Origin of the sequence: Microcoleus sp. S13_B4 (assembly GCF_036700885.1) — a bacterium.
Taxonomy (GTDB): domain Bacteria; phylum Cyanobacteriota; class Cyanobacteriia; order Cyanobacteriales; family Microcoleaceae; genus Microcoleus.
Genome location: NZ_JAUBPU010000001.1, coordinates 96,242 through 326,927, shown reverse-complemented (window position 1 = coordinate 326,927; position 230,686 = coordinate 96,242). Strand labels below are relative to the sequence as shown.

Sequence of the window (230,686 nt, the reverse complement as noted above, 5' to 3'; positions counted from 1 at the left end):
TGTCAAAATTAGTTAATAACTAAAGCTGATATTAATCGACTCAAAGCGGTAATTGCTAATCGCTAATCAGTAATCGGGAATCGGTATCGCCAATCCCCCTCTCCCCCATCCGTATTTTCACGTCCGTGCAAAAAAAAAGACAAAAAAAAGAGAGAGCTACCTAAGTAACTCTCTCTGCCATCAGGGTGCATCTACATAACGCAATATAACACGCTCGGGATGAGGGGTGTCACCCCCAAACGTGAAGATGTTGTAAAGAAATGTAGATTAATTATAAAGTTACGAGCCAGCGAGAAGGGCGAGCTCGGGAAAAACCGATCGCCCGCCGTTGTATCCGCTACACGACCCCCTTAACGATTGCTTAGCCTGGGCCGTTAAGCTTCGTCGCCAGCAGCTCATTGGTCAATTTGGGATCGGCTCGGCCGCCCGTTTCCTTCATCACCTTGCCGACAAAAAAGCCCAGCAGCTTAGTTTTACCGGCTCGGTACTGTTCGAGCTCCTTGGGATTGGCTGCCAACACCGCATCGATCGCTCGCTCGATCGCCCCAGTATCGGAAATTTGAATCAAACCCTTGCTCTCAACGAACTTCTGAGGCGAACCACCGTTTGCCAGCAACTCCGGCAAAATATCCTTAGCGATTTTGCCACTGATCGTACCGGCCTCAATTAGCCCCAGCAGTTCGGCTAAATCCTGGGGTTGGAAAGGAATTTCCGCGATCGCCAGTTTTTCATTTTTCAGATAAGCAGTAATATCGCCCATCACCCAATTCGCAGCTTGTTTAGCCACAGCACCAGCAGCGATCGATTTTTCAAAATACTCCGCCACCGCTTTGTCGTCAGTCAGCACCCGCGCGTCGTAGGGAGAAAGACCGAGATCAGTTTCGTAGCGATTGCGCTTTTGCGCTGGCAATTCCGGCAGTTGAGCTTGCCAATCCTGCAATTGCTCGGCCGAAACTTTGATCGGAGGCAAATCCGGTTCCGGGAAATATCGATAATCGCTTGCACCTTCCTTAACCCGCATACTGAAAGTACACTGCTTGTTTTCATCCCACAGCCGGGTTTCTTGGATGATGGTTTCGCCATTTTCCACCGCTTGAATTTGCCGCTCGATCTCATAATCGATCGCCCGTTCGATCGCATTAAAAGAGTTCATATTTTTAATTTCCACCTTCGTGCCGAACTCTTCTCTGCCAACGGGGCGCACCGAAATATTCACGTCGCACCGGAGCGAACCTTCCTGCATATTCCCGTCGCCAACACCGATGTAGCGCACGATCCGGCGCAATTCTTGACCGTATTCGGCAGCTTCCGCGCCCGATCGCAAATCCGGTTCCGAAACAATTTCGATTAGAGGCACACCTGCGCGGTTGTAATCGACCATTGAATAAGTTGAACCGCTCAGCCGATCGCTGCCGCCGTGAACCAATTTTCCGGCATCTTCCTCCATGTGCAAGCGAGTGATCCCGATTTTTTTTCTAGTAGAATTTCCCGTCTCATCCACCAGTTCAATTTCTAGCCAACCGTTAGTAGCGATCGGCAAATCGAACTGAGAAATTTGATAATTTTTCGGCAAATCGGGATAGAAATATTGCTTACGGTCAAACTTACTGTAAGGTGCGATTTCGCAGTTGAGAGCCAGCCCTGCTTTCACCGCATACTCCAGCACTTTTTGATTTAATACTGGCAATACTCCAGGCATTCCCATACAAATTGGGTCAATATTAGTATTTGGGGCATTGCCAAATTCTGTAGAAGAACTGGAGAAAATTTTAGTATTCGTACTCAATTGACAATGAGTTTCGAGACCGATAATGGCTTCGTACTGAGTTTGGTTTTTTATCGAAGAGGGTGCAGCAGCAGTCATAAGCAATTTTAAAGACTGAATAAGTTTAGATTTTATTTTAGCTTTTTATTGACCAAAGTGAGTGGAGATTATTTGTAGGTAGCGGCAGTTTCATTGGTGTCAACAAGCGCGTCAAACCCTTAGTTCGGCAGGTTTAAACCCCTGCCGGACTTTGAGAAAGCGTGTTTAGTTGAGACAAATGGGGTTCTCCATACGCAATGCCCTGCTACAGATGGGCGATCGACCCAAGCCCCCAGCCACGCCGATCTCCTTTCGATCGCCCCCAAACAACAACTCTGTGCAAAAATATACTGAGCGCCTGCTCCTGCCCGCACCCTTCCCTTACCCAGGAGAGTTTTAGAGCGATCCACCACAATTGCCGATCGATCTGCACCCCAAATCCTTTGACTGGCAGTCTTTAATAACGCCGCCCGCCTCCAACGTTCGGCTCCGCGCACCAACTAAAAATTAAAAATGTATAATTTAACAGGAAATTACATATTTTTAATTTATAAGCTTTTATTTTGAATGCTAAAAGTAACACTTGCCTCAGTGTCAAAACTATGCCTGAAATTCCAGTTGAAAATGCCACACTGTTTCAGAACAGCATCACTGAGCTAGAGCAGGCGGAATTAGCCCTCGAACTCGCTTGGAACGAACTCGAAAAACAAACGGCAGAAACCATTGCTCACATTGCTAACCTCGGCTCAGCAAACACACAGGAAATTAGCGATCGCTTGGCCGGGGCGAAGCAACTTCGCCAGCAACTTCAAACTAAAATAAAACAAACCAACTCGCGGCTGGAATTTCACCTAAAAAACTCGCCCATGGCAGTTATAGAGTGGGACAGCGAATTTCGGGTAGTGCGGTGGTCGCCCATGGCAGAACAAATATTTGGCTGGAGTGCAGCAGAAGTAATCGGCAAATACTGGCACCAATTGTCAATAGTTTATCAAGAAGACTTCGAGCAAGTGTGCGCCCTCACAAATGAACTGTTACACAGCAGAGAACCGCGCCACGTTTCCCGCAACCGCAACTATACCAAAGATGGCTCGGTAATTTACTGCGAATGGTACAATTCTGCACTAATCGACGAATCAGGAAAAGTAGTTTCAATTCTCTCTTTTGGCAGAGACCTAACCGATTGCCACCGCACTCAAGAAGCACTGCAACTACGCGAACAAGCTTTCAGCACTCTAGCCGAAAATGCCACCGATATCATCGCCAGGTTTGATCGAGAATTCCGCCACCTTTACATCAACCACGCAGTAGAATCAGCAACCGGAAAACCCCCCGCAGAATTGATTGGCAAGAGCAACAGAGAATCAGGAATGCCACCACATTTGTGCAACCTGTGGGACGAGACTTTTCTGAAAGTTTTTGACACAGGCAAACAAGAAACCATAGAATTTGAATTTCCAACTTCCGAGGGCATAAAACATTACCACTGTCGAGTCATTCCCGAATTTGCTGAAGACAATTCAGTAGAAACAGTTTTATCCATCGCCCGCGACATTACAGAACTAAAACAAGTCGAATTTCAGTTGCGACAAAGCGAATTTAAATTTAGAGCAATTGTTGATTCTAGCATGATTGGCCTAATTTTTTGGGACATTGACGGCCCCATTATAGATGCCAACGCGGCTTTTTTAAACACGGTCAACTATACGCGGGAAGATCTGCTTTCAGGCAGAATTAACTGGCAAGAAATGACACCGCCCGAATACGTGCCTTTAGACATAGAAAAAGTTGCCGAACTGAGGGCGAGAAATACGGTTGTTCCCTTTGAAAAAGAATTTATACGCTCCGATGGGAGCCGCGTTCCGGTGCTGCTGGGCAGCACATTTTTAGAACGAACGCAGCAGTTAGGCGTCAGTTTTGTGCTTGACTTAAGCGAACGGAAACAGGCTGAATGGGAACTGCAAAAACATCAGCAACTTTTAGAGAGCATTGTTACAACAATACCCAACTTTCTCTACATTTACGATGCAGTACAAAACCAAAATATTTATGCAAATCAATCTGTCACAGCCATACTCGGCTACACTGCCAAAGAATGGCAAGATTTGGGTATAGATGCTGTAGCTAACTTAGTTCATCCCGAGGATAGGCTAAAGCTAATTACAGGTATGGAGCGGTTAAAACACAGCCGAAATCCATCTGAAACCGATGAGAGAGACTACAGAATCCAACACAAAAATGGGGAGTGGCGCTGGGTGCACGAGCGCTCTACCATCTTCAAAAGAACCCCAGACGGACAAATTTTACAATTTATCGGTTCCGTACTCGACATCAGCGATCGCAAACAAGCCGAAGAATCATTAAAACAGCAAAAAGAACTGCTGCAAACTATCTTCGACAACGTGCCGATTATGCTCGCATTCTTCGACCAAAACGGTCAAATAAACTGGGTAAACCGCCACTGGGAACAAGTGCTAGGCTGGAGTTTGGCAGAAATCAAAGACCGCGATATTTTGGCGGAAGTTTATCCGCAGCCAGAATATCGTCAATACGTTTTGGATGAAATCCAAGCAGCAACTCAGAACTGGAGCGATTTCAAAACAAAAGTTAGAGAGGGGCGAATTATCGACACTTCTTGGGCAAATGTTCACCTTTCCGACGGCAGTTGTATCGGTATTGGTCAAGATATCACCGAACGCAAACGAGTAGAAGCTGAACTCAAAGAACTCAACGAAACTTTAGAAGCTCAAGTCGCCCAGCGTACCGCAGAGTTAGAGACTTTTTTTGATGCTTTGCCGGACTACATTTATGTGGTAGAACGGGACAAGATGCGCCTGTCTTTTGTCAACCAATCTGTTGCCAAAACTGCTGGCTTAAATAGCAAAAAAGAGATGCAGGGCAAAACAATTTTTGAATGTTTTTCCCCCGAAATAGCCGAACAATTTGGCAGGGAAAATTGGCAGGTATTTGAAACAGGCGAAACTCTGCACTTGCAGGATAAATTTGTGATATCTGGCGACACTATTTACTACGATACTTTTAAAATCCCCCTGAGAAATCTCGACGGCGAGGTTTATGCTTTAATTGGCACTTCTCGCGATATCACTGAGTTGGTAGAGACAAAACAAGCTTTGTCAGAACGCACAGAGCAATTAGAAGCTGCAAATCAAGAATTAGAATCTTTTTCTTACTCAGTTTCCCACGACTTGCGCGCACCTTTGCGACACATTTCAGGTTTCGTAGAAGCGTTGAAGCAGCGGCTAGAATTAACTGAGGCTTTGAGCGATCGCAAAATAGTTCACTATATGGAAATAATTGAAGACAGCAGCCAAAAAATGAGCCTGTTGATTGACGGTTTGCTCGCCCTGTCGCGGGTGAGTCGCACCGAGTTGAGGCAAATTCCGATTGATCTGAGCCGTTTGGTACAAAATGCGATTAAATTGACTAAACCCCCAAGCGTCGCAGATCCGGCCCAAACTCCCCACAGCGTTGAATTTGCCGTCGGAGATTTGCCGACAATAATGGGAGATCCAACCTTGCTGCAACAGGTGTTCAGCAACTTGATTAGCAACTCCGTCAAGTTCAGCCGCGGACGCACTCCGGCTACAATAGTTATTGAGGGTTTACCTGATGGGACGATTTTTGTCAAGGATAACGGGGTGGGTTTTCCGATGGAATATGCCGATCGCCTGTTTGGAGCCTTTCAGAGGCTGCACTCCCAGAGAGAATTTGAAGGTACGGGGATCGGTTTGGCGATCGTCCAGCGGATTATTCACCGCCACGGCGGCACGGTTTGGGCCGAAAGCCTACCTAGTCAAGGAGCCACCTTTTACTTTAAACTAGGGCAAACAATCTCAAACGGTAATATAGATTAGATTAGTAAGTTAAGTGTATAAGAGTTTTAAATTTTGAATTTAAAACTCTTATACACTTAAATAAGTCACAATCGGTGAGAGCATGAGGATTTTGGTTTGACCGGAGTGTTACCTGTGAGGGATGGAAGCGACAGATCTAGGCTGGGCTGTGAAAGATGTTCGTACTCCTAAAAAACGCTCTTTTAAAAATTGGGATTATCCCCAATCGGTTCGGTCAGCCATCGACGGCCCGTGCTAAATAAAGGTCTTGTGAGTAGAGTATATAATTGATTTGGGTAAAAATAAATAAAAATATCGACATAAAATTAAGAACCAAATTCCGTCTAAAAAATTACTAGCAAAAACACGAATAACCAATTAAAAACCTCCCCAATACCTTATGTTAGATATAAATCAGACCAACTATCTACTAAAAATGGTAGCGGAATCAACATTAAAATTGTTGATTATCGAAGACATGGCCGAAGATATGGAATTAATAGTGCTCGCCTTAGAAGCGGGGGGAGTAAAATTTAATTACGACACTGCCGAAACAGCAACAGAGTGCAGAAAAATGCTCGAAAATTGCCAGTACGATGCTGTACTCTCAGATTACCGCCTCCCCGGCTTCAACGGTTTAGAAGTGTTGAAATTAATGCAGGAATTGGGCCACGACATACCATTGATTTTAATAACCGGAAGTTTGGGAGAAGAAGCGGCAGTTGAGTGCATCAAAGCCGGAATGACTGATTACGTATTAAAAGGGCGGCTGTTTAGGTTGCCAACAGTCTTAGAACGATCGCTCCAAGAATACAAAATGCGGCGCCAGCAAGAAGAAGCCATCGCTCAAATTCAGCGGCAAGCTCAGCGAGAAGCGATCGTCAACCGCATCGTCCAAGCCATGCGCTTCACCCTTGTACTCGACGAAGTGCTGCAAACCACCGCAGATCAACTGCACGAAGCTCTCGAAATCAGCGCCTGCGCCATCTTGCAGCCAGATGCTGAAGGCGGCATCAGAATTCGCTACATCAGCAAAGCATCCGGCAGAGAACGGTTCGTCGGGCTAAATTGCAAAGTGGCCGAACACTTCCGCTCCGGGCTCGTGGCTGGGGAAACCCTGATCATCGACGAGTTATCGATACTGTGCCCGTCGCTGCAAGAATCAGCAGGGTTGGTAGGGTTTCGCTCCGTCGCGATCGCCCCACTGCTCTACCAGCAGTCATTTTTGGGAGGAATTAGCCTCTATCAGTGCGATCGGGCGCGCTCTTGGAGCGTCGAAGAACTGTCGCTACTCAAAGCCATAGCCGATCAGTGCGCGATCGCGATCCACCAAGCCGAACTCTACCAACAAGCCCAAACCGAACTTGCAGAACGCAAGCGCGCCGAAGCAGCAGTCTGCGGTATCCAGCAGCAGCTAGCCACAATGGCAGCCAACATTCCCGGCTCAGTCTACCGCACTGTGCTGCATCCAGATGGCACAATGTCCATGCCCTACATCAGTCCGGGCGTGCGCGAAGTTACTGGGTTCGGGGCCGAAGAAGTGATTTCGCACCCGGAACTCTTGACCGAAATCATCCATCCAGAGGACAAAAGCTCGTGTGACAGCAGGGTAGCAGCATCGAGAGCGAGTCTTTTGCCGTGCGATCGCCAGTACCGCATCGTTCTGAGATCTGGGGAGGTCAAGTGGGTGCAAGACAGCGCTAAATTTTCCAAAAACGAAAACGGCGACGTAATTATAGACGGAGTAGCCCTGGACATCAGCGATCGCAAACAAGCAGAATCAGCTCTGCGCCAAAGCGAACAGCGATTTCGCTCGCTGATTGAAAACGCCACAGACATCACCATCATTCTCGACGCCGAAGGAATCTTCCGCTACATCAGCCCTTCCGTCAAGCGAATTTTAGGATACGCGCCCCACCAGGCGATCGGCCGCAGCGCCTTAGAAATAATTCACCCCGACGACTGCGCCACGATCACCGAAACCCTCCACAAAGCCATTGAAAACCCCAAAAGAAGCCAGTGCCCAGTTGAGTACCGAGTCCGCCACCGCAACGGTTCCTGGTGTTATGTAGAAGCTGTAGCCACCAACTTGCTGTACGATCCCGCAGTCGAGGGAATCGTGATTAACTGTCACGACATCACTCAGCGCAAACTCGCCGAAGAACAACTGCTGCACGATGCTTTTCACGACGCCCTCACCGGATTGCCCAACCGATCGCTATTTACCGATCGGCTCGAACACGCTCTGAGGATGGCCAAACGGCGCAAAGACTACTTGTTTGCCGTGCTGTTTCTCGATTTAGATAGATTTAAAGTAGTCAACGATTCCCTCGGCCACGCCATCGGCGATCAATTGCTAGTATCGATCGCGCGGCGTCTGGAAGCTTGTCTGAGGGTTGGAGATACAGTGGCCCGCCTTGGAGGAGACGAGTTTGTGCTGTTGTTAGAAGACATCGAAGGCATCAATGAAGCTACCACCATTGTCAACCGCCTGCAAAAGAAAATCACCTCCCCTATCCTTCTAGACGGACACGAAGTATTTATCACCGCCAGCATCGGCATAGCTTTGAGTTCTGGCGAATACCTGGAACCGACAACCCTGCTGCGCGACGCCGACACAGCAATGTACCGCGCCAAAGAACTCGGCAGAGCCCGACACGAAGTTTTCAACAGTTCCATGCACGCCCACGCTTTGCGGCTATTGCAGCTAGAAAACGACCTGCGGCGGGCGATCGAATCAATTAGAGAGCCGGCCAGAGAAGAAGACTTTCCCTCATCCCCCGCATCAACCTTACCTCCTTTATCCGCAGCGCCCCAGTTTATTATTCACTACCAGCCGATCGTGTCGATCGCCAATAACACAATTACCAGTTTTGAGGCTCTAGTGCGCTGGCAGCATCCCGAACGCGGCTTAGTTTCCCCCGGCGAATTCATCACCATCGCCGAAGAAACCGGCTTGATCGTACTCCTGGGCCGCTGGGTACTTCGCACAGCTTGCCACCAAATCCGCCAGTGGCAGCAGCTATTTCCCAGCAACCCCCCATTGAGCGTTAGCGTCAACATTTCTGTCAAACAGTTTTCTCAACCAGATTTAATCGAATACATCGACCAAGTTCTCGCAGAAACTCACCTCGACGGCAGCAGTTTAAAATTAGAAATTACCGAAAGCGTACTCATAGAAAATTCTGAATCAGTAACAGCAATGCTAGTGCAGCTCAGAACCCGAAACATACATTTGTGCATTGACGACTTCGGCACCGGCTATTCATCGCTTTCCTACCTGCACCGCTTCCCCACCAATACCTTAAAAATAGACCGCTCTTTTGTTAGCAGGATGGGAGGTGAGTTCGATTTCAGTAAAGGAGGCATTGACCCGACCGAAATTGTGCGGTCGATCGTTACTTTGTCCCACAATTTAGGCATGGATGTAGTAGCCGAAGGAGTCGAAGAAGCCTCGCAACTATCTATACTCAAAGGGTTAAAATGTGAGTACGCCCAGGGATTCTTTTTCTCAAAGCCAGTAGACTCTCAAACAGCAGCAACCCTAATCCGACAGCAAGCAGAAAATCAGAATTTGCTGACATTTAGTTTGTTAGAGAAAGGCCATTAAAAAAACACGGCATTTTGTGAGTCCCGTTTCAGCATAAAATCTTAAAATATTTTAAAGCTGTGCCTAACTGGCGTCAGTTAATAACTACGGCATCCAAATCACTGTCAACGACCCAGGTCTCAAGACACGCTTGCTTCGGGCCTAAAACTTAAACCCGAGTTGACCAGAGGCGTACCTGCGTACTACGTTAACGGTAAGAGTTAAAGGCCTACCAGGGAAGGCTCTCGCTAGTTCCTTGCCAAGCGAAATTTAGGATTAAACAGACTTATTGGGTTAAATCAGTTTCCTAGATATAGTACCGGCCCTTAACGAAGGCGCAAGCTAACATTACCCCTCTCATAGAGGCTCATAAAGGAGCGAACATTATGCGATCGCCGATTGCGAGGTTGGAAGTGGTAATTGTCCCACTGAAAGTACATTACAAAAGTACACTCCCATCTAGCAATCCCCGTGTAATGGAAAGATTCACGGCGGTTGAAACCGCCTAGCCGTTTCCCTCTCAGGTCTAAAGACACGCTCGTTTCCCACTTACCGAATTTTTTTATGACTATTGGCTACCTCGCACTCGTTCTCCACGCCCACTTGCCTTTTGTCCGCCACCCCGAAAGCGACTACGTTTTAGAAGAAGAATGGCTGTTTGAGGCGATCGCGGAAACATACATTCCCCTGCTGCAAGTTTTTGAAGGGCTCAAGCGCGACGGCATAGACTTTAAAATTACCATGAGCATGACGCCGCCCTTGGTTGCCATGCTGCGCGACCCCTTGCTGCAAGACCGCTTCGACGACCACTTGGCTAAACTCGAAGAATTAGCGGATCTCGAAATCGAACACAACAGCGGCAATGGTCACCTCCGCTATTTAGCAGAACATTACGCCGCCCACTTCTCTCAAGTCCGCAACTTTTGGGAAAAGTACGATCGAGATTTAGTAAAAGCCTTCAAAGAACACCAAGACACCAACAACCTCGAAATCATCACCTGCGGTGCCACCCACGGCTATTTACCGCTGATGAAAATGTACCCCGAAGCAGTTTGGGCACAAATTCAAGTAGCTTGCGACAATTACGAAGCAAACTTCGGCCGCCGACCAAAAGGCATTTGGCTACCCGAATGCGCCTACTATGAAGGCTTAGAGCGGATGTTAGCCGACGCAGGCCTCCGCTACTTTCTCACAGACGGTCACGGCATCCTCTACGCCCGCCCGCGTCCCCGCTACGGCAGCTACGCCCCGATTTTCACCGAATGCGGAGTCGCAGCCTTCGGCCGGGATCACGAATCCTCGCAGCAGGTTTGGTCTTCCGAAGTCGGCTATCCAGGCGCGGCCGAATACCGCGAATTCTACAAAGATTTGGGCTGGGAAGCTGACTACGATTACATTAAGCCCTACATCATGCCCAACGGCCAGCGGAAAAATACCGGGATTAAATATCACAAAATCACCGGTCGCGGATTGGGTTTAGGCGATAAACAGTTGTACGATCCTTACTGGGCAAGGGAAAAAGCAGCCGAACACGCCAGCAACTTTGCTTTCAACCGGGAACGCCAAGTCGAACACCTCAACGGCATTATGCAGCGTCCGCCGATTATTGTTTCACCTTACGACGCCGAACTTTTCGGTCACTGGTGGTACGAAGGGCCTTGGTTCTTAGATTACCTGTTCCGCAAGAGTTGGTACGACCAAAATACCTACGAGATGACGCACTTAGCCGATTATTTGCGGGGAAATCCGAATCAGCAAGTTTGCCGTCCTTCTCAGTCTAGCTGGGGTTTCCGGGGTTTCCACGAGTATTGGCTCAACGATACCAATGCTTGGATTTACCCGCACTTGCACAAAGCAGCGGAACGGATGATTGAGTTGGGAAGCATGGAACCTGCGGATGAGTTGCAGTGGCGCGCTTTGAACCAGGCGGCGCGGGAAGTGCTGCTAGCTCAATCTTCTGACTGGGCATTTATCATGCGTACAGGAACGATGGTGCCCTATGCAGTGCGACGGACTCGATCGCACTTAATGCGCTTTCACAAGCTGTACGATGAAGTGAAAGAAGGCAAAGTCGATTCCGGCTGGTTGGAGAAGGTTGAGGAGATTGATAATATTTTCCCTGAAATCAACTATCGCGTTTATCGATCGCTTTAAGTCTCGTTTCCCCTTTGATCCTGTCCCCCCAGCCCTGCTTAAGGGAGGGACAGGATGTTAATTAAAATTAGGCGTTGCTGAATCAAGGTATGATAAACTTATAATGCGATCGCGGACGCAGAGAATGATTGCTTTGATTTTGATACGGAATTGGAACATCTACAAATTTTAGATAGTGAATTAGTAATTGAATTGAATATCTTAGAAAGTTGCTGTCTAATTTACAATAACAAGACTTTTTCGTTTTATACGCGCTATCCGGGTGCCTTAATTTTATATTTTTACCCTCAACTGTTATCCTATAGCAATCCTTGCAGGAGTTATAAATTTTAGGATTGCTATATTTGTCAAATGTTTATAATATTAAGACCTGTAACCTATTAGTATTTCCAATCAATCAAGCGATTGTTGGTGTCAAAATATCAATCATTAAGAATAATTGCCAAAAGATAATGGCTTAAGATGGACTGAAATTAATAATTGTAATTTTTTTAAAATGTTGTTAGAGAAGTTAATTATGTTAGAAAAACAACTTAACTAAGGGGTCTAAATAATTTAAAATTATAGTGAAAAGAGCAGCCAGTACAGCAGTTAACTTCACAAAAGCTTTACAATAGGATGAAATCTAAGTATTTCAACGGCAAAAAATGGGTATAAACATGGAACGATATTTGCACGTACTGAAATTGTTCTGGGGTGCGGCGATCGCAGCGGAACTAGAATACCGAATCAACTTTGTCCTCGCGGCCCTCAGCAGCCTCGGAAATCTTGCGGGCAGCTTGTTTGGGCTATTTTTGTTCTATCGTACTGGCTACACCTTTTCAGGCTATTCATGGGAAGAGGCTTTAGTTGTACTCGGTATTTTCACGATTTTGCAGGGGTTTTCGTCAACGTTTCTAGCACCTAATCTCAGCCGCATTGTCGATCGAGTGCAGCAAGGTACTCTCGATTTCGTACTCCTCAAACCCATCAGTTCCCAATTCTGGCTATCTGCAAACACAGTTTCGCCTTGGGGAATCCCAGATTTAATCTTCGGCACCGTATTGCTGCTGTATGCTGCCAACAAATTGGGAGTAGCAATCGGCAACTATTTTTTAACAGCAATACCGCTGTTATTCGGAACTATTACTCTTTACAGTATATGGTTTATGTTAGGGGCCACCAGCATTTGGTTTGTCAAAATTTACAATGTTACCGAAGTCCTCAAAGGATTGTTAGAAGCGGGTAGATTTCCAATGGCAGCTTATCCTGCAGCTTATCGATTTTTCTTCACTTTCGTAGTTCCCGTTGCCTTCTTGACGACTGTGCCGGCAGAAGCCATGCTGGGGAGAGGTGAAATCGTTTGGATCGCAGGGGCGGGAATATTGGCGATCGGACTTTTGTTAGCTTCCCGCTACTTCTGGCAATTTGCACTCCGCTTTTACACCAGCGCTTCCAGCTAGTTAAGTAGCTAGGTACACATAAACATCGCGTAGGGAGAGGGCGGGTGCGTGAAACGATTAACTCGCTTCTACAAAAGTTCCTTGCCTTACCAGCTATTACAAATCTCTACAAAATATTTTTTTCCTATTTACTTATATACTTTAAAAAAATGTAAAATTTAAACATATCCTTATCTCGTTCAAATCTCAACAGTAAATAAACCACGCAAACGAAGGGAAACCAATGAAAAGAAAAAAACTGGGTAATAGTAATTTTACTATCAGCGCGATCGGTCTGGGATGTATGCCCATGTCCTTAAGCGGCCGGCCGCCAGAATCGCAATCAATTGCGGTAATTCACCGCGCCCTGGATTTGGGTGTCACCCTAATTGACACCGCAGATTCCTACTGCCAAGATCAATCCGACAAACACCACAACGAGCACCTGATTGCCAAAGCTTTGCAACAGTACAGCGGAGATGTTAGGGCCGTTACTGTCGCCACTAAAGGCGGCTTAATGCGGCCTCAAGGTGCATGGACGCGCAACGGCAACCCCCACCATTTACGCAAGACAATTCGGGAAAGTTTTGAAGCATTGGGCGGCAAGGAACCGATCGACCTTTGGCAATATCACTCGCCCGATCCCGCTTATACCATTGAAGCAGCCCTAGCACCTGCAAAAGAAGCCGTAGAAGCAGGAATGATTCGATTTATTGGAGTGTCCAACTTTTCTGTAGAGCAGATAAAACGTGCCCGCGATACAGTAGAAGTTGTCTCCGTGCAGAATCAGTACAATCCGTGGCACAGACAGCCGGAATCAGACGGGGTTCTGGAATATTGCGAAAGCGAAAAACTGACATTTTTTCCTTGGAGCCCTTTAGGAGGAAGCCGCCGCGCCACAAGCTTGCAAGATATGCCCGCGATCGCAAAATTAGCCGAAGAAAAAAACGTTTCAGTTTACTGTATAGTATTAGCTTGGTTGATGGCTCAATCGCCCTGCATCGTTCCGATTCCCGGTGCGACCAAAGTATCGAGTATTGAGGACTCTGTGCGGGCGCTCGAAGTTAAATTGACTGACGAGGAATTGCAACAAATTGCAGTAAGTTAAGTAAATAAGGGCAAAAAAAATAGAACAGGCTTTCCGGCCTGTTCCACAAAGAGAACTTTATTGTGGGGTGGGTTGGAAAACCCGCCCCTTAAAGTGGGGGTTAAGGAGTAAAATTGATATTTTTTGAGGGATTGAATTTAATGGAAGCTAATCAAGTGAATGCCGATCAAGACGTAGCAATTGAACATCAAAACGTACCTGTCGCCCATGAAGGATTGCACAACTTTTTATACAGTTCCGACTCCGAACACAGCGCCGCCGCAGCTATTTCTCACTTAGAAAATGACGGCACGCAAGTAATGTCGATCGATACATGGCGCGATTTGGCAAGTAACGCGAAAGTCGCCGGCGTTTACGCTGTAATGGACACTTCCCGGAACACTCAGTATATAGGTTATTCACGAAATATCCTGCTTTCAATCAACGGTCACATCGCCCAAAACGGCGTCAAAAATTGTGCTTTCCTGCGCGTGCAAACTTTCAAATTCCCGAAGCGGGAAGAAATGGAAAGTTTGCGGGATGCTTGGATAGAAGAAATTGGCAGCATCCCGCCTGGAAACGGTGCTGACAGCGAAATGTGGGCGGCTACGGTAGGCCAAGCAGCGCGATCTGCAATGTCTGCTGAGGAACAAAAAGCTTATGAGGAAAAGAAACTTAAATTGCGGAAAGCAATGGCAGATTCCACTCTTACCAAAGAGTTAGAAACCGCAGTCCCAAGTGACGGCGAACGCGCTAAGGATTTGGAAGCTGCTGTTAACAATGATGACTGGAGTGCCGTGATTCAATCGCAAACCCAGGAAACAAAGTCCGGCGAATAAAATGCGCTGCTACATAAACTTTCGTCCACTATAAATGGGGGCGGGTTTATGTAGATCTTTGGTTTAAATTAAAGAGGGTTGGTGAACAAAGCCATACTAATTAATGACTAATTTTGCGTTCAGTCACTAAAGTCAAACTTACCCATTCACCCCGCTCATTGTAACTGCGAATCATCCGAAACCGCAAGTCAGGTTCTACCAACCAACCAGCCTCGAAAAATATAGGTTTTCTGGATTCAATCTTGACAGGTAAAGTGCAAGAACCGCCGTCAGGAAGCAGAATAACTTGCACGGGCGAAGTACCTTCGTTAAAGTGCAGAACTGAACCGTCAATGCTGGCGCTAGAAGTGATAACACTAGCATTACTGCCAAAAGTGATTTTGTGCACTAGGCGATCGGCTCCATCCAAATGCAATTGTAAATTGGTAGAATAGGTATCAGGAGAACGCGAATCAGGATACATTGTCACGGCCTCGCCCTGCCACTCTCCCAGCAACTCGTCAACAGTTAAAGGCGGACGTTCGGGGACATTTTTATCAAGCTGCTTTTCCCGAATTAAGATAAGTTTTGATAAATTGCCGTCGGTATTGTATGTCAGAGGGAAGCGCAACCGACGATAATTGTAGATAAAACCAAACTCGGCACCGCACTCAGAATAAGGCGCTAGTTGAATAGTACCTTGACAAAAAGCTCCATTCTCAAAAAATAGGATATCTCGTCCCAAACTTTGATATTCTCGAACAAGTTCGCTGACTTCCGGTTCGCCGACACCGCTAGGATTTGGGGAAAAGCGACGCAGTTTCAATCGCACTGTTTTGTTGTCATTGAAACCTTCGAGAGAAATAATGCTAGGAGTATCTTGAAGTACCTCTCCTCGCGGCGATAACTGGGTAAAAGAACCGTGCCATTCTCCCAAGTTTTGCAAAAAGTTTTCCCACTGCGCTACCATATTCTTACCTGTGGATATATGTCTAAAAATAGAATTATAACTCTGCTGACGGATTTTGGATTAAGCGATGTTTATGTGGGAGTGATGAAAGGTGCGATCGCCCAAATTAACCCGCAGTTAAAAGTTATTGACATTACGCACCAAATACCATCTCAAAATATTGCGGCAGCGAGGTTTTGTTTGATGACTGCTTTTGCTTATTTTCCGCCGGAAACCGTACACGTTGCTGTCGTCGATCCTGGGGTGGGAAGCAAGAGACGCCCGGTTGCGATTAAATGTGCTAATTGCTTTCTTGTCGGGCCGGATAACGGGTTGTTTAGCGGGGTGTTGAGTCGGGAAAGTGCGATCGCATCTGTCGAACTCACGAATTCTGAATACTGGCGCACACCTCAACCCAGCAGCACTTTTCACGGTCGCGATATTTTCGCTGCTGCGGGCGCTCACTTGGCGAACGGGGTGGCTTTGGAAGAGTTGGGGGAGACGATCGACCCTGCAAGTTTAGTGCAGTTAGAGATACCAAATTGTGCCGTTACAGCCACAGGTATAGAAGGCTGTGTTCAATATGTCGATCGCTTCGGCAATCTAATTACCAATATCCCCAATAATTGCATTATAGGTAACAATTGGTCATTGACAATTAGCAATTTTTCTGAGGCAATTCGCATCCTCAGCGGTAAAACGTACAGCGACAGCGAACCAGGCGATTTAATTGCCATAACTGGTTCTGACGGTTGGGTAGAAATTGCCGTTAATGGCGGCAGCGCTCAATCAGTATTAAAATTGGAATGCGGAGCGATGGTGCAATTGCTTTTTGAAACCAACAATTAAAATCATCTCTTGCAGTCCGCATCGGCGGATGTTTTGCTTATAAAAGCAATTTCAAGATCCGTTTCATATCTCTACAAGTATAAAAAACCCGGTTTATTGAAGAAACCGGGTTTCTCATCTTTATCCAGCTACCACGAAATTCACCAACTTTCCAGGCACCACAATTACCTTTTTAATCTCCTTACCTTCAAGGTGACGCTTAGCCAATTCTGAGTCGCGAGCAAACTTTTCCAAAGCAGCTTTATCAGCACCAGAAGGCACTTGAATTGTGCCGCGAGTCTTGCCCATAACTTGAATTACTAGCGTAATTTCATCGGTAATTAATGCAGATGGATCGACAATAGGCCAAGTTTGCGTATGCACCGATTCACTGTTACCAGTATTGTGCCACAATTCATCAGCAATATGCGGTGCAAAAGGCGCTAACAAGCGAATCAAAGTGTTAATTCCTTCTGCATAAACTGGCGAATCTTTAAATTTAGCATCATTCAAAGCATTGCTGAGTTTCATCATTTCCGAAACAGCAGTATTGAACTGATAATCACCCTCCAAATCGTCGCTAACTTCCTTAATTGCAGTGTGAATTGCCCGCCGCAAATCCTTCTCAGGTTTACTTAATTCTGCATTCTCTCCTGCTTGAGCGGGGGTGGCAAGGACTCGTCCTGCAAACTCTGTAACCACGCGCCAAACGCGATTTAAAAAGCGAAATTGCCCTTCCACATCGGCGTCGTCCCACTCCAAATCCTTCTCTGGCGGTGCTTTGAATAAAATAAACATCCGCGCCGTATCTACCCCATATTTGCCCATAACTTCCAAGGGGTCAACACCATTGTATTTTGATTTGGACATCTTCTCGTAGAAGACTTCCAAAGCTTCACCAGTTTGAGGATCTTTGGGATTTGCGGGGTCTATATCTGCTGGGGGAACGTATTTGCCAGTAACAGGATTTTTATAGGCCATTGCTTGCACCATGCCTTGAGTTAATAGGCGTTTAAATGGTTCGTCACAATTGATCAAACCCCGATCGCGCAAAACCTTGGTAAAGAACCGCGAATACAGTAAGTGCAAGATTGCGTGTTCGATGCCGCCGACATATTGATCTACGGGCATCCAATCATTTGTCTTCGCACTGTCGAAGACTTGCTCTTGATTTTGAGCATCGGGATAGCGCAAGAAATACCACGATGAATCGATAAAAGTATCCATCGTATCTGTTTCCCGCTTCGCGGGAGTGCCACAACTCGGACAAGGAACGTTTACCCATTCTTCCATCTTTGCCAAGGGCGAACCTTTGCCCGTAAATTGTACATTTTCCGGTAACAATACTGGCAAATCAGATTGGGGGACGGGGACTGTTCCGCAGGTGGGGCAGTGAATTACGGGAATCGGAGCGCCCCAATAACGCTGTCTGGAAATTAACCAATCTCTCAAGCGGTATTGCACTCGCGCTTTACCATAACCTTGATTTTCGGCATGGTGAATAATTGCTGCTTTGCCTTTAATTGAATCCATGCCGTTGAAGCTTTCGGAATTAATCATAATTCCGGGTTCGGTGTAAGCTTCCGTCAGCGGAACTTCATCATCATCCACAATTACTACTTTGATTGGCAGTTGATATTGATTGGCAAATTTGAAATCTCGCGTGTCGTGGGCGGGTACTCCCATGACTGCGCCGGTGCCGTATTCGTACAGCACATAATCGGCAATCCAAATGGGAATTTCTTCGCCGTTGAAAGGATTGATTGCTTTGCCGCCTGTGGGGATGCCGCGCTTTGGTTTGTCTTCGGCTGTGCGATCGATCTCGCTTTGGGCGGCGACTTCTTTGATGAAGGTTTCTACGGCGGCTTTTCTGTCTTCCGTTGTCACGCGCTGAGTTAGTGGATGTTCCGGCGCTAAAACAAGGTAACTGACGCCGTAAACTGTATCGGGACGTGTGGTGAAAACGGCGATTTTTTCATCCATTCCCACAATCGGAAATTCTAAGTAAGCGCCGACTGATTTGCCGATCCAGTTGGCTTGCATTAATTTGACTCTTTCGGGCCAATCTGGCAATTTGTCTAAGTCGTTTAATAACTGTTCGGCATAATCGGTAATTTTGAGGAACCACTGCCGCAATAATTTGCGCTCGACTTTGGCACCGGAACGCCAGGAACGACCTTCGTTATCTACTTGTTCGTTTGCTAAGACTGTTTGATCTATAGGGTCCCAATTAACTGCCGCTTCTTTTTGATATGCTAATCCTGCTTCTAAAAATTGCAAGAAAATCCATTGAGTCCACCGATAATAATCGGGAGAACAAGTTGTAACTTCTTTTGTCCAATCAAATGAAATGCCCAAACGCTGAAATAAGCCTTTCATTTGGGCAATGTTTTGATAAGTCCATTGTGCAGGCGGAATTCCTCGCTCGATGGCTGCATTTTCTGCGGGCAAACCAAAAGCGTCCCATCCCATCGGATTCAATACCCGATAACCTTGCATTCGCTTGAGTCTGGCAATTACATCGATGATTGTGTAGTTGCGGACGTGTCCCATGTGCAGGTTTCCCGACGGGTAGGGGAACATGGATAAGGCATAAAATTTAGGCTTTTGGGTATCTTCTGGCATCTGGTCTAAGTTTTGCTCAGCCCATGTCTGCTGCCATTTTTCTTCTATGGATTGGGGGTTATATCTGGAATCCACAACAATTGCTCCGTGCAGGGTTTAGTAATGTTTGCTTCAGTATTTTTACACATTCAAGGGGCTTCGATTCTGATTTTTTTGAGCTCCAAGGATTTTGGCTCTAATCTCTGTATTATATATTGTAGTATATGTAATTTTAGCTGGGGGGCGATCGACCAAATATCCCGGTTCGCCCTGAAAAGAATAAGACTTACGCACGGGTGGTCAGAAACCGGGTTTTTACGAGCATACTTCGTTACAGTCGGCCAAACCGCAAAAAACCCGGTTTTTTTGGTCTTGATGCGTAAGTTTTAAAAGAATAAATAACCCCAATTCCCAGAAACCAGATTTCTGAGAGAAACCGGGTTTCTTAGCATTTATTCCGGCTTAAATGCTATCTGGCTCGCACAGCAATGTACGTTTTAATTTGTCATCGGGTGGGGGCGGGTTTACCAGATTATTGGTTTTAGGCAATTATTGTTGGTGAAACCAGCCCCTACATAGATATTGTTCAACCCGCTATTTATCATTGGTAATTGATATTTTTTTAGGGGGTGTTTTTACCAACTATCTTTTTAAAAAACCAATAATTTAATAAACCCGCCCCCACCCAACGACTCCTAAAATCAGAAAGAATGGCGATCTGCGATCGAATATATCGCTCATTGGCGTTTTAATTTGGCCAATATTTCCTGGGCAAATCCGCGGAAAATGTCGTCAGAATCGTTCTCAGCGCGATCGCGCAGAAGTTCTAAAGTTTCAGGGCGATCGGGATATAGCTCAATCATAGCTGTAAGAGCTGCTTGCCGGGGGTTGCCTTGCCAATTATGCTCGCGCTCAAAGCGGTCATTGATAGCAACATCGCACAATAATTTAAATATTCCAGGCTCATCTTTCCACCCCCGTGCTATTTCTTGAAGGGCTGAAACTCGCACAACCGAATCATCGTCTGATTGAGCGCGTTGTTTGAGGATATGTAAGGTTTTCGGCTCATCCTTCCACCCCCCTGCTAATTCTTGGAGTGCTGCAGCTCGCACAAGCCAATTATCGTCTGATTGAGCGCGTTGTTTGAGGTTAGGTAAGGTTTCCGGGTGATCTTTCCACCCCCGTGCTAATTCTTTAAGGGCTGAAAGTCGCACATCCCAATTATCGTCTGATTGAGCCTGTTGTTTGAGGTTAGGTAAGGTTTCCGGGTGATCTTTCCACCCCCGTGCTATTTCTTGAATGGCTGAAAATCGCACAGCCGGATCATCATCTGATTGAGCCAGTTGTTTGAGCCAAGGTAAGGTTTCCGGGTGATCTTTCCACCCCCGTGCTATTTCTTGGACTGCTGCTTCTCGCACAAGCCAATTATCGTCTGATTGAGCCAGTTGTTTGAGAATGGGTAAGGTTTCTGGGTCATCTTTCCAAGTTGCTGGAATTGCTGCTACTGCTTGTTTGCGAATTTGATAAACTAGGCTGTTATATTCTTGAGGTGTAGAACCAGTGATATTTCCGTATTTAGTTAACTCTTTAACTCGATCGCGCAATTGACTAGCAATAGCAGCAATATCATTTCTCTTCTTGACTTCAGAAACACACTGCGCCGCCAAAAACAGATTGCTAAACTTGTCTGCTTCCCCATTTTCACCAATCAGATATTCCAGGATATCACCTGTAAATCTAGCATCCAGCATTCCCGCCATTAAACGCAACACTTCATGCCAAGACTCATCTCGCCAATGCTCTCTAAAAACTTCTATCAAACCATCTAAATCAAGCGTTTTCGGTTTGTCAAATTGCCGCACAAACTCCCAAGCACAAAAATATTCCAAAAACGTGCGGTGGACAAAAGCATAATAATCTTCATTGTATCCACCCAAGAAGCACAAGATAAAATTGCGATCGCGCAGTTGGTCTACCATCAACTTAGCACAAGCAGTTGCCCCAGTTCCCATCAAGCCGGTCAATGAATCAGTAATAGTTTGCCGCAAATCCTCGCGACTAATAATATTTCCTAATTGTTTGCTACTAGACTGCATTGTGTAGGCGATTCGCCCGCAGATACTTTGTTTGACCTCTTCATCAATTACATAAGGGTCAACTCTGTCATTATTTAGTTTTTCTTTCACTTCAAAGTCCCATTTATGCAGCAACACTTTTGATGCTTCTTCATAGAGTTTCGCCCGAAAGCGCGGTAACTCCTGATTGCGATTGAGAATTGCCATCATTGTCAGCAACAGCGGATTTCCGGCTAATTCTCGAATTGAATTAGATGTCGCAATCGCTTGCTGCAAGCGTTCTAAAAGAGCAGCTTTTTTTAAGCGATCTATCAATGTCAAATCGTGCCATTTCTGGATAAAATATTGAATCTGTTCTGGCTCAAAATCTTGCAGCATAAAATGATGAAATTCGGCATTTTTCAGTCGCTGCTGCTGGTAGCCAATAACGCGAGAAGTGACGATGGTTTTCACCCTTGGATATTTTTGAGTGAAGCTATGAATTTGGTCAACAATCCGATTTCGTTTTTCCAACTCGAACACTTCATCTAGCCCGTCAAACATGACGACAGCGCGGCCAGCTTTCAGCCATTCGTGCAGGATATTTTTGTCTAAATGGTCGATCCGACTAGAGTCGCACTCGATAAATTCTAGAAAATTAGCGCACTTTTTTTCATCTTGACTGCGATTGTATTTCCGCAATTCAATCAGTAAGTGAATCGGGTGCAATGACAAGTCATTGGCAGATAATTTTGCCCACTGAAGCGCCAGATATTTTAACAGCGTAGATTTCCCAGAACCCGGATCGCCTAGAATTACTAGATAACGGTAAGTGACATCATCAATCACGTCGAGCACTGAGCGAGTTTGCTGTTGAGTATAAGCTTTTTGGTGGCGTTCCAAATCTTCTGGACTTACTTCGGCGGCTATGTCCCCCCGTTCCCGCAATCGCTTTTGAATCTCCTTGGGCAATTCATAATCTTTCGGCAAATATTCCTGACACGATCGGGCGTTTTGGGGAATAAATATTTCTTTAATTGTCAGTTTTCCTTCGTATTCTCCAGACTTGTTATCTAAATTGTCTAAATTCAACGAATATTCATATAGTTCTCGCAGTCCTTGTTGATAACTTGCTAAGTTAAATTCAGCCGGAATCGGAGCAATTGTCGCGAGACAGCGCTCCATGCTTGCAGATAGATTTGTGTCTAAAATTTGTCGCAGTTCGGCATTTTTTTCTCTAATTAATTTAACGCTTTTCAGATAGTTTTCTGCGACTTGTTCCCAACTAAACGTATCGGGAAGCTGGGAAATCAGTTTTCCCTGTAAAAAATTACCAGGTACAATCCGAGTCAAGGTGGGCAAAATCTTTCGCACCGGATGTTGCAATCGCAAATTTTGCCAATGCTGAGCTAAAATACCAGTGTCTAAATATTTACAATTGCCTTGAAACGCAGTTCCCAAAACTTGCCTGACATCAGGTTGATCGCGAAATTGGCGTAAAGGTTGCAGGTATTGCTGAATCTGTTTTTTATCTAACTGCGATCGCTCTAATTCCTGCCCAAACAATATAATAAAGGATTTCAGGGCATCGCGAACAGCACTTTTAGCGAAGGGCTTTTTTGCCAGTCCTTCAACATCTTTAATACAACCTTTAAAAAAATCTTTAACGTAGTCGTCTAAAGCTGCTTTAGCCAATTCCGTCAAAATAGGTTGCACCAATAACCAGCCCAAACCCAAACCCGCGCTGACTGGATCTACTATCATTGCTTTTTGCTCGATCAACTTGAATATTCAACATTATACCGGGGCTGAAAATTTTAGCTATGGGCAAGGACATGGCAAGGCCCATTAGTGTCAATTTAACGGTCTTTCGTTGAGTCCGGCAGTCCGGCAGGGAATGAATTCCCTGCCTCAAAGCTAAAGTCCTCTCAAGAGGACTGAAGAACTCATTTAGTCCTCATAGCGAGGACTTTAGCTAAAAGCCCCGTGGAATTCATTCCCTGGCGGCCTTTCGGTATTAGCTCAAAACTTTCAAAATAGCGAGCAGCGGCGCTTCAAAGCTGCTTGCAAAAGAGTATTGTACAGTTTTTCCTTAACAGTATAAGCGCCGAATCTTTCCAAGTGCGGATTGTTCATTTGAGCGTCGAAAAGTAGATAAGATCGATCGCGCAATCTCTCCACCAACTTCACCATCGCCACCTTAGAACCCTCGGGAATTTGGTAAAACATCGACTCCCCAATAAACGCACCGCCGATCGACAATCCTAAAATACCGCCCGCCAATTCGTCCCCGCACCAAGTCTCGAAGCTGTAAGCCCAACCGGCCTCATACAAACCCCAGTAAATCTTCTTGAGCTCCTTAGAAATCCATGTCGTTTCGCGATCGGCACAACCCTCAACCACCGCCCCAAAATCGCGGTTCACAGCCACCGAAAATCGATTTTGATTGATTTGGCGACGCAGGGATTTCGGATAGGTAAATCTTTCATCCAGGGGAATCAGCGCCCGCTGACGACTGGAATACCACCCCAAACTTTCCTCGCCGTCATTGGCCATCAAGAAATAGCCTTGCGCGTATCCTTGTATAATTGTCGGTATATCATATTGCATATATTTATCAGTTGTCATTTCTCAGTTAACTTTTCAAAGTCAACATTAGCAATTAGGAATAATCATGTCTGAAATCATTGAACCTATTACCTTACCGCCCGCCAAAAACCCCGAACAAGAAGGCCAATGGCTCCAACAAACGCTGCTGGCATGGCTAGACTCCGAGTTTATCCCAGAAGCAGCCAACCAGCAAATAGCTAAAAGAGCTGCCCAAATCTATGTCCGCCAGCGTATGGAAGGCGAAAATGACGTGGGCAGCCTCGTAATTGCGATCGTCACCGAAATGCAGGCCTATGATTTTTCTAAAAGCTTCTACGGCGAATTTGCGATCGCCAATGCCGTCAGCGACTTGTTACTCGAAAGTCTCGGCATCGATAAATGCTGCGGCCAGTGAAGCAAGAAGGAGGAAAATTTAACTCATAAGTCTGAAACAAAAATCAACCCCAAACCTAATCCTGCCGATTAATTGTGAGTTTTTTTCTTCTTCCTTCCTTCTTCCTTCTTCTTTCTTCGTGCTACCAGCTAGACTTCACAACACCGGGCAAAAGACCTTCGTGAGCCATTTCTCGCATCATGTTGCGAGACAGTCCGAAGTCACGATAGTAACCTCTGGGCCGTCCAGTTGCCCAGCAGCGGTTCCGCAAGCGAGTCCGCGAACTGCTACGGGGTAGCTGTTGTAGTTGGCGGTGAATCGCCATTTTGTCCATCTGATTGTTAGCTTGGTCAAACTGGTCTTTCAGGTCTTCCCGCTTGTCGGCGTACTTGTCTACGAGTCTCTGGCGCTTTTTCTCGCGCTCGACCATGCTCTTCTTAGCCATAATCTGTTGATATCCTTAGATAAATCACAATCTACTATTTTACTATATTTTAGTCATTTTGGATAACTTTAGTTTTAAATATTTTTATTTACACACAACAACTTATCTCATTTGTAGGGTGCATCAGGTAATATTGTGCGCTCGACAGTTGCTCTAATTCGATCTGACGCACCCTAGGAAATATTAGCAGAAGGGCACAAATCTGCAAGTTCGCAAATACTGCAAGCCGGGTTTCTCGCATTACAAACTGCCCTGCCGTGATAAACCAACCGAATCGACCAATTTTCCCAATCAGGCTGCGGCAACAATATCATCAAATCCCGCTCGATCCTTGTAGGATCGGTATGTTCGGTCAATCCCAACCGCTGAGTCAAACGTTTGACGTGAGTGTCTACCGTCACGCCCATATTAATACCAAAAGCGTGAGCGAGAACGACATTAGCCGTTTTGCGGGCAACTCCGGGCAATTCTAGCAACAGTTCCATCCGCTGCGGCACTTGATTGTTGAATTTATTGACAATCGCCTGACAAGCACCTTTAATGTTTTTAGACTTATTCCGGTAGAAACCAGTCGATCGCACCAGACTTTCCAATTCTTCTAAATCAGCATTTCCCAAAGCCACCGCATCGGGAAAACGCTCAAACAAAGCCGGCGTTACCAGATTTACTCGATCGTCGGTACACTGAGCCGAGAGAATCGTCGCCACCAGCAACTGCACGGGAGTTTCGTAGTTGAGAGTGCAAGGAGCTTCTGGATAGAGGCGTTTGAGGCGAATCAGAATTTCGAGCGATCGTTGTTTCAAACTTAACTTTTTAGTCATTAGTCATTAGTCATTAGTCATTAGTCATTAGCCATTAGTGATTTACAAAATATTGGGGTCGATTCCCATTTCGCGGAGTCGAGCTTCTAAAGCTTCCGAGCGCGCTCTTTCTTGTTCCAGCAAAGTTTCTGCTTGTTCGGCTCTTTGGCGTTCTTGTTCGGCCCTTTGCTGTTCTTGTTCAGCTCTTAATTCTGCTTGCTCTCGCAGTTGAGCGAGTTCCACAAAACTTACAAAGGGCGCTCCGTTAGATCCGAATATTTGTAGTGCGGTTTCTGATAGTTGAAACCGCACTCCTAGTCTGGGACTTACCCAACCGTCCGCCGATTCTACAGCTTCTAATTCTTGGTCTCGACGCTGCCATATAGTTAAATCCACTTGTTCAGGGTTGTACAAGTAATATTCTTCCACGCCGTAGCGTTCGTAAAATTTGAATTTTTGAATCATCGGAGTTAGACGGTTGCCCGGCGACAAAATTTTAAACACGACTTGCGGCGGAATGTTATCTTCGTTCCACTGTTGGTAGGAACCTCGATATATTTTCGGTCTGCCAAAGGCTACCAGCACATCTGGTGCTTGAGCAAGTTTATTATTTCCTTCTACTGGATACCACAGTAAGTTCCCCGCCACAAAAACATCAGCAACACTCGCAAATAAAAGTTCTAAATTTTCTTTAATCCAGACGATTAATCGAAACTGTTCGGTATTATCTGACATGGGTTCTCCGTTGTCATCTGGGTAGACTATTGTTGATTTTTCGGGAGATTGCAGTTGTGTAATCATTGCTTTTCTTACCAAATTTAATGAGCGAATATTAGTCATGAGTCAAAATTGCTGTAATGACTAATGACTGTTAATTTTTAACTGTTGACTAATCTTATAGGTTATTAGTGGCCACCAAAAAATAACAAACAAATAACAAATAATCAATAATCAATAATCAATAATCAATAATCAATAACAACTAACTACTGACTACTGACTACTGACTACTGACTATTGTTGCCGAAGATTGCCCATCAAATCGAACCCAGCCAAATTAGCTGTATCCCGAATAATCAAGAAAATTCCCAAACCCAGCAACAACACCAAACCAGTCTGCATGACATTTTCCTGAATGCGGTTCGGTAAAGGTTTGCCCCGCAGTCCTTCTATCAACAGAAAAGCTAGCTGACCGCCGTCTAAAGCAGGTAAAGGCAAGATATTAATCACAGCCAAATTGATGCTAATTAGCACAGCATACTGAAACAAACTCGCAGCATCCGATTTGGCAATCCCTGCACCAATCGCCACAATCGCCACCGGCCCGGACAACTTGTCGGCAGTCTGGCTGAAATTGCTAAGTAACTGCCCGAAACCTTGAACCGTCAGCACCACAATCCGCTCAAATTCTTTGGCGGCCTTGCTAAACGCCTCTACAATTCCTGCCCTCTGCCGCACAACAGTGCCGTTAGAAGTTAGCTGCACGCCAATGCGACCTTTGCCGTCGGGCGACTCTTCAGGAGTTACTGTCACCACAAATTTTTGTTCTTGCCGCTGAATTTCCAACGCTAGGGGTTGGTTGGGATGATCTTGGATTGCTGTGACCAATAATTTGATAGCTTCGCGGGAAGCGCCCAATTCCTTGCCGTCAACAGACAGAACAACGTCGCCCGATCGAATTCCCGCTTGTTTCGCGGCCGAACTGACTTCTGCAGCGACTTCCGGGACTTTAACTCCCGGTAGGTAGTTCATTTCTGCTGCGCCGACAGTGCTCAATTGCACCACCAGCAAGAAATAAGCAAAAATTAAGTTGGCAATTACCCCTGCACTAATGACGATCGCCCGATCAAGCACGGGGCGATTTTTGAGCAAATTCGGGTCATTTGGGGGAATTGTACTGTCTGGATCGTCGTCCGGGAAACCCACGAAACCTCCCAGGGGAAAGGCGCGAAGGGCGTATTCAGTTTCCGGGCCTTGGTACTTCCAGAGGATGGGCCCGAAACCGATAGAGAAGCGGTTGACGTGGATGTGTTGAAGTCTCGCCGCCAAGAAGTGGCCGAGTTCGTGAACGACAATCAAGATACCTAAAACTGCGATCGCTGCCAAAACTGACATGAAGGATTCCACTAACACTTTTACTGGACTTTGATTTATTTTAATATCTTTTTAATATCAGTGGCTTCGGAGCGACAATTTTCAGTCAAACTGGAAGATGGAGTTTTTGTCGGAAGTCCCGGGCGCTGCGATAAACCGACGCTGCCAAACCGATCGCGCGATTGTACCTGAGTTTACCTCTAAAACCAATTCCCCATTACCAATTCCCCATTACCAATTCCCCATTACCAATTCCCAGTTATGAAAGACACTTCTTTGAATATTATCGCTATTTCTATCTTTGCCATCACCGTTTCAATATTGTTGGGGCCCCTATTCAACTTGCCAGAAGCCGTACCTGCGATCGCCACTTTTTGCCTGTTGGGGTTAGCCACGCTCGACAGTTTCCAGTGGCAAGGTCAAGGCGGTACTATTTTATTAGATTGGCTAGGGGGAACTTCCAAACAAAAGCGCGATCGTATCCTTCACCACGAAGCCGGACACTTCCTAGTCGCGCACCTGTTGGGAATTCCCGTAACCAGCTACGCCCTCAACGCTTGGGAAGCATTTAAACAAGGTCAAACAGCCCAAGGCGGCGTCCGATTTGAAGACGAACAATTAGCATCTCAACTGCAAAGCGGCACTCTTTCCGCCCAACTTTTAGACCAATACTGCACCGTGTGGATGGCCGGAATAGTCGCCGAAAAATTTGTTTACGGCAGTGCAGAAGGAGGAGCAGAAGACCGCACAAAAATTAGTGCAATTTTAACACAACTGCGCCGTCCCAGTTCCGAAATTCAACTCAAACAAAACTGGGGTTTGCTGCGAGCAAAAAACATGATCGAAAGCCACAAATCAGCTTACGAAGCCCTAGTAGCAGCAATGGAAAAAAGAGCAACCGTCGCGGAGTGCTGCGACATAATCCAGCAAAATTTATAAACAAAAATTACGCATTCTTCCCTTTCTCAACCCAGTTTATTTATAGATTTCTCCCTAAAACCCAGATTTTGCGTATAAACCGAGTTTAACAGCGTATTATAGGGATTAAAAATTTATGTCAGAACCCAAAATTTTCCCAACAACACTGCAAACAGCCAACCCAAATACAGAAAAATTGTTGTGGCTGTTCGGTTTCCGGATCGACCCCGGCACCGAAATACCAAATCTATATACTCTCATTGTCTATGGAGAACAAGAGCCGCCCTTAGTAGCCGGCGGTCAACTTGTATTTTTTACCCGTCCAGAACTAGCGATTAACGCTCTCCGATTGTGCAATATCGATGTCAGTGAACTGGGAAAGCCACCCACACAAATAGACGCTATTTGCGACATTGCAGAAACGCTGTACTTGCTCGATGCCGAAGATTTTGACGAGTCAGCTACTATCCTCAACTGTTTGAACGCGCTTTTCGATTTAGTGAAAGCTACTTTAATACCGATGCCAACTGAATACAAGCGCATACTTTATGATTTTGCCGACCATTTGAATATTGAGGAAGAGTTTGCAAGTTTTTTAGACGCAGAAGATATTCAGCGATCGGAAATTGTCAATGCCATTTTGTGGTGCGTGGGAGCAATTACAGCTAAATCCCGATTGTTAACCGAGTAATTTAAGAAAAACTAGAAGGTGAATCGATAATAGATAATATCGCTCCAGGAAATTGGGCCATGACTGTAACAGATTTACGCTTGTGGACTGTAGAGGAATATCGCCGCCGGACCCAAACTGGCATTTTCAATCCCGATGAAGGAGTCGAATTAATTGACGGGCCAATTATTTCAGTCTCAGAAATCTGCTGGCAGGACTTGCTTGAATTCGCATTCAAGATCCGATTGCTCTAAGTTATAATTCAGAACCAGAACCGGATATTGCTGAGTGTGCAAATCGACCCTCGGCTGTACCAAGATTTTCATCCCGCACGCGCCAACATTTTCTTATTAGTAGAAATAGCTGATACCACCTTACAAACAGACCGCAAGCGAAAAGCGCCGGCTTATGCTAAGGCAGGAATTAGTGATTATTGGATACTTGATGTTAACACGCGGCAAGTTTATGTTTTTCACGAACCGGGCGAGGAAAACTACCGACAAGAAACAGTATTTAATGAAGATGGAATTTTCTCAATGCTGGCTTTTCCAGAAATAGAAGTTCAGATTTCGCAACTATTTCCTTAAGTAGGGGCAGGTTTTACCAAGAATAATTGCCTAAGACCAATAATCTCGTAAACCTGCCCCCACCCACCTATCAATTACCAATTACCCAATTATAAATTACCAAATCTTTAGGGTCGTCCCGATCGCTACAAAAAAGTGAGTATTTGGGTCTAGCGCGAGTTATACTCCTACTACAAAGCCCCCACCTGCAAAATAACCCCGAAATCAAAGTTTATGAGCAACACTTCCCCGCCTCCAGCAGCCGCCAACAATCCCGCAACACAAAAACTCAGCCTCTCAACAAAATTAGCTTACGGTGCCGGCGACCTCGGCCCCGCAATTACCGCGAATGTGTTGGCATTTTACCTGCTAGTTTTCTTTACCAATGTCGCTGGTTTACCTGCTGGCTTAGCCAGCAATATTTTGGTGATCGGCAAGGTTTGGGATGCGATAAATGACCCGATAGTGGGGGTTTTGAGCGATCGCACTTCTCACCCTTGGGGCCGCCGATATCCTTGGATAATATATGGTGGCATTCCCTTCGGCATATTCTTCTTATTGCAGTGGATTGTACCTAGCACGGATCACACAGTGTTATTTTGGTACTATGTTGCGATCAGCATTTTGTTCAACACCGCTTACACGGCTGTGAATCTTCCCTACACTGCCCTGACTCCAGAACTTACTCAAGACTACAACGAACGCACTAGCCTTAATAGTTTTCGATTTGCTTTCTCCATTGGCGGCAGCATCTTTTCATTAATCTTAGCTCTAATTATCTTTGCTGTATTTGAAAAGAACCCGAATCAACAATATTTAGTATTAGGTGCAATCTGTGCAGTCATCTCTGTCTTGCCTTTGTATTGGTGCGTTTTGGGAACTCGCAAGCACGTCGCCGCCCAACTCTTAGAAAACGCAGACCTAGATAATTCTACATCCTTGCCGCTGAAAGAACAGTTGCAGATTGCATTTAGCAATCGCCCTTTTTTGTACGTCATTGGAATTTATCTCTTTTCTTGGCTGGGAGTGCAGTTGACTGCTACTATTATTCCCTACTTTGTTGTTAACTGGATGCAACAGCCACAGTACGTTTTTAGCTTGGTTGCGATCGCAGTTCAAGGCACTGCATTAATCATGCTATTTGTTTGGAGTAAAGTCAGCGAGAGATACGGCAAAAAAGCCGTATATTTTATGGGCATGAGTTTGTGGATTATTGCCCAAGCTGGACTGTTTTTCCTCCAACCAGGACAAGTATTGCAGATGTACCTATTAGCAGTCATGGCAGGTGTCGGAGTTTCCACCGCTTATCTAATACCTTGGTCGATGATACCGGATGTGATCGAACTCGACGAACTTCAGACGGGAGAAAGACGCGAAGGCATTTTCTATTCGTTTATGGTACTGCTACAAAAAATCGGATTGGCAGTGGGTTTGTGGTTGGTAGGGCAAGCATTAGAAAGAGCTGGATTTCTATCTACAGTTCCTGGACAGCCGGCACCCGTACAGCCAGATTCTGCGCTCTTTGCCATTCGAGTTGCGATCGGACCACTGCCCACAATTGCTTTAATTGCTGGCATGATTCTTACATATTTTTATCCTATAACCCGCGAAGTTCATGCAGAAATATTGTTGAAAATTAGAGAAAAAAAAGCACAAAATCAGTAATCGCTAATAAAAAGTAGCTGGTAATTAGTAAAATCAAAAAACAACAACTACCGATAGCTAATCCGAGCGAGATCAATAGCAATCCTCCCCTCCTGCGCGAACTCTTTTTTTTGTTTGACAATGTATCATCTTCTTATTGCATCGGTTAATTCCCAAAAAAGCCCGTTGCGCGTTTACCGAAAGGATTGCTATAACTTGCTCGGAGGGCGAATCAAAGCGATAGTTTTAGTAATAGCCCCGGAACGCAGAAACCTAGTTTTTTTACGAAAATACATAAATCGCGTAGCGCCATCCGCCCCCGTAGAAAGGCCCACAAGGATTGAGTTGTTGGAGATGTCGATCAAGCTTGAGAACACAAATTATTAAATGTTATGTCGGTAGCGCACTATAGATAATAGTTTGTGATATAATTGCCACGATAAGTAAGTCTATATACTTAATTAGTCCTCCAGCTCCTCAAAAAGTTTATAGTTAAAAGAAGAAATAGATTTTTCTCGGAAATTGATTCGATTAGTTGCCGTTCCCAAAAATCTGCTGAAGGTGGCTAATTATATCTACATGGGAAATGCAAAACTTTTTAGCCGGTCAGTTAGCGCGTAAGTTAACAAGTGCTTCTGCCCTGGACTGCGAACCGAAAAATGGCATAGAGGACAAACCAATACCAGCGCAAGCGGCGGCTGAGGTGTTACGGTCAATTGTAAAAGTTTGGTAAAGTTATTGAACCCCCTGTCGCGAAGCTGAGCAACACCTGAAAAAGTTTGCTTCGTCACCCGTAAACCCTAAATACAAGCACAACGCAGCAGACTCAAATGCAGTCTGATATAACTCTCCAGCAGTTGTAAAAGAACTTTTGCCACCGGCATAGCATAGGGACTTAGTTATTTTTGTATACTATGTGAAAGTAGTGAGAACTATTAGAAGGAAGTGGGCTCGACCAACCAATAATTTCGTGTGATATCCTTAATCCAATGCTCAAAGTATCAACCCGAAGGCTTGCAGAACAAAGCTGATTTTACGCACAAAATATCCAAGAGGTCAACATGGAAAGAGAACAGGACGCTCATATCGTACCCATTAGCAGCCAGAGCAGACAGGTGCAGCAATTTTCCGTTGACGAGGGAGAAGAGTTAAGCGCGCAGCCTCAGAAAGGATTGAATCTAAAGCCGTTGTTGAGGACTTTTCAGCGACAAGCCCTAATCATTATTGGGATTATAGCTCTAGTAGGCGGTGGAGTTGTTTATCAGATCAAGGGAGGCAAGAAAACATATCAAGGCGATTTTCGGATGCTAGTGGAACCCGTGACAACGGAGGCAAGAATTGCTGATCCCGCTGCCCTAGCCAATCGCGGCGAGGGGGGGGGAGTGCCTAATCGAGATTTTTTTAGTTTGGACTACGCAACTCAACTTGAAATTCTCAAGGGTCCTCAGATGCTTTCTGCTATTGCCAAACCAGTCCAAAAACGATATCCAAAAGTTACCGAGGAAATTCTTGAAAAAGGATTAGTCGTTTTGCGGATGGGAGAAAATGAGAGCACGCTGACTAAAATTTTGCAAGTTCGCTTCATGGGGGATGAGCCTGAATTAGTTGAGTTCGTTTTAGAAGAAACTAAAAAGAAATATTTAAAGTACAGTCTTGATGAACGCAAGACTCGGATTGGTGAAGGTGTTAAATTTATTGAAGACCAGCTTCCGGGACTCAATAAGCGCGTAAATACGCTGAAGTCGGAGTTACAGGTGATACAGCAGCAGCAAAATATTACCGACCCTAAAGAACAAGGCGGGCAATTGATCGCGCAAGTTCGTAGCGTAGAGACTTTAGAGTTAGAAACTCAAAGGCTACTGCAAGAACAGAAAACGCTGTATGCTAACTTGCAAAAACAATTAGATTTTACACCAAATGAAGCTATTGCCGCTTCAGCTTTAAGCGAAGAACCTCAATATAAAGAGTTGCTGACCAAGGTAAAGGAAGTAGAAGGTCAGATTGCTGTAGAAACAGCTCGTTTTAAATCTGCTAACCCTATAGTGGAAGCTTTAGAGCGCAAGCGGGCAAATTTAGTAGCTTTGCTCAACCAGCAAACTGATCGAATTTTGGGGCAAAATTTAGTAGGAACCCAAGCAAATTCTAAAGTTCAAAATTTTCAAAATTCGATTCGCATAGGCTTGATTAAACAATTGGTTGATACTGCCAACCAAGTTGAAGTCTTAGAAGCTCGCAGTCAGGCGATCGGTCAAACTAAAAACAATTTGCTCCGAGAAGCGCGAGAATTTCCCAGTATAGCCCGCCGCTACAACGAACTGCAACAGCAATTAGACATCGCCGCCCGCACCCGCGATCAACTTTTAAGCCAGCGGGAAAATCTCCGCGTCCAGGCAGCTCAAAGCCAAGTACCTTGGGAAATAATTTCTGAACCAGGCATACCCCGAGATGCTAAGGGCAAGCTGATTCCAGTTGCAACGAAAGCTAAAAACAAATTGGTGATGGCAGTTGTTGGGGCGCTAGTGTTGGGTCTGGGAGCTGCTATCCTCATTGAAAAGTTCCGCAATATTTTCTACTGTGCTGATGACGTTAAAGATGCGGTTGAAGCGCCTTTACTGGGAGCAATTCCTCTGGACAAAAATGCTAAAAAAATTCTGCCTTCTATTGCTAATGCCTATGCTTATCTTGAAGGAAAAGAGGGTAATAAGAAAAATGCTGCGGAATTTATAGAAGCTTTTGACTCTCTTTATACTAATATCCGCTTTCTTTCTTCAAATCGAACGATTAGCTCTTTGGCAGTTGGTTCGGCTACAGTTGGCGAAGGCAAATCTACCGTTGCTTTAAACTTAGCTCACGTGGCAGCGCTGGCGGGTCAGCGAGTGCTGTTAGTAGACGCGAATTTGCATTCGCCGAGCCTGCACTTGCTTTTGGAACTGCCTAATGTCAAGGGATTGAGCAACTTGCTCGACAATAACAACGAACCCCATGAAATTATCCAACGATCGCATCTAGCAGATAATCTTTTTGTATTAACTGCCGGTCTCCCAGATCCGGGTACTGCCAGACGGCTGGCATCATCTCAGATGCAGTATTTAATGGAAGAACTTCAGGCAAAATTTGACTTAGTTATCTACGATACGCCGCCGCTGGCGGACAGTAAAGATACGAATTTTTTAGCGGCGCGCACCGATGGCATACTGATGGTTGTAGCACTTCACCAAGTCCCCTTTTCTGTAGTCAAAAAAGTTTTCAGTCAATTAGAAAATTTTGGCATACCATGCTTGGGCACAGTTGCGAATCATGCCTCTAAACGCAAGAAGTATCCAGCATCTAGATCATCAGTTGTTGAAGATAAAAATGAATATTTGAATTTGGCACCAGCACCGTCTCGTATCCGCAAACTAGCTCCTAAAAAAGAGTGACACCCAAAAAAGCTGACACCCAAAAAATGGATACAAGCCCCTGACAGGAGTCATGGAACTCCAAAAATTTTAGACTCTTGTTCAAGCTCCCAGATTTGTCTGTGGAGTAAATCGAAAATCTAAAATCTTTCGACTGAGCGCGACTTGACGCTCGCGCTCGCCGAACCTTTTAGGCCGAAGTCTAAGATTTAAAATCGAAAATCTAAAATTGACTGATGGCGGACTAATTTCCATCCGGGTGGGTAGGAAATGTGACGATAAAATTAGTCCAGCCATTCCTGCTTTCAACCTCAATTTTTCCCTGCAACTGTTCGACAAGTTTTTGAACCAAAGCTAAACCCAAACCTGTACCTCCTTGTTTCCAAGGATCGGCGTTGGGAACTCGATAAAATTTCTCAAAAATTCGAGGCAATTCCTCTATGGAAATCGACGATTGATTGCTGAGTGTAAATTTGATTTCTGAAGCCACAGCACTTGCTTGTCGCGAATTTGTCCTTTGTCCTCCTTGTTCGCCATCTCCGTTTTTGCACTCAACTTTCACAAAAATTTCACCGTCATTGGCCGTATATTTGCAGGCATTGTTGAGGAGTTCGGCTAAAATTCGTCCCAAACTAGCGCGGTTGGAACTGATCGTGGGGAGGTGGCGATCGCACTCTACTCGCAAATCTTGGTGGCGGTCGTGGGCCCGGGTGTAAAACGGGTCGATAATAGTAGGCAGCCAGACTTCTAAGTTTACTGGTTCGAGGTCGATCGGACAAGTTGCGGCTTCGAGTCGCTGCAAATCTAGCAAAGCATTAATCAAATCTGTTTCTCTAGTACATTCTGTTTCTAAAATTTCTAGATAAATCTGGCGTCGATCTGGTGTGGTAGAAATTCTCAACATATGAATAGCCATTTTTATATTAGCTAAAGGCGTCCGCAGTTCGTGAGAAACTGTGCTGAGAAATTCATCTTTGAGGACGTTTAAATGCTGGAGTTCGTGAACTTTTTGCTGCAATTCGGCGGTGCGTTCTTGGACTTGGCGTTCGAGGTCGGTGTTGAGATTTTGGACTTGCTGATAGAGTTGGGCTTGCTGAATGGCGATCGCGATTTGAGTTGCCAGTTGCAGCAGCAAATCCACTTCCGAAGGCTGCCACTGACGGGATTGGGAACACTGATGAACACACATCATCCCCCACAAATTGCCGTCTTGCAAAATTGGTACAATCAAATAAGCTTTGATTTGCGCTTGCTGGAACCGGGCATATTTTTCGGCGCTCAAACAGGCTTGGTCGATGTCCGGAACCGCATAAATTTCCTGTTCTATCACGGAAGTAGATTCTTGCCAAATATTATCCGGCATGATTTCTCCCAAGATTGAAGACCAATTTTCGGCAACGGATTCTGCCACTACAATGCCGTAATTGCTGGACTCTAAATGCAGGATTGCTACTCGGTCAGCTTGCAAAACTTGGCGGACTTCATCGACGCTGGCGTTGAGAATTTCTTCGAGGTTTAAGGATTGGTGAATCCGCAAGGAAATGTGAGTTAACAGCCGATCGCGCTGCAATTGTTCATGGAGTTTTGCAGTCCGTTCCCGCACCTGCTGTTCTAGTTTGGCGTTGCGGCTTTGCAACAGTTCCACTTTTTCGGCTTGCAGTTGATAAACCGACTGCTGCAACTGTTTGACAACTCGGTACATTTCGGTGGGGTCGAGGACTCTGAGCAAGCTGGTCTGAGTAATAATTCCCAACAGTTCTCCGCGTCCCCCGCACACGACCAACCGCTGCACTTGTTGCTGCTCCATTTCTTTGTGCGCCGTCCATAGGGAATCGGAAGGTTGAAGAAATTGCAGGGGAGTTCTCATGACTTTTTGAGCTGGGGTTTGCTCGAAATTTAGTTCGAGAAACTGTGCCTGCACAAGGTCATATTCGGTAATAATTCCCAGGGGTTGGTGAAAGGAATAGTGAAAAATGGAGGTATAGTCATCTTTGGGCTTCTCCATTGTTAATTCTTTGTTTTTTGTAATCACTACGCAACTGACTTGATGCTCTGACATCAGTTCGGTTATGGTCAGCAACGAGGCGGTGTGGGGCGCTGTAATTGGCGTAGTCATTAATTCTGCTACCCGCCGCAATTTAAGAATGTTGGAAGGCTGCAATACTTGGCGAATTCTTTCCCGCGTCAGCACTCCTACCAAGTGGCGAAATTGATTGACTATCGGCAAATAGCGAATCTTGTGCTGGCGAAATAAGGATAAAGCGGTAAACACGTCTTGGTCATCGGATTCTGTGAGGGAGACCGACACCGGGGACATCACTTCGGAAATTGGTATTTTGTGCAGGGCTACTTTATGCTGAGTGTCTATTTTGCCAGAAGCTATCAGCCTCACAAGGTCGGCGGGAGTTAATATGCCGATTAACAGTCCGCGGCTGGGGTTGTCGGATAAGTTGCCTGTGGTAATAGTCTGCTGGTTCTCCACAACGAACACGCAGCGGGCCCGCACCTTTTCCGGCGCGGATGTTTCGGTCATCGCCCCCCGGTCTGAGGGTACAGGTGTTTTGACTAGGGGACAACTGTTTTGCAACTGACTCATCAGGGCGATCGCAACTGCTAAGGAAGTTTCTGGCCCGGCAGTTAGGGGGTACCGGTCGATCGCTTGTTCTAAGGCTGAGGAGTACAAGGGCGGGTGGTAAAAGGGCATAGTTGATTGCAGGTTGTCAGAGGGCGGCTAACTATCGGGCAAAGCCTTGGGGAACGGCAGAAACACCTCGCCTGTGCTTGGGATTTAAATAATAGACTTTGGAATTTATTATTTCCCACGCAATCTCAGCTTTAGATTAATGGTGTCACTAATTCGCCATCTCACCGATCTCAAATCCTTGGGCGGTTTTTACTGCCTCCTTTTCTCCTGAGACTCCCCTATAATCAAAATAACCCGAATGTAAAGTTTTACTACAAGATTTATCCATAATGACAACTTTAAGCTTAGAGCAAATTGCGGCCAAGTTAGAAAGCGAAAATTCAGCCGATCGAATGGTGGCTTTGGCCAACTTGCGGAATGTGCCTGCTGCAGAGGCGGTGCCTTTGATTAAAAAGGTGTTGAACGACGAAAGTTTGCAAGTGCGATCGATGGCTGTGTTTGCTCTTGGGGTCAAACCCACGGCAGAGTGCTATCCCATTCTAGTCAAATTGCTAGAAACTGACCCGGATTACGGCATTCGCGCTGACGCTGCGGGTGCTTTGGGCTATCTGGAAGATATAAGAGCTTTTGATGCTTTGGTGCGGGCTTTTTACGAAGATACTCAATGGCTGGTGCGCTTCAGTGCTGCTGTTTCTCTGGGAAATCTCAAAGATCCCCGGGCCCGCGATGTGCTGCTGAAAGCTCTCGACAGCGAGCAAGTGGTGATCCAGCAGGCGGCAATTTCGGCTTTGGGGGAAATTAAGGAAATTGGGGCGATCGATCGCATCCTCAATTTTGCTCAGTCGGAAGATTGGCTGATCCGCCAGAGGCTGGCTGAAGCTTTGGGCAATTTGCCGAGTGTTAAGAGCGTTTCTGCTTTAAAATACTTAGAAAAAGACAGAAATTCTCAAGTATCTCAAGCGGCAACAATTTCTCTCGATCGCCTGTCAAAAGCAGAAGTGTAAAAATTTGTAGAGGCGGGTTTATTAAAATCTGTAATTTAACCAGTAGAATCAGATCGACCCGCCCCGACTGGGATGTTTCAAAAAAGTTATTGTTTTGGGAGAGGGAGTTAAATGCCCTACAGTCAATTTAGCGTCGAACAAATTAAGACAAATTTCGGCATCGCCTTTTCGAGCAAGATGGGATTGTTTGCCGACATTCCCGAAATAGTACCCAGCAGTTTTTTGCAAGAAACTTTGCAATTCAATCTGCCTTTAGCACTAGAAATTAATTCCGAGAAAGCTCGCTCCGAGCTAATTGTCGCTCCAATATTAGTTGAAATAAAAAAACGGCTACCGGAACGGATGAGTTTATTTTCAGGGCGAGAATTCAATGTAGACGCTGCTAGGGGTTTGAGCGGTTATTGCGATTTTCTAATTAGCAGATCGCCGGAACAGCTAGTCATTGAATCCCCTGTTATCGCCTTGGTTGAAGCCAAAAATGACAACATCCAATCCGGCTTAGGACAGTGCATGGCAGAAACGATCGCAGCACAAATATTTAACCAGCGTCAAGAAAATGACATTCAGACAATTTATGGAGTGATCACAACTGGGAGTATTTGGAAATTCTTCAAACTAGAAGGAAGTGCGATCGAGATTGACACCAGCGAATATTTTATTAATAATGTTGGTAAAATTCTCGGTATCTTAATAAATTTTATAGAGTCTTGAGTGAAACCAGAAGGTATTATTTAACCTGCTGCGTGCAAATCGCAAGTTAAAATAGTTGTTGATCTCGTTTAACCAAAGCCAGCCATGAATCAAGCACCCAATCCTTTTAACTCAAATCCCTCCAATCCGCTAGACCCCTTGGAGCAAGAACTGGACGAGCAAGGTGAAGGTTTGCCAAGACAGTACCACCCCGCCACTAAAAAAACTCTGCAAAAAGTCTTTATCATTCTCGTAGTTGTTGGGGCAATCATTGGGGGAATTCTATCTATAGGGGTGATTTCGCTGATGCACAAAGCCGGACTGACAGATGTGCCGGCGCGGGTACAGACTCCGAAGTGAATGGGTGGGGTGAGCGTACCGTCCGCGATGATCGCCGATCCTTAATTATAGTATCCTTCACTCTCGCTGCCATGTTGCGCGAAATTAAGACGCGATCGCTCGCCTTCCAAAGAAATCTTAATATTTTCATTATTTTATTTGAGGCAACTGTGTCTCTACAATCAAATTCGGTGCTGTAGGGGTCCCGGCCAAAAACTGTTTCAAATAAAACACACTTATTCTGACTAAGAGAATGTTACTTATTGCGCTATTTATCGCCACGCTTTTTTTAGCATACTGCAATGGTGCTAATGATAATTTTAAAGGCGTGGCAACACTGTTTGGCAGTCAGACAACGAACTATAAAACAGCCATTAGTTGGGCAACGATCACAACTTTTGCAGGTTCAGTATTTTCTATTTTTTTAGCAGAAACGCTGGTAAAAAGCTTTTCGGGAAAAGGGCTAGTTCCAGACGAGATAGCCAATGCCCCAGATTTTCATTTGGCAGTCGCGATCGCTGCGGGTTTAACCGTTATTCTTGCTACCTTAACTGGATTCCCTATTTCCACAACTCACGGTCTTACAGGTGCGCTTGTCGGTGCAGGTTTAGTAGCAATTGGTACTCAAGTTAATTTTACAGCATTGCAGAAAACTTTTCTAATGCCTTTGTTGCTGAGTCCCTTGATTGCGATTCCATTAGCAGCTTTAATTTATGGGCTGTCTCGCTACCTGCGAGTTTATTTAGGAATCCAGAAAGAATGGTGTATTTGCGCTGGTCAAATTCAACAGATTATTCCCATTCCCCAACCGGATTCAACTAACATACTGAAGTGCATCACAACCGCTGATGTCGCGGTCGATTCTCTCGATAAATGCACGCAAAGGTACCAGGGAAATTTCTTACAAATTCCCAGCCAAAAGTTAGTGGATGTTTGCCATTTTATGAGTGCGGGAATTGTCAGTTTTGCCAGAGGATTGAACGATACTCCGAAAATTGTTTCGCTCATGTTAGTCGGTCAATCAATATCAGTTCAGTGGGGAAGTTTAGCAGTAGCTTTGGGAATGGCGATGGGCGGTTTGTTGAATGCTCGAAAAGTGGCCGAAACAATGAGCAAAAAGCTTACAGCAATGAATACCGGTCAAGGACTTGTGGCTAACTTAGTGACGGGATTTTTAGTTATTGCTGCCAGTCGCTATGGACTTCCCGTGTCTACTACCCATGTTTCGGTAGGTTCAATTTTTGGTGTTGGATTGATTTCAAAAAAAGCTAATGTGCGCGTTTTCTATCAGATTCTACTATCATGGATTTTGACCTTGCCAATTGCTGCGGCAATCAGCGGCTGTGCTTACTGGGTGTTGCATCGGTAAGAGAATTAATCATTAGTCCTAGAAGATAAAGAGTTCGCAGTTGATTTTGGATTGTCATCAAAGGATAACCATATCAACTCTAACGGTAAAAACAAGAAATCGCGCTGGGAGTTTTTGAATAAAAATTTAAGGGTAATTTATGGTTAAAAATTCTCCGATCGCGCCGCCTGTTGCAGATAAATCGATCGCTGCTGGCTTTCACGCTCTTTCCGACCCCCTGCGGATTCAGATTTTGGAGTTGCTGCGGGAACAGGAGTTGTGCGTGTGCGATTTGTGCGATCGACTTTCTGTTCCTCAGTCTAAACTCTCTTTTCACCTCAAAGCCTTGAAGGATGCAGCTTTAGTCCGTAGCCGCCAAGAAGGCCGCTGGATCTACTACAGCCTCAATTTAGCTCAGTTTGTCGCCCTCGAACAGTACCTCGCCGAATACCGCCGTTTCAGCCAGATCTTGCCGGCGCGGCCCTGTTCCGACGCGGGTTAACCCATCAACATTTCTTAATAACTCAAATACTGATACGGTTGTTTTTATGATTGACATATCAAATTTTATTGATATGATATAAACGAACCAATTAGTTGAAAGCGATGGATGCAACAATTCATCGGTTAGCTTGTGCTCGCCCCGATTGCAGGCGAGAGGCGATCGCCGAATTTCTAGGTACATTTATTTTGGTTTTTGCAGGGACGGGCGCGGTGATGGTTAACAAAACTAGCGCTGGTTCCGTAACTCATTTAGGCGTCAGTTTTGTATTTGGTGCAGTAGTATGTGCCATGATTTACGCGATCGGACATATCAGCGGCGCACACTTTAATCCGGCCGTAACTTTAGGGTTTTGGGCGAGCGGTTTTTTCCCAAAATACAAAGTTTTGCCCTATATTTTTGCCCAGTCTGCGGGGGCGGTCACAGCTTCTCAAGTGCTGCTAATTACTTTAGGTGAAGTAGCAAATCTCGGTGCAACTATCCCTCTTAATGGTAACTGGTTGCAGTCTCTAATTTTAGAAACTGTTTTGACCTTTATCTTAATGTTTGTTATCCTCGGTTCGGGATTAGATAGACGCGCTCACATCGGCTTTGCCGGGATAGCAATTGGGTTAACTGTAGGGTTAGAAGCTGCATTTATGGGGCCGATTACCGGAGCGAGCATGAATCCGGCACGGTCTCTGGGCCCGGCTTTAATTGGCGGCATTTGGGAACACCATTGGGTTTATTGGGTGGCTCCGATCTGGGGAGCACAATTAGCAGTCGCAGTTTATCGGGAACTGTCTAACGGATTTCGGGATTTTAATTGAAAGTATCATGACAAGTTTTACGCACAAACCGAGAATTTTGTTTCTATACGGCTCTTTAAGAGAGCGTTCTTACAGCCGCTTGTTGGCGGAAGAATCGGCGAGAATTATTGAGGGTTTCGGTGCCGAAGTTCGAGTTTTCAATCCTCTTGAATTGCCGATTTACGGCAGCGTTCCCGATACTCATCCGAAGGTTCAAGAGTTGCGGGAATTAAGCCTGTGGTCGGAGGGTCAAGTGTGGTCTAGTCCAGAAATGCACGGCAATATTACCGGCATTATGAAAAATCAAATTGACTGGATTCCTTTAAGCATTGGGGCTGTCAGACCGACTCAAGGCCGAACTTTGGCGGTGATGCAAGTTAGCGGTGGTTCGCAATCTTTTAATGCTGTCAATACTTTGAGAATTTTGGGCCGCTGGATGCGGATGTTTACGATTCCGAATCAGTCTTCGGTTGCGAAAGCTTATCAGGAATTTAATGAAGATGGGACGATGAAGGATTCGCCTTATCGCGATCGCGCGATCGACGTGATGGAGGAACTGTACAAGTTTACCTTGCTGTTGCGGGAGCAAACCGACTATTTGACCGATCGCTACAGCGAACGCAAGGAACAAGCAGCTAAAGAGGCGATCGCACTAGCAAATCGGGCTCTTGAATTACCGGGCGCTTAGAAACCGCCGGAACTCCGACAACAACCAATAACCAACAACTAACAACTAGCAAAAACCATGAAAAAAGTAATGTTTGTTTGCAAAAGAAACTCCTGCCGATCGCAAATGGCAGAAGGATTCGCTAAAACCATCGGAGCCGGCAAGATTGGAGTCACCAGTTCCGGGTTAGAATCAAGCAGAGTTCATCCGACAGCAATTCAAGTCATGTCAGAAATCGGCATTGATATCACCGATCAAACATCAAACCCCTTAAGCGAATTCAATGCAGAAGACTACGATGCAGTAATTTCTCTCTGCGGCTGCGGCGTGAATTTACCCGAAGCGTGGGTATTGCGAGAAGTGTTTGAAGATTGGCAACTCGACGATCCTGACGGACAACCCATCGAAACTTTTCACCGCGTTCGAGATGAAATTAAAGCACGAGTTGAAACATTAGTTGACTCTCTCAAGTAAGATTAAGTAGACGGGCGGGCAGGATGCCCACCCCACAAGAAAATTAACTTTTGTGGAACAGGTCGAAAAGCCTGTTGTTAAGAATGGTGCAAGATGTGATTTTCAATTAACTTTGTTGTCAATCATTCAAATTAGTCGCTGTCGCATCCAAAGAATTAGTGCTAAATTATGAGAGGCGTTCCGCCGGAACGCCTCTACATTCGTTGCGAGCAAAGACCAAAAGGTTAGCACATGATTCAGACAGCAGTCACGCCTTTCAAAAACAAACTAAACTCAGCTTTAACTAAAAAGCAGATTACTGTTTTACAAATTAATCTCGGCAAACGCTGCAACCTCGCTTGCACTCACTGCCACGTAGAAGCTAGCCCGAAACGAACAGAAGAACTTTCCCCGGAAATTTGCGACCAATTAATTGAAATCATTCGTCGCTTTCCTCAAATTCAAACTGTTGACCTCACAGGCGGTGCTCCCGAAATGCTTTACGGTTTTAAACCGCTAGCGGAAGCTGCCAGGGCGGCAGGTAAAGAGGTAATTGTTCGTTCTAATTTGACGATTTACTTTGAAAAAGGTTTTGAAGATATTCCCGAATATTGCGCGCAGCACCAACTCAGAATTGTGGCCTCGCTTCCCTGCTACCAAGCTGACAATGTGGACAAAATGCGCGGCAACGGTGTTTTTGACAGTTCGATGCGGGCGCTGCAAAAGCTAAATCAGTTGGGATACGGAAAAAACCCAAATTTAACTCTGGATTTGGTGTACAATCCACAAGTGCCGACAACAGACAAGTTTTCGCTAACACCGGAACAAGGCAAGTTAGAGCAAGATTACAAGGTTTATTTAGCCGAACATTTTGGGATTTGTTTTAATCAATTGTTCGCGATTACTAATTTGCCGGTGGGACGGACTAAGTTTCATCTGGAACATAAGAAACTGCACAAGCCTTATCTGGGGTTTTTGGAGGATAATTTTAATCCCGGTACTCTGGAACATTTAATGTGCCGCAACGAATTGTCGATCGACTATTTGGGCAATGTCTACGACTGCGACTTTAACCAGATGGAAAATCTGCCGGCGAAAACTGGCAGCGGCGAAAAGATAACTGCTGCTAAATTGCTCGAATCTGGCAGTTTAGATGTGATTCAAGAGGTGCAAACTGCTGCTTATTGTTATGGCTGTACGGCGGGTTGCGGTTCTAGCTGCGGCGGTACTTTGATTTGAGAAGGAAGAAGGAAGAAGGAAGAAGGAAGAAGGAAGAAACTATGTTCTTGGGCCCGATTCCCGATTCCCGATTCCCGATTCCCCATGCTTTTGGGCCAAATGCCCCATGCCCATATTATTGAGAGTGGAGAGTTGAGGTAATGAATGATTCGCGATCGCCCGATGAAAATCCGCGGCCATCAAACAGGTGGAAGCTGATTTTAGGGATTGGTTTAGCTGTGGCTTTGATTGCAGCGACCCAGTTTTTCAACTTTCAAGGAATTCTAAAAAATGCGCTGGAGTCGATCGCGAGTCTCGGCCCTTGGGGCCCGGCAGCTTTTATTTTAATTTACATTGTAGCAACGATTCTCTTTATCCCCGGTTCTTTGCTGACTCTCGGTTCTGGCGTTTTGTTCGGAGTCGTTGGCGGTTCGCTTTGTGTTTCCATCGGCTCGGTTTTAGGCGCAACTTGCGCTTTTTTGGTAGGGCGGTATTTAACTCGCGACTGGGTTTCCAAGCAGATAGAGGACAATCAAAAATTTAAGGCGATCGATGCAGCAGTTGCCTCTGAAGGATGGAAAATAGTGCTGCTGACGCGGCTTTCTCCAATTTTTCCGTTTAATTTGCTTAACTATGCTTTTGGAGTCACGCAGGTATCTCTAAAAGACTATTTTTTTGCATCTTGGATCGGCATGATTCCCGGAACAGTCATGTATGTTTATATCGGTTCCCTGGCCGGGAGTTTGGCTGCACTCGGATCTAGCGGGCGATCGCGCACTCCTGCTGAGTGGGCTCTTTACGGCATTGGTTTGCTAGCAACGATCGCCCTCACCGTTTATGCAACCCGCTTGGCCAAAAAAGCTTTAGACGAAAAAATTTCCCCTTGAAAGCCAAACACAAATTGGTAAAATTGTCAAGAGAGTTTTGCTCATACATTATAATACATTGCTAATCTAAAAAACTCCGTATTTTCTCTGTGTTATTTACAATTTTTTTGTTATACAAACGAGATAGATATTAAAGATATCGTAAAGCACAAACCTCAAATAGGTAAACCGAAGGTCGAAATATAAAATTGATGCCAAAATAGAAGGCGACACCCCCCACCCGAATAAAAATTGTTTGCAGTCAGGAGTGCAAATCATACCATTTTAGATTTGAGATTAAAGAATTGAAGAATTGGGAATGACTGAGGACTACCAGGGTTTGGATGTTGGCTACAGTTGCATTCTTTTCTTAAAGTGGTCTCACTACTTACCTGATATAAATTCTGCCGAATGACGAAGGACGAATGCCGTTTGATGAATTTGACCCAAAGCATCCCGGATACAAGCCCCCGGATTCATCCGTCCAGAAATAAAAAACCTGTATCCGATGAAACTTGCCCCCCGAATTTATCCGTGGCGTCAATGCTTCAATCTAAAATCTAAAATCTAAAATCTAAAATCGATTGACTCTGAGGGAACATTTGATGATGCAAAACCCAGCAAATCAAGCCAGATCTGTGTCTGCGCCGCCGCCACAAACAAAAAAGCTGCGCCGCTTTTGGCAAAACATCAGTAGTTCTGCTCAATCGCGGTGGCAGCAAGCGCACAGTGTTTGGCAGCACAGACGGCAGCGCCGCCATTTGCTGACCCTGCTAATTCTGGCCACCACGGCTTTAACCATTAGCACAACTGCTTGCATCAGCTATTTTTTTGTGCGCGGACTAATCCTCGACAATTTAAAGCAAATAGCACTATTAAAACTAGAAAAAGGTACGGACGAAATCGACCGCTGGCTCAGCAGCCGCAAAGCAGAAATAGAAACTATTGCCTACGATCCTACAGTTCGCACTGTCAATTGGAAATTAGTCGAACCCAGGTTGCAAGGAGAAATATACAGGTTTAAAGAGTATTCCATCCTGTCATTAACTCAACCCGACGGCTCATTTATCAACACTCTGGGCAACCGTGCGAACAGCAAAGACCGCCAACACTTTCAAAAAGCAATGGCCGGGCAGCTCAACGTTTCCGACCCGCTGATCGCCCGCAGTACAAAACTTCCGACGATCATCATTTCAGCTCCTATTTGGGCCTTACCTCCCACTCCCAATAAAGTAATTGGAGTCCTCTCGGGCAGCATTAAATTAGACCGAGTAGCCTCTGTGGCTAACAGCTTGCAATACGGTTCCGACAGTTATGCTTTTGCGCTCAATTCACAAGGAGTACCCATTGTTCATCCCAACACTAACTTAATCGGAAATATCGATCTGCCGGCCCCAAGCTTTTTAAAGTCCCAAGACCCCGCACTCTCCACAATTGCGCGGCAGATGATCGATCACCAGACGAAAATAGAACTGGTCCAAATAGATAACAAATGGGTGTACGTAGCCTACGCTCCCCTCCATGAAGTTAACTGGTCGATGGCTTTAGTAATTCCCCGCGAAAATATTGAATCCCAACTGCAAGCATTAAATTTGCTGACATCGGTCGTCGCCGGACTGCTCGGCCCAGCAATGCTAGCAGCAATATGGCTAATTTATTCCTCCGAAAACAATCGCGCTCAAGCGGAGCGAGAAGCCATGCTCAACCGGATTGCTGGACGCATTCGCGCTTCCCTAGAATTAGACCAAATTGTGCAAAGCACAGTCGAAGAAATAGTAAGTTTGCTGCACCTAGAACGGGCGGCTTTTGGTTGGTACAAACCGCAAGAAAAAATGTTACAAATCCTATGGGAATGTTGCCCATCTGATTGTTCCTCGCCCGCTAAAAACTTTGAGTCTTACTTGGTCGAAAATTTGTCAATACCGAGTGGCCAAGGCGAGCCAATTATTCTTTCGAGGGAGATTTGGGCGGAGGGTGCAGCTCAAGCGAGCGAAATAAAAGCTAATAGCTATTTAGCCGTTCCTGTCCACACTCAAAACCAGCCGCAGGGTTATTTAATTTGCAGCCACGTTAGTCATTGGCTTTGGAGTAGGGAGGAAATCCAACTCTTAAAAGCTGTAGCAGACCAATTGGCGATCGCCATTACTCAATCTCACCTTTACAGTCAAACCCAAGACCAAGTAAAACTCCTTAATAGTGCCTTAAATGAACTGAAAAAGACTCAAACTCATTTAGTGCAGAGCGAAAAAATGTCATCACTAGGTCAAATGGTAGCTGGGATAGCGCACGAAATCAACAACCCGGTTAACTTCATTTCGGCTAATTTACCTCACACCAGCAAATATACTAAAGATTTATTAGAATTGGTGAGTTTATACAAAGAAGCATTCCCAGAGGTGCCGCCAGAAATCGCAGATTTTGCCGAAGAAATTGAGTTAGAATTTATCGAGGAAGATTTGCCGCATATATTGGATTCTATGAAAATAGGAACCGAACGCATTCGCAGCATCGTTCTTTCTTTGCGTAACTTTTCTCGCCTCGATGAATCTGACAAAAAGCAGGCGGATATTCACGAAGGTATAGAAAATACCTTGCTGTTGCTCTCCAACCGCATCAAAAATAGAATTTATATAGTCAAGAAATACGGAAAAGTGCCTTCAGTCGAATGCTATCCGTCTCAGCTCAATCAGGTGTTTATGAACTTGCTGAGCAATGCGATCGATGCCTTGAACGAGATCGATCGCCTGGATAAAATCATTACAATTTCCACGGGAGTAGTTCGAGAACATGGCGCAAAATTTCTGAAAGTGGCGATCACCGACAACGGCCCCGGCATTCCCGACAGCGTTAAAGAACAAATTTTTAACCCATTTTTTACTACTAAAGAGGTGGGCAAAGGCACGGGTTTGGGGTTAGCAATTAGCTACAAAATTGTAGTGGATGGACACGGCGGCAGCATCACAATTTCTCAACCTCCGGGCGGAGGCACGGAATTTTTGGTAAAAATTCCTATTAGTAACGGGAAGTAAGACTACTTTAGATTTTAGATTTTAAGTTTGGGAATGCCTGGGACTACAAGGTTTTGGATATTATCGATAGTTACATTATTTTTGGAAACTGGTATCAGGAGGAAGTGGGAATGGAAGCCCACGGAGTTTGTAACCGAGGTAAGGGATAGAGGTTCGAGGGAAGAGGTTCGAGGGGACAAACAGTTTTAATTAATGCTAAATTTACGGCCGTTGGCTAAAATTAGAAGAGTTTTTGTTAAAGGTGTTTTATGGCTGTTGGCAAGGATACAATTTTCGAGCGCTTTTTGTCGCCCCTGATTCGACTGGCGATCGACGAAGAAGCACTGAAACGACTCTACGAAGGTATCGACTGGGAAACAGCGGGCGATCGCTACCGACAACCCGACTTAGTTTATCCCGAATATTACACCAGCCAAAACTTTCACGGCATTAAACGCGGCTACCTCAACCCCAGTGGCGCCGTTTCCTACGATCCAATCACGCAATATGTTTTGCCTCCCCACGAAACAGTCGTCAGACAAGGCTTAATTGATGCTGTGCGGGTGAAACCGCGTCGAATTATCGATTTGGGATGCGGCACCGGTTCGACAACGCTCATGCTCAAGCAAGCCTTTCCCGACGCGGAAGTTGTCGGCCTGGACTTGTCGCCTTATATGCTGGTAGTTGCCGAAATGAAAGCGCAAAAAGCAGGCTTAAATATCCAGTGGTTGCACGGAAATGCCGAAAGCGTTGCTTTTGCTGACGCCAGCTTCGATTTAGTCGCAGCTTCTTTGCTGTTTCACGAGACGCCACCTGCTGTATCGCGGGCAATTTTGCGAGAAAGCTTCCGACTGCTGAAGGTTGGGGGACAAGTGGCAATTTTGGACGGAAACCAAAAAACTTTGCGGCAGACAGAGTGGCTGGCTGATATCTTTGAGGAGCCTTATATTAAGTCTTACGCTGCTGGCAGCCTCGATGCTTGGGCGGGGGCGGCTGGATTCGCGGCGGTGCAAACTCACGAACACTGGTGGGTGAATCAGGTGACGCAGGGCGTGAAACCTTTGCCTGGGGAAGATTTGGAACAGGCAAAGGTGGCGAGGGGGTGGAATTTGGGCGATCGAACTCCTGATTTTGATGGCGATTTACCAGGCATTCCGGCTCCTGCTTGATTTACCGAATCACTCCCGACTAAAATAACCACCGACTCGAAGTCGGGGCTACACAAACAAAGTCCGCCTTCGCGGACTGAATAATAACTAATAACTAATAACTCATAACTCATAACTCATAACTCATAACTCATAACTCATAACTAATGACCCTAAAAGCAGTTTTATTTGATTTTAATGGCGTGATTGTTAATGATGAGCCAATTCACGAGAAAATAATCGATCAATTGATGCTCGATGAAAATCTCCACCTCAAACGTGGGGAGTTTCGAGAAGTTTGTTTGGGAAAAAGCGATCGCGCTTGCATTACCGAACTACTCAAGCGCCGAGGACGATATCTAACAGAAACATACCTCGATCGACTGCTGCGGAGCAAGGCCGAAGCTTATAAAGCTCAAATAGATACTTTGGAGAAACTGCCGATTTATCCCGGTTTGGCAGAATTTATTGACAAAATTCGGGTCGCAGGACTGAAAATGGCGGTAGTTAGCGGGGCAATGCGATCGGATATAGAATTGGTGTTAGATCGGGCCGGTTTGGCAGCAAACTTTGAGTTAATTGTCGCAGGCGACGACTTGACGGCGAGCAAACCAGCACCCGATGGCTATTTATTGGCTGTGGAACTTCTCAACCAGAAATATCCTGACTTTAAGCTGCAACCGATCGAGTGTTTGGCGCTAGAAGATACTTTTGCGGGGATTGAAGCGGCGAAAAAAGCGGGGATTCAGGTTGCGGGTGTGACTCACACTTACCCGTTTCACATGATCCAGCGCCAAGCTAATTGGACGGTGGACTATTTTGCTGATTTAGAGTTGGATAGAGTGGCTGCACTTTGCTCGATCGCCCCCACTGAGCTGGCTGCGGAAAACACTTGACCTTTTTAGCAGTTACGTGCTAGTGTAAGTGACGGTCTGCGAACGTGAGAGCCAGCAAGACCTGTAAGCCTTTTAGATTCGGCAATCCGGCATCTAAAATGCTAAATTAAAACTCAATCAGGGGAATTAGCTCAGTTGGTAGAGCGCTGCGATCGCACCGCAGAGGCCAGCGGTTCGAGTCCGCTATTCTCCATAAATCAGGGGCATTTCTACAGGTGACGATCGTACTCAAAGCGAAGTGCGATCGTCACCTGTTTTGATAGTCGCCTATTTGGTGCGATCGACCCGGTTGCTGCCTAAGTTTTAGCATCAATAACCTGTGGAGAGCGAGAAACCGACTTTCTATTTTGTGCGATCGACCCAGTTGCTGCCTAACTGGTAGCATCAATAAGATAATTTATGTAAAGAAACCGGGTTTCTAATTACACACTAATTGCTGAAAAGACGTATTTTGGTGTCTAAATCCGGTTTCCCAAAAAAATCCGGTAAGGCCGTGATCCCAACCCTGATGTCATCAGTCAATCTAAAATCTAACAAGGTATCAGCCCGGTTTCTGCCGCAGTTGCCTTCAATCCCCACAAAACATTCATTTTCTCAAAAACAATAAGTTTTGTAGCTAAAAATACAACAGTCTGCTGACGCGAGTCTTAATATCAAGTCGCTATGTGTTATTATTCTCAATCATCTGACTCATCTATTCAAGAGTAACAAGAAAAAATGACAAAGCGATTCGATCGGCGGAAATTTATTTTATACAGTTCTGCTACCCTAACATCAAGTTTATTTCTCAAAGCTTGTAGAACTCCAACTCCAACAGCAACTCCAGCCACTTCTCCCACATCAACAGGAACTACACCCGCAGCAAGCAGTGGAAACACGATCAAAGTAGGAATTTTGCATTCCTTGAGCGGCACGATGTCAATCAGCGAAAAAAGCGTTGTCGATGCCGAACAATTAGCGATCGAAGAAATTAATAAAGCTGGGGGTGTCCTCGGAAAACAAATCGAAGCAATAGTAGAAGATGGCAACTCAGACTGGCCGACTTTTGCAGAAAAAGCGAAAAAATTGATCGACCAAGATAAAGTTGTCACCGTCTTCGGTTGCTGGACATCCGCTAGCCGCAAAGCAGTATTGCCGGTATTTGAAGAAAAAAATCATATGCTCTGGTACCCAGTACAATACGAGGGTCAAGAGTGTTCCAAGAACATCTTTTATACCGGGGCGGCGCCGAACCAGCAAATCGAACCAGCAGTGGACTGGCTGCTAGAAAATAAAGGCAAAAAATTCTTCTTAGTCGGGTCGGACTACGTTTTCCCCCGCACGGCGAATACCATTATCAAGGCACAGCTTGCAGCCAAAGGTGGCGAATTAGTTGGAGAAGATTATATTCCTTTGGGCGGGACAGAAGTCACGCCAATTATTAGTAAAATTAAGGAAGCTTTGCCAGACGGGGGCGTCATTTTCAATTCCCTCAACGGCGACAGCAACGTAGCATTTTTCAAACAGTTGCAGGGTGCAGGTTTGGGGCCGGACAAATATCCGTCAATGTCGGTCAGTATTGCAGAAGAAGAAGTAAAGGCGATCGGCGTAGAATACCTTAAAGGTCATTACGCCGCCTGGAATTACTTCATGACTGTGGAATCTCCAGCAAATACAAAATTTGTGGCAGCTTTCAAGGCAAAATACGGCAAAGATAGAGTGACAAATGACCCGATGGAAGCAGCTTATATCATGGTTTACCTGTGGAAGCAAGCTGTCGAGAAAGCAGGGACAGCCGATGATTTGGAAAAAGTGCGGGCAGCAGCTTTGGGTCAAACCTTTGACGCGCCGGAGGGCAAAGTTACGATGGAAAACAACCACCACATCTCTAAATTTGTGCGGTTGGGCGAAGTGAGAGAAGACGGCTTGTTTAACATCGCTTTTGCTACACCAGAAGCCGTGAAGCCGGTTCCTTGGAATCAGTTTGTCCCTGAAACAAAAGGCTTTGCTTGCGATTGGTCAGACCCCGCAAAAGGTGGCAAATTCAAAGCTTGATAAGTAGGTAATACCAATTTCAATACGCTTGGGTTAAGCCCGATCCCCCCTAGCCCCCCTTAAGAAGGGGGGGACAAGAGCGTTCTTGCGTCACCCCCTACTGCCCTTAATAAGGGGGAACTGGACTCTTCAAAGTCCCCCTTATTAAGGGGGATTTAGGGGGATCGAGACTCGGCTACAAGCGAAATATACAGAGGGTTTTAGTTCTAAGTTGACACCAATCGGATAAAACCAGCCCCTAATTATCCGCGAAGAAAGTTAACAGACTTGATGCAGGAGTAACCAAAGTGGCGATATTAGATGGTTTATTTAATGGTATTAGCATCGGCGCTGTTTTACTAATTGCCGCCCTGGGATTAGCGATCATTTTCGGGCTGATGGGCGTGATTAATATGGCTCACGGCGAGTTGATGATGCTGGGGGCTTATACAACTTTCGTGGTGCAAAATGTCTTCAAAGGTATCGGAGGATTTGCTTTTGAAACCTATATTTTATTTGCAATTCCCCTAGCTTTTTTAGTAGCTGCACTGGTAGGATTAATTCTCGAACGCGGAGTGATTCGCTATCTTTACGGGCGGCCGCTAGAAACTCTGCTGGCAACTTGGGGGGTAAGTTTAATTTTGCAGCAGTTTGTCCGCAGCGTCAGTTGGGTGCTGGTAATTGGGATTGCGGTGTTTTGTTTGCTGTTTTTTGGCGGTTTGGGGGTATTGAAGCAGCGCCCGGATTTCGATCGCATTCGCAGCAAAATTATCGCCCTAATTTTACCTTTATCTTTGGGTATTTCCTGGGCGGTGATCGCCTTTTTAGGGCAAACTTACAAACTGGCAGTAACTCAACCTTGGTTTGGCGCTCAAAATGTGGACGTAACTGCACCGAAATGGTTGCGGGGCGGCATACCGCTGGGCAATTTTCAGTTGCCCTACGCCCGAATTTTTATTATTGTGCTGACAGGAATTTGTTTGGCGGGAATTTACCTATTTTTGCAAAAGTCTGTGTGGGGACTTCGCATTCGCGCTGTGACGCAAAATCGCAGCATGAGCGCGTGTTTGGGAATTCCTACCGAACAAGTAGACGCGCTGACTTTTGCTTTGGGTTCGGGACTCGCAGGTGTCGCTGGGTGCGCGATTAGTTTGATAGGTTCGGTAGGGTCAAATACCGGACAAAATTATATAGTCGATACCTTTATGGTGGTTGTTGTGGGCGGTGTCGGCAAGATTGTGGGGAGTGTAGTTGCTGCGATCGCGATCGGCACTGCAAATTACCTGATAGGTTCGGGAACCTTAGCAATAATGTTCGCTCCTGTCAAGCCTTTAGCCGATTTCTTCACATTTTTCGCCACAACCAGCATGGCAAAAGTAATGGTATTCGCCTTAATTATGGCTTTTCTGCAAGTGAAGCCGGGAGGGATTTTCCCACAAAAAGGGCGGACGGTAGAAAATTAAAAATTATAACTGCGAGTGTAGCGAAAAATGCAGAAAACACATCAAAAACCCTGGCTAAAAGAAGCGGCAATTGTCAGCGCGATCGCCCTCACATTCATCTTGCTCATCCCAGGAATACTCCCCGACGTTCGCCTCAATCAACTGGGGCGGTTTTTAGCACTAGCAATTGCAGCCCTCGGCATAGACTTGATTTGGGGATACACGGGTTTGCTTAGTTTAGGGCATGGGGTGTTTTTTGCGATCGGCGGCTACGCTTTGGCCATGCACCTAAAACTGCAAATTTCCCCAACCGCCAGCAGTCAATTGCCAGAATTTATGAACCTCTACGGCGTTACCGAACTCCCCTGGTTTTGGCAACCATTTTATTCATTTCCCTTCTCAGCAGCAGCAGTAGTTCTCATCCCCGCCATATTGGGCGCACTTTTAGGTTATTTAGTATTCCGCAATCGAATTCGAGGCGTTTACTTTTCAATTCTCACCCAAGCAGCAACCATTGTATTTTTCAACTTCTTTAACGGCCAGCAAAAACTGATTAACGGAACGAATGGACTCACCGACTTTAAAACCCTGTTCGGAGCCACAGTAAATGACCGAGATACTCAATATATTTTCTACATTCTCACCATACTATTTCTCGCAGCAACTTACGCCCTCTGCCGCTGGCTAACCAGCGGGCGTTTCGGCCGCCTGCTAGTAGCCATTCGCGACGACGAAGTGCGCCTGCGTTTCTCAGGTTACAATCCCACAGGATACAAAGTTTTAGTCTTTGCAATTTCCGCCGGTTTAGCCGGGATTGCAGGCGCATTATTTACCGTACAAACCGGAATCATTTCGCCAAAAGCAATGGATATTGCCTTTTCCATTGAAATGGTAATCTGGGTCGCAGTGGGAGGTCGCGCCACATTATCAGGAGCAATATTAGGAGCACTGCTAGTCAACTTTGGCAAAAGTTTCTTGAGCGAACAATTCCCCGAAGTGTGGCTGTTTTTCCAAGGCGCGCTATTCCTAATAGTAGTCACAGTGCTGCCCGACGGCTTAGTCGGATGGCTGCAACATCAAGGTTTCGACCAAATCCGCATCCTGTTCAGAAGACCGAGGTACGCCTCTACTTACCCCAGCCTGGAACAAGACCCCGAAGTGCAGCTCGAAAAAGAAGAACTTGAACATTGAGTGCAAAAATATCGTGTAATTTATAAGTAGGTGGACATAAATCAATTTCACTTGCAAGAGACAAACCAAGCAATCACAATAGACTTGGGAAAAGCTGCGTTTCTATCGAAGGAGTCGCAATATATATGTCCACCTACTTAGATATCCCTAGCAAACAGCTTCATTCTTTAACTTTAGGGGAAACATATGGCAGATATTATTGACTACAAAATCTACGGCGACGATTTGCAACTCATCGAGATTGAACTTGACCCCAAAGAAGGCGTCAGGGCTGAAGCTGGAACCATGACATACATGGAAGGCGACATCCAAATGCAAACATCCACAGGCGGTGGCTTATTTCAAGGTTTCAAACGAATGCTGACAGGAGCGGGTTTTTTCATTACCACCTTTGTTAACGCCGGAAATCGCAAGGCCCGCGTCGCTTTTGCCGCCCCCTATCCGGGTAAAGTAATTCCCCTCGATTTAGGCCAACTTGGCGGTAAATTTTTGTGTCAAAAAGACTCATTTCTCTGTGCGGCCAATGGCATTGAAATTGAGGTAGCATTCACCAAGCGGCTCGGTGCCGGTTTCTTTGGCGGAGAAGGTTTTATTTTGCAAAAATTGCAGGGTGACGGGCTAGCTTTTGTTCATGCGGGAGGAACAATAGTTGAGAAAAATTTAGGAGTTGGCGAAGTGTTGCGAGTAGACACCGGCTGTTTAGTAGCTTTTGCTTCCACAGTAGACTACGACATTCAATTTGTTGGCGGGTTTAAAAATGCTTTATTTGGAGGTGAAGGCTTGTTTTTGGCAAAGATGACTGGGCCTGGAAAAGTATATGTGCAAAGTTTGCCACTCTCGAAGTTAGCTGAACGCATTTTAGCTGCCGCTCCACCTCCAATGTCGAGCAGTTCTAGCAGTTTTAGTTAAGAGTAAACTGCCAGCCAAAAGTAGAAATTATTGTGCCACGGAAGGGAATAAAATCTCCTTAATAAGCGAGGATATTTGGCTTCCGCACCCACAAAAGGTATGGGTTGTTGTCCATTAGTAAGTGAATTGTTAATTATGAATAGGAAAGTCTTAGAAATAGAAAACTTGACGGTTAGTTTTGATGGTTTTAAAGCTATCAACGGTTTAAATTTTAGCATGGATGCGGGCGAACTGCGAGTTATTATTGGCCCCAATGGTGCGGGGAAAACAACTTTTCTCGATTCGATTACCGGGAAGGTGCAGCCGACAGAGGGCAGGGTGTTATTTAAGGGACAAAATTTACGCAAGTTGTCGGAAGATAGGATTTCGCGCTTGGGAATTGGTCGCAAGTTTCAGACGCCGCGAGTTTACTTGAATTTAACGCCACGCGAAAATTTGGAATTGTCTTGCAGCCACCATAAAAATGTTTTTTCGACTTTGTTCAAGCCTGCTTCGGCTGCTGAAAAACGCACGGTTGCGGGTTTGTTGGAAACAATTGGTTTAGTGGCTAAAGCTGATGTTTCGGCTGGTTTGCTTTCTCACGGCGAAAAGCAATGGTTGGAAATTGGAATGTTGGTGGCTCAATCTCCTGATTTATTGTTGGTAGATGAACCTGTGGCGGGTTTGACTGATGAGGAAACGATGTTAACTGGAGAGTTGCTAATTTCGCTGGCGGAAAGTCATTCGGTGTTGGTAATTGAACACGATATGGAGTTTGTGCGGCAAATTGCGCGGCAGGTTACGGTGTTGCATCAGGGTGCGGTTTTGTGTGAGGGGACTATGGATGAGGTGCAAAATGACGATCGCGTAATAGAGGTATATTTGGGAAAACCGGAAGAGTAAGAAGAAGGAAGAAGGAAGAAGGAAGACGGAAGACGGAAGAAGTTATTTGGTAGTTGCTACCAATTCTCATGACCCATTACCCATTATCATTTAAAAATTATGCTACAAGTTTCTAATTTGAATGTTTATTACGGCGAAAGTCACATTTTGCGCGATGTCGATTTAAGCGTCAGGTCGGGGCAAATGGTTTGCTTGATCGGTCGCAATGGTGTGGGCAAGACTACTATGCTAAAAACGATTATGGGGTTGCTGCAACCGCGCAGTGGCACTATTGCTTTTGGCGGAAAATCTATTGCTTCTAAGTTGACTCACCAGCGGGCTAGATTAGGCATTGGTTATGTGCCTCAAGGGCGTGAAATTATTCCACGTTTGACGGTTAAAGAAAATTTATTGTTAGGTTTGGAAGCGAAACCAACCAAAATCAAAAATCCTGAAGTGCCTGATGAAATTTTTGATTTATTTCCTGTTTTGAAAACTATGCTCGATCGCCTGGGAGGTGATTTGAGCGGGGGACAGCAGCAGCAGTTAGCTATTGCTAGAGCTTTGATGGGTGAGCCGCAGTTGCTGGTTTTGGATGAACCAACGGAGGGGATTCAACCCTCGATTATTTTAGATATTGAAGCTGCGGTGCGCCGCGTAGTTGCGACTAGGGGAATTTCTGTTTTGTTGGTGGAGCAACATTTGCATTTTGTGCGGCAAGCTGACTGGTATTATGCTATGCAAAAAGGCGGAATTGTGGCTTCTGGAAGCACTAGCGAGTTAAGTGATGAGGTGATTCAGAGGTTTTTGGCTGTTTGAATAGAATTTAAGGAAGGCACGACACGGATTTTGACGATGACAGCGAGCGCCTCAAAGAGCAAGAAGGGCAACCGTTTAGATTTGAAAAATGGCTTATTCGTCTGGGTTCGCTTGGTATTCTGCGATCGCAGTTTGGATTTCCTCGGCGGAGACATTTGCTTGCTCTGATTTCGAGTAAATGGCTCTCCGGAACTTACGGTGATATTTTTATCTAATTAGAGAAGCAAGCTAATACGCGTTCTCGAAAATTATCAAAGTTTGAAAAGCCATATCCTTGTCGCATAATTAACTTAATTCGATTATTTATCCCTTCCATCACTCCACTTGTTGTACGATTAAGAAAGTAGTTACAAATTCCTTCAAAATGATTGACAATTGTCGAACATGATTCTTTAAAAAATATCCTCGCATAATTCAGCCAATCCTTGAACTTGGTCTGGGCTATTTTGACGGTCATATCGGTCTCGTATATTTCCCGAAACTCTTCTTTCATCTCATAAGCAATTCTTAAGCATTCTGATTTTTCCAAGGTGATTGCCAACCTTTCAATTTGGTCAGAATTAAGGTTGCTTCGATTACTCAACAATAAGTATTTGCTGCCTCTATCTGTAATTCCTACTGCTCGGCGTAACTTATTCAAGTCTTTATTAACTGCTTTCATCACGTGAAAACGGTCGATGACAATTTTGGCATTTGGGAATACTTGTTCTATAACTTTTGGAAATCCTCCCCACATATCAATACTCACTTCCTCAACTTGTTTTAGAACCTCAAACGGTTGTTTTATCAGGGCTTCAATTATGTCTGGTTGACGGTGAGAGTCAATCATTTCAATCAAATTACCCCCCTCAATGTCACTGACAACAGTTACCAAACTTCCTTTTCCTTTTCTCATACTTATCTCATCTATACTCACTCGTTTAACTGACTCCCAATAGCTTTTTTTTTTACAGGAATTTACATGAGTAAAAATACCTTTAATTTCGTCATAACTCAATCCTTCTTCTCGCCCTATTTGTTCCATGCTTGACTGTTGAACACGCGCATAAATATTTTGTTCATATCGTTGAGTATGCCGTCTTTTTTTGTCCAAAAATTCTAATTTTTCTGTAACGTAACGTTGACAGCTAGCGCAGTAAAACTGCCGACGAGGTACTTGTAAATACACAGAACGACCGAAAACTGACAAATCTCTGGCTAATATAGGTCGATTCTGATGGAGTTCTTCTGTATAATTATCACAGTGAGGACAAACTATTCCTGATGCTAAAGCACTCAAACGAAAGTAAATTTGTCCTTCAATTTGAGTGCAAGTTTCAACCTTGACTCCAGGCAAGTCTAATAGATAGTCTAAATGAAAGCTCATCACTCTAACTGTATTGGTTGATCTATTTTACACCATAAACTCAGGAGAGCCGAGTAAATCAGGTGTAAAACAACTTGAGTCGGTGATTCAACTTGATAAATCAAGCGATAACCGCCACTCTTACCAACTTGGGAATCACTGTTTTTAGCCCGGACTTTGTAAACGGTGTATTGAGTCCCTGTAATCTGGTTTCCTATGAAGTTTCCTTGGATAAGCTCATCAAGGACTGGCTGAATATCGGTTTGAATTTGGCGATACTTTTTAGCGAGTCCTTTGAGGCGACGTTTGAAGAGTACCGTGAATGTGACTTGGACTGACATATCAGACATTGATACCGTCCCAGAGGTCCGATATGGGAAAGGTTTGTCCCGCTTTGGCTTGGTGGAGGGAGGCTTTCAGATCGGCGAGGATTTGCTCGTTGGAGTCGGTATCTGAGTCAAAATCTGAGTCAAAGTCTGGGGCGATCGCGGATTGTGTCCGACTGGTCAAAAATTCCAGAAATGCCAGCGTTTGCTCTAAAAGTGGCTCAGGAGTCCGTTCGATCGCTTCGAGAAGGCGTTGTTTAATCGGCGACATAAGACTACCTCTATTATTAATTATTTTTCCTGCCGTCTGGCATTGTGGTGCCGACCATACTTGCTCGATCGATACTAGCGCCATCTATATTAGCATTGCGGAGGTTGGCATCGGAAAGATTGGCATCTCTCAAATCGGAAAATCGCAAGTCTGCACCGTCTAGATTTGTCTTTGTCAAGTTAGCTTTTCTGAGGTTAGCGTTGCTGATTCTCGCTCCTACTAATTCGGCTCCGCTTAAGTTTGTGCGAGCTAGATTGGTGTTGACAAAATCTGAGATCTCGAAGCGACTACCACTGAGGTTGGCATCTGATAAATCTGCTCCTGTAAGGATGGGATTTTTTAAGTTAAGGTTAACTAATTTTACGGCTCGGAGGTCGCAGCGGGAGCAGCTTTGAGTTAGCAGCAGCGTTTCGACGTTGGCGTTGATTTGGTCGATTTGTTGCTGGGAGAAATTTTCGGCAAATTCTGGGGATACATAGCCGAGCTTTTTGGGGTCGTTTGCTTTTGGTTGGGGTGTTTGGATTGGTTGGGGTGTTTGGATTGGTTGGGGTGTTTGGATTGGTTGGGGTGTTTGTGGTTGGGGTGTTGGGATTGGTTGGGGTGTTTGGATTGGTTGGGGGGTTTGGATTGGTTGGGGTGTTTCTATTTGCCCGATCGCACTTAGTTGTAGACCCACCTTCGGCAATGCGAGATTTGCTGCAAAAATTAGTAGGGCGATCGACATTATTGTGAGTTTTTTCATAAATAAGTAACTTTTTCTTTGCAAAAATACCATTTATAGGGTATAATACCTCGAAAAGTGAACACCCTACATTTCGCTAAATAAATCGAAATTCAGATAAAAAACTTCGGAACCATCAGGTGCGCGAATTAACTTTTCTATTACCGGAGACAGTTGCTGTTGACGGTACAATTCGGGAATCTCGCAGAAGCTTTCTTCGGTAATTTCCAAAATTTTTGGCATATCAGGAAGGGGAATCCCTAACCGATCGCTTTTATTTAAGGTACAAATAATCAGGTATTTGCACTCAGTAATGCTCGGACTGCTGGGAAATATTTTGGATAAATTAATTATGGTAATCAGTTCTTCTTGATGCCGCAATAAACTATTCCCGCTAGGTAAAGTGCCGTAGGCATTAAAGTTTTTAACAATGCGCTCCACTCGTTCAATAGGAACAGCATAGTAAATATTTCCTAGTTCAAAGGAAACAAATTTTTTAGGGGCAATTCTAACAGTGGCTGGTTTTTGGCTCCGAAAGCGGCGATTGTAATTGGCGTGAGTCATTCGATTTTAGATTTTAGATTTTAGATTTTAGATTGAAGATTATTGGATTTTAGTAGGTGATTCGGTTGCGTAGCTTTCCACTATTATTCGCGGGTGTAATTACTTTTTCCCTAAGTTTGGTTTGAGATTAGGGATTATTTGATGGGAAATTTGAGATTGTGGATTAAATTATTGAGTGGTGGATTAATTTGGGGATAGCTTGTAAAAGTTGGGCTTCGCTGTAAGGTTTGGTGAAGTATTGATTTGCGCCTAATTCCATTGCCATTTGCCGATGTTTTTCCCCGCTACGGGATGTCAGCATGGCTACGGGAATCTTAGCAAACCGCTCGGTCGATCTGATCGATCGCAACAATTCAAATCCATCCATCCGGGGCATTTCAATATCCACGATCGCCAAACTGCAATTAAGACCATTTTGCAACTTTTCCAAGGCATCCACACCGTCTTTAGCCTGTACCACCCGGTAGCGAGCACGAGTCAGCGTCAGAGACAGCAACTGCCGAATTGTATAGGAATCATCCACTACCAAAATCTGCGGTGACTGACTCGGACTTGACGGCATCTCCTGTACTTTACCGGAGACAGCGGCGATCGAACTATTTACCACAGGTTGACCCACCAAATCGTCCACATCCAGAATATTCACCACGCGCCCGTCCCCCAAAATCGTAGTCCCCAAAACGCCGCGAGGCTTGGATAAAGGCGGTGGCAAAGGTTTAACCACAATTTCCTGCTGACCGATCAGCCGTTCCACGGCCACCGCGAGCATTCCTTCGGTAGAAGCCAAAACCAGGACGGGAATTTCCTCTTGGGTCAAAGGGTCAGGAGATGGGGCATCCGGCGGGAGGACGCTGTATTCGAGCAAATCTTGCATCCTCACCAAACGAATAAATTCCTCCCGCCACCACAGCATCGGCTGATTGCCGGCAATGTGAACTTCCGAGGCTTTGATGTGCAGAATTTCCTCGACTGCATCCAGCGGCACTGCTATTTTATTGTGATCGGTCTTCACCATCAAAGCATCAGTAATCGACAGCAGCAGTGGCAGTTTAATGATAAAACTCGTACCTTTTCCGAGGCGAGAGTCTACCTTCACAGTTCCCCGCACAGTCCGCAAATTTGTTCGCACCACGTCGAGCCCGACTCCCCGCCCCGAAAGGTCGCTGACCCCTTCTGTAGTGCTGAAACCCGGCCAAAATAGAAAATCGTAGAGTTCGGCAATGGAAAATTCTTGAGCTTGTTCCTCCGTAGCCAAACCCTTTGTGACAATTTTACGGCGAATCATTTCCGGGTCAATGCCTTTGCCATCATCGGCGACCGTAATAATAGTTTGGCCGCCTTGGTGGCGGGCTTCTATTTCAATTTGACCGCTGGCCGGCTTGCCGCTTGCTTTCCGAACTTCGGGCATTTCGATGCCGTGGTCGAAAGCGTTTCTCACTAAGTGTATTAAGGGGTCGCGCAAAGCATCGAGCAAACTTTCGTCAATTTTGGTATCTCTTCCCACTAGCAGCAGGTTGACATCCTTATCGTATGTGAGGCACATCTCCCGGATCGCTCGGGGCAAGTGATCGACGGCGCGACTGAAACTCACGACTCGCAACTGCATGACACGGCTGCGTAGTTGTTCGGTAATGCGGCGCAGTTGGTCGGTACTGCGCTCGAATTTCATGGCTAAGGTGTCTAATTTGGTGGCGGAGTGAGAAATTGCTTGGGCAGTTTCGATGACTTCTGCGGCTGTCGAGTGGAATTCTGTATAACGATCCATCTCTAAGATATCGAAGTGAGCATGGGTCGGAGAGGATTTGCCGTTAGCAATCATTGGGAATTCTGTTTCTGCTGCTGCAAGTTTTCCCAATCCAGAGTTCCCGTTTCCCCCTCTCCACTCTGCAAAACTCAGTCTGTCGTATTCTTCTCGCAACTGACCGCCGAATTGGTTCAAATCTACGATACTGCGGCGGATGCGCTTGACTTCGCCGCGCAGTTCGGATTCTTGAAGTTCTAAATTTGTACGGTTGATGACTAATTCCCCGACTAGATTCACCAATTCAGTTAAGCGTTCTAAGTCTACCCGGATTGTCGGCCTTTGCGAGTTGGGGACTGGGAGAGTCGAGGAGGGGGGGACAGTTGGGGAGGGGGAGTTTTCCGGGGGAGTCGGGGAGTCGGGGAGTCCGGGGGAGTCGGGGGGAGTCGGGGAGGGGGAGATTTCGGGGATGTCGATCGCCCTTCCTTCCAGTATTTGTTGGCGTGCGGTTTGCAAGTTTTGGGCGATCGCCCAACCCTCGGATTGCAACCGTTGTAGAGTCAAGTCGGGAGAGTCAATCAAATCTCTGAGGGGTGCGGCGACTTTCCCAAAATCCGGCAATAGCAGCATTCCAGCCAAACCGGAGAGTTGGTAGTAAACCTGGTTGAGGGCGGTGACGCTTTTTGCCAAATCTGCCTCGGAAGCTTGGGAAAGCTCGGTTTCTAGGCGATTGAAGAGTGGCGGCACTTCGTGTTCAAAAATCAGTTTCAGGGTTTCCGGGGCGGGCGATTGGCTGGCTGCGGGGACTGGCGGCTGTTCTGACTTGCCGTACTTGGCCTGGAACTGGGCGAAAATTTGGGCGATCGCCTCCAAGTTTTCCGTTTGATCCGGACTTGTGACATCGGAGTGTTGAACACATTCGATCGTAATCTTTTTGAGAGTGTCCACCCCCTGCAGCAAAACACTCACTGTAGTCGGTTCCAGGGCTGACAAGTCTGTGCGATCGCGCAAAATGACAAAACAGTCCTCCAGCGTGTGAGCTGCGACAGACACGTTTTGAAACCCCAACATCGAACCCGCACCTTTAATCGAGTGAGCCGCCCGAAACATTTCTTTAACTGCCGCTTGTCGCTCTTTCAAACCCGCAGATTCCATCGCCAGCAGATTCGTCTCCATTGACTGGAGAAACTCTTCGCATTCTGCGGTAAAAGCATCTATTAATTCGTTTAAATCGTCATCATTCATATTAGTCTGTTGTCGGTTGACTGTTGTCGGTTGACTGTTGTCGGTTGACTGTTGACGGTTGACAGTTAACTGTTGTCGGTTGCCAGTTTTTTTTATATATATGTCCCGTTATTTAACTGTAATTGTTGTTGGGCCGGGTTCACCATTATTTATAACTTCGCATTCAGGAAATTTGTCAACCCGCGCCGGCAACAACGATAGTTATTAGTGATTCGTATAACAGTCAACCGTCAACCGTCAACAGTCAACCGTCAACCGTCAACCGTCAACCGTCAACTGACTAACTGCGGAAATTCGCCACCGACTTTTGCAATTGGCCCAGAGAACCAGACAACTCGTCCAAAGATGCTTTGACATCCGCACCTTTTTGTGCGGTCGTATTCGCAATCTCGTTGACTTGCTGCATACTGTTAGCAATTCCCTCAGCCGAAACAGTTTGCTTGGCAGATGCGATAGTAATATTCTGCACCAAAGCATTCATTTCTCGACTAACTTCGATGATGGCATTGAGGTGAGTTTTAGCTTCGCTTGCTAGCTTAGTGCCTTCCACTACCTCCAGTGTCCCCGATTCCATTGCCTTCATCACGCGGCTGATTTCTTCTTGAATTGTACCGACAATTTCGGAGATTTCCTCAGTAGCGCCGGCCGATCTTTCTGCTAACTTCCGCACTTCTTCGGCAACAACTGCAAAGCCTAAACCTTGTTCGCCGGCTCGCGCCGCCTCAATAGTAGCATTCAGAGCTAATAAATTAGTTTGGGAAGCAAGTTGAGAAATCGAAGTCACAATTTTGCCAATTTGCTGCGAAGATTCGCCCAAACGCTTCATCATTTTCGAGGTAGAGGCGATCGTCAACCGGAGCCCGTTAATGCCTTCGACAGCTCGATCGACGGCCATACCGCCGACTTCAGCCGTGTGAGAAGACTGCTGGGCGACTGTTTCGGCGCGCACCGAAACATCTCGCACGTCGCGAATCGAATTCACAATCCGCTCGATTTCCCGCATGATGGCAGATATTTTTGCTGCTTGAATTTCCGCCTGTTGGGTGAGTTGACTGGTATTGTTAATCGACTCGCCGGTGGCAGATGTTACCTGTTCGGCTAAAGTTTGAATTCCCGTTACCACTTTCCGCAGAGAACCGATTAAGAAGTTGAAAGAATCGGCGACAGCACCTAAAACGTCGTTAGTCACTTCCGCCCTGACTGTCAAGTCGCCTTGAGCCGCGCCTTTAATTTCTCCCAACAATTTAAGGACTTGCTGCGTCAGAGAATCAGCTTCTGCTTTACGTTCTGCTGCCAATTTTTCTAATCGTTCTTCTGCCTCTTTGCGCTCGGTGATGTCAAAGCGAATGGCGATATATTTGACTATTGTGCCGGTGGTATCAAAAATGGGGGATATCGTCGAATCTACCCAGTAAAACGAACCATCTTTGCGTCGGTTTTTGATTTCCCCTTTCCACACCAAACCGCGAGAAATTGTCACCCACATTTCTTCAAAAAATGATTTGGGATGGTAGCCGGAATTGACGAGGCGGTGGTTGCGGTGCAGGAGTTCTCCTATGCTGTAACCGGAGATTTCAATGAATCCGTCGTTGACGTAGGTAATCATGCCTTGGACATCAGTTTCGCTGACGATCGCCGATTCGTCTAGGGCATTTTGCCGCGTTTTGAGTTCTTGCAGCAAGCGTTCCTGTGCCTCGGCTAACTGCTGCATTCGCTCCTGGGATGCTCTTTGTTCGGTGACGTTGCGGCAAACGACTACGCCGCCTTTAAGCGCCCCCGTTTCGTCTTTGAGCGGCCGGCCGTTAATTTTCACCCACAGGCCCTCTGGCTTGCCTGGGTGGCGGGTAAAAAGGTCTACGTCGTCAACGGCTTCTCCTCGGACCGTGCGCGCTAAAGGTATTTCGGCTGGGGGATAGGGAGTTACGGTATCGGGCAAGAATAAACCGTATTTTGCCGACCATTCGTTGGGAAGAGTCTCTGTCGAACCCATGCCAAACATATCTTCGGCGGCGGGGTTAAACAAAACAAAATTGCCTTTTTCGTCGGCAGCAATTATGCCGTCGCCAATGCTGTTTATTAGCAGTTGCAAGAGATTGCTTTGCTGGCGAAATTGGTCTTCGGAACTGGCTAATTGGGCTGTTGTTTTTTCCAGTTGCACCATCGCCTGTTTGGTTTCGGTAACGTCGCGAGCGACTGCATACATGAGCTGTTGTTCGGTTACAGGTCGCACTTTCCACGACAGCCACCTGTAGGAACCGTCTTTGCAGCGGTAGCGATTTTCATAAGACTTTATTTCGGCGCCGCTGGCTACTTTTTCTGCTTGTTCTCGGGTTGATTCGTGATCGTCTGGATGGACTAAATCGATATAATAGTTGTCTTCAAGTTCATGCGCCTTGTAACCGAGTGTCTTTTCCCAAGCGGGATTGATGCGAATGAATTTGCCTTCAAAACCTATAATACAAATCAAGTCTAGGGAAAGGGTAAAAAATCGATCGCGCTCTTCTTCTGCTTTTTTGCGATCGGTAATTTCGATCGCCACAGCCCCGATACCGATGGGTTTGCCGTCAGATCCGGGCAAAGGAAAGTATGACGCCAGCCAATCTCGCAGGACGCCCGGTTCGTTGAAGAATGATCCCGATACCTCAACGTTTAACAACGGTTGGTTGGTGGCGAGAATCTGCTGCAACATCGGCACTTGGGTATCGCTCATTTCGGGTATAACTTCCCTCACCGTCTTACCGAAGTGTTCGGCAACTGAGACGCCGGTGGTTGCTGCTAATTTCTCGTTGACTTGCACGAAGCGCAACTGCTCGTCAAAAATACACATTGAGGTGGGGGCGGCTGTGAAAAATGCGTCAAAGCGGCTTTGACGCAAAACTAATTCTCGTTCTAGGGCTTTGCGATCGCTAATGTCGCGGCCTTCTGGAATTAGCATCAAGACTTTGCCACTGTCGTCTGTGATGGGTTTGATGGAGAAGTCAACGGTCGCCACTGCACCGTTGGCAACTAGCACATCCACTTCGTAACGGACTACTTCGCCGGCCGCGGCCAGGGCGATCGCTTCTCGTATCTGTTGCTTGGTTTCCGGGGAAATCTGCCACCACAGGGTTTCCGAAAACGGAGTGCCTATTATTTCTTCGCTCCGCAGGCCTGCGGCGGCCAGGGCTGTTTGGTTGGCTTCCAAAACGGTGCCGTCCGGTTTGAGCAGACCTATGAATTGGAACGATTGGTCGAAAATGGCTCGGAATAGTCTTTCGCGATCGCGCAGCATCTCTTCTGCACGTTTGCGATCGCTGATGTCGCGAGTAACTGTTGCCAACCCCATAGGCTCACCAGTTTCTGGGTTTTTGACGGTAAATATGGTGAAGTCAACCGGAATGTTTTCGCCGGTTTGAAAGTTCTTCAAGCGGAATTCACCCTGCCAAAAACCGTCTCGCACAGTAGGCGGCAGGATTTCTTCTTGGAAAAACTTAACATCTTCTGCACAGAAGAACTCATAAACATTTTTGCTTTTGACTTCTTCAATATTTGGCAATCCTACGAGTTTCATTCCAGCGAGATTCAGGTATGTTGCCTCTCCCTCCAGGGTTGCCGTGCCGATAAAATCCGAGCTGCTTTCTACGATCGAAATCAATCTTTGCTTTTCGATTTCGGCTTGCTTCCGCTCCGTGATATCGTTGTTAGTTTCTAAAATTGCTTTCGGTTTTCCCTGTTCGTCTCGCTGCAAATTCCAGCGGCTGAATACGGTGATTTTGGTGTCATCATTGGTGGTATGAATTAGTTCTCCTTCCCAATAATCCTGCTCTTCTAACTGTGCCGAGATAGCTGCTAAAGGCTGGGGAAAAATGGTGTGCAATAGAGTATGGGTGACTTTCCCCCAGGCTGCTTTTTTTGTCCAGCCGTACATCCGTTCGGCTCCCTGACTCCAATAATTAATCGTGCCCTCCATATCCCGAACGATCAAGGCGTCACTGGCAAGGTCGAGCATTTGTAAGTTCTGCTGCAATGCTTCTTCTGCGCGCTTGCGTTCTGTAATGTTGCGGGCGATCGTTGAGACAAATTCAACTTCTGAATTCTCGGATTTGTGGGCAACAATTACTTGAGAAACTGGTATTTCTTCGCCGTCTAAACTCTGCCAAACAGTCTCGCCACTCCACGCCCCGTCCCGGCAAGCTGCGGGGATACCGACGTTCACAATAGTGTCGATACTTTTGGGGGATGTCAGGTCAGAAATGCTGATTCCGGTTAAATCTGTGTCCTCGCCAACTCCCAACATTTCTCTGGCTGCGCGGTTGAGATAAATGCCGCGCTGTTGGGTGTCGGCTATGCCTACCCAGTCTGTTGTGGTTTCTAAAATTTCTTTGAACCGCAATAGTTCTTTTTCAGATTTGCGGCGCTGTGTGATGTCGCGCGCCAAGCCGAGCATTCCTAAAATATTGCCTTCTGCATCTTTGAGGGGCAATTTCTGGGTGTCGAAGGTGTGTACTTTGCCGTCGGCTAAGGTGGCTAAGTCGTTGGAGTTCGGGGCGAGATGGTTGTCTGCCCGGAAGTTTTGGATTGGGTTCTGGAAATCGGTTTGGGCTTGGAAACTGCCAAAGATTCGATCGACCGATATGCCGATTTCTGCGTCATCTTTGCCGATAATTTCTGCTTGAGTTTTGCCGAAGGCGGTGGCGAAACCTGCATTGACTAGGGTATAGCGCGAGTTTCGATCTTTGACAAAGATGCAGTCTGGGGTGGCGTCAATGACTGTACGCAGCAAGCTTTGGGAGCTTTCTGCTTCTGCGAGTGTGTGTCGCAGTTGTTCTTCCATTTGCACACGCTTGGTGATTTCTGTCATGGCGCAGACAAGGATTTTGCTGCCACAGGCATCTAGAAAGGTAGATTTTTTGGCCGAGAAAAGGCGAGTGTTTCCTGCTGTGTCTGTGAGTTTTTTTTGGACTTCGATGCTGGTATTTGTCAATAAAACTAATTCATCTTTTTCTCGATATTTCTCTGCTTCCTCTTTGGGCAAAAAATTGTCGTAGCATTTGCCAATTAGTTCTTCTCTGCTGTGACCTATGTATTGACAAAAGGCATCATTTAATGTTAGCCAGCGGCGCTGTTGGTCTTTGACGTAAATCGGGTCGGGGATGCTGTTGAGGATGTTGTTTAAGAATTGTTCTGAGGCTTTTAATTGCTCTTGGACTGCGGTGCGCTCGCGAATTTCCTGTTCCAATTGTGCGTTAGTTTGCAGGAGCTGCTCGGTTCTTTTATTCACTCGCTGCTCTAGTTCGGCGCTTAGCTGCTGCAAGGCGAATTGGGCCTGTTTACGCTTGGTAATCTCCCGGCCTTCTGCGAGGATTTGAAATACTTCTCCTGTTGCATTTAACAGCGGCTTCAACGACAAGTCAATTACTGTTACCTGGTTGTTAGCTCCGGTGATTTCGTATTCTTCCCGGACAAAATTACCGACCGAAACTTGTTGAATGTTCGTTTTTAGGCGCTGCTGGTTTGTTGGGGATGATGCCCACCCTGGTGTCAGCCAAAATTTCAGCCCCTGCACTTCTGATACGGGGAAATTGCCCAATTTTAGCGCTGTCTGATTGGCTTCGATCAGAGTACCGTCTGCCTCCAATAATGCGATCGCTTGAAAAGCTTGGTCGAAGATTGCGTGAAATCGCTGGGTAGTTTCGCTCAGCGCTTGTTCGGTTTCTTTTTTAGCGTTAAGGATGCGGGTGGAACCTACTAAGAAGCCGTAGCGGTTGGACAAACTTAAAAAAGCGATCGCCGCAATTACAGTGATCCAATCGAACACAGTTTGCACCACGGGAGAGTGCGGCAGTCCTATGTATTCGGCGGCGTGGCCGCTGTGGCCGAAAGCGCAAGTCCAAAATATGCCTGCTGTGGCTGTGGCGAAGATGTCGAACCCGAATTGACGGTTTCGCCACATAGCTAAGCTGATTAGCCAAGCGATGGCAAAGTAACATCCAGAAATGATGACATTAGCAGCCCCAGCTAACAGCGATGGGGACAAGTCAGGCAATGTCAGGGTGAAAGTTGTTGCGATCCAGGTATAGAGAAGTTTGATCATAAAATTAAGGATTGGCAAATCGGATGCGGGCGATCGTTAGTTAAATTTATAGATGCAAAGCCGTTGCAGACTTATGTGTATGCTGGATTTTTACCAGCGTTCGGAATGGGCGATCGCTTCTACATCGACAATCATTAGCAAGCGTCCTTGGGAATTGTACAGACCTTTTAAAAAAGGAGCTAGGTCGGGACTGACATCTAGGGCTGAGACAATGCGATCGGGATTGAGAGGTAAAACTCCTTCGACGCGGGAGACGGCTAATCCCAGGCTGATTCTCGACAACAATCTCACGTCTCGTGGATCGGGCGCTTCTACAACTAAGATGCGACTGTTTGGGTGGTAGAGGTCAACCGACTCAATACCGACGAACAGTCCGAAGTCTGCTGCTGCTAAGATTTCGCCCCGCAAGTTGGTTAATCCCAGCAAAAATGGCAGGGTGTTAGGAACCAGCGAAATCGGTTGTTCCTTGAGGGAAAGGACTTCCCGCACTGCCTCTAAGTCTATGGCGAACAGACTGTCTCCTTGACCGAACAGGAGAAATTGCTTTGTTATACTTGTCTGATTCTCCCCAGCCGGGGGAGCCGTTATTTTCATGGCTTATTTTTAGTTTATAGTGTAGCTTACAAATTATAATTTTGCTTTGACCCTAAAGCCGATCGCCGATCTAGTTTTTCTGCATCAGTTTGGGTGCGTCAAATCTTTCTGTTAAATAAATCGCCGATTGGCAAATAAGCAGGTTGCTATCATTAAACATAAACTTTTATGGAAGTCAAAAACCCAGTTTATTAAAAAAAACGGGGTTTATCGGTATAATATTTTTTGGAAAGCTACCGATCACTTTATATTCGGATTACGCGGAAAGCAGACGCTGCACTATGTGCACGAGTTGCTGAGGTTCAAAGGGTTTGCTAACGTAAGCGTCCGCGCCTAAATCGGTTCCCCAAGCTTTATCGATCTCGGTGTTTTTATGAGTACAAAATACTACGGGCAATTTGGCAGTTGCGCGATCGCCCCGCAATTCTCTGATCACTTCAAACCCGTTCATTCGTGGCATCACTACATCTAAAACGACCAAAGCCGGAGGGGTTTTGCGGATCATGGCGATCGCTTCTTCGCCGTCACCTGCCCGGATCACGTCCAGTCCGGCATCTTGAAGAATGCGACAGATGATTTCTAGTTCGCTCTTAACGTCGTCCACTACTAAAATTTTTGACATAATTCCACACTTCCTTGCTCTTATTGACGAGGGACTACGTTTATTCAGAAGCGGCCGCGACTGGTGACGGTGAGACTAGACCGCTTTGCTAACAAATTAATGTACTTCCAGATACAATATAGCCGATCCTATGGCTGAAGGTTAGCTGTCAGCGATAAAAAGCGAGAAAAATTTACTTGGCTAACGGAATCACCCTGAATAAATTAATCGGTAATTAGTAATTAATCATTGGTAATTCGCGGTTTGAAAACCAACAGGTCTTAGTAGAAAAATCGAGGGGAACACCAAAGCCGGATTTTCTAGGATATTGTTTTAGCTTTATTCCCCCTCACCTAGTTTAGAGCAGTGCCTAAAAAATAATTCGCTATTTTGTAAATTAGCGCTATTGACAGCATTTTAGAAGTATTTATAGCGGTCTTATTACGGGTGTTAAGGTAATTCCTTTATAAAAAAAACAAACAGCCGAAGTTCGCTTAGTAAGCGCTATTATTTTATTAATGAGACAAGTCAAAATAGAGGATAGTAACAAGGACATTTAAATAATTTTATGGTCTAGGATTTATAATTGGGGGGCAAATTCAATGGATCGCCCGGCAGTCCCATTTTACCCAGTAGAGGAGTGTTGGGTTCATCAAAACTACTACCAGCAGGCGATCGCCATCCTTGAACTTGATTGGGGACCCAGCAGCAAAGACTGCTGCAAGAAGCGGTCAATCGATTTTAGATTTTAGATTTTAGAATAGAAGAAAGCGCTCTCACTGATAAATCCGGGGACGGGTGATGAGCAGTCCGAGCTTTTTTCTCGCTTCACTGATGAATCCGGGGGCCTCGGACGACATTGCTTGAGTGTCAAATTAGTCGGTGAGGGAGAGACGGCGATCGGCTATAATAAAGGGCTAGAGGAAAAGAACACCGAAAACCCGAAAATATGGTTGCCATCCAAAGAAATCTCAACATTGCCGCGCTCGAAGCAGAATACAGTCAAAAAACACCGCGAGACATTCTCAAATTTGCCCTAGAAAATTTTGACAATATCTCCATTTCTTTCAGCGGGGCTGAAGATGTAGTTCTGATCGATATGGCGTCAAAAATTACTAAAAACTTCCGCGTTTTCACCCTAGACACCGGACGATTGCACTCAGAAACCTATCAGTTTTTGGATCAAGTCAGAAAACATTACGGCATTAAATTAGAAGTAATGTTTCCCGATGCAGCAGAAGTACAAGCCCTAGTAGAAGAAAAGGGATTGTTTAGTTTTTATCAAGACGGTCACAAAGAATGCTGTGGCGTGCGGAAAGTCAAGCCGCTGCGCCGCAAACTGAATACTCTCGATGCTTGGATTACCGGTCAGCGGAAAGACCAAAGTCCCAGTACCCGCAACGGTATTCCGGTCATTGAATTTGACAGTGCATTCTCAACTCCCGACCATGAATTAATTAAATTTAACCCCTTAGCAAACTGGTCTTCGGCAGAGGTTTGGGAATACATTCGCGCTTTGGAGGTGCCTTATAACAAGTTGCACGAACGCGGTTTTGTAAGCATTGGTTGCGAACCTTGTACGAAGCCGGTATTGCCGAACCAACACGAACGCGAAGGTCGCTGGTGGTGGGAAGAAGCGACCGTAAAAGAGTGCGGTTTGCACGCTGGTAACGCCCAAAAATAGTAAATCACTTAAGGAGTTTGGTGCGCTAGGCGCACCAAACAAATAGTAGGGTGCGCTAGGCGCACCTTACCCAACCCAAGAATAAATGCACTTCACATAAATCGTAGCCGAAGAATTCGCAATTAAAATAAACACAAATTAAGCTGAGTTTCTCGTTGAACTTTGAGATAATGATCGACATTCAGAATAAATTCTAGTCGAAGAATTCGCAATTAAAATAAACACCAATTACGCTGAGCTTGCCCTTGAACTTTGATAGAATGATCAACATTCAGAAAAGTTTTTAAAGCAGGTACTATTATGCTCGTCTCCACTCGCGAATTGCTGAACACTGCCCGGAGGAAGGCTTATGCGATCGGCGCTTTTAACGTCTACAACCTAGAAGGAGTAAAAGCCGTCATCAATGCGGCCGAAGCGCTGGACAGTCCTGCGATACTGCAACTTCATCCCAGCGCCCTCCTATACGGAAAATCGCCTTTAGTCGCGCTGTGCATCAAAGCAGCCCGCACATCTTTAGTGCCGATCGCAGTACACTTAGATCACGGCACCTCAGAAAAAGACATTCACATCGGTCTAGCCGCTGGCATTAAATCAGTTATGGCAGACGGTTCTCCTTTGTCCTACGAACAAAACTTAATATTTACCCGGGAAATGACTAAATTATCCCACGCTAACGGTGCGGCAGTTGAAGCCGAAATCGGCAGAATTAGTGGCAGGGAAGAAGGTTTGACAATCGATGAGAAAGCCGCAAGGATGACCGATCCAGTAGCAGCAGTAGAGTTTATTAAAGAAACTAAGGTAGATTTTTTAGCCGTAACGATTGGTAACGTTCACGGCAAATATTTAAGCCAACCAAAACTCGATTTTCCGCGTCTGGCAAAAATCCGGGCTGCTGTTTCAGTGCCGTTAGTGATGCACGGTTCTAGCGGTTTGCCGGACTCAATGATTCATCAATGTATTGAATTCGGAGTATCTAAATTTAATGTGAATACGGAAGTTCGCGAAGCTTATATGGACGTGTTAAAAAGTAACATTTCTGAGCCACATCCGGATTTGTTGGAAATAATGGAAAAAGCTATCGAGGCCATGCAATCGGTCATTGCTGACAAACTGCAACTTTTCGGTTCTGTTGGTAAAGCTTATTTGCATCAATCTCCCTACGCGGATGAGTTGACTCCCAAGAGAACCAGCAAAAAACAAGGAAGCCGCAACCAATCAAGTTTTGATCAAATGTTAAAGCCTGTGTATAGTGAGGCCTTGAGTCTTATGTTGAAGTAAAAAAAAACTAAAGTCCTGACGGCGAACCAGTTTTTAGTCAGGACTTCAGTCCTATTTAACCGTTTAAAAATCGATCGGGATCGATGCCAGATTCCCGCAGCCGCCGAATTAAAGACTGCAATTGAGCTTCCGCTGACTCAGCCCGCTGCCGTTGCTGTTCCGCTTCAGTCAGAATCCAATTGCCATCCACATCATACCAGCGCAACCACAGTCGATCGATTCCCTGAAACTCGCCTTGCCACAAACCCAAGCCTAAACTTAGGTCAGGAATCCACACTCGCGACTCGGGCAATTCTAATTCTTGATAGTGTCCGCCCTTCAATTCAAACACTCGCAATTTGTTAGTATAGCGACTGAAAACGGCATAAATAGGAACCCGCAAAATTTGCTCGTAAACCTCCCATTTTCTCGGCGGTTACTCCTTCGTCTCGGCCTCCAAAACTTGCCCGTTACTCGCAGTGTTTCCCGACTGAGGTGGCAACTTTTCCTCATCGGTATTGTCGCCTAAATCTTCTTTTTCCGTTCCCGGCGAAAGCAGTTCTACAATTACAAAAGGATTCACGCCTTCCTGCCAAGTAACATAACTCATCCGCAGTTCCGAGCGATCGTAAAGTCGGGAAACTCCCACAACTCCAAACCAATCCGGCCGCTTGTGCCACAAAGTGTGATGCACGTCATAATAAAGGTTCATGTCGGTGCCGCTAAATATCTCAGAAGCCGGATAATTCCGAGGTCGAAACGTCAGGCTCAACAACTGCGGCTGTAAATCGTGAAATTCGTCAGGTAAACCAGGTTCCTCCGGGTCTTCGCTGGGTAAATCGTACATCGTCGGCAGCGTTTCTCTGGGCGATCGCGGCGGATCTGTTTGCGGCACAGGATATTTAAAAGGAAACATATAATATTGAGAAATGACTGCATTTATGCTAACATCATTTTTATACTTGCAGGACGAGCGCCAACACCCTGTAAAACGTTTATTTCAAACTTTTCTTTCTCTCTTCCGTGAAGTCAACCTCAAATCTAATATCTCAAATCGACTGACCCGAATTTCTGCACTATGATCGACATTCCTCAACTAATTGCCCAAGAACTTTCCATCAAACTATCCCAAGTCAATAATGCTCTGGAACTTTTCGCAGAGGGAGCAACTATTCCGTTTATTGCCCGCTACCGCAAAGAACGCACAGATTTGCTGAATGAAATTCAGTTGCGCGATATCTCCGACCGCTTCACATATTTGACGGAAATTGAAGAGCGCAAAAAGTCTATTTTAGAGACGATTAGCTCTCAGGGTAAACTCACTGAAGAACTGCAAGCTAAAATCGAATCGTGTTTGCAAAAAAACGAACTAGAAGACCTTTATCTGCCTTACAAACCCAAGCGGCGGACGCGAGCGACAATTGCTAGGGAAAAAGGTTTGGAACCGCTGGCAAATTTTATCAAGTCTCTGAACTTACCGACGGCTAAACCAGCCGACTTTGAGGCGGAAGCAGGTAAATATGTTTCGGAAGAAAAGGGAGTTAAAACAGCAGAAGAAGCTCTCAAAGGTGCTGCGGATATTTTGGCGGAAGCGGTTTCGGAAAAAGCAGAATTGCGGGCTTATTTGCGAGAGTTTTTAATGAAAACCGGAGTCTTTGTCTCGAAAATTAAAGATGATTTCCCGGAAGGAAGCACTAAATTTGAAATGTACCGCAATTACCAAGTTGCTGCGAGAAGCGTTCAATCGCACAATATGTTAGCGCTGTTTCGCGGGGAAACGGAAGGAGTCTTAGATTTGGAACTGGCCTTTGATGAATTCGCAGTGATGGCTTATTTGGAAGCTCAGGAAATTAGAACTAGGATACCGGAAGTTAAAGAGTTTTATCGATCGACCTTGAAGGATGCCTTCAACCGACTGATGAAGACTTCGTTAATTACAGAAGTACGATCGCACAACAAAGCCGTCGCTGATATCGAGTCGATCGCCACTTTTGAAACCAACCTCCGCGAGTTGCTGCTGTCGGCGCCGGCGGGAATGAAACCGACACTGGCGATCGATCCGGGATTTCGCACGGGGTGCAAAGTTTCCGCCCTCGATGAAACCGGGCAATTTTTAGAATATCAAGCAATTTTCCCTCACCAAGCAGCCGCTCAGCGACAGCAAGCTGGTAAAATTGTCAAGCATTTAATTGAAAAATATAAAATTGAATTAATCGCGATCGGCAACGGTACAGCTTCCCGGGAAACAGACGAATTTGTTTCGGAAGTTTTGGCAGAAATGGACAGGAAACCGATTAAAGTCATGGTGAACGAATCGGGTGCATCGATTTATTCAGCAAGCGATGTGGCGATCGCCGAATTTCCCGATCTCGACATCACCGTTCGCGGCGCAGTCAGCATCGGACGGCGCTTGCAAGACCCCCTCGCCGAACTCGTCAAAATCGACCCGAAATCAATAGGAGTCGGTCAATATCAGCACGACGTTGACCAAAAACTGCTCAAAAAGAAACTCGACGAAACAGTCGAAAGCTGCGTTAATTATGTCGGAGTTGACTTAAACACAGCCTCCAAAGAACTGCTGACATTTGTGTCAGGAATGACGGCAACAGTTGCCAAAAATATCGTCAATTACCGCAACGAAAACGGCGCGTTTAAAAATCGCCGCCAACTGCTGAAAGTTCCAAAACTCGGGCCAAAAGCTTTTGAACAAGCAGCCGGATTTCTCCGCATTCGCGGCGGCGAAAACCCCCTGGACAATACAGCAGTTCATCCAGAAAGTTATCCTGTAGTGCAGGCGATCGCCAAGGATTTAGACTTGCCGCTGACAGGAATAACACAAATTTCGGAAAAAATCAAGACTGTAAACATCAAGAAATATGTCACCGAAAAAGTCGGAGAACCAACACTCCGAGACATTATTTCCGAACTAGAAAAACCGGGAAGAGACCCGCGAGCCGAGTTTAAATATGCCACTTTCCAAGCAGGAATCAAAGAAATATCGGATTTGCAAGTTGGGATGGAATTAGAAGGCATAATCACGAATGTAGCTAACTTTGGAGCCTTTGTTGATGTGGGAGTGCACCAAGATGGTTTGGTTCACGTTTCTCAATTAGCCGAGCGCTTCGTAGATGATCCCAAACAGATTGTTAAAGTCGGACAAGTTGTGAAAGTGCGAGTTTTGGAGGTGAATGAGAAGTTAAAGCGGGTTAGTTTGACAATGAAGCTGCAAGAAAAACCGCAACCGCAAAATGGCAATAGTGCGAGGCTTCCGGCCCCGCGCCGACGTTAAAAGTTTGGGGGAAAGGTGAAAAAGGGCGATGGCGTCCCGCCCCGCAAGCTACGGCTATAATAGTGAAATCCTCACCAACCTCCAAATTATATGGTTGCAAGTAAAAGCGACACCTACGTCTCTCCTGAAGATTATTTAGCAGGCGAGAAAGTCAGTCCCATCAAACACGAGTACAGGCAAGGTGAAACCTATGCAATGGCAGGGGCAAGCAAAGCTCATGTCATCATTACGGGGAACGTGTTTGCACTTTTGAGAAACCATGTTCAGGAAAGTGGTTGTATAGCTTATATAGCAGATATGAAAGTTCGGAGCGAGACATCTAATTTTTATTATTATCCCGATGTCGCGGTGACTTGCGATGAACGGGACAGAAATACTGCTGAAGATTTCATTCGCTACCCGCGCTTAATTGTCGAAGTTTTATCGCCGACAACAGCGGCTTTTGACAGAGGCGATAAATTTGCAGATTACCGTACTTCCGAAACTTTGCAAGAGTATGTATTAATCAATCAAGAAAGAGTTAGTGTAGAGTGTTTTCGACGGAATGCAGAGGGTTTGTGGGTGCTTTATCCTTACACTCAAGGGCAAGAAGTTCAGTTTGCTAGCGTTAATTTTAGCTGTGCAATCGCCTCAATATATCAATATGCGATCGGCATTGGTTGATTTTAATTACTCCTGAATCACTGATATTGAGATGATGGAACCGCGAAGACGCGAAAGACGCGAAGGAAGAGAAAAGAAGAAGAAGCGGATAATTGCTATTTTTTCTTGGTGGCTTTCCAAGTGCCGCCGTAGAAGTAAAAAGGATTGTTTGCGCTTACCGATTCCCAACATTGAAGACACAGAAAAAACCACTGCCCCGACTCGTCATACCGGGCGCGGTAGAGAGTCGGGGCAGATTGGGAACAGCGATCGCAATATTTGATTCTGATTGCTCTGGCCATTGTTACTTTGTTTCAAGCAATTACGGACTCTTGAGGGCGGGCAAAAATCATGCGGCCGGCGCTGGTTTGTAGGGCGCTGGTGACTACGACTCGGGCTTCGCCGCCGACATAGCTGCTGCCTGCTTCTACTACTACCATTGTGCCGTCATCCAAGTAACCGATTCCCTGAGATGGTTCTTTGCCTTCTTTGCGGATTTTTAGTTCGATCGTATCTCCGGGCAAATAAGTCGGGCGCACCGCATGAGTCAAGTCGTTGATATTCAAAACCGGCAGTTTTTGGACGGTAGCTACTTTCGATAAGTTGTAATCGTTGGTGAGCAAAATGCCGTCGATATCCAAAGCAAATCGCACTAATTTTGCATCGACTGTAGCAATATCTTCGTAGTCAGCCGAGTGAATTTGAATCCGTTCTGGATATGTTTCTTTGATGCGGTTGAGTACATCTAAGCCGCGGCGCCCGCGCACTCGCTTTTGATCGTTGGCGGAATCGGCTACCAGTTGCAGTTCTTGGAGCACGAATTGCGGCACGATAATTTGACCTTCGAGGAAACCTGTTTCTAGGAGGTTTTCAATCCGGCCGTCTATTATGCAGCTTGTATCGACTACTTTGGCAGAGGCTGGTTTGAAAGTACCTTCGGCTACCAACACCGTGTCTAAGGTTTTGGGGTTGATCAGTCGCAAGAAAGCGCGGCCGTGAGTTTCGGTCAAGCTGACGCCTGTGAAGCCGAACATGACGCTGCCCAAGACTGCGACTAGAGGTTTGATGAAGCCGAACTCGCGGGGAATTGGCAGCAGGAATAGCGGAGCCAGCATTAAGTTCGCTACTAGCAGTCCGATGATTAAGCCGATCGCCCGCGTCAGCAGCATCTCCACTGGCATATCGCGGACTTGTTTTTCCAGCCGCCGGTAGGTTGTTTGAGCCACTAATCCCATCACGAAGCCGATTAATGCTCCAAAGGAACCTAGTACAGAACTTAAGCCTTGTATATTTGTAACTTGCTGTAGCAGGTTGCTCGGCAGGAGTTCGACTCCGTAATAGCCAATGCCTCCGCCTGCGATTACGAATGAGATTATTATGATTGCGTCTAGCATTAGTTCTAGGTTAATGAATTTATTCACATTATATCTTTGCAGTGCTGATACTTGTTTTCATGCTTTGGTCGGATATCGCTATATTTACTGAGGGATTTTCATAAACTTATATTTCGCGGTTGTACCCTTTAGGGGATGTGCCAGGGAGTCGCTCGGAATTTACTACGCCGGGCCGAAAGCAGGCACGAAGTGCGAAGAGACCGCCCTGCGCGCTGTTCGGGAATTGTGACCGATTAAAAATGGTACGAGGTTAAATTAAAAGAGCCGATCGTTCGCAGCGCTTTTTTGGTAAGAAAATGTCATAATATACATAATTATTCATGATAGTTTAATTAAAACTTTAGATTTGAAGTTGCGCTTTCGGCTTGATCTGTAATGAACCCTACCACCGATTATTTAACATTTGAATTAAAAAAAAGTGTGCAAGCGACAAATTCCGGCATTCCGAGTTCGGCTTACCTGCACATACCTTTTTGTCGTCGCCGCTGTTACTACTGCGATTTTCCGGTTTTTGTGGTGGGCGATCGCAAAAATGGCGAAAATTCCGGCACAATTGTGCAATACGTTGCTGTACTGTGTCAAGAAATTCAAGAAACTAAAAATTTAGGCGCATCTCTGAAAACAGTTTTTTTTGGTGGGGGCACGCCTTCGCTGCTTTCAGTCAGTCAGTTGAGCAATATTTTAGAGACTCTCGACAGCAAATTTGGGATTGCTGCTGAGGCGGAAATTTCTATCGAAATAGACCCGGGTACGTTTTCTTTAGAACAGTTGCGGGGATATGCAGCGGCGGGAGTAAATCGAGTTAGTTTGGGAGTGCAAGCTTTTCAGGATGAATTGCTGCAAGCTTGCGGGCGATCGCACTCTGTCGCTGATATTTTTGAAGCAGTAGAAATAGTGCGATCGGCTGGTATTGTCAATTTCAGTTTAGACCTGATTTCGGGACTGCCCCACCAAACTTTAGAACAATGGGAAGCTTCGCTGAAATCGGCGGTGGAAATTAGCCCGACTCACCTGTCGATTTACGACTTAATTGTTGAGCAGGGAACTGCTTTCGGGCGCTACTTTGAAGCAGGCGCACAGCCACTACCAGCAGATGACACCGCTGCTGGAATGTACCGTTTAGCAAGGGAAATTCTGACGGGGGCTGGCTACGAACATTACGAAATTTCTAATTACGCTCGATCGGGCTATCAGTGCCGCCACAACCGCGTTTATTGGGAAAATCGCCCTTATTACGGTTTGGGAATGGGGGCGGCGAGTTACGTGGAAGGCCGAAGGTTGACTAGACCTCGCAAAACTCAAGAATATTATCAGTGGGTGCGATCGATCTCTTCTGTCACTTCTGAAGCTACCCCAAAAATTGGGGGGGAAACTCAGCCTGATATTGAACCAGCAATTGAGCAAAATTTTCAAGTCTCAGAAAATGACATTTTGTTAGAAACGCTGATGCTAGGTTTGCGTTTAGCAGAAGGAGTTAGCCTGTCGGCGCTGACTCAAAAGTTTACTCAGCAAACGGTTGATAAAATTTGGCATTGTTTGCAGCCCTACTGGCGACAAGGATGGGTGGAAATTATAAGTGCGGATGAGGCGATTCCCTACGGGATAGCTCCGCTTCACGCAACTTTAGGCGAGGGCGCGAAACTCCCGCTGTCGGGAAATTTGAGGTTGAGCGATCCTGAAGGTTTTTTATTTTCTAATACAATTTTAGCCGATTTGTTCAGCAAGTTAGGCGAGGATAATTAGCTCTGTCTGAGGAAGTATATCCCATGCCAGCGCGATCGTTGCTAAAGCCGGGGCCGCCAATGCGGCTCGAAAGAAATTCAATTGCTCCCTAGCTTTATATTGTCAAAAATGACCTATTTTCTATCGATCCCTAAACAAATCTTAAAGGCGAACTAAGCCTTGAGATAGACGCAGGGACTGAGATGCGGCTGTCATACTTGAGAGCGAAGATTTAAAAAATACTTTGATGGAAAATCTAACTCTCGAACGCAACAACATCCACAGCAAGCCGAATCTGGTAATTAAGGAGCGCGGCTGCAATCCGACTTCTCAGTGTAATTTTTGCGGTCACTATAAAGTGCAGAGAGGTTCAGTCGGTCACTGTCAATTGTTGAACGCACCTGTTCGGGGAGGATGGAAATCTTGCGCTTTAGCAATGCCGCCTTTTGCACCTACTTGGGAGCACGTGGAAGGCAGCAAGGTTGCTTCCGGGGTCTTTATTAATTAATTCAAAAAAAGGTTTAAAAATTTTTTTTGAACTGGTGATATGCTATAGTAAGCTTAGGCCAGTCGTTGTTCGGTAGCACACTTTTGCAAACAAGTTAAAAACATGAATTTAACACTGAATCAGGTAATTTCAGAACCTCAATCGCGCATTTTGTGTTGGTATCTTAATAATACTAATAAAGTGCAAATTGCTCGGATTACAAATATTCCTAATTGGTATTTTGAGCGGACGGTTTTTCCGGGGGAACGTTTTTTGTTTGAAGCGCTGCCAGAAGCTCAGTTAGAAGTTTGCAGGAGTGCGGAGACGGGTGCTATTGTGTGCGAGCGAATTTTGTGCGATCGGCTGCGAGTTGAAGAATTAAGCACGGCTGATTGAAGATAATTCCCCAGACTTACCAAGGAGAAACCCGGTTTTTTCAGACACCAGGTTTCTCATTTGGATGATAAAAACTTATTGGGCGATCGCACTCGCCACCCCAGAAACCCGGTTTGTTCGTATATTTCTCGTTATTAAGCCTAAAATTCGTAGAAACCCGGAATAAGTGCCCTAATTTGTCAGCAATGAAACTGTCGGAAGTGTTGATCTAAGCTAAATTAGATAAAATCCAACACTATTCAATATAAAAACCCGATGTCCCTCACCGAACAAATCCTCTCCCAAATGCCAGGAGACGCCCTCGGAGGCCTGCGAAAGGTCGATCGACTCTGGGAAAACCTCAAACAAAACACCGCACCAGCACCCCAAGCAGTCAAACACAGCCAACAACCCCTCGAAACCCTCGACTTCGACATAGTTATTGGCGGTGGAACCCTAGGAATATTAATCGGTACAGCCTTAGTCCTGCGGGGTTGGCGAGTAGCCTTGCTAGAACGCGGCATCCTGCGAGGACGCGACCAAGAATGGAACATTTCTCGCAAAGAATTAGACGCATTCTTAGAACTAAATTTGCTATCTGTTGAAGAGATAGAAAAAGCAATAGCCACCGAATACAACCCCGCCCGCATCAGCTTTGCCAACACCCCCGACATCTGGATTTCTGGCGTACTAAACATCGGAATAGATCCTGTTTACCTCCTCGAAACCCTCAAGCAGCGATTCCTCCAAGCTGGCGGCAAATTAAGTGAAAATACATTATTTAAAACAGCTACAATTCACCCGGATGGAGTCGCTATAGAATCGGTTAGTACCGATATCCAAGCTGCTACAACTTTATTTAAAACCCGATTATTTTTAGACGCAATGGGACATTTTTCGCCCATTGTCCGCCAAGCAAGACAAGGCAAAAAACCCGACGCCGTATGTTTAGTAGTCGGCAGTTGCGCTCAAGGATACCCCAAAAACGACACTGGCGATATATTTGCATCCTTCACCCCAATGCAAAATCAGTGCCAATATTTTTGGGAAGCATTTCCAGCCAGAGACGGTCGCACCACCTACTTATTTACCTACATAGATGCCGACACAGAAAGATTCAGTTTAGAAACATTATTTGAAGACTATTTGCGCTTACTTCCCCAATATCAAAACGTCGAACTCGAACAGTTAAAATTCCAAAGAGCACTTTACGGATTCTTCCCCTGCTATCGCCAAAGTCCTCTAAAAACGCCTTGGAATCGCATACTCCCAGTCGGAGATAGCAGTGGTAGCCAATCCCCCCTCAGCTTCGGCGGTTTCGGGGCAATGGTACGCCACCTCACACGCTTGACTCTAGGAATTGAGGAAGCTTTGACAAGCGATAGTCTCGACAAAAATTCCCTCGCACTTTTGCAACCCTATCAGCCGAATCTATCAGTTACCTGGTTGTTTCAGCGTTCAATGAGTGCTGCGATGAATCAAAAAATAGACCCCAATCAAATCAATCAACTTTTGGCTGCCGTATTTCAGGTAATGGAAGAGTTGGGAGAACCGGTGCTCAAACCGTTTCTCCAGGATATCGTGCTGTTTCCGGCTTTGTCAAAAACCCTGTTTAAAACAGCCATTAGCCATCCCGGATTAGTTATGAAAATTATCCCGCAGGTTGGAGTAGCTAATTTGCTGGATTGGATGGTTCATTATGTAAATTTAGGAATTTATACGGGATTGCAGCCTTTGGGGAAAGCCGTAGAACCGCAGGTGAAAAATTTAGCACCCGGACAGCAATACTATTTTCACCGATTAGTTGAAGCGTGGCAATACGGCGCTGGAGGCGATTATTAAGTGAACAGGCTCTCTGGCCTGTTCCACAATAAAATTGATTGTAGCACTGACCGGAGAGCCTGTTTGTGATATATGAGTTGTGAGTTATCAAGGAGCTATAACTGCTAAAGCTTGAGGAATCACTCGGAATTTTGCAGGCGTGTAAGTTGTGATTTCACCGTCGGTATTAATCGGACGGCGTTTGCTAGTATTAACCTCAAATTCTTGAGCGTGCAAGGCGCGAACGTTAGACCAACTGGTATTATTTCCTTGCCTCATAGCCGGCAGCAAAGCAATGATTTCCCACCAGTCTTTTGTTTCCAAACTATACAAATCTAGTCGCCTGTCGTCGATTGTGGCATCCTCGGAAACTGTCATGCCACCGCCATAGTAGCGGCCGTTGCCAATGGCAATTTGAATAGTTTTAACATTAAAAGATTAGTCTTTTACCTTAATTTGTACTCTAAACAATCGCGGTGACAAAATGCTCTACAAAGCAGTAAAAGCATAGGCGAAAACTCCCCAACGCTGCTTTACGTCTTTAGTCAGCCGCGTGCGAATTTGCACGCTTAATCCCAAACTCGCCACATTAAAAAAATGTTGGCAGTTAACCCAACCCAAGTCTATTAGCCGAACTTTACCGCTGGCAATTACTTGACAAGCTGCGGATCAATCTGTAGGAATTTCCCGAGTGCGTGCCAAATCTTTAGCAGTTCCCATCGGCAAAATACCCAAGGGTAATTTGGTGTCTATCAAACCTTCTATGGCGCTGTTGAGAGTGCCGTCGCCACCGCCGATTATTACTAATTTAACTCGATTTTGGTAGCGACGAATAGTGTCGGGAAGTTCGCGGGCGTGGTCAGTAGATTCTACAATTAACTCAAAACCCAGTGCTTCTAATTCTACAGTGGCTTGAGATAATAGGTTTTGCCCTTTTCGGGAGTGCTGGTTTACTAAAAGTAGAGGTTTCTTCATTTGTTAATTTTTAATTAGTAATATTGAGAGTTTTTAATTACAAAAAGTATACCTTGATGCCTTAACGGGATCAAATTAATGCTTTACTTCCATTTTACCAATTATGATGGATTGACAAAAATGTCAAAAAATGGATAATTGTAGCAAAAGATTCCTAAAAAGTACCTCCCGCTCTGACCTAGCAGCAAAAAACCTCGCTTCTCGATCAAACTTAATTTAAAATCATGTGTAATATTTTAGAAAAAGCGCAAGTCGCTGCCGATCGCCAAAACTGGCCTGGGCTAGTCGAATGCTTGCAGCAAGTGACAGCAAACGGCAGTAAGGCGCAGGAACAACACATTTTAGAGCAAGCTGTCAGTTTAGCAATACAAGCCTTGGAATGGGGCGATTTTCAAGACCGCTGGGAAATTGCTAAAGTATTGCCCAATCTGGGAAATGGCGCGATCGCACCTTTAATTGCCGTACTTGAAGACGAAGACGCAGACACGGAACCCCGGTGGTTCGCCGCCCGTATTCTCGGAAAGTTCGATCGTCCAGAAGTGATTCAAGCTTTAGTAGAATTGGTCAAAAATTCCGACGAAGAATTGAGCCAAATCGCCGCCGAAACCCTAGGGAATTTCGGCCCGACAGCCATAGAATCCCTAGCAAATCTCTTGCAGCAAGAAGACTCGCGACAGTTTGCAACAGCAGCACTCGCCCAAATTCGGCGCACCGAAACCATCGTACCGCTGTTGAGCGTAGTCGGAGACTCTCAAGTTGCTGTGCGGGCAGCCGCAATCGACGCCCTGAGCTGCTTTCACGACTCCCGCATCCCGCCGATACTGGTAGCAGCGCTCAAAGATCCGGCGACAGCAGTCAGAAAAGAAGCCGTGCGAGCTCTCGGCGCGCGCGCCTATTTAGATGCAGAATTAGATTTAGTTAATTTGCTCAAACCTTTGCTTTCGGACATTCGATTAGAAGTTTGTCAGCAAGCGGCCATCGCGATCGGGCGAGTGAAAACCGATGCTGCAGCGGCTGCTTTATTTGAATTGCTGCGATCGCCCACAACTCCCGTTGAATTGCAAATCGAAACGGTGCGCGCCCTAAGCTGGATGGATACCGCAACCGCTTTAGCATATTTACATCAGACATTAATGGCGCAGTTTACTAACATAAATTCTACTGTTTATCAAGAGATAGTCACTGTTTTATGGCGAGTAGAAAAGCCGGAATTAAAAGCTGTTGCTGCTGAAATTCTGATTGATTTGGTGAAAACAGGTCATCCGGCCGTGCAGGAGGCAGTTAGCAAAAAATCTTTAGCTTTAGGTTTAGGAAAATTAGGAGATATGAGAGGGCTAGATGCTCTAATTTTAATGTTGGGCGACGCAGACAGCAGCGTCAGGCTGCACTGCATGGCAGCGCTCAAACAGCTAGGTGCTGCCGAGGCCAGACAGAAATTAGAAAACTTAGTTAAGCAAGAGAGTCTCGAACCAAGATTGAAACAAGGAATTGCGATCGCCCTGCAAGAATGGCTGCAGAATTAATCAAAAGACTAAATACCCAACTCCCCAACTTCTTGAAAAAGTCAGGGATATAATAGCGATCGCATCTTTCTTCTTCCTGATCTCCGTTACATCCGTTACAAAATCCGTAGCCGAACTTCCTTCGGCTATATCATCCATTTTCTTTGTGAATTTGGGCGATCGCACTTGTCACCCGCTCTAAATCTTCATCAGTTAAATTAGAGCCAGAAGGCAAACAAAGCCCGTACTCAAATAACTCTTCAGCCACCGCACCGCCCATACATTCGCAATCAGCAAATACTGGCTGTAAATGTAAAGGTTTCCAAACCGGACGCGCTTCTATTTTCTCTTGAGCAAGTGCTAGGCGAACTTGTTCTCTATCTGCACCGAAAGCGACCGGATCGATTGTTAAACAAGTCAGCCAGCGAGTAGCTTTTCCAAAAGCAGCTTCCGGCATAAATTCGATTCCCGGCAAGTTTCCTAAAGCTTGTTTGTAAAAGTCAAAATTGCGTCGTCTAGCTTCAACCCGCTCCTCCAAAACCCGTAATTGACCGCGACCAATTCCCGCCAAAACATTGCTGAGACGATAATTGTAGCCAATTTCTGAATGTTGGTAATGAGGAGCGGGGTCACGGGCTTGTGTTGCCAAAAAACGAGCTTTTTCTACCAGTTTTTGGTCATCGGAAACTAACATTCCGCCGCCGGAAGTGGTGATAATTTTATTGCCATTGAATGAGAAAATGCCGATTTTACCAAAGCTTCCAGGCGATCTATTTTTATAGGTAGCCCCTAGAGATTCTGCCGCATCTTCTATTAGCGGAATTTCATAAGCATTGCAAGCTTCTAGAATTGGGTCGAGATCGCAACTTTGACCGTAGAGGTGTACGATTACAACAGCTTTGGGTAATTTACCAATTTTTGCTCGTTTGTCAAGTGCTTCTCGGAACAAATCGGGGTTGAGATTCCAAGAAGTGCGATCGCTATCAATAAAAACTGGTTTGGCGCCAAGATAAGTAATCGGGCTAGCAGTTGCAATAAAAGTCAGAGTCGAGCAAAAAACCTCATCTCCTGAACCGACACCAATTAATTGTAAAGCCAAATGCAAAGCTGCGGTACCGGAACTAACAGCCGCTGCGTGTTTAGCGCCAACTACTTCGCAGAATTCTTGCTCGAAAGCGTCTACATGGGGGCCAACGGGGGCGATCCAGTTGGTATCAAAGGCTTCTTTGACGAACTCCTGTTCGAGGGAACCCATGTGAGGTGTTGAGAGGAGGATTTGTTTGTTCATTTTATCTTCAGTTGGGAGATGGATAGGCAGGAAAAAAGTTTGACTTGAGGAGTTCTTTAGGCTGAATGTTTAAAAAATTGAGCCACACTCCCACTAAATAATTATATTTTTCTTTGTGTCGTTTTAGTGTCTTATAGATTGAGCAATCAGAGAAGCCAGGGGATTTAACCCCGGGCTCATAGCTTAAGTCCTTTTTAGAAGACTATCAAAAATCTTTAGTCAGTTTTAATAAACCAACTGCTACCGGATCGAACTGTTAGTTTGGGAATCGTCAAGCACACCTGTAAATTCAGGGGCTGTAGCATAGCCTTCTCGGTTAATTCCGTCTCTTTTCAAGACTTTCAATACTGTCAGAAACAGAATTTTCAAGTCTAACCACAGAGTCCAATTATCCACATACCAAACATCAAGTTGGAATTTAGCATCCCAGCTAATAGCATTGCGACCATTGACTTGAGCCCAACCCGTAATTCCCGGCATAACTTCGTGGCGACGTGCTTGTTCTGGAGTATAGCGATCGAGGTATTTTACGAGTAAAGGACGAGGGCCAACAAAACTCATGTCACCTTTAAGAACGTTCAAGAGTTGAGGGAGTTCGTCCAGACTTGTTTTGCGAAAAAATTGACCGAGGGGTATGAGACGCTGTGCGGTGGGCAGCAAATTGCCATCAGCATCGCAATCGCTTGTCATAGTGCGAAACTTGTAGAAATTGAAAACGCGGCCGTTTTTACCGGGACGGGGTTGGCAGAAAAAGATTGGCCTGCCCATGCGGATGTAAATGGCGATCGCAACCATTAACATTACGGGAGAAAAAACTGCCAGCGCGATCGCCGCCACTAATCTATCTAATATTGCCTTGCTCAGTCTGCTGTATTTACTGAAACTCTTGGTAGAAGCAACTTCTGAATTCATGCTCACCCTCCTTTTGATATTAAAAAATCGGTCAATTCCTTCACGAACATTTTTTAACTTGAGGTTCTTAAAAGACGAACTTTAATTCGCGATCGCCCCCAACTTCAGAACCGGCCTTATTACCGCACTTAAGACAAAGTTCATGAATCGATCATAAAATTGTCTCTAGTTCAGTCAAGGAAAGAATTGTGCGATCGGCTTCGTAGCCCGGTGCTGCTGGAGTTTTGGAATACTCTCCATTTTGGCGATCGATTTGAACAGTCCGCCAACTCAGTTTCTTTGCCGTGACGAAATCTTTGTGAGGATTATCTCCTACATAGACGCATTCTGAGCCTTGAAACCCCGTTAATTCCATCACTTTTAAGTATGGCACTGGGCTGGGCTTCCAGTTTTCTCTACCGTATTCATCGCTGTAAATGATAGTATCAAAGCTGTTTGCTATGTGCAATGCTTCTACTTTATTGCGTTGAGTGGTTAGGTAGCCATCTGTGATCGCGCCTAGTTTTTTGTGGCCTTTAAAATAATCGATCGCCCAACGAGCATCGCTATACAGAGATATCTGCGGCTTATGTTTTCGATAAATTTCGATGAGTTCCTGAATTATTTGAGGGTCATCCTCAATGCCAATTTCTGCTAAAACTAAATTAAAAATTTTGCCTCGGTTTCCTTGTGCAAAAAACTTCCAAGCGACTTCAAAAAATCCTGGAACCGCATATTTATTTAGTATCCACTCACCGACTGCTTGAAATCCGCTCCGCACAAATTCGCGTTCGGGGAACAGAGTATCATCTACATCAAAAACGATAATTTTAATCATTCGATCATTTCCTTTGTTACAAAAATTGCCTCGTCGTACCGCAGCATGACAACTCCATCCTGCCAATCGTCAATTTTAATTTCAAGGTTCTTCCCCAAAACCATTTCGATAATCCAGAGAGGGAAATTAGCACCGGCTTGAAATGCGAGCGGAAATCCTCCGCCAAAACGTGGATTAATTTCAATAAATTTAATCTCACCGCTGGCTAGCAAAAAACATTGCACCGTAATGCAGCCTATCGCACCGGGCAATGACTCAGCCACCTTTTTTCCCGCCTCAATCAAGGCGGCATTTTTCACTGTTATGCCCTTACTAATTTCCCCAGCTCTGGTTTCAATGCGGAGCCGGGGAACCACCGATCGCACCTTTCCTTGGAAATCCACTAAAATATCTAATGTGTATTCTTCACCTATGAGAAATTCCTGAATAATCGCATTAGCAATGTACTCTCTAAAAAATTCCAACTCTTTAGGATTTCTGACCTGATTTACTCCCACACTGCAACTGCCCTTCGCAGGTTTAATCAGAAAAGGATAGCAGGCGTTAAAATCTGCGAGAATTTTGTCTCCATCTAACAATTCAGGGGTGGGAACACCAATCTCTTTGAAAAACTTAAAAGTATTACGTTTGTCATAACAAATCTCATTTGTTTCAGGAGAACAGACGAGTATGGTAACGCCTTTCGCTTCAAATTTCTGTCGGTGAAGCGAGAGCAAATAAAGTTCCGGGTCGATCAGCGAAATCAGCAGCTTAATTTGATGTTTTTCACAAATTCCTAGCAAAATGTTAATGTAATTGGCATCGGTAATGCGGGGAACAAGTTCTGAAACATCAGCCGCGAAAGCAGCAGGAGAATTTTTCTGAGAATCTGTCGTGACAATAGTGCCAGGAACTCCTAGATTGCTCAAAACTTTTTTGAAGGATTGAATTAGTGCTACCCTTCTGCCTGCACTGGTGAAAAGAATGTTGAAAGAATCCATAAGTTTCTAAAATTGTTGAGTTTTAGGTAAAAATTCTGGCATCTTTGGGTATTTGCTCTGACTGATTCCTTCTTGCTTAAACACTTCGATCAAAGAGCGTTGCATAATGAGAGTATGAATAAAGGAGATATCCATTCAATCCCCAACGCCCGCCCAAATTCAAAGCGCAATCCACTGGCTATGGAGCTTGATAATGCTTCGGTTGCAAGATAAGTTTTTTAATTTACCTCTCCTTGGCACCAACTTCTTGATATATTTCATCGTATCGTTCTAATGTTGCTTGAACACTGAATTTTCCCTCCACATAGGCTGGTCCTGCTTTCCCCATTTGTTGGCGCATATTTGGGTCGTCAAGCAGCAGCGAGATCGCTTGAGCAAAATCTTCTGGCTCGTCTACTGTTGCTAACAGTCCCGTTTCACCTTCTCTAATGACTTCCGTTACTGGTGAGATTCTGCTTCCAATCACAGGGCATTGTAATGCCATTGCTTCTAGATACACTAACCCCAATCCTTCAAATCGTGTAGACAAGACAAACACATCCAAGCTAGACATTAACTGCATCACCTGCTCAGTATTTAAAGCTCCTGCAAATTTCACCTTCTCTGCTATTCCTAACGAATGTGCTAATGCTTCCAACTCAGGCAATAACGATCCAGAACCAGCAATAATAAAAGTTACAGATGAATATTTCTGTAGAACGAGTGCAGCCGCTCGAATAAATGTATCCATCCCTTTTTGATAAACTAGCCGTCCGACGCTTCCGACTAGCATATCAGTTTGAGGGATCGCATACTGTTCCCTCACTTTCTTTGTATCTGCATTAAAATTTTTGAACTGAGAAATTGAATCGAAACTTAAACCGACAAGTTTAAGTTTGGACTCGTCTTTAAAGCGGTATCGAATCGCTTCTTGGTGGGTGAAATCCGATATAAACAAAATGCGATCGCAAGCAAGAGAAGCTACTTTTTCTAAAAGAATAAACATCTTCTTTTTCATTCCATAGTTATATCTTTGGAACTCGAAACCAAGCACTGTATGTATAATATTGGGACATCCAGCAGCCTTCGCAGCCGCCCGTCCTATGAAACCAGCTTTAGAAGTAAATGTGTGAACCAAGTCATAATTATTTGACTGAATCAATTTTGTCAAACTCCAAAAAGCCATTACATCTTTAGATAATAAAATTTTCCTAACAAAGGGAATTTCATGAACAACGAAGTCTGCCTCACGCAATTTATCTACAGCAGATTTGGCATCTGCAAAGCTCTCAAATGAGCAAGCAAAAGAGATGTCATGCCCTTTATCCCGTTCATACTTTGCAATCGATAGCAAAAAAGCATTGGCAGTAGCAGATGTAGTACAAACAAATAGCATTCGCATCGTTATATAGCCTCTTAGATAGATTGGTTTTTCTTTTCAATCCAGGCTTCTGTTTGCTCTCGCACGTAGCGATAAAATATGAGCCTCTGCTGTTGGAGAACTTCCTCGGTATACTCTTTGGCTTTCTCTAAGTTACGCGCTGACATTCGTGCCATGCGATCAGGGTTAGCGATCACCTCCCGGATTTTAGCTGCCAAGGCTTCCACATCGCCCGGGGGTACTAGATATTCTGCTGGCAAAAGTTCTGGAAAGCCTCCGACTGTTGAGCCAATACAAGGCAGTGCTCTCGCCATTGCTTCTACCATTGCCCTAGGTAATCCTTCTTGATGGGAAGGTAAAACGAAAATATCTGCTCGATCTAACTGCGCCCGTACTACTTCCCCAGCCTGTAATTGACCGAGAAAAATTGCTCTTTCTCCTATTCCCAATGCCTGAGCTTGTGCCTCTAGTTCTCCTCTGTACTGACCATTACCTATCAAAATTAGCTGAATATCTAATCCGTCACGCACACAAACTGCAACAGCATTAATCAACACATCAGGTGCTTTATAAAGTTGAGCCATTGTTCCCACAAAAATGAGAGTAAAGGGGGCTGTTTTTTCCTGGGAGTAACGGGGCTGGGACACGAAGGTTTCTTCACCCAGTTCCACATCGGATACACCGATCGAAAAATTCTGGCAAGGATAGCGTTTTTGTAGCGCGTCTTGAGTCACATAAGCCGCCGCTGATGCCTCAAGACATTGATCCCGCAACCTACGGGGAGAGTACCAACGTAAAAAAGGTCGAACAGGACTCTTGATAGAACCAGGTGCAAAAGAATCATAGGGATCGGCTACCACCTCTACGGCATAAGGATGACCTGTTTTCACTAACATTGGTTGGATGCAGGAAGCAATCATGCCACCTACCCTGAGAATCACAGCATCCCTATGTCCTACTGACTTTTGGGCAGCTTGCTGAACAGCCCAAGCTTTGATAAGATATTGCCAAGGGCCGATATAGTAAGGGATTGGAAAACAGGAAACTCCTTCTCCCTCGACTCTTTGCCAGTCGGAAGGGACATGAGAGACATCCTTGACACGCGCGACAACGCAGACTTGATCAAATACATCGAGATATCGCTTCCAAAACGAATAGGCAAAACCTACAAGTGTCCAAATTGCACCATCTGGGGTGCGTTCAAAGCGAGCTTCCAGAGCTACAACAACTTTCATTGTTTTTGTTAAACGTAAATAATATTTAATTATACAGGCTCGTCAATCGGAACTCGCTGATCGGGAATTTTAATAAATATTGTAATATTTATTCATATAATTAAGGGGGTGATTAACATTTATGGATACAGATGGATTCTCTAAGATATTAAAAAATTATTTTGGAGATTATTTTAGCCTAAAATAACACTTATGAAATTTAATTTTCCCAATTATTCCATCCCGACACTTCTGTTACTCCTGTTCTGTGGGGGGACTCTTTCCTGTTTTTTATGGCATTTTTTATCTGGGGCAACTTCTCTCGAATCTGCTCACATCAAAAAAAAACCTCCAGAGAAAAATAGTATTCATCAGAACATCAAGACAGTTCCGGTTTCCACTACATTGCCGAAGCGATTTTCTGTGAAAGATTTGGGTGCATTAGGCAATGGAATCGCAGATGATACTCAAGCTATTCAAGCTACAATTGATCGCGTTTATAAAAGAGGAGGAGGGATTGTCTTTTTTCCCAAAGGGACTTATATAGTTAAAATTAATCCCTCTAAAGCTCAGGCTCTAATTATTCGTACTAAAATCATTTTCCAAGGAGAAAACAATAGAAATACTATTATTAAATTAGCAGATAAGCAAGGCAATTATAACTCAATTTTAGCAGGTGCAATATACCATTCCGATTTGTCAGATTTTGCCATGTATGATCTTGCTATTGATGGCAATTCCTCTCAAAACCCTGTTTTTTTGTCATCTGATTTTAGTGGAGGTAAATTCCGATTTGCTGTACGCATTTTTTGGGGGCGGAGAATTCATATTGAGCGCTGTCGATTTACCAATCAAAATAATGTTAATACAATTACGGTCAATGGAGAAGAATCTGTCTCAGATGTTCTGATTAAAGATAATATTTTTGAATCGATCGGTGGTGGTAAAATAGATTACGATCATTCAACAATTTATAGTCACGGAAAACGAGTACAAATATTGAATAATACATTTGATAGCCGAGACGGGGCAGGTACTTATGGAGCGAGAACAGCCATTGAAATTCATGGAGATGAACATATTGTCAAACAGAATGTAATTGAAGGTTTTATTTATGGAATAAATATCACAGGAATTGCTCAAAGTTCCAATCATCAAATAATTACTGATAATTTGATCAAAAACGCTCATACAGGTATGGTAATATGGTCATACTTTGGTTATGGTAATACAACAAATCCTGCCCTTAGTAATTGCATGATTACTAACAATAAAATTATCCTGAATATTAATGATTGGCGTCAACTCTGGGGGGATTATCCAAACATTGGTATTTCGCTACAACCAAATTCAGATGCTCCTATTTCTAACTTGAATATTATTCGCAATCAAATTACTTTTACTAATTTTTATGGGACTGGACGTAGGAGTGATAGTCTCGGCAATGGTATTACTTTATGGAGAAATGCGGCACCCAACATAGAAATAGCAAAACTTCGCATTATTGGTAACAAAATTGAAAATTCTTTGGCAGCGGGGATTTATATATCAACACCTATTAAATCCGGAGATATTTCCGAAAATTTAATTATTAACTCTGGTCAAGTTCAGGATTATTTTCACGAAGATTATCGGGCGGCGATTATTCTGAATGGAATGTTTGAGAACATAAAGATTAATAAAAACTTAATGAGGGATGATCGGATTCATAATACAATGACCGGAGGGATTTATTGGTTTGGCGACTGCGTAGCCAACTGTCAAGCAAAAGGAAATATTTTGCAGATGAAAAGTTCCGTTAAATTAGAAGTTTTTCAGACGAAATCAAGTCGAGCAAATTCCTTTGATGTCTCTCCTTAAGAAAACTTAACTCTCATTTTATAAATCCCTTTGAACCAAGCCTACGAAGGAAAAATACGCAAAAGAAAGGAATAAAAGAATACCAGATTAAAGGACGCGCCATTAGGGCAGATTCAGCACGTGCATAGAAAAGGAAAGAAGAAGTAAAACTAGCTACCATTGCCATTTTCGCGGGGTCCCGTGAGCGGTCGGCCCAGAGGACTAATTTAGCAAAGAAAAAACCTAATACACCAAGGGCAATTGGGGCTCCAAACAAACCAAAATTAAGATAAGCTTCCGCGATAAAAGAATATCCTAAACCACCTCCACGGGCTGCAAAATCAGGCCTAACAGCCCATGTTAGCCACCTCCCTGGAACACCACGAGCTATGGTAGGATGAAGTTTCCAAAACAGGTTAGGAACCAGGGTAAGAAGAGCATACAAATACTCAGATCCCCATTGAAATTCTCGGAATCTTGGTACTAATTCGATCGTGTATGCGATCGTATTCATCGAACCACCCATCTCCAACAACACCGCGACCAAAGGATTATTAATGGAGGTGAAAGTATTTAACAAAGTATCAACAGATAAACGGTCTTCACCTCTTGAATCTCTACTAGCTCCCACTAAAGGAAAAACAATCAACAGCATAAATGCACCCACACTCCCTAAAAAAACTTTAGAAATGGGGCGAATTAATTGATGCCATAACCAAGCAAAACTAAGTAATGGCATGACTGCGACATTTCTTTGACCTAAGAAAAAATAGATTATGGCGTAGAGTAAGATTAATATACTGGCTAAATATTTTTCCTTGACATTGTTTCCACTTCCAGCCAATAAAAACATAGCCGATGGAACCAGAAACCCTGCTAAAATCGCCGGAGCCGTATCAAAACTGGTAGCCTCATTTTGCTGGTAAAGGGCAAAATAGCCGCCAGAAAGAACGATCCTCAGCGAATTTTGTAGAATCAAGAGAGAAGGTAAAAAAGAGATTGAAAAAAAGAGCCAACCGACTTGACTGATTTCTTTGTCTTTTCTGGGATTATTAGCCGCTTTTTGTTGAGGATTAACTTGGATGGGGGCGACACTGATTTGAAAGGCACTCATTAAAGCCCCCAAATGAAAAAGGGCTAACCCTATCACTACAAGAAATATGGTTAGTAATATGGTTTCCGAGGAAAATTCTCCCTGTAAAATGCCTGTTTCATTGAGATTAAAAACTTCAAGAATTACTTGTCCACCATTAAATAATAATGCCGATATGAAAAAGAGAATGTAAGGACTGAATAAACTTTGGGTTACTATATACCATGACCAAAACACCCAAACTGTCAGTCCAAGAAGAAAACAGGAGCATGGATAAATGAGAGTATCTGCTTGTAAGGAGGATTCCTGATAGAATGAGGAAGATACAATAAGAAATATAATGACACAAGAGTGAGCAACAATTGCCAATAGACAGGTGGGATCGGGGTTGACTCTATTTGTGTTATTGAGGGTCATAGATTTTGGTGAAGTCTTGGACACTATAGGCAATATTAAAAGAACTATTTTTCATACTTTTGAGGCTTTCGGCTTGGGGATAGAGGAACTTAAGAGAAGGACTTTCTAAAACAGCTTTCGCCCACTCAGATGCGCCTTGAGAAAGACTGAGACGTTTGATCAGGGGTTTGACTCGATCTAGTTCCTCAGTAATAACATCCGATAAAATCAAAGGAAGTCCCGCGGCTTGTGCTTCCATACCAACTACAGGTAATCCTTCATGGAAGGATGGCAAGAGAAAGACATCCATCACACTTTGCATTAATTGGGGAACATCCGATCGCAATCCCGCCAAAATTACATAAGGAGTTAACCCCATTTGTTTAATTATATCCTCAATTACAGGCCGCAGAGAACCATCTCCTATTAACAACAAACGAGTAAGGGGTTCTTTTTGAATAACCGCTGCCGCAATTTCTAATAAAAATAAATGATTTTTTTGTTCTTCAAAACGACCAACATGACCTAGAACAAACGCGTCTTTTGGAATTCCTAACTCCTGACGCAATGCCAGTCCATCCACGGGGGTTTGAAAAGGAGTTAAATCAACCCCACAATAAAGCACTCGCCACCGGGGGTCTTTTGACCAATCTTGACCAAAAAGTGATGCCCCGGCAAAACCACTCGCCGCTAAACCTGTTGTAGCATAACGTGAAATAGCTCCTTTCATTAAATTCAGATATATTCGTCGTAAAAAATTCACATGAGCATCTACCTCGGAAGTATCGTTATGACTATGCGCGATGCGGATCGGTACTCCCACCTGCTTTGCCAACCAAAGAACGTAACCGCTGAAGTGGTGAACGTGACTGTGAACAACATCATAGGGCCCGTATTCGCGTAAAATTCGTTTAAAGTTGCGATCGTACAGCCAAGGTTTTGCAGGACTGAGACAGGGGATAATCTTGCTACCAAGAGCACGAGCTTCATCATCGTAAGGACAGGGTTTCTCAGTGTGAACCACAAAGTCCATATGGAAGCGATCGCGATCGATATTTCGCAAAACGTGCATCAGCCAAGTTTCTATGCCGCCCCGATTCATGCCGCCGACGACATGAAGAATACGGATGGGAGGCTGCTTAGTCGATATTTGATTTTGTTCCTTGATATCTGTCGAGTCTGTATAGTGCATAAGCAATGACTGCCAAACTAAAAACTGCTTGAACGATCGCCCCAACGATCAGCGCGATCGCCGCCCCTCGGACTCCCTGTGCTGGAATTAACCAGAAACAAGCGATCGCAGAACTCCCCGTTACCAAAACAAACAAAGGCATTTGCACCCGAAAGTATCTAGCTGCCGTTATCCCATAACCCAAAAAGGCAGAAACGTACCAAATACCCGCAGCCACCATCAGCCATAGGAACAAATCTGCTCTATCGGCATATTCCGGTTTATAAAGTAAAGTTAAGATTGGTTTGCCGGCAACAGCGGCGACAAAAACGCCTCCCGCACCTAACATCAAGCCAACCCCCACCAGCTTGAGCAAAAGTGTGCGAAAAGCAATGCTATTTCCCGCTGCATAATATTTTGCTAGTCGCGGACTTGCAGACTCCGCTAGCGCACTCACTACCATCTGTCCAACCACCATCAGGTAAGACATGGCAGCGAAAATGCCCAGTTCCCGTTCGCCCAAATATCGCTCGATAAAGTATCGAGGAATATTAGTATTCAGCGAAATCAACATCATCACAAAACCCAGAGGTAAAGCAAGCCAAACTAACTTGCCCAAAATTTTTCCATCCCAGCGGGGATACAAGGGATTTTGGCTGGTTGCAGTTTCAGCATCGGCAACTAATAAATCTTCTCTCTCTCTCCCATGCAAGGAATTCTTTAAAATTAATCTACCATTGCGAAGATCCCAGCCGAATAGGACTAAACCCCAGGCAACTGCTAATCCGATCGCTCCCCCTACAACACTCCCAGTCAGGGAAACTCCGATGCCTAAAAGTAACAGCGATAAAGGGCCTTTAATCATTAGGGCGATCGCTATTCGATCCATCCGTTCGTGTTGTTGAATCAGTCCGTAAAACACGTCGCTGATCGACTCGAAGGCCTTGGCTAAGGCGATCGCCAAAATCACCAACGAAGTCTCCCAGCGATATCCAGCTTTGAGCGTAATTCCCGCAATTATCAAAAGTGCTAACCCAGTTCCAATTAACCTCAGACCCAGATAATCACTGAAAACATAGTCCCCTTTTGCATCCGTCGCTTGGATACCTCGCAGTTGCAGATTAGTAAACATGATAACAGGCGCTGTCACCGCCAGACCCAAGGTAAATTGACCCACCATTTCAGGACTGCCTAATTTAGCAAGCACCACCAACATCCCCCACTGGGAAGCCGCATAAATGAGGTTTCCCGTGAAAGTCCAGGAAAAATTTCGGCGTAGTGTTAGTGGTTTCAACTGTTGCATTAGTAGCTAATTGCCTGCTTGCTAGTCGGTCAATTCAAAATCGTATTTTTGAAATCTAAAAAAAATTAACAAATTTCCCATTAACTATGAACAGCCATAGCCCCAATCAATTTCCCTACCGCCACGCATTCTACAGGCTTCGAGAAAAAGTATCCCTGTCCGTAGACGCATTTCAGAGCTTTGAGTTCAGCTATTTGCCATCTAGTTTCTACTCCTGTGGCAATCATGCCCATACCTAACTCTTGAGTTATGGCAATAATTTTCCGAAGAATTTCTAAGTTCGGGTTGCTAGCATCTAGCCCGCTGACTAAAGAACAATCTAGCTTCAAACTGTCGAATTTCCCATACTTAAGTCGCGTCAATTGGTAGAGCTGAGTTAATGATACATCACTAAGACCACAGTGGTCGATTTGTACTTGCACTCCTAAATTTTTAATTTGGACAAACACAGACCCAGCTAACTCACAATTATCCGTCACAACATCTTCAGGAATTTCTAACCTCAAACTAGAAGCATCAAGATTTGTTTCCTTCAATATTTTGGTAATCCTCTCGATTAAGTCGGCGTGGAACAACTGTTTGCTAGTCAAATTCACGCTGACTGTTAAAGGAGAGTTAAGACGAAATTGCGACTGCCAAATCCGCATCTGGCTGCAAGCTTGCCGCAGCACCCACTCGCCAATAGGAACAATTAAGCCCGTTTCTTCTGCGGCTGGTAGGAATTCGTCAGGCCAAAGCAAACCTCGAGTCGGGTGCTGCCAGCGCAACAGCGCTTCAAAAGCACTTATCTGATTAGTTTCCAGGCAGACGATCGGCTGATAGTGAATCCGAAACTCCTCATTTGCAAGAGCCACCCCCAAATCATTCTCTAGCTGAACAGATGCTGGACTACTAATCTTTACCTGATCGGTTTTTTCTTTGGCTGTATTTGCGTGCAAATTGGCTGTTAAATATCCTGGGATGTACTCAGGCACTAACTGCTGTAGCATTAAGACAATTAAATTCGCATCATTACGATCGCCTGCTTGACAAAGGGCTTCTACTTCCTGGTCAATATTTTCTTTCACCAGGCGGCTGGCATTGCCAAGACTCCGAATTTTTTCATGTTTAGTGCGGTTGTATTTCTCACCAGGAATAAACAGTTCTTCAAACAATTTTTCTCCAGGTCGCAGCCCTGTAAACGCGATTTCTATGTCTTTACCTACTTCATATCCTGAGAGCCGAATCAAATCCTTGGCTAAATCAAAAATTCTGATGGGTTCCCCCATCTCAAGCATGAATACTTCCCCACCACTGCCGATGATTGCTGCCTGTAAAACCAGTTGAACCGCTTCGGGAATTGTCATGAAATAGCGAGAGATGTCTGGATGGGTAATTGTGATCGGCCCGCCCTCAGCAATTTGTCGCTGGAAAGTGGGTACGACGCTACCGCGGCTGCCAAGAACATTACCAAAACGAACCACTACAAAGGGGTTTTTGCTTTTTTTTGCTGCTTGCAGCACCAGCATTTCGGCAACTCTTTTGCTAGCTCCCATAATGCTAGTTGGATTCACCGCTTTGTCGGTGGAAATCATCACAAAGTGTTCCACATTGTATTTCAATGCCATATCCAGCAGATTTTTCGTCCCCCGCACGTTGTTAGTAATAGCTTCCGGCGGGTTTAATTCCATCATGGGTACGTGTTTGTGAGCAGCCGCATGAAAAATCATGTCTGGTTTCGTTGTGAGAAAAACGTACTCTAAGCGATCGATCAAACGAAGGTCGGCGATGCAAGCTGTAACGCGAGTAATATCTGTTTGGGTTGGGCTGGTCTTTTTGAGTTCTGACAGGACTTTTGTTAGTTCTTGTTGAATGTTGAATACAGAATTTTCTCCGTGTCCGACGATGATGATTTCCGCAGGAGCGGACTTTAATATTTGCCGACAAAGTTCGCTGCCGATGGAGCCGCCCGCACCAGTAATGAGAACTTTCTTGCCTCCAATCAATCCCAAGACTTTCTGGGTATCGGTTTGGATGGGGGCGCGGCGGAGCAAGTCCTCAATCTGTACTTTTCTGAGGCTACCTAAACTGACGCGACCGTTGATGATTTCATTGAGGCCGGGGAGGGTGCTGGTTGGAGTTCCAATTGACTGGCAAATTTCTACGATTTCCCTAATCTCTTTTCCTGGAGCTGAGGGGATGGCAATCATGACTTTGCCGATATTGAGCGATTGCACTACTTCGGGAATGTTATAACGATTGCCAACTACAGTCAGTCCGCGAATCTGCTTGCTGATTTTTTTGGGGTCGTCGTCAACGAAAGCGATTGGATCGAGTCCTACCTCCGGGCTCCTCTGCATCGTTTGCATCAGAGATGTGCCTGCACTGCCCGCACCGACTATCAGGACGCGATCGCGTTGCTGAACTTTCCACGGTTTTTGGTTCCATCTTTCGAGGGCTGGAATGCTGAAACGAATGGCCGCAACTAACAAAAAGCCGATCATAGCGTCTAGTAGCGGCAGCGATCGTGGCAGATTTGCGATCGGCGAATTATTTAAGTGGTAGAATTGTTGGAACAAGATAATTTGCACTGCTAGGGATATACCTATCAGCATCGCTATTTGTGCCATTTCTTCCAGACCCGCATACTGCCAGTAACGCTTGTAGAAGCCCCCGGCATAAAATACTGCTAATTTGACTGCTACAAATAATACTGTAACTACCGCTAGACTGTTTAGGTAGCGAGGCAGACTCAAGGTATCATCTAAACGAATTTCCCAGGCCAAGAAGGGTGCGATAGCCCAACAAATTGCATCGATTATTAAAAAATGACGAGTTCTTAATCCCACCAAAACTTTGCTGAGTTTTTTTATGTTCTTATTCATGCTAGTTATTATACAACAACTTTACCCCAACTAGAGATAGTACCTAAGGCTGAGCTATTTTTTCTACCACCCGGCCCGCTGAAATGAATCAGCCTTTTAATCTGGTCTCACTCAATTTATTTCATTAAGGCGATTACCAAGAATATGTCCAGTCTCCTAATTTTTTTTGGAGTTTTTGAGATTATTTTTTTATCTTAGTTTCTGCGTTTATCTTATCCTATTATGGGTGCATCCCTCGTAAATTTATTTATAATTATTTACTTGTTTTTAATAAAAATATATAATTTGTCGTTATGGGGAGCGCCCACCTATTTGTTCAAACCATGACAGTCCTTGACTTAAGTGATACAATGGATCTTCTCAATAATGAGTTTAAAAGCCTATGGTGTTACTGTTTACAAAAAATCATTTTTCGGGAGTAACAGATGGAATCAAATGAAACTGGTATCGGATTTCAGGAATACTGGCACATTCTCAAGCGCAGGTGGCTGCCCGCCTTAGCTGTGTTTGTGTCGGTTATGGCACTCGCCACCTACACGACGCTCAAGGAAAAGCCCATCTATGAAGCAGAAGGAAAGCTGTTATTTAAGAAAACAACTCCAGGCTCTGCTTTAACAGAATTGGGCAAAGAAATCGGACAGTTGACTCCGGCGGCAGAGCAAAGTAACCCTCTAACTACCGAGATAGAACTGATTCGTTCTGTCGAACTTATCGAAAAAACTATAAATATACTTCAGTTAAAAGACGAAAAAAATCACCCCCTGAAAACCAAAGATATTTTAAAAAAGCTGAGCGTAGCTACTATTCGGGGAGCTGATATCCTAACGGTTTCATACAAAGACAAAAACCCGAAAATAGCAGCCGATGTCGTAAAAAACCTGATGAAGTTTTATATAGATAACAATCAAAAAGTGAATCGCCTAGAAGCTGTGTCTGTTCGACAGTTTATTGAAAAAAAACTGCCTAAGTCAGACCAAGCTATGCGGAAAGCAGCGGCAGAATTGAGGAAATTTAAAGAAGATAATAAAGTTGTCAATCTTGAAGAAGAAGCTAAATCAGCAGTTGCAGTTATGGCAGGACTAGAAAGTCAAATTGACCAAGCTAAGTCTGATTTGCTCAACGCCCGTGCTAAGTCTAAAGCATTTGAAGACGAATTACAAATGAATCCCCAGCAAGCATTGACCGCCAGCAATCTCAGCCAATCTAGCACTGTGCAGGAAGCTCTCAAAGAATACAAACAAATAGAGCGGCAGTTAGCAATTGAGCAAAATATCTACGTGGATAATTCGCCTATAATAACTAGGTTAGAAACTAAAAAAGCTACCATAAAAGCTTTACTCGACCAACAAATACAACAAGTTTTAGGTGGCCAACAGCCGTTGCCCAACCAAAGTTTACAGATAGGAGACGTGAAACCCAAACTGATAGAAGAATTTATCAAGGTCGATGTAGAACGCCAGGGTTTGGCGGAGCGAGTTACTATTCTATCAAATTCTCTAGCTGCCTACAAGCAGCGGGTAAAAGTTTTGCCGAAGCTAGAGAAGGAAAAGCGGGAACTAGAAAGAAAACTTCAAGAAGCCGAAGCTGATTATGAAGAATTGCAAAAAAAACTCCAGCAAATTCGGATTACAGAAAATCAGCAAGTGGGGAATGCTCGGATTATCCAAAAGCCGAGCGTTCCCGAAGAACCAGTGGCTTCTCGCAAGTCTTTATTGCTGGTATCGGGCAGCTTGTTGGGAACTCTGCTGGCGGTAGCTGCGGCGCTGGTTTTAGAATCTCAAGATAAGTCCGTGAAAACTATTGAAGAGGCGAGGGAATTATTTGGGTTTACTTTGCTGGGGGTGATTCCTTTTCATAGAAAGCCTGAAAAAAATCCTCGTCGCAATTCCTGGCTACTTAAGTCTGCTGCACAGGATTTAGAGCTATCTCCCCGACCGATTGTTGTTAGAGATACTCCTCATACTTCCAGCAGTGCTGCTTATCGGATGCTTCAGGCAAATCTGAGGTTTCTGAGTTCTGATAAAGAGCTGAAAGTGATTGTTGTCAGTAGTTCGCTACCGCAAGAAGGCAAGTCTACTGTATCCGCTAATTTGGCTGCCGCTATAGCTCAATTAGGACGGAAGGTTTTGCTGGTAGATGCGGATATGCACTGTCCTGTTCAACATCGGATTTGGGAACTTCCCAATCAAGTAGGCTTGAGCAATGTCATAGTGGGACAAGCTGGGTTTGGGGATGCGATCGCCCAAGTCATGGATAATTTAGATGTACTCACTTGCGGGGTGATTCCGCCCAATCCAATGGCTCTCTTGGATTCACAGCGGATCACTTTATTGATTAAGCAATTTTCGGCTACTTATGATGCAGTGATTATTGATGCTCCTTCTCTGAATGTTGCTGCTGATGCTCTGATTCTGGGGAATAAAGCAGATGGGATGTTATTGGTAGTGCGGCCTGGTGTTCTTAATTCTGGTACTGTGGCTTTTGCCAAGGAGCTATTGAAGAAATCAAGTCAGCACGTTCTGGGCTTAGTGGTGAATGGAGTAAGTCCTAAAAACGAACCGCACAGCCATTACTATTTTACCAATGAATCTTACACTCAAGAGCAGAGTCCTGGTATTAAAAAAACGAATAACCAGTAACCAATAACAACAGTTAACAGTTAACTGTTGTTATTGGTTACTGGCAGCCGCACTCCGAAAGTCGAGCCGAGTCCTTCCCCAGGACTTTCGGCCCAGACACTGCCGCCGTGGAGTTCCACGAGATGGCGGACGATCGCCAATCCCAGTCCCAGGCCGCCGTAATTGCGCGTAGAAGTGCTGTCAGCTTGGCGGAAGCGATCGAACACAAACGGCAAAAACTCCTTGCTAATGCCAATTCCCGTATCGCTGACAACGATCGAAACAGAGTGCGCCGGAGACGGCCCAGACAATATGGCGCCACCCGCTGCTCCCGGTTCCCCATCCTCCGAGAGCCTGATTTCCACGTGACCCGACGGCGGCGTAAACTTAATAGCATTCGACAGCAAATTCCACACCACCTGCTGCAAACGAGTAGCATCGCCCCTCACCAAGCTCACCCCTTCGCCACAAAAACTCGCCAATTCAACTCCCCGAGCTTCAGCATCAGGGCTCAGCGCCTTCACCGCCGTTTCTACAATCCGTGCCAAATCCACCGGGCACAGCTTCAAACACACTTTGCCACTTACAATCCGGGAAACGTCCAGCAAATCCTCTATCATCTGAGTCTGCAACCGCGCGTTTCGCTCAATAGTCTCCAAACCCACAGCCGTTTTTTCCGGACTCATTTTGCGCTGGCGCAGCATCTGGGCCCAGCCCAAAATCGCGTTCAGAGGCGTCCGCAACTCGTGAGAAAGCGTTCCCAAAAACTCGTCTTTAATCCGATTGGCTTCGGCTGCTTCCCGGTAAAGCCGCGCATTGTCGATCGCCACCGCAGCATCCCGCGCCACATCCTCCAGCAAAACCAAATCGCTCTCCCCGCAGCGGCGGCCCGACTCCCCGCACAGCAACGAAATCGCTCCCAGCGTCCGCCCGCGAGCGATCAGCGGCACGCAGATTGCCGACAGCACCTGGGATTGGGAGCGCAGTACCAACTGCAGTTCCCTGTCCGGCACAATCGCCTCGATCACCCATTCCGGTATTTCTGGGTAGAGCTTCGACTCACCAGTCCGCAGCACCTTTGCTACTCCGTGCCGTCCCTGGGGGTCTAGTGGCATACGCCGATCGATTTGCCACAGCAGAGCGACTTTGCTCGGATCTGAGTGAGCAACTGCTTGCAAGCGGATCGAGCCGTCGGCATCAAGCAAATGCACACAGCACCAATCCCCCAGCCCAGGTACTGTTAAATCTGCCAAACCTTGCAGCGCCTTCTCGTAATCCAGGGAAGCCGACGACAGCAAAGCCAAAGCTTGAGCGCTAAAATAGGCTGTTTGGGCCAATCGCTGGCGATCGTCAATATCAGTACAAGTCCCGAACCATTTGAGAATTTTCCCCTCAGCGTCCCGCACGGGCAATGCCCTGCCCAGATGCCAGCGGTAAGCTCCGTCAGATGCCCGTTTAAAGCGGTATTCCACCTCGTAAGTCTTCCCTGTCTCCACCGAGGTCTTCCAGCTTTCTACAGCATCTTCCAGGTCATCTGGATGGAGGGCTAACTGCCACCCCCAGCCTTGAGTTTCCTCCAGGGTCAAGCCAGTATATTCAAACCAGCGCTGGTTGTAGTAGTCGAACCAGCCGTCGGCTCTGGCAGTCCAAACTATTTGCGGGATGGCTTCAGCGAGGACGCGGTATAACTGTTCGCTGGCTTCGGCTTGGCGACGGGCGGCCTGTTCCCGCACCAAGGCCCAATTCCGCTGTTCTTCGGCTTCTTTGCGAGCGGTGATGTCGCTAATCACGCCGATCCATTTGCAGGGATTACCTTGTTTGTCAAGCACTGCTTTGCCCCGATCGATCCAGTGGAGCAAGCCACCCTGCTGGCACTGAACACGGTATTCCTGAAAAAATGGGGCGGCCGAACTGTCTGGCGCACTCAAATACCGATCGACCGCAGCCAAAACTCGATCGCGGTCGATCGGGTGCAAGATACTGTTCCAAGCTGCTCTTGTCCTTGGAAATCCGCCTTTTGCGTACTCCAAATGTTCGTCTACGTGACCGAACCACAGCACGATGTCGGTCTCGATATCCCATTCATAAATCAAATCGCTGGCACTTTCTGCAGCAATCCGAAACCGCTCTTCAGACTGTCGCAGCACTTCCAGAAATTTAAAGCGTTCCGTCACGTCCAAAACCAGAGACAGCACCGATATCAACTGTCCAGAATCGCTGTAAAAAGCCGAATTGTACCACTCGCAGTGTACCAACGAACCGTACTTATTATAATTGCTGTTGCGAACTACATTGCAGCGATTTTCTGGTTTTTTTAAATTATAAATTGCCGATTCTACATCTTCCAAATCGCCCTTAGAAATAAAGTTCCATTCGCTAAAATGCTTGCCTAAAACTTCTATTTTTTCCCACCCAAAAATCTTCTGTGCCGCCGGCGACCACCCGCTGAGACGAAAGTTTTCATCCCACTCAATCACCGCTAGGGGCGTATTTTCAAAATGAGAAGTGAGTTTTTGCAGCGCCTCGCGCAGGGATGCTTCTACTTGCTTGCGCTTAGTAATATCGCCAAAAGAAATAGCAATGCCATCGCCCAATTTAACGGTCATAATCCGAAACCAGCCGACAATGCCTTCCCTGTTGTAATAAATCTCGGTATCGAGGGGAATTCCTGTTTCTAGAACTTCGACGTAACGGTGGAACAAACCGCTATCTTTATGGCCGGGCAGCACTTGCAGCAATCGCTTGCCGATTAATTCTTCAGGTGTATGTTGTTGAATTTTTGCCGCTGCGGGATTGACGTATTCCCATTCAAAATCCACAATTGTGGATTCGTCGCGAATGCTGCGGAACACGTTAAATCCGTCTAGAGATAATTCCTGAAAAACGCGGAAGCGTTCTTCACTTTCTTGCAACTTGTCTACAGCGTCAAGCAGGAGTTCCTCGACTCGCTCGCGCTGTGTTATTTCTGCGAGCAATCGCTGGTTAATTTGCTGGAGTTCGGTTGTGGGCAATGGGACGGAATTTGTAATAGCAGAGTCGGCTTGCAGTCGATCGACCTTTTCACTTCCCAGGGCCGTATTTCCTGCAAAAGAGGTCGCTCCAGCCATAGCCAAGAATTGAGAAATGCCAGGTATCAGGGACGCTAAGGCCCACAAAGAGATGATAGCGGTCAAGGCGGCGCTCAAACTTGACAGCCAGTAGCTGGGATGCACCAGCATCCAAACTTGCATCAAATGAGTTGTCCCACCGCAGAAAAACCAGGCTCCCAATAGGAGAAACCCCTTGCTCAAAGGCACGTCCCGCTGCTTCCGGGCATAGTATGTCAGAAGTGCTGGAATTGAATAATAAGCCAGGGCAATTAACACATCGCTGACCGCCTGCAGTCCCATCAACTGGGGTTGCCACTGGCAACAGCCATCTTGCGGAATAAAATTGTGGTTAAATGACATAATCTTAATAAATGGCAGCATTTCGGCTTTCCTGTGCGATCAATCCTAGTTGCACTTGTGTTGCTGACCCGCTAATTTCTAGTTTATACACAAAAAACATAAAACAAGAGTGACTTTAGTCCGGGAAGGAAAGTTCAGAGCAGGCTTTAACCTGACTGCAATATTCGTACATTTATTGAGAGGTTTAGGGAGAGTGAGGTACTATAATTCCCAAGGAGGTACGAAATTTAAGGCTATCTTTTGAATTCACAACTTACGGAAAAACAGAGCAATTGAACTCCCTTGATGAAGATTACTAGAGTGACGTTCATGGAAAGGGTTTAGCTAGAAGCTGGCAATATTCGATAAACTCATCTTTATTGAATCTATTTTTTGATAAGTTTGCCGATTCAGAAATCCCTTCAACATAAGAGAATCGACCTCTACTTGGAGGCTCAGAAATCCTGCCGGAGGAAATTGATGCTTGGAGCGAAGCATCCCCGCGTCTCGCCCCGGAATCAAAACTAATCTGTACCTGTATCAAAGTCTACTAAATTCTGCTACTAAATCGGTTAATGTCACAGATTATCTTCCAGTAAAATTTCTGAAACCATCTCGAATTAAACCTCCATGCGCTTAGAGCAGCTTCAAGCATTTCTTTCAGTTGCTGAAACTGGTAGCTTTCAGCAAGCGGCCCGGAAGTGTGGCGTTACCCAATCGACTATTAGCCGCCAAGTGCAGGGATTAGAAGCGGAAGTGGGTTTGTCGCTGTTTCACCGCACAGCCCACGCGAAACTGACTGTGGGAGGGGAATGCCTGCTGCCTCACGCTCGCAAAATCTGTCAGACTTGGCAAAATGCTGCTGAAGAATTGGGAGACTTACGGGCGGGAAAGCAGCCGGAACTTTGCGTGGCTGCGATTCACTCGGTTTGCGCTGCTTATTTGCCGCCTGTGCTGCAAAAGTTTTGCCGCGACTATCCAGACGTGCAGTTGCGGGTGACTTCCCTCGGGAGCGATCGAGCTCTGAAAGTCCTCAAAGACGGTTTGGTGGACATAGCGGTGGTGATGAACAACCGCTATTTTACTCAAGCCCCGGAAATGTTGGTTGAGGTGCTCTACAATGAGCCGATCGAGGTGTTGATGGCGGCTGGTCATCCCTTGGCCCAGTACGATCGAGTACCTTGGCCGGAATTGATTTGTTACCCGCAAGTGGTGTTTAAGGACGGGTACGGAATGCAGCGGATGGTGCAAGAACAATTTGGACGCATCGGTGCTAAACTTCATGCTGTTTTGGAGCTCAACACTCTTGATGCTTTTCGGGGTGTGGTGCGACAGGGAGAATTGATTGCTTTGCTGCCGCATTCAGCTTTGGTGGACGCGAAGGGCGATCGCACTTTAGCAATTCGGTCGATTGCCCAAGATCGGTCAACTTCCAAGGTTTCCGCGATCGGTCAATTGGCAGCAGATCCGACTTGGACTCGCGAAGTCGTGTTGGTGACAACTCACGATCGAATGCAAATTCCGCCGATCGCCCATTTCTGGAATCTGGTACGCGAATTTGTGCCGCCATTGGATGTAATCAAGCTAGAAAAATCAGGGAGTTAATTCGATAATTTTGAATTGAATTTTGGGAATTTTAAATTTAAACGGATTCAAATATTACCAATTACTAACTACCAATTACTAACTCCCAACTACCAATTACCAATTACCAACTTCAAAAGTTATGAGTGACGCATTTAGAGAATTGCTGCGAAAAATTGGCAGCGGAATACACACAGGAGAAAACTTAACTCGTTCCGAAGCAGCAGCAGCCACGCGGATGATGCTGCTGCAAGAAGCAACACCGGCTCAAATCGGAGCTTTTATGATTTCCCACCGCATTAAACGGCCCACCGGCGAAGAATTAGCCGGAATGCTTGATGCTTATGAAGAATTGGGGCCTATGCTTGCCCCCCCAAACCGAGAAAAAGGGTTTTCCGTCTCTACCGTCGCCGTGTTTGGCGTTGCTTACGACGGGCGATCGCGCACGGCTCCCATTAGCCCTTTAACAGCCCTAATTTTAGCCTCCTCTGGCGTGCCAACCCTCATGCACGGGGGGGATACCATGCCAACCAAAGAAGGCATTCCCCTGATTGAAATTTGGCGTGGTTTGGGAGTTGACTGGAGAAAACTGAGTTTAAAAAAAGTCCAGCAAGTTTTTGACAGTACGGGTTTGGGTTTTGTTTACCTCCCCAAGCATTTTCCTCAAGCCGCCGCTTTAGTTCCCTACCGCCGCGAAATCGGCAAACGGCCACCTTTTTCGACAATGGAGTTGATGTGGTGTCCCTATGCCGGCGACGTTAACGTCATCTCCGGCTACGTCCACCCGCCGACAGAAGGTATGTTTCAAAAAGCCTTTGAGTTGCGGGGAATCAAAAATTATACCACTGTCAAGGGATTGGAGGGAAGCTGCGATTTGCCGCGCGATCGTACTGCGATTATCGGCATTGCTAAGCCGGATGCCGAGTTCGAGCGAGTGCTTTTAGCTCACGGAGATTACGGTTTTAGCAGCACCAATCCTGCCTTTGAATCAGCCTCTGAGTTATTCAAACAAATGCAGGAAGTGTTGTTGGGAAAACCCTCGGAATTGATGCAGTCCGCTATCTGGAACGGCGGATTTTATCTGTGGCGCAGCGGAGTTTGTTTGGATATGCACTCGGGTTTGATTCAGGCAGAAACTTTATTGAGTAGCGGTCAAGTCGTGCAAAAACTTGAGGAAGTTAGCCAAGCCGTTAATGTTTTTAGTTGAGAATGATTAATCAGGTTTTGTGTGCAGTGGGCATCTACATTGAGCAGGTTTTGTACACAGCACCCTACATGGAGAAATTTTTCTTCCTTCTTCCCTCTTCCTTCTTCCCAATGACAAATCATAAAATTGCTGTAATTGTGCTTGCCGGCGGTCAAAGTTCGCGGATGGGTAGGGATAAAGCTCTGCTGGAAATTGAGGGTAAATCCCTATTGCAGCGGGCGTTGGAAGTTGCAACACTTGTAACCCCCGAAGTTTATGTTCTGACTGCTTGGCCCGATCGCTATCGATCGACCTTAAGCGAAACATCCCAATTTCTGGTAGAGTACAATCCGGGCTCCGGGCCCTTGGTTGCATTGACTCAGGGATTGACAGAAGTAGCCGCCGAGTGGATTTTACTGTTAGCTTGCGATTTGCCTTTGTTGGATACCCAGATTATTCAAAATTGGGCAAGTCAGTTAACAGAATTTCCCCCATCAACTTTAGCAGTTGTGCCTTATCAAAATTCGCGCTGGGAGCCTTTGTGCGGCTTTTACCGCCAAAAAGCTCTGCCCAGTTTGCAAAGTTTTATTGACAAAGGTGGACGTTCCTTTCAAGTGTGGTTAAATCAAATCTCCGCCATCCCTCTACCTGTAGGGGAACGAGAAGCAGTAATGTTATCGAATTGCAATACATTAGAAGAGTTTGAGCAATTAAAAGGTAAAATGGTTAACGGTTGACAGTTGACAGTTAACTGACTAATGACTAATGACTAATTACTAATGATTAACGCATATTGGTTGCTCGATCGCAATATAACTTTCCTCAATCACGGCTCTTTTGGGGCCTGCCCAATTCCCGTACTCGAAGCGCAAACCGCTTTTCGAGAACAACTGGAAAGAGAACCATTGCGTTTTTTACTGCGGGAATTTGAACCCTTGTTGGATAATGCAAGAAATCAGTTAGCAACATTTATCGGTGCGGCTGAGGATGACTTGGTGTTTGTGCCAAATGCGACGACGGGAGTAAATGCAGTTTTGCGATCGCTCTGTTTTGCTCCGGGCGACGAATTACTAACTACAAATCAGGAATATAACGCTTGCCGCAACACACTTAATTTTGTAGCGGAACGTACAGGGGCTAAAGTAATAGTAGCCGAAGTGCCCTTTCCAATTGAGTCATCCGAGCAAATTATTGAAGCAATAATTAAGTGCGTTTCACCGCAAACAAAGTTAGCCTTATTAGACCACGTTGTCAGCCAAACAGGTTTAATATTTCCCATCAAACAATTAGTCGGCGAGTTAGCTAACCGTGGCGTCGATGTATTAGTAGACGGAGCTCATGCGCCGGGAATGGTAGCGCTGAATTTAGATGAAATTGGCGCGGCTTATTATACCGGAAATTGCCACAAATGGCTGTGCGCGCCGAAAGGTGCGGGCTTTCTGTACGTGCGGCGGGACAAGCAAGATGCCATTCGACCAACTACGATCAGTCACGGTGCTAATTCGCCCCGCGCTGATAAATCGCGCTTTCAATTAGAATTTGACTGGATGGGAACTGTCGATCCCAGTCCCTATTTGTGCGTGCCTGTAGCTATTGATTTTCTGGGTTCTTTGTTAAGCGGCGGCTGGCCGGAATTGAGGGCAAAAAATCATGCTTTAGCATTGGCGGGCAGAAAAATATTGGCGGAGAAATTAGATTTGCCGCTGCCTTGTCCTGATGATATGGTGGGTTCAATGGCTGTTGTGCCACTGGCAGACTCTCAGTCTGATGTGGTTGCAAAGGGAGGAATTCCACCTTTGCAAGAGGCGCTGTGGGAGATTTTTAAAATAGAAGTTCCGGTGATTCCTTGGCCGGATTCTAGTAAGCAGTTGGTGAGGATTTCGGCTCAGTTGTACAATACTTTGCCACAGTATCAATATTTAGCTAAGGCGCTAGTTGAGCTGACTAGAATTTGAGCTGGAGCTTCCAGAAAAGAAACATCACACCCAGCTACAAACAGTTATATGTTTGTAGTTAGAGTGTCGGTTCTCATAGTTTGGATGAATACAGAGTAGTTGTCCTTACTATAAAGGTAGTAAAGGTTATAGAAATAGGCATAATAAGAGTAAAAATTCTGCAAAAAATCATCTTGATTCCTATTTAATTTTTATTTTATTTACCTTAAATAAAAAGCTCAAAAAAAAACAGCTCTAAAACCCCATGACCCTAAATTTCGCCCATCCGCCCCAACCGCATAAAATTTGTAAATAACCCGCGAAAATTCCTAAGTTAAAACAGGGTTGTCAAAGCGGATAGCGCACAACTTCCGTGCAACAGAATATAATGTATCAACACTTGCATTTTTGCAGACAAAACAAAGGAAATGAAAAGAGGCGAATACCATGTCCAATGCCATGATGGTAATTTACCCCTATCGCGAACAGTACACCTGGGTTTTTGACGACGAGAGAGTCGGACTTGTCCGAGAACCTTTTGTTCAGGGCGTCCCCGAAATGATTAACGCGCTTGTCGCAGACATTCCCAATGCCGCTCAAGGTTTCCGACTTTTATTTTCAGCCAATCCATTTCCCGGATATCAAGCAGAAATGCTGTGGTTGAAAGCAGAGTACGGGGGTAACTGGTATCGGTGGGAATCGAAAAATCTCGAAGGCTGGCTGTGTCCGGCTATGCTCAAATACTTTCCAGAAGCACCGCCCAAGTTTTACTGCAAAGCTGAAAAACTGCAATAACCAACAGCAAGTCAATGAAAAACTTGTCAATTTTTAAAAGAGACTTTGTTACACCAGTCGATCAAACATCTCGAAAAAAGCCTAAATTCTTCCTGTATATAGTGGGGCTATTTTTCCTAGTCTTCACCGCCGCCATCTCGGCCACAATGGGGGCAATTACTGCCCTGTTAGCTCCCGTGGAACCTCCAATTATCAATAGAGTATTAGAGGCGACTGGCTTTGACTATCTATCCTCCAACCGCTCTGGATACCGACTGTCGCGGTCAGTTAATATCTTGATATTGGGAATTGACGGCGTGCCGGAAGCAGCAGCCAATTCCCCTAAGATTTTTGAGGGTCGCAGCGATACAATACTCTTATTTCACCTCGATCCTAGAGATAAATCTATTAGTTTACTTTCTGTTCCACGAGATACTAAAGTCGAAGTTCCCGGAATTAGCTTAAGCAAAATTAGCGAAGCCAATGCTACCGGAGGAGCAGCTTTGGCGACGCGATTGGTTAGCAGTATGCTGAACAATACGAGAATTGAACGATACGTGCGAGTCAGCAACAATGCGTTTCGGGAATTAGTCGATTTGTTGGGCGGAGTTGAGGTATTTGTACCTCGCGCCATGTCCTATACAGATACCGCCCAAAAGTTAAAAATAAACTTAGCCCAGGGATGGCAAACTCTCAACGGAGAACAAGCAGAACAATTTGCTCGATTTCGCAACGATGGTTTAGGAGATATTGGTCGCATTCAGCGACAGCAATCTTTAATTCAAGCTATTCGCGACCGCCTAGCAAGTCCATCAGTATTGGTGCGATTGCCACAAATTGTTCGATTGATGCAAAAATATGTGGATACAAACCTAAATTATGAGGAAATATTAACGCTGGCTAATTTCGGTTTGCAATTGGAGCGAGATAATTTTAAAATGGTAATGTTGCCGGGACGTTCTAGTTCAGAACAAGGAGATTTGAGGAGTTATTGGATGGTAGATGCGATCGGGCTCGATCGCATTATGACACAATATTTCAACCAGAGCGTGCCGGATTTTGCACAAGGAAGATTTCGCAATCCAGCCGAGTCCGTTTTGCCCAAAAACCTCAAAATAGCCGTCCAAAATGCTTCTAGCAAACCGACCACCGCAAAAAACGTTGCTGACTTTCTCACAAAAAAGGGCTTTTTTAATGTATCTGTGGTGCAGGATTCGCCGGAAAAGCAGCGTCAAAGTCAAATTATTGTTCAGCAAGGCGATTTAGAGGCAGCGAATCTACTGCAAAAAGAGTTAGGCGGCGGTAAAATTGAAGCATCTTCTACGGGTGAAATCAATTCTGACTTGACGCTTCGCGTTGGCGAAGATTGGGTAAAACGATTTTAATTAGTTATTAGTTATTAGTCAGCAGTCAACAGTCAACAGTCAACAAGGCCCAATTCCCTATTCCCATCATCATGAAAAGTGTTTTCCGAATTTTCCTGAGCCTCATTTTAAGTTTAGTGTTGGCTTTTGGGTGGGTGCTGCTGAGTGCTACTCCGGCATTTGCCCTGCCGAAAACAAGTATTAATTACACAAATATTAATTTGTCCGATCGCGATTTTTCCAACTCGGATTTAGCGGGGGGAACATTTGTCGCTGCGGAAATGCGGGGAACAAATTTTCAAGGTGCTGATTTAACTAATGCAATTTTGACTAAGGGAGTTTTGTTGAATGCCAACTTGTCAGGTGCCAACCTCTCCGGTGCTTTGGCAGATAGAGTTACATTCGACGGCGCTAATTTGACAAATGCTAATTTTTCCGAGGCAATTATGACTCGAACTCGGTTTTTTGATGCTGCAATTTCCGGCGCTGATTTTACTGACGCGATTATCGACGCTTATCAAGTGAGTATCCTGTGCGAGAAAGCAGATGGTGTCAATCCAGTGACGGGAGTTTCTACCCAAGAAAGTTTGGGATGTCCGTAGGAATTCACACTTAAAGAAAATCCCTGGCTAATTATTTGATTAGATGCACCTGTAGGGAGGTAAAATACACACATTAAAGCCCCTCTCCTGCAAGGCGAGGGGTTTGAGGAAATTTCCAAGTATCGGCTCTATCGAGCGCTACAAATGCCTGTGCTGGCAGTACCAACTACCAAATCGGAATTCAAAAGCAAATCTAAATCGGTGTCGGGATTAACAGCATACAAATCGACTTTATCTCGACCCAAAAACACCCCGATCAAAGTCCCGATTCCCGCACCGCCGAGCACCTCTTCAGTCGCGATCGCCCGATCGCCCGTAACACCTGCGATCGCCGCCGCTGCAGCAGCACCCAACGCCGTATTCTTAAGCAGATTACCAACATTAACGCCCTTAGTAACAGTTTCTTTCCTAGTAATCAGTTGCGAAGTGGCATTGAGAGGCACTCTGCTGCCGTTGATTATACTTAATTCTTGAGCCACAAACTGAACGCCCGAAGCAGTCGATCGCAATTCGCCACTAATTTTCGAGCCTTCGGGTATCAGCACTTGGCCATTATTACCCGTGATATCCGAAGCAACAGTCAGCGTAATCGGAGACTTGTCATTGGGGCCGAGCAAAATCTTGCCTTTTGCATACTCGACTGGAATAGTCGCCCCACTGGGAATTTTCACAGCAACAGACTCGCTAACATCAATCTTAGCAATGTAAGGAGAATTAATTGCTCTTGCTTGATTGGTACTCACTAATGTTTGATAGATAAAAGCAGCTACTTCAGCTCGCGTTGCTGACTTGTTAGGTTTGAGAGATTTAGGATTGGGATAGCTGACTACCAACTGTTTTTCAGTAGCAGCAGCAACGCTTTTGACAGCATAACTTTGAATCTCACCCGCATCATTATAGTAGCTGAGAACATCTTGAAAATCGCACCTAGGCTCATAGCCCATTCCGTTATTTAAAGCGACTACAACTTGAACGCGAGGAATCTGCTGTGTCGGCCTGAAAACATTGCCGGGATAGCCAGACATCCATCCCATTTCGTAAGCTTCGGCGATCGCCCCGCTTGCCCAAAAATTAGAGGGAACATCAGCAAACCTTACAGCAGCGCGGGTTTTTGCCTTTTTCACAGAACGCACCATTGCCGCGAATTCAGCCCGCGTTACCGGTGCATCCGGGCGGAAAGTGCGATCGGGAAATCCTTTGATAATTCCTCTTTCTGACAAATCTTGAATAAAGTCTTTTGCCCAGTAGTTATTATTAACATCCGAAAAAGCTGTCTGAGCAAAAGAAGGCGCGGGAGCTAGCATCGGCGCTGCGGTTGCGGCAACGGTTCCCAGTGTTAATAAAACAGATGTACCGGATTTAATGCGATGTAATACAGACATTTTTTGAGTCTCCAATTTACACATTTTTTTATTGAGGAGAACTACGCTTTTGAGAGGCTGATTGATTCCTGCCCAACTGGCTCTTTCCCTCAGTTATGTAATCATTATTGAATTCTTTTATTTTTCGTGCGGGGAAGATACGGTCTTTTAAAATAAATTTTTTTATTCTTGGTGTGGACTTGTAAAATGCTTAAATTCCTTAAGATCCTTATGTTGCTTATCTCCCTTATCTACCTTGTCTCTGCAATTAAGAGGAGTTAGGGACAAAGCCGTTTGATGTTAGTTAACTATATTAACTAAAAGTGAATATAATTAACTTTATCGAGAAATACCTGTTTGTTGCTTATGAGTAGCCTGACGTTTGCCTCTGCCCATCAGCTAGCGCGAATGATTCGCGATCGCGAAGTCTCTGCCGTCGAAGTTCTCGACGCTTACCTTACTCAAATCGCAAAGCACAACTCGCAATTAAACGCTATTTGTACGCTGGATGAAGACAATGCTCGTACTAGAGCAAGACTTGCCGATGAAGCCCTAGCCAGAGGAGAAAACTGGGGTGCTTTACATGGGGTTCCCATCAGGATTAAAGACATTTTTGAAACAGCCGGACTCCGCACCACAGCAGGCTATATTCCCCTCAAAGATTATGTGCCTCAACAGGATGCAACTGCTGTTGCGAGATTGCGGGCAGCAGGTGCTGTCATTATGGGAAAAACCAACATGGCGGAACTGGCTGCCGATTATCAAAGCACAAATTCTCTGTTTCCACGGGTAAATAATCCTTGGCATCTTGACTACACACCTGGTGGCAGTTCTGGAGGGAGTGCCGCTGCTGTCGCCGCCGGACTTTCACCGTTGGATTTGGGGAACGATTTCGGGGGTTCGGTGCGTCAACCCGCTCATTTCTGCGGCATATATGGTTTAAAGCCGACAGATCGCCGTATTTCTACAGCAGGGCAGATTCCTGAAGTGCCGGGAATGCCACTGTCTATTCGGCAAATGATGACCGTTGGGTGTTTTGCTCGATCGATCGAAGACATCCGGCTATGTTTTTCGTTAATTGCAGGCGCGGATCTGCGGCGCCCTGATGTCCCACCGATTCCGCTCGATCGACCCTCTGGCAAGCCTTTGCAGCATCTCAAAATCGCTTGGAGCGCTGAATGGGCCGAAGTTCCCGTTGCTTCTGAAATTCGAGCAGCTATGGAGTCGATCGTGCAGACACTCTCTGACGCAGGTGTCCAAACCGAACGCTGGCTTCCCAAAGACTTTGACCTTTCCCAAATATTGAATCTCTACGGACGGATCTCAATGTACCTCACTATCTACGCTCAACCGCAGGATAGATATAACCTGCGTCGTAGTTTAGAGTTAATCTTCCGCACCGCAACCCAAGGCGACAAGGAACTCCGAAAATTGGGAGATTTCAGCAGATTCCTACCTGAGATATTGAATCCAAGTTTGAAAGGATATTTCGAGGCACTCACACAGCGCGATCGCTTCACTGCCGATATGGATGAGGCATTAGAACCGTGGGATGTATGGCTTTGTCCTGTTGCGGCAACCGCTGCGTTTACCCATCGTCCCCCTTGGACTGCCCTTGATGTTAATGGCAGATCCTATCCTCATGCAGTGGCAAACGGAGCTTACACCATGCCTTCTAATCTTAGTGGACATCCTGCCGTGGTTATTCCAATTGGACAAACTCAAAATGGTTTACCGATTGGAATGCAAATTGTTGGTAAGCGGTGGCGTGAAATGGAGTTGTTGGCGATCGCAGAAGCGATCGACAAAGTGGTTGGTAGCTTGCAACACCCACCTGGTTACTGAGCATTTTATCAAGTGAAACTTGATGGTCAAGAATACAATCAGTGGTAGGGTTCGTCAGGTTTGAAATTTTTAATTGGCACGGAAAGTATGAATCGGACGCACCGTTTTTTGCGGGAGTGCGTAAGTTGTGAAATTCTTAGTTTGTAGCGGAAATAATGCTAGTTGACGCACCCTACTTCATTTTTACTGAGGACTAATGACTACTGAACTAATGACTAATGCTGGCGAGAGGCTCCCAACTTGTGACATCTTCAAATAAAGATTGATAGCCCGCTGCATTGGGATGAAGTCCGTCTGCAATCAAGCGCGATCGCCACCAATCACTGCCCCGATTTACCCATTTATCAAAAATATCTAGATAGGGAATTCCCCGCAACTCACAAGCTAATTTCGTTGCCTCTTTATACCGATATTGGTCAGCATGATTGTAATACAAACAATCTTGAAAAGGCATTTTACTTTCATCCACTGGCACCATCCCGACAAATATCACCGGACAAAGTTGTTGGGACAGGTTTAACAAATGATCCAAAACAGTTTTAAAATGTTCAAAATCAGTGTAGCTGCGCCCGGTAGGTGACTGCACTCTCGCCGAATCGTTGAGTCCGACGGAAAGAATAATCGCATCCGGGACGCGGTTTCTCAGTTCGCCCCGGTGCCGAAACTCGTTTTCGAGCCGCTGGGAGACTTGATAGGTGCGATCGCCCCGAACGCCCAAATTGTATAAAACGTGTCCTGCACTCTCCGGTAACATCCACTGGCGCCGCAATCTTTCCACCCAGCCACCGCCTACACCGTCGCCGAAACCGTAGATTAAGCTGTCGCCGAAAGCAACCAATTTGAGGGGATGAGAATTTCCCCGATGCAAGTGACCAAAGGAATAGGCTGTTGCTACCTGCATAAGCAATAATACTCAGTTAATAAATTATGAATCTTGACATACTAGACTAGAATGTAACATTACATAAAGTAGGTAGTCTCATGGTTAAGCGTCCAACCTTCGATTCAACTCAGCTTACCCGTCGGGCGGAAGAGTTGATTAACGGTGCATCCAACCGCTATCGGATTACGGTGCAGGTGGCGAACCGCGCAAAACGCCGTCGCTATGAAGATTTTGACAATATGGACGACCATCAAATGAAACCTGTAATGCGGGCGATATTTGAGATGTCGGACGAACTGAGTCAGCCGGAAATTATCGGAGACATCTAGACTTCGGAAGTTTTGGGTTTTGAGTGGTGAATTGCGAGCAATTTTTGTCAACTCAAAACTCACAACTTTTTCAAACTAGACTTGGGCGCACGGGACGAGAAACCCAGTTTATTCCTAGCTGCCTGGTTAAGAAACCTCTGATTTTTCTAATAAACCGGGTTGATGAGTGTAAATCCTAAAATTATAAACTAGGACATCTCCTGGCGGCTAAGTGTATGAAATTATTCTATTTTTCAAATTTTTGTCAAAACCGTGAATAGATTAAAGCAGGGCTTAAGTTTTCTGTTTGTTACTTTGAGTGTAGCGATTTTCACGCTTTTGAGTTGGGTATTGGAATCCGGGGAACTGAGTATGTCGGCTTTGGAACCTTCGCTGCTGCGGAGTTCTGAGTCTGCCTCAGTGCAGCGGGTGGCTCAACAATCTGCGCCGTCGCAAGTGAGGGTGCAAGATGCGTGGAAATTGGTGTACGAAAAATTGCCGGATTTGCCGATCGAGAATAACTACATTTCCAAGGAAACAGGAAAAGTCGATCCTACCAATACTTTAGTCGGGCGGTTGATTCGATATCACGTATTTGTCAAAGGACGACCACCCAATTACCGCTTTGATTGGAAGTTGAGTTTAGCTGATTATTTGGGGGCGACTCCCGATTATTTGGTGGAAAGCGTTTATCCGGGAAACGACGTTTTGCGATCAAATCCGATGGAACAGGATCGCGCTGCTATTCAAAGGTTAAATAGAGTACAGCGGGATGCTTTGGTTCAAGCTTTGGTTGATGTTTTTAGGGAGAATTCAGGGGGTGGGCGCACACCGACGGCGGGGGAAAAACCACAAGGGCGATCGAATTCCCCGGAAATACCGCAGCCACAGCCGGGAGATGCGAAGTTGCTGATACCTTAATACTCATGGATACAGAAACCTGGTTTTTTACGGAAATATTGTTTTTGAGCCTTTAACACAGGTAAAAAACCCGTTTTCTTTCGTATTTATGGGTAAGTCCTACTAATCTAAAATCCAAAATCTAAAATCTAAAATCCCTCAATGGTGGAACGTGTAATTAAAACGGGTGTTGGGTGGCGTTTGGGATGGAACCCGGAGGCGGAAGAGTTTCAGGGTTTGGTGGCTGGCGACGGTTGGGCGATCGAACTCACGGAGGCTGAGTTGAACGATTTTTGCCGATTGTTGGGGCAATTAGCCGGCACAATGAGTCACATGGCCTCTGAGTTAATGGACGAGGAAAAAATCGCTATTGAAGCCGAAAGCGACTTGCTGTGGGTGCAGGTGGAAGGCTATCCCGAAGCTTACAGTGTGCAATTGATCTTGAATGCTGGCCGAAGGTGCGAGGGTTTTTGGCCGACGGCTGCGGTTCCGACTTTGGTGCAGGCCGCAAAAGTTTTAAAAGTTTTTTGACTTTTTCGGGAATTCTATGCTAAGCTATTAAAGCTGTCGGGGCGTAGCGCAGCTTGGTAGCGCACTACTTTGGGGTAGTAGGGGTCGTGGGTTCAAATCCCGCCGCTCCGATTGTGATAAAACCTTCTCTATGAGAAGGTTTTGTTGTTTTAGGGCCGACGACGCAGCTCTTAACATTCTCAATTAGGGGCATCGGCTCAGAAACAAGAATCAATCTTTGCATCCGAACATTCTATAGCTGTATCCTCAAATTCAAAGGCTTTGCGATTGCTTCGCGACCCTCAAAATGAAATTAATCATAAAAAAATGGCGTTTGTACTTGACAAACGCCATTTTATAGAATTACAAACGCGGCGTCTTATCTTGTTTAAACGACGCTAACCATTCGCGAATTTGGTCGGCCGCAATCTCGCGCCCGCCCAAACCAAAAGCTAGAGCAATGCCAACTGCGATCGCCCCAAGCAGCAGCCCGAAAGCCAAATTGACAATATCGCTGCCAATGCCCATCTGTTGCAGCGCCAAGGCCGAAACAAAGGCAATAATCGCAATCCGAGCCGCTTGGCCCAAAAGCCGCGCTTGGCGAGTTCCAGAACTGGCAATCAAACTAAACGCCAGATTCGCCAAATACAAGCCGATCGCAAATACCACCAAACCAGCTAGCACGCGACCTGCAACCAGCACAATACCGCTAACAATCGCCGTCAGCGCTGGAATCCCGAGCACGTCGGTAGCCGCCACCACAGCAAACAGCATGATGCCTACCTGCACCACAATGCCGACAAACTCAGAAGGCGTGCGAGCCGGAAGTTCGGGTTCCTGAAGAATCGTTGCGTCAGGATCGATCGAACTTGGCGGTAGCCTCAGCGGCTGTTTCGGTGGCTGCACTCCCAACCAAGAAAAGACATTGTTGAAGCCAATTCCCGTCAGGATATTAGTCACCAAATCGGCGATCCAGCGACCCAAAATGTAAGCAACCGCCACAATCAGCGCGGCCGTGAAGATTTTGGGAACCGCGCCCAAAATGTCGTTGAGCATGGCGACAGCAGGCTGCGAAATCGCCTGAATGTCCAAAGCGTTCAGAGCTGCGATCGCTGTTGGAATCAAAATCAAAACATAGACTATCGTCCCGACAATCCACGACAGCGATTGTCCGCCCGAAGTCCGCGAAATTCCAAACCGAGCGCCCAAACTGTCCGCCCCAGCAGCAGCCAACAGATTTGTGACAATTCGCCGCACCACCATAGCCAGCAGCCAGCCGACAAACCCAATCAGCACAGCTTCCAGAATTTTCGGAATTGCCGCCAGAATTTGGTTCAGCAAATTATTCACTGGCAGCAGAGCCTGCTGCATTTCCAGTGAGTCGAGAATCAGCGGCAAAAACAGCAGAAAAATGAACCAGTACAGCGCATTCGCCACAGTATCGCTCAGCAGCAAAGGGCGCTCAGTGGGCGCTGCGCCTACCTCCTGATTCAAGCGCTCGTCCACGCTAAAAGTCCGCATCGCCCGCGATACGGCCATTTTGGCTACAGTTGCCAACAGCCAAGCAATCCCCAACCAAATTAGCGCGCCGGCTAACTTCGGCAAGAAACCGGTAATTTGATTGAGAAAAGTATTGAGGGGTTGCGAGACAGCCGTTAGATTCAGGCGGTTGAAAAAGGCAACCAGGAAAAAGATAAAAATGATCCAGAACACCGCTGCGGAAATCCATTTTTCCACTTGCGGGGCTCCAGCTCCTTCCGGCCGCCCGGTAATCCAAGCAGCGAGCCGATTGTCGATCGTAGTCTTCTTGAGCAATCCCCCCACTACAGATGAGACGAGGGCTGATACTATCAAGCCAATGAGCAGGATACCGACGGCCCAGAGGAGATTTTCAATGTTTGATCCCTGAAGGAAATTGTTAATTCCGCGTTCAGCATCTGTCAGGGCATTCCCGGGCTGTGCTTGTGCCAAAATGCGATCGGACAACGCCGCTATGGGGCCCGATATCGGTTGAGTTATTTCTTGCCAAGTTTCATTCATTTTTTTCTCAGGTTAACGTCAGATTTGACAAGGAGAAGACGAAACTTTAATAATAGTTCCAAAAAATCTAGACATCGCCTAAATTTAATGTTTGTACACTTTTAATCGTACTGGGTTAACTACAAAACCCTCTATCTAATTGGGGATAAACCCATCTCCGACTGCTTGTGAACCAATAATCAAAGAACCGTTTACCTGGGCCTTTATGAAGCGTCCAGTTTTGGTTCTGAACAATCCTCTTTTTACCCTACTGCCAATGTAGTCGGAATGTTGTTGAATTGGTTCCCACTCCAAAGCTGAACATTTTGAGGTGTAACTCTCCTCAACTAACACAACTTGAATTCCCGCAAGTTGTCCTTTGTACTGCAACATTTCCAGAAATCGGCGATGGGGAATACAGGCAAAATTTTGATTTTTAGTCAAACCCGTATTAATCCCCTCTTTAAAATCCTGGTTCCAGCCTATAACCAGCAAGCCCATTTGATGATTGACGAGTTCTTTTATAACTGCGGAACTCGTCGTGTGGAGGTAGTAATCCACTTTACAGTTACGCTTGTGCCACAATTTGGCAAGTTTTTTACTGTTTTTTTCCGCTGCGGGCAGCAATGATTTTAAGGCCGCTGAAACTTGATTGCAGTAATGATTGGTGGACTTAACAGCCCGTCCATCGTAGATTGTGGGTACTAACCCAAGAACATTGTAGGTTAATGTTGCCAGATTGTTTAATCCTAAATTGATGACAGCTACTCTCTGATTAACTTGTAAAGGCTGTTCTAACTTCTCATAGAGCACCTCGACCACATAACAACCTACTTTGGGAAGAATCCGGATTTCCCGAATCGAGGTGACTCTTGAGGGCAACCAAATATTAGTCCCAGAGGGGCGAACATATCCTTTTTTTAAGGCTCTTTTGCTGACAGTTTGACAATTAAATATAACTACATAGCGCCCATCCTCTATTTTTCGCTCTGTTAAACCTTGATAATGAGGGATTTGCGGTGCTGCTTTAAATTTAGTAGGGTCTTCCTGATAGTTTCGCAGGGCCAGATAATAGCTAGTCCATGCTTTGAGGACTAAGCCGAGCCTGCTTTGTGCTACCTTCGCCGACAGTGCTTTGTAATCAGGACTTGTTTTGAGCGCCCGATAAACAGCCAGAGCGTTTGTTTGTTGGCTGGCGAAAAAGTTTTGACGGTAGATGTAGTTAGCGTTGTTGTAAAGATTTTTGCCTAGCCAAGAAAGTCGATCGGCTTCTCGATAAAACCTATGATTTGGTTTAATGACGTGCCTTTCAACTAGCTGCATAAATGGTATATATACTTTAATTCAAGATGATACACTGTATTTATGAGTGTGTCAATCTTTTTATTTCTGGAAAAATTGACGTTACAAGTAAATAAAGGACTATAAAGTAAGCAAAGTTTTGTAATCCCCTCCTTGTTGCAGGTTCTCATGTCAATTCGTCAAGTTTTCGAGCAATCCATTGAAATTCGCGCTGCTGCTACTCTGGTGGAGCGTTGTATAGTCGATCGCACTTTAATGCACAAGTGGCTCAATCCCTTGCTACGCTGCGATCCCCAGGGCGAATGGGATACTGCCGTAGGAAGTCGTAGCTTATTTATCATACAAGTTCCGGTTTTGCAACCCACTTTGGAGAGTGTTGTGTTGGAGCGACAACCAGGTTTAATTGTGTGGGGGTTTGACGGATTTTTCAAAGGATGCGATCGTTGGGAATGCCAGCCGCAAATCCAAGGAACTCTCTTGATTAACCGTTTTGAATTTCAAATTCCCAATCGTTTAATTAGATTTGGTTTCAATCGCTTTGCAGCCCCTTGGACGCAGAAAGACATGAAAGACCAACTCCGCCGGCTCAAGCGCGTAGCCGAGCAATTATCTCAAAAAATGGGTAATGTATAATGGGTAAGGGGTAATGGGGAACTTTTACCCTCGCGTAGCCGAAGTAGGGGTAATTTGTAATAGCTGAAAACCAAGAGCTAATAGGAAAAAAAGCACCAACTTCCCAATTCCCCATTCCCAATTCCCCATTCCCTCCAAGTTCAGTTATTTACTTCCCACTTCCTGATGGACTGGGTTGACAAATCACTTGTCTGGCAGAATTCACCGCTTGGCCGGCGGTATTTTGCAAAGCCGGGGAATTCTGATACAAAGCTTGCAAATCTTGCATATCTTTAATCACTCGCTCGTAGATAGCCATAGCTTGATTGCCATCAACTTCTAAGGCCGGAGGGCTGTAATTTTGCATCACTTCAATCAGCGATATTTTGCCATCTTTGGAAGCTGCGACTAAAGCATCGCGCAGGGCCGGCGCGCTTTGCAGCCGAGTTGCCGGCGTATAAGCAACCTCCCCCAATTGTTTGAAAACAATTTCCCCAAAATAAGTGCTTGCCAGCCGCGCTACTAATTGAGAATCTAAAGGCACTTCTCTCGTTAATATTTCGCGCACCGACTCGGGAGTTTGTTTGGCAAGACTCAGAACGCTTTGCAGTTGAGATGATGCTTTGCCAGTTTGTGCAAAGCTTTGCAAGTCGCTCATCGGTAATGTTACGTCAACAGCACCGTATTTTACGGTAACATTATCTAATGCAAAGGCTTTGCCACTGCTTAGGAATACTGCACTTGTTCCCAGCAAAAGCGCCAAACCTAATGATAAAGACTTTGACATTCTTTTGGTTAAATGGGCTGACAGCGGTTGCATTCCGTTGAGATAACCTTGTTGAAACTGAAAGTTCATGAGTTTGTGCCTCTTTACGTCAAAATACTTTTTAGATCGCTCGTCTGTGCGGATATCTGTGCGGATATCTGTCGGGAAAGTCGAATCGGGATTTCCGTAAATGACCTATAACTTTACATTCAAGTCAAGCAAATTCCACCTATCAAAAGATAGGTGTTAATTGACAATTAATATGTTATGCTTACCCTTTTGAGAATTTTACATACCTTTGCAAAAATGATAAAAGCGAAATTTGGTCGTCGGGCAGCAGTTTATTGAGTGTCACTTGAATATGTCTTATAGTGTGCTGTGGGACATATATAGCAAGACTAAATCATTTGTGAATTTCTTACTCCCTCCCCGAACCCGCGGGGAGGGTTGGAGTGGGGTAAAAAATTTACGACTCCTGCAAGGATTGCTATAGCGAATTTAAGTTCAAAGATCCCGATCGAGCCGATCGACCAATTGGCGAATTCTAGCAGCATCAGGAGCATTCGGAGCATTTCTCAGGTATAGTTCCAAATCGTGGCGCGCTTCGACCAAGCGTCCCAGTTGATAATAGAGAATTCCGCGATCGCGCCGTTCCCCCAGCGCATCGGGAAACAGCAGCAAAATCCGTTCGATCGCTCCGAGTACCCTCAAAGCATCTCGCTGTTGCAAGTAAATCGCCTTCAGATTTCCCAGCATTCGCCCCAAAAAATGTCGGCGACTTACCGGAGCGAGAAAACTCGGCTGCAACTCCATAGGTTGACCGTAAATTTGAGAAAGTCGGGCTTGACAATCTTCAGGAAATAATATCTCGCCGCCGTTAAACGCATCAACAAAAATGCCAGCCTCTTCAAAATCCGGTCTAATTAAAAAATGTCCCGGCATCCCAATACCCACCATCGGAAAATCAATGCGCTTAGCAACCTCCAAATAAACCAGAGATAAAGATATCGGAATGCCAGTACGCCGATCGAGCACTTCATTCAAAAAGCTATTGCCGGGGTCGTAATAATCAGTATCATTGCCCGAAAACTGCAACTCCCCATATAAATAGGCGTTAATAGTTTGAATAATCCGCAGCGGATAATTCTGTGCCGGCAGGCGATCGCGCACTTCATCTGCGATCGTGTCGAGAGCGTTGAGATATTCCTCTGGCTCTAAATTTGGGTATTCTTCCAAAGCCATGTAAAGAGCCGCTTTCGCCAGGTCGATCGAGCCATCCGGCTGATTTATTTCTCGATAAAAGAGTTGTCGGGCGATCGGAAAATCCATATTTATGATTTATTTGATTTTAATTGACATTTTATACGAATATCCCGTTGCCCAAAAAAATATTAAAAACATCTCTCTTCTCTTCCTCTCTGCGTTCTCTGCGCCCTCTGCGGTTCAAAAAAAACAGTCTTGTATGTAACGCGCACCTTACAGCTTAACTTCTAACCTTCAAATCCCGTGACTTTTGCCAATCACCCAACTGCGGCGAAAAATCCGAGCCAAAGTCGATTCTTCCAAAGCAAAATAGATAGGCCGGCCGTGAGGACAAGTGCGCGGATTGCGAGTTTGCTGCCATTCATCTAACAAATTCTGCATTTGGGAAAGACTCAAAGGAGTACCGTTTCGCATAGCACTACGGCAAGCAGTCGCAACTTGAGCCGCTTGTAAATCGGCTACTTTACTGAGTTCAAAAAGCGCATCCGCACAGTCATCTCGATCGGCTAACAATTCAGGAACTTCGCGGGCGGCCCATAGGTGTTCCCCAAATGTTTCTACTTCCAAGCCTAAGCGAGATAAATTCTCAATTTGTAGCGCCGATAATTGACTAAGAATCACGGGTTTTTCTAGACATTTTAGCTGCCAAGCCGCGCACAAGTGCTCGTACAAAACGCGCTCGTGAGCGATGTGCTGTTCCACCAACCACATTCCGCTGGAATGTTCGGCAACAATGTAAGTATTGTGAACTTGAGCGATCGCCCTCAATTCCATCAATCCTATTTTATTACCTTTTGCGTCTTCGCCGCCGTCCTCATTCTGCCTAGCCGAAATCCCCACACTGTAAGCACTTTTTTGTTCCGATGCCTTCAGCAATTTTCCCACTCGCTCGGGAATGGGGACAGCAGGCAAAACTTCATCATTCAGGTGCAAAGCACGAGTAATTGCCGCGCTAACTTGTGATTGCCAAAAACTCGGATCGTGCAGATAAATTTCTGCTTTAGCCGGGTGGCGGTTCCAGTCGATTTCCGAGGGGGAGATTTGCAGGTGAACAAAACACACGGGATAGCGATCGCGCGGACAAGTGCGGGCAAAGGCGCTGAGAATAGTTTGCTCTAATTCGGGCGATCGCACAACTCGCCGATTTACCCCCACCTTCACCCAATCCGGCCGCCTGCGGTGACAGCGATCGGGCAAACCAATTACTAATTCTAAAAACTGGGAATTGGCAACTGGTAATTGGTAATTGGCAACTGGTAATTGGTAATTAGGCTTAACTGTAGCGCCAACAAGTTGAGTTTCTACCAATAAATTTGCTGCTTTCTGAGTTTGAGGACTCGCAGGCAAATCTAACTTTAAATACTGCAAATCGCTCGATCGCACACCGCGCACGAATTGAGGTAAAAGTTGTTCCGCTGTGCTACCAGGAGTTACGTGCAAACAAGGCGTATTTCCTTGACGCAACTGCCAATTAACGTGCGGGTGACAAATAGCAATTTGCTGAAGGGTTAATTGGATCGATCGCATTTGCTGCGTCGGTGACAAAAAACTGCGGCGCACCGGCCAATTGCCAAACAAATTATCAACAGTCACCACCGTACCAGGAGCGATCGCCGCTGTTTCTACCTCCACAGCAACACCCGCGTTGTTGTAAACCACCCGCCAGCCCGATCGAGCATTTTCAACTCCCGCCTTGTTAAACGATGATTTGGCGGGGTTTGGTGCCGAATCTCGATTTTCCGAAAAATTCCCCAATCCCCAATCATTCGATCGGCTCAAAACCTCCAAACAGCCCAACTGAGCCAAACTGTGCAAAGCTTCCCCACGAAATCCCAAAGTAGCAATTTTGTAAAGGTCAGCTTCAGTGGTAATTTTGCTCGTACTGTGGGGCGAAGCCGCCTGCTGCAAATTTTCCAGATCCATTCCCGTACCATTATCTGCAACTTGCACCCGCCACTGTTCGGGCCAGACAGAAACAACAATGCGAGTTGCGCCAGCATCCAGAGAATTTTCAACTAATTCTCGTACCGCTGCGGCGATCGAGTCAATCACCTCGCCGGCGGCAATTAAATTGATAACTTCTGTGGGTAAGGTTTGAATAGTAACTGGCATCAAATTTTTAGCAGTTCGTTAATTCAATTATACTGGATTCTGCAAGTCGCTACACCGTATTAGGACTTACGCTCTTAAACTAGGTTTAGTAGAAAAATATTGTTTTATAACAAGATATCTACTTATCAACCAAATCTCTGATGCTGAGTGATAAAGTTCTAAGTAAATCTCTCCTTACCTACTTAAAATCGACCTAATCAAGCGATGATTTTCGGCAAGCGGATATAAAAAGTTGTGCCTTTTCCGTCCTCTGACTCATAAGTAATTTTCCCTTTGTGAGCCTCAACGATCGACTTAACAATCGCCGTTCCCAAGCCAGTACCAGTCCGCTTGCCATAAGTCACAAACGGTTCAAATAACTTTTCCTTAATTGTCGGCGGAATGCCGGGGCCGTTATCGTAAATGCTAATTTCTGCCCACTCCTCACTTTGTGTCACCGCAATCTCCACCCGACCCCCTCTGCCGCCAAAAGCCTCAACAGCATTCCCAACTAAATTTTGTAAAACGCGCAAAATCTTATTTTCATCCGCTTCCACTATTACTTCTGTCACCCGTACTGCTAAATTTACTTTTGCTGCTTCACAATAAACTCTGTTCAACTTTTCAAACTGCTGCAACGTCTGAATTAGATTAATGGGTTTTTTATGTAATACATAATTACCGCGCGAAAACTCTAATACTTCTTCAGCCATCCCCAACATTCGCTGAACCTGCAATTGAATAAGTTCGCACCACTCCTGAGTTTCCTCATCTTCGTGCATTTCTTTGAGCATTTCTGTGGAGAGTTTAATTCCGGTAAAAGGATTTTTAAAATCATGAATAATTGTGCTCACCATTTCTCCTACTAATACCATTTTTTGTTTGTGTACTAACTGGCTCACATATTGATCCGTGGTGTCCCGTAAATTTTTAGTAATGAAACTAAACATTTGCAGTACCGAACTGCCTTTAGCAAACTGGAGAGTTGTTATTAGTTCTTCACGGCCTATTTTTGCCAAAGTCGAGCCTGCAACGGCCACAGCTCTAGCACTGCGAGGTTCTCCGTCTAACACTCCGAGTTCGCCAAAATAATCGTCTGGCTTAGCCACAGCAACAGTTTGATATTTATTGTTTTCAAGCCGCTTGCTAAACTCGACTTTACCTTCTAAAACTAGATATAAAAAATCCGCTGTTTCTCCTTCTTCAAAAACCAACGTTTCCTCCGCAAAACACTCCACTACAGCTATTTGGCAAAGGTGAGCAGCTTGCTCTGGTTCAAAATAAGACATAAATCGATGAGATGCCAGATCCATGTGAAAATACCTGGGGCTTAATTTAAACAGTTTATTTCTTCTATTTGTGCCGATGATCGGGAGCGGTGCGTTAATCAAATACAATACTGCTTTAACCTGCCTCTCTTTTCTAGCCTCCTAGGCTTTGACGCAAGAATAAGCGTCGGGATGCAGAGCCAGACTAGGACAGCACCACCAGCAATCTCACCAAAATTCTCAGTTAATTGACTAAAATACATAAATATTGTACTATTTGTGAGATTTAAATTGGCTCTGCGGGCGGGTTCTCCGGCCACCTCAGAAGATTTTAACTGTAGAAATATCGTGTAATTTAAAAGCCGATCGACCGAGTTTGCAAAAATTAACACTCGCCCGATAAAACGATCGCAGCATTCTGCCCGCCAAAGCCAAAACTCAAACAAACCGCGTTTCTCACAATAGCCGATCGCGCACAGCGAACAAAATCTAATTCAAACCCCGGTTTTTTCATTCCAACGCAAGGTGGCAACATCTGATATTTAATACTCATCAAACAAAAAGCCACACCCAAAGCTCCCGAAGCTCCCAAAGTATGACCCGTAGCCCCCTTAGTCGAACTAACAGCAACTTCTCGGTCAAATAACTTCTCAATTAACAGTGCTTCGTGTCGGTCATTTAACTCAGTTGCAGTACCGTGAGCATGAATAAAATCTATATCAACCGCTGCTAAATTGCTCCGTTTCAAACATTGATTTACCGCCGCGATCGCACTTTTTCCCCCCAGATCCGGCGAGGTAGCATAGCAAGCATCATTTGTCAAGCCAAAACCGGAAACTCTACCGTAGATTTTAGCGCCACGACGCCTTGCCAACTCGGCAGATTCTAATACAAATAAAGCCCCGCCTTCACCGAGCACAAAGCCTTCTCGATTTTCATCAAACGGATAGCACCCAGTGTTTGCCAAAGCACCCATCCGGCTAAATCCAGCCAGAGTCAGCGGTGTTATAGGCGCTTCCACAGCACCTGCGATCGCCCGCTGACACTCACCAGTGCGGATTAAATCAACAGCACGGGCGATCGACCAAATACCCGTCGCACAAGCAGCCATCGGTGCCAATACCGGCCCCGTCGAACCAATTGCCCTCGCCGCTGCGATCGCCCCCATGTGAGGCAAAAAATTCACAAATTGAGAATTGGGAATCGGTAATTGACAATCTGGAATCGGTAATTCCCTTCTCTCTTCCCTCTTCCTTCTTCCTTCTTCCTTCTTCCTTCTTCCTTCCCTCGCCAATTGTTCCAAATTTCCCTGGAAACCGCGGCTAGAACCGATCGCAATCCCGCAATCCGGCAAAGGCAAAGTCAAATTAGCATCTTGCAAAGCATCTGTTAAGACCTGCCGAATTAAAGTTATTAAATCGGCAGGTTTAGTGCTAATTAAAGCCAAAGGTCGCCGTTCTAGTTCTAAAAAAGGTTGATGCAGATCGATTCCAGATTCTCCAGACAGCAGTCTTTTCCAGCCTGTTTCCAGAGTCCCTAAACCCGAAACAAGACCAATTCCCGTAACAACAACATCCATAGCTAAGCCGATTTTAGATTTTAGATTTGGGATTAAAAGAAGAATCAGGCCAGACGATTTTAGATTTTGGATTAAAAAGGGATAACCTAAAATCTAAAATCCAATTCCCTTATCTCAAATCCCGAATTTACAAGCCATCGGATCGCTCTCCTGGGGATAATCTAAAGTCTAAAATCCCAAATCTAAAATCCAAAATCCAAAATTGGTTAACTACCTTCAGCTACCAGCCTTAAAATTTTCCAAGCCCTGAGTAACAGTAACCTTATCAATGCGATCACCCGCTTCAATCTTATCAACAACATCCATCCCTTGCTTCACGTACCCAAAAACCGCATAACTCCCGTCCAAAAACGGCACATCGGTCAAAGTAAAGTAAAACTGAGAAGAAGCCGAATCAGGACTCTGCGAGCGAGCCATAGCAACAGCCCCGCGACTGTGCATCAACACGGGTTTCTCCTTAACCCCAGCTTCTTCTAGCGTTTGGCTGTAAGTCGGATTTGCAGCACCTTTAGCTTTAATTTCCAGAGGAATCCTGCGCTCGGTAGAAGTTTTCGGGTCAATAAAACCCCCAGTTCCCAGTCTCGCTGTAGGGAATTTAGGGTCTTTACCCTGGGGGTCGCCGCCCTGAACTACAAAAGGCTGAGGTTCCCGCACGACTCGGTGAAAAACCAATCCGTCGTAGACACCTTTCTGAACCAAATCGACAAAATTGCCAGCAGTAATTGGCGCATTTGTGCCGTCGAGTTCGATCGTAATTGGAGCACCTTTAACCGTCATCACCACCGTTGCTTTTCCTTGCAAGCGTGGCAAATTGCTAAATTGCGAACCCGCCGCCACAACCGCAGGAGAGGGAGACGGAGACAAAGAAATACTTTCACCCGACGCCGGATTCGGTGTGGGAGTCGAGTTTGCAGCAGGGGAACTACCGCATCCCCCGACAAACAGCGCGCCTATTATTAAAAGTGAGAAAAACCACCGCTGAATTTTGATTTGCATTTGCATTTGTATTTTTACTTTGAGTCTATTACGGACTTGGCAACTAGAGATTTTAATTGATAGATTCAAAAATTGGTAACGGATCTACTCGCCGATCAATCTTTTTCACTTATCAGGTAGGTAAGGTGCGCCGAAGAGCACCCTACGAGGCATTACTACGAGACATTACCAATCTAAAATCTAAAATCTCTAAAGTCCTTCTAGAGGAACTTGCAAAAATCGAGCCAATTCGGCCGCTTGATTTTCCACTTCAGACAAAGCAATCGGCTGTCCGACTCTCGTCAGGGGAAACTGACGGCGGTCTTTGAGCTTAAGATAAATACTGCGGCGGGGATTGAGACCTTCTTTAATGTCCACCCGCACAGATTGCACCTCCGATGTCTTGCAATTAAAATCAACTTTGCGGTTTTTGCCGGGAAAACCCCAGCGAAAGATCCGAATGTTACCAGTTTGCCGATCGAACTCGTTGTAACCGCCACCGACATCCCAGAGAATAGTCAGCCACAGGTAGAACGCCAACAGCACGCCACAGACACCGTAGAAACCCATCGCAATGCCTTGGGGGATGAAAACAAGCAGAGTCGGGTCAGCAAAAGGCAGCAGGTTAACGTGCAAGTAGCTGGAAATGCCCGACAGCAGGAAACCAGTCCCTCCAATGCTGACCACCGTCGCCCACCAGTAATTGCTGAAGCGGCGGGAGCCCAAAACCGGGTAGCGCAGGACAGGATCGATCGAGGTCATTGTTTTTGCAGTCATAAAATTAAACAGCCTTAAAGCCAAATCTTAATTCAATTAGCCCACCGAGCGTCACGCTTCGCTGACGAGATCGCGATCGACCGATCGGCATTGTGTATCAACTCCTGCTAATTATGTTGAAAAATTATGAACTTCTAATATATAGTTATGTTAACTTTAATTAGAAACCTTGGTCTTTTAACAAGCAAAAGGATTTTACCGCAATGACAATCGCAGTCGGACGCGCCCAGACCGAAAGAGGCATATTTGATGTCCTCGACGACTGGCTCAAACGCGATCGCTTCGTCTTCGTAGGCTGGTCTGGCATCCTGCTATTCCCCTGCGCCTACCTAGCCATCGGTGGCTGGTTAACAGGCACCACCTTCGTCACATCCTGGTACACCCACGGTTTGGCAAGCTCCTACCTCGAAGGAGCCAACTTCCTCACCGTAGCAGTCTCCACCCCAGCCAACAGCCTCGGACACTCCCTGCTGTTCCTGTGGGGCCCCGAAGCACAGTGGGACTTCACCCGCTGGTTCCAACTCGGTGGGCTGTGGACATTCGTAGCCCTCCACGGTGCATTCGCACTGATCGGCTTTTGCCTGCGTCAGATTGAAATCGCCCGTTTAGTCGGCATCCGTCCTTACAACGCCCTAGCATTCACCGGCCCCATCGCCGTGTTTGTGTCGGTGTTCCTGCTTTACCCCTTGGGTCAATCAGGCTGGTTCTTCGCCCCCAGTTTCGGCGTCGCAGCAATTTTCCGCTTTTTGTTATTCCTGCAAGGCTTCCACAACTGGACGCTCAACCCGTTCCACATGATGGGCGTTGCAGGCATCTTGGGCGGTGCGCTGTTGTGCGCCATCCACGGTGCAACCGTAGAAAACACCTTGTTTGAAGACGGCGAAGGCTCAAACACCTTCCGCGCCTTCAACCCAACTCAGTCAGAAGAAACCTACTCGATGGTGACAGCCAACCGTTTTTGGTCGCAAATCTTCGGAATTGCCTTCTCCAACAAGCGCTGGTTGCACTTCTTCATGTTGTTCGTACCTGTCACAGGCTTGTGGATGAGCTCCATTGGCATCGTCGGTTTAGCATTAAACCTGCGCGCCTATGACTTCGTATCACAAGAATTGCGCGCTGCTGAAGATCCTGAGTTTGAAACGTTCTACACTAAGAACATTCTGCTTAACGAAGGCATTCGTGCTTGGATGGCTCCTACCGACCAACCTCACGAAAATTACATCTTCCCTGAAGAAGTTCTGCCTCGCGGTAACGCACTTTAAAAAAATGCAGGATTTGGATTTCAGATTAATTTAATTTTTTTAAACTAATCTGAAATCCAAATCCCTACTCCCCGGCGCAGGCGCGGTTCTCCCGTGCCCTACTAGGGAACAAAAAAACCCAAAATCCAAAATCTAAAATCGTTGGAGGTTCTACCGGGTGGTAACGCTCTCTAATTCCTACGCAAGCGGTCGCGACCAAGAATCCTCCGGGTTCGCTTGGTGGTCTGGCAACGCTCGTTTAATCAATCTCTCCGGCAAACTGCTGGGCGCCCACGTCGCTCACTCTGGTTTGATCGTGTTCTGGGCCGGTGCAATGACTTTGTTTGAAGTCGCTCACTTTATCCCAGAAAAGCCCATGTACGAACAGGGCTTAATCTTGATGCCCCACATCGCTACTTTGGGTTGGGGCGTCGGCCCCGGCGGTGAAGTTACGGATATCTTCCCGTTCTTCGTAGTCGGCGTTCTTCACTTGATTTCATCTGCTGTTCTCGGTTTGGGCGGCATTTATCACGCCGTTCGCGGTCCGGAAGTTCTCGAAGAATACTCTTCGTTCTTCGGCTACGACTGGAAAGATAAGAACCAGATGACCAACATCATCGGCTACCACCTGATTCTGTTGGGATGTGGCGCTTTGCTGCTGGTAGCTAAAGCCATGTTCTTCGGCGGTGTCTACGACACTTGGGCTCCGGGCGGCGGCGACGTGCGTATTATCACGAACCCCACTCTCAACCCGGCTGTGATTTTTGGCTACTTGACTCGCTCTCCTTTTGGTGGCGAAGGCTGGATTTGCAGCGTCAACAACATGGAAGACATCATCGGCGGTCACATCTGGCTTGGCCTGATTTGTATCGCTGGCGGTGTTTGGCACATTTTGACCAAGCCTTTCGGCTGGGCTCGCCGCGCCTTAATTTGGTCTGGCGAAGCTTACCTGTCTTACAGCTTGGGCGCTTTGTCCCTGATGGGCTTCATCGCTTGCTGCTTTGTCTGGTTCAACAACACTGCTTACCCCAGCGAATTCTACGGCCCGACGGGCCCGGAAGCTTCTCAAGCGCAAGCTTTGACCTTCCTGATCCGCGACCAACGCTTGGGTGCTAACGTCGGTTCTGCACAAGGCCCCACCGGTCTGGGTAAATACCTGATGCGCTCTCCTACTGGCGAAATCATTTTCGGCGGTGAAACGATGCGTTTCTGGGATTTCCAAGGCCCTTGGTTGGAACCCTTGCGCGGTACTAATGGTTTGGACTTGAACAAAATCAAGAATGACATTCAGCCTTGGCAAGCTCGCCGCGCCGCTGAGTACATGACTCACGCTCCTTTGGGTTCTTTGAACTCTGTGGGCGGTGTGGCGACTGAAGTTAACTCGTTTAACTTCACTTCTCCTCGTTCTTGGCTGTCTTGTTTCCACTTTGTGATGGGTTTCTTCTTCTTGGTCGGCCACTTGTGGCACGCTGGTCGCGCTCGCGCGGCTGTCGCTGGCTTTGAGAAGGGTATCGATCGCGAAAATGAAGCGGTACTTTCTATGCCAGACTTAGACTAATCGATCGAATTTATTTCTGATTTGACTGTCTAGTTGAAAAAGGCTCCTGCTTAACGGCAGGAGCTTTTTTTTGATCTGATAATATCGGAAAAAGCTGCGGATTGTCGATCGACCGTTCTCGCTCGCCGGCCAGCAGCAGATACAATCCTAGACGTAGAAACCCGGTTTCTGAGTCAACATTTTGAATTACAATACTGTTTCTTTCAGTAAGCTGGTTCCTGAGCGAGCTTTGGCATCCATGACTGAGATATTTCGCCGCGACATTAATCGGTGGCGGTGAATGACTCTGCAAGCCTTGAAACTTGACAATTTTAATCGGTTCGGGTATAAAGCTTGCAAGGCAGGCTCTACAAAGTTTATATTTAAAGTACAAGAGTTTTAATCCCACACAATGGAAAGTTGCAATGGAAAGTTGCAATTTTAAGGCACATCGCTAGCGGTGCAAAAATAATCGACGATCGCCCTCAGGATATTTATATTTTATTAAATGGCTGTGCTTGCCGATTTTTTTAACAGGCACAAAACTTTTGGGCAACTTATGGTTATTGCTAGGAAAGCAAAAGATTAATAATGGACTCATTAAATATCGAAAATGTCAAGGTGAGGTTCGATCGAGCAAATTTGCTCGAACGCATCGCCAACCGCATTCGCCGCTCTCTAGAACTACCCGAAATTTTGAGCGCAACAGCAGCGGAAGTTCAATCCTTCTTGGGAACAGACAGAGTAAAAATCTACAAATTTCATAGCGACGGTAGCGGTGAAGTGATTGCCGAATCCATTAACGACAACCGCTTGCCATCCCTATTGGGACTGCATTTTCCAGCAGAGGATATTCCCCCTCACGCCCGCGAACTGTTCGCGCAAGTACAGGTGCGATCGATCGTCGATATAGATTCCGGGCAGCTAGGTCAAAGTCCGCGCCGCGACGCGGTTTCCGGCCAACTGCTGCCCGAGGAAATGCGCTTTCGCCCGCTCGACCCCTGCCACGCTGAATACTTGACTGCACTCGGCGTCAAGGCTTGCTTGATAGTACCAATTTTTCACGGCGAAGAATTCTGGGGCTTGTTGGTATCTCACCACTCCGAGCCCCGGAGTGTGGCAGAAAACGAACTGCAAGGTGTTCAGATGGTGGCAGATCAGCTCGGCGTCGCCATAGCCCAATCAACCCTCCTCGCCCAAGCGAGGGCGAAAGCTCAACGGGAAGCTGCCGTCAATCGCGTCGCCACAGCCCTTAACTCCCAGCCGGCGATTGAACTCCAAACAGCTTTGGCAGAATCTGTAGCAGCACTAGAGGCAGCAGGCGGGAGGCTGTGCATTTTCGCCACGCCATTCATTTCCGACAGCAGCAAGGTTACGAATCTCGTTCCCTATTCGGATAAGTCCACTGGCGAACTCACAGTCTACACTTGCGGCTCAGGGCCGAAGATGGGAATTTCCGCAAAGTACCCGCAGGTTGAGCAATACAGCGTCTGGCACGAATATTTTAAGTCCGGCGAGCAACAGGTTTGGGCAATTCCCGACTTGTACCAAATTAGCAGTTTGAGAAGCCTGCAACCTGCATTTCGATCGACCAAAATTCGCAGCATTTTAATCGTACCGCTCAGAACCCGCCAGAAAATTTTCGGTTACTTGACCATTTTTCGAGAAGAATTTGACACAGAAACTCTCTGGGCGAGACAGTTTGATAGCGACGAGCGGCTCGCCCAATCTCGGATATCTTTTGAAGCGTGGAAAGAGTCAAAAACTGCCCAAATTCGCGAATGGAAAACAGAAGAAATTGAATTGCTGCAAATTTTTGGCACCCACTTTTCTAATGCTATTAACCACTACCAACTCGATCAACAAATAGAAGAACTTAACACAAATTTAGAAAATCAAGTTCAAAAGCGCACCGCTCAACTACAGCAGTTGACCCAACAGCAGCGAGTGCTGTTTGAAGTGGTCGCAAAAATGCGGAAATCCCTCGACTTGAACAAGATTTTTAGCACGATGTCCCAGGAAGTGCGGCGGGCTTTAAATGCCGATAGAGTTGCGGTTTACCGCTTCGATTCCGCATCACAATTTAACGACGGCGAATTCGTTTCCGAAGATGTTTTGCCAGATTTTGTGTCAGCAATGGCAGTCAAAGTGCACGATCGCTGCTTCGGAGAAAACTACGCCAATCTCTACTCTCAGGGACGAGTTCACACAATGTCCGACATTAGACAGGCCGGACTGCAAGATTGCTATGAGCAACTATTAGAGCAATTTCAGGTCAAAGCTAGTTTAGTTGCACCAGTGATGAAAGGCAAAGACCTTTGGGGGTTGCTGTGCGTACACCAGTGTTCGGCTCCCCGCCACTGGAAATCTTCCGAAATTAAGTTTGCTACCCAAATTTCCGCTCAGCTCAGCATCGCCTTAGAACAAGCAGATCTGCTCGCTCAAACTCAGCAGCAAGCAGTTGAGTTGGAGCGGGCAGCCGAGCAGGAGCGGATACTGTTTGAGGTAGTTGCTAAAATTCGACAATCTCTCGATTTAGATACAATTTTTCGCACGACAACTACAGAATTGCGGCGGATTTTAAAGGCAGATAGAGTTGGTATTTATCGCTTCGATCCGAGTTCAAAGTTTAATGAAGGCAAATTTATTACTGAAGATGTTTTGCCCGGTTTTTGTTCGGCAATGGATGTGAAAATTCGCGATCAGTGTTTTGGCGAAGACTATGCAAATAAATACAGCCAGGGACGCATTCAAGTGTTGCCCGATATCGAAAGTGCGGGACTATCAGACTGCCACTCTGCTATTTTAGCTCAATTTCACATTAGATCTCAGGTGATTATGCCGCTGATGAATGGCAGCGAGCTTTGGGGCTTGCTGTGCGTGCACCAGTGCGACAGTTCGCGCAATTGGAAAACTTCGGAAATCCAGTTTGCTACGCAAGTCGGAGCTCAGTTGAGTGTAGCATTAGAACAAGCAGATTTGCTCGCTAAAACGCGGCAGCAAACGATCGATTTGAAGTTGGCCGCCGAGCAACAGCGGATACTGTTTGAAGTGGTGGCAAAGATTCGAGAATCTCTCGATATCAACGCAATTTTTAAGACTGCAACCCAAGAAGTTTGTCAGTTTATGCAAGTCGATAGAATTGCTGTTTATCGCTTTACTCCTGATTGGGGTGGCCAATATGTGGCAGAGTTTGTGAAAGATGGCTGGATAAAATTGGTAGGGGAAGGTATCAGTACGATTTGGCAAGATACTTATTTGCAGGAAAACCGAGGTGGGAGGTATGTCCATAATGAAACTCTAGCCGTTGACGATATATATCAAGCTTGCCACTCGGAGTGTGTTCTCGGTATTTTAGACCAATTTCAAGTGAAGGCTTATGCGATCGCGCCGATTTTTGTAGGACAAGAACTTTGGGGTTTGCTCACAGCATATCAACATTCTGGACCCCGCAGTTGGGAAGGTTCAGAAGTTAACTTTTTAGCTCAGATTGCCAATCAATTAGGCGTAGCTATCCAACAAGCTGATTTGCTGGCTCAAACCAGACGCCAAGCAGAACAAATCGCTCAAAGTTTAAAGGATTTGCAACACACTCAAGCTCAATTGATTCAAACTGAAAAAATGTCTGGTTTGGGGCAACTGGTAGCCGGGATTGCTCACGAAATTAACAATCCGGTTAATTTTATTTACGGCAATCTCGATCACGCTACTGAATATACTGCTAGCTTACTGAGTTTGCTGGAACTTTACCAGCAGCAATATCCCGATTCTAGTCCTGAAATAGACAAATTGAGTGAAGATATTGACTTGGAGTTTCTGCTAGAAGATTTGCCAAAATTGCTATTGTCAATGAAAGTAGGAGCCGATCGCATCCGGCAAATAGTTTTGTCTTTGAGGAATTTCTCTCGTCTTGACGAAAGTCAAATGAAGGCCGTTGACATTCACGAAGGGATTGACAGCACGCTGTTAATTTTACAGCACAGACTGAAATCTAATGCTGACAGTGCCAACATTGTGCTAGTGAAAGAATACGGCATTTTGCCTCTGGTTGAGTGTTATGCTGGACAGTTGAATCAGGTGTTTATGAATGTCATCGGGAATGCGATCGATGCTTTGGAATCGCACAAGTTGCTCCCTGGTCAATCTGTAGTTCCTCAAATTAAAATTTCTACTGCTGTCGGTCAACTTAATGGTACTATTCCTAGCGCGCAGATTCGGATTTCTGATAACGGTACGGGAATTTCGGAATCTATGAGAAAACGCATCTTTGACCCTTTTTTCACGACTAAGGCGGTGGGAAAAGGTACAGGATTGGGACTGTCAATTAGTTACCAAATTGTGGTAGATAAACACGGCGGCGTTTTAAAATGCAATTCGGAATTGGGAAAAGGTACTGAGTTTGTGATCGAGATTCCGCTCCGACAGCAGTCATTAGTCATTAGTCATTAGTCATTCTTTTGACATACTCCCCCGGCTGAAGCACGGGGGATTCTAAGCTCAGACAGCGATTGCAGGCATAGCCTGTCTAACATCGCCTAACTTAACGGTTGATGCCAAGAAAAACCAGCAAGTTATTCTTAGCTGCATTCTCGTCTCTGTCGTTCACGTTCTGACAGGACGGACATCGCCATTCTCTCGTATTCAACTCTAACTTTTTTAGGACGTGTCCACAATGATTGCAAGTCTTCGAGGATGGATACCACTGATCAATGAAGAGCACCTGCTTATTTTTTTTCTTGGCAACCCATTCGAGAATTTGGAGAAATTCGCCGAATGCAAGGTCTAAGATTTTACGTCCCCAAAGTCGTTGCATTCCTTTTAGATTCAACGTCTCAAAGTACAGCACGTCGAACTTATCAGTTAGTTCGTGAGCCAATTTCCAGAACCAATCAGAGCGATGATTCACTACGTCCTCGTACTTGCGAACTAGATTGAGTCTTGCTCTTTCCCGGTTCGCTGAGCCTTTCCGTTTTTTGGAATGCTGACGATTTGCTTTCTTAATAGCGTTGAGGGACTGTTTCAGAAATTGCGGTGATTCGATTTTCGTTCCATCTGAGCAGGTGAGAAACGTTTTTAAGCCGAAATCAAAGCCAGCGATTCTACTCGTCTCGACTTGGGTTTCAGGTTCTTCAACGCTGTCAACGACCACAACCATAAATAGCTCTCCTAATGTCGTGCGTTTAATGGTTAACGTCTTGACCGTCCCCTCTATCTCTTGGGAATTCCAATACTGATAAACGCGATTCCCAATCTTAATTCGATTGCCGCCTAAGAATTTGTAGCCAGCTTGCTTGAGAGTGAACGATTTGTATCTGCGAACTTTCTTGAATCCGGGCGGTCTAACTCCTTTCTTGTGATGCTTAAAACACAGTTGGTAGGCTTTCTCAATGCGTTGGCAGATATCCTGCACAGCTTGAGAGCCGACCGTTTGCCCGAACGCTTTACGCTTTCTGTGTTTGGCAATATGCGATTGAAGTTTTGCACAATTCAAATGCTTTCCCCACATCCGGTAGTACCGTTTATGGAGTGCAATGCAATGGTTGTAGATCACCCCGGCAGCATTGATACTTCGCTTGAGGTGTCTATTCCGCTTGCTTTGATATAGCTTAAACTTCAATGTTTTTATGCTATTATTGTAGAACATCTAGATATACTTTGCCATAAAAAAGAGCGTATTTTTTATGCTGACTGATGAAGAGTTTGAGAAGCTAGAATCTTACTGCAAATCACCCCGCAGATAGAAATCAGATGCTCTAAGGGAGCTTATTAGAAGCCTTAAGATCAAGAAAAAGCCGTCAAGCGAAGGACGAGGCTTTAAACCCCATTTTTCGGTAAAATCCAGCCAACAGCGATGCCCTGAGCGAAGCCGAAGGGTCAACAATCACGGACGCTGCAACCAGAATTGATATTATTAATCTGCGTTAATCTGTGTTAGTCGGTCTGTATCGGCGGTTAAAAAAAGAGAATGTATTAACCGCAGATGACAATGGATTGACGCTGATTCACGCAGATGCAGATCAGAGATATATGAATAATTCCGATGCTAACAGATTTGGAATCAGGCTTGATCGTGCGTATGCGATCGCATAGCCACCTTGCGGCCTCGCGTGTGACAGTTGCCTAAGTCCTGATGCAAAAAGATGCCTATTTAATTGACTTTCATAGATTAGTTTCGCTCTTTTGTAGTTCTTGTTGGAGAGTATTCTTGACACGATCGTACTCAACCTCGATTTGAGCCAAAAGCGTTGAGGCTTGATCGAGTTCACCAGAGGTACTCATGACTTCTAACCTGCCACAAAGCAGGGCCAGAGGAGCCGCGCTTAGGTTTGCACTACTGCCTTTGAGGGTATGAGCGGCTCGCTTTAGAGCTTGAGTATCCGCTTGGGCGATCGCAAATTTCATAGCTTGTAGCAACTTTAGAGCTTCCTCCAAGTAGCAGTTCGCCAGCAAGCTCAAAATCTTGGTGGAATCTTGATCGATGCTGCTACAGAAGGCTTGCAGTTCTGTGAGGTTAACCGCTAGTACATCAATTTCTGGCGGGTTGCTATCTGATTCATCTTTTTGGGCCTGCTGCTGTTCCTGGTTGGGTTGACACTGACTCAGCGCTTGGATGAGAGCCTCTACTCGAATTGGTTTACTGATATAGTCATTCATGCCAGCATCCAGACAAAGCTCGCGATCGCCCTCCATGGCATTCGCTGTCATGGCAATAATTCGGGGACGAGCATGAGCCGGCCACTCCTCACCAATACGACGGGTGGCTTCTAGCCCATCCATCTCTGGCATTTGTACATCCATCAGCACTACATCATAAGGCTGGCGATGCAGAGCTTCCAAGACTTCTAATCCATTGGCAGCAACATCGGCCCGGTATCCCAAACGCTCTAACAGCAGCAGTGCCACCTTCTGATTCACCAGATGATCCTCTGCTAACAGAATTCGCAGTGGAAGTCTCTGGGCCAGTTTAATATCATCCTGAACAGAGCTAGGGGGCCGCTGTTGAACTTTTGTCGGTTGAGCTTGTAGCACCTGGGTCAGGACTTCATAAAGTTGGGATTGTTTGATGGGTTTGCTTAAACAAGCCGCAAAGTGGGTAGAGAGCTCTGAAGAACTCGCTTCTGGTTTGCCCATTGAAGTCAGCATCACTAGGGGTAAACGGTGGCACTTAGGATGCTGGTGGATGGCTGAGGCGAGTGTGAGGCCGTCCATGTGTGGCATTTGCATATCTAAAATAGCGACATCAAACGTTTCTCCATTCTCAAGCCAGTTGAGCGCTTCCACCGCCGATTGGGCAGCGCGAATCTGCATCCCCCAAGTCTGGGCTTGTAACGTCAGAATTTGTCGGTTAGTGGGCAGATCATCCACGATTAATAAATGCTTGCCAGATAGTTCTGGTAGCATTTCAATCGGTTCGGCTAACTCAGCAGCAACAGAGGATGCCACAATCGTGAAGTAGAAGGTGGAACCAATTGTGACTCGATGAGGCTTAGCGGCTTGCCATTTGGGTGAAGGGGTTCCTCCGACGTGGCCGGAGCTCTCAACCCACATCATGCCGTTCATCGTTTCACTAAGTCGCTTACTAATTGCCAGACCTAAACCAGTCCCTCCATACTGCCGAGTCGTCGAAGCATCTACTTGGCTAAAAGACTTGAACAGTCGATCGAGGCGGTTGGCTGGAATGCCAATACCTGTGTCTTGAATGGCAAATTGGATTTCATACAAGCTTTCTGGCAAGTTCCCTGGCTCAGAAATCGTTTTGTCAGAATCAACTACAGAGGCTTGCACCGAAATGGTAACTTCCCCAGTTTCAGTAAACTTAATCGCATTGTTGAGCAAGTTAACTAGAATCTGACGGAGACGGGTGACATCACCCAAAATGAACTTAGGAGTTTGAGGGTGGATCAGGTAGCCCAACTCAATCCCCTTCTCATCTGCTTTAACTGCAAGTTGGTCGATCGCACCTTCTATGCAATCTCTCAAGTTCAAGGGATACATTTCTAGCTCCAGCTTGCCCGACTCAATTTTGGAGAAGTCAAGGATGTCGTTGATGATGCTCAGGAGGGTATCCCCACTATTGCGAATGGTCTCGATAAAGTCTCGCTGTTGAGCCTTGAGTTCTGTATCGAGCAGTAGTCCCGTCATACCAATAACCGCATTCATGGGAGTGCGAATTTCATGGCTCATCATCGCCAGAAACTCACTTTTAGCTCGGCTCGCTGCTTCTGCTTCCCGTTTAGTTTGCTCCAGGGCAAAGTTTTTCAGAGTTAATTCTTCTCGTTGTCGAGTTTCTTGCTCTAGTAATTTGGCTTGAGCTAGGGCAATTCCTACTTGAGCCGCGACTGATTCTAGCAACTCGATTTGATCGGCAGTCCAATGACGGTAGCGATCGCACTGGTACAGACAAATGGCACCATTCGGTTCTCCTTGGTAAGAGGTTCGCACTGCTAATGTCGATCTCAATTTGAGACTGGTAAAAATTGAATTAGCAAAGGTGAGCAATGAATCGCAATAGACATCCGGGGAGGCGATAGCTTCATCTTGAGCCATCAACTGTTTTGTATAAGCAGGACTCGCCACCAGAATGTCATACTCGCCACTAGGGGCCGAGCCCACTGCTAGATACTGTGCAACGACAGGAAATTGAGGCTGCGGATTGTCCTGGTATGTGCTAATTAAGCAGCGACTGACCCCAAAAGTTTGCCCAATCTGAATAGCAGCCGTTTCAAATATCTGCTGAGCATTGAGGCTTTGACGAATTTCTTGGGTAATTTGCTTCAGCAGTAGGGCTTTTTGCAACTGTCGTTGTAGTGCTTCTTCTGCCTGCTTGCGATCGGTAATATCCTTCATGAAGCCGTGATGCCCCACAAAGACATTTTGCTCGTCATAAGCAGAAACCATCACCACTTGTTTATAGAAGCTAGAGCCATTTTTTCTCATCCCTCTAGCTTCGACTTCAACTCTGCCTTCTCTCAACATCTGCTGATAAGCAGCCGCCATCTTCTTAACATCTTCAGGATGAAGAGTTCTTTGCCATTCCATCCCTAGCATTTCCTCAGGCTGATATCCGGTGATGGCAGCATAAGTAACATTGACAGAGATATAGCGTCCTTGAGTATCCAGCCGAGAAATGCCTGCCACGGCATTTTCTAGGGCCGCACTCATTTGTTGTAGTTCTGCTTCGGCTCGTTTGCGATCGGTAATTTCAATGAGGATGCAACCCACTGCTATAGGCTGCTCTGCATCCTTGAAAATGGGAAAGTGAGAAGCGAGCCAGTAGCGGTTGGCACCGGTTTGACTGGGTACTTCTGGGCTCCTTTCCAAGTTGATTGAAGGTTGTCCAGTGGCTAAAACCTGTTGTAACAGGACATTCACATCATGAGCAAATTCCCCCAAAATATCCTCGGTTGTCTTGCCTAAGTGAGCCTCCACAGAGTGGCCATAAATTTCAGCTAATGCCTCATTGATTTGTAAAAATCGAAACTGCCGATCGTGGATACAGAGCCCCACCCCTGCTAGGGAAGCTCCTTTAAAGAAAGCATTCAATAATTGCTCTCTGGCTTGAATTTCCTGCTCTAACTTTTTGCGGTTGGTAATATCGCTGTGAGAACCAGTCATACGCACAACTCTGCCCGCGGCATCGGAAAGTGCTTGCCCTCTAGCCAAAATCCATTTGTAGCTCCCATCCTTGCAAAGCACTTGATATTCTGTAATATAAAAGGGAGTTTTGCGCTGAAAGTGATCTTGAATGGCTTGCATCACCCATTCGATATCGTCGGGATGAACTCGCTTACTCCATTCATCTAAGTGATTCGGGATTTCATGTTCCTGGTAGCCCAACATCTCTTTCCAGCGAGCCGAGAAGAATACTTCATTCGTGTTGACGTTCCAATCCCATACCCCATCATTACTACCACGTAGGGCGAGTTGCCACCGCTCTTCACTGGCTTGCAGAGCGACTTCTGACTGATGCCCTTCTATTTCACTACCAATCCACTGAGCCATCAGCTTCAGCAATTCCACATGGGCAGATTTAAACCTGTCTGCACGGGGAGATTTACTAGAAAAGCTGAGGGTACTGTAGACTTTGCCTGCAACTAACACTCGTGTTCCCATATAAGCTTCTATGCCAAGGGCAAGATAGGCAGGATGGTAACGCCATTTGGACGTGCCTAGATGTTCGATGGTTAGGGGTTCATTTGTGTCTAAAGCTTCACAGCACAAAGTTTGCTTAATATCAAAGACATCACCTGGTTTCAGGACTCGATCGGGCGATCGCACAGCCATCACCTCATAACGATTATCTTGCACACGAGCCAAGATGCCACATTCAAGGCGAAATGTCTGACATCCCATGTCAATCAACGCTTGGATGCGCTGCTCAAAATTGAGATTTTGGGTAGCAGTGACTTCATATAAAGCTCGTATTGCCGCCTCTCTTGTTCTTAGTTCAGCTTCGGCTTGTTTACGTCTCTTAATTTCAGCTTTCAGAGATCGATTGATTTTGGATAATCTTTGCGTTCGTTCTTGAACCCGTTGTTCTAATGTAGCGTTGACGTGTTTAATCTCCCTAAATTTTTGATTGAGTGCGATCGCCATCAATTGAAAATTGCTAGCAAGCTCGTTGATTTCCGTAACAGAGCTATGTTTCCATTCAAATGTTTCTTCTGAAAGCTTGTTGGGTAAGTCAGTAGTCGCAAGAGCTAAAAAGGATAACGGCTTGACCAGTCGTTCGCTAACCACCGTTGCAAACAAAAATGCCAACATTGTGATGACGAGAAGAATAATCAGATCTATCCTGTAGCGGTTTTGTAAATTTTCTACATAGGGAGCTGCTGGAATTTCTAAGCGTAATCTCCAGTTCAGCTCAGGGGTAATCGTAAATTCCTGTATATATAGAGAGTTTTTCCAACGGATCATCGGATAGTTGCCCTTGTTAGCAACCCACTGCTGCAAGGTTCCCTCTAAGGTGCGAGTGCTGCCGTGCTTTGACTCTTGAACACTGGTCAACAGCTTTTGGTGGGATTGATTACTCGCAATAACTTGGTTGTTTTGATCGAGCAATGTAATGCGTAGTTGCTGATTGTTTTGCTGAAAAATGTATAGAGATTGGATCTGGCTTAATGCTAATGAACCGTGAATAAGCCCAAGGAAATGACCTTTAACTTGCAGGGGAACATTCAATCCTACACGAGGTTCGTCAATTAATAAATCGTTGTGGATAGGAGTCATCCAAGGTCTCAACCGCTCTTGAGCCAGGGTAATTATAGATTTATGTTCGGTGCTTTGTTCAATCAACCGCCGACGTGTTTGATTTAAAGGAGGAGAAGCTGCTAAAACTGTTCCAGATGAATCGGTCACATAAATGTTGTCGAAATCAGGAAACCACTGCTCGATCATGCTAATGTCTTGTTGCAGTTGATCGGATGATTGAATCGCTTGATTCGCAGCAGTGGCGGCTTCAAGGAGCGATTTTTCCGCTAATGTATTCAACGCTAAGAGATGTCGCTGATGCCATCTAGATACACCGCTACTGAGATTTGTCCCGTTTGTTTGTAACTCAGTTTGCACAGTCGTCTGAATTTGAGCGACCAAGTATCTACCATCAATAACTAATAAAAGCAGTCCTGGAATAAAGACAAAAGCAACCAACAGATGAAAAATAGTTTGTTTTAATGAAAGGGCATGGACTTTCTTGGAACGACCAACCTGTTTATCAACGGGTGCATAAACAATGATAAAGCTGGCGACTAAGGCATTAAAAATGCCGTTGACTGCTTGTTTGCACATAACTAGGAGGACTTGAGCAGCCTCCAGGTGGATCATTTGACCGTAGAAAAGCCAAACCAGAGGCATTCCAATTAAGAACCAGTAAAGCCCATCAAATAAAAGGAGGTTCGGACGTTTACGCTTGCAAAAAAAACCTACAAACAGAGCCTCAATGACCAAAATAATTGTGGCGTATGGATGATGCCAAAGTAGATAAGTATAGCTGCCTGCTATTAGACTGGCAAAACCTCCCCAGCGCCAGCCGAAATAGTAAGTAATAATCAGTATTGCAATACTGCCAAAGAGAAAATCAAGCCCAAAGAAAAGAGATAAACTGAAATAGTTGCCCAGAAAACCCGCACCAGTGAGAAGGGCGATCGCACCAAACCATCTTTGATCACGCACTGAGCTAGCTCCTCCCATAAACTTCTAGAATCGCTACTTGCTGAATATAAACTGATTTTGATAATAAATCGTCGTAGAGACACTCTGGTTCTATCTCTGACCGTTTCCCTGAAGGTCGCAAAACCGATTATTTAGGCTTTAATCTTTAATACTAAAATCAAGGCTTACTCATGCAGAACTTGATATTTAGCTAAAATTTTAATAAATAATTATTCCCAATTTCGATAGGCATAGTTTTTCCCCTTATGATTTAACGGGTGAATTTATTAACTGTATGAATCTTGGTACAAAAAGTATTACGACCTTTGTCTTTAGCTTCATAAAGTGCTGCATCGGCAGCAGTAATTAAATTTTCTGGTCGGATCTCTTGGTTAGGAATCACACTGGTAATACCGAAGCTGAGCGTAACGTAATGATTCGGAGAACTATTATGTACTATTGCTAAAGCTTGGATACGAGCCTGCATTTCCTTAACGATTTGGACTGCTCCCTCAAGCTCGGTGTCGGATAAAATCACTACAAATTCTTCACCTCCATAACGTGCTACTAAATCTCCAGCTCTATTAATACTGCGATTGAGAGCTTCCGCAACTTGCTGTAAACATAGATCCCCTGCTTGGTGTCCATAAGTATCGTTATAAGGCTTGAACAAATCGATATCACACAAAATCAGTGACAAAGGAGTTTGCTGCCTCGTCATGCGTCGCCACTCCTCCTCTAGCTGTTGGTCAAACTGACGGCGATTGGCAATCTGAGTCAAACCGTCAATTGACGCTAGGTATTTTAATTGTCGATTGGCGGCCTCTAGCTGCTTGTAAAGTAGGGTTTGTTGCTGTTGCAAATGGAATTGCTGAATCAATCGTCGCACTCTCTGTCCCAGAACAGCCCAGTGAATCGGCTTAGTGATATAGTCAGCAGCTCCCGCTGCAAATGCTCGATCGACAGATTCTTTGTCTTCCAAGCTAGTAATCATCAAAATAGGTGGGCGATCGCTCTGAGCCACTTCAGATAATTTTTGACAACAAGCAAAACCATCCATAGTGGGCATCACTGCATCTAGCAGGATGAGGTCTGGATGTACTTCCTCATAAGCTGCTAGCCCTGTCAACCCATCATTAGCTTCAGCCACTCGGTATTTTTCCTTCTGTAAATACAGTCGAAGTTGCAAACGAATTAAGGCATCGTCATCCACGATGAGAATTAGAGAGGACGGTTCCGTAGATGGGTTAGTCGAAATGGCTGACTCTTCTAATGATTGATACATACGTCATGGTGTATCTTAAGCTGGGGAAACATTCTAGCCTAGCATATTTTGAGCTTGGGATGGAAAGTTAAAAATTGGCAAATATGTCATACATTATACACCAGCTAAGCTGCCGCAACAAAATCCTAGGCAGCGTCAGGTTTGTTAAACCAACAGCCACAGTCTACTTAAAATTTATCGCTTTTTTTGGGGGATATAAAGTCTGCTAACTTGCGCTAATTTTTGCAATAATTAAAAAGTTTTTACAACGTGGAGCGAACTTTGACGAAGGATCGCCAGATAACCGGCCATCGTTCGTGGGATAATATGCTATATTTCTCAACTTAATTCCTGCTTTTTCAGGTGCATCACATTCCTCCATTGTCCCACCAGCGATCGTCCGCTCTATTTTTGGGGAATACATCTTTTTGATCACGCGATCGCGTATAGCTTCCCCCTTGGTTGAGCGTTTTTTCGCACCAAGAAGCTCTGACTGCAACATGGCGTAAGCTTTGTTAACAAACATTTACAGCGTTCTGCGCGAGCTGGGATAGGTTTTGTCTCTCCTTTCTCCCCATAATCCCTCCAGATAGTGTCTAAACTCATTTCTTTGGGCTTGAGTGTGAAACACATCGTCAAAGCGCTGGCACCATCTTTCAAATCATGGGGGCATGGATGTCGAAACTGTTTCTCTGATCAAATTCCATCAGGAAACAGACTAACCTAAAAAGTTTACTCTATATATCTTAGCTCTATTTCTCGCTCAATTTTTGGCTAAAGTCCCACTGTTAAAAACAGAAGCTATACTATATTTACTTGGAAATAGCAAGTTAAGTTGATGGAGGTCACTTACTATGGAAGTAGCACTGCCAGATTTTTCTCAAAGCTTTCAAAAAACGAAGGAAGTTTGGACGGAGCAACTCAGAAAAGCACTTAATTCTGTTTCAGAAGCAACAGCAGAAGCTAAATCTTCTCTCTCCGAATCTGCATTTCAGGCAAAAGAAGCTCTCAATCAAACTACTAATTCAGCAGTTAATACTGTTAATCAAGCTACGAACAATGCTTGAGGTACTGTAGCCGATAAAACTGAAAAAGCGAGGATTTCTATATTTGAAGTCACGAATCAAGCCGTTAGTCGCGTCAGTGAAAGTACAAACAAAGCGGTTGATGCTGTTTCTCACTCTGCGGCAACTGCTAAAGAAAGTATTAATCAAACTACTAACTCTGCGGTCAATACTCTGAATCAAAGCACTAGCCAAGCTGTAGAGAGTGTAAATCAAGCTACAGAAAAGGCTAAGGCTTCATTAGAAGATAGCATTCACAACGCAGGCAATATGATGGGTGCCGCTTCAGATGCCCTTCAAAGTGCTGTGCTATCAATGGTACTGTTAAAGAGTGGATTGATTCGGACGCTGTAGTCTTCTGGTTGGTGAGTCACCCGCTGATATCTTTAGCAATGATACTGCTATTTATATTCATTAAATAGGTTTTTTTTCAGGCTTTAGGTAGCTTTTTTGCAGGAGGAGGGTTATTGGTTATGCAAAGACCGGGAAAATTTATGCAAGGGATTTTGAGTGTGGCCTCTAAATTTGTAAGTAATTTCGGTGGAGTGGCTGTAAACTCATTGGTTTCAAAGAATCCCGAAGACAAAAATAATTCAGCTTTATAATTGAGGGGAGTTGAATCAAAAAGTTTGGAGTCTCAGGAACGAATTGCTAATATTTTGACAAGGTTGGAGGGAATTCGACAAGAGCAGAATCAGCTTTTACAAGAAGCGTCGGCTATTTTAGGAAACAAATTTAAGGCAGAGTGAGAAGGTGTCGCCCGATCGCAACTCGTGGTAAATTTAATACATCCAGGCTTTCCATCAAAGCCAGATCCATGAAGGCTTGTAGTCGATCGCTTAATACGCCATGCCCGATTCCGAATTTTCCGATGATTTAAAATGGACGCCAGAAGCCAAGGCGAAGCTGAAAAATATTCCGTATTTTGTCCGGGGACAAGCTCGCGTCCGCATCGAGCAGTTGGCGCGCGAAGCCGAAACCGAAGTCGTCACCGTTGACTTAGTGGAGCAAGCTCGCATCGAGTTTGGGCAATAAGAGCTCCAAATGTACCCTAAAGCTTTAAACTATAAGTTGCCTGATTTTGATGTTCACAGAGCTACTGAGTCACCCGTGCGGAAAATAGTTATTGCTGGCAACTGGAAAATGTACAAAACTAGGGCAGAATCCCTAGAGTTTCTTCAAGGATTCATGTCCTGTCTAACGGAAACCCCAGAGGAACGGGAAGTCGTGCTTTGCGTTCCCTTCACTTCCTTGGCTGTCCTCTCGAAAAATTTGCACGGCAGCCGGATTAGACTCGGTGCTCAGAATGTTCACTGGCAAGAGTCAGGAGCTTTTACTGGGGAAATTTCCGGGCCAATGCTGAGTGAACTTGGTGTCCGTTATGTCATCATCGGCCACAGCGAGCGACGCCAATATTTTGGGGAAACTGACGAAACGGTGAATTTGCGGCTGAAAGCTGCTCAGAAATACGATTTAATTCCGATTCTGTGCGTTGGGGAAACCAAGCAGCAGCGAGATGCAGGCGAAACTGAAGCTCACATTTTTTCTCAGTTGGCAAAAGATTTGGTTGGTGTTGACCAAAATAAGTTGGTAATTGCTTACGAACCGATTTGGGCGATTGGCACTGGCGATACTTGCGAAGCTAAGGAAGCTAACCGAGTTATTGGTTTGATTCGCAGTAAATTGACTAATCCTGGCGTGCCAATTCAGTACGGCGGCTCCGTCAAACCGGAGAATATTGATGAAGTTATGGCGATGCCTGAGATTGACGGGGTTTTGGTTGGTGGTGCTAGTTTGGAAGCTGCGAGTTTTGCTCGAATTGTCAATTATCAGTAATAGGTAATAGGTAATTGCTAATAGGTAATTGCTAAGTGGTAAGTGGAACCAGGGCAGCGGGAATTAAACAGCGATCGCGTACAACTGTGATGTGCCGTTGAGTGTTTCTCGGAGCGGGAGAATTAACCTATGACTGCGATCGTTAAATCAAAACCCACCTTAGAGGAGTTCCTAAAACTTCCTCAAACTGAACCAGCCTCAGAATTTCTTGACGGAGAAATCATTCAGAAGCCCCTGCCACAAGGTGAACACAGCCTCCTTCAAGGTGAACTCTGCAAGACGATCGATTTAGTAACAAAAACTCAGAAAATTGCCCGTGCTTTCCAGAGTTATACTGCACATTTGGTGGCGCATCAATCGTGCCAGATGTAGCAGTATTCCGATGGGAAAGAATTCCTTTTTTGCCCTCTGGTAGAATTGCTAACCGCTTTGAAATTAATCCAGACTGGTCGATTGAAATCCTCTCCCCAAGCCAAAGTCAAACAAAAATGCTGAGTAAATTACTTCACTGTTCCCGACACGGAACTGAGTTGTGGTGGTTATTAGACCCAGAAGAAGAGAGTATTTTGGCAGTATTTCCAGGACAAAAAGTAGAACTGTACAAAGGTGAAGCTCTGTTGCCACTCATTGATAAAATTGAATTAGAATTGACAGTTGAAACTGTGTTTAGCTGGTTAAGTTTTGGTTAAATTAAGAAGGGCGCTTCTGCTGTATTCTTTAGTCTTTTAGAGAGATACTTCGTTTGACAAGAATCAATTTCAATCGCCGACTGATGAGTTGATATGATAAATAACAAAAAAATTACAATTAGAAATAAAGTTTTCGAGTGGGGAAAACGCACTTATTTAATGGGCGTTTTAAATATTACCCCTGACAGTTTTAGCGACGGCGGAGATTTCTATACCATAGAATCTGCTTTAGCGCAAGCGGAAAATATGGTAGAATCCGGTGTAGATATTATTGATATTGGCGGTCAATCTACGCGGCCCGGTGCAGCGGAAATATCTTTAGAAGAGGAGATCAATCGCGTTATACCTCTCGTACAAATACTGCGGCAAAAAGCGGATATTTTTGGCTCAGTTCCTATTTCTGTGGATACTACCAGAGCGCAGGTTGCGAAAGCTGCGGTTGAGGCGGGCGCTGATATAATTAACGATATTTCGGGAGCAACGTTTGACTCAGAAATGCTGTCAACTGTTGCTAAATTAAAAGTACCAATAATTTTGATGCACATTCGGGGAACTCCCCAGACGATGCAAAAACTTACAGATTATAGCGATTTAATTGGGGAAATTAGGGAATTTTTAGAGAGTAGAATTGCGGCAGCCGTAGCAGCAGGAGTTGACAAATCTCAAATAATTATCGACCCCGGTATTGGCTTTGCTAAAACTTACAGTCAGAATTTAGAAATTTTGCGCGAGTTGCCAAAATTTCGTTCTTTAAACTGTCCGATTTTAGTCGGAGTATCGCGAAAAAGCTTTATCGGTAACATTTTGAATCAGCCAGAAGCGAAACAAAGAATTTGGGGGACAGCGGCGGCTTGTACAGGTGCGATCGCAAATTTGGCAGATATCTTGCGAGTTCACGATGTCAAAGAAATGTACGATGTTTGTCTGGTTGCCGACGCTATCTTCAGAAATCAATCTTGAGAAGTTTGAGTATCGATAACTTTCATTTCCTGAGCCTCAGAATGAGGCGTCACGTCCGGAATAGAACCCATCAAATTGTTCAGAGCTTCTGTCATGTTCTTCGGGTCCATAAACAAAATTTTGGCATTGTCGCTCTCGCCGAGTTTTTGTTGAGCGTCCAAGTATTTTTCGGTTACTAAGTAATTCAAAACTTGCTTGCTATTTGGATGGGAGTCTAAAGCTTCAACTAAGAGCCTCATATACTCCTTAGTGCCGATCGCCTTATTGACCATTGCTTGCCACTCGCTCTTAGTAGCGCGCTCCAATTCCATAGCTTCTTGCACCCTTTTAGGAGGTGTAATGCTTTGAATTTCCACCCGAATTACTTTGACACCCCAAGTTTCGGTAGCTTCGTCCAATTTCTTGAGTAACTTTTTATTCATGTCATCTCGGGAACCCAAGATGTCTTGCATTGGCAATCGACCAATTTCAGCGCGAAACGTCGTTAAAACTAAGTTGGCGATCGCATTTTCAATTTGATCGATTCCATAATAAGCTTTCTGTAAATTCACAACCCGCCAATACACAACGGCATCGACTTCGAGAGCCACATTATCTCCCGTGATTGCTGACTGAGGTTTAATGTCTAAAACTCTTTCACGGCTTGTGTCCACGCAGACGACTTTTTCGACTAGGGGACTGATAAAGTGGAATCCTGGCTTTAGAGTGCGCTTGTATTGACCCAAACGTTCTACTAAAGCTTCGTCGCCACCGCTGACTATTTTGACGCTTGAGTTAACAGCGTAGCCGAGCATGAGCGCAAAGAGCATGGTAAGAATAGACTGCCCCATTTCTATTTTCCTGCTAAGGTTGACTGAGAATCGATCGGAATTCTACTCTAATTTAACTCAAACTCGGCCACACAGTGCTAAAATATCTCGACTGTTAATAACTAACTATTTCATCGGGTGGGCCCCATCGGCTCCGACTCTTACAGCGCTAGTGAAACCCAGGATATCAACAACACGTTTCCACAAAAGACATGAAAAACGATCGAGAGTTTCGCTGGTTCAAACCTTTGAGGTGGATTACCCCAAGCATTTTGGTGGGTGCTGGAATCTGCAATGCAGCAGCGGGCCAACCGGCACAAGCTGAGACAATCGCCCTGCAACTCTCGCAAAACTTGCAGTCGCAGAACTTGCAGCCCCCGCGCCGAGTGCCGGCAGTGCGAGAAGTTATGTCCTACGAAATGAAGGGAGACGAACTCAGGATTTGCAAGCAGGAAGGTAACTCCGAGAAAAAGTGCCAAGTTGTAGGTAAAGGCTACATAGTGGGTTTGAGAACTGCCAACGACCTTTACGGTCAAGGAAATGCTGTTAATGCCGAAGCTTTGTACCGGCAACTAATCGCTCGCTATCCCAAACAAGCGGATGCTTATTACAAGTTGGCAACTATGCTGTCGGGGCAAGGTAAAATGAGCGATGCGATCGTTCTATTCCAAAAAGCAATTGAAGTCAACCCGCAGCACGCCAAAGCTCACAACGATTTAGGCGTAGCGATGGCAAGTCAGGGGCAGTTGCCCGAGGCAATTGTTCAGTGGAGACAAGCCGTTAAAATTAACGATCAATATCCCGATGCTTTAAACAATTTAGGAGTCGGTTTGTACCAGCAAGGCGACAAGGAAAACCAAGCGGAGGCAGTAGCCAGCCTCACAAAAGCTAAGGAGTTATTTATCAAGCAAGGCAGAACTCAATCGGCTAACAGAGTCGATAAAATTTTGGAGGAAATTAATTCGCGGTCGAGCGGTTCCTAAACTCAACCGCCGATCGCACATTGAAAGAAAAAACATCTTTAGCGATCGGCGTTAATGGGCGTTCACCGGCGGTTAAACAACCCCAAAAACGAGAATCTAAAGCATTTCCTTCAAAACTTGTATAATCAAATCTCCATCCACCCGATCGCTTACAGCAGCCTCACCCAAGCGCACTGGCAAAACAAACCGCACCTTGCCATCCTGCACCTTTTTATCCAGTTGCAAAGTATGCAAAATTTCCTCAACATCAACACCCGCCGGCAATTTGGCAGGTAAACCCGCTTTTTCAATCAAAGCAGACTGGCGGCGATCGCACTCAGCATCCCACATTCCCAGCTCCACAGCCAATCGGCTTGACGCAGCCATGCCGATTGCCACTCCTTCCCCGTGATTGATCACCTTGTAATTGGTTAAACTTTCCACAGCATGACCGATCGTGTGTCCGTAATTCAAAATCGCCCGCAAACCCGATTCCTTCTCATCTTTGCTTACCACCTCAGCCTTAGCTTGGCAAGACCTGCTCAAAATTTCTGCCAACAAATCCGCCTTCACATAGCGCATTTGATCCAAACGCTTGCACTTCTCCAACTTCTCGAACAATTCAACATCCCAAATCACCCCGTACTTGATGACTTCCGCCATCGCCGAACGAAACTCCCTCGCCGGCAGAGTTTTGAGTACATCCGGGTCAATCAAAACCAAGCGCGGCTGGTGAAAAGCCCCGATTAAATTCTTCCCCAAAGGATGATTTACCCCCGTTTTGCCCCCAATAGAAGCATCAACCATCGCCAGCAGCGAAGTCGGAACCTGCACGACATTAATTCCCCGTAGCCAAGTCGCCGCAGCAAAACCCGTCATATCGCCCACAACCCCGCCGCCCAAAGCCACCATTGTCGAGGAACGTTCTAAACGGTTTGCCAAAGCCGCACCGTAAATTTTCTGCACCGAATTTAAAGTTTTGTACTGTTCTCCCGGTGGTAAAATGCAGCTACTGACTTCCAGACCTGCCGATTCGAGGGCTGCTGTTGCTCTTTCGCCGTACTGCCGAAAAATCGACTGATTCGACACCAGCAGGACTTTTTTGCCCAAACTTAGATCGCCCATCAGACTGCCGAGTTCGTCTAAGCCGCCCGATCGCACGCAAACATTGTAAGATTGTGGCCCCAAGTCAACTTTAATTATGGATTGCATATTTATCTAATTTAGATATTAGATTTTAGATTATAGTTCTTATAGGTCTTTTTATTGATTATTTTGGAGAAATTGCAATGAGTCTTAGCGGAGCAATAACTTATTTTGGGATTTTTGGCGGCATGGTCGGCTTGGCGACAGTGCTGATGTTTGGTCTGCGGGCTGTCAAACTCATCTAATTTGCTAATTTAGATGTCTGAACCAGAGTATTTAATCTCTGGCAAAAGTATCAGTTAGATAAAGTATTTGCGCCAAAAATCTCTAGGTTTATCTGTAGATTGACGGCGCCAATACTTTGTTTCATATAACTGGATGCTACCATTGGCTAATTTAATATGTGACCCAAAGTAATTGGGTTAATGCTTCAATCTAAAATCTAAAATCTAAAATCTAAAATCGCTCGATTCCCCAATGCTCTAGAAGATGAAGAAAATCATTAAATAGAGGTAGCTTATCAGCAATACCTTGAGAATAACGCTAAATCTGAGGTTTATTCGCCTGCAAAATGAGAAGTATCGCAAGCAGAGATTAATTCCGTACTTATCGTCGCCGTTTCTTTACTTGTTCATAGGGAAAACAATCAATAACGTCAGATAGCATATAACTACCTTTGGAATCAGATTCCATCAGTTCCAAGTAGACAGTCTTGGGGACTTCAAAATATAGATAGGTTTTGCCACTATTGAAAACAACCTCCAGAGTAGAAGTTGTTTCGTCATAACCCACAGCTTTTATCATGCTGGATTCGACTGGTTGTAGTTTCATGATTTCCCGATAAGTAAGCCCACCTGGAAAAAACAGAATACCCAGATTCCCGACTGATTTAAGAAGTCAGGGATCTCAAGTGCGATCGCACCTGAATTTCCCCTAAAATAATTTCTACTCCCTCAATCCAAAATCTAAAATCCAAAATCTAAAATCGAAATGACTCATTCCACCGATATCGTCACCCTCGCCCGCTGGATGGCAGCCGACTTCAGCAACCAAGCCCAAGCCTTTGAAAATCCGCCATTCTTCGCCCACATCCGCGTCTGCATGAGACCTTTGCCCGTAGAAGTTCTGGATGGGATCAGCTTGTACCTAGAACAAGCCTACGATATTGAACTGAATGTACCGTACCGAGTCCGAGTTTTGAAATTAGTCCCGGTGGGCGATCGAATCGACATCGAAAATTATGCCATAGAAAACGAAGAACAATTCTACGGCGCTGCCCGCGACCCGCAACGGCTGCAAGAAATCAAAAAAGCACAACTGACACTGCTTCCCGGCTGCACCTTTATTACGCAGTGGACGGGCAACAGCTTCAAAGGGTCTGTCGAACCCGGAAAAGGCTGCATGGTCGTCAGAAAGGGCAAAAAAACCTATCTAGACAGCGAATTCGAGATTGACCAAGACAAATTTATTAGCCACGATCGCGGACGTGACCCCGAAACCGATGCCCACGTCTGGGGAGCCCAGGCCGGCCCCTTTGAATTCACCCGCCGTGCCAGTTTCGCCGACGAAATTTCGGTTTAATCCAAAAAAACAGAGTCCCTCCTGGGCGAACACGCTTGATTAAAGGTTCAGAATGCACCATAACCTGATACATTAACCCAGTATTGGCAAGCAAGATTCACCGTTGATTTATGAAAGTCCTGGTTATTGGTGGCGATGGCTATTGCGGTTGGGCAACCGCACTCTACCTTTCTAACAAGGGTTACGAAGTTGGCATCCTCGACAGCTTCGTGCGGCGGCACTGGGATCTGGAACTGTGCAGCGACACCCTCACTCCCATCGCACCGATTCAGCAACGACTCCAGCGATGGCAAGATTTAACGGGCAAGTCGATCGACTTGTTCGTCGGTGACATCACCAACTACGATTTTCTCAGCAAAAGCATGAGAAAATTTGCACCAGAGGCGATCGTCCATTTCGGCGAACAGCGTTCGGCACCTTTCTCAATGATCGATCGCGAACACGCAGTCCTCACCCAAGTCAATAACGTCGTCGGGACACTCAACCTGCTGTACGCCATCCGCGAAGACTTCCCCGACTGTCACCTAGTGAAATTGGGGACAATGGGCGAATACGGCACCCCGAATATTGACATTGAAGAAGGCTACATCACGATCGAACACAACGGCCGCAAGGATACACTACCCTATCCCAAACAACCAGGCAGTTTCTACCACCTGTCAAAAGTCCACGACTCCCACAACATCCATTTTGCTTGCAAAATCTGGGGTTTAAGAGCCACCGACTTAAATCAGGGCGTAGTCTACGGCGTGCTCACAGATGAAACCGGCATGGACGAACTGTTGATCAACCGTTTGGACTACGACGGAGTATTCGGTACGGCCTTGAACAGATTTTGCATCCAAGCTGCGATCGGTCATCCTCTGACAGTTTACGGCACTGGTGGACAAACCCGCAGCTTCTTAGACATTCGGGATACCGTGCGGTGCGTGGAATTAGCGATCGCCAACCCCGCCGAAGCCGGACAATTCCGCGTCTTCAACCAATTCACCGAACTATTCAGCGTCGGCGACTTAGCCTCCTTGGTGCAAAAAGCAGGCATGGCAATGGGATTAAAAGTAGAAATCAACAACATCGAAAATCCCAGAGTCGAGAAAGAAGAACATTATTTCAATGCCAAAAACACCAATTTGCTAGACCTCGGTTTGCAACCGCACTATCTCTCAGATTCCCTGCTCGATTCTCTGCTGAATTTTGCTACGAAATATCAGCATCGTGTCGATAAAAACCAGATTTTGCCGAAGGTTTCTTGGAAGTAAGTTCTGGTATCTATTTGCGGGTAAGAGATTTTTTAACGAACCGCGAAGGCGCGAAGGGCGCGAAGCAAGAGGAAAGAAGGGAAGAGAGGAGAAATGTTTGCAAGTTTAGAAGGGATTTCTTTGTAGATTAATTTTTTCATATCTATCTTTTTGATCTTTTGCTCTGTGTTCTCTGCGTCCTCTGCGCTTAGTTGCAAAATGGCATAAGGTTTTTAAGGCTGGCTTTTTGGGAATAAAACCGTGAAAAGTCACATTTTTGTTCTGTGGCTTTTGGTTGTTCTGCCGGGATTTTCAGCGAGTGCAGTTTGTGCTGATTATTTAATATCGGAATGGGCTGCATTAACGGCAAGTTATCACAATTAGCGCCGAGTTAGCGAAGGCTTATCTGCCACTTAAAAAGCAAGATAAAGTGCCGGAACCGCACAGTAAATTCACAGAATTAATTGCTGGGCTGAAAGTGTGGGATGGCTTTGAGGTGGGATAATTATATCAATTGGCATTCAGGGAATTGGCATTTTATCCCAAAAACCTCTCGCTCGGAATTAGCGGTAGTGCAACAGAAAGAAGAAGTGTAGAAAAGCAGCCGATCGCACGCAATGACTTAGCTCCCCGCGAGACAGTGTATCCTGTTACCGATGACCTTGGCCGCAGAGTAGGATTATCGGCTCCCTAAATAACTTATTTTTATGAAAATTGCTCTGTTCACTGAGACATTTCTGCCAAAAATAGATGGCATTGTGACGCGCCTAATTCACACTGTAGATCACTTGCAGCGATCGGGCGAACAAGTTCTGATTTTTTCTCCAGATTACGGGATTAAAGAATACAAAGGCGCCCGAGTTTACGGTGTGGAGGGTTTGCCTTTGCCGATGTACCCGGAATTGAAAATGGCACTTCCTTCTCCGGCTGTCGGTCGCCAATTAGAGCAGTTTAAACCGGATATTATTCACGTTGTCAATCCCGCTATTTTGGGATTGGGCGGTATATATTACGGCAAAAAGTTCAACATTCCGATTTTGGCTTCTTACCACACGCATTTGCCGAAATACTTGCACCACTACGGTTTCGGAGTTCTCGAACCTTTATTGTGGGAATTGCTCAAGGGAGCTCACAACCAAGCAGAATTGAATCTGTGTACTTCTACAGCAATGGTGGAAGAACTCAGAAACCACGGGATCGATCGGGTAGATTTGTGGCAGCGGGGCGTAGATACTGAAATGTTTGTCCCGGAATTGGCAAGTCGAGAAATGCGATCGCGCCTTTCTGAAAATAACCCAGACAGTCCCCTGCTGCTGTACGTCGGCCGCCTGGGTGCAGAAAAAGAAATCGAACGCATCAAACCAGTCCTCGCAGCGATTCCCGATGCCCGCCTCGCCTTAGTGGGAGACGGCCCGCATCGGCAAACCCTTGAACAATATTTTGCCGGTACACCCACCAATTTTGTCGGCTACCTCAAGGGGCAAGAACTCGCAAGAGCTTACGCATCGGCCGACGCCTTCATTTTTCCCTCCCGCACCGAAACCCTGGGCTTAGTGCTCCTAGAAGCAATGGCTGCGGGGACGCCTGTAGTGGCGGCGCGCAGCGGCGGAATTCCCGATATCGTCACCGACGGTGTTAACGGATATTTATTTGACCCCGCCGACGAAGAAGGAGCACTCGCCGCCACCAAGCGTCTATTTGCGAATCCTGAAGAACGGGAAACCCTGCGCCATAACGCTCGCCGAGAAGCCGAACGCTGGGGTTGGGCTGCCGCCGCCGCACAACTCCAGCGGTACTATCAATCAGTGGTGTTTGCCCAGTCTGTGCCCAGAGCAGCCTAAAGGTCAGGATCTGTAGCACCTTTAAACTTCATCGCCAGCTTAGTTTCCCTGTTCGATAGTCAGTTGGTAGTGAGGAGGGATGTTTTCAAAGACCGATCAAACTTTTTTGCTGCATAAATTACCGTCGTTATCCTGCTGTTGCGTTTACCATTAAACTATGAGTAAGCTCTGTAGGAATGCCTTGCGCGCTGCTTTCATAGCGCCCTTTACCTGACCGGATACGGTCGCCGAGTGCGCTAAAACCGTCACACCGCGCTGCCGCCGAGCACAGAGTGTCAAATCTACCTTGCACTCTTGATCGAACGAAAGTCTGGGAGCTAGTTTTCCGGCGGATACGGTTCCGAACTCAAGTTCAGCTTTAATTGACGAACCCTCATCAGTATCCAGGTTGTAAAAAAGATCGATCGAGCATACATAACAAGCAAACTGAAGTTGCGTGCGCCACTTTTGAACTCAGGATTCATCAAAACGGCAAGCGAGTGCCGACGCGCTTGCAAACAAATCCAAGAGTTTGCACTGCCGCCGAATCTAGCGCGGCTCAACCTGCAGTCAGTTTACCCTTCTGAGCAAGCAGTTAATCATGACATTCTCCAATACTGGTAGCGTTCTGGCTACACTGACTCAAGTCAATTTTATGGGGGCATTGACCTCCCGTGTTAAGAGCCTGCCAGTTCCTGAATTAGTCTGCCTGCTGGACTTTATCACGGCTGAATTTCAGCAATTTATCCGGGCGATGGATCTGATTAACAATGAAGCACTCGAAACTCTCTTAGAGCAACTGTTAGATGCCTTCACTGTTAAAATTGGTCAGATTCTGCAAGCAGACCGGACAACAATTTTTTTGGTTGACTCCAACAAAAATCAACTGTGGCACAAAATAGTCGATCCACTTACGGGCGAGGATGTAGAAGTACGCTTGCCGATGGATGCAGGCATTTTAGGCTACGTAGCAACAACCGGAAAATCGATCAATGTCACCGAAGCTCGATCGCACGAGCATTTTAATTCCGAAGTAGACGAACCACCGGGCTATCAGATCGAGACCATCCTCTGTATGCCGATTTTTAGCAGCAAGAGCCAACATGAACCCGTAGCGGTGGTCAGACTGTTAAATAAAGCTGGCAATGTCTCCTTTAGCGAGGAAGACGAACAGCAGTTCCAGGCTTTTGCAGATTCGATCGGGATTATTCTCGAAAGTTGTCAGTCTTTCTACGTCGTCGCCCGCAACCAGCGAGGGGTTGCCGCACTTTTGAGAGCCACCACGACTTTGGGTCAAAGTCTTGACTTGGAAACAACTTTGCGCTCTGTCATGGATCAAGCTCGCGACTTGATGCAAGCCGATCGCAGCACGCTATTTTTGTTAAATCGGGAAACCAACGAACTCTGGACAAAAGTCGCTAAGGCTGACGGCAAAACGATGATGGAAATCCGTATTCCTGCGAATAGGGGAATTGCTGGCTACGTGGCTTCGACTGGTCAACCTCTAAATATTACAGATGCTTACGACGATCCCCGCTTTGACCCATCTACAGACCAGCAAACGGGATACCGCACTCGGACTGTCTTGTGTATGCCGGTGCATAACGCTAAAGGTGAGCTGATCGGGGTAACTCAGCTAATTAATAAGAATCAAGGTACTTTCACCCCTTCCGACGAAGAGTTTTTGCGAGCGTTTAATTCCCAAGCGGGAATGGCGTTGCAAAATTCTCAACTGTTTCAAAACGTGATGGTGGAAAAGCAGTATCAGAAAGATATGCTGCAAAGTCTTTCTGATGCAGTGATTTCCACGGATTTGAAGGGGCGAGTGGTGACTATTAACGAAGCCGCCCTAGAATTGTTGGGCTGTCCGGTAAATCAAGCTAAAAGCAAACACAATCCCCAGATTTGGGAAGATAAACTTGTGAATCGCTATGTTTGGGAAGTAGTGCCGATCGACAATTTGCAATTTCGACTAGAAGACAGTCTCAAAAATGCTGCCAGACATTACGTTCCCGAACAAAGTTTAACTTTGGGATTGTTGGTGGAAAAAACGCTAAATTCCCAACAACAAAAAGAAGAAGAAGAAGAAGAAAGTTATATTTTGGCCGTACCCGATCGCAATGACCCTAATTTATATTACGCTTGGGGCGAAAACAGCGCGTGGACTGAGGAAGTAGCGTTGGCAGAATTAGCTAATGCCCAATCTCTATTTTCGCTGCGAAATTCTGCCCTGTATCACCCTTATTGTCCGCTGCCCATCCCCGCCTCTCGAATTAAACTAATTGAACGTAGTTTGAATTTGACTGTCAACCCGCTGATCAATCCAGAGGGCGGCGTGCGTGGCGGTTTAGTGGTACTCGAAGACATCAGCCGCGAAAAGCGGATGAAAAATACGATGTACCGCTACCTGACTCCTGGAGTCGTAGATAAAGTGATGGCTTTAGGTGAAGGCGCCATGATGGTGGGCGAACGCAAAGAAGTGACTATTTTATTTTCCGACATTCGCGGCTACACCACGCTGACCGAAAATCTGGGAGCGTCCCAGGTGGTATCCCTGCTAAACGAATATTTTGAGACGATGGTGGAGGCCGTTTTCCACCACGAAGGTACTTTAGACAAGTTTATCGGCGATGCTTTAATGGCGGTGTTCGGCGCCCCCCTGCCGCTGAATCCCCCGGAAAGTCACGGTTGGATGGCGGTGCAGTCGGCTTTAGATATGCGCCGACGTTTGAAAGAGTTTAATGATTCTCGGCCCGGCGAAGATCCGTTTCGCTTCGGAATTGGGATTAGTTCCGGAGAGGTGGTTTCGGGAAATATTGGTTCCCAAAAGCGGATGGATTACACGGTAATCGGGGATGCGGTGAACTTGAGTTCGCGATTGGAACAGCTTACAAAGGAGTACGGGTGCGATATAATTTTGAGCGAATTTACATACAGTTTGTGCAGCGAACGGATTTGGGTGCGAGAGTTGGACAAGGTGCGGGTTAAGGGCCAAAATCAGCCGGTGGGCATTTACGAGTTGTTGCAAAATAGTTCTGAACCCATCGACGGGGAAACCCTTCGGTTTATGGAACTTTACAGTAACGGTAGGGAGGCTTATATTGCTAGAAATTTTCAGAAAGCTATTAGTTATTTTGAAGCGGCTTTAGCAATGCGACCGAGCGATCGACCTGTGGAAGTTCACCTCGACCGATCCCTGAGCTATTTGGAAGTACCCCCGCCCGATGATTGGGACGGCGTGCATAGGATGACAACCAAGTAGTAGATTATATTACATCCGAGTGTTCAAAAGTAAAAAGATTGCATAAAGATTTGAAATCTTCCTTATGACAGAGTTAATAAGTGTAAAAATGTGAAAACATAAATCGGATGCGAGATTAAAGTTTAGTATTTGTTTGCAGTCACTTAAATGAATTATTTATCTGTTCCGAATGCCACAAAAGCCGATCGCATTCTGGTGGTAGACGACGCACCAGATAATGTTTTATTGGTACAGACAATCCTAGAAGAAGAAGGTTACGAAATTAGCACTGCAGAAAACGGCTTTTCTGCCTTGAGTCAAATTGACAAGTCAGCCCCGGATTTGGTACTGCTAGACGTGATGATGCCGGGAATGGACGGTTATGAAGTCACCAAGCGAATGCGACAAAATAAGGAATTGCCCTTTATCCCGATTTTGTTAATCACGGCTCACGACAGTGCGAGCGTAGTCCAGGGATTGGACATGGGAGCAGACGATTTCATCCGCAAACCAGTCGAAATGGACGAACTGCTGGCGAGGGTTCGATCGCTTTTGCGGCTAAAACACAGCGTAGACGAGCGCAATTCGATCGCCCTGCAGCGCGAAGATTTTGTCTCTCGACTCGCTCACGACTTGCGGACGCCCCTGGTAGCAGCCGATCGAATGCTAACTTTAATGCAGCAGGGAGCTTTGGGAGACATTTCGCTTCCCATGCGCGACGCTTTCGGGACGATGGTTCGCAGCAACAAAAACCTGATCGCGATGGTAAATATGCTGCTGGAAGTCTACCGCTACGAAGCAGGCCGCAAATCCCTAAGTTTCGCTCCCGTGGACTTGCGCCAGCTTATTACTGAGGTCGCTGAAGAACTCGCTCCCCTAGCCGATGCTAAAGGTTTGTCCATAAATTTAGACTTGACCGAAAGTGCAGAAAGTGCACCGATTGCGAAGTATCCGGGCGATCGTCTGGAACTGCACCGCTTGATGACAAATTTAATCGGAAATGCGATTAAATTCACCGACAGCGGCTCAATAGATGTCAGCTTAAAAGCTGCGAATTCGCCTGCTTATACTAGCTTCAAAAACCAACCGCTGGCATGGGTAATCATAGAAATCAAAGACACCGGCGCCGGGATTTCTCCCACCGAAAAAGCAAAGTTATTTGAAAGGTTTGGCCCGGGAACTCACAAGAGATCCAGTACAGGTTTGGGATTACACCTCTGCCGCCAAATAGTCGAAGCTCACCGCGGCACGATCGAGGTAACATCAGACTTGGGCAAAGGCAGTTTGTTTACAATTCGCTTGCCTTGTTAGAGCGGTATAATTAACTCTAACTTTGGGGTACGAAAGGCGCACATTACTACAGATAAGTTGTAATTGTAGGGTGCGCCATAAGCACCTAATCGAATTATGGTTAATTTACCGGATGTCATATAATTACTTCGCAACGGAATTTATGGCAATATGTCTAACTGTCCAGTGTGCGGTGCTGAATACATAGAAGACAAAGCAGAGTTTTGCTCGATTTGCGGCTGGGATGTGACTCCCTACCCGCAACGTGCTAAGCCTTCCAAAACTTATTTAAAAAAAGAACGAGTTAGATTGCAGTGGGCAAAACAAATGTGGGAAGTGGCCCGCAATCAACAAGATTGGTCAGCAAAATTTGATGAGTTGCAGGGCGAAATGCAGCAAGGTGCGATCGCCCGCACGTACCTTCAATCTCAGTTAGAATGGGTTTTGTATCGCCTCGAACAACTAAACCCCGAATTGATTGTCAGCACTCTACTGCGACTGGAAGACAAAATCGGCGCCATACCTGACAAAACTCCGGCTGTCTCTGAAGTGGGGATGGACTACCGGCAACTGACAAAGCTATTAGAAACCGGAAAATGGCGCAAAGCTGACGAACACACTTGGGAAATCTTGCTGCAAATCGCTGTTAGGGAAGACGAAGGCTGGCTGAGTGCAGCCGATATTGACAGTTTTCCTCCTACAGACCTTCGCACGATCGACCAACTTTGGCAACAATACAGCAGCGGGCAGTTTGGGTTGAGCGTGCAGCAGCAGATTTGGGTAAGTACCGAGGCAAATTATACTGAATTTTGCGATCGAGTCGGCTGGCGAGTCAAGGAAAATTGGAAATATTACAGCGAGCTCTCGTTCAACGAAAATGCTCCCCCCGGACATCTCCCTGTCACCGCCTGGAGGCAGCGCGCCTGTTACGGTGCTGGTAAACTCACCGCGGCAGAAAACTTTGCCCGCATCGCTGCGAAACTGGCAACTGGCGATCGCTAATCATCCAAAATAAAAAATTCAAAATCGACATTAACTGCTATAATCAAAACGGTTTAGCAACTGGGGCTGTGGCTCAGATGGATAGAGCAAGCGCCTCCTGAAGAATCGGGCACCCTGCGAGGAAACTCTGGGAGTGAATGTGGTCAAATTTGGTGAAACCTAAAGAGTTCATGGGTTCCTATGACTCTAAGGCAATACCAAGCCAAGCCTGAGTTCAGGGCGATTAAAGAATTGCCTATATTGAAATCAGGAAGGTTTAGAGACTAGACGGTCACCACCTAAAGGCCGCAAGCCTATGGTGAAGGTATAGTCCAGAGAGTGGGGAAACTCACACAAATCTGAAGCGCTAGGCCGCCGGTTCGAACCCGGCCAGTCCCGTTAAAAATCAAGAAAAATTAAAAGCAGGAGGGGAAAGCTTAAGTTTTGCCCCTCTTTTTTGTATATCCGCTAACGAATTCGCCCACAGACGAATACTTGCTGGAAGACGAGGGCTTACGCAGAACCTCTCTCTCTAGAGTCCCTCTGAAATCTAAAATCTAAAATCTCCCGTTTAAGCCCCCAACATCAGCGTAGAGTCAATCTAAAATCTAAAATCTAAAATCTAAAATCCTATGATCCCCAGACCCTGTTTTAATTTTTAATTTTTAATTCCTGTTAGTGGGCTATACGTGCGGTATTTTTTGTTATGGTTCCTTTGTCAGTTACATAAAATTTTTATAGGTTTAGATGTGGTTAAGAATCCATTCAAACACTCAGCGTTACAAGCGTTTGAACACTTCACGCAGTTTTTGGTTCCTAGTAGGGCTTTTAATGGCGTGTTGGTTTGGCTATCAGCAGGTTAAGAGCGAATTTCAGAGACCCCAGGCGGTGTTAGTTCTAGGTGGGGCTACTGAGCGAGAGGTGTTTGCCGCCAAATTTGCTCGGGTTCATCCTGAATTGCCGATTTGGGTGTCCTCTGGGAGCAATCCCGAGTTCGCGGAATGGGTGTTTTCAGAAGCGGGAATTGAGTCCGATCGCCTGCACTTAGACTACAGAGCGGTGGATACGGTAACAAATTTTACCACGCTGGTAGATGAATTGAAAGCTCAAGGGATTGAGAGCGTGTATCTGATCACTTCTGACGATCATATGCGGCGAGCTCAGATTATCGGCGAAATCGTGCTCGGCAGTCGAGGCATTAGCTTTAAGCCTGTGGCAGTTCCGTCTGGTCGAACCCCCGAACCAATGGAAAAAGCTCTTCGCGACGGCGCTAGGGCTATTCTTTGGCTGACAACGGGTTATACGGGTGCTAACTTCACCCAAGCCAGAATTCAATAAACAAAGGGAAGGATTAAGCAAGTTTTAATTTTTTTCCATTCCATCTGGTTTGAAAACTTGTCTTCTATAGCGATTTAACGAACCGCGAAGACGCTGATGACAAATGCGTAAAAGAAGAGAAGGAGTAGTTTAAAATTAGTAGATGAACTTCAAAAGCTAAAGTTAATGACCGAGCAAATTCTGCCGCAAGTTCTAGAGCAAATTTTGAGTTATAGCAAAACGCCGGATGCTGTTTTTTCGGCTTTGGTGCCGGCTTTAGGCGAGGTGTTAAATTGCGATCGCGTCTTTCTCTACCTCCGCAATCCTGAAACCCAAATTGGCAGAGTACCTTACTGCTGGCGTCGCAACTCAAACTATCCAGAGGTTTGGGACCCGGAATGGAAAAAAGAACCTGAATCTTTAGGGGAAGAAGACCCTTTGTTTGCAGCAGCTTTGCGAACTAAACCGTCGATTTTTGTTGAGGATGTTGAAACAGCCCATCCTGAAGTGGTCAACAAAGATTTTGAGGCCAAAGAGTTCGGACATCGAGCTTTGATTCACGCTCACCTTTGTGATGACGGCTTATTGTGGGGGGTATTGCAGCCTTGTATGTTCGATCGCCCCAGAGTTTGGACTGACTTCGATCGCCAAGTTATCGCAGCAGTTACAGAAAAAATTTCGCCCTTAGCTGTTGCTTATGTCACCGCCTCAGCACCAAAAGATGAGCCATAAAAATCAATAATTGACTTGTAGGCAGGGGATGGGCAATGAAAAAATCTAAACTTAAGACTAAAACCACGTCTAGATCTGGGTTTTAGCCGAATCTCAATCCCCTTTCCGGCAGACGAAAGACCGTTTCCGGTTCCCCCCTTTTTAAATTAGGGGGGAACGATGCGCTAATTTTCACAGAGAATTCGGGTACTAAATTTGAGCTGATTGTTCTCACCAATGGTGAGGTGTGCATCGCCCTAGGGATAGACTTGGTGCACAATTCTTGTTTAAAAAACGCCCCAATTTTGAATGCCCCGACTGCTGAAAATCCCTTGAGCCCGACTAATATCATCCTCAGCGCCATCTACTACCACCAAATAATCGCCTGCCCGCAGGCGATCGGTGTAAATTCTAGCTGTTTCTTCGGGAATTCCCAAGTCAGTCAAGGCTTTCACCACTCCACCGAAAGCCGCAGCCGCGACGCCAGTGCTTGCTACGCCAGCCACGAGTGAGGCGCCCAAAGTCCCCGCTGCAATCATCGGCCCGATTCCGGGAATAGCTAAACTTCCCAGACCCACTAGCACGGTGGCTAAAGCACTATTTGTCAGAGTGTCTGCTACCACTCCTGCTCCTGTGTCTAGATTTTTATCGCCTACGTGAGCGATCGTTTGAGTATCGCCTACAGACTCACCTGCATCCCTAGCAACAACCGAAACTTTATCCATTGGAAACCCGGAAGATTTCAATTCTGTCAGAGCTTGCTCAGCCTCTTCGCGGTTAGAAAACAATCCCAACGCGCGGGTTTGATTGCTTGTTACCATATCTTTCTTCTTATCTCCTGTCAAATTAAACTCAAATTCAAGCCTAATTATTGTGCTTGTTTTCAATCACTTATATTGATATTTTTCGATGTTTATCTTTAGCATTCATCTATCTGTAGATATAACCTGAAAAATAGCAACAAAAGTTATAAAATCAGCGACCTAAATCGTGCATGGCATTAATCTCGATCGCACATCTTTGAGTCAGCGCCTGCAACTCCTCGCGATCCGAAGAACCGGGCGCTTCAATTAGCTTGCCAATTCGCACGGTTAGGGGCACCGGACGCGGCACTGCCGAACCTTTCGACGCGATCGCGTGAGTTCCCCACAAACTAACAGGTAACAGCGGCGCTTTAGCTTTAGCAGCTATCAGCGCCGCACCTAATTTCGGTTCAGTAATTCTGCCGTCTGGCGTGCGAGTTCCCTGCAAAAATACACCCGTCGCCCAGCCATTTTCCAAAGAGTTGATAGCCGATCGAATGGCACTGCGATCGGCACTTTCCCGCTTCACTGGATAAGCACCGTAAAGCGTAATTGCCTGCTTCAAAATAGGAACTTTAAATAACTCTTCCTTTGCCATAAATGCCACCGGTCGCCTCATGCAATTAGACAAAATCGGCGGGTCAAAATCGCTGGCGTGATTGCTGACTACCACCAGCGGCCCTTCTGTCGGAACATTTTCTGCACCGTAGATGCGGCCGCGAAAGTACAGGTGCAGCATCGGGCTGACAATTGACCATTTGAATAAATAGTAGAGAAGTAAACTTTCGACTGGTTCGCGACTTTTGCTCACAGAAAAACCTTAGATTTTAAATTACATCGAATATTAGCCTATCAGATCGAGTCCGTTTGAGATTATTCGGCGTTTGAAACCGCTTCTTGTCAAACGAAGTCCGCCTGCGCGGACTGAAGAATATAGTCCGCGCAGGCGGACTTTGCTTGTGTAGCGCCAGAATTTATTCTGGCGGACTATTTGCTTGCGTAGCGCCAAAATAAATTTTGGCGAATTGCTGAATCTCAAAACTTTGCAAAGGCTCAATTTCCAGCCAGCATGGCTTTTTGTCCTTCCGAAGAAGTCGCGTAGCCCAAGAAATCCTTAACTGCTTGGCTAGGAGGGTTTTTGTAGGCGTAGTACAACTGCCGCTTGTAAGGATAGTTACCAGCATCCGGCGTCGCACCGTTGACGGGAACAACGCGCACAGTTTTCTGATTGGCTACTTGAGCGAAAGTCGCATAGCCAATGCCGTTGTTGCCTAAAGCTTGCAGCAGCGGAGTTGTCGCATCTCGATCGAGCGTGGTAATATTTGCCGTCGTGCCAAACTCGCCACCTCCTAGCACTTGTTCTTTAAACGTTTGGTGAGTGCCACTAACTGCCGGTCTGTTAATTACTTTAATTTGGCCCGCCGGGCCGCCGACTTTCGACCAGTCTTGAGCATTTCCCTTGAAGATATCTTGAACTTGAGCGGAGGTTAAACCTCCTTTGAAGGGGTTGTTAATGCCAACTACAAGGGCGATCGTATCTAGGGCAACAGGCACCGCTGCTAAACCCTGACCTTGTTCTTGAGCCGTCAAAGGTCGCGATACCGCTGCAATATCGGCTGTTCCCGCCACCAAATCTTGAATTCCCTTTGCAGAACCATTTGCTTTGGTATCGACTGTCGTGCCGGAAAACTTGCCTTGAAAGCCGTTCTTGAGGTTCTGATTGATTGTCACCATGCTGGTAGAACCGTCAATTCTCACGGCCGTACCCGCAGGTACGGAAGCTGGAAGCGCAAAGGAAGTAGCTGCAACAGGGGAAGCACCGCCGACTACTGGCGCGACGGGAGGCAGATTGGCCCCACCACCGCCTGCGGGTATGGGAGTGGGGGGATTGTTACTAACATCTTGCGATGCTGGTTTGTTGAGAAAAAAGAACCAACCGCCACCGGCGAGCAACAGAAATAACAGAATAAAAACTATGGGGGGAGGCCCGCTCTTAGCCATAAAATTCTCCTTAGCTGGGAAGTTCTTTGTTGTTGGAGCCGTCTAACATTTGTAGCCTGCGATTAACTTCATCGTCTAAGGTCATATTTTCTAATTCTGCCTGAAGTCTTTCTTGGGGGTTTTCAGATAGTTCTGCTAAAGCTTGCTGTTCGAGGTTGCGGCCGTGGACGGCGTTTTTGGCTTGCTCAAATTGCGATCGAGCTGAATCGATACTGAGGTCGTTGTTGACTTGGGATATGGCTCGAAGGGCTTCGTTAATCTCAGCCATATCTTTCATATTTTGCATATCGGTTTTGTAGGCTTCCAGCTTCATCCGTTCTCGATTTAGCTTGTCTTTGGAAGCGTTGACGTACTGTTCGGCTTGTTTTACTTGAGCTTCTAACTGCGGCAGAATTTGTTCTGTCTGAATTACTTTCGACATTGCCAAGCGGGCTGCTTCTTCGTTGCCGTTGCGCTGGGCTGTGATGGCTTGGCGCTCTACGGTTTGCATTTCCCTAACTTTTTCTTCATATTTAGTTTTGGCGCGCTGGTAGGCTGCAACTTGGGTGGAGACTGCTGCTGCTAGCTTTTGCACGGATTCTTGCATCGATCGCAGTGACTCTTCGGCTACCGCCACCGCCACCGGGCCGCCTGATTCTACGGGCAGTCCCCACATCCAATTCCAGGCACCAACTATGATTCTGCCTGCCTTGTCGCCCATTAACCAGTAAAGGACTTTTTTCATATAAATACCAGATAAGCTTGGTTTTTACGCCTAGTTTACATCAGGATTTGTCGATCGCCCCGTCAGCTCGATCGATATCTACAATTTTAATAAATATTTTCTAACTGTCTGAATCGTCTATCCCCAATTAGCACCACAGGCAATATTCGGATTTTCCTGTGGTGCTATTTGTTTTTCGGCAATCTTCAGGCCTGTTAACTCTCAATTTTACCGCCTGGGATTTCATCACAGGTTAAAAATAGATTAAGCTGGCAAATCTGCAAAACTACTAACATTTACCAGCGCTAAATCCGGACAAGTCCGTTTGATCAAACCTGTCAGAACTTTGCCGGGGCCAATTTCCACTACGCGATCGATTCCTTGTTGTGGCAATTGCAGCGAAATTTCTCGCCAGCGCACGCCTTTGGTCATCTGCTGAGTCAACCGCTGCTTTAAAGTGGCTGCGCTGGTAGTGGCTGACGGTTCTGCGTTCGAGAGTACCAGCATTTTCGCATCGGAAAATCTTGCAGACTTTAAAGCTAGTTGAAACTCTGCCGCCACCCCAGCCATCAGGGGAGAGTGAAACGCACCGGAAACATTCAATTTAACCGCGCGTTTGACTTTGATTTTGGCAAGTAAATCTTCTACTGCTGCGGGCGTTCCAGAAATCACGACTTGTGCTTCGCTGTTGTCGTTTGCCAGCACTACGTCTCGGCTGTATTGAATTTGCAATTCTAGTTCCTGCCTGTCGAACCCGATCAAAGCCACCATTTGCCCGCCCGAGGCGGTGTCCATGAGTTCGGCGCGGCGTTTGACTAAGCGCAACCCGGTTTCAAAGTCAAAGACGCCTGCTGCGTAGAGGGCAACGTATTCTCCTAAACTGTGACCGGCCACTACCGCTGGTCGATCGCTTTTTTCTCGCATTAAGTCGGTCAAAATGCTTTCTACTACGAACAAGCAAGGCTGAGTGTAGAGAGTCCGAGATAGTTTTGCTTCTTCTTTTTGGCAAACTTCCGAGACAGACCAACCTAAAATTTCTTTAGCGAGCTCAAATTTGGCTTTGGCTGTTGGCAAGTTTAATAAGTCTGCACCCATCCCGATCGCCTGGGAACCTTGTCCGGGAAATACCCATGCTGTTTTAGTCATTTTTCCGGTAATCTGCTAATTGGTGGTTGCTAATTGGTGATTGCAAAAATTCTTTCTTTCCCGCTTCTAAGTTCGCTTGCTGGTATCCGCTATCTTTCGGTTAACGAACTATCTACTCGCGACTCACAATTTTAACATAATAATTGCAGTTTTTACGAAATTTATATTTTTTTTGCTACTTTAATTAAATTAATAGCAGTAACAAAATTTTCCACCTTCTAGCCGGCGAAAGTCGATCGAAAAATAGAGGATTTCCAATTCCAGACCCCGCTTGTCAAGAACTCCTGTCCTCCGGGTGCAGCCGTACACCTTACCCTGTGTGTGTATAGCGTGTTAAAGGATTTGTATTTATCAAGGGTCGAACTCCCGACAATCACCTGGGCAAGTTTACAGTCGGGAAATATCACCTTCCCCATTGAAAAATAGCCGCCCCCCAAGTCAAACCTGCACCGAAACCAGCAGCAGCAATAGTATCGCCCGCTTTAACTTTACCCAGACGCACGGCTTCGTCTAAGGCCAGGGGAATTGAAGCCGCTGAGGTATTGCCGTAATTTGCCAAATTGCTGATTACTTTTTCGGGGGGAATTTTTAGCCTTTGGGCCACGGCATCAAGAATCCGCTGATTGGCTTGGTGCAACAACAGCCAGTCAATTTCAGCAGCGCTAATATTTGCCCGAAACATCGCTTTTTCTATGACTTCCGGCACTTTTTTTACGGCAAACCGATAGATTTCTTGACCGTTCATTGTAATGGGATGAAATCCGCCAACTCCGATGTTGACGCCCTCAATTAATTCTTTTGACTCAGCTTTGTAAGGCAAATTGAGAGACGAATTTTGCGTGCCGTCGCTGCGAATTTCAAATCCCAAAAAGCGATCAACTTCTGAAGCTTGCAATACCACCGAACCGGCACCGTCTCCAAATAGAATGCAAGTACCGCGATCCGACCAATTCACCCAGCGAGACAAAATATCTGCTCCGATCAGCAAAACATTTTGATAAACCCCTGTCCGAATGAACTGCGAGGCTGTAACTAAACCAAAAACAAAGCCCGAACAAGCTGCTGTCAAATCAAAAGCCACAGCTTTTGTTGCGCCCAATTGATATTGAATTTTACTGGCAGTGCCAAACAAATCGTCGGGGCTTGAGGTCGCCAAAATAATCAAATCGATATCTGTAGGCGAAATCTGTGCCATTTCGATCGCCTTTTGAGATGCCTCTGTGGCTAAATCGCACAAAGAAGTGCGATCGTCCGCCAGCCTGCGGGAGCGAATGCCCGTCCGCGCCCCAATCCACTCGTCAGAAGTTTCTACTATCTGACTCAAACCGTTATTATCCAGTGAAACCTGCGGTGTACAAGAACCGCTACCTGTGACGGCAATGCCGAACCCTGATTGCTGCAACATTCCTCTCCATTTACTCGCTGTTCGATCGAGAAATTAAAAATTAAAAACTACTAATTAAAATTATTTTTTAAACTGCTGAAATTACTTTTTTGTGAAGCAAAACCGCTTGTTTAAGCTGATATTTTTAATTTGACATTTTTAATTTTTAATTCCTACTTACTGCCTCTAATTCACAGCTTCTTGTTCCAGAGCGCTTTGCTGATTGGACGAGCGAATTCGCTCCAGCACTTGGTTGTCAATAGCCTCCTTCGCCAAACGAATGGCATTAAAAATCGAGCCAGCTTGAGACGAACCGTGGCTGATAATGCAAACTCCAGCAACGCCCAATAGCAAACCGCCGCCGTGTTCAACGTGGTCTACCCGCTGCTTAAATCCTTGCAAGCTTTTTTGCAGCAGAGGATCGTTAATTTGATGTTGGAGTCCTTTGACTAATTCTTCCTTAAGAACTTGCACCACGACTTCGCCCACCGCTTCGGCAAACTTCAACAACACGTTGCCAACAAACCCGTCGCAGACAATCACGTCGAATTTCCCCGACAGCACGTCGCGGCCTTCGGCATTGCCCACAAAAGGAATGTTCGGGTTGTCCACCAATAACTGGTGAGTCCGCACTGCCGCGTCGTTGCCTTTAGAAGGTTCTTCGCCAATGTTGAGCAGGCCGATTTTAGGTTCGGCGACGCCCAGCACGCACTGGCTGTAAATAGTTCCCATAAGAGCGAACTGCTCCAAAAATTTGGGGCGGCAGTCCACGTTAGCGCCGACATCGAGAATGAGTACAGAGGTGCCCGCTACCATTGTCGGCAAAACCGCACCGATCGCAGGGCGATCGATTCCGGGGAGCCGCCCCAACCTGAGCAGGGCAGCAGCCATTGCCGCGCCGGAGTGACCGGCGGACACCACAGCATCAGCTTGCTGCTGCTTTACCAAGTTCATCGCTACGTTAATCGAAGCGTTGGGCTTGCGTTTGAGGGCACTTAAAGGTTCTTCGTGCATTTCCACCGATCCTTCAGAAGGAACGATTTCTAGCTGACCTGGAGAGACGCGGCCGATCGCGTCTTGTTGCCGGAGCGAGTCTTCTATTTGCTGCGGGTCGCCCACGAGCAAAATCTCTACGCCTAATTCTTCTTGTGCCTTAAGCGCTCCAGCTACAACTTCGGCGGGGGCATGATCCCCACCCATAGCGTCTATTGCAATTCTTGCGCGTGTCGATCCCATTGACCAATGTTTGAGAAACACTAAAAATTCTACCAGGAAGTCAGGAGCGTGAATCCAGAAGTCTGAAGAAAGAACTAAAATCCGCTCGCAACGGCGATCGGACAATTCTCATTTCCGACTACTCTGATAGAGCTTGTTTTGTCACTACTTTACTATTTTTGCCTGCAACTTGAAAAAATCAATGCAATAGTTTACATGACTTTAGGAGTAAAAAATGCTGGATTTATTTAGCTCAGGGATGATGTCTCTGTGGCTGGACATGGCTGGGGTAGGCACTGTCGCGCCTAATGCTGCGTCAGTGCTGGCTTGGCGGGGAGGAATACCCGGGTTAGTGGTGGCCGAAGATTTGGCTTTTGGGCGAATAAATGCGGCAAATCCAGACTTGCCTGCAGAAGCGACGGTGCGGGAATATTTAAAAGACTTGAAAGACAAGAAGCTGATTGACGGCAATCAGGGAATTTGGGTGCAAGCAGGAATGGTGCCGCTGGTAAGTCAGCAGGGGACAATGCTGATGCCTGGGGCTTCGCTGACTAAGATTGCAACTTCTCTGGCGTCGCTGGAGACTTGGGGCGCGGATTATCAGTTTGAAACGCGGTTCCTAGCAACGGGGCCAATTAACAATGGTGTATTGCAGGGAGATTTGGTGGTCAGCGGTGGGGGCGATCCGCTGTTTGTGTGGGAGGAGGCGATCGCCGTTGGCAATGCTCTCAATCAAATGGGTATCGAGCGCGTGGCGGGAAATTTGGTGGTGACAGGCAATTTTCGCATGAATTACGAGTCCGATCCTTTGGCCGCGGGGGAGATACTGCGGCAAGCTCTTGAGGGTAGCAATTGGCCTGCGGACGTGGTGGCAATGTATTCTAAGATGGCTCCAGGAACTAGAAAGCCACAAGTAACGGTTGCCGGCAGCGTCATTGCTGAGAAATTTGTGAGTTCGGGGCATTTGCTGCTGAAACGCCGATCGCTTCCTTTAGCCGAAATTCTCAAGCAGATGAACGTCCACAGCGATAATGAAATGGCTCAGATGCTGGCAGACGATTTGGGCGGGGCAAAAATAGTCCAGCAGCAAGCGACTTGGGCTGCAGGGGTGCCGGAGGAGGAACTTCAATTAGTTAACGGTTCGGGATTGGGAGTGGAAAATCAGATGTCTCCGAGGGCCGCTTGTGGGATGATGCAGGCGATCGCGCGCAACCTTCAGACTACTGGCCTGACGATTGCTGACTTGTTTCCGGTGTCCGGGCGGGATAAAGGCACGGTGGAACATCGGCACATTCCGCGATCGGCTGTGGTGAAAACAGGTAGTTTGGACACGGTGATTGCTTTGGCTGGAGCCATACCCACGCGCGATCGGGGTTTAGTGTGGTTTGCAATTATTAATCGCGGCACCGATTGGGACTCTTTGAGAACACAGCAGGATATATTTTTGCAAAAATTGGTGGCTCAGTGGGGAACTGCATCAATTTTGCCACTAGCAATTACACCGCACATTGACGGCGCCAGACCTGCCTTGGGGGCAGCAAATCGTAGCGATATTTTGGTGGGAGGTTAAGAAATAGGGGTTGAGTTGGGGTTCGGGGAAGGAGCGCTGACAAAATAGCTTAGAATTGGAACAAGACTATTGTGCAAGAAGATGATCAAACTGCGATTGAAGAGATACGGGAAAAAACGCGAGACAAGCTACCGGATTGTAGCTATGAACAGTTCTACTCGCCGCGACGGCCGTCCCCTAGAAGAGCTCGGCTATTACAACCCCAGAAATAATGAAACCAGGCTGGATGTTCCAGCGATTGTCAAGCGCCTACAAGAAGGCGCTCAGCCAACTGACACCGTGCGTGACATCCTGAGAAAAGCCCATGTATTTGAACAAGTCGGAGCCGGAGCCAACGTTGAATCCAGCACAGCAGCAGTCAGCTAGTCCCAACTACGCTGGACTGGTTAAATTTTTAATTGGGCCGTTTTTAGAGACCCCGGGATCTTTGCGGGTTGATTGCGAACTGCACCCGCGCCAATCGCGGGTCTGGGTTCGTCTCGCTTTTGAAGATCCGGACAAAGGGCGAGTTTACGGTAGGGGCGGACGCAATATTCAGGCCATTAGAACTACCCTTGAAGCGGTGGCGCAGACGGCGGGTCAGTCACTCTACTTAGATATATACGATGGCGAAGCGGGCGATCGTGGATCTGGCCCGCCCAGGGGCGATCGCCCGGATCGCCCGGATCGCCCAGATCGCGACCGCCCAGATCGTGGCTCGCGGGAGCCGCGAGGCGATTTCCGACCCCGGACGCCACCTCCGTCGCCGAGTCCCTTAGCTAGCAGAACTCCGAGAGAACAACCTCGCCGTACTAACACACCTACGTTTAGAACGAGCAGAAATACTCCCGGTTATTAACTAACTGCATAGCCAAGAAAGAATTTTAGATTTTAGATTGCCTATTGTAGACTTTGTATTACAAGCCCCGTTAGGTTTGAAATTGCCGGTTTTGCGATCGGAAACAAATGTAAAATTTGAAATTTCAAATGTCAGCGGGGTCGGGTTAATCTAAGATCTAAAATTTCAAATCTAAAATCTAAAATTGCCTGACTTACTAGAAGGGAGATTTGATTTGTGCCTCAAGCACCAAACTCATTGGGGAGCTAAATCTAAAAGACGCCTTAGATACTAGGTAAAACCTAGTAACGGGCGTCTTTTTGTTCGCAAGTAGTGAGTCGTTTAACACTTAGTTGTTAACTTTTAATTGCTTATTTGGAGGAGCTTATGTTGGCATGAATGAAAAACTAACAATAGAGTTACCGAGCACTCAAAGCGCAATGTCGCTGGCCGGTAATCAAGAAGAAAACCTGAAAATGATCTCTAAGCAAACCGGGGCTAACCTGGTAATGCGAGGCCAAGAACTGCTGATTTCAGGCACAAAAAGTCAAGTAGAATTGTGTCATAAATTAGTGCGATCGCTCTCCGACTATTGGAAATCCGGCAAAAATATTACCGGAGTTGAAATCCAGACGGCGCGCCAAGCTTTGGATACTAACCGCCAAGGCGATTTACAAGACTTGCAGCGAGACGTTCTCGCCAGAACCCGCCGCGGCGAAGAAATTAGAGCCAAAACCTTCAAGCAGCGGCAATACGTCCAAGCAGTACGCACGCATGACCTGACATTTTGCATTGGCCCCGCTGGTACTGGCAAAACATTTCTAGCAGCTATTTTCGCCGTGCAAGCGCTGTTAAGCAAGCAGTACGAACGGCTAATTTTAACAAGACCAGCCGTGGAAGCTGGCGAAAAATTAGGGTTTTTGCCGGGAGATTTGCAGCAAAAAGTCGATCCATATTTGCGCCCGCTTTACGACGCCCTGCAAGAAATGATCGACCCTGAAAAAATGGCCGATTTAATGGAAAGAGGCCTGATCGAAGTAGCTCCTTTAGCTTATATGCGGGGGCGCACTCTCAGCAATGCTTTCGTCATTTTGGACGAAGCTCAAAACACGACGCCAGCTCAGATGAAAATGGTGTTGACTCGTCTGGGCTTTCGATCGAGAATGGTAGTAACGGGCGATATCACTCAAACCGATTTGCCGCCAAACCAACAGTCGGGATTGTCAGTTGCCCAAAATATTCTGCGTAACGTTGAGGGCATTGCTTTCTGCGAATTTTCTCAGGCGGATGTGGTGCGACACCCGCTAGTGCAGCGGATTGTCGCTGCTTACGAACTGCACGAAACATGAAGGAATAAGGAATAAGGAAGGCTTTAGTTATCTACGAGAGAAGGAAAGCTTTAGTTATCTACGAGAGAAGGGAGAAGGAAGAATTATCCTTTTTTCCCTAATTCCTTTTCCTAATTCCAAACTACCCTTTTCTTCTTATCGATTTAATTCCAAATCCACAATCCACAATCCACAATTGATATGACTCCGACTCTGAAAGAATTCTTGGAAGCTTGCGAACAATTGGGAACGCTGCGTTTAATCGTGACTAGCAGCGCGGCTGTGCTGGAAGTACGCGGTTCAATTCACAAGCTGTTTTATGCGGAGTTGCCGAAGGGTAAATATGCCAATATGCACGCCGATATATTTGAGTTTCACTTGAATATGGACAAAATTAAACAGGTGAAGTTTGAAACGGGCGAGGCGAAAAGAGGCAATTTTACTACTTATGCAATCCGTTTTTTGGACGAACAAAATGAGGCTGCTTTGAGCGCGTTTTTGCAGTGGGGAAAGCCGGGGGAATACGAACCAGGACAGGTGGAAAATTGGCACGAGTTGAAGGAAAAATACGGGGAGGTTTGGGAACCGGCACCTGTTGAGGCGCTTTAAAAAATAAGCTTTTCCACCTTTAAATTGCATATGGGGGGCGGCATCTCCTGCCCCGCCCCTACTCCCCACAAGAATAAAATTGATTTTTGTGTAAAAGGCAGGATGCCTGTTTCTGAGAAGGTATAAAATATGATGTTTAACTCATTTGTTGTCTAATTTCTGAATTAATGAACTGCAGAGGGCGCAGAGAACGCAGAGAAGAGATAAAGAAGAGAAAGAGAGACAGAAGGTTAGTTGTTTGAATGTAATTGGGTATGAAGGTAATTTGGAGTTTTTGTTTGGTTTTGGTTGTACTGCTGTGGGGTGGCGGTGCGAGGGCGGGGGTTTTGGGCGATCGCCTATCAAGTTTTCCCAATTGGGAAAGCAAGCCTCCTATCGCTGTAGCTAAGGGAGATTTGGTATATCCCGACTGGATGGCGGGGAATTGGAATGTTGCTAGCACTTTGGTAGATTTAGCCGCTCCTTTAGCGCCAAATATTGTGACTCCTGGGTTTGAAAGCAACCGCCAGTATTTGCAGCAGCCAGTATTATTTAAAGTGCGATTTCAACCAGAAAAAAATATTGGTTTTAGTTATAATTATACATCTAAAAAAGCTAAAAAGATTGTAGCCGATCGCACTTTTAACGGTTTGAATATTGCCAAGGCTTATTTAGGCGATCGTAGCGTACTTTCGGTGAAAGTCGATCCGACCAATCCCAACCGCCAAATTACTGTTTTGAAAGGGGAACGCCAACTAATTTCGATTGTTACCAGTCGGGGGACTGAGACGCCGAATCCTCGCGAGTTTGTGTCTACAGAGATTTCTCAGCAGGTGTTTCGGGGAGAGTCTGATATTTATTTAAACGAGGTGGAAACAACAACCGCTTATCGAGTTGTTGGAGGCGGGGAAAATGGCAATTCTGCGAGTAAAAGAATTGAGGCGGATCAGGTGACAGCGATTTATTTGTCGCCGCAAGACCCCGATTATTTTGCTGCTGGGGGGCATCCTGTGGCTTTGTACCGCTATCGGTTGGAGTTGTTACCGAGAGAATCAGCTAATTTATTGTGAATTATGGCAACTCTAGCGGGGCGAAGGGCATGGGAACGAATAATACAAGCTATCTCAACTGGCATTAATCCAAAAGCCAGCGACTGTCAAATGTGGGCTGAGTCACAACAGGGCTGGCATCCTACTCAAACACCTAATGGCCCGTTAAAATATTTTGATAAAAACGGACTAACTAGGTTAACGCTCAAACAGGGAACTCCCAGAACTCCCGGCAGCAACCACCCTCATGTAGAGCTAAAAAATGCTAAAGGCAGTAGAATCGATCTACAAGGAAAGCTCGTTAACAGAAAAAGTCCAGCTAATCATACTCCTATTGATTGGGACATTTAACAATGGAACGCTTAAACTACTGGCAGTTTCCGGGATTTGAAAATATTTATCTAGAGGATAGCTATGTACTTAGCATTAATGCTAAAACATCTATACAAATCCTCTTGGAAGCTGTCCTCACTGAAAATCACTCTCTCTACACTCAGCCCTTACCAGGGGAACAGTATTGTTATCGGCGGATGACCGTCAATTTTCCCCACCCTCAAACCTACGATTTGGTTCTGAACAACATCAGCCCAATTGCAGATCCAGATGGTGGAGTTGATTACGGGAACATAGACGAATTTTTTAGGGCGGAGGACAAATACTATTTAAGAGGGGAATGGGGAGAACTTACTATAGTTTCCGATCCACCCCTACTTTTTGATGAAAACTATTTAATTGTCAGAAACGGCGAGAATTTTATTCAAATCAATAAGGATAAAATCAGTCTTTGTGAATGGAAAAGGGAAAGGGAAGGAGTAATCAGCTTAGTTTACGAAAACGATTTTGGAAGTGATTTATGTGTTCAAATTGAGGCAGAGCAAGATCCCGAAGGCTTTGAAGCAGCTTTGGGGTATATGAACGAACTTGACACATGTCATACAACTGATATTACAGGAGGAGGCGAACTGACATTTGACAAAATCAAGCAGTTTTATGCCCATAATTTTAATCAGGAAAATGTGCAAGCATTTTCTGTTGACAAAATCAAGCAGTTTTATGCCCATAATTTTAATCAGGAAAATGTGCAAGCATTTTCTGTTAAGTTTCCTAGCTCAGCGGGCCATAAATATTCGATTTCGGCAATTACTTCCGACAATAAATTAGGGCAGGCTTTTGCATCTAGCCTAGAATAATTTAAAATTTGGATCTACTGCTAATCGTCGATCGCCCCATCTAAAATTAATCTAAAAAATTAAAAGGTGAAAAATTAATTTTTCACCTTTTAACTCTCGACTTCCAAATTGCCCGTTACTGAACAAACTTCTTGAATGCCAGTGTGACGTTGTGGCCGCCAAATCCAAAAGAATTCGACAGCGCCACATCAACTTTTAGATCGCGACTTGTATGAGGAACATAGTCTAAATCGCACTCAGGATCGGGATTTTCCAAATTAATTGTCGGCGGGATTTTGTCATTGGCGATCGCCATTACCGTCGCCACCGCTTCAATTCCCCCAGAACCGCCCAAAAGATGACCGGTCATTGACTTGGTAGAACTAATTGCTACTTTGTAAGCATGGTCTCCCAAAGTCTTTTTAATCGCTTTCGTTTCCGTAGAATCGTTGGGAAGCGTGCTCGTGCCGTGAGCATTGATATAGCTCACCATATCCGGTGTCAAACCCCCATCTTTGAGCGCTAAAGCCATTGCTCGCGATGCACCTTCGCCCCCGGGTACTGGGGAAGTCATGTGATACGCATCGCAAGTTAAACCGTAGCCAACGATTTCTGCGTAAATCTTCGCGCCACGGGCCAGAGCGTATTCCATTTCTTCTAGAATCAGAATGCCAGCACCTTCGCCGATCACAAAACCATCACGATCGCGATCGAACGGACGAGAAGCATGAGTCGGGTCATCGTTGCGAGTCGAAAGCGCCCTCGCCGCAGCAAAACCCGCCACGGACAAAGGTGTCACCGCAGCTTCCGTACCACCGCAAATCATCGCTTGCGCGTAACCCCCTTGAACTAAGCGAAAGGCATCACCCACGGCATTTGACCCGGCAGCGCAGGCCGTCACGGGGCAAGAGTTCGGTCCTTTAGCACCCGTTTGAATCGCTGTCAGGCCCGCGGCCATATTCGCAATCATCATGGGAATCATAAACGGGCTGCATCGATCGGGGCCGCGATTCAGATAGATCTCTTGCTGGTCTTCCAAAACCTTCAGGCCGCCAATGCCAGTGCCAAGAATGACACCCACCTGTTCTGCGTTCAGGTCGTTAATCTCAAACTTTGCATCAGCAACAGCTTGTTTGCTGGCTGACACCCCAAATTGAGCAAAGCGATCCATCCGCTTTGCTTCCTTGCGCTCTAAATAGTCGTGTGGGTCGTAACCCTTCACCTCTGCGGCAAAGCGGCAGTCGTGTCGCGACGCGTCGAATAAGGTGATCGGGCCTATACCATTCTTCCCGGCAAGCAACCCGTCCCAATATTCGGACAAGGTATTGCCGATCGGTGTAATCGCGCCGAGACCCGTGATAACAACGCGCTTACGCTCTAAATTTGTCATGATTTCAGTTTCAAAAAATTAAACACCCAGAACGCAGAACAAAAGAGGAGTTTGCAGTTTTCTAACTTCTCTCCTCTTAGGGGAAAAGACAGGTATTTTATGCTTTTGGAGCTGTAAGTTTGCTGCTGATGAAATCTACAGAAGCTTGAACCGTAGTAATTCCTTCGGCTGCTTCGTCGGGAATTTCAATATCAAACTCTTCTTCCAAGGCCATGACCAGCTCTACTGTATCTAAGGAATCTGCTCCTAAATCGTTAGCAAAGTTGGCTTCGGGCTTGACTTCGCTCTTATCGACTTCCAGTTGCTCTGCCACAATTTTCTGGACTCTAGCAAAAATGTCGTCTTGGCTCATAACATCGTGTCCTCATTGGTTGCTGCGTATCTAATCTTATCCGAAAGGGGGATCGACAAGAGAAAGGCTGGCCGCTTTTCTAAGTGACACGGGCCAGCGACAATTGGAACACGGACGATCGCAGCAACTTTAGGACTAAAGCAAAAAAACCCCAATAGCCCAAAATCAATCATCTCGTTTAGCCACCTGATAACGTTGAGGAACCGGATTTATGGTCGATGGTGTGTCCGTCATCAACTCAAAATGCTTGAGAAAAGCTGACACTTGACTCCTAGCTAGGCGGTGATACGTTAATGATAAAGAGGGAAAACTAAGCAGGAAGCCTCCCGACTTCGATGGCTCAAGTTTCTTTTCCCGAACCTTGTGTCCCCAGCAGAAACAACTATGCCATCCCAAACTCTCAGATATGCTTACTTTCCCGGTTGCGTTGCCCAAGGGGCGGCCCGCGAACTTTACTTGTCTACAATGGCGCTAACTCAAGCGTTGGGGATTGAACTGGTGGAACTCAAAAAAGCTTCCTGCTGCGGTTCTGGCACTTTCAAGGAAGATTCGCAGTTACTCGAAGATACTGTCAATGCTCGCAATATTGCTTTGGCTGAGGAACTGAATCTGCCTTTGCTGACGCATTGCAGCACTTGTCAAGGTGTAATCGGTCATGTGGACGATCGCCTCAAGGAATCTCAGAAAACCGATCCCAACTACGTAGATAAAGTTAACGGTTTACTAAAAAAACAAGGTTGTTCGCCTTATCAAGGCAGTACCGAGGTGAAACATCTGTTGTGGGCGATCGTTGCCGATTACGGTTTGGAGGAAGTTCAGAAGCGAGTCACCCGCAAGCTTTCGGGCTTGAAGTGCGCGTCTTTTTACGGCTGCTACCTGCTGCGAGCTCAGGATAAGCTGCTTTACGATGACCCGCACCAACCGGAATCGATGGAAAATGTGTTTCGGGCGATCGGGGCAACTCCGGTTTATTATCGAGGCCGGACGCAGTGCTGCGGCTGGCCGTTGGCGAGTTATGCCACTAACCAATCTTTTCAGATGGCAGGCAAACATATTCAAGATGCTCTTGACAATGGCGCTGATTGTATGGTAACGCCTTGTCCGCTTTGTCATTTAAATTTGGATTCGCGACAGCCGGAGGTGGAAAAAGTAATCGGGCGCAAGTTGGGTTTGCCCGTGTTGCATTTGTCGCAATTGGTGGCTTTGGCTTTGGGTGTGGAGCCAAAAAAACTAGGGCTCGATCGACATATTGTTTCCACAAAGCCCGTGTTAGAAAAATTAGGCTTTTAGTCGATCAATTTGCGCGGCTTTGTAGTAAGGACTTTACTCCTTTCTAATATCAAATCCCGTTAGAGCGGAATTATACCCGAGTGCTAGCGGGAAGCTCGATCGCGCTCATACACTCTTGAGTTGATAGAAGATACCGTCCACAATTTGTCGTTTTGTCCCCAGAGGTGGTCTACTCTTCTTCTTGTAGGGCAGCAATGGCGCTGCGGAGTTATCACTCTTTGTCGGTTAAGTTGCTCGACAAGGCCATTTATTTCTGATCTTAGCTCGTCATCAGAGAACCCAAATGGGTTCCTTAAGCTATTGACACCACCGATAAATGAAGCAGTCTAACGACGGGGGCTTCAGCGAACGGCGTTGCACGGTGGCTACACCACTGATAACCGATGCCTCAGTTCTGTTGCCAGCCCTTGTTAGACTGCGATCGCTCTCTTCGCATTCGATAGCCCGGATCTACACTCAAAAGCAAGTGTGGGGGGTGGTAGGTTAATATGCAGACAACAGAAATTGTATACAATTACACAAAATAGTTTTTTAAGACTTCCTAACTGCCAAGTTAGGGACAAGGAATAAGCAATGAAACGAAACCCAGTAAATCTCACACGTTCGGTATTCCTATGGGCAATGCTAGGAATCATTTGTGGTTTGTTTGCTGCAAGTTATTGGATATTTTTGTCTTACATGATGGTGGGATTTGAATATTTTAGTGGACTTTCTCTACTAATCATCATGCCACTTGCCGGCTTGCTCATCGGTTTGCTCATTCATTGGCTGGGAAATCCTGGCGAAATAGGGTTGATTATTGACAACATTCATCTCAATGGCGGGCGGTTACCAATGAACGAGAATCCTTCGATGATTCTGTCGTCGCTAATCAGTATTGCAAGTGGAGGCAGTGCTGGTCCAGAAGCACCAATGGTGCAAGTCACAGGTTCAATTGGTACGTGGTTGGCCGATCGCTTTCAATTGGGTGGAGAGGCACTACGAACTTTGAGTATTGCTGGCATGGCATCTGGTTTTACAGTTTTGTTCGGCGCTCCATTGGGTGGTACTTTTTTTGCTTTAGAAATCCTGCATCATCAGAATGTTGTGGAGTATTTTGAAGCAATATTACCTGCGGTTGTGGCAAGTTGTGCAAGTTACACCATCTTTGTAGCAATTACCCAGCTAGGAATTGGTCCTACCTGGCATTTTCCTCAATACAATGTGGACAGCCTTTATGACTTTGGCGCAGCGATTGCTTATGGAATTGTAGGGGCGATTATGGGGTGGTTTTTTATCGCTGTATTTCGCACTGTTGGTCGCTTGTTTGATTCAATACCCAGCCCAATCTATGTGCGAACTACTTTAGCCGGGCTAGCACTTGGTGTGTTATCAGCTTTATTTCCGCTCACTCGTTTCTTTGGTGAACATCAAATTGAAAAAATTGTTGAGGGCAACTTTTCTTTGGGAGTTGTCTTAACTTTAGTTATTGCTAAAGTGTTTGCCATTAGTACGACCGTAAATGGAGGCTGGCGGGGGGGGATTATCATCCCACTGTTTTTTATAGGAGCCTGTTTAGGAAAGGCAATCGCTATCATTAGTCCTGCCTCCAACGAGACTTTGGCAATGATTTGTGTAATGGCTGCTCTGAATTCAACAGTTACTCGCACTCCAATTAGTACAACTCTGCTACTCGCCAAGTTGACAGGATTTAGCACTTTTACACCCATTCTCTTCGCTAGCCTCGTGGGTTTCTTCTTGGCTCCCCGATCTCCCTTCATTAGCTCACAGCGTAAAGTTGATTAACAAACGCCTAGAATTCCTCTAATAACTCCGTGTAGCGGTGAAAAATACGTGCATTTTGCGAGTATCGGCTCTAAAGGCTTCTGCCATTACAAATGCACCAATGGCATCAAACAACATCTAGCCGTTGATACCAGTCAGCTTGCCGTCTTTTATCCATTGCACAAAAGCCAGTGTGTCCGATGACTGTGGCTTGATTGAAATGTTGAGTCACAACCTCGATTATTTTCACACTCGGGCCCGTCAATATTCCGAAGATTACCATTCTGCAAGGGTAAGGGGTATCACCCGGATAAGATCATCGCAGTTTGGTCAAGAACTTTGAACCCACTCTCACCAATCCTACTGCTAAACTCAATTTGTATTTAATCAGGCTGATGCTCAAACGGTTGGCGAATGATACAGATCCCAAAAGGGTTCCATAAGACTCCCAGGGTGAATAACTGTGAAGTTTTGTCGCTTTTTCGCGAAGTGCTTCCAGGCACTGCGGTAGACTAACCTTTAATTCTCTGTGCAGGCTATAGCGGTGGCACCTCACCGTCAAATCTGTTAATTCGCAGAGGCAGCAAATTTTTAGTGACTCGTTGGGAGCCTTTATTCAATGTCTCATTCAGTCAAAATTTACGATACTTGCATCGGCTGCACTCAATGCGTCCGCGCTTGTCCGACTGACGTTTTGGAGATGGTGCCCTGGGATGGCTGCAAAGCAGCTCAGATTGCCTCCTCTCCCCGCACCGAAGACTGTGTAGGCTGCAAGCGTTGCGAAACTGCTTGCCCTACCGATTTTCTGAGCATCCGGGTTTACCTGGGAGCAGAAACCACTCGCAGTATGGGTCTAGCTTACTAAAAATCGATCGACACGCCGATCGAATTACGGGCACAAGAGAGGGGGCGATTACATTGCCCTCTCTTTTTTTGTCGCGGAATCTGCATTCGGGGCCCGAAGAAGGTAAAAATGATAAAACTTGAGTTTTATTGCGATCGCTAAGCAGGAGTAGTACGTTAAATGTGCGGAATCGTTGGCTATATCGGGACGCAAGCAGCAAGCGAGATTTTGCTAGCAGGATTGGAGAAACTAGAATACCGGGGGTACGATTCAGCGGGCCTCGCTACCATCTCCGAAGGAGAAATTACCTGCATCCGAGCAAAGGGCAAATTGCACAACCTCCGGGAAAAGTTAGCAGAGATAGACTCTCCGGCTCCCATCGGCATCGGACACACCCGCTGGGCAACTCACGGCAAGCCTGAAGAATATAACGCTCACCCTCACCTAGATAATAGCGGGCGAATTGCGGTAGTTCAAAATGGAATTGTCGAAAATTATCGCGAGTTGCGGGAAGAATTGAAAGCAAAGGGACATAAATTTGTCTCGGATACCGATACAGAAGTTATTCCTCATTTAATAGCTGAATTTTTGAAAGAAGCAAGAAGGGAGAAGGAAGAAGGAAAAGATAAAAACACCGAGAAAATTGCTGATTTATCGTTTTTGGAAACTGTTTTAAAGGCAATAAATAAATTAGAAGGAGCTTTTGCGATCGCCGTTATTTGCGCTGATTTTCCCGAGGAAATAATTGTCGCCAGACAGCAAGCTCCTTTGGTGATTGGCTTTGGTGCTGGCGAATTTTTCTGCGCTTCCGACACGCCCGCCTTAGTATCTCACACACGCACTGTTTTGTCCTTGGAAAATGGCGAATTGGCAAGGCTAACTTCGATGGGAGTGGAAGTTTACAGCTTTGCAGGGGAAAGGCTGAAAAAAAGCCCGCGCATCCTTGGTTGGAGTCCGGTTTTAGTCGAAAAACAAGGCTTCAAACACTTCATGCACAAGGAGATTTACGAACAGCCAGCCGTAGTCCGAGCTTGTTTAGAGGCTTATTTAGACAGGGATTGGCAGCCAGGAAATCCGCGCTCTCCCATCAATCTCAACTTGCCCAAAGAACTTTGCGCTGATGTCGAACAAATTTCAATTCTCGCCTGCGGAACGAGCTGGCACGCCTCGCTAATCGGCAAATATTTGTTGGAACAATTAGCTAATATTCCCACTGCGGTGCAGTACGCTTCTGAGTACCGCTACGCACCGGCACCGCTGACAGCAAATACTTTAACTATTGGGGTAACTCAGTCGGGAGAAACGGCAGACACGCTGGCTGCTTTGGGGATGGAACAGCAGCGCCGCGCGGGTTTTACTGATAAATTCCGGGCGAGAATGTTAGGCATTACTAACAGGACTGAAAGTTCGATCGCCCACATGATGCCACACGTGATCAACACCCACGCTGGTATAGAAATCGGCGTTGCGGCGACTAAAACTTTTGTCACTCAGTTGATGGCATTCTATTTCTTAGCTTTGGATTTGGCGCACCAGCGGCAAACAATCAGCACGGAGAGATTGGCAGAAATTATTACTGGTTTGCGCCAGTTGCCGGCGGAAATTGAGAAGTTTTTGGAGATTCAAGAACAGTATGTGGAGGAATTGTCCCACCAGTTTACAGAAACCCAAGATTTTATCTTTTTGGGACGAGGAATTAACTTTCCCATTGCTTTGGAAGGGGCGCTGAAACTGAAGGAAATCAGCTACATTCACGCCGAAGGATATCCGGCGGGAGAGATGAAACACGGCCCGATCGCCCTTTTGGATGCGAAAGTGCCTGTAGTGGCGATCGCCATGCCAGGAAGCGTCTACGAAAAAGTGCTTTCCAACGCTCAGGAAGCCAAGGCGCGCGACGCCCGTTTAATTGGTGTTACGCCCAAGCAAGGTGTGGCGGAAGCCGATATTTTTGACTACATTTTGCCGGTGCCTTTGGTGGATGAATTGTTGTCGCCGATTGTGACAGTGATTCCGCTGCAATTATTGGCTTATCACATTGCGGCGCGTCGGGGTTTGGATGTGGATCAGCCACGAAATTTGGCGAAGTCGGTGACGGTAGAGTAAAAGAATTCAGTTGGCAGTTGGCAGTTGGCAGTTGGCACTTGACTGTTGACTGTTGACTGTTAGCAGTTGTTATTGGTTATTTGTTATTTGTTATCAATAACCTTCCAGGCTCTGCCTCCAATGCGCGATCGCCTATTCCCTCTCGCTGACTCCGCAAATTGCGGCTAACAGCAACCAGCTTGTAGTATTGAGTCGAAAATCAAACAGCGTCACATCTACAGTGTTAAAAAGCGTACAGGCGGCGAAGGCTAATAAATAACTGAAAAAAATTAGGCGATCGGCCGCTCTTACATCTTGACCAACCACCGGACTTGTGATAATAGATATTGAGTTTTGATTGAACACTAAAGCATTTTCGGCTTTTGCCAGTGGTGGTATTTGCTCCGGTTTAATATCCCCAGGAAAAAGTGGCCAATTCGCCAGCAGCAAAACACCCCTAGCCAAAACCCAACCAACTAAACCAAAAAACAGAAGCGTTGTGGGTATTCCCGTTTCCGCAGTCAACATCAGTATCAAACTGTGAGGATGACCGAGCCATTCTTGCATTTGAGCTTGATAGAGAGGCGTAAAATTTCGCAATCCCCAACCAGTCCAAGGACGCTGCTGAGTCATAGACCAAGCAAATTCCCACTGAGTTTTTCTCAAAGTAGCAGTCGGCCGATTTGGGAACATCTCGTCGGTGAGTCTAGCCCAAAAGAAAGCCGGAACAATTCTTCGTAAAGATTGCCGCAGTGGTTGCGGGCCAAAGGCCGACAAAAAAATTGTGCTAGCCACACTCAAAACCGCAGCTAATAATTTTTTATAACCCACATAAAATGCAAAAGCCAAAACTGCGACAACTGCCAGTCCCCAAGCATTGCGAGAATTAGTAAAAATCAAAGCAACAGCATTTCCGATCACTGCACAACTTAAAAATAGGAATCGGAAATTGCGAATCGGAAATTGCGAATCGGGAATCAGCGGTTCATTAATTGTTTCCTTTTTTCCTCTTTCCTCTTCCCTCAAAATCGAGCGGGTAAATCCGTTAAATCCCTTACCTGGAGCGTTCCCGAACCCTTCTCCCATCCACAGTCCCAGTGCTAAAATAAAAGCAATTGTCAGATAGCAAGCTAAAATATTAGCGTACATAAATACAGAAGCCATACGGCCGGGGGGATTGCCTTGGGGTGCAAGTACCCAGCCAAAAACAGGCTGCAATTGATCGATGCCGCTCCAGCCTAAAAATTGCTGTCCCAGGCCTAAAATTATCACTGGAATTGAACTAATTACAATCATCCAAGACAATTGCCGCAATTGAGGCGAAGTTTGAATTAAACGGCTGAAAGCGGCAAACAATATAAAAAAGGGCAAGAAATTGTACAACCCTACAAAAGCCTCAATGCGGTTGTGGGCAAAAACGGCTGTGATGACTAGCAGCACGCTGAGAATTGCGAATCCTCCATTCAGCGGGCGGCGACTAATTTGACGGAACTTTTGCTTGCAAGTGCCGGCCAATCCCAGGAATAAACCTAAAGCTCCCAAAATCGGAATTAAGGGAAAAATCAGCATCCCCACTTGAGCGAAATTCCAAGGGATTTGCAGGCGGGGATCTGGATGTTTTTGGAGGCGAGACTTGAGATTTTCGGCTGTCTGTTTGGCAGCTAATTTCAACCGATTTTTGATATTCACCAACACTCCCAATCTCAAATCTAAAATCTACAATTTACAATCGTTAAGCTAGTTCCCAAACGCATTCCGATCGCGTCAGGCGTATTTGAGCTAAGGCAAAAATGGTCGGGATAATCCTACCGTAGTTCGTGGAGATTGATCGCCAACCTAAATCAGCAAAAAACCAAGTCCACATCACCGGGCCGAGCAACGAAAATACGCTCCGCGTCGCACCGTAACGAGCCGCACTCACCGCCATACCGCGCCGCGCCGTCTGAATTGCGACATAATTTTGAAACTGGGTTGCTGCGGTTGCAGTGCCTGCAAGCACTCCTTGTTTTGCCATTTGATAGGTGGCAAAATGCAGCGCAAATTGATTGGCCATTAGTTTGAGCAGCATTGGTTTTAAGATGGAACTAACAGCTAAAGCACTGCCGCCTTTGAACAGTAAACCCAGCGGGTCTTTTTCAGCAGAAATTGGTAGGGGTTCTGAGAGTTGGGACTCAACGATCGCTCGCTGTACGCGCAGTGTCAGCGCTTGCTGTTCATCTGCCGGTAAACGCTTCCACGCGCGGCCCATTAAGTGCAGAAATACTTCTGCCTCTAAGTCAGTGGTTGACAACTGTCTGGGATAAGGGATTTTGAGATAGCGACAAACTTGAATTAGTGCTTGTCTGTAAGTTACTTGTTCGGTTCGCCCTCTGAGTACCGTCAAACCGTCGGCTGCAAGATAGCGAAATCGCTGTTCTACAGCGTCGAGCCATGCTTGGCGATCGCGACTTTGTACATCTATCGGTGCGGGGGTTTGCACGTAATCTAAAGGGTTAAACTTGCGGCTGAACAGAAGTTCTGTTAGTTGCTGCAATTCTTCTTCTGTTGTCAATTCGAGTGCTGCTCTGAGTTCGTCCAAAATTTTGCCCTCCCATATTCGATTTTAGATTTTAGATTTTAGATTTTAGATTGCTGCTGGTTGATAACCATCAGGATTTAGGATTTACCTACAGTGGCATTTTTTGATCTGGTCTTAATCATGGATTCGTGCTGTCCTTTATTCTACTACTTGGTGCAGGGCGATGGCCTCTGGCCCCGCAAGCTATGGGTCTTTTGAGTCATCGGTAAGGTACAAATTCAGCTCGCAGCCTTTAAGCTGATGTTTAGATTCACAAGGCTGACTGATTGATTATGTTCGATGTTGCGGTGATTGGTGCGGGTATGGCGGGGCTGAGTTGCGCTCAACGGTTGCGTCAAGCTGGTTATTCTGTGGCGGTTGTTGAGAAATCTCGCGGCGCGGGGGGACGTGTTGCTACCCGCCGCGTACAGGGTTCTAGGGCCGATCACGGGGCGCGGTATCTGGAACCGCAGGGGGATGCGGTGCAGGGGTTAATTGAGGCTTTGGTCGATCGGCACATCCTCAAACTCTGGACTGATACTGTCTGGGAATTTCGACAGGGAAAACTTTCTCCTATTCCTAGTTCTTGTTATGTTGCACCTGCGGGTATGAATGCTGTGGGTAAGTATCTGGCGGAGGGTTTAGAAATTTGGTTTGGCCGCCGCGTACAAGTTATTTCTACTACAGATAACCAAATGTGGAATCTTTCCCTAGAAGTGACTGATGACAATTTACAGACGCCTCAAGAATTGATTGCTAAGGCTGTTGTGGTGGCAATTCCTGCTCCTCAAGCTTTAATGTTTTTGAATTCGGAAATTGGTTTTAAACCTGATTTTCTTGAAAAATTGCGTTCTGTGGAGTACGACCCTTGCATTACCGTTATGGCTGGCTATTCTGCGACAAAACAGAAAGATTTAAGTAATCTAAATCCGCAGTGGAAATCTGTTTCTTTTCCCGATCATGCTGATTTAGCTTGGGTTGGTTTAGATAGTAGCAAGCGACTAGATCCGCAGCAGCCGGTGTTTGTGATTCACAGCAGCGCAAATTTGGCAGAACGCCATCTAGAATCAGTTGATTTGCCAACAGTCGGTCAAGAATTGATCGCTCGCACTTCTGAATATTTAATCCCTTGGCTGAAACAGCCGGAATGGTTGCAGGTTCACCGCTGGCGCTATGCTTTTTGTAGAAATCCTTTGCCTGTTTCTTGTTTGCCTGCTGGCGGGAATTTGCCGCTGGTTTGTGCGGGGGATTTGTGCGGCGAAGGTCAAATAGAAGGTGCTTTGCGGTCTGGTTTGGCGGCGGCTAATTGGGTTAATTCCCAATTGGAGGATTTGCCCTTAGATGCAAGCCTAAATTGGTAATAGGGCTACAATTAAGGTATCGATTTTGGCTCTAACGCTATGATTGCCATCCCGTCTGGGTTTAGCCCCGAAGATTACCTTGCCCTCGAAGGTGATAATACCGTTCGGCATGAATATCGGCGCAGTTTGGTGTACGCGATGGCGGGAGGTAGCGATTACCACAGCCGTCTGTGTATTAATTTTATAACTGCGATTAACATTCACCTGCGCGATATAGTTATGAAAAATCTATCTAACGACTTACAAAAAAAGGGGGAAATGGTGTAAATGGCGAATTTTCCACATGGTTATTTTTGGGCTGTTTCCTGATGTTGTAACTCTTGTTCTTGCATCTGCAATAACTCGGGAACGGTTACGAAAATGTACCCTTCTTTTCTCAATCGAGCAATAACATCAGGCAAAACTTTTACAGTTCTCGATCGATTGCCGCCGCCGTCGTGCATCAACACAATCGCGCCGGAATTTGCCTGCCTCATCACGTTGTCCATCAAAGATTCCGTAAGACTGCGCCAATCAAAAGAATCAGCAGACCACATCACAACCGCATAATTTTTCTTTTGAGCGTAAGCTGCCAATCCATTGTTTAAAATGCCTCCGGGCGGGCGGAACATCGATGTTTGGATGCCGGTCAACTCCTCAATTAAGGATGAAGTGCGATCGATCTCGCGAGCTGCACCGTCTTCGTTATACTTAATGTATTCGTGGCTCCAAGTGTGGTTGCCGATCGCGTGACCGGCTTGTGCGACCTGTTTGCCAATTTCGGGATAAGTTTGCAGGTATCTTCCTACCCAGAAAAATGTAGCCTTAATATTGTTTTCTTTGAGAATATCTAGGATTTGTGTAGTTGTTGTCGGCCAGGGGCCGTCGTCAAATGTCAGGGCGATCGCCTTGTGCTGGGAGTCGAGTTTTGCCTCACGAATAGTTGTACCTTGAAACTGCGACGGTACCCCTGATTGAAAGCGAATTTCTTGCAATTGGGCTAGAGCCTGTTCGGAAAGCTCAACTCGATGGGCGATCGCCTGCGAGAACTGATTAATATTGGATATTGGCTGTTCTTCTTGGGAGTGGGATACGGCCAAGACTTGCGCCTGAATCGGTGCCAATGGCTGATTTGCCCGCAAGTTCATCGGCAACGTCACACCCAGCAAAAAACTTCCTGTGGCGGCGATAAAAGCAACGATTAAAGTTTTTCGCCTCATCAACAGCCGTTTCAATTTTGTCACGTCATTCTCTCCTTCACACTTTGCACAGTTAATTTTAGATTTTATGTTGATATCAAGTTAATCCACTTAAGAGGATAATCTTAAATTGGACTACCCGTAAAAATGCTACTGGAAATAACTCAACGCGGGGAAGTCCCTCCGGATAAAAAAAATTAAGATTTGTGCGCCCGAAATCCCCTAACCCATGAAAACGAGGGATGGTTGAACTTTTTCCCCAGGGAGGGGGACGGCGCTCAAATCGGATTAATGGCACGATATTCTTAGGGACTCAGCCCCCATCGACCCGCGTCCCTACCTGACACTGCAAGTTGGTTTAACGTGAGATGTTGCACTCTTGTTAATAAGCCTTTCAAGGGCGGGCTAGAAGAGGCCACCCCACCAGAAAATTTAGTCTTTGTGGGATAGACCCGAAAGCCTGTTAAGCGAGAATGATGCAAGATGTGAGTTTAACCGCATTTGATATGAGGGCGATCGCCCGCCCGCCACTCCTAAAATTAACTTTTAGGGCCGATTCTCTCTTTGTACAAGCCGACAATTTGATCGATAACTTCAGCAACAGTCAGATTGTCTGTTTGAATTTCCACAGCATCGGCCGCTTTACGCAAAGGTGCAACCTCGCGGGTGCTGTCTTTTTCGTCCCGCAGGGCGATGTCTTGTTCCAATTGGGCCAAGCTAATATTAGCCCGATCGGTATCTTTAAGTTCTAACAGCCGCCTGCGCGATCGCTCTTGTACCGAAGCCGTCAAAAAAATCTTCAGTTCCGCATCGGGAAACACGTTAGTGCCGATATCGCGGCCTTCTGCTATAATTCCGCCTTTTGTGCCGCAGCGCCGCTGTTCCTCTAGCAGAAACTGTCGCACGGCGGGAATTGCCGCCATTTCCGAGACGCGGGATGTCACTTCCAAACTGCGAATTGCCTCGGTTACGTCTTCGCCGTTAATCTTCAACATCTTTGATGCGGGATCGAGGTTATATTCCAAATAACTGGCACTGATTAATTCGGCGATCGCGCATTCGTCAGAAATCGGCGTGTCTGTTTTCAATGCCAGCCAAGTCAGCGCCCGATACATCGCGCCGGTATCCAGATAAAACAAGTTTAAAGCAGTTGCGGCAAGGCGAGTTACGGTTGATTTGCCTGCTCCCGCCGGGCCGTCGATCGCCACAATGGGCCGGCGATTCCTGAGAATTATATTGTCAATCAAACGAGTAGAGCCAACTCTGGCAGCCACGGCTAAAAGTCCCGCTGTTTCCACAACCTGCAAGGGCGTCAAAGTGTGAGGATCGACGAGTTCGGCGTATTCGAGCTTTACTGCGGGTTCTTCTGCGACTGCTGCACGCACCGCAGCGAGTGCGGCCGCTGCGATACGGTCGCCTGAAGAAAAAGTTTCCGAGGCTTGTTGCAGCGCGCGGTAGAGTACCGAGGCTTGCTGTTTTTGCTCTGCTGTTAAATACTGATTGCGAGAACTCATTGCCAGTCCCGACTCTTCGCGGACGATCGGACAAGCGACAATCTCTACAGGCAAGTTAAAATCCAAGACCAGCTTCCGAATAATTGCTAGCTGCTGGGCGTCTTTTTGACCGAAATAAGCTTTTGTCGGCTGCACCAAACTCAAAAGTTTAGTAACAATTGCCGCGACGCCCTGAAAATGACCGGGCCTTGCTTTGCCGCACAAAACCGATGTCATGGCCGGTGGCGGCACTACTTGAGTTAAGGATGAAAAGTGAATCTCTATCTGTTTTTGGGCGGTTTGCTCTGTTTCTGTACGCGCGGCGAAGCTATCACGTAGGGAATTAACCGCTTGGTTGCCAAACATTTCGGTTGCTGAGGGAGCAAATATGGCGTCAACTCCAGCTTGTTCGCACAACAGCCGGTCTTGCTCGAAATTCCGAGGATAATCTTGAAAATCTTCTGTCGGCCCAAATTGCAGCGGGTTGACAAAAATGCTGACCAGGGCGATCGCATTTTCTTGCCTTGCCCGCTGGATCAAGCTCAGATGCCCTGCGTGCAAGGCTCCCATCGTCGGCACCAAACCGACTGTCAAATTAGGTGCAGCAGACTTTTGTAAATTTAAGTAGCAGCGAAGTGCTGCAATGGTAGTAAACAGGCGCACCGGTAGAATCTCCTGAAGGCATTCGGCAGAATGCAGAGTTTGTTTGTCAGAATTTGTTCGACTTGACATTTTGCACCATCCTCAAGAACAGGCTTTCGGGCCTCTTCAACAAAGAATGGTGCAAGATGTCAGTTTTATTCTACTTTCTGCCTTCTACACTTCGGATAACTTTTGTATTCTGCCTAAGAGTAGCCTTCAGCGTCCACGAGTTGTTTGCTGCGGCGGTTCGATCACTTCGATTTCCACTCTCGCAACACCACTGCTCATCATTCCCAGAACGTTGGCGGCGCCGGCGGACAAGTCAATGAGCCGATCGCCCACATAGGGGCCGCGGTCGTTAATGCGGACGACTACGGTGCGGCCGTTGTCGAGATTTCTCACCATGACTCTCGTTCCAAAAGGCAAATTGGGGTGGGCTGCGGTCAAATCATTTTGGTTGAAACGCTCGCCGCTGGCGCTGAGGTTGCCGTCAAATCCCGGGCCGTACCACGAAGCCCAGCCGCTGAGGCGCAATTGAACTGGGCCTAGAGACAGCACGGGGGATTCTGGTTGGGGTTTGCCTGCGACTTCTTCTAGGGGTGGGGCGTTGCCCAGAAGCCGGCGGAGGCGATTGGTTGCTTGCAGGGCGTCTCGGCTAAAGTCGCTGGTGGTGTCGGGGAGGATGGTTTCGGCGTTGATGTTTACCAAGTCCTCGCCGTTTGCCTGGATAATGTAGCGATTGCCTTTTTCCCACTTAACGGTAATGCTGTTGGGATCGATGTTGTTGCGGGCTAGCTGGTTGAGTCTTGCTGCTAAGGTTGATGCCCGCCAAACTGGATCAGGTTCTTGGTTGCTGGATTTGCTGGCAATATTTCCGATTTTGGGATTTTCTGTCGCGCCCGCTACTTTCGACGGACTGCTAGCACCGGCTTGGCTGTTGCCAGTTTCTCCCATTTTCGTGTTTGTTTCCGGATTGGCGTTCAGAAAGGTGATGACTGGAATGTTTCGCACGTAGACTGTCGCTGCTTGTCGCCCGTCTAACTCATGGGGCTGGATTTTGGCGATCGAGTCTCGGGCAATTTCAGCTCTGGCTTGATACTGATACTGTCCGACTTTTTGCGCTTCGACCCGACTCGCGTTTAACTGCCGGGACGGTTGGGTGGCAATTACTTGCTCGGAAACCGGAGAGTTTTGGTTGTCGGCATCTGTTGCTTGTGCGTGACAAGAGGATGCCGTTCCTACCACAGGAACTAACAGGACAGCGAGTAGACCACCAACAAATTTTTCCTTCATACGTCCATTTTTGTGAATAGCCATTGCCAACCGAGATTGGAGGATTGGCCATTTGGCGGCGGGCGTCAAGGATTTCTCTCTTGCCCTTCGCCATTCCCCCGTGAGTCAAAGCAAAGTATCCGGGTGCGTTTTTGCTTTAATGCTTCTACCCCAAAAAAAATTGGCGGAAACTTCCCTGACATTTGACAACTCGTACTCGATCCGCAATTTGTGTTTTGTTCACGAACTGCAACAGACTACCACAAACTTTTGTGGTTGGGGATCGCTACGATCGCGATTTTCACCAAATCTTCCTCAAATTTTGTCAAAACCCTCTATCATAAAATCCTTTAGTTCCAGTGCTTACAGCCGTTTCAGTTATTCCCGAAAAGTTTACAAAAATTTACAAAAATTTAGTGTATTTTGTGGGCTGCCGAATGGCTAGTGTGAAAAAAGCTGTTTGTCAACTGTTATGGGAATAAACTAAAAACTGGAAATCGATTTGGCGGACTTATGGATTATCGAGAAGCAGGTGTGGATGTTGAGGCGGGCAGAGCTTTTGTCTCGCGCATCGGGAGTATGGTCAAGAGCACGCACCGATCGGGTGTTTTGGGCGGATTCGGCGGGTTTAGCGGGTTTTTCAGCGTCCCGGAGGGTTTAAAAGAGCCGGTGATGGTTTCGGGTACTGACGGTGTTGGGACTAAGTTGAAATTGGCCCACAATCTCGATCGTCACGACACGGTAGGTATCGACTTGGTGGCGATGTGCGTCAACGACGTGCTGACATCCGGGGCCGAACCCCTCTTTTTTCTCGATTATTTAGCCACGGGAAAGTTAAATCCCGAACAATTAGCTGCGGTGGTGGCCGGCATTGCTGACGGTTGCAAGCAAGCGGGCTGTGCTTTGCTCGGAGGAGAAACGGCAGAAATGCCCGGTTTTTACCAAGCGGGTGAGTACGATTTGGCGGGGTTTTGTGTGGGAATTGTTGAAAAGAGCAAATTGTTGGACGGTTCGCGGGTGCAGGTGGGAGATGTGGCTGTGGGGCTGGCCAGTTCGGGCGTGCACAGCAACGGTTTTAGTTTGGTGAGAAAAATTGCGGGCGATTTGGGTTTTGATTGGCATTCTCAACCCGAAAAATTGGGCGGCAAAAGTTTGGGCGAAGTCCTCCTAACTCCGACTAAAATTTATGTAAAACCAGTCCTCGAAGCAATTAAGAGCGGTTTAGAAATTCACGGCATGGCTCACATTACGGGCGGCGGTTTGCCGGAAAATTTGCCCCGCTGTTTGGGAGCCAATCAATCTGTGAAAATTGACAGCAATACCTGGCCAAGTTTGCCAATTTTTGACTGGATTGCTGAAGCGGGCCAAGTTGCCACAGCAGATATGTTCAATACTTTTAATATGGGAATTGGGTTTGTGCTTTTGGTCGCTCCCAGGGAAGTAGAACAGGCTGTTAAATGGTTTGAATCTCAGGGAATTGGTGCGTACGCGATCGGGGAAGTGATTGAGGGGAAAGGAGAATTGAGCATGGATAATGGGTAATTAGTAGGAAGCAATCGCAGGGGGTGAAGATTGCTTCGCTTTGTGCAATAACAGACAATATCAATCTACATTCATCATCAATCTGCGTACATCTGCGGTTAAATTTATACTTGTGAAAGTAACCGCAGAAGACACAGAGGAAGAAAGACAAAAATAAATTCACAACTGCTGACTCGTTGCTACAATTTTAAATGAAATTTAAACAAGCTATTATGCCTTTAAATACGGTATAATTCCCAATTGTTTCCGTCACCACTGAGTGCAAAAGTAGCCGCTCCAAAATATCTGAATCCAAAACAAATAGAGCAACTGCAATCAGCATTAAAATAGCAACCAAAAGGAGATATTAGAGGAAAATTATGATTATGTTATTGCTAAATAACGGAAATAATCAAGCTAAAATTGCGGATTTTTTGGGTTGCATCGTAAATAAGGTGTTTCATTGGTGCATTCAGCGAGAGCCAGAGAATCTAGACACGTAACCAACTGGATGATTTTGAGGACTGAATTCCTGACTTATTAATAGGCTGCCATTAGACTTTTTGCAAAAATAGATAATATCTGCGTTCATCTGCGGTTAAAAACAGAAAATCCATAAATCTTGCAAAAAGTCTAACCACCAATCTTATTTAGTCTTGTCCAAATTCCGCGACTCCAACCAAATAGGAATTGCAATCCAAGCAACTGCTAACAGCAAAGCAACTACAGCAAATTGAGCTGCCCAAGCTACCAACTTCTCCAAAGACACAACTTGTCCCAAGAAGTAAGATAAACTCACCATTACAGATGCCCAGCTTGCAGCACCCAGAACATTGAACAGCGAAAATTTCCAAAAAGGCATTTCTGCAATACCCGCTAGGGGGCTAGCAAAAATTCGCAGCAGTGCGATGAAACGGCCCAAAAATACGGCTTTAGCTGCATTTTTGCTAAACTGTTCTTTTAAGTCAAACAGTTGTTCTTCTCGAAAGCGGAAAAATTGTCCCAGCTTCAGCAGCAGTGGCCAGCCACCGTACCTGCCGATCGCATACCCAAGGTTTCCGCCCACAGTCGCACCAGCGATCGCACTGCCGAGTACAAACCAGTAATTCAGTTCCCCGCTGCCAGCTAAAAACCCGCCAGCAATCGTAATAGTCTCGCCTGGAAGAGGAACTCCCAGATTTTCCAGCAAAATTCCCAGAAATACTGCCCAGTAGCCGTAATCGCGCGCAAACTGCTGAATAGTCTCTAACGATAAAAACTCAAAAGACATTCGATACTGCCTTCGTAAACTTTTGCAAAGCTCAATACATTTATATATTGGCTCGATTCAGCCAATAGTGCAATCTTTCGCTGTGATGAAGAACACACTGTTGTCGCGATCGCTGGCTCAACTAAAAATTAAGCTTTCAGGCATACTAGATGAATAGAGAATTGTTGCGGTTGCCTTCCGCGCGATCGCTAGCCACTTTCCTACTAAATTTATCACAACCGCTCTCCCCACCGATTCCCACAAGGGCGATCGCCCATCCTAAAACATACGCTGAAATCCCCTGACTCTCTCAAGAGAGTCAGCAACTAAACTAACTTATTCATACTTTACGATCGTAGGATAACTGCTATGGAATTTCCCAACTTCAACCCACCCATCGTCCTTCAACCTCACAACTGCCTCGACTCCCAAGCCGGCAGCCTCCTCCAGCAACAGCTAGCCGAGATTGTGCCCGATCGCCACAAACTCTGGGTAATAGACATGGCCGCCGTAGATTTCATCGACAGTTCCGGGATCTGCGCCTTAGTCGGCGGACTCAACGCCGCCCGCCACCGTGGATGCCGCCTCGTCATCTGCAACCTCTCAGCCACAGTCAAGCTAATTTTTGAAATTACTCAACTCGACCAACTCTTTGAAATCTTCGAGAGTTTCGAGCAAGTTATCTCCACTGAAACTCCGGCTTTAGTTGCTTGATTAAAATGAGATCCCGAGTTTAAATCTCAAACTTGCAAGAGACTTCCAGCAACCGCAGAGCTAATTTGCATATCATAAATAGGTTTATTTGTCAAGCAATACCAATGACAAACAAATAAATTCGGCACTTGAACGCCGACAGAAGCGATCGCAGGTGCAGCCGGAAAAGGCCAAAGTCGATCGAAACAAATCCTTTCCCCTACAAACCCGAACTGCATCAAATAAGTCGCCGGTGGCGCATTTAAAAGATTCAGCAAGCGGTAAGCCAACTCATACAACTGCTGTCGCCAAACATCCGACAAATGCACCGGTTGAGAGTAACTCAACTCGCCAGACAGCTTGTCCGGTTCCCCAGCGATCACCTCAGCATACAGTGGCCCCTTTGCCGTCAACACCACAGGCAGCCAAAAATTGCCACCGCCGACGGGAAAAAGCAACTCCTGGGACACTTGATCGCGCGCCACCGAAACATTGCTACAAAATCGAAACACCTCTTGAGCCGGAAAAGCCACATTTTCTGGCACATTCAGCGTCAAAGGACAAAATATAGCCCCACCCGGAGCGATCGTGCCAGAATTGAGTTCAGAAACCCCACAGATATTGACTTCAGTTAAAGGATGAGATTGAGCGATCGCCGCCTTGAGACTTGCGGCCGGATCATTCTCACCACCCGCCACAATCAAAACCTTAGACATTGCCAAAGCTCGGCATTTGAATTCCCCGATCATCCTCAGCATCGACACTCGGCAGATCCAGGCCCTTAGCTTTGCGGTTCCGCACAGCCAGACGGTAAGTTACGCTTTGCAACTCTGTGTGCAACTGGCGGTTTTCCTTTTGCAGTTGCTCCAACTTTTCCTTAATCGGCTCAATGCGCTCGGCAAACTTCTGGCGGTAAACCCCTGGCAATTCCTGAACCACCTGTTCTAGCATCCGAGAGCGATCGGTCAATTCTTGCACCGACTGCCGCAGTTGGTAAACCTCTGCATCCCTCTCTGCGATTTGTTCCTGATAAAAACCCACCTGTTCTTCAACAGCTTGCAGTTGTTCCCGCATTGCCTGCATTTGAGCTTGGTGGCGATCGGAAACTTCCGGCGCCGGCACAAAACTAGAATTACCCTTCACCAGTCTAAAAAGTTCTTGAGACAACTGCTGCACCAATTGGTCGCGCATTTGCAGCTCTTCGGTGAGACGAGAGACCTCTGATTGCAATTCTTTGGAGCTTACAAGTTTAGTTTGATTCACGATGACTCTCAGCTTTTGTTATATAATGTGTTTCTATTTAAAAATATCTTTCCCTTACCGCAGAGGCAAGAGGCACTTCAAAAGTTTTGAACCCATTAGGCTAAATCGAGTCAGTGACCCGAGGTCAAGCGTAAACCTCAGTCTAACTCAAATCAGGTATCCACGTCACCACCTAAGTTTCTTGCCATAGACACAGGTAAAATCCTAGGTTTTTTGTCAATAAACCAGGTTTCTTAGCTTTTTCTGAGAATAGTGCAAGATATCATGTGTAACCAATCACAGCCGAAAGCACTTTGCCAGCTTCGTCCACGGTGCTGCCAAAACAGATAATGCCGTCCTCGTGACCTGCCATCGCCAGAATTTGGCGCTGTGCCAAATTCTCCTCCTCAAAAAGTCTAAACATTTCTAAGGCCATCTGGGGAGTGCCGTAAGGTATTTCTTTTCTAGTAGTAGGAATATTAAACAGCAGTTGCTGCCATAGTTTAGGATTGTGGACATGAATTATTGCGCCCATATCCTTTCTGTGAAGGTAAAGGGCGGCGTGAGTCAGGGACTCCGACGAAGCTTGTACGGGACCCCTGCAGCCGAGGAAATTTTGTTCTAAGTTAAATTCGGTAACAGTACAGTAGGATTCTGGCCCGAGAACCCTTAAGTGTGCAGTTTGGGTTCCCGAAATCACGAATTGGCAAGAATTGCCTAGTCTGACGCTGACGTTGCCAAACCCTATGCCATTTTCGTAGACGCCAATTAATCCCCACGCGTGGAGCCGATCGCGCCAGTCCATCAAATCTGCTATGTTCCGGGCAGGTACAGGGTCTGCTTTTTCCCAGTCACAGCGGTACTTAACGACTCCTTCATCCATCGATTTTTCTGTCCGAGCTTACAGAACAGACATGGCCCAAGCTGAGACTTAATCGAAGTTGTCAAACAGCTTTTTTTGCTTGCTGCCTTATGTCTCGGTGCATAAGTGCCTTAACTAATCTACATTCCAGTGTCGCCGTAATTAGCGATCGACATTAGCAAAAAGTAAGCTACGAAAGTAGAACCAATTATTCCAAAAATCATGGTTTAGCCTCTAGGTGATTACAAAAGTTCAATATGAAAACGTACACTTTCCTTAGGGGAGTTTGACTCCGGGCTCTTGCCCGCTCTCAAGTTTCTGATGTGAAACTACATAACCTCCCTGAATCGGTTATTGCTCTATACTACAGCATTTCTACTGAGTTGAGCTCTACCTTAACAAATATTTAAGGACAAAGTACCCCTTAATTCGGTAACTCCGGTAAAAAGCAACCGTACATTTACTTATTTTTTTTTGATTATAGATAATTTAAGTCAGAAGCAAGCGGAACACAAAAAAAATATTTTTTAGCCAGTCTGGGACGAACTGGCACAATCTTCGGGTGCTCTACGTTAGTCCAGACCTCTGTCGAGCGAGGAATTTTTAGCTCCGGGGCATCTTACAACCTAAGAAACCGGGCTGAGCGTAATATCATGTCGGGTAAAATCACCGCAACGCCAGCTCGCGTCGGCGGGTTTACCAAAATCTGTAGTAGTAGTATAAGTTATAGAACCCGTGAACCCGGGCCTACCTAGAGGGGGATAGTCGATCGACCGAACCTGATATAAGTCCTATTAAGAAAAATTTAGCCGAGCGAGCAGTCAGGGCCCGATCGGCTAAATTTTTCTGTGCAGCGCGATCGCTCGCAGCCATTTAAATATGGAAGTGATACAAAATACTGCCGTCGTCTTTAATTTCGCAATTGGCATTAAAAACTTCAGCTTGTTGGTTCAAAAAACGCTGAGCCACATCCGGCGACAGCCGCGTTTCCATTGCAAACCGCACCAGAGTTATTTCGCCGCGGCCTTCTTTGATCAGTCGGTACAAAGCACTTTGGAGCCTTTCGCTCTCTTCTCGCTGAAAAGCCGCCTTGTACCTCCAATCCGCCACCGAAGGAATCAAACCCCGGCTGACCAAAATCGCCAATAATAAGCCAATTCCCAAAATCAGAGGCACTGTCGGATCGCTCGTGGGCGTCGCCACAATTTGCGGCACTGTAGCGGCGGCCAAACTGCTAACCATTTCTTTTTCCGACGCTTGCGTATCCGCCATTGCAAGCTGAGTTTTGTTGTAAAAGTCTTGCTGAAGCTTCATTTGCTGCAACAGGCGAGCGCGTTCTCTTTCGTATTGATCGAGTTTTTGCTGAGCTTGTTTCAGGTCTTGAGTGACTTGTGCCAAGCGTTGGTTGAGCGACTGATTGACTGATTGCCACCGATATCTGTTAATCAGGCGGCTTTTTTCCACCATGCCCTTCATCAACATATCCACCGTTTGGATTGCTTGCTCCTGATCGAGCGAGCGATACCCAACAACAATCTCTAGGGGTTGTTCCGGCTTAGAAATTTTGACACTAGCATTTTGTCGAACTTGCTGGGGCGACAGCTTAACTGCATCTGCCACTGCTTTGACAACATTATCTGCCAGCAGAACCTCTGGGGTGAGTTGCTCTCCCTGCTTGAGAATTGTCGTGCCCGTACTCGAAAATTTGACTGGTGGATTATTAGAAGTGAGAGTGCCTTGAGCCATGAATCCGGGGGGCGGGGCGAGGCGGTAGGCTAGGGCGCCTGAAATACCCATAATTACAGCAAAACTGCCTAGGGCAATCCATCTGTATTGATGTGCTGAAGATCTAAAACGTAAATTTCCCATTTTGATAGTCAAGTCATAACATTCGCTTGCCGCAGCTACTGCCAAACCCAAGAGCCATCGTTTCTTTCTGGTTAGTCAAATTGACTGCTGAAAATTTTCTCAGTTTATACCTAAAAGCTATTAGCTTTTGAGAGTTGTCAATATTCATGATCCCAAAAAACCGATCGCGCTTTTATTTGATCCGAGCTATAACTTCAGTTTTTGTCCTTAATAATTAATCTGTAACAAGGCTTCTGGAAGTCTACTGGCATCAGACTAGCACTCAGGCGTGCGATCGCCTCGCCTCCCCGTGTTTGTTGACATTCAAAACAGTCTCCTTTTCACCCTTGGCAATTCTCCAATTATCTTACGTCTTGGCGTCTTGCGGACGCGGTTGAAGAATAAAAAAAACCTTAAATACTCTGCCTAAAAACTTAACAAGCAAGAATTATACCATGCAGTTAAGAGTTTGCCACAAATAAAAAAAATTGTGGATCTGGTCTCGCGCCCAGATCCACATATTCACATAACAATTATGGTTCGATCGGTTGATGGTTCGATCGATCTCACCTAGGCGAATGTTCAGAAGCCGATCGGCAAAATAAGACCCTCGCGGGCCATGACAGCCTTCGGAAAAGCAATTTGCACATCTTCGGCGATGCGATCGAGAAAATCGTCAGTATGAGCCGGATCATGGTGAAAAATCACCACTCGTTTCACCCGCGCCTCCTTAGCCATTCTCACTGCTTCCTGCCAAGTCGAGTGTCCCCAACCCACCTTCGGAGACTTGGGGTTGTGATATTCCTCGTCTGTGTACATCGCATCGTAAATCAGTACATCAGCGTCGAGGGCTAAATTGTAGACATTCTCATCTAGCCGATCGGGAAAATGTTCAGTATCCGAACAGTAAACAACTGATCGTCCCTGCCAAGTCACCCGATATCCCATAGCAGTATTCGGGTGATTCAGAGAACCCGTCCTAATCTCAATATCGTCCAGCATCATCGTCTGGTTGTGATTGAGTTCATAGAAATTCAAATCTGCCTGCAAACCCATCAGCGGCACCGGCGAATTCGAGTGCAACACCCGTTCGACGAAGTGCCTTTTCATGCAATCTCCATCCGGCGGAGTCGCCCCGTAAATATCAAAGCTATTGCCGCGGATGAAAGCTGGGGCGAACAGCGGGAAACCTTGAATGTGATCCCAGTGATAGTGAGTAAAAAACATATAAGCTTGCACGGGCATTTCTTGCACCAACTGGTCTCCCAGCATCCGCAAGCCTGTTCCGCCGTCAAAAATCAAGCGTTTGCCAGCGACTCGCATTTCCAAACAAGAAGTATTGCCGCCGTAGCGAACAGTTTCCTGTCCGGGTGTCGGAACACTGCCCCGCACGCCCCAAAACTGTACTACAAAATCATCTATACCTTTTATTGATTCGGAGGGTTGAGGGCAATCAAGGGGAGTTGCCGCTACAGAGGACAAGCTGATTTCCATTTTAAAATTCAGGCTTTAAGGTTCCACATTGTCCGTGATGGCGCAGCAGATGGTCGCACAACACTAAAGCTACCATCGCTTCCACCATTGGCACAGCTCTTGGCAAAACGCAAGGGTCGTGCCGTCCCTTGGCAGCCAGCAGCGTTTCTTCGCCCTCTCGGGTAACTGTACGCTGCTGCTGGCGAATTGTCGCAGTTGGCTTGAATGCCGCCCGCAAAATGATATTTTCGCCGTTAGCAATCCCACCCTGAATTCCGCCAGAGCGATTTGTCACTGTACGAATTACACCCTTATCATCAGTATAGTATTCATCATTATGTTCGCTGCCCTTGAGCAGAGTCCCGGCAAACCCCGAACCAATTTCAAAACCTTTGCTGGCGGGCAAAGACATGATGGCTTTGGCCAAGTCGGCTTCGAGTTTGTCGAATACGGGCATTCCCAAACCTTTGGGTACGTTGCGGGCGACGCATTCGACGACACCGCCGATCGAATCTCCACTGTCGCGAACTTTTTCGATCAGTTCAATCATTCTTTCGGCACATTCGGCATCTGGACAGCGGACGATGTTGCTTTCTACTTGTTCTAAGGTAACAGTGTCCGGGTCGGCGACACATTCTAAGTCTTTGATGCGTTTGACGTAGCCGACTATTTCGACTCCTGCTGCTTGTTTGAGAATTTTTTTAGCGATCGCCCCTGCTGCTACTCTACCTATTGTCTCCCTCGCGGACGATCGACCTCCGCCTTGCCAGTTACGAATTCCGTACTTAGCATCGTAGGTAGCATCAGCGTGGGAAGGGCGGTAAGTTGTCGCCATTTCGCCGTAATCTTGGGGGCGAGTGTCTTGATTGCGGACTAAAATTGCGATCGGCGTTCCCAAAGTTTTGCCTTCAAACACCCCCGACAGAATTTCGCAGGTATCTGCTTCTTTGCGGGGCGTGGTAATTTTGCTTTGGCCGGGGCGGCGGCGATCGAGTTCGGCTTGAATTTCCGATGCGTCGATCGAGACCAGGGGCGGGCAACCGTCAATTACTACTCCGACACCGCCGCCGTGAGATTCCCCAAATGTCGATATCCGAAATAAATGCCCAAATGTGTTCCCCATGATGCTTTAGCCTGACACCTAATAATTTTTAGCTTAAATGGAATAGAGATTTACTGTATTTCTGAAAAATATACCATTGACGAGTAGGCGACAGGCGATCGCCCCGCAGCATCACTCCCTTCCCACCCCTAGAAGAATATCTACCAGGGAGAGAGGGAGAGACAGAGAATAGGAGATATCTGGAAACACACTTAAATTTATCCGTGTATCCGTGTCCGAATCCGTGTTGTGTCTTCCTTCTTCTTTAGTCTTCGTGTTCTTCAAAAGGATCTCTCAATTCCTTAGAGGGAGGGCCGAAAGCGGTGTAGATCGAGAAACCGGTGATTGCCACCAGACACATACCGAGAGAAATGCCGAGAACTGCTGCAGGTTCCATATTTTTGATCGATTATGAGTGATCCACTCTATAATATTACAAAAAATAACAATCCGTCTGAAAGTCTAGTGATTTTAGGCGCTCTACGGTATGGCAGCCAACCCCCATTCCCCGTTGTCCGAGTCCCGTTCCCGCATTTCTGAGAAATTGCGATCGCAATTAGCGGTAGAAATATGTCAAACTTTTCTGTAGAGATTCATTGCAGGTGACTTATGGCACAACGGACTTGGTTAGGAGATATACTCAAACCCCTTAACTCAGAATACGGCAAGGTAGCCCCCGGCTGGGGAACCACGCTATTGATGAGCGTGTTCATTGGACTGTTTTTCGTGTTCTTGTTGATTATTTTGCAAATCTACAACTCTTCTCTGATTCTGGAGAGTGTGGATATGGATTGGTCGAGCCTAGGCCGCTAAAAATTGATCACAAAACAGTAAGGCTAAAAGTAAAAATTGAGGGTAGAGGAGAAAGGGCAAAAGTTAAGTTGCCCCATTTTCCCTTACCCTTTCAAGTTGCTCGCTCCCTGATTAAACAGTAACTAATTAAATAGATTGCAGGAGAAAAACCATGAATATTTTTGGCATTGGTTTGCCGGAAATGGCAGTTATTTTTACGATCGCCCTATTGGTATTTGGCCCGAAAAAATTACCCGAAATCGGCCGGAGTATGGGGAAGGCAATTCGGGGATTTCAAGATGCTTCGCGGGATTTTGAGTCGGAGTTCACGCGGGAAGCCAAGCAGTTAGAAGAAGCAGTAGCAACTAGCAGCAAACCGGAAACTGAAAAACTCGCGGCGGCTACTCCCAAGGAAGATAGCACAGACAGTTAAATGAATAACACTCAGAAGTCGGAAACACCAGCGGAGTTAGTGATTCCCCAGCTAATAGTTGGGTTGGGAAATCCCGAACCTAAATACGATCGCACCCGACACAACATAGGCTTTAATGCTGTCGATGCCTTGGCTAAATCTTGGCAGATTTCCCTGTCGGAAAATCGCAAATTTCAAGGCATATTTGGCGAGGGAAATCGGCCGCGGGGACAGAAAATCCGCTTGCTCAAACCGCTTACTTACATGAATCTGTCGGGTCAAGCGATTCGGGCGGCGACGGATTGGTACAAAATACCTGCGGAGTCGGTATTAATAGTATACGATGATATGGATTTGCCGATCGGGAAATTGAGAATGCGGCTTGCCGGTTCAGCCGGCGGACACAACGGCATGAAATCGACAATTTCTCATTTGGGCACAGACAAATTTCCCCGCTTGCGGATTGGCATTGGAAAACCTCAAAACGATGCTGCTAAAAATGAGAAAGATACGATTTCCTTCGTGTTAGGAAAGTTTTCCTCAGAGGAAAGTCAGTTAGTAGAGAAAGTGCTTAAACTGGTTGTAGAAGCTGTGGAACTAAGTCTGCACCAAGGAGTAGAAAAAGCCATGAGCCTTTACAATAGTCGCACAATTGCAGAAACAAACGCGGAAACAAAAAGGTGAGTTCGAGACGTTTGCCTGAAACAACTGCATATGTCCGGGTTACTGGCCAATCTTGGCAAAAAGGCACGATTGAGGGTGAAGTGACTGCCGGCAATTTTGAGTGGCAGTTTCAGTGGCGTTTCACGTCAGAAAAAACACTGATACTTGAGCCTTCTCAGGGTAGGGCATTGATTCAGGAACCGCTGCACCGTTTTCTGGAAAAATGGGATTATCAATTAGAACCAGGTGGGGATTATTCGTTTACGGTTCGGGCTCAGTTTTAAAATATTGGTAATGGGAAATGTGGCAAAGGTAATCGGGAATAAAAACTTCCTCTAGTAGGATATCCCGCTTCCAGTAATTCTTTAATTAATCACGGGAAATGGCTGTAATGGGAAATTGGGAAAGGGCGATCGGGAAGGCAAACTTTCTCTAGTAGGAGGTCCCGATTCCAGTGATTCTTTAATTAAATCAGGGTTCATCCCTTCTCGGTAAGCCCCGCAATAATACATCGTCAAAACAGCTTTGTAAGCCCAGTGATTGGAAGGTACATCGGTAAAAGGATTTGGCAGGGTTTCAGCCTGATTCTTCACGCAAGCATTGAGAATTTGTTCTCGCGCTGGCTGCACTTGAACTAAAGAGTTATTTTGCTTTATTTGTGCAGGATTTTGCGCTTGTACGGGAAATGAACAACAAGGACTAACTAGCAGTATAATTGTGGAAACGATTCTGAGTTTAAGCATCTAATTTTCTCTTGTGCGACAATATATCCTAACTTCCACTGCATTCCCTGAAAACTATGCTGGGTCGTACCCTCCGCAATCATTATCAAATTATCAAATTCTTGGGGAAAGGCGGTTTTGGCCACACCTACCTTGCCAAAGATTTAGACTTACCCGGACATCCCCAGTGCGTTGTCAAACATCTTAAACCGCAAAACGCTGACCCCGCCCTTTTGCTGATTGCCAGACGCTTATTCGAGGCAGAAGCACAAACTCTGTATAAATTGGGTAAGCTACACGACCAAATCCCCAAGCTTTCCGCCCACTTTGAGGAAAATGGGGAATTTTATTTGGTGCAAGATTTTATCGCCGGACATGACCTTACGAAAGAACTGATTCCCGGTAAAAAATTAAGCGAATCATATACTATTACATTATTGCACAATATCTTAGAAATTTTAGCAATTGTTCATTGGCAAAATGTGATTCATCGCGATCTTAAACCTGATAATTTAATGCGTCGCCAAGATGGTAAAATTGTCTTGATTGACTTTGGCGCTGTCAAGGAAATTAGCACAATAGTTGTGAATGCTCAAAAGCAAACTAGCTTAACTATTGCAATTGGTACTCCTGGTTATATGCCGAGCGAACAAGCGAAGGGCAAACCTAGATTTGCCAGTGATATTCATGCAGTGGGGATGATTGGAATTCAAGCATTGACTGGTGAACATCCTTTTAACTTACGAGAAGATACGCAGACAGGAGAGGTAATTTGGCGAAATCAGGCTCAAGTGAGTAATAATTTAGCTAATGTTTTAGATAAAATGGTGCGCGACAATTTCAGTCAGCGTTATCAAAATGCAGATGAAGCATTCCAGGCAATTTTATCTTTGTTGTCGCCTCTCCCACCGCCACCACCACCACCGACACCGACACCGACACCAACACCACCGACAAGGCGAGGTTTTTTACAATTAGTCGGTTTTGCGGGAGTAGGACTTGTCGGTGCAGTTGTGACTAAAAGTTTGCTGAATAACTCCTCAAATCTCCTAAAAACAGTTCAATTTAAAACGGTGACAGTGAATTCAAAGGGGCAAATTACCAAGCGCAGCCAAAGTCAAGCACAGGTTTTTACAGAAACTATCGCCAATGGCATTACTTTAGAGATGATGGCAATTCCTGGGGGCAGTTTCGTCATGGGTTCCCCCAATACCGAAGCAGGACGAAGTGGCACTGAAGGGCCGCAGCGTACTGTTAATCTCGCCCCTTTTTTTATGGGAAAATATGAAGTCACTCAAGAACAATGGGAAGCAGTGATGGGAAATAACCCTTCTTATTTCAAAGGCGCGAAACGGCCTGTAGAATATGTTACATGGAATGATGCTGTGCAGTTCTGTCAGAAACTTTCTCAAAAAACAGGGAAGAATTATCGCTTACCTTCCGAAGCAGAATGGGAATATGCTTGTCGCGCCGGAACTACAACACCGTTCTATTTTGGTGAAACCATTACCCCAGATTTAGTTAATTATGTCGGCAAGTATCCCTATGGTGCTGCATCCCAGGGACTTTTCCGCGCCCAAACAACGGATGTAGGGAGTTTTCCGCCGAATGCCTTTGGTTTATACGATATGCACGGAAATGTTTGGGAATGGTGCAGCGATCGCTTTCATTCTAACTACAATGGCGCACCAACAGACGGAACTTCTTGGGAAACAGGTACAGATGATAACCGAGTGCGGCGTGGAGGTTCGTGTTTCAACGAAGCGGTCTATTGCCGTGCTGCCTACCGCTACGTCTCTCAGCGCCTCTTGAACGGGTTCTGGGGTTTTCGTGTTGCGGTAGCTGTGGCTGTCCCTTCCTCCCCGTCTTCTCTGTGAGGATTCTTCTCTACCCTTTTGCCCTTTTTCCCTTTACTCTTCTTCTCTTTTCACTTAGGTTGTCGCCTCTGGCGACTCGATTTATTTTTGGCACTCCTGGATGCACTCCCGACAAAGAAACCGGGTTTTTTATTCTTTCTGTAAAGTACAGCGAAGGATTATCGTCAAAAAACCCGGTTTCTGGCCACCTGTGCGTAAGTCTTGTTTGCGAAAATCACTGTCATTGTGTCAATGCTTTCTGTAGAGACAAGTCTGCTGAAATAGTCTGGTTTATTTACGGAGGAGTTGATGCTGATTTAGGATGGGTTCCAGCGTAGTAAACTATTTTTTTTTTAGATTCACCGCCGAACAGATTATAATTAGAAATATTGATTTTTCTCACGAATAGTCGCATAGGAGATTTACAAAATGAATAACCTATTAGAAGAAACTTTTGCCACAGTCTCTCAACTACCCGAAGCAGAACAAAATGCCATAGCATCCTTAATTTTAGACAAGATATCAGCACCAAGAGTCGCCCCTTTCCTCATTTCCCAATCAGACATCGAAACCCTAGAAAAATCATACATTTTCCGAGACAAGACAGAAGTTATTGAATTTATTAACCAATATCCGTTTTTACTTCCCGTTGTGCTAGAAGCACCCGTTCACATTAGCAATTATTTTCCCGAACAAAAACTATTACTTCAAGTCATCAATGACCCGGAAATTCCTAACTATGTTCATCTGGTTCTATCAATCATTTTGACAGACCTCGATCCCGATGAAGCAATGGATAGAGAAGACGAATTGCGTAAAAATTGGTCTAGGGGATTATCCCATGAAATTCGGGAGCATTTTTATACGATTTTGGAATATACTGATGAGTTTTGATTGGTCGCAATACCTAAATTTAGCAAAAGAACTTGCGGGTCAAGCAACTATTCCTGCTGAACAGGAGGCGCGATTGAGGGATGCTATCAGTCGTTCCTATTATGCTGCTTTTATCTTAGCGCGGAACTATTTGCGAGATAAACAAGGTCATTCCCTGCCAAAAACTAGCGATATTCACCGCTATGTTTGGCAAGAATTTGATATTAATCCTGACTCAAGATATCAATTAATCGCCGATAATTTAGCAGTGTTGCGCCGATATCGAAATCAAGCAGACTATGACGATAATTTTCCCTTATTATCTGCGATTGCTACTATTGCGATCAAGCGTTCTCAAGAAATAATTTATAACCTGAATAATCTCTAAATATCAATTTAATCTGATAATGCCTTTGCTAAAACAGCAGTAGTTGTAGGGTGTGTCGCCTGCGATAAATTCCTAACTAAATACTAACAATCTCATAGCGACGCACCTGATGGATATATTACAAACCTTTGGACTGTTGGGACATTTTTCGCATTCCTAAGGCCAAGACACTCAAAAACAACAGCCCGATCGCCCCAGCTAGCGGATTGCCGTTAACTCCTGTCACCCACTCGGGAACAGATGCCGAATATCGCACTAACTGCCCGATGTTAATCGTGTAATATCCCCAGACTAAACCTGCATGAAGCCCGATCGACAAACCGAGGCGATTTCGGCGCGATCTTTTTCCCCAAACCAGAATCAAACCCAGCAACAACAACCCCGGAAACTGCGGCCAACTCCCCAGCATTGCCGCGACAGGTTTGATAAAATGAGATAGGGCAAACACCAGGCTATTCGCCCACAGAGATATTTTATAATTGTAATCCCGCTGCAACTCGTCCAGCAACCAACCACGGAATACCAACTCCTCGGCAAAACCGACTCCAAGGGCGCTTAATAGCCCTTCTGCAATGATTCTAAGCAAATTATCAGAATTTTGCCACGCGACTAAGCCGAACAGCCCTTGCACCGCAAATAAGCTGAAAGTGAGCAAAAGCCCGATCGCCAATCCAATTAAAAGCTCAAAACCGTTTTTTCGCGTATTGATTAAACCGTAACTTTTGAGTAATTTGGTTTGTCCGTAAACCTGTTTTCCCCAGCGCGGCACTAGGAACAGAAACTCGGTAAACAACAATCCCATTGTCACAATAGTTGCTAGGTTACTATCTTTAACTAAGAGATAAATTGGTGCTGCTAACGGCAGCCAAATTGCTAGCAAGATTAATAGGAAAATTATTACACGTAAAGGAAATGGATAAGTGGCTATTATTTGGAGGCGGTTAATCATTGTTGTAAATTAAACAGGTTTTACATGATATCTGTAGGGAGACAGCAATGCTGTGTCCTTACCAGGATTAGGACACAGCAATGCTGTGTCCCTACCCGGATTCTAAACACGCCATTGCCGTAGCCCTAATGTACAAAGCAGACGGAAAAAGCTAGAATGGCATCATATCGGTTGAAACTTTAAGTGAAGCAAAGCTATAACATCAGGTAACAATGACTGAAGCCTCGGATTTTTCAAATGTCGATCGCGAATTAGATGACACAATTTTAAGCTTCGCAGACATTCAGGCAGAACTCAACCTGCGCCACGCTAAAGATGCTCTGCGAGATATAGTAGAAAATCTCGACTTGACAGTTCAAGAGCGAACTGGACTGGAACCGGAAATTGGCGGGTTGGAGAAAATGCTCGACAAGCTAGAGCGCGCTTGCGTGCAAATAGCTGTGTTTGGAATGGTGGGAAGGGGAAAATCTTCGGTTTTGAACGCGCTGCTAGGTCAAAATGTGTTTGAAACTGGCCCGACTCACGGGGTGACTCGCACCACGACTATTGGCCAGTGGGATGTCGGAGAGGGAGTGGATGAGAATTTGCCCGATGGCTTACGCCCCGCTACGCTACGACTTTCGCCAGTTATTTACCGTTTGTCGCAAGTAGAATTAATCGACACTCCGGGAATAGATGAAGTTGACGGCGAAACTCGCGAACTTTTAGCCCGCCGCGTTGCTAAACAAGCAGATTTGATTTTGTTTGTAGTTGCTGGCGACATTACAAAGGTGGAATACGCAGCACTTTCGCAGTTGCGGGAAGCCGGAAAACCGATGTTATTAGTTTTTAATAAAATTGACCAGTATCCTGATGCAGACAGGCTGGCAATTTATCATAAAATTCGAGACGATCGCGTGAGAGAATTGTTGTCTCCCGATGAAATTGTGATGGCGGCGGCTTCGCCTTTGACGGCGAGGGCGGTGCGCCGTCCCGACGGAAGTATGGGCGTGCAAATGACTCGCAGTTTGCCACAAGTGCAAGATTTAAAATTAAAGATTTTGGAGATTTTAGACCGAGAAGGCAAATCTTTGGTCGCGCTGAATACGATGCTCTGTGCAGGGGATATTAACGAGCAGTTGGTGCAGCGAAAAATGGAGATTCGAGATGAGGCGGCTAATCGAATTATCTGGAACGCCGTAATGACTAAAGCTGTGGCGATCGCACTTAATCCAATTACTGTAATTGATATCCTCAGCGGTGCGGTAATTGATGTGGTGATGATATTAACTTTATCTAAAGTTTACGGCATTGCGATGACGGAAGCGGGCGCGGTGGAATTGCTGCAAAAGATTGCGATTAGTATGGGGGGAATTACTGCGGGCGAATTGTTGGCTAATTTTGGTTTGAGCTCGTTGAAAGGATTGCTGGGTTTGGCGACGCCAGCGACGGGGGGTTTGGCTTTAGGGCCTTATTTGTCTGTAGCTGTGACGCAAGCTGCGATCGCGGGAGTTTCTTCCTATGGTATCGGTCAAGTTACTAAGGCTTATTTGGCTAATGGTGCTTCTTGGGGAGATGATGGGCCCAAGGCTGTGGTGAGCAAGATTTTGTCTTCTTTGGATGAGGATTCTATTTTAAATCGGATTAAGGGGGAGTTGCGGGCTAAGTTGGATTTGGGAAGTGTGGAAAAACAGAAATCTTAGCGATCGGCTGTTTTACGTTGACCCAGCAATCCTGGCGCAGCCCTACCGCAATCCGGCAGGGGTTTAAACCCCTACCTCAAAGCTAAATTTGTGTGAAGACCATTTAACCAATTATTAGGATAACAACCTGTTACCAATTACCAATTCTTACTGTATCTTACTAACTCATGATTTAGGTAATTGGCAGAGGTTGGGCGATTGCGGCAAATAAGGTGTGCTGTGCACACCCTACTCTAATTCCGCGAACGCGGACTTTGTTTGTGTAGCCGCCCATTCGATTCGGCGGGTTAAGATCGAATTTTTAATCCGAATTCGCTTCGGCGGGTTAAGATCAAGTTTTTAACCCTAATTCGCTCCTATTTATAACCTCTATTTTTCTCCGACCAAATGCGGGTTGGTAGACCCCAAACATAGACAAATCCTTCTGCCGCTTTGTGATCGAATTCGTCCTCTGCGCCGTAGGTTGCTAAGTCGAAACTGTACAGAGAATTGTCAGATTTGCGGCCAACAATTGTCGCATTTCCTTTGAAGAGTTTGAGCCGCACGGTTCCAGTTACTCGCTTTTGCGTGTCCTGAATAAATGCGTCTAAAGCAGTTTTCAAAGGATTGTACCAAAGACCGTTGTAAATCATTTGGCTGTAGGTTTCTTCAATGCCGCGCTTGTACCGAGTCACATCGGCTGTCAACGTCAAACTTTCTAAGTCTCGGTGCGCGTGCATCAAAACTAAAATCGCTGGTGTTTCGTAAATTTCCCGCGATTTAATCCCGACTAGGCGGTTTTCAATCATGTCGATGCGCCCGACTCCGTGATTTCCAACTATTTCGTTGAGTTGGGAAATTAGGGCGACTGGTGATAAATCTTTGCCGTTCAAACTGACAGGATTTCCGCAATTGAAACCGATTTCTAGGTACTCGGGTGTGTCGGGAGTTTGCTCGATCGCCTTTGTCATCAAATACACCTCTTCCGGCGGTTCCGCCCACGGATCTTCGAGGATTCCGGCTTCAATTGCCATTCCCAATAAGTTGCGATCGATACTGTAAGGGGAAGACTTTTTCACGGGGGATGGAATGCCACATTTCTCGCCGTATGCGATCGTTTCCTCGCGGCTCATTTTCCACTCCCGCGCTGGTGCTAAAATCTTAATCTTGGGGTTGAGCGCGCCGATCGACACATCGAACCGTACCTGATCGTTTCCCTTACCTGTGCAACCGTGGGCGATCGCATCTGCACCGTATTTTTCCGCAGCTTCTACTAACAATTTAGCAATCAGCGGGCGAGCTAGCGCCGTCGAAAGGGGATAACGGTTTTCGTAAAGTGCGTTAGCTTGAATCGCTGGAAACGCATAGTCTTTGACAAATTCTTCGGTAGCATCAATAACTAAAGATTCCGAAGCACCGGATGCTAAAGCTTTTTTGCGGATCGGTTCTAATTCGTCTCCCTGTCCCAAATCCGCAGCCAGAGTAATTACCTCTTCCACACCCCACTCGTTTTTGAGGTAAGGAATGCAGACGGAGGTATCGACTCCGCCGGAATATGCTAGCACAACTTTTTTAGCGCGACTCATTGCTATTTACATCCTGAATTTAACTGACATCTTGCACCATTTACTATAATCCCGCTCCGGGGCGGGCTAGAAGAGCCCAACCCACAAGAAAATTTAATTTGTGTGGAACAGGCCAGAAAGGCTGTTTCTGAGAATGGTGCAAGATATCCGATTTAACCGACTTTTCATTATGCACCTAATTGAGATCGATTCTTGTCAGAAATAGTACAGATTTATATATTCTTTTTTTGCTAAACTTGGCTATTTGCCGGGGGAGTTGCTGCGAAAAATCTGCTACCGTGGGATACGGTAACTGTGGCGATGGGGAAAAACCGTGTTTTTTAGTGTTGTGATTCCGACGTATAATCGTAAACCGATTTTGGCAAAATGTCTACTGGCTTTGGAAAATCAGCAGTTCAGTGAGATTGTCAGAGAGTATGAAGTAATTGTCGTGGACGACGGCTCGACGGACGGGACGCTGGAGTGGTTGGTGGCAAATGCTGACTTGTTGCCTCATGTGCGATCGATCGCCCAATGTCACCAAGGCCCCGCCGCTGCCCGGAATTTGGGCGTTGAAGATGCTAAGGGCGATACGATTATTTTTATTGACAGCGATTTGGTGGTAACAGAGCATTTTTTGCAAGCACACGCAGATGCTTTGCTACAGGGTTACAAAGATACGGATGCGGTTTTTACTTACGGCAGTGTGATTAATACTTGCAATTTCGAGAATCCTACTTCGGAACCTTACAAAATAACGGATTTTTCGGCTGCTTATTTTGCTACAGGAAATGTGGCGATCGCGCGCCACTGGCTGCTGGCTGCTGGACTCTTTGACACTCGCTTTCAACTCTACGGATGGGAAGATTTAGAATTGGGTGTCAGGTTGAAAAAATTAGGTTTAAAACTGATTAAATGTCCGGCTGCTGTCGGCTATCACTGGCATCCACCTTTTAGTTTAGAGCAAATTCCGGGCATGATAGACCGAGAAATTCAACGCGGGAGAATGGGAGTTTTGTTTTATCAAAAACACCCAAGTTGGGAAGTGCGGATGATGATTCAAATGACGGTTTTGCACCAAATACTGTGGGGATTTTTATCATTGGGCGGAATACTGAATGAGCGGACAATGACTCCTTTTTTGCAGTGGTTGATTGACCAAGGTAAGCCGCAGTTAGCTTTAGAAATCGCTCGGATTTTTCTGAATTGGTATAACGTGAAAGCCGTGTACGCCGCTTGTGGGGAATTGCAGGCCGAGACAAAGATACCATAAATCAGCCGGAGGGCGCAAATAAAAGATAAGATATTGTAGGAGTGTTTCAGGGCCCATTGGTGTCAACTTAAGCTCAAATGTAGTAACGGTATACTGTTTTACACTTATGCCTAAATTATCCTAGCCTTGCTTAAGAAAGGGGATTTACGGGACTCAAGACTTGGATACAAACCAGAGAAACAAAGGATTTTAGTCTTAAGTTGACACCAGTGGTCAGGGGGTGTTTTAATTGTCATTTCGACTAAGAATATTTGCTTAGAAAACACAATAGCGAGCCACCAGGTAAAAGCAGGCGAAACCCGGTTCTAGACATTGTAAAAATTTTACCTTTAATCAAAGTTGCTTGCTGAGCCTGTGATTTGAGGAATCTCGGCTGTTTTCTTGATGGGCTGCGATAATTAGATTTCCACACATTTTCAAACTATTCTTATTTTTGATATAATTACAGATAATTTAGGAGTGTGGTATCTACCCAAGAGTTGTGCTGGTTTACCTGAGAGTGTTAGCTACAAACGGTTAATAAATTAAAAGTATTACCACATAAAAAATTTGAATAATTTGAGGGTCTGCTGTGAATACAACTGACGAGAAAAATCCAAGCCGAGAAACACTTAGACTTCCAACCACTGCTTTACAAGAAAATATTTTAATGGTGGACGACAATCCAGAAAGCTTGCGACTTTTATCCCGGCTTTTGTCTAAGCGGGGATATAAAGTGCGGCCGACACGAGATGGCAAATTGGCTCTCAACTTTGCTCTATCGAGTCCACCGGATTTAATTTTGCTGGACATCATGATGCCCGGTATGGATGGCTATCAAGTCTGCGAACAGCTAAAAGCGTCTCCGAAAACGAAAGATATTCCTGTGATCTTTATCAGCTCTTTAAATGAAGTTTTTGATAAAGTTAAAGCTTTTTCGCTGGGGGCGGTAGACTACATTACTAAACCGTTTGAAATAGAAGAAGTCGTGGCTCGCGTCGAAAATCAACTGCTGCTCAGTCGGCTTTCTAAGGAACTTTTAGCAAAAAATGCGCTGCTAGAAGCTGAAATAGAAGAACGCAAGCGGATCGAAGAACAACTACGAGAAAGCCAGCACTGGCTGTCGGCAGTAATTAAAACGAATCCTAATCTATTGTACGTTTACGATTTGATAGAAGAGAGAAGTCTCTACGTCAACCGCGAAATTTATAGCGATATTGGCTACACGTTTGAAGAAATACAGGAGATGGCAGCTACATTTATTCCTAAGTTAATACACCCTGACGATATCCCTGCATTCTCAGAACAAAGAAAAAAAATTGAGACAGCAAAAGATGGCGAAAGCTTTGATTTTGAATACCGGATACAGCACAAGAATGGTGAATATCGGTGGTTTTGCAGTCGGGAGAGCGTGTTTGCCAGAACACCGCAGGGCAAACCTTGGAAAATTTTGGGAACTGCTGCTGAAATTAGCGATCGCAAACAAGCAGAACTCGAACTTAAAACAGCTTTAGCTGCTTTGGAACGGCAAATTAAGCAAAGATTTCTCTTAGAAACAATTACTCTCGAAATACGCTACAGCTTAAATCAAGATCAAGTTTTTCAAACAGCAACGGCTCAAATAGGTCGCATTTTTAATGCCGATTGCTGCTTGATTCATACCTACACAGAACACCCTGTTCCACGAATTTTTAATGTCGCTGAGTACAGAAAAGCCGCCTCAAAATCGCTTTTAGATTTAGAAATCCCCGTACAGGGCAATCCTCACGTTCAGTTTTTATTGTCCCAAGAGCAAGCTGTAGTTTCTGACGATGTTTTTTCCGATCCCCTGCTAGAAAACGTCAGAGATTTGTGCTGTCAAATAGGTTTGAAGTCGATGATATCCATCCGCACTTCCTACCAGGGAAAAGCCAACGGAATGATATGCTTGCACCAGTACGATTGCCCGCGTCACTGGACACCAGATGAGATCAGATTATTGAAGGCTGTGGCGGCACAGATGGGAATTGCGATCGCTCAAGCAAATCTTCTCGAACAAGATAAACAACAGCGACTTAAACTTCAACAGAGCGAAGCTAGTCTAGCAGCAGCCCAGAAAATTGCCCATATCGGCAGTTGGGAATTTGATTTAGTCACCAATAAAATTGCTTGGTCAGAAGAAGTATTCCGCATTTTTGGTCTTGACTCAAGTGCAACTGAACCGACATCTGCCCAACTTGTACAAATGTGTCATCCCGACGACAGAGACTTGTTCCAACAAACTGTCACCCTCACTATCTCACAAGGCATTTCCTACAAAAGAGAGTTCCGATTTTTTCATCCTAGCGGTCATATCATATACGTAGAAGGAAGGGGAGAAGCTGTTTTTAACGAAACTGGGGAAGTAATCAAACTGTTGGGAACCGTAATGGATATTAGCGATCGCAAACAAGCAGAAGCAGCTTTGCTTCTTAGCGAACTGCGAGAACGGGAAAAAGCGCAACAATTAGAACAAACTCTGGAATACTTAAAAAATGCTCAATCCCAGCTCATTCAATCCGAAAAAATGTCAAGTATCGGGCAAATGGTAGCGGGAGTTGCCCACGAAATTAATAACCCTGTCAACTTCATCTACGGCAATATTATTCCCGCCGCACAGTATGCTCGCGATTTGCTAAAAGTGATCGATCTCTACCAGCAACACTATCCAGAACCAGTTCCCGAAATAGCTCAAGAATTGGACGAAATCGAGGTAGATTTTATCGCTGAGGATTTTCCGAAAGTCATGGCTTCAATGCAAGAAGGTGCTAACCGAATTAAGCAGATAGTGCTGTCTCTGCGAAACTTTTCGAGACTAGATGAAACAGCTCGCAAAGTAATAGACATTCATGAAGGGATAGAGAGCACTTTGGTGATTTTGCAGCACCGATTGCAGTCACAGCCACAACGTCGGGAAATTGAACTTATTAAAAATTACGGTACACTGCCAAAAGTCGAGTGTTATCCAGCTCAATTAAACCAGGTATTTATGAATTTGTTGTTGAATGCGATCGACGCTGTGGAAGAGTCATCAGCAAGCTGTACTTGCAAAATTAACCAAATTCGCATTGTTACTGAAGTCAGCAGCGAAAATCAAGTGTGTGTGCGGATTTTTGACAACGGGCCCGGTATCCGTCCCGAAGTTCAGTCAAGGATGTTTGACCCATTTTTTACTACCAAACCGATCGGCAGCGGCACTGGTTTGGGGTTATCGATTAGTTACCAAATTGTTAAAGACACCCACGGCGGTAAGCTGGAGTGTCATTCAGAAGTTGGCCGGGGAACAGAATTTGCGATCAAACTGCCGATTTCGCAAAAGTTGAAAGTTAAAAGTTAGGATAAGCTGTTAAATCATGGGCGGTAAATTAACCATAATTCTTGTAGGGGCTGGTTCACCAACCATCTATAAATATAAGCCAGAGAAGAGCCTAAACCCTCCCCTACCGTAAGACTGGGGGCAATTCAACGGAACTCGTATTAATCGTCTATCAGAACCTAATTTTAGAGTGCGTCATAACCTGACATTTTCACCAGTATTTCCTGCGAACGGTCTGTCATTTAGTGTAATCTCATCTTAAAGATGATATAATAAAGAGTTAGCCTTTTGAGGCTCCAGGCGTTGCGCTGTTAAAATTAGTAGTGAATATTACAGTTGCTATTATACAAACTCTGTCAACATACGTCTGCTGTAGCGTCTACCACATTTTAACTGAATTATGACTGACTCAATTCGCTTCCTCATGTGTGCTCCCGACCACTACGATGTGGATTACGTGATTAATCCGTGGATGGAGGGTAACGTACACAAATCATCGCGCGATCGCGCCGTCGAACAGTGGGAAAAACTCTACCACGTCCTCAAAGACAACGCCGTTGTAGACCTCGTACCGCCTGCAAAAGGCTGGCCGGATATGGTTTTCACCGCAAACGCAGGCTTACTTTTAGGCAATACCTTCGTCCTCAGCCGTTTTTATCACAAAGAACGCCAAGGCGAAGAACCCTATTTCAAAGCATGGTTTGAAAGCAAAGGTTTCACCGTGCACGAACTCCCGAAAGACTTGCCGTTTGAGGGCGCGGGCGATGCTTTGCTCGATCGCGAAGGACGCTGGTTGTGGGCCGGATACGGCTTCCGTTCCGAACTCGACTCGCACCCGTTACTAGCAAAATGGCTCAACATTGAAGTGCTTTCGCTGCGTTTAGTAGACGAACGTTTCTATCACCTAGACACCTGTTTTTGTCCCCTAACAGGCGGCTATTTGCTCTACTATCCAGCAGCATTTGACTCGTATTCCAACCGCTTAATTGAAATGCGAGTTGCGCCGGAAAAACGCATTGCCATTGAAGAAGCAGATGCCGCAAATTTTGCCTGCAATGCCGTCAATATTGACAAAGTTGTGGTAATGAACAAGGTTAGCGAAGCCTTGAAAACGCGCATTACTCAGGCTGGTTTTCAAGTAATTGAAACGCCGATGACCGAATTTCTGAAAGCGGGCGGCGCCTGTAAGTGTTTGACGCTGCGGGTAACGGAACCAGTGCAAGAAGATCGATCGGCAAACGTGATGGTAGAAAGCCGCACAATTCGCATGGACGGCCACCTGCTTGATGCTGGTTTAATCAGTCGCGCTTTAGACTTAATTATCGAAAACGGCGGCAGTTTCCAAGTCCTCAATTTCAATTTAGGAGAGCAGCGGCAAAGCACATCCAGTGCGGACGTTAAAGTTTCGGCTCCTTCCCACGATGTGATGGAAGAAATCATGGGACTGCTGATTGATTTGGGTGCCGTCCCCCCGCCGCAAGAGATTTGCGACGCTATTTTAGAACCGGTAGTGCAAGATGGCGTCGGCCCGGACGACTTTTATGTGAGTACGATTTATCCCACCGAAGTGCGGGTAAATAACCAGTGGGTGAAGGTACAAAATCAGCGGATGGATGGAGCAGTAGCTATTACAGAAACGGCAGAAGGCCCAGTGGCTAAATGCAAATTATTGCGCGATTTAAAAGTAGGAGAAAAAGTCGTTGTTGATGTGGTCGGCATCCGCACCATCCGCAAAACAGAATCGCGGGAACAGCGCAATTCTCAAGAATTTAGCTTTATGTCCGGCAGCGTTTCTAGCGAGCGCCGCGTAGAATTGGTGGTGGAACAAGTAGCCTGGGAATTGCGCCAAATTCGCGATCGCGGTGGCAAAGTTGTAGTTACCGCAGGGCCTGTTGTCATTCACACTGGGGGTGGCGAACATTTAGCGCATTTGATTCGCGAAGGTTACGTGCAAGCCTTGTTGGGCGGAAATGCGATCGCGGTTCACGACATGGAACAATCCAATATGGGAACCTCTTTAGGGGTTGACATGAAACGCGGTGTTGCTGTGCGCGGCGGACACCGGCATCACTTGAAAATAATTAATACTGTGCGGCGTTACGGGAGTATTGCAAAAGCTGTTGAAGCCGGGCTGGTTACTAACGGTGTGATGTACGAGTGCGTGAAGCACAATATACCCTTTTCGCTTGCCGGTTCGATCCGCGATGACGGGCCACTTCCTGACACGCAAATGGATTTAGTTAAAGCTCAAGAAGAATATACTGAGCTGTTACGGGGTGCGGATATGGTGTTAATGCTGTCGTCTATGCTGCACTCAATTGGTGTGGGAAATATGACACCGGCTGGGGTGAAGATGGTGTGTGTGGACATTAATCCGGCGGTGGTGACGAAATTGAGCGATCGAGGTTCGATCGAATCTACTGGAGTTGTTACCGATGTGGGATTGTTCTTAAGTTTGTTGGTGAATCAATTGGATAAATTGACCAGCCGCCATCATGTAGCTCAATCTGTTTAGATTTAGCTAGTCTACTCGTTACCAGGCTCTTCCTGGTAACGCAGATGCGGAGGCTCTGCCTCCAATTTTACTTATTTGGTGAATTCACCCGTAATATCATTTCCGGTTACACTCAATACATGATGTTCACTGTTGACCCTTCGACTATGCTCAGGGCGACGCTGTTGACTGTTGACGCAGTGAACAGTGAACAGTCAACCGTCAACAATGAACTCTAATTTACTATTCCGATGCTAACGGATTTGATATAAATCGGCTGCAACTTTAATATTCCAATAAAAAGCCTCAGACCCGCAAGCCTGAGGACCGGAGTTCCTGAAAATCGTCACTTCTTACTATTGTCGCCAACAAACAGCACAATATACAAGAGGGGTGCAACCCAGCACAGCAGCTTTTGGCAGACAGAGATTGCTTCCTGACTCGAAACGCGAAAGCAATTTTTAATTCACCACTTCACGAAAGCAAAAAATTCTTCTCGCCATTTTCAGATCGGGGTTGATAATTTTGCTTTAGGATGGGCGTCTGTCCTCGATTGGAATATAAGGAGCACCGTGAGTCCCCGTATATATTTGAGTCGGACGGTAAATGCGGTTTGCCTCTAGCTGTTCCTTCCAGTGGGCCAACCAGCCAGCAACGCGGGCGATCGCAAAAACTGGCGTAAACAAGTCGAGCGGAATTCCCATTTTTCGATAAACCAAACCAGAATAGAAATCTACATTTGCATAAATTCCTTTGTGACCCAATTTCTCCTCAACCACTTCTTCTAACTTGACAGCAATGTCGTAATAATCATCGTGACCGAAGTTCTCAAACAACTGTTCGGCTAACCCTTGGAGAATAGTTGCTCTCGGATCTTTCACCTTGTAAACTCGGTGACCGAAGCCCATAATTTTGTCCTTATTTGCAACGCTCTTCTCGACAAAAGCCCGCACATTTTCTACCGAACCAATTTGCTCCAACATATCAATCACTTCTTCATTAGCTCCCCCGTGCAGCGGCCCCGCCAAAGTGCCAACTGCTGAAGCAATCACTCCGTAAGGGTCTGTCAGCGTCGAAGCTGTTACCATTGCCGAAAATGTAGAGGCATTAATTGTATGTTCAGCGTGCAGAGTCAGACAAGTATCAAAAATGCTAGCTAACAGCGGATCGGGTTCTTGCTCGTTGAGCATATAAAGAAAGTTAGCGGAGTAGTCCAAGTCATCCCTCGGCCGCACCGGGTCATTTCCGCGTCGCATTTGCTGGAACGCTGCTACCATTGTGGGAATCTTAGCTAGCAGCCGCACTACAGCTTCTCGAATGTATGCTGGGTTAGCCAGAGCTCTGCGCGAGTAGAACAAGCCCAAGGCGGCCGCTGAAGCTTGCAGGGCGTCCATTGGATGTCCTCTTTCTGGAAAGCATTTCATCATGTCCCGGATGCGATATTTGATCCGGCGGTGATAGCGAATTTCATGCTCGAAAGCTTCGAGTTCTTCCTTTGTCGGAAGTACCCCCCAGATTAATAAATATGAAGTTTCGAGAAAGGAGCTTTTCAGTGCCAGTTCCTCGATGCTAATCCCGCGATATTCCAGCAACCCTTTTTGTCCATCGACGTAGCTAATGCTGGACAAGGTGGCGGGAACACCTTCTAAACCTGGTTTGAATTCGCCGACGACCATTGCGATACCGTTTTGTGTGAGTTCAATACTACTAAAAGTACATTACCAGAAACCAAGATAGTGTCACAGTCTTGACAAATAATCCTTTAATTTGGGTTCAGAAACTGGGTTTTGGAACAGACAGCCCGATCGCGCCGCTGCGTATTTTCGCCCCTTTTTCCCGGTGTCGGCGTCCGAGAATGCGGGTTTAAGAGGGCTGCCGCGTCCTGTTAATGTCGGGGCGGTTCGCTGTTTCTAGCACAGCAAAAACTTGGGCGGAGTTAGCCAAAACATTTGGCTGCGGCCCACTGGGGAGCCTGTTTCCGGGAGGATTAAGCCGATGATACCTGCTTTTTTGAGAATGAGGGCATCTTGCGATCGAGCCCAAACCAAAGTTTCTGCCCAATGGCCTAAGTCTGGTTGGTGGCCCACCAGCGCCAAGCTGCCGCTACCTATTTCCTGCCACTGTTTGTACCACTCCAGCCAGTTCCCGATGTCTCCTGAAGGTGCGAGGGCGGCGGATTCTTCTATTTTGGAACTCAAACCGACGGTTTGCAGGATTTGCGCGGTTTGCTGGGCTCGCAGTAGGGGACTGGTGAGAATCAGGTCAAACTGAATTTCGAGTTCGTACAGTCGCTGGGCGATTTTCCTGGTTTTACGATCGCCCTCTTTAGTCAGCGGGCGTTCTGAGTCTGTATCGTATTCTTCGGGCGCGGCTGCGATACCGTGACGGATCAGGTAAATAAGCATATATCAATACTTCCAGGCATTTTATCCCGTTTTTCTAGGAGCGGTCTAGGATATACCTACCTTATGCTTATTCTACAACTGGATTGACCTCTGGCGCCGTCATCTGGTTGGCGCTTCTGTAGCGATCGCGCCCTTGTCGTTTCGCATCATACAACGCTCGATCGGCGACGGCAACGAGTTCATCCGGTGATGTTCCCAAGCAGGGAATCACAGTCGCAATTCCCATGCTAACAGTCACGATCGCGCTGACATCAGATTGCTCGTGAGGGATTGCCAAATCTCGGATTGCCTCTCGGATCGACTTAGCAACCGCGATCGCCCCTGCAGCATCCGTACTCGGCAGGATAGCAGCAAATTCTTCGCCCCCATAGCGCACAAACAAATCGGTAGAACGTTTAACTGCGGCTGCTGCAGCTTTCGCGACTTTCACCAAACAAGTATCCCCAGCTTGATGTCCGTAGCAATCGTTATATCGCTTGAAATAATCTACATCCAACATAATCAACGAAAGCTGTTGTTTGCCCTGCATCAGTCGGTACCATTCCGACTGCAATCGCTCATCAAAACAGCGGCGGTTTGCTACTTGTGTTAACCCATCTGTCGTAGCAATTAATCTTTCTCGTTCCGCCCGGTGTCTGAGCATCTCCTCGGCCCTCTTGCGTTCTGTAATATCAGCAAAAGTCGTCACTACTGCATAGGGTTGAGACTGATTGAGATGGAACAGCGGTTGAGAATTAATCGAAATCCAAGTCAGCGTTTGATCCGATTTGTGAATGCCCATCACCACATTTGATAGCGGTTGTCCCGTCCTGATGGTGATCATTGCCGGATGCTGTTCGCCGGGGAAGGGACAGCCATCTTCCCGAACGATTCGCCAGTCTAAATCTATGGATGTACGGCCCATCATTCGTTCGGGGGTCAGCCCTAGAATCCTTTCGGCACTAGCATTACAGGTAGTAATTTGTCCGTCTGCTAGCTGAAGTACGACGCCTTCTGTCATGCTCGCAATCACAGAACGATACCGTTCCTCACTTTCCTGTAATTGACTCAGGAGAATGTTTTTGGCATCAAACTCTGAAGCCAGATGCAGGCTGCTTGCCAGAAACCCGGCCATCAGTTGTAAGGTCTGGATATCTGACTCTGTAAAGGCAGAGGGTTTAGCTGAAAGCACTTTTAAGACGCCAACCCGATCGTCCTGATAGAACAAGGGAACAACCACCATTGACCGCAGACCAATGCGCTGACAGGCAGCCAGATTTACCCGTGCATCGGTTTCTGAATCCTCGCAAAGCATGATTTGGCCGGTCTCAATACATTTTCCCGATAAACTTGTGCCTACTTTGAGCCGTAATCCAATATAGGCGGAGACAATACCACTGGCTGCCCGATACACCAATTCATCCCCTTCAACCATTTCAATCACTGCTCCATCGGCGCGGGTCAAATCTTGAGTCCTCTCTGCAATCACAGCCATGACTGCATCGAGATTGGGATTGCGGATGGCGATTTCCTGTTGGGTAGCAATCACTATACCCAGACGCTGGAACTCTTGTTGTAATGCTGCTTCTGCTTGCTTGCGATCGGTGATATCTTTCATAAAGCAGTGATGCCCCATCGATCGCTCCTGCGAGTCGTAGGCTGCCAACATCACCAATTGCTTGTAAAAAATCGAGCCATCTTTTCGGATACCACGGGCCTCAACCTCGACTCTACCCTCGGCTAGCATTTTTTGATAAGCCGCCATCATCTTGTCACAGTCGTCGGGATGAACTGTTTTCTGCCAATTCATACCAACCATTTCTGCAGGTTGATAACCTGCTATATTCGCGTAGGCTTGATTAACGTTGATGTACCGTCCGAAAATATCCAGCCGCGACATACCCTCAACGGCATTAGCAAGAGCTGTACTCAATTCTCTGAGTTCTGTTTCCGCCTGCACCAGATCCGTAATGTCTTGCGATGTACCAAACAACCGAATGACTTTTCCCTCTGCATTGAGTTCGGTCTGTCCTCTGGCTTCGGTATGGCGGATAGAACCATTCGGGCGCAGGATTTTGAGCCGCAATAGATAAGGCTCTCCGCGAGTGAGTGCTCGTTGAACTACCAGGTGTAGCTGTTCGGCACTTTCGGGATGGTAAAGCCGCAGGTTTTCTTCATAGGTAGGTTCGCCCAGGGCTCTGTCGCGTCCCAAAAT

Annotated in this window: 183 protein-coding genes, 2 tRNA genes and 2 pseudogenes (1 of these 187 only partly in view); 106 read left to right on the top strand and 81 right to left on the bottom strand. The window is 46.0% G+C overall.

The features are described from left to right. Nucleotides 1-361 precede the first annotated feature (361 nt). Complete coding sequence (gatB, locus tag QT994_RS01315; RefSeq protein ID WP_333171085.1) at nt 362-1,864, bottom strand: Asp-tRNA(Asn)/Glu-tRNA(Gln) amidotransferase subunit GatB; 1,503 nt, start codon at nt 1,862-1,864, stop codon at nt 362-364. Nucleotides 1,865-2,406: 542 nt separating this feature from the next. Here gatB and QT994_RS01310 point away from each other — a divergent pair. The 6 genes from QT994_RS01310 (at nt 2,407) to QT994_RS01285 (ending at nt 14,748) form a co-directional block, all read left to right on the top strand. After that, on the top strand, nt 2,407-5,679 hold the full coding sequence (locus tag QT994_RS01310; protein ID WP_333171083.1) for a PAS domain S-box protein: 3,273 nt from the start codon (nt 2,407-2,409) through the stop codon (nt 5,677-5,679). Nucleotides 5,680-6,058: 379 nt separating this feature from the next. After that, complete coding sequence (locus QT994_RS01305; RefSeq protein ID WP_333171081.1) at nt 6,059-9,268, top strand: EAL domain-containing protein; 3,210 nt, start codon at nt 6,059-6,061, stop codon at nt 9,266-9,268. A 543-nt stretch (nt 9,269-9,811) separates the two neighbouring features. Continuing rightward, nucleotides 9,812-11,401 carry a glycoside hydrolase family 57 protein gene (locus QT994_RS01300; protein ID WP_333046626.1) on the top strand — a complete coding sequence of 530 codons (1,590 nt, stop codon included), beginning with the start codon at nt 9,812-9,814 and terminating at the stop codon, nt 11,399-11,401. A 647-nt stretch (nt 11,402-12,048) separates the two neighbouring features. Next, nucleotides 12,049-12,843, top strand: coding sequence for an ABC transporter permease (locus tag QT994_RS01295; RefSeq protein WP_445243854.1), 795 nt, complete (start codon nt 12,049-12,051; stop codon nt 12,841-12,843). Nucleotides 12,844-13,066: 223 nt separating this feature from the next. Continuing rightward, on the top strand, nt 13,067-13,930 hold the full coding sequence (locus tag QT994_RS01290; RefSeq protein ID WP_333171079.1) for an aldo/keto reductase: 864 nt from the start codon (nt 13,067-13,069) through the stop codon (nt 13,928-13,930). A gap of 140 nt (nt 13,931-14,070) precedes the next feature. Beyond that, on the top strand, nt 14,071-14,748 hold the full coding sequence (locus tag QT994_RS01285; protein WP_333171077.1) for a GIY-YIG nuclease family protein: 678 nt from the start codon (nt 14,071-14,073) through the stop codon (nt 14,746-14,748). A 100-nt stretch (nt 14,749-14,848) separates the two neighbouring features. Here QT994_RS01285 and QT994_RS01280 read toward each other — a convergent pair whose 3' ends face one another. Continuing rightward, entirely contained in the window at nt 14,849-15,697 is an 849-nt protein-coding gene (locus tag QT994_RS01280; protein WP_333148708.1) for a DUF3598 family protein, read from the bottom strand. Nucleotides 15,698-15,715: 18 nt separating this feature from the next. On the opposite strand from QT994_RS01280, the gene QT994_RS01275 reads away from it, so the two are divergent. Further along, complete coding sequence (locus QT994_RS01275; protein WP_333171075.1) at nt 15,716-16,525, top strand: SAM-dependent chlorinase/fluorinase; 810 nt, start codon at nt 15,716-15,718, stop codon at nt 16,523-16,525. 120 nt (nt 16,526-16,645) lie between these two features. On the opposite strand, the gene leuS is transcribed toward QT994_RS01275, so the two are convergent. From leuS to aat, 3 genes are all read right to left on the bottom strand, one after another. Further along, on the bottom strand, nt 16,646-19,204 hold the full coding sequence (gene leuS, locus QT994_RS01270; RefSeq protein ID WP_333171073.1) for a leucine--tRNA ligase: 2,559 nt from the start codon (nt 19,202-19,204) through the stop codon (nt 16,646-16,648). Between the two features lie 641 nt (nt 19,205-19,845). Continuing rightward, a complete protein-coding gene (locus QT994_RS01265) occupies nt 19,846-22,926 on the bottom strand; it encodes a HEAT repeat domain-containing protein (protein WP_333171071.1) in 3,081 nt (1,026 codons plus the stop codon). A 267-nt stretch (nt 22,927-23,193) separates the two neighbouring features. Beyond that, complete coding sequence (gene aat, locus QT994_RS01260; protein WP_445243853.1) at nt 23,194-23,790, bottom strand: leucyl/phenylalanyl-tRNA--protein transferase; 597 nt, start codon at nt 23,788-23,790, stop codon at nt 23,194-23,196. A gap of 46 nt (nt 23,791-23,836) precedes the next feature. Between aat and QT994_RS01255 the strand changes: the two genes are divergently transcribed. Continuing rightward, nucleotides 23,837-24,166: a hypothetical protein gene (locus QT994_RS01255; RefSeq protein ID WP_332980099.1), complete on the top strand. Its 330-nt coding sequence runs from the start codon at nt 23,837-23,839 to the stop codon at nt 24,164-24,166. 121 nt (nt 24,167-24,287) lie between these two features. On the opposite strand, the gene rpsN is transcribed toward QT994_RS01255, so the two are convergent. From rpsN to rseP, 4 genes are all read right to left on the bottom strand, one after another. After that, nucleotides 24,288-24,590: a 30S ribosomal protein S14 gene (gene rpsN, locus QT994_RS01250; protein WP_006633844.1), complete on the bottom strand. Its 303-nt coding sequence runs from the start codon at nt 24,588-24,590 to the stop codon at nt 24,288-24,290. A 173-nt stretch (nt 24,591-24,763) separates the two neighbouring features. Continuing rightward, nucleotides 24,764-25,411 carry an endonuclease III gene (gene nth / locus QT994_RS01245; RefSeq protein WP_333171070.1) on the bottom strand — a complete coding sequence of 216 codons (648 nt, stop codon included), beginning with the start codon at nt 25,409-25,411 and terminating at the stop codon, nt 24,764-24,766. 42 nt (nt 25,412-25,453) lie between these two features. Then, nucleotides 25,454-26,191: a Uma2 family endonuclease gene (locus QT994_RS01240; RefSeq protein WP_333171261.1), complete on the bottom strand. Its 738-nt coding sequence runs from the start codon at nt 26,189-26,191 to the stop codon at nt 25,454-25,456. 213 nt (nt 26,192-26,404) lie between these two features. Next, nucleotides 26,405-27,505, bottom strand: coding sequence for an RIP metalloprotease RseP (gene rseP / locus QT994_RS01235; protein ID WP_333171068.1), 1,101 nt, complete (start codon nt 27,503-27,505; stop codon nt 26,405-26,407). Between the two features lie 240 nt (nt 27,506-27,745). Between rseP and QT994_RS01230 the strand changes: the two genes are divergently transcribed. From QT994_RS01230 to QT994_RS01205, 6 genes are all read left to right on the top strand, one after another. Beyond that, nucleotides 27,746-28,423: an ATP-dependent Zn protease gene (locus tag QT994_RS01230; RefSeq protein WP_333171066.1), complete on the top strand. Its 678-nt coding sequence runs from the start codon at nt 27,746-27,748 to the stop codon at nt 28,421-28,423. Nucleotides 28,424-28,538: 115 nt separating this feature from the next. Continuing rightward, nucleotides 28,539-29,093: a hypothetical protein gene (locus QT994_RS01225; RefSeq protein ID WP_333049981.1), complete on the top strand. Its 555-nt coding sequence runs from the start codon at nt 28,539-28,541 to the stop codon at nt 29,091-29,093. Nucleotides 29,094-29,152: 59 nt separating this feature from the next. Next, nucleotides 29,153-29,326, top strand: coding sequence for a hypothetical protein (locus QT994_RS01220; protein WP_333049980.1), 174 nt, complete (start codon nt 29,153-29,155; stop codon nt 29,324-29,326). A 36-nt stretch (nt 29,327-29,362) separates the two neighbouring features. Then, nucleotides 29,363-29,659 carry a Uma2 family endonuclease gene (locus tag QT994_RS01215; RefSeq protein WP_333171064.1) on the top strand — a complete coding sequence of 99 codons (297 nt, stop codon included), beginning with the start codon at nt 29,363-29,365 and terminating at the stop codon, nt 29,657-29,659. A 213-nt stretch (nt 29,660-29,872) separates the two neighbouring features. After that, entirely contained in the window at nt 29,873-31,303 is a 1,431-nt protein-coding gene (locus QT994_RS01210; protein ID WP_333171062.1) for an MFS transporter, read from the top strand. A gap of 1,040 nt (nt 31,304-32,343) precedes the next feature. Continuing rightward, complete coding sequence (locus tag QT994_RS01205; protein ID WP_333171060.1) at nt 32,344-34,701, top strand: polysaccharide biosynthesis tyrosine autokinase; 2,358 nt, start codon at nt 32,344-32,346, stop codon at nt 34,699-34,701. A gap of 223 nt (nt 34,702-34,924) precedes the next feature. Here QT994_RS01205 and QT994_RS01200 read toward each other — a convergent pair whose 3' ends face one another. After that, nucleotides 34,925-37,384, bottom strand: coding sequence for a CBS domain-containing protein (locus tag QT994_RS01200; protein ID WP_333171058.1), 2,460 nt, complete (start codon nt 37,382-37,384; stop codon nt 34,925-34,927). 269 nt (nt 37,385-37,653) lie between these two features. Between QT994_RS01200 and QT994_RS01195 the strand changes: the two genes are divergently transcribed. From QT994_RS01195 to QT994_RS01095, 21 genes are all read left to right on the top strand, one after another. Continuing rightward, nucleotides 37,654-38,328, top strand: coding sequence for a HEAT repeat domain-containing protein (locus QT994_RS01195; protein WP_333049672.1), 675 nt, complete (start codon nt 37,654-37,656; stop codon nt 38,326-38,328). Nucleotides 38,329-38,439: 111 nt separating this feature from the next. Continuing rightward, on the top strand, nt 38,440-39,039 hold the full coding sequence (locus tag QT994_RS01190; RefSeq protein ID WP_333049671.1) for a hypothetical protein: 600 nt from the start codon (nt 38,440-38,442) through the stop codon (nt 39,037-39,039). An 84-nt stretch (nt 39,040-39,123) separates the two neighbouring features. Next, on the top strand, nt 39,124-39,378 hold the full coding sequence (locus QT994_RS01185) for a hypothetical protein (protein ID WP_333049670.1): 255 nt from the start codon (nt 39,124-39,126) through the stop codon (nt 39,376-39,378). Nucleotides 39,379-39,610: 232 nt separating this feature from the next. Beyond that, nucleotides 39,611-40,726 (top strand): inorganic phosphate transporter, encoded by a 1,116-nt coding sequence (locus tag QT994_RS01180; protein WP_333171056.1) that lies wholly within the window; start codon nt 39,611-39,613, stop codon nt 40,724-40,726. 139 nt (nt 40,727-40,865) lie between these two features. Further along, the gene (locus QT994_RS01175; RefSeq protein WP_333171054.1) at nt 40,866-41,207 is read left to right on the top strand and encodes a metalloregulator ArsR/SmtB family transcription factor; all 342 of its coding nucleotides are present in this window, start codon (nt 40,866-40,868) and stop codon (nt 41,205-41,207) included. 104 nt (nt 41,208-41,311) lie between these two features. Next, nucleotides 41,312-42,016 (top strand): MIP/aquaporin family protein, encoded by a 705-nt coding sequence (locus QT994_RS01170; RefSeq protein ID WP_333171052.1) that lies wholly within the window; start codon nt 41,312-41,314, stop codon nt 42,014-42,016. A 7-nt stretch (nt 42,017-42,023) separates the two neighbouring features. Then, entirely contained in the window at nt 42,024-42,683 is a 660-nt protein-coding gene (gene arsH / locus QT994_RS01165; RefSeq protein ID WP_333171050.1) for an arsenical resistance protein ArsH, read from the top strand. A 57-nt stretch (nt 42,684-42,740) separates the two neighbouring features. Next, nucleotides 42,741-43,136 carry an arsenate reductase, glutathione/glutaredoxin type gene (arsC, locus tag QT994_RS01160; RefSeq protein ID WP_006633827.1) on the top strand — a complete coding sequence of 132 codons (396 nt, stop codon included), beginning with the start codon at nt 42,741-42,743 and terminating at the stop codon, nt 43,134-43,136. A gap of 231 nt (nt 43,137-43,367) precedes the next feature. Further along, nucleotides 43,368-44,354 carry an arsenosugar biosynthesis radical SAM (seleno)protein ArsS gene (gene arsS, locus QT994_RS01155; RefSeq protein WP_333171048.1) on the top strand — a complete coding sequence of 329 codons (987 nt, stop codon included), beginning with the start codon at nt 43,368-43,370 and terminating at the stop codon, nt 44,352-44,354. A gap of 140 nt (nt 44,355-44,494) precedes the next feature. Beyond that, nucleotides 44,495-45,220, top strand: coding sequence for a TVP38/TMEM64 family protein (locus QT994_RS01150; protein WP_333049660.1), 726 nt, complete (start codon nt 44,495-44,497; stop codon nt 45,218-45,220). Between the two features lie 584 nt (nt 45,221-45,804). Beyond that, nucleotides 45,805-48,228 carry an ATP-binding protein gene (locus tag QT994_RS01145; protein WP_333171046.1) on the top strand — a complete coding sequence of 808 codons (2,424 nt, stop codon included), beginning with the start codon at nt 45,805-45,807 and terminating at the stop codon, nt 48,226-48,228. A 248-nt stretch (nt 48,229-48,476) separates the two neighbouring features. After that, a complete protein-coding gene (locus QT994_RS01140) occupies nt 48,477-49,376 on the top strand; it encodes a methyltransferase domain-containing protein (RefSeq protein ID WP_333171044.1) in 900 nt (299 codons plus the stop codon). Between the two features lie 146 nt (nt 49,377-49,522). Beyond that, entirely contained in the window at nt 49,523-50,251 is a 729-nt protein-coding gene (locus tag QT994_RS01135) for an HAD family phosphatase (RefSeq protein ID WP_333171042.1), read from the top strand. A 120-nt stretch (nt 50,252-50,371) separates the two neighbouring features. Beyond that, nucleotides 50,372-50,444 (top strand) — tRNA-Ala (locus QT994_RS01130). A 524-nt stretch (nt 50,445-50,968) separates the two neighbouring features. Continuing rightward, nucleotides 50,969-52,285, top strand: a complete 1,317-nt coding sequence (gene urtA, locus QT994_RS01125; RefSeq protein WP_333171040.1) for an urea ABC transporter substrate-binding protein — start codon at nt 50,969-50,971, stop codon at nt 52,283-52,285. A gap of 287 nt (nt 52,286-52,572) precedes the next feature. Then, the gene (locus QT994_RS01120; RefSeq protein WP_333171039.1) at nt 52,573-53,727 is read left to right on the top strand and encodes an ABC transporter permease subunit; all 1,155 of its coding nucleotides are present in this window, start codon (nt 52,573-52,575) and stop codon (nt 53,725-53,727) included. A gap of 27 nt (nt 53,728-53,754) precedes the next feature. Further along, complete coding sequence (urtC, locus tag QT994_RS01115) at nt 53,755-54,897, top strand: urea ABC transporter permease subunit UrtC (RefSeq protein WP_333171036.1); 1,143 nt, start codon at nt 53,755-53,757, stop codon at nt 54,895-54,897. Nucleotides 54,898-55,083: 186 nt separating this feature from the next. Further along, nucleotides 55,084-55,806: a TIGR00266 family protein gene (locus tag QT994_RS01110; RefSeq protein WP_333171033.1), complete on the top strand. Its 723-nt coding sequence runs from the start codon at nt 55,084-55,086 to the stop codon at nt 55,804-55,806. A gap of 135 nt (nt 55,807-55,941) precedes the next feature. Further along, nucleotides 55,942-56,688 carry an urea ABC transporter ATP-binding protein UrtD gene (gene urtD / locus QT994_RS01105; protein ID WP_333048288.1) on the top strand — a complete coding sequence of 249 codons (747 nt, stop codon included), beginning with the start codon at nt 55,942-55,944 and terminating at the stop codon, nt 56,686-56,688. 99 nt (nt 56,689-56,787) lie between these two features. Continuing rightward, nucleotides 56,788-57,486 (top strand): urea ABC transporter ATP-binding subunit UrtE, encoded by a 699-nt coding sequence (urtE, locus tag QT994_RS01100; RefSeq protein WP_333171031.1) that lies wholly within the window; start codon nt 56,788-56,790, stop codon nt 57,484-57,486. A gap of 36 nt (nt 57,487-57,522) precedes the next feature. Continuing rightward, entirely contained in the window at nt 57,523-57,654 is a 132-nt protein-coding gene (locus tag QT994_RS01095; protein ID WP_333171029.1) for a hypothetical protein, read from the top strand. Between the two features lie 43 nt (nt 57,655-57,697). On the opposite strand, the gene QT994_RS01090 is transcribed toward QT994_RS01095, so the two are convergent. The 9 genes from QT994_RS01090 to QT994_RS01050 form a co-directional block, all read right to left on the bottom strand. Further along, nucleotides 57,698-58,852: an ISL3 family transposase gene (locus QT994_RS01090; RefSeq protein ID WP_333171026.1), complete on the bottom strand. Its 1,155-nt coding sequence runs from the start codon at nt 58,850-58,852 to the stop codon at nt 57,698-57,700. Next, nucleotides 58,852-59,172, bottom strand: a complete 321-nt coding sequence (locus tag QT994_RS01085; RefSeq protein WP_333171023.1) for a type II toxin-antitoxin system mRNA interferase toxin, RelE/StbE family — start codon at nt 59,170-59,172, stop codon at nt 58,852-58,854. The genes QT994_RS01090 and QT994_RS01085 overlap by 1 nt, the downstream gene beginning before the upstream one ends. Before the next feature lies 1 nt (nt 59,173). Continuing rightward, a complete protein-coding gene (locus QT994_RS01080) occupies nt 59,174-59,428 on the bottom strand; it encodes a hypothetical protein (RefSeq protein WP_333048283.1) in 255 nt (84 codons plus the stop codon). A gap of 16 nt (nt 59,429-59,444) precedes the next feature. Continuing rightward, the gene (locus QT994_RS01075) at nt 59,445-60,170 is read right to left on the bottom strand and encodes a pentapeptide repeat-containing protein (protein ID WP_333171021.1); all 726 of its coding nucleotides are present in this window, start codon (nt 60,168-60,170) and stop codon (nt 59,445-59,447) included. 66 nt (nt 60,171-60,236) lie between these two features. Further along, entirely contained in the window at nt 60,237-60,713 is a 477-nt protein-coding gene (locus QT994_RS01070) for a chemotaxis protein CheW (RefSeq protein ID WP_333048280.1), read from the bottom strand. Between the two features lie 163 nt (nt 60,714-60,876). Then, a complete protein-coding gene (locus QT994_RS01065; RefSeq protein WP_333171018.1) occupies nt 60,877-63,699 on the bottom strand; it encodes a hybrid sensor histidine kinase/response regulator in 2,823 nt (940 codons plus the stop codon). Between the two features lie 280 nt (nt 63,700-63,979). After that, on the bottom strand, nt 63,980-69,772 hold the full coding sequence (locus tag QT994_RS01060; protein WP_333171015.1) for a PAS domain S-box protein: 5,793 nt from the start codon (nt 69,770-69,772) through the stop codon (nt 63,980-63,982). Between the two features lie 90 nt (nt 69,773-69,862). Further along, on the bottom strand, nt 69,863-70,366 hold the full coding sequence (locus tag QT994_RS01055) for a chemotaxis protein CheW (protein ID WP_333171011.1): 504 nt from the start codon (nt 70,364-70,366) through the stop codon (nt 69,863-69,865). 256 nt (nt 70,367-70,622) lie between these two features. Beyond that, nucleotides 70,623-70,988: a response regulator gene (locus tag QT994_RS01050; RefSeq protein WP_333048274.1), complete on the bottom strand. Its 366-nt coding sequence runs from the start codon at nt 70,986-70,988 to the stop codon at nt 70,623-70,625. Between the two features lie 928 nt (nt 70,989-71,916). Here QT994_RS01050 and QT994_RS01045 point away from each other — a divergent pair. Beyond that, on the top strand, nt 71,917-72,651 hold the full coding sequence (locus QT994_RS01045; protein ID WP_333171009.1) for a phosphoadenylyl-sulfate reductase: 735 nt from the start codon (nt 71,917-71,919) through the stop codon (nt 72,649-72,651). Between the two features lie 300 nt (nt 72,652-72,951). Further along, on the top strand, nt 72,952-73,929 hold the full coding sequence (locus tag QT994_RS01040; RefSeq protein WP_333171007.1) for a class II fructose-bisphosphate aldolase: 978 nt from the start codon (nt 72,952-72,954) through the stop codon (nt 73,927-73,929). 55 nt (nt 73,930-73,984) lie between these two features. Here the strand turns inward: QT994_RS01040 and QT994_RS01035 are convergent. Next, a pseudogene (locus QT994_RS01035) lies at nt 73,985-74,824 on the bottom strand (Uma2 family endonuclease). 162 nt (nt 74,825-74,986) lie between these two features. Between QT994_RS01035 and QT994_RS01030 the strand changes: the two are divergent. From QT994_RS01030 to QT994_RS01020, 3 genes are all read left to right on the top strand, one after another. Then, on the top strand, nt 74,987-77,197 hold the full coding sequence (locus QT994_RS01030; protein ID WP_333171004.1) for a Tex family protein: 2,211 nt from the start codon (nt 74,987-74,989) through the stop codon (nt 77,195-77,197). A gap of 90 nt (nt 77,198-77,287) precedes the next feature. Next, entirely contained in the window at nt 77,288-77,860 is a 573-nt protein-coding gene (locus QT994_RS01025) for a Uma2 family endonuclease (RefSeq protein ID WP_333171002.1), read from the top strand. Nucleotides 77,861-77,891: 31 nt separating this feature from the next. Further along, nucleotides 77,892-78,122, top strand: a complete 231-nt coding sequence (locus tag QT994_RS01020; RefSeq protein ID WP_333171001.1) for a hypothetical protein — start codon at nt 77,892-77,894, stop codon at nt 78,120-78,122. A gap of 31 nt (nt 78,123-78,153) precedes the next feature. Here the strand turns inward: QT994_RS01020 and QT994_RS01015 are convergent, their stop codons facing one another. Further along, nucleotides 78,154-79,233 carry a PIN/TRAM domain-containing protein gene (locus tag QT994_RS01015; protein ID WP_333170999.1) on the bottom strand — a complete coding sequence of 360 codons (1,080 nt, stop codon included), beginning with the start codon at nt 79,231-79,233 and terminating at the stop codon, nt 78,154-78,156. A gap of 375 nt (nt 79,234-79,608) precedes the next feature. Here QT994_RS01015 and hemW point away from each other — a divergent pair, with 375 nt between their 5' ends. The 4 genes from hemW (at nt 79,609) to QT994_RS00995 (ending at nt 83,659) form a co-directional block, all read left to right on the top strand. Beyond that, nucleotides 79,609-80,976, top strand: a complete 1,368-nt coding sequence (hemW, locus tag QT994_RS01010; protein WP_333170997.1) for a radical SAM family heme chaperone HemW — start codon at nt 79,609-79,611, stop codon at nt 80,974-80,976. Nucleotides 80,977-81,202: 226 nt separating this feature from the next. Beyond that, complete coding sequence (locus QT994_RS01005; RefSeq protein WP_333170994.1) at nt 81,203-81,463, top strand: hypothetical protein; 261 nt, start codon at nt 81,203-81,205, stop codon at nt 81,461-81,463. Between the two features lie 102 nt (nt 81,464-81,565). Then, on the top strand, nt 81,566-81,838 hold the full coding sequence (locus QT994_RS01000) for a DUF1830 domain-containing protein (protein ID WP_333170991.1): 273 nt from the start codon (nt 81,566-81,568) through the stop codon (nt 81,836-81,838). Between the two features lie 255 nt (nt 81,839-82,093). Continuing rightward, entirely contained in the window at nt 82,094-83,659 is a 1,566-nt protein-coding gene (locus QT994_RS00995; protein ID WP_333170989.1) for an FAD-binding oxidoreductase, read from the top strand. Nucleotides 83,660-83,746: 87 nt separating this feature from the next. Here QT994_RS00995 and QT994_RS00990 read toward each other — a convergent pair whose 3' ends face one another. Next, nucleotides 83,747-84,058 (bottom strand): hypothetical protein, encoded by a 312-nt coding sequence (locus tag QT994_RS00990; RefSeq protein WP_333171259.1) that lies wholly within the window; start codon nt 84,056-84,058, stop codon nt 83,747-83,749. Between the two features lie 249 nt (nt 84,059-84,307). Then, nucleotides 84,308-84,613: a diacylglycerol kinase family protein gene (locus QT994_RS00985; protein WP_333170987.1), complete on the bottom strand. Its 306-nt coding sequence runs from the start codon at nt 84,611-84,613 to the stop codon at nt 84,308-84,310. Between the two features lie 224 nt (nt 84,614-84,837). Here QT994_RS00985 and QT994_RS00980 point away from each other — a divergent pair, with 224 nt between their 5' ends. Next, complete coding sequence (locus tag QT994_RS00980) at nt 84,838-86,136, top strand: HEAT repeat domain-containing protein (protein ID WP_333170984.1); 1,299 nt, start codon at nt 84,838-84,840, stop codon at nt 86,134-86,136. Here QT994_RS00980 and QT994_RS00975 read toward each other — a convergent pair whose 3' ends face one another. The 7 genes from QT994_RS00975 to QT994_RS00945 form a co-directional block, all read right to left on the bottom strand. Beyond that, nucleotides 86,137-86,274 carry a hypothetical protein gene (locus tag QT994_RS00975; RefSeq protein WP_333170981.1) on the bottom strand — a complete coding sequence of 46 codons (138 nt, stop codon included), beginning with the start codon at nt 86,272-86,274 and terminating at the stop codon, nt 86,137-86,139. Beyond that, nucleotides 86,267-87,403: a DegT/DnrJ/EryC1/StrS family aminotransferase gene (locus tag QT994_RS00970; RefSeq protein ID WP_333170978.1), complete on the bottom strand. Its 1,137-nt coding sequence runs from the start codon at nt 87,401-87,403 to the stop codon at nt 86,267-86,269. The genes QT994_RS00975 and QT994_RS00970 overlap by 8 nt, the downstream gene beginning before the upstream one ends. Nucleotides 87,404-87,643: 240 nt before the next feature. After that, entirely contained in the window at nt 87,644-88,315 is a 672-nt protein-coding gene (locus tag QT994_RS00965; protein WP_333170975.1) for a sugar transferase, read from the bottom strand. Between the two features lie 151 nt (nt 88,316-88,466). Further along, nucleotides 88,467-89,132: an HAD family hydrolase gene (locus QT994_RS00960; RefSeq protein WP_333170973.1), complete on the bottom strand. Its 666-nt coding sequence runs from the start codon at nt 89,130-89,132 to the stop codon at nt 88,467-88,469. Further along, on the bottom strand, nt 89,129-90,112 hold the full coding sequence (locus QT994_RS00955) for an ATP-grasp domain-containing protein (protein WP_333048254.1): 984 nt from the start codon (nt 90,110-90,112) through the stop codon (nt 89,129-89,131). Before QT994_RS00955 ends, QT994_RS00960 begins: the two co-directional genes overlap by 4 nt. 223 nt (nt 90,113-90,335) lie before the next feature. Then, complete coding sequence (locus tag QT994_RS00950) at nt 90,336-91,487, bottom strand: glycosyltransferase family 4 protein (protein WP_333170971.1); 1,152 nt, start codon at nt 91,485-91,487, stop codon at nt 90,336-90,338. Between the two features lie 20 nt (nt 91,488-91,507). After that, nucleotides 91,508-92,707, bottom strand: a complete 1,200-nt coding sequence (locus QT994_RS00945; RefSeq protein ID WP_333170969.1) for a glycosyltransferase family 4 protein — start codon at nt 92,705-92,707, stop codon at nt 91,508-91,510. Nucleotides 92,708-92,899: 192 nt separating this feature from the next. Here QT994_RS00945 and QT994_RS00940 point away from each other — a divergent pair, with 192 nt between their 5' ends. After that, complete coding sequence (locus tag QT994_RS00940) at nt 92,900-94,546, top strand: glycosyl hydrolase family 28-related protein (protein WP_333170967.1); 1,647 nt, start codon at nt 92,900-92,902, stop codon at nt 94,544-94,546. 13 nt (nt 94,547-94,559) lie between these two features. Here QT994_RS00940 and QT994_RS00935 read toward each other — a convergent pair whose 3' ends face one another. The 4 genes from QT994_RS00935 to QT994_RS00920 form a co-directional block, all read right to left on the bottom strand. Further along, nucleotides 94,560-96,035 (bottom strand): O-antigen polysaccharide polymerase Wzy family protein, encoded by a 1,476-nt coding sequence (locus tag QT994_RS00935; protein ID WP_333048250.1) that lies wholly within the window; start codon nt 96,033-96,035, stop codon nt 94,560-94,562. Continuing rightward, nucleotides 96,022-97,206, bottom strand: coding sequence for a glycosyltransferase family 1 protein (locus QT994_RS00930; RefSeq protein WP_333170965.1), 1,185 nt, complete (start codon nt 97,204-97,206; stop codon nt 96,022-96,024). Before QT994_RS00930 ends, QT994_RS00935 begins: the two co-directional genes overlap by 14 nt. Further along, nucleotides 97,154-98,488, bottom strand: a complete 1,335-nt coding sequence (locus tag QT994_RS00925; protein WP_333048247.1) for an oligosaccharide flippase family protein — start codon at nt 98,486-98,488, stop codon at nt 97,154-97,156. The genes QT994_RS00930 and QT994_RS00925 overlap by 53 nt, the downstream gene beginning before the upstream one ends. A gap of 80 nt (nt 98,489-98,568) precedes the next feature. After that, the gene (locus tag QT994_RS00920; protein ID WP_333048246.1) at nt 98,569-101,352 is read right to left on the bottom strand and encodes a polysaccharide biosynthesis protein; all 2,784 of its coding nucleotides are present in this window, start codon (nt 101,350-101,352) and stop codon (nt 98,569-98,571) included. Nucleotides 101,353-101,777: 425 nt separating this feature from the next. Between QT994_RS00920 and QT994_RS00915 the strand changes: the two genes are divergently transcribed. Continuing rightward, the gene (locus QT994_RS00915; protein ID WP_333170964.1) at nt 101,778-103,991 is read left to right on the top strand and encodes a polysaccharide biosynthesis tyrosine autokinase; all 2,214 of its coding nucleotides are present in this window, start codon (nt 101,778-101,780) and stop codon (nt 103,989-103,991) included. A gap of 20 nt (nt 103,992-104,011) precedes the next feature. Here QT994_RS00915 and QT994_RS00910 read toward each other — a convergent pair whose 3' ends face one another. Continuing rightward, nucleotides 104,012-107,440: a PAS domain S-box protein gene (locus QT994_RS00910; protein WP_333170961.1), complete on the bottom strand. Its 3,429-nt coding sequence runs from the start codon at nt 107,438-107,440 to the stop codon at nt 104,012-104,014. A gap of 588 nt (nt 107,441-108,028) precedes the next feature. Here QT994_RS00910 and QT994_RS00905 point away from each other — a divergent pair. From QT994_RS00905 to QT994_RS00875, 7 genes are all read left to right on the top strand, one after another. Beyond that, nucleotides 108,029-109,003 carry a LysR family transcriptional regulator gene (locus QT994_RS00905; RefSeq protein WP_333048242.1) on the top strand — a complete coding sequence of 325 codons (975 nt, stop codon included), beginning with the start codon at nt 108,029-108,031 and terminating at the stop codon, nt 109,001-109,003. Between the two features lie 121 nt (nt 109,004-109,124). Then, nucleotides 109,125-110,189, top strand: coding sequence for an anthranilate phosphoribosyltransferase family protein (locus QT994_RS00900; protein ID WP_333170958.1), 1,065 nt, complete (start codon nt 109,125-109,127; stop codon nt 110,187-110,189). A 110-nt stretch (nt 110,190-110,299) separates the two neighbouring features. Next, complete coding sequence (locus QT994_RS00895) at nt 110,300-110,905, top strand: molybdenum cofactor guanylyltransferase (RefSeq protein ID WP_333171256.1); 606 nt, start codon at nt 110,300-110,302, stop codon at nt 110,903-110,905. 42 nt (nt 110,906-110,947) lie between these two features. Beyond that, nucleotides 110,948-112,123 carry an aminotransferase class V-fold PLP-dependent enzyme gene (locus QT994_RS00890; protein WP_333170955.1) on the top strand — a complete coding sequence of 392 codons (1,176 nt, stop codon included), beginning with the start codon at nt 110,948-110,950 and terminating at the stop codon, nt 112,121-112,123. A 426-nt stretch (nt 112,124-112,549) separates the two neighbouring features. Continuing rightward, on the top strand, nt 112,550-112,897 hold the full coding sequence (locus QT994_RS00885; protein WP_333048237.1) for a DUF6717 family protein: 348 nt from the start codon (nt 112,550-112,552) through the stop codon (nt 112,895-112,897). A gap of 14 nt (nt 112,898-112,911) precedes the next feature. Next, a complete protein-coding gene (locus QT994_RS00880) occupies nt 112,912-114,261 on the top strand; it encodes an LCP family protein (RefSeq protein ID WP_333170952.1) in 1,350 nt (449 codons plus the stop codon). A 71-nt stretch (nt 114,262-114,332) separates the two neighbouring features. Further along, nucleotides 114,333-114,842 carry a pentapeptide repeat-containing protein gene (locus tag QT994_RS00875; protein WP_333170950.1) on the top strand — a complete coding sequence of 170 codons (510 nt, stop codon included), beginning with the start codon at nt 114,333-114,335 and terminating at the stop codon, nt 114,840-114,842. A 128-nt stretch (nt 114,843-114,970) separates the two neighbouring features. Here QT994_RS00875 and QT994_RS00870 read toward each other — a convergent pair whose 3' ends face one another. Further along, nucleotides 114,971-116,224, bottom strand: coding sequence for an S-layer homology domain-containing protein (locus QT994_RS00870; protein ID WP_333170947.1), 1,254 nt, complete (start codon nt 116,222-116,224; stop codon nt 114,971-114,973). Between the two features lie 345 nt (nt 116,225-116,569). Between QT994_RS00870 and QT994_RS00865 the strand changes: the two genes are divergently transcribed. Then, nucleotides 116,570-118,048, top strand: coding sequence for an amidase (locus QT994_RS00865; RefSeq protein ID WP_333170945.1), 1,479 nt, complete (start codon nt 116,570-116,572; stop codon nt 118,046-118,048). A gap of 208 nt (nt 118,049-118,256) precedes the next feature. On the opposite strand, the gene QT994_RS00860 is transcribed toward QT994_RS00865, so the two are convergent. Then, nucleotides 118,257-118,949, bottom strand: a complete 693-nt coding sequence (locus QT994_RS00860; protein WP_333170942.1) for a GDSL-type esterase/lipase family protein — start codon at nt 118,947-118,949, stop codon at nt 118,257-118,259. An 80-nt stretch (nt 118,950-119,029) separates the two neighbouring features. On the opposite strand from QT994_RS00860, the gene QT994_RS00855 reads away from it, so the two are divergent. From QT994_RS00855 to QT994_RS00840, 4 genes are all read left to right on the top strand, one after another. Continuing rightward, the gene (locus QT994_RS00855; RefSeq protein ID WP_242721767.1) at nt 119,030-119,260 is read left to right on the top strand and encodes a DNA-directed RNA polymerase subunit omega; all 231 of its coding nucleotides are present in this window, start codon (nt 119,030-119,032) and stop codon (nt 119,258-119,260) included. A gap of 252 nt (nt 119,261-119,512) precedes the next feature. Beyond that, nucleotides 119,513-120,160 carry a hypothetical protein gene (locus tag QT994_RS00850; RefSeq protein ID WP_333170939.1) on the top strand — a complete coding sequence of 216 codons (648 nt, stop codon included), beginning with the start codon at nt 119,513-119,515 and terminating at the stop codon, nt 120,158-120,160. Nucleotides 120,161-120,301: 141 nt separating this feature from the next. Continuing rightward, nucleotides 120,302-120,670 carry a DUF1818 family protein gene (locus QT994_RS00845; RefSeq protein ID WP_333048172.1) on the top strand — a complete coding sequence of 123 codons (369 nt, stop codon included), beginning with the start codon at nt 120,302-120,304 and terminating at the stop codon, nt 120,668-120,670. 37 nt (nt 120,671-120,707) lie between these two features. Further along, nucleotides 120,708-120,781 (top strand) — tRNA-Pro (locus QT994_RS00840). A 231-nt stretch (nt 120,782-121,012) separates the two neighbouring features. On the opposite strand, the gene QT994_RS00835 is transcribed toward QT994_RS00840, so the two are convergent. Both QT994_RS00835 and QT994_RS00830 read right to left on the bottom strand, forming a co-directional pair. Beyond that, nucleotides 121,013-122,689, bottom strand: coding sequence for a mechanosensitive ion channel (locus QT994_RS00835; protein ID WP_333048173.1), 1,677 nt, complete (start codon nt 122,687-122,689; stop codon nt 121,013-121,015). 135 nt (nt 122,690-122,824) lie between these two features. Then, the gene (locus QT994_RS00830) at nt 122,825-123,991 is read right to left on the bottom strand and encodes a transposase (RefSeq protein ID WP_333170937.1); all 1,167 of its coding nucleotides are present in this window, start codon (nt 123,989-123,991) and stop codon (nt 122,825-122,827) included. 147 nt (nt 123,992-124,138) lie between these two features. On the opposite strand from QT994_RS00830, the gene QT994_RS00825 reads away from it, so the two are divergent. Further along, nucleotides 124,139-124,603 (top strand): SRPBCC family protein, encoded by a 465-nt coding sequence (locus tag QT994_RS00825; RefSeq protein WP_333048177.1) that lies wholly within the window; start codon nt 124,139-124,141, stop codon nt 124,601-124,603. A 148-nt stretch (nt 124,604-124,751) separates the two neighbouring features. Here QT994_RS00825 and QT994_RS00820 read toward each other — a convergent pair whose 3' ends face one another. From QT994_RS00820 to QT994_RS00790, 7 genes are all read right to left on the bottom strand, one after another. Continuing rightward, a complete protein-coding gene (locus QT994_RS00820; RefSeq protein WP_333170935.1) occupies nt 124,752-125,438 on the bottom strand; it encodes an alpha/beta hydrolase in 687 nt (228 codons plus the stop codon). Nucleotides 125,439-125,852: 414 nt separating this feature from the next. Continuing rightward, nucleotides 125,853-126,677: a transglutaminase family protein gene (locus tag QT994_RS00815; RefSeq protein WP_333170932.1), complete on the bottom strand. Its 825-nt coding sequence runs from the start codon at nt 126,675-126,677 to the stop codon at nt 125,853-125,855. A 168-nt stretch (nt 126,678-126,845) separates the two neighbouring features. Beyond that, nucleotides 126,846-128,723 carry a DNA mismatch repair endonuclease MutL gene (mutL, locus tag QT994_RS00810; RefSeq protein WP_333170929.1) on the bottom strand — a complete coding sequence of 626 codons (1,878 nt, stop codon included), beginning with the start codon at nt 128,721-128,723 and terminating at the stop codon, nt 126,846-126,848. 197 nt (nt 128,724-128,920) lie between these two features. Continuing rightward, a complete protein-coding gene (locus tag QT994_RS00805) occupies nt 128,921-130,015 on the bottom strand; it encodes an ATP-binding protein (RefSeq protein WP_333170925.1) in 1,095 nt (364 codons plus the stop codon). Between the two features lie 340 nt (nt 130,016-130,355). Then, complete coding sequence (locus QT994_RS00800; protein ID WP_333170921.1) at nt 130,356-131,549, bottom strand: beta-ketoacyl-ACP synthase; 1,194 nt, start codon at nt 131,547-131,549, stop codon at nt 130,356-130,358. Nucleotides 131,550-131,765: 216 nt separating this feature from the next. Next, entirely contained in the window at nt 131,766-132,551 is a 786-nt protein-coding gene (locus QT994_RS00795) for a peptidylprolyl isomerase (protein WP_333048185.1), read from the bottom strand. Between the two features lie 183 nt (nt 132,552-132,734). Then, complete coding sequence (locus QT994_RS00790) at nt 132,735-133,301, bottom strand: photosystem I assembly protein Ycf4 (RefSeq protein WP_333170919.1); 567 nt, start codon at nt 133,299-133,301, stop codon at nt 132,735-132,737. A gap of 203 nt (nt 133,302-133,504) precedes the next feature. Here QT994_RS00790 and psbD point away from each other — a divergent pair, with 203 nt between their 5' ends. The 3 genes from psbD to QT994_RS00775 all read left to right on the top strand — a co-directional run bounded on the left by psbD (nt 133,505) and on the right by QT994_RS00775 (nt 140,528). Next, nucleotides 133,505-134,563 (top strand): photosystem II D2 protein (photosystem q(a) protein), encoded by a 1,059-nt coding sequence (gene psbD, locus QT994_RS00785; RefSeq protein ID WP_006635450.1) that lies wholly within the window; start codon nt 133,505-133,507, stop codon nt 134,561-134,563. A 157-nt stretch (nt 134,564-134,720) separates the two neighbouring features. Continuing rightward, nucleotides 134,721-136,100, top strand: coding sequence for a photosystem II reaction center protein CP43 (psbC, locus tag QT994_RS00780; RefSeq protein WP_333170917.1), 1,380 nt, complete (start codon nt 134,721-134,723; stop codon nt 136,098-136,100). Nucleotides 136,101-136,670: 570 nt separating this feature from the next. Next, nucleotides 136,671-140,528, top strand: a complete 3,858-nt coding sequence (locus QT994_RS00775; protein WP_333170915.1) for a GAF domain-containing protein — start codon at nt 136,671-136,673, stop codon at nt 140,526-140,528. Between the two features lie 91 nt (nt 140,529-140,619). Here QT994_RS00775 and QT994_RS00770 read toward each other — a convergent pair whose 3' ends face one another. The 4 genes from QT994_RS00770 to QT994_RS00755 form a co-directional block, all read right to left on the bottom strand. After that, a complete protein-coding gene (locus QT994_RS00770; protein WP_333170912.1) occupies nt 140,620-141,723 on the bottom strand; it encodes an RNA-guided endonuclease TnpB family protein in 1,104 nt (367 codons plus the stop codon). 515 nt (nt 141,724-142,238) lie between these two features. Further along, nucleotides 142,239-148,268, bottom strand: a complete 6,030-nt coding sequence (locus QT994_RS00765) for a PAS domain S-box protein (RefSeq protein WP_445243852.1) — start codon at nt 148,266-148,268, stop codon at nt 142,239-142,241. Between the two features lie 232 nt (nt 148,269-148,500). After that, nucleotides 148,501-149,514 carry a PleD family two-component system response regulator gene (locus tag QT994_RS00760; protein ID WP_333170906.1) on the bottom strand — a complete coding sequence of 338 codons (1,014 nt, stop codon included), beginning with the start codon at nt 149,512-149,514 and terminating at the stop codon, nt 148,501-148,503. Between the two features lie 205 nt (nt 149,515-149,719). Beyond that, nucleotides 149,720-150,019, bottom strand: coding sequence for a hypothetical protein (locus tag QT994_RS00755; protein ID WP_333170903.1), 300 nt, complete (start codon nt 150,017-150,019; stop codon nt 149,720-149,722). A 328-nt stretch (nt 150,020-150,347) separates the two neighbouring features. Between QT994_RS00755 and QT994_RS00750 the strand changes: the two genes are divergently transcribed. The 5 genes and pseudogenes from QT994_RS00750 to folP all read left to right on the top strand — a co-directional run bounded on the left by QT994_RS00750 (nt 150,348) and on the right by folP (nt 154,042). Beyond that, nucleotides 150,348-150,560: a hypothetical protein gene (locus tag QT994_RS00750; RefSeq protein WP_333170900.1), complete on the top strand. Its 213-nt coding sequence runs from the start codon at nt 150,348-150,350 to the stop codon at nt 150,558-150,560. A gap of 846 nt (nt 150,561-151,406) precedes the next feature. Further along, nucleotides 151,407-151,592 carry a PCP reductase family protein gene (locus QT994_RS00745; protein ID WP_006633749.1) on the top strand — a complete coding sequence of 62 codons (186 nt, stop codon included), beginning with the start codon at nt 151,407-151,409 and terminating at the stop codon, nt 151,590-151,592. Nucleotides 151,593-151,667: 75 nt separating this feature from the next. Next, the gene (gene tpiA, locus QT994_RS00740; protein WP_333171254.1) at nt 151,668-152,393 is read left to right on the top strand and encodes a triose-phosphate isomerase; all 726 of its coding nucleotides are present in this window, start codon (nt 151,668-151,670) and stop codon (nt 152,391-152,393) included. 129 nt (nt 152,394-152,522) lie between these two features. Continuing rightward, nucleotides 152,523-153,082 (top strand): annotated as a pseudogene (locus tag QT994_RS00735) (Uma2 family endonuclease). A 93-nt stretch (nt 153,083-153,175) separates the two neighbouring features. Beyond that, nucleotides 153,176-154,042 carry a dihydropteroate synthase gene (folP, locus tag QT994_RS00730; RefSeq protein WP_333170897.1) on the top strand — a complete coding sequence of 289 codons (867 nt, stop codon included), beginning with the start codon at nt 153,176-153,178 and terminating at the stop codon, nt 154,040-154,042. Here the strand turns inward: folP and QT994_RS00725 are convergent. Further along, a complete protein-coding gene (locus QT994_RS00725) occupies nt 154,033-154,872 on the bottom strand; it encodes a stomatin-like protein (protein WP_333170895.1) in 840 nt (279 codons plus the stop codon). The genes folP and QT994_RS00725 overlap by 10 nt on opposite strands. Before the next feature lie 191 nt (nt 154,873-155,063). Here QT994_RS00725 and QT994_RS00720 point away from each other — a divergent pair, with 191 nt between their 5' ends. Further along, nucleotides 155,064-155,834: a tetratricopeptide repeat protein gene (locus QT994_RS00720; RefSeq protein ID WP_333170892.1), complete on the top strand. Its 771-nt coding sequence runs from the start codon at nt 155,064-155,066 to the stop codon at nt 155,832-155,834. A gap of 96 nt (nt 155,835-155,930) precedes the next feature. Here QT994_RS00720 and aroB read toward each other — a convergent pair whose 3' ends face one another. Beyond that, the gene (aroB, locus tag QT994_RS00715; protein ID WP_333048198.1) at nt 155,931-157,025 is read right to left on the bottom strand and encodes a 3-dehydroquinate synthase; all 1,095 of its coding nucleotides are present in this window, start codon (nt 157,023-157,025) and stop codon (nt 155,931-155,933) included. Between the two features lie 77 nt (nt 157,026-157,102). On the opposite strand from aroB, the gene petL reads away from it, so the two are divergent. Then, nucleotides 157,103-157,204 (top strand): cytochrome b6-f complex subunit PetL, encoded by a 102-nt coding sequence (petL, locus tag QT994_RS00710; RefSeq protein ID WP_333170889.1) that lies wholly within the window; start codon nt 157,103-157,105, stop codon nt 157,202-157,204. Nucleotides 157,205-157,565: 361 nt separating this feature from the next. On the opposite strand, the gene QT994_RS00705 is transcribed toward petL, so the two are convergent. Beyond that, nucleotides 157,566-157,790 (bottom strand): KTSC domain-containing protein, encoded by a 225-nt coding sequence (locus QT994_RS00705; protein WP_333170887.1) that lies wholly within the window; start codon nt 157,788-157,790, stop codon nt 157,566-157,568. Between the two features lie 159 nt (nt 157,791-157,949). Between QT994_RS00705 and QT994_RS00700 the strand changes: the two genes are divergently transcribed. The 9 genes from QT994_RS00700 (at nt 157,950) to QT994_RS00660 (ending at nt 169,159) form a co-directional block, all read left to right on the top strand. Beyond that, entirely contained in the window at nt 157,950-158,540 is a 591-nt protein-coding gene (locus QT994_RS00700; protein WP_333048202.1) for a chromophore lyase CpcT/CpeT, read from the top strand. Between the two features lie 110 nt (nt 158,541-158,650). Further along, complete coding sequence (locus QT994_RS00695; protein ID WP_333048204.1) at nt 158,651-159,799, top strand: NAD-dependent epimerase/dehydratase family protein; 1,149 nt, start codon at nt 158,651-158,653, stop codon at nt 159,797-159,799. Between the two features lie 493 nt (nt 159,800-160,292). Continuing rightward, the gene (locus QT994_RS00690) at nt 160,293-160,472 is read left to right on the top strand and encodes a hypothetical protein (RefSeq protein WP_333170884.1); all 180 of its coding nucleotides are present in this window, start codon (nt 160,293-160,295) and stop codon (nt 160,470-160,472) included. Between the two features lie 13 nt (nt 160,473-160,485). Beyond that, nucleotides 160,486-161,619 carry a glycosyltransferase family 1 protein gene (locus QT994_RS00685; protein ID WP_333048207.1) on the top strand — a complete coding sequence of 378 codons (1,134 nt, stop codon included), beginning with the start codon at nt 160,486-160,488 and terminating at the stop codon, nt 161,617-161,619. A 580-nt stretch (nt 161,620-162,199) separates the two neighbouring features. Beyond that, nucleotides 162,200-164,860, top strand: coding sequence for a GAF domain-containing protein (locus QT994_RS00680; RefSeq protein WP_333170882.1), 2,661 nt, complete (start codon nt 162,200-162,202; stop codon nt 164,858-164,860). Nucleotides 164,861-165,007: 147 nt separating this feature from the next. Beyond that, complete coding sequence (locus QT994_RS00675) at nt 165,008-166,150, top strand: hybrid sensor histidine kinase/response regulator (RefSeq protein ID WP_333170878.1); 1,143 nt, start codon at nt 165,008-165,010, stop codon at nt 166,148-166,150. A gap of 150 nt (nt 166,151-166,300) precedes the next feature. Then, nucleotides 166,301-167,131 (top strand): GUN4 domain-containing protein, encoded by an 831-nt coding sequence (locus QT994_RS00670; RefSeq protein ID WP_333048211.1) that lies wholly within the window; start codon nt 166,301-166,303, stop codon nt 167,129-167,131. Between the two features lie 726 nt (nt 167,132-167,857). After that, nucleotides 167,858-168,448 carry a YdcF family protein gene (locus QT994_RS00665; RefSeq protein ID WP_333170875.1) on the top strand — a complete coding sequence of 197 codons (591 nt, stop codon included), beginning with the start codon at nt 167,858-167,860 and terminating at the stop codon, nt 168,446-168,448. Between the two features lie 165 nt (nt 168,449-168,613). Then, a complete protein-coding gene (locus tag QT994_RS00660; RefSeq protein WP_333170872.1) occupies nt 168,614-169,159 on the top strand; it encodes a GAF domain-containing protein in 546 nt (181 codons plus the stop codon). 266 nt (nt 169,160-169,425) lie between these two features. Here the strand turns inward: QT994_RS00660 and QT994_RS00655 are convergent, their stop codons facing one another. From QT994_RS00655 to plsX, 7 genes are all read right to left on the bottom strand, one after another. Continuing rightward, entirely contained in the window at nt 169,426-169,959 is a 534-nt protein-coding gene (locus QT994_RS00655) for a hypothetical protein (RefSeq protein WP_333170870.1), read from the bottom strand. Nucleotides 169,960-170,113: 154 nt separating this feature from the next. After that, nucleotides 170,114-170,752: a lysophospholipid acyltransferase family protein gene (locus QT994_RS00650; RefSeq protein WP_333170868.1), complete on the bottom strand. Its 639-nt coding sequence runs from the start codon at nt 170,750-170,752 to the stop codon at nt 170,114-170,116. Nucleotides 170,753-170,994: 242 nt separating this feature from the next. Then, nucleotides 170,995-171,942, bottom strand: a complete 948-nt coding sequence (locus QT994_RS00645; protein WP_333170865.1) for a phosphate ABC transporter substrate-binding protein — start codon at nt 171,940-171,942, stop codon at nt 170,995-170,997. Nucleotides 171,943-171,952: 10 nt separating this feature from the next. Further along, nucleotides 171,953-172,666 carry a PspA/IM30 family protein gene (locus QT994_RS00640; protein ID WP_333170863.1) on the bottom strand — a complete coding sequence of 238 codons (714 nt, stop codon included), beginning with the start codon at nt 172,664-172,666 and terminating at the stop codon, nt 171,953-171,955. Between the two features lie 243 nt (nt 172,667-172,909). Further along, nucleotides 172,910-173,791, bottom strand: coding sequence for an ACP S-malonyltransferase (gene fabD, locus QT994_RS00635; protein ID WP_190733372.1), 882 nt, complete (start codon nt 173,789-173,791; stop codon nt 172,910-172,912). Nucleotides 173,792-174,194: 403 nt separating this feature from the next. Further along, the gene (locus tag QT994_RS00630) at nt 174,195-175,196 is read right to left on the bottom strand and encodes a beta-ketoacyl-ACP synthase III (protein WP_333170859.1); all 1,002 of its coding nucleotides are present in this window, start codon (nt 175,194-175,196) and stop codon (nt 174,195-174,197) included. A gap of 165 nt (nt 175,197-175,361) precedes the next feature. Beyond that, complete coding sequence (gene plsX, locus QT994_RS00625) at nt 175,362-176,411, bottom strand: phosphate acyltransferase PlsX (protein ID WP_333171251.1); 1,050 nt, start codon at nt 176,409-176,411, stop codon at nt 175,362-175,364. 214 nt (nt 176,412-176,625) lie between these two features. On the opposite strand from plsX, the gene QT994_RS00620 reads away from it, so the two are divergent. The 7 genes from QT994_RS00620 (at nt 176,626) to QT994_RS00590 (ending at nt 182,932) form a co-directional block, all read left to right on the top strand. Then, nucleotides 176,626-177,960: a D-alanyl-D-alanine carboxypeptidase gene (locus QT994_RS00620; RefSeq protein WP_333170857.1), complete on the top strand. Its 1,335-nt coding sequence runs from the start codon at nt 176,626-176,628 to the stop codon at nt 177,958-177,960. Nucleotides 177,961-178,041: 81 nt separating this feature from the next. Beyond that, nucleotides 178,042-178,326, top strand: a complete 285-nt coding sequence (rpsP, locus tag QT994_RS00615) for a 30S ribosomal protein S16 (RefSeq protein WP_242721878.1) — start codon at nt 178,042-178,044, stop codon at nt 178,324-178,326. Next, complete coding sequence (locus tag QT994_RS00610; RefSeq protein WP_333170853.1) at nt 178,265-178,798, top strand: KH domain-containing protein; 534 nt, start codon at nt 178,265-178,267, stop codon at nt 178,796-178,798. The genes rpsP and QT994_RS00610 overlap by 62 nt, the downstream gene beginning before the upstream one ends. 374 nt (nt 178,799-179,172) lie before the next feature. Beyond that, a complete protein-coding gene (locus QT994_RS00605; RefSeq protein WP_333170851.1) occupies nt 179,173-180,126 on the top strand; it encodes a PhoH family protein in 954 nt (317 codons plus the stop codon). 153 nt (nt 180,127-180,279) lie between these two features. Beyond that, on the top strand, nt 180,280-180,714 hold the full coding sequence (locus tag QT994_RS00600; RefSeq protein WP_333171248.1) for a ChuX/HutX family heme-like substrate-binding protein: 435 nt from the start codon (nt 180,280-180,282) through the stop codon (nt 180,712-180,714). A 254-nt stretch (nt 180,715-180,968) separates the two neighbouring features. Next, on the top strand, nt 180,969-181,763 hold the full coding sequence (locus QT994_RS00595) for a DUF6816 family protein (protein ID WP_333170849.1): 795 nt from the start codon (nt 180,969-180,971) through the stop codon (nt 181,761-181,763). Nucleotides 181,764-182,272: 509 nt separating this feature from the next. Further along, on the top strand, nt 182,273-182,932 hold the full coding sequence (locus tag QT994_RS00590; RefSeq protein ID WP_333170846.1) for a hypothetical protein: 660 nt from the start codon (nt 182,273-182,275) through the stop codon (nt 182,930-182,932). Between the two features lie 115 nt (nt 182,933-183,047). Here the strand turns inward: QT994_RS00590 and fabF are convergent, their stop codons facing one another. Together fabF and acpP are read right to left on the bottom strand one after the other, a co-directional pair. Next, on the bottom strand, nt 183,048-184,301 hold the full coding sequence (gene fabF, locus QT994_RS00585; protein ID WP_333048672.1) for a beta-ketoacyl-ACP synthase II: 1,254 nt from the start codon (nt 184,299-184,301) through the stop codon (nt 183,048-183,050). A 97-nt stretch (nt 184,302-184,398) separates the two neighbouring features. Continuing rightward, entirely contained in the window at nt 184,399-184,653 is a 255-nt protein-coding gene (gene acpP, locus QT994_RS00580) for an acyl carrier protein (protein WP_333048671.1), read from the bottom strand. Between the two features lie 384 nt (nt 184,654-185,037). Between acpP and QT994_RS00575 the strand changes: the two genes are divergently transcribed. The 4 genes from QT994_RS00575 (at nt 185,038) to glmS (ending at nt 190,654) form a co-directional block, all read left to right on the top strand. Then, on the top strand, nt 185,038-185,943 hold the full coding sequence (locus QT994_RS00575; RefSeq protein WP_333170843.1) for a CoB--CoM heterodisulfide reductase iron-sulfur subunit B family protein: 906 nt from the start codon (nt 185,038-185,040) through the stop codon (nt 185,941-185,943). Nucleotides 185,944-186,516: 573 nt separating this feature from the next. Continuing rightward, nucleotides 186,517-187,728, top strand: a complete 1,212-nt coding sequence (locus QT994_RS00570) for a chloride channel protein (RefSeq protein ID WP_333048669.1) — start codon at nt 186,517-186,519, stop codon at nt 187,726-187,728. A 598-nt stretch (nt 187,729-188,326) separates the two neighbouring features. Next, nucleotides 188,327-188,572 (top strand): photosystem I iron-sulfur center protein PsaC, encoded by a 246-nt coding sequence (gene psaC, locus QT994_RS00565; RefSeq protein ID WP_015175986.1) that lies wholly within the window; start codon nt 188,327-188,329, stop codon nt 188,570-188,572. 159 nt (nt 188,573-188,731) lie between these two features. Continuing rightward, nucleotides 188,732-190,654 carry a glutamine--fructose-6-phosphate transaminase (isomerizing) gene (gene glmS / locus QT994_RS00560; RefSeq protein ID WP_333170839.1) on the top strand — a complete coding sequence of 641 codons (1,923 nt, stop codon included), beginning with the start codon at nt 188,732-188,734 and terminating at the stop codon, nt 190,652-190,654. 132 nt (nt 190,655-190,786) lie between these two features. On the opposite strand, the gene QT994_RS00555 is transcribed toward glmS, so the two are convergent. Further along, nucleotides 190,787-192,322: an O-antigen ligase family protein gene (locus QT994_RS00555; RefSeq protein ID WP_333170837.1), complete on the bottom strand. Its 1,536-nt coding sequence runs from the start codon at nt 192,320-192,322 to the stop codon at nt 190,787-190,789. A gap of 43 nt (nt 192,323-192,365) precedes the next feature. Then, nucleotides 192,366-193,211: a YaaW family protein gene (locus QT994_RS00550; protein ID WP_333170834.1), complete on the bottom strand. Its 846-nt coding sequence runs from the start codon at nt 193,209-193,211 to the stop codon at nt 192,366-192,368. Between the two features lie 272 nt (nt 193,212-193,483). On the opposite strand from QT994_RS00550, the gene QT994_RS00545 reads away from it, so the two are divergent. Both QT994_RS00545 and QT994_RS00540 read left to right on the top strand, forming a co-directional pair. After that, nucleotides 193,484-194,551: an FAD-dependent oxidoreductase gene (locus QT994_RS00545; protein WP_333170832.1), complete on the top strand. Its 1,068-nt coding sequence runs from the start codon at nt 193,484-193,486 to the stop codon at nt 194,549-194,551. 39 nt (nt 194,552-194,590) lie between these two features. Further along, nucleotides 194,591-194,818 (top strand): hypothetical protein, encoded by a 228-nt coding sequence (locus tag QT994_RS00540; RefSeq protein ID WP_333170829.1) that lies wholly within the window; start codon nt 194,591-194,593, stop codon nt 194,816-194,818. 20 nt (nt 194,819-194,838) lie between these two features. Here QT994_RS00540 and QT994_RS00535 read toward each other — a convergent pair whose 3' ends face one another. The 3 genes from QT994_RS00535 to QT994_RS00525 form a co-directional block, all read right to left on the bottom strand. Next, nucleotides 194,839-195,774 (bottom strand): polysaccharide deacetylase family protein, encoded by a 936-nt coding sequence (locus QT994_RS00535; RefSeq protein WP_333170827.1) that lies wholly within the window; start codon nt 195,772-195,774, stop codon nt 194,839-194,841. Nucleotides 195,775-196,268: 494 nt separating this feature from the next. Further along, nucleotides 196,269-197,885 (bottom strand): bifunctional pantoate--beta-alanine ligase/(d)CMP kinase, encoded by a 1,617-nt coding sequence (locus QT994_RS00530; RefSeq protein WP_333171246.1) that lies wholly within the window; start codon nt 197,883-197,885, stop codon nt 196,269-196,271. 195 nt (nt 197,886-198,080) lie between these two features. Continuing rightward, nucleotides 198,081-199,157, bottom strand: a complete 1,077-nt coding sequence (locus QT994_RS00525) for a septal ring lytic transglycosylase RlpA family protein (protein WP_333170824.1) — start codon at nt 199,155-199,157, stop codon at nt 198,081-198,083. A 492-nt stretch (nt 199,158-199,649) separates the two neighbouring features. Between QT994_RS00525 and purM the strand changes: the two genes are divergently transcribed. Beyond that, nucleotides 199,650-200,678 carry a phosphoribosylformylglycinamidine cyclo-ligase gene (gene purM, locus QT994_RS00520; RefSeq protein WP_333170821.1) on the top strand — a complete coding sequence of 343 codons (1,029 nt, stop codon included), beginning with the start codon at nt 199,650-199,652 and terminating at the stop codon, nt 200,676-200,678. A gap of 625 nt (nt 200,679-201,303) precedes the next feature. Here the strand turns inward: purM and QT994_RS00515 are convergent. Continuing rightward, nucleotides 201,304-201,927, bottom strand: coding sequence for a DedA family protein (locus tag QT994_RS00515; RefSeq protein ID WP_333170818.1), 624 nt, complete (start codon nt 201,925-201,927; stop codon nt 201,304-201,306). 149 nt (nt 201,928-202,076) lie between these two features. On the opposite strand from QT994_RS00515, the gene QT994_RS00510 reads away from it, so the two are divergent. Both QT994_RS00510 and QT994_RS00505 read left to right on the top strand, forming a co-directional pair. Then, nucleotides 202,077-202,211, top strand: a complete 135-nt coding sequence (locus QT994_RS00510; protein ID WP_333170815.1) for a hypothetical protein — start codon at nt 202,077-202,079, stop codon at nt 202,209-202,211. A 64-nt stretch (nt 202,212-202,275) separates the two neighbouring features. Further along, a complete protein-coding gene (locus QT994_RS00505) occupies nt 202,276-202,620 on the top strand; it encodes an STAS domain-containing protein (protein ID WP_333048657.1) in 345 nt (114 codons plus the stop codon). A gap of 26 nt (nt 202,621-202,646) precedes the next feature. Here the strand turns inward: QT994_RS00505 and QT994_RS00500 are convergent, their stop codons facing one another. From QT994_RS00500 to psbN, 7 genes are all read right to left on the bottom strand, one after another. After that, the gene (locus QT994_RS00500; protein ID WP_333170813.1) at nt 202,647-203,315 is read right to left on the bottom strand and encodes a hypothetical protein; all 669 of its coding nucleotides are present in this window, start codon (nt 203,313-203,315) and stop codon (nt 202,647-202,649) included. Beyond that, the gene (locus QT994_RS00495; RefSeq protein ID WP_333048655.1) at nt 203,308-203,862 is read right to left on the bottom strand and encodes an Npun_F5560 family protein; all 555 of its coding nucleotides are present in this window, start codon (nt 203,860-203,862) and stop codon (nt 203,308-203,310) included. Before QT994_RS00495 ends, QT994_RS00500 begins: the two co-directional genes overlap by 8 nt. A 262-nt stretch (nt 203,863-204,124) precedes the next feature. Beyond that, nucleotides 204,125-204,724, bottom strand: a complete 600-nt coding sequence (locus tag QT994_RS00490) for a class II aldolase/adducin family protein (RefSeq protein WP_333048654.1) — start codon at nt 204,722-204,724, stop codon at nt 204,125-204,127. An 852-nt stretch (nt 204,725-205,576) separates the two neighbouring features. Beyond that, nucleotides 205,577-206,500: a hypothetical protein gene (locus QT994_RS00485; protein WP_333119890.1), complete on the bottom strand. Its 924-nt coding sequence runs from the start codon at nt 206,498-206,500 to the stop codon at nt 205,577-205,579. Nucleotides 206,501-207,133: 633 nt separating this feature from the next. Beyond that, nucleotides 207,134-208,045: an MBL fold metallo-hydrolase gene (locus QT994_RS00480; protein WP_333048652.1), complete on the bottom strand. Its 912-nt coding sequence runs from the start codon at nt 208,043-208,045 to the stop codon at nt 207,134-207,136. Between the two features lies 1 nt (nt 208,046). Next, a complete protein-coding gene (aroC, locus tag QT994_RS00475; protein WP_190659307.1) occupies nt 208,047-209,147 on the bottom strand; it encodes a chorismate synthase in 1,101 nt (366 codons plus the stop codon). A gap of 244 nt (nt 209,148-209,391) precedes the next feature. After that, complete coding sequence (gene psbN / locus QT994_RS00470) at nt 209,392-209,523, bottom strand: photosystem II reaction center protein PsbN (RefSeq protein WP_332958587.1); 132 nt, start codon at nt 209,521-209,523, stop codon at nt 209,392-209,394. A 212-nt stretch (nt 209,524-209,735) separates the two neighbouring features. Between psbN and psbH the strand changes: the two genes are divergently transcribed. The 4 genes from psbH to QT994_RS00450 all read left to right on the top strand — a co-directional run bounded on the left by psbH (nt 209,736) and on the right by QT994_RS00450 (nt 211,277). Continuing rightward, nucleotides 209,736-209,939 (top strand): photosystem II reaction center phosphoprotein PsbH, encoded by a 204-nt coding sequence (gene psbH / locus QT994_RS00465; protein ID WP_015176007.1) that lies wholly within the window; start codon nt 209,736-209,738, stop codon nt 209,937-209,939. Nucleotides 209,940-210,090: 151 nt separating this feature from the next. Next, nucleotides 210,091-210,351 (top strand): TatA/E family twin arginine-targeting protein translocase, encoded by a 261-nt coding sequence (locus QT994_RS00460; RefSeq protein WP_172189683.1) that lies wholly within the window; start codon nt 210,091-210,093, stop codon nt 210,349-210,351. Then, the gene (pth, locus tag QT994_RS00455; protein WP_015176009.1) at nt 210,352-211,014 is read left to right on the top strand and encodes an aminoacyl-tRNA hydrolase; all 663 of its coding nucleotides are present in this window, start codon (nt 210,352-210,354) and stop codon (nt 211,012-211,014) included. Beyond that, nucleotides 211,011-211,277, top strand: coding sequence for a DUF3146 family protein (locus QT994_RS00450; RefSeq protein ID WP_006633689.1), 267 nt, complete (start codon nt 211,011-211,013; stop codon nt 211,275-211,277). Before pth ends, QT994_RS00450 begins: the two co-directional genes overlap by 4 nt. Before the next feature lie 81 nt (nt 211,278-211,358). On the opposite strand, the gene QT994_RS00445 is transcribed toward QT994_RS00450, so the two are convergent. After that, nucleotides 211,359-211,736, bottom strand: coding sequence for an S-layer protein (locus QT994_RS00445; RefSeq protein ID WP_333170810.1), 378 nt, complete (start codon nt 211,734-211,736; stop codon nt 211,359-211,361). A gap of 56 nt (nt 211,737-211,792) precedes the next feature. Here QT994_RS00445 and QT994_RS00440 point away from each other — a divergent pair, with 56 nt between their 5' ends. The 3 genes from QT994_RS00440 (at nt 211,793) to QT994_RS00430 (ending at nt 214,832) form a co-directional block, all read left to right on the top strand. Further along, entirely contained in the window at nt 211,793-213,592 is a 1,800-nt protein-coding gene (locus tag QT994_RS00440) for a bifunctional serine/threonine-protein kinase/formylglycine-generating enzyme family protein (RefSeq protein WP_333170808.1), read from the top strand. Nucleotides 213,593-214,000: 408 nt separating this feature from the next. Beyond that, nucleotides 214,001-214,465 carry a hypothetical protein gene (locus QT994_RS00435; protein ID WP_333170805.1) on the top strand — a complete coding sequence of 155 codons (465 nt, stop codon included), beginning with the start codon at nt 214,001-214,003 and terminating at the stop codon, nt 214,463-214,465. Continuing rightward, nucleotides 214,455-214,832 carry a HEPN domain-containing protein gene (locus QT994_RS00430; protein ID WP_190659296.1) on the top strand — a complete coding sequence of 126 codons (378 nt, stop codon included), beginning with the start codon at nt 214,455-214,457 and terminating at the stop codon, nt 214,830-214,832. Before QT994_RS00435 ends, QT994_RS00430 begins: the two co-directional genes overlap by 11 nt. Nucleotides 214,833-214,950: 118 nt before the next feature. Here the strand turns inward: QT994_RS00430 and QT994_RS00425 are convergent, their stop codons facing one another. Next, the gene (locus tag QT994_RS00425; protein ID WP_333170803.1) at nt 214,951-215,781 is read right to left on the bottom strand and encodes a CPBP family intramembrane glutamic endopeptidase; all 831 of its coding nucleotides are present in this window, start codon (nt 215,779-215,781) and stop codon (nt 214,951-214,953) included. Nucleotides 215,782-215,993: 212 nt separating this feature from the next. Here QT994_RS00425 and QT994_RS00420 point away from each other — a divergent pair, with 212 nt between their 5' ends. Next, nucleotides 215,994-217,463, top strand: coding sequence for a GTP-binding protein (locus QT994_RS00420; RefSeq protein WP_333170800.1), 1,470 nt, complete (start codon nt 215,994-215,996; stop codon nt 217,461-217,463). A gap of 356 nt (nt 217,464-217,819) precedes the next feature. Here the strand turns inward: QT994_RS00420 and QT994_RS00415 are convergent, their stop codons facing one another. After that, nucleotides 217,820-219,028, bottom strand: a complete 1,209-nt coding sequence (locus QT994_RS00415; RefSeq protein WP_333170796.1) for an argininosuccinate synthase — start codon at nt 219,026-219,028, stop codon at nt 217,820-217,822. Nucleotides 219,029-219,341: 313 nt separating this feature from the next. Between QT994_RS00415 and QT994_RS00410 the strand changes: the two genes are divergently transcribed. The 3 genes from QT994_RS00410 (at nt 219,342) to argZ (ending at nt 226,108) form a co-directional block, all read left to right on the top strand. Then, nucleotides 219,342-220,280, top strand: coding sequence for a glycosyltransferase (locus QT994_RS00410; protein ID WP_333170794.1), 939 nt, complete (start codon nt 219,342-219,344; stop codon nt 220,278-220,280). 571 nt (nt 220,281-220,851) lie between these two features. Beyond that, nucleotides 220,852-223,614, top strand: coding sequence for a PAS domain-containing protein (locus QT994_RS00405; protein WP_333170791.1), 2,763 nt, complete (start codon nt 220,852-220,854; stop codon nt 223,612-223,614). Between the two features lie 379 nt (nt 223,615-223,993). Then, on the top strand, nt 223,994-226,108 hold the full coding sequence (gene argZ / locus QT994_RS00400; protein ID WP_333170788.1) for a bifunctional arginine dihydrolase/ornithine cyclodeaminase: 2,115 nt from the start codon (nt 223,994-223,996) through the stop codon (nt 226,106-226,108). A 509-nt stretch (nt 226,109-226,617) separates the two neighbouring features. Here argZ and QT994_RS00395 read toward each other — a convergent pair. The 3 genes from QT994_RS00395 to QT994_RS00385 all read right to left on the bottom strand — a co-directional run. Then, nucleotides 226,618-227,763, bottom strand: coding sequence for a citrate synthase (locus tag QT994_RS00395; RefSeq protein ID WP_333170785.1), 1,146 nt, complete (start codon nt 227,761-227,763; stop codon nt 226,618-226,620). Between the two features lie 234 nt (nt 227,764-227,997). Further along, the gene (gene sixA, locus QT994_RS00390) at nt 227,998-228,492 is read right to left on the bottom strand and encodes a phosphohistidine phosphatase SixA (protein WP_333170782.1); all 495 of its coding nucleotides are present in this window, start codon (nt 228,490-228,492) and stop codon (nt 227,998-228,000) included. Between the two features lie 67 nt (nt 228,493-228,559). Next, nucleotides 228,560-230,686, bottom strand: partial view of a diguanylate cyclase domain-containing protein gene (locus tag QT994_RS00385; protein WP_333170779.1) — the 3' portion only. The gene runs 1,515 nt beyond the window's last position; only the last 2,127 of its 3,642 coding nucleotides appear in the window; its start codon lies beyond the right edge, outside the window — the gene reads right to left on this strand; the stop codon is at nt 228,560-228,562.

What these genes read in the sequence shown, in the direction of transcription:
- gatB (WP_333171085.1), bottom strand. Translation starts at nt 1,864, where the DNA reads ATGACTGCTGCTGCACCCTCTTCGATAAAAAACCAAACTCAGTACGAA.
- QT994_RS01310 (WP_333171083.1), top strand. Translation starts at nt 2,407, where the DNA reads ATGCCTGAAATTCCAGTTGAAAATGCCACACTGTTTCAGAACAGCATC.
- QT994_RS01305 (WP_333171081.1), top strand. Translation starts at nt 6,059, where the DNA reads ATGTTAGATATAAATCAGACCAACTATCTACTAAAAATGGTAGCGGAA.
- QT994_RS01300 (WP_333046626.1), top strand. Translation starts at nt 9,812, where the DNA reads ATGACTATTGGCTACCTCGCACTCGTTCTCCACGCCCACTTGCCTTTT.
- QT994_RS01295 (WP_445243854.1), top strand. Translation starts at nt 12,049, where the DNA reads ATGGGTATAAACATGGAACGATATTTGCACGTACTGAAATTGTTCTGG.
- QT994_RS01290 (WP_333171079.1), top strand. Translation starts at nt 13,067, where the DNA reads ATGAAAAGAAAAAAACTGGGTAATAGTAATTTTACTATCAGCGCGATC.
- QT994_RS01285 (WP_333171077.1), top strand. Translation starts at nt 14,071, where the DNA reads ATGGAAGCTAATCAAGTGAATGCCGATCAAGACGTAGCAATTGAACAT.
- QT994_RS01280 (WP_333148708.1), bottom strand. Translation starts at nt 15,697, where the DNA reads ATGGTAGCGCAGTGGGAAAACTTTTTGCAAAACTTGGGAGAATGGCAC.
- QT994_RS01275 (WP_333171075.1), top strand. Translation starts at nt 15,716, where the DNA reads ATGTCTAAAAATAGAATTATAACTCTGCTGACGGATTTTGGATTAAGC.
- QT994_RS01265 (WP_333171071.1), bottom strand. Translation starts at nt 22,926, where the DNA reads ATGATAGTAGATCCAGTCAGCGCGGGTTTGGGTTTGGGCTGGTTATTG.
- aat (WP_445243853.1), bottom strand. Translation starts at nt 23,790, where the DNA reads ATGACAACTGATAAATATATGCAATATGATATACCGACAATTATACAA.
- QT994_RS01255 (WP_332980099.1), top strand. Translation starts at nt 23,837, where the DNA reads ATGTCTGAAATCATTGAACCTATTACCTTACCGCCCGCCAAAAACCCC.
- rpsN (WP_006633844.1), bottom strand. Translation starts at nt 24,590, where the DNA reads ATGGCTAAGAAGAGCATGGTCGAGCGCGAGAAAAAGCGCCAGAGACTC.
- nth (WP_333171070.1), bottom strand. Translation starts at nt 25,411, where the DNA reads ATGACTAAAAAGTTAAGTTTGAAACAACGATCGCTCGAAATTCTGATT.
- QT994_RS01240 (WP_333171261.1), bottom strand. Translation starts at nt 26,191, where the DNA reads ATGATTACACAACTGCAATCTCCCGAAAAATCAACAATAGTCTACCCA.
- rseP (WP_333171068.1), bottom strand. Translation starts at nt 27,505, where the DNA reads ATGTCAGTTTTGGCAGCGATCGCAGTTTTAGGTATCTTGATTGTCGTT.
- QT994_RS01230 (WP_333171066.1), top strand. Translation starts at nt 27,746, where the DNA reads ATGAAAGACACTTCTTTGAATATTATCGCTATTTCTATCTTTGCCATC.
- QT994_RS01225 (WP_333049981.1), top strand. Translation starts at nt 28,539, where the DNA reads ATGTCAGAACCCAAAATTTTCCCAACAACACTGCAAACAGCCAACCCA.
- QT994_RS01220 (WP_333049980.1), top strand. Translation starts at nt 29,153, where the DNA reads ATGACTGTAACAGATTTACGCTTGTGGACTGTAGAGGAATATCGCCGC.
- QT994_RS01210 (WP_333171062.1), top strand. Translation starts at nt 29,873, where the DNA reads ATGAGCAACACTTCCCCGCCTCCAGCAGCCGCCAACAATCCCGCAACA.
- QT994_RS01205 (WP_333171060.1), top strand. Translation starts at nt 32,344, where the DNA reads ATGGAAAGAGAACAGGACGCTCATATCGTACCCATTAGCAGCCAGAGC.
- QT994_RS01200 (WP_333171058.1), bottom strand. Translation starts at nt 37,384, where the DNA reads ATGCCCTTTTACCACCCGCCCTTGTACTCCTCAGCCTTAGAACAAGCG.
- QT994_RS01195 (WP_333049672.1), top strand. Translation starts at nt 37,654, where the DNA reads ATGACAACTTTAAGCTTAGAGCAAATTGCGGCCAAGTTAGAAAGCGAA.
- QT994_RS01190 (WP_333049671.1), top strand. Translation starts at nt 38,440, where the DNA reads ATGCCCTACAGTCAATTTAGCGTCGAACAAATTAAGACAAATTTCGGC.
- QT994_RS01185 (WP_333049670.1), top strand. Translation starts at nt 39,124, where the DNA reads ATGAATCAAGCACCCAATCCTTTTAACTCAAATCCCTCCAATCCGCTA.
- QT994_RS01180 (WP_333171056.1), top strand. Translation starts at nt 39,611, where the DNA reads ATGTTACTTATTGCGCTATTTATCGCCACGCTTTTTTTAGCATACTGC.
- QT994_RS01175 (WP_333171054.1), top strand. Translation starts at nt 40,866, where the DNA reads ATGGTTAAAAATTCTCCGATCGCGCCGCCTGTTGCAGATAAATCGATC.
- QT994_RS01170 (WP_333171052.1), top strand. Translation starts at nt 41,312, where the DNA reads ATGGATGCAACAATTCATCGGTTAGCTTGTGCTCGCCCCGATTGCAGG.
- arsH (WP_333171050.1), top strand. Translation starts at nt 42,024, where the DNA reads ATGACAAGTTTTACGCACAAACCGAGAATTTTGTTTCTATACGGCTCT.
- arsC (WP_006633827.1), top strand. Translation starts at nt 42,741, where the DNA reads ATGAAAAAAGTAATGTTTGTTTGCAAAAGAAACTCCTGCCGATCGCAA.
- arsS (WP_333171048.1), top strand. Translation starts at nt 43,368, where the DNA reads ATGATTCAGACAGCAGTCACGCCTTTCAAAAACAAACTAAACTCAGCT.
- QT994_RS01150 (WP_333049660.1), top strand. Translation starts at nt 44,495, where the DNA reads ATGAATGATTCGCGATCGCCCGATGAAAATCCGCGGCCATCAAACAGG.
- QT994_RS01145 (WP_333171046.1), top strand. Translation starts at nt 45,805, where the DNA reads ATGATGCAAAACCCAGCAAATCAAGCCAGATCTGTGTCTGCGCCGCCG.
- QT994_RS01140 (WP_333171044.1), top strand. Translation starts at nt 48,477, where the DNA reads ATGGCTGTTGGCAAGGATACAATTTTCGAGCGCTTTTTGTCGCCCCTG.
- QT994_RS01135 (WP_333171042.1), top strand. Translation starts at nt 49,523, where the DNA reads ATGACCCTAAAAGCAGTTTTATTTGATTTTAATGGCGTGATTGTTAAT.
- urtA (WP_333171040.1), top strand. Translation starts at nt 50,969, where the DNA reads ATGACAAAGCGATTCGATCGGCGGAAATTTATTTTATACAGTTCTGCT.
- urtC (WP_333171036.1), top strand. Translation starts at nt 53,755, where the DNA reads ATGCAGAAAACACATCAAAAACCCTGGCTAAAAGAAGCGGCAATTGTC.
- QT994_RS01110 (WP_333171033.1), top strand. Translation starts at nt 55,084, where the DNA reads ATGGCAGATATTATTGACTACAAAATCTACGGCGACGATTTGCAACTC.
- urtD (WP_333048288.1), top strand. Translation starts at nt 55,942, where the DNA reads ATGAATAGGAAAGTCTTAGAAATAGAAAACTTGACGGTTAGTTTTGAT.
- urtE (WP_333171031.1), top strand. Translation starts at nt 56,788, where the DNA reads ATGCTACAAGTTTCTAATTTGAATGTTTATTACGGCGAAAGTCACATT.
- QT994_RS01095 (WP_333171029.1), top strand. Translation starts at nt 57,523, where the DNA reads ATGACAGCGAGCGCCTCAAAGAGCAAGAAGGGCAACCGTTTAGATTTG.
- QT994_RS01090 (WP_333171026.1), bottom strand. Translation starts at nt 58,852, where the DNA reads ATGAGCTTTCATTTAGACTATCTATTAGACTTGCCTGGAGTCAAGGTT.
- QT994_RS01085 (WP_333171023.1), bottom strand. Translation starts at nt 59,172, where the DNA reads ATGTCAGTCCAAGTCACATTCACGGTACTCTTCAAACGTCGCCTCAAA.
- QT994_RS01080 (WP_333048283.1), bottom strand. Translation starts at nt 59,428, where the DNA reads ATGTCGCCGATTAAACAACGCCTTCTCGAAGCGATCGAACGGACTCCT.
- QT994_RS01075 (WP_333171021.1), bottom strand. Translation starts at nt 60,170, where the DNA reads ATGAAAAAACTCACAATAATGTCGATCGCCCTACTAATTTTTGCAGCA.
- QT994_RS01070 (WP_333048280.1), bottom strand. Translation starts at nt 60,713, where the DNA reads ATGACTCACGCCAATTACAATCGCCGCTTTCGGAGCCAAAAACCAGCC.
- QT994_RS01065 (WP_333171018.1), bottom strand. Translation starts at nt 63,699, where the DNA reads ATGAATGATGACGATTTAAACGAATTAATAGATGCTTTTACCGCAGAA.
- QT994_RS01060 (WP_333171015.1), bottom strand. Translation starts at nt 69,772, where the DNA reads ATGATCAAACTTCTCTATACCTGGATCGCAACAACTTTCACCCTGACA.
- QT994_RS01055 (WP_333171011.1), bottom strand. Translation starts at nt 70,366, where the DNA reads ATGAAAATAACGGCTCCCCCGGCTGGGGAGAATCAGACAAGTATAACA.
- QT994_RS01050 (WP_333048274.1), bottom strand. Translation starts at nt 70,988, where the DNA reads ATGTCAAAAATTTTAGTAGTGGACGACGTTAAGAGCGAACTAGAAATC.
- QT994_RS01045 (WP_333171009.1), top strand. Translation starts at nt 71,917, where the DNA reads ATGGTTGCCATCCAAAGAAATCTCAACATTGCCGCGCTCGAAGCAGAA.
- QT994_RS01040 (WP_333171007.1), top strand. Translation starts at nt 72,952, where the DNA reads ATGCTCGTCTCCACTCGCGAATTGCTGAACACTGCCCGGAGGAAGGCT.
- QT994_RS01030 (WP_333171004.1), top strand. Translation starts at nt 74,987, where the DNA reads ATGATCGACATTCCTCAACTAATTGCCCAAGAACTTTCCATCAAACTA.
- QT994_RS01025 (WP_333171002.1), top strand. Translation starts at nt 77,288, where the DNA reads ATGGTTGCAAGTAAAAGCGACACCTACGTCTCTCCTGAAGATTATTTA.
- QT994_RS01020 (WP_333171001.1), top strand. Translation starts at nt 77,892, where the DNA reads ATGATGGAACCGCGAAGACGCGAAAGACGCGAAGGAAGAGAAAAGAAG.
- QT994_RS01015 (WP_333170999.1), bottom strand. Translation starts at nt 79,233, where the DNA reads ATGCTAGACGCAATCATAATAATCTCATTCGTAATCGCAGGCGGAGGC.
- hemW (WP_333170997.1), top strand. Translation starts at nt 79,609, where the DNA reads ATGAACCCTACCACCGATTATTTAACATTTGAATTAAAAAAAAGTGTG.
- QT994_RS01005 (WP_333170994.1), top strand. Translation starts at nt 81,203, where the DNA reads ATGGAAAATCTAACTCTCGAACGCAACAACATCCACAGCAAGCCGAAT.
- QT994_RS01000 (WP_333170991.1), top strand. Translation starts at nt 81,566, where the DNA reads ATGAATTTAACACTGAATCAGGTAATTTCAGAACCTCAATCGCGCATT.
- QT994_RS00995 (WP_333170989.1), top strand. Translation starts at nt 82,094, where the DNA reads ATGTCCCTCACCGAACAAATCCTCTCCCAAATGCCAGGAGACGCCCTC.
- QT994_RS00985 (WP_333170987.1), bottom strand. Translation starts at nt 84,613, where the DNA reads ATGAAGAAACCTCTACTTTTAGTAAACCAGCACTCCCGAAAAGGGCAA.
- QT994_RS00980 (WP_333170984.1), top strand. Translation starts at nt 84,838, where the DNA reads ATGTGTAATATTTTAGAAAAAGCGCAAGTCGCTGCCGATCGCCAAAAC.
- QT994_RS00975 (WP_333170981.1), bottom strand. Translation starts at nt 86,274, where the DNA reads ATGGATGATATAGCCGAAGGAAGTTCGGCTACGGATTTTGTAACGGAT.
- QT994_RS00970 (WP_333170978.1), bottom strand. Translation starts at nt 87,403, where the DNA reads ATGAACAAACAAATCCTCCTCTCAACACCTCACATGGGTTCCCTCGAA.
- QT994_RS00965 (WP_333170975.1), bottom strand. Translation starts at nt 88,315, where the DNA reads ATGAATTCAGAAGTTGCTTCTACCAAGAGTTTCAGTAAATACAGCAGA.
- QT994_RS00960 (WP_333170973.1), bottom strand. Translation starts at nt 89,132, where the DNA reads ATGATTAAAATTATCGTTTTTGATGTAGATGATACTCTGTTCCCCGAA.
- QT994_RS00955 (WP_333048254.1), bottom strand. Translation starts at nt 90,112, where the DNA reads ATGGATTCTTTCAACATTCTTTTCACCAGTGCAGGCAGAAGGGTAGCA.
- QT994_RS00950 (WP_333170971.1), bottom strand. Translation starts at nt 91,487, where the DNA reads ATGCTATTTGTTTGTACTACATCTGCTACTGCCAATGCTTTTTTGCTA.
- QT994_RS00945 (WP_333170969.1), bottom strand. Translation starts at nt 92,707, where the DNA reads ATGAAAGTTGTTGTAGCTCTGGAAGCTCGCTTTGAACGCACCCCAGAT.
- QT994_RS00940 (WP_333170967.1), top strand. Translation starts at nt 92,900, where the DNA reads ATGAAATTTAATTTTCCCAATTATTCCATCCCGACACTTCTGTTACTC.
- QT994_RS00935 (WP_333048250.1), bottom strand. Translation starts at nt 96,035, where the DNA reads ATGACCCTCAATAACACAAATAGAGTCAACCCCGATCCCACCTGTCTA.
- QT994_RS00930 (WP_333170965.1), bottom strand. Translation starts at nt 97,206, where the DNA reads ATGCACTATACAGACTCGACAGATATCAAGGAACAAAATCAAATATCG.
- QT994_RS00925 (WP_333048247.1), bottom strand. Translation starts at nt 98,488, where the DNA reads ATGCAACAGTTGAAACCACTAACACTACGCCGAAATTTTTCCTGGACT.
- QT994_RS00920 (WP_333048246.1), bottom strand. Translation starts at nt 101,352, where the DNA reads ATGAATAAGAACATAAAAAAACTCAGCAAAGTTTTGGTGGGATTAAGA.
- QT994_RS00915 (WP_333170964.1), top strand. Translation starts at nt 101,778, where the DNA reads ATGGAATCAAATGAAACTGGTATCGGATTTCAGGAATACTGGCACATT.
- QT994_RS00910 (WP_333170961.1), bottom strand. Translation starts at nt 107,440, where the DNA reads ATGCTGCCATTTATTAAGATTATGTCATTTAACCACAATTTTATTCCG.
- QT994_RS00905 (WP_333048242.1), top strand. Translation starts at nt 108,029, where the DNA reads ATGCGCTTAGAGCAGCTTCAAGCATTTCTTTCAGTTGCTGAAACTGGT.
- QT994_RS00900 (WP_333170958.1), top strand. Translation starts at nt 109,125, where the DNA reads ATGAGTGACGCATTTAGAGAATTGCTGCGAAAAATTGGCAGCGGAATA.
- QT994_RS00895 (WP_333171256.1), top strand. Translation starts at nt 110,300, where the DNA reads ATGACAAATCATAAAATTGCTGTAATTGTGCTTGCCGGCGGTCAAAGT.
- QT994_RS00890 (WP_333170955.1), top strand. Translation starts at nt 110,948, where the DNA reads ATGATTAACGCATATTGGTTGCTCGATCGCAATATAACTTTCCTCAAT.
- QT994_RS00885 (WP_333048237.1), top strand. Translation starts at nt 112,550, where the DNA reads ATGTCCAATGCCATGATGGTAATTTACCCCTATCGCGAACAGTACACC.
- QT994_RS00880 (WP_333170952.1), top strand. Translation starts at nt 112,912, where the DNA reads ATGAAAAACTTGTCAATTTTTAAAAGAGACTTTGTTACACCAGTCGAT.
- QT994_RS00875 (WP_333170950.1), top strand. Translation starts at nt 114,333, where the DNA reads ATGAAAAGTGTTTTCCGAATTTTCCTGAGCCTCATTTTAAGTTTAGTG.
- QT994_RS00870 (WP_333170947.1), bottom strand. Translation starts at nt 116,224, where the DNA reads ATGTCTGTATTACATCGCATTAAATCCGGTACATCTGTTTTATTAACA.
- QT994_RS00865 (WP_333170945.1), top strand. Translation starts at nt 116,570, where the DNA reads ATGAGTAGCCTGACGTTTGCCTCTGCCCATCAGCTAGCGCGAATGATT.
- QT994_RS00860 (WP_333170942.1), bottom strand. Translation starts at nt 118,949, where the DNA reads ATGCAGGTAGCAACAGCCTATTCCTTTGGTCACTTGCATCGGGGAAAT.
- QT994_RS00855 (WP_242721767.1), top strand. Translation starts at nt 119,030, where the DNA reads ATGGTTAAGCGTCCAACCTTCGATTCAACTCAGCTTACCCGTCGGGCG.
- QT994_RS00845 (WP_333048172.1), top strand. Translation starts at nt 120,302, where the DNA reads ATGGTGGAACGTGTAATTAAAACGGGTGTTGGGTGGCGTTTGGGATGG.
- QT994_RS00835 (WP_333048173.1), bottom strand. Translation starts at nt 122,689, where the DNA reads ATGAATGAAACTTGGCAAGAAATAACTCAACCGATATCGGGCCCCATA.
- QT994_RS00830 (WP_333170937.1), bottom strand. Translation starts at nt 123,991, where the DNA reads ATGCAGCTAGTTGAAAGGCACGTCATTAAACCAAATCATAGGTTTTAT.
- QT994_RS00825 (WP_333048177.1), top strand. Translation starts at nt 124,139, where the DNA reads ATGTCAATTCGTCAAGTTTTCGAGCAATCCATTGAAATTCGCGCTGCT.
- QT994_RS00820 (WP_333170935.1), bottom strand. Translation starts at nt 125,438, where the DNA reads ATGAACTTTCAGTTTCAACAAGGTTATCTCAACGGAATGCAACCGCTG.
- QT994_RS00815 (WP_333170932.1), bottom strand. Translation starts at nt 126,677, where the DNA reads ATGGATTTTCCGATCGCCCGACAACTCTTTTATCGAGAAATAAATCAG.
- mutL (WP_333170929.1), bottom strand. Translation starts at nt 128,723, where the DNA reads ATGCCAGTTACTATTCAAACCTTACCCACAGAAGTTATCAATTTAATT.
- QT994_RS00805 (WP_333170925.1), bottom strand. Translation starts at nt 130,015, where the DNA reads ATGGATCTGGCATCTCATCGATTTATGTCTTATTTTGAACCAGAGCAA.
- QT994_RS00800 (WP_333170921.1), bottom strand. Translation starts at nt 131,549, where the DNA reads ATGGATGTTGTTGTTACGGGAATTGGTCTTGTTTCGGGTTTAGGGACT.
- QT994_RS00795 (WP_333048185.1), bottom strand. Translation starts at nt 132,551, where the DNA reads ATGCAAATGCAAATCAAAATTCAGCGGTGGTTTTTCTCACTTTTAATA.
- QT994_RS00790 (WP_333170919.1), bottom strand. Translation starts at nt 133,301, where the DNA reads ATGACTGCAAAAACAATGACCTCGATCGATCCTGTCCTGCGCTACCCG.
- psbD (WP_006635450.1), top strand. Translation starts at nt 133,505, where the DNA reads ATGACAATCGCAGTCGGACGCGCCCAGACCGAAAGAGGCATATTTGAT.
- QT994_RS00775 (WP_333170915.1), top strand. Translation starts at nt 136,671, where the DNA reads ATGGACTCATTAAATATCGAAAATGTCAAGGTGAGGTTCGATCGAGCA.
- QT994_RS00770 (WP_333170912.1), bottom strand. Translation starts at nt 141,723, where the DNA reads ATGTTCTACAATAATAGCATAAAAACATTGAAGTTTAAGCTATATCAA.
- QT994_RS00765 (WP_445243852.1), bottom strand. Translation starts at nt 148,268, where the DNA reads ATGGGAGGAGCTAGCTCAGTGCGTGATCAAAGATGGTTTGGTGCGATC.
- QT994_RS00760 (WP_333170906.1), bottom strand. Translation starts at nt 149,514, where the DNA reads ATGTATCAATCATTAGAAGAGTCAGCCATTTCGACTAACCCATCTACG.
- QT994_RS00755 (WP_333170903.1), bottom strand. Translation starts at nt 150,019, where the DNA reads ATGTTTGTTAACAAAGCTTACGCCATGTTGCAGTCAGAGCTTCTTGGT.
- QT994_RS00750 (WP_333170900.1), top strand. Translation starts at nt 150,348, where the DNA reads ATGGAAGTAGCACTGCCAGATTTTTCTCAAAGCTTTCAAAAAACGAAG.
- QT994_RS00745 (WP_006633749.1), top strand. Translation starts at nt 151,407, where the DNA reads ATGCCCGATTCCGAATTTTCCGATGATTTAAAATGGACGCCAGAAGCC.
- folP (WP_333170897.1), top strand. Translation starts at nt 153,176, where the DNA reads ATGATAAATAACAAAAAAATTACAATTAGAAATAAAGTTTTCGAGTGG.
- QT994_RS00725 (WP_333170895.1), bottom strand. Translation starts at nt 154,872, where the DNA reads ATGGGGCAGTCTATTCTTACCATGCTCTTTGCGCTCATGCTCGGCTAC.
- QT994_RS00720 (WP_333170892.1), top strand. Translation starts at nt 155,064, where the DNA reads ATGAAAAACGATCGAGAGTTTCGCTGGTTCAAACCTTTGAGGTGGATT.
- aroB (WP_333048198.1), bottom strand. Translation starts at nt 157,025, where the DNA reads ATGCAATCCATAATTAAAGTTGACTTGGGGCCACAATCTTACAATGTT.
- petL (WP_333170889.1), top strand. Translation starts at nt 157,103, where the DNA reads ATGAGTCTTAGCGGAGCAATAACTTATTTTGGGATTTTTGGCGGCATG.
- QT994_RS00705 (WP_333170887.1), bottom strand. Translation starts at nt 157,790, where the DNA reads ATGAAACTACAACCAGTCGAATCCAGCATGATAAAAGCTGTGGGTTAT.
- QT994_RS00700 (WP_333048202.1), top strand. Translation starts at nt 157,950, where the DNA reads ATGACTCATTCCACCGATATCGTCACCCTCGCCCGCTGGATGGCAGCC.
- QT994_RS00695 (WP_333048204.1), top strand. Translation starts at nt 158,651, where the DNA reads ATGAAAGTCCTGGTTATTGGTGGCGATGGCTATTGCGGTTGGGCAACC.
- QT994_RS00685 (WP_333048207.1), top strand. Translation starts at nt 160,486, where the DNA reads ATGAAAATTGCTCTGTTCACTGAGACATTTCTGCCAAAAATAGATGGC.
- QT994_RS00680 (WP_333170882.1), top strand. Translation starts at nt 162,200, where the DNA reads ATGACATTCTCCAATACTGGTAGCGTTCTGGCTACACTGACTCAAGTC.
- QT994_RS00675 (WP_333170878.1), top strand. Translation starts at nt 165,008, where the DNA reads ATGAATTATTTATCTGTTCCGAATGCCACAAAAGCCGATCGCATTCTG.
- QT994_RS00670 (WP_333048211.1), top strand. Translation starts at nt 166,301, where the DNA reads ATGTCTAACTGTCCAGTGTGCGGTGCTGAATACATAGAAGACAAAGCA.
- QT994_RS00665 (WP_333170875.1), top strand. Translation starts at nt 167,858, where the DNA reads ATGTGGTTAAGAATCCATTCAAACACTCAGCGTTACAAGCGTTTGAAC.
- QT994_RS00660 (WP_333170872.1), top strand. Translation starts at nt 168,614, where the DNA reads ATGACCGAGCAAATTCTGCCGCAAGTTCTAGAGCAAATTTTGAGTTAT.
- QT994_RS00655 (WP_333170870.1), bottom strand. Translation starts at nt 169,959, where the DNA reads ATGGTAACAAGCAATCAAACCCGCGCGTTGGGATTGTTTTCTAACCGC.
- QT994_RS00645 (WP_333170865.1), bottom strand. Translation starts at nt 171,942, where the DNA reads ATGGCTAAGAGCGGGCCTCCCCCCATAGTTTTTATTCTGTTATTTCTG.
- QT994_RS00640 (WP_333170863.1), bottom strand. Translation starts at nt 172,666, where the DNA reads ATGAAAAAAGTCCTTTACTGGTTAATGGGCGACAAGGCAGGCAGAATC.
- fabD (WP_190733372.1), bottom strand. Translation starts at nt 173,791, where the DNA reads ATGACTAAAACAGCATGGGTATTTCCCGGACAAGGTTCCCAGGCGATC.
- QT994_RS00630 (WP_333170859.1), bottom strand. Translation starts at nt 175,196, where the DNA reads ATGTTGCAGCAATCAGGGTTCGGCATTGCCGTCACAGGTAGCGGTTCT.
- plsX (WP_333171251.1), bottom strand. Translation starts at nt 176,411, where the DNA reads ATGGGATCGACACGCGCAAGAATTGCAATAGACGCTATGGGTGGGGAT.
- QT994_RS00620 (WP_333170857.1), top strand. Translation starts at nt 176,626, where the DNA reads ATGCTGGATTTATTTAGCTCAGGGATGATGTCTCTGTGGCTGGACATG.
- rpsP (WP_242721878.1), top strand. Translation starts at nt 178,042, where the DNA reads ATGATCAAACTGCGATTGAAGAGATACGGGAAAAAACGCGAGACAAGC.
- QT994_RS00610 (WP_333170853.1), top strand. Translation starts at nt 178,265, where the DNA reads ATGTATTTGAACAAGTCGGAGCCGGAGCCAACGTTGAATCCAGCACAG.
- QT994_RS00605 (WP_333170851.1), top strand. Translation starts at nt 179,173, where the DNA reads ATGAATGAAAAACTAACAATAGAGTTACCGAGCACTCAAAGCGCAATG.
- QT994_RS00595 (WP_333170849.1), top strand. Translation starts at nt 180,969, where the DNA reads ATGAAGGTAATTTGGAGTTTTTGTTTGGTTTTGGTTGTACTGCTGTGG.
- QT994_RS00590 (WP_333170846.1), top strand. Translation starts at nt 182,273, where the DNA reads ATGACCGTCAATTTTCCCCACCCTCAAACCTACGATTTGGTTCTGAAC.
- fabF (WP_333048672.1), bottom strand. Translation starts at nt 184,301, where the DNA reads ATGACAAATTTAGAGCGTAAGCGCGTTGTTATCACGGGTCTCGGCGCG.
- acpP (WP_333048671.1), bottom strand. Translation starts at nt 184,653, where the DNA reads ATGAGCCAAGACGACATTTTTGCTAGAGTCCAGAAAATTGTGGCAGAG.
- QT994_RS00575 (WP_333170843.1), top strand. Translation starts at nt 185,038, where the DNA reads ATGCCATCCCAAACTCTCAGATATGCTTACTTTCCCGGTTGCGTTGCC.
- QT994_RS00570 (WP_333048669.1), top strand. Translation starts at nt 186,517, where the DNA reads ATGAAACGAAACCCAGTAAATCTCACACGTTCGGTATTCCTATGGGCA.
- psaC (WP_015175986.1), top strand. Translation starts at nt 188,327, where the DNA reads ATGTCTCATTCAGTCAAAATTTACGATACTTGCATCGGCTGCACTCAA.
- glmS (WP_333170839.1), top strand. Translation starts at nt 188,732, where the DNA reads ATGTGCGGAATCGTTGGCTATATCGGGACGCAAGCAGCAAGCGAGATT.
- QT994_RS00545 (WP_333170832.1), top strand. Translation starts at nt 193,484, where the DNA reads ATGTTCGATGTTGCGGTGATTGGTGCGGGTATGGCGGGGCTGAGTTGC.
- QT994_RS00540 (WP_333170829.1), top strand. Translation starts at nt 194,591, where the DNA reads ATGATTGCCATCCCGTCTGGGTTTAGCCCCGAAGATTACCTTGCCCTC.
- QT994_RS00525 (WP_333170824.1), bottom strand. Translation starts at nt 199,157, where the DNA reads ATGAAGGAAAAATTTGTTGGTGGTCTACTCGCTGTCCTGTTAGTTCCT.
- purM (WP_333170821.1), top strand. Translation starts at nt 199,650, where the DNA reads ATGGATTATCGAGAAGCAGGTGTGGATGTTGAGGCGGGCAGAGCTTTT.
- QT994_RS00515 (WP_333170818.1), bottom strand. Translation starts at nt 201,927, where the DNA reads ATGTCTTTTGAGTTTTTATCGTTAGAGACTATTCAGCAGTTTGCGCGC.
- QT994_RS00510 (WP_333170815.1), top strand. Translation starts at nt 202,077, where the DNA reads ATGAATAGAGAATTGTTGCGGTTGCCTTCCGCGCGATCGCTAGCCACT.
- QT994_RS00505 (WP_333048657.1), top strand. Translation starts at nt 202,276, where the DNA reads ATGGAATTTCCCAACTTCAACCCACCCATCGTCCTTCAACCTCACAAC.
- QT994_RS00500 (WP_333170813.1), bottom strand. Translation starts at nt 203,315, where the DNA reads ATGTCTAAGGTTTTGATTGTGGCGGGTGGTGAGAATGATCCGGCCGCA.
- QT994_RS00490 (WP_333048654.1), bottom strand. Translation starts at nt 204,724, where the DNA reads ATGGATGAAGGAGTCGTTAAGTACCGCTGTGACTGGGAAAAAGCAGAC.
- QT994_RS00485 (WP_333119890.1), bottom strand. Translation starts at nt 206,500, where the DNA reads ATGGGTATTTCAGGCGCCCTAGCCTACCGCCTCGCCCCGCCCCCCGGA.
- QT994_RS00480 (WP_333048652.1), bottom strand. Translation starts at nt 208,045, where the DNA reads ATGGAAATCAGCTTGTCCTCTGTAGCGGCAACTCCCCTTGATTGCCCT.
- aroC (WP_190659307.1), bottom strand. Translation starts at nt 209,147, where the DNA reads ATGGGGAACACATTTGGGCATTTATTTCGGATATCGACATTTGGGGAA.
- psbN (WP_332958587.1), bottom strand. Translation starts at nt 209,523, where the DNA reads ATGGAACCTGCAGCAGTTCTCGGCATTTCTCTCGGTATGTGTCTGGTG.
- psbH (WP_015176007.1), top strand. Translation starts at nt 209,736, where the DNA reads ATGGCACAACGGACTTGGTTAGGAGATATACTCAAACCCCTTAACTCA.
- QT994_RS00460 (WP_172189683.1), top strand. Translation starts at nt 210,091, where the DNA reads ATGAATATTTTTGGCATTGGTTTGCCGGAAATGGCAGTTATTTTTACG.
- pth (WP_015176009.1), top strand. Translation starts at nt 210,352, where the DNA reads ATGAATAACACTCAGAAGTCGGAAACACCAGCGGAGTTAGTGATTCCC.
- QT994_RS00445 (WP_333170810.1), bottom strand. Translation starts at nt 211,736, where the DNA reads ATGCTTAAACTCAGAATCGTTTCCACAATTATACTGCTAGTTAGTCCT.
- QT994_RS00440 (WP_333170808.1), top strand. Translation starts at nt 211,793, where the DNA reads ATGCTGGGTCGTACCCTCCGCAATCATTATCAAATTATCAAATTCTTG.
- QT994_RS00435 (WP_333170805.1), top strand. Translation starts at nt 214,001, where the DNA reads ATGAATAACCTATTAGAAGAAACTTTTGCCACAGTCTCTCAACTACCC.
- QT994_RS00430 (WP_190659296.1), top strand. Translation starts at nt 214,455, where the DNA reads ATGAGTTTTGATTGGTCGCAATACCTAAATTTAGCAAAAGAACTTGCG.
- QT994_RS00425 (WP_333170803.1), bottom strand. Translation starts at nt 215,781, where the DNA reads ATGATTAACCGCCTCCAAATAATAGCCACTTATCCATTTCCTTTACGT.
- QT994_RS00420 (WP_333170800.1), top strand. Translation starts at nt 215,994, where the DNA reads ATGACTGAAGCCTCGGATTTTTCAAATGTCGATCGCGAATTAGATGAC.
- QT994_RS00415 (WP_333170796.1), bottom strand. Translation starts at nt 219,028, where the DNA reads ATGAGTCGCGCTAAAAAAGTTGTGCTAGCATATTCCGGCGGAGTCGAT.
- argZ (WP_333170788.1), top strand. Translation starts at nt 223,994, where the DNA reads ATGACTGACTCAATTCGCTTCCTCATGTGTGCTCCCGACCACTACGAT.
- QT994_RS00395 (WP_333170785.1), bottom strand. Translation starts at nt 227,763, where the DNA reads ATGGTCGTCGGCGAATTCAAACCAGGTTTAGAAGGTGTTCCCGCCACC.
- sixA (WP_333170782.1), bottom strand. Translation starts at nt 228,492, where the DNA reads ATGCTTATTTACCTGATCCGTCACGGTATCGCAGCCGCGCCCGAAGAA.